This is a genomic window from Methylomonas sp. 2F7 (genome assembly GCF_057126975.1).
This window is the reverse complement of record NZ_CP195203.1, coordinates 2,593,042-2,823,727: the sequence shown is the minus strand read 5'-3', so window position 1 is coordinate 2,823,727 and position 230,686 is coordinate 2,593,042. Positions and strand designations below refer to the sequence as shown.

Sequence of the window (230,686 nt, the reverse complement as noted above, 5' to 3'; positions counted from 1 at the left end):
GCTGGATTTGGTTGGCTTGCATATGAAAGCCGGGCACCAGGATCAAGCAAAACAGCAGCTTGAAGCACTGATGAAAGCCAATCCGAAAAGTCTGAAAGGCTTGGAGGCGATGTTTAAAATGGAGTTGTCGCAAAAGCATTGGGATAAGGCACAGGACATTGCTAAGCAGGTGCAACAGCTATCGGATAAGGATGCCACCGGCTTTTACATGTCCGGCTTGGGCTATCAGGCGGAAGGTAAGTTGGAAGCCAGCACAGAAGCGTTTCAACAGGCCCTGGCGCGTAAGCCGGATGCGATTGAGCCTTTGACCGAGATGGTAAAAAGCTATTTGGTATTGAAGCAGTCGGATAAAGCTATCGGCAAATTGCAGCAAGTCATCAAACAGCAGCCGGATCATTTTATTGCCTATAACCTGATGGGCGGCGCTTATCTGAACGAGCAAAAATTCGCGGACGCAAAAACAGCTTACACAAAGGCTTTAAGCATTAAACCGGATTGGTATAGCCCTTATCGGAATTTGGCCTTGATCGAACTGGCGCAAAAAAATAAAGCCGAAGCCATCGATATTTATAAAAAAGGTATTGAGAAGACTAAGGGCGCATTAGAGTTGGTCGATGATTTGGCACGTTTGTATCATCGCGATGGTCAACATGAGCAGGTTCTGGCGCTATACGAAGAGTCTTACAAACTGCATCCGGATTCGGTGGTTGCGGTTAATAATCTGGCCAGTTACTTGTCGGATTTTTCGTCCAGTCCGGATAGTTTGGAACGTGCCGCCAAATTGGCCGAACCTTTGTTGCAGACCAATAACCCTAACATGATGGATACGGCGGCTTGGGTTGCCTATAGACAAGGCAATTACGACAAGGCCAAAGAGATCATGTTGAAAGTGATCGAACGCGATCCGCAATCACCGATCAGCAATTATCATTTGGGTATGGTCTACTTCAAGCAAAACGATCCAGTCAAAGCCCGCGAGTATTTGCAAAAAGCGGTCGATAAAAAAGTGGAATTCGACGGCTTGAATGAAGCGAAGGATGTTTTGAGTAAACTCTGATAGGAAATGCAGTGACGTGGCTACCGCAAGTAGCCACGTCAAACCGGTCTAAACCCCGGTATAGCCGATTTTATTATCGGTGGCTTTATTGAATACTGTCCCCAGTACGTTGGTGTCTTTTAACAAAGAGGCTGCGTGCTTCAACTGCTCGGTCTTGGTATGACCTTCGTCGATCACCAATAACACGCAATCCACATATGGCGAGAAACCCAGCGTATCGTCGTGCGATAAAATCGGCGGCATATCGAAAATAATGATACGCGAGGGGTAACGGCTTTTCAGCTCGTTAACCAGTCGTACCATCTTCGGCGAGCGCAACATTTCCGTCGAGTTAAACAAGGGTTTGCCGGCCGGCAGGACTACCAGACGTTCTATGCCCGGATTAATCAGCATGGAGCTTAATTCAGTGTCATGCAGCAAATAGTCGCTAAGACCTGCGCCCGGCTGAATGCCGAATAATTGGTTGATGCTGGGATTCTGGAAGTTGGCATCGACCAGCAAGGCAGTGCGGTCAAGTTCCATCGCCATGCTGATGGCTAAATTCGCAGCCGTTAAGCTGTTGCCGGTACCGTCGCTGGGGCTGGTGATAGCCATCGTCTTCCATTCCATTGCGTCCATTTGTTGCAGGCAGCGGGTGCGCAACATTCGGTAGGATTCCAGCCATTTGCCGGGCTGCGCCGCGGAAATAATCCGGTTTTGCTTCAGTAAGTTTTGATCCGGACTGTGTACCCGGGTTTGGGTATAAGCGATACTGACTTTGTCGCCCGGTTGATTGGCTAATGAAGCGGCCGCTGGATTGTTTTTTTCCACGAGGTTTTCAATGGGGTTCATAAATTTTCCCTTAACTGATTAATTGCCCACGACACGTAGTAATTTGTACCAAAATACATCTAGCGGCATGACGATAAAATGAAAAGCAACGACAGCCAGAATGCCGGCTATTGCCATGCCTATCAACAACAGCCGTCTTTCGTTTTTATAAGCTTGATGTTCTTTTTGGCTTTCAAAATAAGGTATCGAAGCCAAAGGTTCCACGCCCAGAATCGCGGCGACTGCTTTTGGGCTATTGATGGTCGAATCCAGCATTTCGGTCAACGCGACTGCGCCAAAACCGCTGGCCAAAGCCAACACCATACCCAATACCATAATTGCAATTCGATTAGGGCTAACCGGTTGCAACGGCTCTTGCGGAGGGTCGATTAAGGTGAAGCGCTCGCCTTTTCTTTCCATCTCCAATTGTTGCGAGATTTGCGCCTCCATTTCACGGGCGCTTACTTCCCGGTAGCGCAGATTGGTATTGTCCAGATCCTGAATCAAATCCATGTATTCTTTTTCAACCAATGGCGATTGGCGTAGGCTTGAGCGCAACTCTTCCATTTTGCTCTGCACACGGCCACGAGTGAAATTCAAAGACTCTATCTCCGTATTCACCGAAGCCAGCTGAGATTTCAAGGTGATATAGGCGGGATTATCCGGTTGAATGTTGGCGTTACTGTAGTCGCTTTGTTTCGCTGTGCTCAGGCTTTGTTGCAAGGCGCTGATTTGTTTTTGCAGTTTCACGACGTCCGGATGTTTGTCCGAATACTGTTTCAACAACAAGGCCAATTCGGCTTTTCTGTCGGTTAGTTCGCCATTCATCGCGTTTAGATCGGTATTGGAGCCGATTTCTTTCTGTAATGAGTCGATTTCCCGTTTGATTTTAATCACATCAGGATGGCTGGCGGAGTGGTTAGATAATACGGATGGATATTGCGATTGCAGTTCCTTCAAACGGTCTTTCATGTCGAACACCCGATTGCCCACGGCGTTGGTGGCCATGGTGTTGGGATCGATTTGCGCCAGTTCGCCTTCAAGGTAATAACGCCTATCTTGCAGTGTTCGCTCTTGGCTATCCAATTGCAATAACTGGTTACTCAAGGAGGTCAGTTCTTGCTGGTTCATGGCGCTGATTTGCGGCAGTTGATTCAGGTTTTTTTCCTTGAACGTAGCCAGGTTTTGTTGAATTTCCTGAATTTTGGCTTTAAGGCGTTTGGATTCCTCGCTCAAAAACAATGCCGCATTTTCGGCGGATTCGGTGCGCGATTTGATGTTTTCCTTAAGGAATAAGGAAGTTAATTCGTTGGCTACTTTTTGCGCAAGCGGTGGCGATTTGTCGTCGAATGTCAGTGTGAAGGCGATGGTGGCTTGTTGGGCCGGGCCGCTTTTATTATTGGCAACGTCGGCACTGATGGTTTCCACTTTTATACTTTTACGCATTTTTTCCAGAATCACTTCTTCCGGTTTTTTTTGCCGTTCCTCGGCGTAGAGATCGTATTTCTTGATGATTTCGGTCAAATTCGGTCGGGTCATGATCCTTTGGCTGATCATCTGAATCCGTTGGTCCGCGAAGGTGGTGACGGTGGAATGCACCAGTTCGGCAGGGATTTCTTGCGCTTCGATCAAAATGGTGGAAGTAGAGCGGTACACAGCCGGTAACAGCACTGCCAAAACGATGCTGATTAGCGCGATGATTAGAAACGGAATAATCAAAAACTTTCTGCGTCGTTTGATGATTTTTAGGTAGTCCTTGATGTCGATGGCTTGATTTTCCACGCTATTTCACCTGACGATTGATTTGAGGTTGATAAGAGAATTGCAGTTGTACGCTATCGCCGGTTATGGTCTGATTGTTCGACTCGATTACTTGCTGGCGATAGCTATAAGACAGATCCAAATTGATTTCCGGCGTCCAGCGCCATTGAACATTCGGTGATAGGGTAATGAAAGTGCGGTTATTCGTTCTGGTGGTATCGTTACTAAAAGTGGATATCGATTCAGATAACAAGTAATTGGCGTTGATACCGGTAGACAAGCGTTCGGTGAGATTGTAACGACCTCGAGCTGAAAATGTGGTTGAGGTTTGCTGCTGTCCGGTGCTGGCCGGGTTGAGCTGTTGTCCGGCACTTAAGCTAAAGTCACCCCAGTCGCTTTTACGAGCCAAGCTTGCCGAAAACACATTGCCCAAGGTGTTTTTGGATAAGGAAGACCGACTATTAAGCTCCGGCGCAGGGTTTGACGAACTGGTGAATTGCGAGCTGTCAGTTGTTGTGTCGCGAATCCCTGCTGAAAATGCTAATTGGGTCTGCTCGTCAAATAGATATTGCACACCCGCTTGGTAAGTGAACGTAGTCGATTTTTGGCTGAAGCCTGTTGTTATTGGCGCGGTTTGATAAAATCGCAATGGTACAGGAAAAGGAAAAGGATTGAAAAGACCGGTTCCTGGGCTCTCGTTTGCCGATTCATACACCGAATACGCACCTGTCAGGTTAAATGACAAGCGTTCGGTATAGGCATGGCTGGCCGTTGCCGAGTATTGTTGGAAACTATAATCCGAGTAATTAAGGTTATTTATCAGGTTTTGCGCTCTGTCATATGCCACATCCTGGTAGCTATAACCCAATTGTAAGGAGTTTTTTTCGCTCAGATTGTAAGTGACAGTCGGAGAGACTGATTTGGTGTTTCGTGGCACGAGAAGTTGTACGCCACGTGCTTCGTTGATCTGTGTTGGGTCGATTACTGTAGGGTCGAGTTGGTTATTGATCGAGGATTCTTCCGCGTAGCTAGCAGCCAGATCGGTTTTGAAGCGTTCGCCTTGATATTTGTGGCTGAGGTTGACGAGTTTTTCGGAAAAATCCAGTGCCGAATCGCTGCTGTAAATCAACTCATTCCATCTGAAGCGAGTATTCAATTCGTTGTCGTCGGCAAGATACCCGAACATTACGCCAGGGGATATGGTGCTGATCAGATTGCTATGTGTTGGATTGATCTGCATGCGTACATTATTGTCATACCGCTCCCTAAAATTAAATTCAGGTTTGAACAACAAATCCAGCGCATAGCCGTCTGTGCTGAACAGAACCAACGCGGGTAGCAAAAAATCCGTTTTTATCTTCATAGATAGTGCTTCTATCTAGTTCCGTTTAGGGTACGGTGACCGTGTCTCCCGGTTCCAGCAGGATGTTTTGTTCCAGATCTTCGCCATCAATCACATCGCTATAGTCGAAAGGAAACACTTTAACTTGATCGCCGGTGCGGCGAATAATGCTGATCGAACCTTCCTTGGCAAACACGGTCAGGCCGCCTGCCAGACTTAGTGCTTGCAGAACGTCCAGGCGTCTGCCGGAAAATACTTGTCCCGGTTTATTGACTTTACCTATCACGAAGATGGAGTTGCCCTGGTTGTTGAGTAATTTAACCGAAATCGATGGGTCGGATATGTAGTCGGCCAGCCTGCTGGTCAAATTATCTTTCAGTTCGGTAATGGTTTTGCCGGCGGCGCCGACGGTACCGATCAAGGGGAAAATAATCGTGCCGTCCGGGGAAATCAGGATTTGCAATTGTTGCAAGCCTTCTTCTTTCCAGACCGTGATTTCCAATGCGTCGCCTGGAGACAGCTGATAAGCCGCATAGTTGGTCTGTTCGATAGTCACCGTCGGTGCCGGGCTGGTGGTAGCGTTTAGAGGATCTATGGGCGGCGCGGGTGGGATCTGGGTTTCCGGTTCCGCTAAGGCAGTGGTGGAGCAAAGCAGACAAAACGAGAAAAGAGTAATTATCTGTTTCAAAATGTATTCCTTTATGATGTTATTGAGGTTGCAATCCGTACGTTCCGAACCAAACGCCAAAGTAGGGCCGGATTTTAATAACGGAATATAACAATAATAAGACGATCCCAAACGCAGTCGTCGGTGAGAAACACCTAGACATTTCATGCGATTATAACCGGGAATGGCTGTGTTTTGTTCGAATTAGACTGTAATTTAACCAAATATTAATAAAGCTTTCGGAGTAAGGCGATGATGGTGAACGAATTTCTACAACGTGTTAAGTCTGGGCAAGCGGTCCAATTTCAGGAAACCATAGCGGTTATCGCCGAGCATTATCAATACCAACCTACTGAATTCAGTAACGGTTTGCAACAACCTTTGGTCAACGACCCGGGCTGTAACGAGGGCTCTTGCAAGATTTTTGCATTCGCCAAATTGCAACAACTGACTGTCGAACAAACTCTGGCGCTATTCGGCGATTATTATCGCCAAGACGTGTTGGGGAATCCGGCCGGCAACGATCATCAAAATATCAGGCACTTCATGCGCGATGGTTGGGGCGGCATTGTGTTTAAAGGCGAGGCCTTGCAAGCCAAATAATGGCTGTGCAAATCGATGTGTTGCTGGTCGGTCAGGGTTTGGCAGGTAGTTTACTGGCCTGGGAATTATTGCAACGGCAATCGCGCATAGTGGTGGTGGATGACGGAGCCGAAAGCGCCTCGCAAGTCGCAGCCGGTTTAATCAACCCGGTTACCGGCCAGCGCTTGGTCAAGCAGGTGGATGTCGAAACATTGCTACCGGCCGCGCTGCATGCTTATCGGCAACTCGGTACGCAGTTTGGCCAATCCTTTTATCTGCAAATGCCGATGCTGAAAATTCTGCGCAGCGCTAAAGAGCTTGAAATCGCCGAGCGCCGGTTACGTCAGCCGGATTATCGCGACTATTTGACGGGATTGGCACACGCTCCCGAACGAATCGACGCGCCGAACGGGGTGTTGCAACAGCGGCAAACCGGCTATTTACGGACTGAAGCATTGTTGAGTCAGCTGCGCGATTTTTTTTCGAACAAAAACTGTTATCGGCGCAATAGCCTGCATTACAGCGATATTCACCTTGAACCGACTTTGCGGTGGCAGGGTATCTATCCGCGGCACATCGTGTTCTGCGAAGGCTATCAGTCGGTTAGCAATCCATGGTTCAAGTATTTGCCTTTCCAATTGGCAAAAGGCGAAATACTCGGTTGTGAGAGCAGGCAAGATATTCAGCAACAGATTTTGAATTACGGGCATTGGCTGATTCCATTGGGGGCCGGGCGCTTTAAGACCGGCGCCACTTTCGATACCAATCAGCTAGATAATTTGCCGACCCAAGCAGCGAAAACCGCATTATTGGCGAGCTTGCGTGCGGTTTGTCCTCAACAGCGATCCCTTGATGTTTATCAGCATCGGGCCGGAATCCGGCCGGCCACGCAGGATAAACAACCATTTATCGGCACTCATCCTCGACATTCGCAACTGCATATTTTCAATGGTTTTGGCGCCAAGGGCAGTTTGGCTATCCCCTGGTATGCCGCACGGTTTGCCGATTACCTGCAACAGAACGCCGGCTTGCCGCCAGCCTGTAATATACGCCGCTATGATAAATCGCATTTCCCTGCTTGAAATTGCTCACGATATCGTCGGCTCATACCTTGAGCCGGACGACATTGCGCTGGATGCGACGCTGGGCAACGGTCACGATACGGCGTTTTTGGCGCGGAGCGTTGGAATCGGCGGGCATGTGTTTGGCTTCGATATTCAGCCGCAAGCGCTGATCAACAGTTTTCAGCGTTTACTTCAGCATGATTTGCAGCGCCGGGTGACACTGCGTCTCGCCAGCCATGCCGATATGCTGTCCCATGTTCCCGAGCAATGGCATGGCCGGGTCAGGGCGGTGATGTTCAATCTGGGTTATTTGCCCGGTGCCGACAAAACCGTGATTACTCAATTAGAGTCCACGCTGGCCGCCTTGGATGCCGCGTGCGATTTGTTGGCGCCGCGTGCCGTGATCACGGTATTAGCCTATCCCGGTCACGCCGGCGGCGATCTGGAAGCCAAGCAGTTGGCGGCATGGTGCCGGCAGTTGGATGGGGCGTGTTTCAGTTCGGAAGTTGTGCTTAGCAGTCACGACAAGCCCAGCGCGCCCCGGCTTTTTGTTATTCGCAAACAAGCCGATCTGCTATGATTGCGCTCCTTTTTTACTAGTAACAGATGTGCATCATGTCAGAATTCAATAACGTCACCATCGTCAAACAGGCCAATGTCTATTTCGACGGCAAAGTAAACAGCCGCACGATACGTTTTGCCGACGGTTCTTCAAAAACCTTGGGATTCATGCAGCCCGGCGAATATACCTTCAACACGGCTGAGCCCGAGTTGATGGAAATTCTGGCCGGGGAGTTGCAAGTGTTGCTGCCTGGTAACGATGCCTGGCAAACCGTGAAAGGCGGCGAGTCTTTCAATGTACCTGGCAACGCGGCATTCACGATGAAGGTGAGTATTTCCAGCGATTACTGTTGTTCTTTTTTGAAGTAAGCGCTGGATGGAAAAAGTAGCGATTTTTGTCGACGTCCAGAATATTTACTACACCACCCGGCAACGCTACCAGAAACATTTCAATTACAGCGCGTTTTGGCAGCAGGCAACCGCGGGTAAACAGGTTGTCGCTGCCATTGCTTATGCCACTGATCGCGGCGACAGCAAGCAGCAGGGTTTTCAGCAAATCCTGAAAAACATCGGTTTTACCGTCAAACTAAAGCCCTATATCCAGCGCCGCGACGGCACCAGCAAGGGTGATTGGGATGTGGGGATCACGTTGGATGTAATGGATTATGCTGCGCGGGCGGATCGCATTATTCTATTGTCCGGCGACGGCGATTTCGAGTTGCTGTTGCAAAAGGTGCGCAACGATTTTGGCACTGCCAGCGATGTTTACGGGATTCATAGTTTAACCGCACCGGCCTTGATTCAGGCAGCCGACAATTTTATCGCGATAGCCGGCGCACTATTGCTGTAAAGCGTTTCCAACGGATCACCTATTTTTTGTCGGGGTCTTCTTCCACCAATTCTTTGCCTTTCTCTGCGGAACTGGCGGCTTCTTTGGGCTCGGTAGCGTTTTGATTGTTTCTACGAGCAAAGGTATCGGGTTCGTCGCTGCCGAACAAGCCGCTGATTTTTTCCCACATCGAGCGTTCCAGATCGCGTTTTGGTACATCGACACTGGTTTCCGTGGATTCTTTGACGACCGGCATCGAACTGGGCCTGAAATCGCCTTGCACACCCATCAAATTGTCGCCATTGAAAAATAAGGACACCCGTTTTTGTACCCGGTCTTCGCCGCCCGGTTGTTCGGAATATAAATAGTCCCAGCGTTTTTCGTGGAAGGCATCGGATAGCATTGGCGAACCCATAATGTAGAGCACCTGGCGTTTAGTCATATTCGGCCGGAGCTGATTGATCATGCTTTGATCGATGATATTGCCTTGCTCAATATCCAGCGTGTACACGCCGGGTAAGTTGGTGAGGATGGTACTGCAAGCGCTAATCGATAAACTGGTGACGGCCGCTAGCAAAAAAGTCGATTTTTTCATGAGGAGTGAATGGAGTCTGACGACAAACGATGGGCCATTATCCCATAATTCTGTCAGCGGCTCGGCGCAAAAAACGATACAATGTTGCGGATTATCGGTTTAAAGGAGGCGGGCTTGTGGAAACTCAGGATTTGCGTAATGCGGGCTTAAAGGTGACCTTGCCCAGAATCAAAATTCTGGAGATTCTGGAAAAACAGCAGGATGACAGACATTTGTCGGCCGAAAAGGTGTACAAAATCTTGCTAGCTGAAGGCGAAGAAATCGGCTTGGCGACCGTCTATCGTGTGCTGACTCAGTTTGAAGCTGCTGGCTTGGTAAATCGTCACCATTTTGAGGGCGGCAACTCGATATTCGAACTGAATAGCGGCGGTCACCACGATCATGTAGTCTGCATGAAGTGTGGAAAAGTCGACGAATTTACCGATGACGTCATAGAAAAGCGCCAATCGGAAATTGCCCTGAGACTGGGTTACACGCTTACCGATCACAGTCTATATCTTTACGGCTACTGCGCCGCTTGTAAACCCCCAAAAGCCTGAGCATGTTTAAACCTCTCATCCTGTATATCGGGTTACGCTATACCCGCGCCAAAAAACGCACTCAATTTATCTCGTTCATCACCTTAACCTCCGTGCTTGGTATCGCCCTGGGTGTAACCGCCTTGATTACCGTGCTGTCGGTGATGAACGGTTTCGAAGCGGAATTGCGCGAACGCATTCTCGGTATGACCGCCCACAGCACCATTACGGGCCGCTACGGTCAGCTCGACGATTGGCAAGCCTTGGAGCAGCGTACGCGCAGCATGCCGCATGTAGAGGGCGCGGCACCGTTTATTCACGGTCAAGTCATGGTCAATGCCGACCGCCAAGTCAGCGGCACGTTGCTGCAAGGCGTGCTGCCCGAATACGAAGCCAAAGTATCGGAAGTCGCCAACAAAATGATGTTCGGTAGTTTGAACGATTTGGTCCCGGGCGAATTCGGCATTGTCTTGGGTGCCGAGTTGGCCAGTTACTTGGGCGTCATGATGGGCGATAAAGTCACCATCATCACCCCGCAAATTAACTCCACGCCTGCTGGTATCATGCCGCGCATGAAACGCTTCACCGTGGTGGGCGTGTTCAAAGTTGGCATGTACGAATACGACCGCAACATGGCGCTGATGCATCTCGATGATGCCGGCAAATTGTTCCGCTTGGAGCAAGCCGTATCCGGTTTGCGTTTGAAGCTTGATGATTTATTCAACGCCCCGCGCATCACGCAAGGCTTGGCTGACACGCTGGGTGATGAGTTTCGGGTTAGCGACTGGACCAAGGCTCACAGTAATTTTTTCCGCGCCGTGCAAACCGAAAAGCGGGCGATGTTCATCATCTTGTTGCTGATCGTCGCGGTGGCGGCGTTTAACATCGTTTCCACGCTGGTAATGGTGGTCACCGACAAGCGCGGTGACATCGCCATTCTGAAAACTCAGGGTTTATCCAACGGTTCGGTCATGGGCATTTTTATTGTTCTGGGCTGCATCATCGGCAGCATAGGCACCTTACTTGGTACGGTTGGCGGCGTGTTGCTGGCTTTGAATGTGGAAACCATCGTGCCGGCCATCGAAAAAGCCTTTGGCGTGCAGTTTATGGCAGCCGATGTGTATTACATCAGCGAAGTGCCGTCAAAACTGATTTGGACCGATGTGTACTGGATAGCCTGTGTGGCGTTTTTACTGTCCTTGCTGGCGACACTGTATCCAGCTTGGCAGGCGGCGCGTATCAATCCGGCCGAGGTGTTGCGTTATGAATAATGCCATCGTCTTGCAATGCCAGCAGTTAACCAAGCGTTACGCGCAGGGTGACCTTAACGTCGAAGTGTTGCGGGGCGTCGATCTGGCGATTCAAGCCGGTCAACGCGTCGCCATTATGGGCGCGTCCGGTTCCGGGAAAAGCACCTTGCTGCATCTGTTAGGCGGTCTGGAAAAACCCAGCTCCGGCTCGGTGATGCTGGATGGCGCCGATTTGCATAAGATTAGCGCCGGCAAACTCAGCCAACTACGCAATCGCTCACTGGGTTTTATCTACCAATTTCATCATCTGCTGGGCGAATTTACCATTCTGGAAAACGTCGCCATGCCGCTGTTGATCGGCAATCAATCGATCAAGCAAGCCCAGCAACAAGCCGCCGAATTGCTCAAACGCGTCGGCCTGGGACACCGCATGCTGCATAAGCCCGGCGAATTGTCCGGCGGTGAACGGCAGCGTGCAGCCGTGGCTCGGGCTTTGATCAATCAGCCCAAGTGTGTTTTGGCCGACGAGCCGACCGGTAATTTGGACAGCAAAACTGCCGAGCAGATTTATCAGCTGATGCTGGAGTTAAACCAGGAATTGCAGGTGAGCTTTTTGGTGGTGACGCATGATCCGGATTTGGCGGCAAGGATGGATCGGGTGTTGTATATGGAGGATGGGGTGATTGTGCCGGAGCGGGTGCATCATTCTTGATAATGCAGGTCGTCGGGGTTATGTGTCGCTAACGCGAAGGTTTTTTGAATGTCGGGTCTCGGCCCGACAGCCGAGTAACTTTTCTTTGTTTGGCCAAAGAAAAGTCACCAAAAGAAACGCCACCCGGATGCCGCTTTGATCCTGCGCTCCGGAGCTTTTATCGAGGGTCGGCAGAAGGGGCTTCCCAGCCCCTCTGCCGACGCACCGCATCCATGCGGTGCCCCTTCGGGCTGATCTCGATAAAAGCTCCGGTGCTCGGCGCGGCATACGGGAGCTCCCCCCCCCCCCCCCGCCAAATCCGCGGCTTATTATTTACGAAGCTTGGTAGGGCGTATAAGCGATAGCGTAATGCGCCGAATGATTAAAGGCCAACATACGGCGCAATACGGCTACGCCTATTTGACGCCCTACCAATTTCAACTTACGGCGTTGCTGATTGAGCCATAGGCTTCGCTTCTTACCTGACGGGTCACTGAGAACTATCTGTTCAAATTTGTATCTTTGTTCATCTGCTCTTCGGCTGCCGCATAAAGTTTTTGAAAAACTTTGTTTAACGCCTCTAACCGAGCTTCGTTCTGCCCGGTGTTCCGGTTCGCGTACATATATGGGCGAATTGCTTTGTACTCGCCACTATCTTGCGCAAATCCGTATAAATAGCCATTGTTGATGTCCAAAAGGGACGCCTCGTATATGGAATACGAGTCTCGGTGATGTCCCGGAGCCAGCCACATTCCGACGATGGATATATTCAATACGCTTAATGGGTTTACGTATGAATCAGTATCCGTATTATCGTTAATAAACAAGACGGCATCGGCTCCCATTCTTGCGCCGGCTAGGCGAGATTCGTTGGAGAAGCATCCGCCTTCGCTTTGATAGCCGCAATTTGATATTAAGGAATGAGGGACGATTTCAAAGCTTTTAACAAAGCCTAAAGTCTTAAATTTTTCGCCCCACGACTTTATAGCCTCTTGCTCCTCTTTTGAAATTTCCGATCTACGGCGGTTTGCTGGTACTACGGCGATTTTTAATGGGACAGTTGCCTGTGGGCGCAAACTCCTAATCTCTTCCACAGTTTTTGCGGTGGAAAACTGAGTTTTCGGAACATCTACAATCGATTGTTCCAGGCGAGGGCGCATATCGGTTGCGGAACAAGCTGTAACAAGTGCAGTTAATGTAAAAACCAAGGCCTTTTTCATAATTCCTCCATAAACAACGTTGCAGCTTGAGAGCTTGTAGATACCGATTAGCACAGCGTAATCGGGCGTATGTTCAAACTAAATCTCTCGTTCCTCCGAATACGCTTCACTATTCGGAGCTACATCAAAATTCTGAACAATCCCCCAAAATCTTTCACAGTCGGGACGGTGTTGATTCCCCTATGCGGCGCCGAGCACCGGAGCTTTTGGACGGACAAATCGGCAGGATAGCCGATTTGCATGCGCAGCACCCGAAGGGCGAGGTACATGGATGTACCGAGTGAGCAGCCCGCTAGGGGCGATGCAGGGATGCATCGCGTTGCCGAAGGGGCAGGGAGCCCCTTTCGGCGACCCCGTTCAAAAGCTTCGGAGCGCAGGAAACAAGCGGCATTCGGGTGTCTTTTCTTTTGGATACTTTTCTTTGGACAAGCACAAATTCGTACGGAACGAATTTGAACAGCCGGCAGGCTGGCCCGCAGGGCGAAAACCAAGGATGGTTTTCGTAGCGAAAGTATCTCTGCTGTCGGGCCGAGACCCGACTTAAAAACACCTGTCGCGATAGCGACACATAATCTTACCCAGCCGAATAAACCGGAAACCTAGCACACAACAAATGCACTTTCTCCCTAACCGCATCAATCACACTCTCATCCTCCAGATTATCCATCACATCGCACATCCATTCCGCCACTTGGCGAACTTCGTCTTCCTTGAAGCCGCGCGAGGTGGGGGCAGGGGTGCCAACGCGGATGCCACTGGTGACGAAAGGCGATTGCGGGTCGTTGGGAACGGCGTTTTTGTTGACGGTGATGTGCGCTCGGCCCAAGGCGGCGTCGGCGGCCTTGCCGGTGATGCCTTTGGGGATTAATGACACCAGCATCAAATGGTTGTCGGTGCCGCCGGAGACCACGTCAAAGCCGCGTTTGACAAACACTTCGGCCATGGCTCGGGCGTTTTTCACCACTTGTTGTTGGTAGGTTTTAAATTCCGGAGTCAGGGCTTCTTTAAACGCTACGGCCTTGGCGGCGATGACGTGCATCAGCGGTCCACCTTGAATGCCGGGAAAAATGTTGGAGTTGATCTTTTTTTCCAGGTCTGGATTGCTTTTGCACAAAATCAAGCCGCCGCGAGGGCCGCGCAGGGATTTGTGGGTGGTGCTGGTGACCACGTCGGCAATTGGCAGGGGGTTGGGGTACAAACCAGCGGCAACCAAGCCGGCGACATGGGCCATGTCCACCACCAGATAAGCGCCTACCTTATCGGCGATGTCGCGGAAGCGTTGCCAGTCCCAAATGCGCGAATACGCCGAGAACCCTGCGATGATGAGTTTGGGTTTGTGCTCCAAAGCCAGTGCTTCGACTTGCTCGTAATCGATTTCGCCGGTGTCTTTGTTCAAGCCGTACTGGATGGCGTTGTAGATTTTGCCGGAAAAGTTGGGTTTCGCACCGTGGGTTAAATGGCCTCCGTCGGCGAGGCTCAAGCCCAGGATGGTGTCGCCGGGTTGGATTAGCGACATGAACACCGCCATATTGGCTTGTGAACCGGAATGCGGCTGCACATTGGCAAAATCGGCACCGAACAGTTCTTTGGCGCGATCGATCGCTAATTGCTCGACGATGTCAACATATTCGCAACCGCCGTAATAGCGTTTTTCCGGATAACCTTCCGCGTATTTATTGGTCAGTACGGTGCCCTGCGCTTCCAGAACCCGGGGGCTGGCATAGTTTTCCGAGGCGATCAGTTCGATATGGTCTTCCTGGCGTTGGCGTTCTTGTTCCATCGCTTGAAATAGTTCGTCATCAAAGCCTTTGATGGTCATCGATTCGCTAAACATGGGGTCTCCTAAAGTAAGTTCGGGTTATGCGTTGGGATGCAGCAGCAGAATTTGCAAATCGGCGACATTGGTGCCGGTCGCGCCGCTCAGCAGTAAATCGTTAGCGGCTTTGAGTGCCGGATAGGCGTTATTATCGTTCAGCATGGCGTCTGGGTCGAGAGCCGCGTCACGTATGCGCTGCAAACTGTCGTTATCCACGATGCCGCCGGCGGCATCGGTGGGGCCGTCGCGCCCGTCAGTGCCGCCGCTTAAAAACGTCCACGCGTTATTCAGACCATATTTTTCCGCGGCTAGCGCAAAGGCGAGAGCCATTTCCTGATTGCGACCACCTTTGCCGGTTCCTTTCAAGGTAACGGTGGTTTCGCCGCCGGCGACAAGGGCGGTAGGTTGAGCTATGTCCGCCGAAATGGAAAGTGCGTGCTGCACCAGTTGCTCGGCAACCAAACGCGCTTCGCCGCATAGCTGCTTGCTGTAAATTTGGGTTTGGTAACCTAAGTCGGCTGCGGCATTCGCTGCGGCATCTACGCTGGTGGAATTGCTGCCCACCAAGGTGTGGCTGCTATGTTGGAAGAGCGGGTCACCGCTTTTCGGGGTTTCGATTTGTAAGCCTTGCACGCCTTCGTCTAAATGCTTTTGGACGCTAAGCGGTATTTGCTGCCAAATGCCGAAGGATTTGAGTACCGCGACGGCATCTCCGAAAGTCGTATCATCTGGCACGCTGGGGCCACTGGCAATGGCGCTTAAATCGTTATCCAATACGTCGGATAGAATCAGTGCATGCAAATCGGCGGGTGCGGCAAGTCGGGCAAGGCCGCCGCCTTTGAGCTGGGATAAATGTTTACGGACGCAATTGATTTGGTTGATGGTTGCGCCACAGGCCAGCAATAAACGGGTGGTGGCGATTTTATCCGCCAGATTGATGCCGGCGACCGGGTAGGGCAGCAATGCCGAGCCGCCGCCGGAAATCAGCACTAACACCAGTTCCCCGGATTGCGCACTGCTTAAACGATTAGCGATGGTCTTTGCGGCGTGCAAACCGGCAGCGTCCGGCAGCGGATGGCCGGCACCGAATACCTGGCAATTTTCTACGACATCAATGTTGTCGTAATTAGTCACGACAATGCCTTTAGCGGCAAGCCAAGACTCGGGAATAATCGCTTGCGCCGCATCCGCCATTGCGCAAGCGGCTTTGCCGAATGATATTAGATGAATGCATCGCCAGTCGCCGCTGCGGTAGCCGGTTTGTGGCGAGCCGATATGTAATAGTTCGCTATCGGCGTTCAGAAAGTGTTTGACGGCAATATAGGGGTTGGCCGCCGCCACACCCGCTTGAAAAATGGCGGTTGCGTGTTCGCGTAAACTTGGCTCTCTGGTGGGCATATCGATCCGGCAGGACCTTAAGCCATGGCTTTAGCGAGTGCGAAGATAATTTCCGCGTCGAACACCTGCTTGTTGCTTTCAAATAGTTTGGTGATACAGGCGCGGTGCAAGGCCAGTTTTAACGCGCCGAAGCCGATGGCGCCCCAGACGATTTTGCCGTGCCGCTGTTCGCCGCGATCCAGTACATCCGTACCGCCGATTCCGACCGGCGGCGTGGCGTTGGCGTCTGCCATCAATTGCAGATGCGGATTGTTTTGCCAATGTTCCGGCTTTAATAATTGGACGCCGGCAGCACCGGTAGCTAACACGATGTTGGCGTCTTGGATAGCGGCGGCGCGACTGTCGTAATCGGCTGCTTCTACCGGTGTTAGATCTACGCCGAAACGCTCCTTCATCGCGAAGCAGGCTTTTTCCGCGTTAAATATGTGTCGGGACGTGATACTGACTTGCGCGCCTTCCAGTGCCATCATCGCGGCCGCGCGTTGCCCGACCGGGCCGGTGCCGGCCAGAACCACGGCTTTTTTGCCGGCCAGGCTAGCGCTGCTGCCCAGTTTGGCAACGGCGGCGGCGGCTGTGGTATTGCTGCCGTTACTGTCCAGCATCACTGAGACTTGGAAGCCGGGAAAAAAATGCTTCTGCACCGCTATCAGTAAGCGCTGGCCAGCCTCGATATTGCTGCCGCCGATAAAAATCGCAGTATTTTTTTTGTCCTTGGGTGCGCGAGTAAAGATCGTGCCGTCAACCAGGCCACCGACGTTATCGGGGGTAATGTTGCCGTAACCAATGACATGGTCCGCGCCGCCGTCGTAAGCGACTACGGTATCGAAAGCCGAGGGATGGGTATCGGTGTCGAACTGGAATAACAATTTTTTCATTAAGCTACCTGATATAAAAATGGTGGCCTGGTGGGAGAAGGTTAGCCGACGGCATTATACAGAATAATATTTACCTCGCCGCAGAATCCAAACCGGTTTTGGCAAGCTGGAATTAGTGATTGTTTGCTCAAAAACTTTATGTCATATTGGAAAAGCCTGCCGTTGGGTCGGGTGTGGAAGAATCCAATCATTAAAGAGGAACGCAGATGAAAACGCCCGTTGATATTGCTGTAACAGGTGCAGCTGGTCAGATTAGTTATTCCTTGTTATTTCATTTGGCGTCCGGGGAACTGCTGGGACTTGATCAGCCTATCGTGCTGCGTCTGTTGGAAATTCCACCGGCTATGAAGCAGTTACAAGGCGTGGTGATGGAATTGAATGACTGTGCGTTTCCGTTGATCAACAAAATCATCATTACCGACGATCCGAAAGTGGCGTTCGATAACGTCGATTATGCATTTTTGGTGGGTGCAAAACCGCGCGGACCAGGGATGTTGCGTAGCGATTTGTTATTGGATAACGCGCAGATTTTTATCACCCAAGGCCGGGCGCTGAATGAGGTAGCCAGCCGGAATGTCAAGGTGTTAGTGACCGGCAATCCGGCTAATACCAATGCGCTGATTGCCATCAACAATGCACCGGATTTAGCGCCGGAGTGTTTTACGGCGATGACCATGCTCGATCATAAACGCGCGATAAGCCAGGTGGCCGAGAAATGCGGGGTGCTGAGCAGGGACGTAAAAAATGTGGCGGTTTGGGGTAACCATTCCTGCACTCAATATCCTGATTTACATCATGCCAAAGTCAAGGGCATGGATGTGTTGTCTTTGGTTGAGCAATCCTGGTTTGTTGATGAATTTATCCCCACTGTTCAGTACCGAGGTACTGAAATTATCAAGGTACGCGGCCAGTCCAGCGCGGCGTCTGCGGCGCATGCGGCGATTGAGCATATGCGGGTCTGGGCCTTCGGTACCGATCCGGGAGACTGGGTGAGTATGGCGGTGGCATCCGACGGTAGCTATGGCGTTGAGGAAGGATTGGTTTATTCCTTCCCGGTAACGGTGGTGGATGGACAAATCGGCATCGTAAAGGGTTTGGATCTTAACGAGTTCAGCTTGGCAAGATTACGTCAAAACGAAGTAGAGTTAAAAGAAGAACGACAAGCCATCAAACATTTACTCTAATTATCCAAGTGCTGGAGCTCAGCAGCGATTCAGCGCGGCTGGGCTTATCGGGTTCTCCATCTCGCGGTATAGCTAACAACTACCGCGCTATTTTTATTTCTGATTTTTTCTTGTAATTGCGTCGCCAGGTCTCCCGGTTTGCCGATTCATAAGGCGCCGCCATCCGTGGCAGCTTGTTAACGACTGGTAAAAGCACTCTATCCCTCATCCAAAGAAAGGGCATTTTTAGCGCGTTCTTAAAATCTTGAATGGGTTGGGGGCTGTAGTTGATACCCCGCAAATTGCTTGGATGGGGCAGGCAACAAAATAGTGCTTTATTTTTTAGATAAAGCAATAGATGTGCCAATAATCAATCCACATTCGGCGGGGCCTGTCGAGGGTATGAGTAATGCCTAAGTACCGGTTTTGCGGCTTATGCCGCAATGGCAGGGGATATGCCGTATTTTTTGGCGCATTCAGTTTGCGCCACATCGGTAACGGGAAAAAATTCGGCGTGTTGCTGTCTAGATGCGATTGGCTAACGAGCCTCCGGAATTGCCGTGTACGTCTATCCACAAGTACGGCAATTCCAACTGTTCCAGCCAGCTTGGGCCTTGTTCTTCCTTGAGCATGGCGATGGTTGACGCGCTGCCGGCCACTACGCAGAATTCGCCGACGACGCTGACAGATGCCAAATGCCGAACCGGCCAGCCTGTTTTGGGATTAAGAATGTGTCCGTAGCGCTGGCCGTTGACGATAATGCAACGCTCATAGTCCCCACTGCTGGCGACTGCGCCGTTATGTAGTGCCAAAGTACTTGCTAATGCCTGCCTTTGGCGGGGGTGATGGATGCCCACTTGCCAGGCCGCGCCATCCGGTCTTGGGCCTATCAGTTTGATGTCGCCGCCCAGGTTGATAAGGCCGTGGCGAGCGCCGGCATTCTGCGCAATTACCGCAGCCCTGTCTACGGCATATTCTTTGACGATACCGCCAAAATCCAGCTCCATGCCGGCCAGCGGAAACTCCAATAGCGGTGCCTGCCAGCGTAGCTTGTGCCATCCGACTTTTTTCAATAGTGTTTTAATCAGTTGTTCATCCGGCAACTGGCCGGACTCGAAACGCCAAGCCTGCCGTAAAATTCCGGAAGTGATGTCGAACAGGCCGTCGCTTTGTTGATAACAGGTTGCGGCATAATTCAGTAATCCAGCAGTTTCGGCATCGACTGTAATGTGACCGCCTTTGGCTGCCGCCTTATTAATCCTTGATAGCAGACTGTCGGGTTTATAGCGGGAATACAAGCCCTCTAAGCGTTGCACGTCGGCTATTACGATATCGGCAATACGCTTGGCCTGTTTATGCTCAGCGGAAATCAATTGGATCTCGCATTGGGTACCCATAGCCTGGAATGGGAAGCGAAATAAGGATGTTGGGCTCAAGATTAATCTTTGTCGGCTTGAAAGTTATCAACGCTGGCTAATGGGATCTTAACTCCGTATTTTTTTTATTAGAGCCCGGTAAAGCGTTAGAGGCAGTAAGCTGGGTAGAATATATTTTAAGTCGTTCGTACCAAAATACCCCATCCCCAAGGCTTTTCTAAATAAATGATGCGCGCTAGGTAAATCGTTTTTCCAATAAAACTCATAAGCTCTTTGCAATAACTGGCCTTTTGTCAAAAGATCGGTTTTAGCTTTACCCAGGGTTTGCGATATTTCTGGAAAGTCGTGCAGTAAGCCTTTTTGTACGCCCCAATGATTTAGTATTGCCCTAAGTCTGTTGCTGGAAATTTGTTCGCCTTGTTGATGATGATAATAAGCCAGTACTTCAGGAACGCGGACAATATTGGCGAACATTGCAATCCTAATCCACATATCGAAATCTTCCGCGGTTAGCCAGTGTTCGTTAAAACCTCCAACTTGATCGATGGCAAATTTGCGCGTCAACGCGGCGTGAATTGGCCAAGGGCAACTGTGCAACAAAACGGCAAACTTATCATTTTCTTCATAATCAGGCGGAATATAAGGTTGGCATTGTTCGGCATTGAGCCCAATATTTTGCCAGCCGCAGTATGCCAGCACGCAATTCGGATTCTCTTTAAGTTTATGATGAAGCTTTGCCAGAAACTCAGGGTGCCAACTGTCGTCGGAGTCCAGAAAGGCGATGAATTCTCCTGATGCGGCTCCTAATCCTCTATTGCGGGCAGGACCGGGGCCTTTATTCTGTTGGGAAATAATTTTTATATTTTTATATAGCTCTGTTATTTTCTGCAAAACCTCTAGCGAGTTATCCAAGGAGCCGTCGTCAACCACTACCAATTCAAAATTGTCGAAAGTTTGTTGATACAGATTGGCGATGGTTTTTTCAATGATATGTGCCGAGTTATAGCAAGGCATAATCACGGAAATGAGTGGTTTAGCTTGAGATATATCAGTAGTTTGTCGCATGCTGGATTCGCCTGAATCAGGCAGTTGATTGTGCGAAATTCATTTTAAATGAAATTGTGGCAATTCGAGCTTTTATTGGAATATTGCCTTTAGCTGTTGGCGCCATTCCCAGAGAATGCCTTTTATGCGTTGATTTAAGGTTTGCTGTTCAAAGCCTAGCAAACGCAGATGGGCATTATTGATTTGTCCCAATAATCCCGATAGCAGATCAAGTTCTTGATCAGAAATCGCCGCTGGGCCGTATGCCAACGCAGCGTTGGCGATGCTCAGAAATTGCTTGGCGTATTCGTGGCTGGAAAATTTGTCAGCCACAGAGATGCAGGCGTTGGCGGTGAGTTTTCGAGAGAATTTCGGGTCGTCCAGCAGGTGCAAAATGGCTGTGGCGGCGGAACTTTCATCCCCCGGTTCTACCAAAATGCCGTCGTGTCCGTTAACGATGCATTCGCGCAGTCCGGAACACGCCATCGCTACGGGTGGCGTACCCAAAGCCATTGCCTCCAGCGCGGCAATGCCCTGGCCTTCAAAAATTGCCGTGGAGAGAAATATAGAGCTTTGTGCCAGCAGGGCGGCAATGTCATCTCGCGGTCCGAGTATAAATAACTTGTTGTTTAATTGGCCACGTTCTAATTCGTCTTCCAACAAGCGGACAGCCTCCGTCTCCTGTTTTGGGCCGGCGATAACGAAATAGCACTCGGATTTAAGCGGAACGATCTTGGCGGCTACTCTGGCAAAGGCCGCAAAATCCTTTTGCGCGGAGATGCGACCCACGCCGATTACCAATTTTGCATCTGCGGAAAGTCCCAATTCCGCGCGAATATCGGTTGAAGATGCCTTGGCAGAACTACGCAATTCTTCAATGTCGATGCCGTTGTAGAGGGTATTTATTCTGTCTGGCGGCAAATGTTCCGATAGCGATTTACCAACGTCCGCGGATACGCCGATGATGCGGCTGCTCAATTGTTTTAATAGGTGAATATAGCCGCCGACGCCAACGCTGGATTCATAACGGGACAAGTCTTCCGCAAATGGAGCATGAATATGCCAAATGGCAGGAATTCTTTGACGCGCGGCGGCAATACCGGCATGTAGTAAATGACCAGTGTTAATATGAATAATGTCGGGATTTTCCTGGCGTATCAACGTAATTAAACTTTCCAACTGGGAGAAAGAATCTCCGTAAAACTTAAATTGCGCACGCTCTGTTCGGCTTACGCAGCAGGAATATGGGACCAGCCAGTAACGAATCGCTTGAGACTGCAAATATTCAGTGACATTACCAACTTTGGGCACCACCGCGATAGGTTCGACGCCCAGTTTTTTCAATGCAACCATCAATGTACAGGTGGTTTTATCAACCCCGTTTTTTAAATCACTATTATGGAAAATATGTAGAGTTTTCATTTTTTGTGCGGAGAAAAAAAACGAATGACTATGGCCTGATACACACAATAAAATAAAGCCAGCGCTGCATTTAGATAAGCCTTGTTCCGCCAAAAGGTGAGTAAATAAGTTTTCTTGTTGTGTGCGAGTAAGTATCTAAATAATGGTATTCTGATCGCTAAATTGACGCGGTTGAGGTAGAAGCTTTCCAGCGTTGATGCATTGCCTGGGTATACATGTAAATTTTTGTTGAGCCAAGCTGTTGAAAGGGTTTGAGCATAATGCTCAATTTTAGACTTTGACAAATTGTCATGGAATACAAGGTCAGGAAAGTTTGTCATGCCATAATCCAGGTACCAATCGCCAATAGTTTGTTGAAATAAAGGTAATGGGTTGCTATTTAAAGCTATTGCGGGGATGAAATAATTAACAGCTCCATCGATAATATTAAATTCGTTTTTAATGGCTAAATATCTACCCAGTAGTCTGCCGGCCGCTAATCCAATTTCATTTAAATTGCCATTGAAATTATTTAGCAAGCCGCGGTGATGAATGAAATTACTTAGGCGTACGCGATCTTTTCCCAGCAGAGTGCTACGCGTCCACACCGGGCGAAATCGATTGTCCAGGGCCGGCTGGTCATTTTCATCCAATGCGTCGGTAAAATACCGGGTATCCGCCATAAATGAAATACGGGTTTTATGCTGGATTTGGCTATCCAGAGTTTCCAGTAGTACATCCAAATTGAATCTAAAGTTATCTTCCAGATACGCGAAATACGCACCACTAGCCGTGTGTATTGCCGTATGCCAAGCAAGTCCGCCGTCATCGAAAATGCATTCATGCATCGAAAGTAACTGAGCAAAAGGTTTTAGGCTGCAATCGGGGGTGATTGAAACAACAATAATTTCAATCGGAAACTTGGCTTTAGCTTTCAATGTGAGCGCTTGGTGCAGACGCTGATTAAAATCTTCGTTTGCGCTGCTATAAGTGACAAATAGACTTACTGCAATCTGATCGTCGGGGCGGATGGCAAGTTTATCGCAATACAGGGCAGGATCTACCCTCTTGTAACCCCGATATGCGTCCACCAATGTCGCCAGCCAAGGCTTATTGTTGGCGATCAATTGTTCGCGCAAGGATTCACAACATTGATCCGGCTTTTTCAACCACAAGACCAACGCCTTGTTTAAACGATCTTCTTGGGTGTCGTCGGGGAGATTTAGCCAGGTGCGATACAACAAAGACGGTTCGCGCTCGGGCAGTAGTTGTCTGATTCTCTCGTCTTGCCATGTGCCGGTTGGAAAAGACTGAACAATCGATTTTGCTATGGTCTCAGCCCGCTGAGGATCGTTCAATAGCAGTTGTTTAAACCCTGTATCTCGAACATCGGCAACCGAGGCGGCTTGGGCGCATGCTTTGTGGTGCGTGGTGCTGGCCGGATTTAAGCGCCAGATGAACAAAATTTCCGGCAGATTGGCGAACCGGCATCCCGCCAATTGCATGCGCATAAATAAGTCGTAGTCAGGCACCAGGCAACTGCGGTCTACGGAGTATCCGCCCACTTTTTCCAATGCGTGTCGTCTAATCATCGTGGTTGGATGATGCAGCGAAAAAAAAGCGTACATCAACACCGAAATTCTCTCCGAGTCAGTCGGGTGCGTATCGATGCCGATATCTCGACCGTCGGCGTGCAACATTCGCCATTGGCTACCGACCGCGTCGATGTCCGGATGCTGATCGAGGAACTGTTTCTGTAGCTTTAGTCGATCAGGGAGGGAAATATCGTCCGAGTCCATAATGGCGATATATTCGCCCTGGCTTTCGACAATTCCTCTTTGTGTTGCAGCGCCTATGCCGGCATTGACTTGAGTGATGAGTTTGATGCGAGAATCTTGTTGGGCGAGATTTCTCAAAATCTCCGGGCTGCCGTCGGTGCTGCCATCATCGACAATTACCAATTCAAAATCCGTAAAAGATTGCGACAGAATGCTTTGAATAGCCTCGGTTAAATACCGTTCGGTATTGTAAACAGCCATAATCGCGCTGATAACAGGTGAGGGAGCTAAAGATTGTGCCATATTAGCGTTATCACCAACTACCTTTGCCATTATGATCGAGTATTTCCACCAAGAATTTTATAAATATATTTTATAGCTCGGTAGATGGTCGTAACTTGCAATCTATTAAAGAATCCTTCAAGTTCTGAAATCCTATTATTATGGTTATCAAGTTTTAGTGCTAATGAGGCATTTCTGGCAATAAGATGGAAACATAATTCCAAAGCTGGGTTGGTTTTAACTATGTCATGATGTCTTTCTTGTAATTCAGAGTACAGTTCGATAAATTGGTCGATAAATCTATCCCAAGAAAAGTCTTCTTCAACTCGCTTTCTACCAGCAGCTTTTAGATTGTTAGATAGCTCTTCATTTTCTAAAATAGCAATTGCTTTCTGTGCAATTCCTCGATAATCACCAATATCTACTAGAAACCCATTGAAGCCATCAGTAATGACATCTTCCGAGCCACCACATCGTGTGGAAACTGTGGGGCAACGTGCAGCCAATGCTTCAAGACAAATACCCGCCAATCCTTCAAAAATAGACGTGATGAGTATTACGTCCAATTGTGGCAGTAACGCAGGAATATCTTCCCGTTCACCAAGTATATGAAAATGATTGGCACAGGGGGCACTTGAAATCGTCTCCTTTAATTTGGTTGTTAATGCATGATCGTCAGGAGGTCCGATCATTACAAAATGGACGTGCGGGAATTTTTCAGAAATTATTCTGGCTGCGTATAAAAATGTTAAAGGATCTTTTTGCTCGCATATTCTGCCAACAAAACCAACCAAGCGGGAATTTTCCGAAATATTTAATATATCGCGCAAATCGGAGTCTGGGTTTTCTGCAGCTTTACAATCAAAGTCATGGACATTAAGAGCGTTCAAAATGACTCTAGCAGGGAGGTCCTTGCTTTTTTCAAAAAATTTTAAGGTACGACTGCTCACTCCGACCAATGTATCGCATAGATTGGCATAAAGAGATATTACATTCTCGTTCGATAGAGGGAAAGCTTTTAATAGCGTTGGGGTTGTGTCTATATCAAAATTACTATGTACGTGCCATATATGAGGAATATTGGCTTTATGGGCTGCAAGCGCGCCGTCAAACGGATAGACTGTATGGGTGTGAACTATGTCAATATCTTCGTCCTTGATAATCTGCAAAATTTGTTGCGATCTTTCAATGATCCCTGAAAGGTATTGATTAATGCCAAGTTCGTATTCACCCGGAAATAGAACGGCCGGCACAATTCTAGTTTCTATGCCTATGGCATTTAACCGGGTAACTAATTCTCCTTGCTCCGGCAATACAACGATTGATTGTATGCCTTTTGTTCGATAGGAGTCCGTTATCTGCAATAACAAGCGCTCGACGCCCCCCATCACGGTAGCACCATGCTGAATAAACAAAACCTTTTGCACTTGATGCTTGATAATCATTTTGGTGGCGGATTGATTTTGGAAATATACCAACGTAAAGACGATAAAACCTGATTTGGTATGAGGCTCATTAAAAGAGTAAAAATATTCTCAAATTTGAAGGGGGCTTTAACAAAAGCTTTAAACGAATAGGTGCGGGCTTCCTTGTTGTTGTTTTTTCTGATAAATTCAATAGCTATTTCTCGATAAAGCGCCGAAAGTTGATTGTTGACTCTAGTTTTTCCAATTTCTAGATAAATGTCTGGAAAATCCTGCAAAATACCTTCCAAAACCTTTGCCCGTTTTATATCTTGCAAGTGCCACTTATGGCTTTCATTTTCACCATGAAAACGATAAAGAGCGAAAGTTTTATCAAGATAATCTATAGGAAAAAAGCGCGAAAACCTAAGCCAGTAGTCGTAATCGTCAACACCTGGCACTTCCTCTCGTAAAAAACCAACCGTTTCCATGCATTTTCGTTTAAAACAAACAGTCTGAATAGCAATAGCATTCCAAACGAACAAGCGTTCAAAACAATGACCAGATGCATTGGTTTCCCAGGGATAGAGACTTTTATCAAGCGGGGTAAGCTGGTCGTCAATATATTCAATATTGCCGTGGAGGAAAACAGCTTCAGGGTTTTGCTTAAAATAAGTGATTTGGGATTCAAGCTTATCGGTTAGCCATATATCATCTTGGTCAATAAATCCGATGTATTCGCCTTTTGCCTCCCGCAAGGCTAGGTTGCGCGCTCCAGCGACTCCGCTGTTTTTTTGCTGAAAAAAACGAATTCTGTTGTCTTTTTCTGAAAGCTCTTTAATTATACTAGTACTTTCATCGGTAGAACCGTCATCTACGATTAGTAATTCTAAATTAATATGACTCTGCGTTAATATGGAGTGAACTGCGTCACGTATGAATTTTTTTCCGTTGTATACGGGTAAAATAACACTCGCTAATGGACTTTGAGTTTTCATACGAGATTATAATGTCTTGAGGTATTTTTGAAAAAATATTTATATTTTAAAGAGCTTATCTAAGTCGCCACAACACGTTCTTTTCCAACCATTTATATGTCTTCCGACGCCAGAAAAACAAAGTTTTATATAAGTTTGGATGTTGATAAATGAAAAACTCAAGCTCTTTTAATAGGGGGTATGATAAGTCCATTTTAGAGTTAGAGAATTCTTTGGCAAACCATTCCGCTTCGATCATAAGATTGTAAAATTCTTTCCTTAAATTAATTTGAGGTTTGGACTTTTTGGCTTGGTGCCTAAGTCCAGAAAAGTGTTGATTAAATAAAATTTCGTAACGTACGGCTAATCTATCTAGGTACTCCATGATAAATAATTTGTTATCATTGTTCTTTGACGTTGTGCTGTCATTATGTACGCGGAAACTAGCCAATATCTGGGGAACAATAAACAAACCCTCGTTACTAGCAACACGTATCCAGTACTCGTAATCACATAATTGTGCAAGCAATGGATTAAATTTTCCATATTTTGAAAATAAATCTCGATGGAGTAGCGTTGCCGTTGGTTCACCAAAGTAGTTTTTATCCGGATATTCCAATGATGTCTTCCTGATTGTCTCTGGATTTATATATCCGCCGTTTGGGAATATGGATTTAAGATAAGGCAGTTCATTTATAGTCTGTGCAAGGTTAGAGCTATTTTTATCGTAATCATTATATATTACGTCTCTTTGACAAACTATGAATTGATTTGACTTGTTGGCATGCGCCATCATTTTTCCGATACAATCTGGATGAAGTAAATCATCTTGGAATACAAATTTTATCCATTCTCCTTTGGCAATATCGACACATCTATTCCAGTTTCCTACCAGTCCCTGGTTTTTTTCGTTAACATACAAAAATACGCGGGAGTCGATAGCTACAAATTTGTTTACAATGTTGCAAGTACTATCATTAGAGTGATCATCGACAACGATCACTTCAAAGTCCTTATAAGTTTGGGCTAGTACGCTAGATAAAGTTTCTTTTAAATAACGTTCCCCATTGAATGTAGGGATACAAACACTTATTTTTGGCATGCTTTTTAGCGCTTCTTAAAGAAAAAACACATTCTACCTGCTGTGTTATTGGCGTTTATGTTTCTAGCCATATCCTTGAAATCTAATAGCTCCTTTGAAGTGAAAATCGTACTATTACGGTTTGACCAATATGATTTTTTATCTGTCAGAGGTATATCTCGACAGTATTGCTCGCTACCATAAAGTTCAAAGTCAAGACTATCGGATATGGTTTCATATAGCTGTAATCCTGCTTGTGCGCCTAACAATTCAACACTTTTTTTTGAATGAAGGTATAAATGACGAGGAGGATCCATCTCGACCCAGTTGGTCTTATAGTGTTGCCAAGCAAAAGATGATACTGTAGGTATTCTAATTAGAATTACGCCATTCGGAGTAAGTAAATTCGCGGCATGTTCTAACGTCTCTCGCTGATTGGGTATGTGTTCAAGCGAATGATGCATCGTAATCAAATCAAAATAACCTTGAATATCTTTAAGTTCGGTATTTAATATGGTTATTCCATTGAGGTTTATACATTTTTTTATAAAAGGATCTACACCGTAAAGATTTTTAAAGCCCGCAGTGTATAGCATTTCGAGCCATATAGACCAACTGCCACAGCCTACATCTAAGAATCTAGCGTTAAAGTTTGAAATGCCTGAAGTACGTAATATTACAGAAATTGGTAATACTTCGTCTATGCGTAAGTCTGGCATGCTCACAAATTTCGATAATATTTTATTGACTTTATAACCCTTGTCAAATATTGCATTTCTAAATCTTTGTTTTATGAGGAGTCTAATTAATCTGGATTTCTGATTTTTGGGTGAAGTAAAAAAAGAATAATATTCTTCAGGGTAGAATAGACCTAAATTGTCGGGAATGGTAGTTATTTGCAAGCATTTGCAATCTGCGCATTGGAAATATTCAAATTCTTCTCGAGTCCCGAACATCATTTCTCGTCCGATAAAAACCTCATGATTTTCAGTTGAGTTGCATATGCGACAAGAAAGCTTTTTTTTCATTATAAAGGTCTTATGTGATAGTGGATTTTTAAAGTTCCCATGCTGCATCAAGTGCAATAAATCCATCTTTAATGGTTATGGGTACTATGCCTTCTATTTGAAAATGCTTAAGGTTCTCGCCATAAAACACGGTTCTAACACCTTCTCCTGACGTTATACCGAAGCGGATCGAGTACACTCCTGGAAGTAGAGGCACATTTTTAATTTTACATCGGATAATGTGCTGACCCATTTTTAGGTAAGGAATATTTAACTGTTCTTCGCTGTTGTGGGTGGTTAAATAAATAAAGTCTGTTGTATGGAAACCAAAGCCAAAAGTGACATCATAAAGATCATGTAATACGTTAATTGTGAACAGTACGGTATGTGCCTCATTATATATTAATGAATCAGTTATTGAATTGTTGGCATCCACGAAACAAATTTCAGATAATAAAACCTCCCCGCTGCTCTCTATTTGTTTTTTATTTGTATCAATGTTTTCTTTTATTTTTTCATCATTTTTTTGATAAAAGTAGTCGCAAACTTCTTGAGGGTTTCCTTCTTTATCAATTCTGCCGTGGTCCAGCATCAATACTCTATTACACAGTCGTTGGATTTGACGGATGTTGTGTGAGACTAATAAAACTGTTTTTTTCTGACGTTTTATTAAGTCTTCCATTCGATCAAAACACTTCCGTTGAAAGGCTAAGTCACCAACCGCTAGCACCTCATCTACGATTAATATATCTGCATCCATCGTAGTGGCTATCGAAAACCCCAGCTTTACCGTCATCCCGGAGCTATAACGCTTTACCGGTGTATCTATAAACTGTTCCAATTCCGAGAAATCAATGATTTCATCCAATTTCTTTTGGATGATTTTTTTTGGAATGCCTAGGATCGCGCCGTTAAGATAAATATTTTCCCGTCCCGTCAGTTCCGGATTCACGCCTGCACCCACTTCGATCAGAGGAGCCACGCTGCCGCGCACAATGACTTCGCCTTTGGTTGGGTTACTGATATTGGCCAAGTGTTTGAGTAGGGTGCTTTTACCTGCGCCGTTATGGCCGATAATGCCAACGACTTCTCCTTCGTCGATATGAAAATTGATGTCGTCAAGTGCTTTAAAAAGCTCACGTTCTTTAACCGGTTGGAAGGTGATTCTTCTTAAGGCGTTTAAAGCTGTTTCCTTCAAACTGATGAGATGACCGAGTTGATATTCTTTGGTAAGGTGGTTGACTTCTATGATGGCCATATATGTTAATTAATAATGTAATTTTGAAGTTTTTGCCGAATATTATATGACATCGGCGAACCAACTTTCCGCGCGCTTAAAGAACCAATAGCTGAACGGCAGTATTACCAAAATCAAAATTAATCCGGGATAAATTACATTTAAATCGGGCTCGGTTGCCCTAATTAAAACACTTTGAAATCCATCTATAATGCCCACTAAAGGATTAAGTGTGTATAAAAAATACAGATCATTGGACCACGCGCCCGCTGCTTGTTCTATAACTAATTTCTTTTGCACCAAGCTCAACGGATATATGACTGGGGAACCATACATCAATAAAGATAATGCTATTGGTATTGCTTGAGCTATATCGCGGTAGTATACATTCATCGCTGCGCCAAAGAAGCTGATTGTTAAGGCGACTATCATGGTGTACAGCACGAAAACAGGTATCCAGGCCGCATGCAAAGTGGGCATCACATGATAATAAATCATCATGACAGCCAAAATCGCAAAACTGATAACTAATTCCACCAGTTTGGTAACCATCGCGGTTAACGGAAAAACTTCGCGCGGGAAATATATTTTCTTGATCAAATTGGCATTAGAAGTGACGCTATTGACTCCTTCAGAAACCGATTCCTGAAAAAATACCCAAGGTATTAGTGCCGCAAACGTAATAAGCGGATAAGGTAACCCACCGGTTTCTATGCCCACAAAACCTTTAACCAACGTAAAGACCAGCATTAGCATAATAGGCTTTAATACAGCCCATAAAATTCCGAGGTATGCTTGTTTATAGCGGATAACGATGTTTTTCCAGGTGAGTGCGGCTATCAGCTCTCTGTAGGTGTATAAATTTTTCGCGATTCGTAACATGGGTATTTATTTTAACTGAATAATCCAATCGGTAGCGGTTAAGCTTTTAATTAGAGATGGGGATTATTTGAAATTCTTCATGCGTTTAAGCAAGATTTTTGAGTTGGGGTTGTGTTCCAAACCTTTTTCTAAAATGCTTTTAGCTTCTGCTTTCATATTTTTTCTTTGATACAAACTACTCAAGGCGGCGTAAGGAAAAGAGTTGTTTTTATCAAGCGAAATACTCTTTAAGTTGGCCGCAATTGCTTCATCGATTTCTCCCATGAATTGGTAGGCTTGACCGACATCGTAAAATATTTTTGGCATTAACTTAAAAGTAGGCGAGGCGTGATCCGGTACGTATAGAAGATCTCCTACTGCCATGCGGTATTTAGACTGTTTTTCAGCTTCGTCATGGGTTCTGAACGCTAAATTCATGGTGTGTAAGCCTGCGCAATAGTGGTGGATATGAATAAAGTCGTCTCCGAGCTTTCGGTTCCAGCTTTGGTAGTCAGGCGATTTTTGATCGGATGCGCGCGCCTTGCAGTACGGTGGCAGGAATGCATAATCGGCGTCGGTTTTCGGGTAGTCGGCTGCCGCATTCCGGATACAGGCAATAAATAGCAATGTAAGTAATCTGATTTTTTTCTCGCGCATGAATTTGCTTGAATGCTGTTTTATAAATACTTTTGATAGATGGTTTGTATCGCTTCTGTGTGCTGCCGGACGTCGAAAGTTGCTAATGCTTTGGTCCGGGCATTACTGGCTAACAGATTCATCAACTCGCTGGATCGGTAAAACTTAAGGATAGAGGCTGCCAAACTCTCCGCGTCACCGCTGTTAAACAGCAGTCCGGTTTGATTGTCTTCAACCATTTCAGCGCCACCGCCATGGTTTGGTACGATTAAAGGCCGGCCTAACGCCATCGCTTCGATGACGACCGTGCCCAACGGTTCGGGGCTAGTGGATGCTGAGACCACAATATCCAGAGCTTTATAGGCTTCTATCATGTCACTGACGTGGCCGATAAAGTTGACGGTATCCGACAATGATTCCCGTCTCACACGTTCTCTAAGCTCTTGTTCGTAAGGGATGCAATCGTCTGGCGTTCCACCTACAATCAGCATTTTTAAACGGGGTATTTTGTCTTGCAGTATTTTAGCCGCATCAATAAATAGTTGCTGCCCTTTCCAAGGAATAAGTAAACCTACTAAACCTACGATAAACACATTTTCCGGTAAATCGAATCGTTGCCTAAATAACGAGCCGCTTGCTTGGTTGTTCAGCTTATCCAAAGCGATGCCATCATAGACCACGCTAATTTTCTCGTCAGGCACGGCTAATTTTTCACGCATGCTGTCGGCAACCCAATGGGAGACGGACACAAAATGATCGGGTAGGGAATAAGCCCAACGCGCCGAATGCGGTCCGTCAGGGTTACCACGGACGTGGCAAATACTGGGGATGCGCAAAATCTTGGATACCAATAGTGCTGCTCTGTTACAAAGTGGCTCGTTGTTGGCATGTATTAGGTCGGCTTTGAACCGCCATGCAGTCCAAAGCAAGTGGAGAAAAAACGGTAAAAAATTAAATAAGTCGTCGCTTCTGGCTATTAGCTGATTAACGCAAAACCTAAGTAGTGGGACTTTGTTTAACCATTGTGCCGATTCGGCTTTTGTACGCCACGCCACGATGTCTATATGACGGTCCGGGATGTGTTTCCATAAGGCTTCATCGGCAATCTCCTGATATTGCGGACCGTTGCGTCCTGTAATTACAAGAGGTAGAAAGCGGCCCCGATCAAGATTTCTGACTAAATGCCTCAAACAGATAATGGCGCCACCATAACCAATTCCGTTCTCGACATAGATAATTCTTTTTGGGAGGTTATTGGTCGGCATGGAATCAGAATTTGGCAACATCAGCGTAGAAAGCGTTAGGGAATATTCTCATATACTCAGGATTTTGCGAATTTTTGTTTAGTGACACGTAACGCATTAATTAAGCTGGCTGGCAAGATGCTGACGATCAGATAGAGTAGATTGTTAAGTGTCAAATTTTGGGAAAGGCCTCTTTTAAATGCCTCTCTGGCTTTGGCATTATTGCCGCCGCTAAAATACCAGTAGCCAAGCGTCCATTGCGCTTCCGCCACTAAACTATTTGGCGAAACGCCTTGGGCAATTAGCTGGGGTGAGGCAAAGTTCCGAATAGACTCCGTGACCTTGGTCAAGTCAACTAACATACGTTCGCTGGCTTGGGTGGCATTGTCGCCGTGCTGACGGCGCAACATCAAAATGTCGGGAAGGCAGGTTACTGGGTGAAACGTGGCAATTTTTGCCCACAATTCCAAGTCCTCGCCATAGCGAATCTCGGTATTGAACATGCCTGCTTCAAGCAAGGTTTGGCGCTTCACCAAAACGGTACCCGTCGGTATAAAGTTTTTCTTCATTAGAGCGGCAAGGGCGTTGGGAACTGGCTTTCCGGCCAGATGTTGGAAATTTTCCAGCATTTGATGTTTGGCTAACACCGATTGGGTTAGCAGTTGGTCGTCGTTGTCGATTTCCGTCATATCGCCGGCAATCAGGTGGAGTTCCGGATTACGTTGCAGTGCTTGGATTTGCTTGGTGGTTTTGTCCACTGTCCATTGATCATCGGCATCCAGGAATGCAATCCAGTCACCGCTAGCCAATTCTATGCCTTTATTGCGCGCGGCGGACGGGCCTTGATTGGCTTGTTTGTGATAAATGACGGCATTGGCAAACTCCTCAACGACTTGTTCGGTGTTGTCCGTTGAGCCATCATCCACCACGATGATTTCGTCAACTTTGCTGGTTTGCGCCTGAATGCTGTTGATGGCGGCACGAATGAATTTCGCGCTGTTATACGCTGGAATGACGGCGCTGATTTTCATTTTGGGCTAATCAAAAATTTTCGATACTTTAGAATTATTATGAACTGGTTTTGCAAATCAACCACGCCGGTACAATTAATCCGGTGCAATAACCGATCAGCGCTAATTTTCTATGTCTATAGTATAGACGGTATAGAAATGCACCGGTTTTACGGTAAGTAGCCGCTAACCTAATTGTTGGCCATTGACGCTGATTGAAACGATTAACGATATTGTCGGTTTTATTTTGCAAGAATTCGCCAAGTTCTGGGGACGCCAAGAAGCGAACGTTAGGCAAATTCGCCCTGATTTGCCCTAAAAGATGGTCTAATCCACCTATAGCCTGTTGGCATTCGTCCTCTGATCGCGTGTAATTGTAGCGATGCGTGGAAATACTCACAGGCAGGGCTTGGCGATAAGCAATTTCAGCTTCGGCAAATGCGCTAGCCGGTGTGTTTTTGCCGTCAACTGGTTCGTACATTACGTTACGAACCAGGTACAGTTGTGCCAAACGATTGGTATTGCCGACCCGAATCAGCGGAGGATCCTGAAAATAATGTCCGGTTTCATCGCGCCCGGTACAGCGGTAGCCGGCAGTTTGAATGGCGATGATATTTTGCTGTTGCCAACTTTGTTCAATCTCATCGTTCCATAAATAGCACGGGGCGACCGTGCTGAGGCTGGGATAGCCGAACATGCTGGTAAAACATTGCATGGCATTGGCGACCAGTGAATTGGCATCCTTAGCGTTAATGGCTTTGGTCGGTAAATTGCTTCCATCTACATAATGGCCTTGTAGCGGCGAATCCAGTTTTTCCCAGTCCCACCAATCCTTGCTTGCACGGGCGGTTGCGAGGCGGGGGTCTTGCTGCCGGCATAATTCGGCGAAAGCCTTGCCGTTTAGATGTTCCATTCCATGTAGTTGCGGCACTAAAGTGTCTTGCTGTATGCCTTGTTGTAGGGCTTCAAAAATGGCCGGGAAGTCTTTGTCCAGCATGCGTCTGTGGTACTGGCCCGTGGATTCGATCTTTGCTAAATCCGGAACCGCCAAGACCATATCGGCGGTAAGTATCGCAGAGCGGTTCACAGAGTCTTTGTGTTGAGCCAGCATGGAGAGAAGCTGTGTTAAACGTGCTGCGTGGAAGTCGCCACCTGGACCCCAGTCGTCGCTTTCGATTAAAACCGGCGTATCGGCAAAATAGGGCTCACGCCAGGTAGCGATAAATAGGGTTTTTTTCCACAGCCATAAGGCCGTAAGGCAGGCCAGCCAGAAACCTAAAAAAAACAGAACTGCCATAGATTTTGTTTAATAATTAAAAAGCCTGAATATTCGGTCTACTACCGCACCGAACTTTCATCGTAGCAGAGATTCGCGAACTAGCTGAAAACTACAGTACAAACTTTAAATGTGGTCGATATATCAGCTGGCTTATGATAGCAGCGATAAATAGCAATTCGCTAAACTTTGGAATGAGTCTAGGCTCTGTAGCATACAGACGACGCGGGCGTTCGTAGTTGAGTAACCATAACAAAACTCTAAATAGCAGAGGAAATAGAATGTTAAAAGCTTTAGGACTGCCTGATCACTGGCGTAAACCGCTGCTGGGCATCGTGTTGGTTACACTGGTTTCAGTAGCGGCTTTTTTTGAGACTTGGGCAGCAATTGTCGCTATTTGGTCTCGATCCGACACATTCACGCACGGTTTTTTAGTGGCTCCGGTTAGTCTTTGGTTGATTTGGTCGCGCCGGGAGCACTATCGAGATTTACGGCCGGCTTTCAGTAGATTAGGTTTGTTGTTTATCGTCGTCAGCGGATTTGGCTGGTTAATTGCCGATTTGGTGCATGTTGCGGTGATTCAGCAATGGGCAGTGGTTGGTGTTTTGGTCGGTGGTTTTTGGGCCACGCTTGGTAGTCATGTCATCTCGCAAATGTTATTTCCGATAGTATTTTTATTTTTGATGGTGCCATTCGGGGAAGCGTTTATTCCGCCTTTAATGGAATACACTGCCACCTTTGTTGTTACGCTGATAAGGCTAACGGGAATGAGTGTCTACAGGGAAGGCTTGTTTTTTACGCTAACCTCGGGTAATTGGTCGGTGGTAGAGGGATGCAGTGGTTTACGTTATTTGATTTCATCGCTAACACTTGGTTCGGTATATGCGTATCTAAATTACAGCAGTTACAAGAAGCGGACCATCTTCATTACGCTCTCCTTCTTGGTCCCGATTTTAGCTAACGGTCTGCGCGCCTATTTGATTGTGATGATTGGCCATTTCAGTGACATGAAACTGGCTGCGGGAGTGGATCACATCGTTTACGGCTGGGTGTTTTTTGGGATTGTCATGTTTGGATTGTTTTATTTTGGCTCTTTTTGGCACGATAAGGATGCAGGGGCGGCCGCCGCATCAACCCCAGATTTGGCGTTTGACTCCAATCTTGCTGATTCTGCAACGGTTTACAAACATTATTGGCCGGCCTTAACGATAACCGCTTTATGCGTTTTCATTTGGCCCTTTATGTCACAAGGCTTATCCGCACTACAGGCCGCTCACATTGATGTACCCGAGTGCTTTAGCCGGCCGACTTTGCCTGATTGGCAGCCGGTTGCAGCGCCAGATTGGGGATGGGAGCCTAGTTTTAAGGGCGTGGTGGCGGATGCCAAGGTTTATTTGAGCGATGGTCAAACGATAGTCGGTATGTATTTTGCCAATTTTGGCGATGAAACCCAAGGCGGTGAACTGGTCAATTCGCAAAATTATCTGGTCCCGCAAAAACATCCGGTATGGCGGATGCTGCATGACGACGTCATTGCGATGCAGTGGGCAGCCGATAAAAACGGCGATATTGAAGAAGCGGTGCTAAACAGTACGCATCGGAGTTTGTTGGTTGAGCGTTGGTACCGGGTTGGCGACAAAAGTACTGCCAATGCCTATCTGGCTAAATGGTGGCAATTGCTGAAACGATTGTCAGGTGACGCATCCGCTGAGTTGCTTGTCGTGTTGTATACCGAAACCCCGGATGGCGATTACGATTTGGCCCGGCAAAAATTGAAACAGCTCGCGGTAGCCTGTTGTCGTTAAAAGGCTGCGCCGAGTTTATTGTGACAATTCAATGAAAACGAAGGGGCAAATTTTCGGCTTAAATGGCCTAATCCAAGGCTTGACCCCAACAGTCATCTAAATGTTAGACTAGCCCAACCCATTTTCATTCAGCCCGTAAGGAAAACGACATTATGATCCCGGTAGTATTATCAGGTGGTTCAGGAACTCGGCTATGGCCTTTGTCTCGTGGTCAGTATCCTAAGCAATTTTTACCCTTGGTGTCCGGCAACACCATGCTTCAGGAAACCATTTTAAGGCTTGATGGCGTTGCCGGCTTACAAGCGCCAATTGCGGTTTGTAATGAAGATCATCGGTTTATGCTCGCAGAGCAAATGCGGGAAATCGGAATCAAACCTGCTGCTATTATTTTGGAGCCTGTCGGGAAAAATACCGCACCGGCCGTAGCGATGGCTGCATTGAGTGCACGCTCCGAAGACGATGTATTGTTGATTTTGCCGGCTGACCATGTGGTCGGTAATCGCGCCGCTTTTCATCGCGCGGTGGTTCAAGCCGAACTGTTGGCGAAACAGGATCTTTTGGTGACGTTTGGAATCGTCGCGACCGAGCCGGAAACCGGCTATGGCTACATCAAGCGCGGCGATACCCGCTATGGTGAAGCTTATAAAGTTGCCGCATTTGTTGAAAAGCCCGATTTGCAAACCGCGCAGCGCTATCTGGAAACTGGCGAATATTTCTGGAACAGCGGTATGTTTGCTTTTAAAGCCGGTTGTTTTTTGCGTGAGTTAGAAAAATACAATCCGGAAATGCTGGAGGTTTGCAGGGAAGCCTTGCGGGCGGCAAAACCCGATTTGGATTTTGTGCGTTTGGATAAGCAGATTTTTTCGACGTGCCCATCCGATTCCATCGACTACGCCGTGATGGAAAAAACCGATAAGGCGGTGGTGATCCCGTTGGATGCGGAATGGAACGATGTCGGTTCCTGGTCCGCACTTTGGGATGTAACCGATAAAGACGCGGCCGGCAATGCCATCAAAGGCGATGTGTTGACGGTAGATACGTGCAATTCCTATATTCACTCGGCCAACAAATTGGTAGCGGTGATCGGTGTGGATAATTTGGTGGTGGTCGAAACTGACGATGCGGTCATGATTGCCGCGAAGGATAGAGTGCAAGACGTCAAGGAAGTAGTCGATCAACTGAAAAAATTGAAACGCAGTGAAGCCAGCGTGCATCGGAAGGTTTACAGACCATGGGGGCATTACGATTTAGTCGATGCCGGTGAGCGCCATCAAACCAAGCGTATAGTCGTGAAGCCTGGTGCGAAACTATCGGTACAAAAGCATCATCACCGCGCAGAGCATTGGGTGGTCGTCAAAGGTACTGCCTGGGTGGATAAAAACGGTGAGAAAATTTTAGTCACCGAGAACGAATCGATTTATATCCCTTTGGGCGTTATTCACAGCCTGGAGAACCCGGGAGTGATTCCGTTGGAAATGGTGGAAGTCCAATCCGGCAGCTATCTCGGCGAAGACGATATCGTCCGTTACGAAGATCAATACGGCCGTATTTAACTCGGAATTGTCTGCTTATCGCGGCGCCAAGATGCGCTTTTTGACGACTGCATCTCGTGTAAAGCATCTGCCAAACGGCATTACTCGGCCATTGTGAACAGATGATTTGCATGATTCTATCGTTCGATGTGTCACCAAAATTAAGTGTTTTTGTCTAAATTTACTGAAGTTCGCCGTTCAACGAAGAGCGGCGAAGGATTTTTTGTCAGCGTTTTGGTTTAAAGTTAGCCGTTTTATACCCGCCGAATAAAAAATTTGGTGCTTGCTTTATTCCGGAGTTGCTCTTGTCGCTACAAACAATCAACGATTTGTTGAAAAAACATAAGCTTGTCGAAGGCATGCTGAACAATCAGCCTATGCCGCGCCGTAAGCTGATCACTGCTTTGGTACAAAAGCAGCACATGGTGGAACTGCGTAGTCTGTTGGCCCGGCTGACTGCTATCGAAATAGGTCAAATTCTGCACGCTCTGGACCTAGAGGATGCGAACTTGGTCTGGCAGCAGGTCGAGGAAGCCAGACAGGACGATGTGCTTTGGGAATTGTCCGATACCTTGCGCGAGGAATTGGTCGGCGACCGAGAACCGCATTGTGGCGTGGGACAAATGAGCGCATTCGAGTTGGTCGAAGGTCGCCTCGCTAAGGTCGCTATCACCTGCCGCCACGATTTGTATGCCATCAAGCCGATCTGGATCGATTTGTTGGCGCCAAGCAAGGCGCAGCGGCTGCTTATCGGGCAACATTATGGCCTGGAGTTGCCGGACCCCCTGGATTTGACCGATTTGGAAGCCAGCGCCCGGTTCTACGTCGAGGATCAGCACGAAATTCATATACATTCGGATTTTTTACTGGATCGTGAAGGCAAGTCGCGCAGTGTACCGGTCGCCTTCATATTGCGCGGAGATATGCTGTTTTCGGTACGTAGTGAAGAATTGCCCGTATTTCGTTTACAGCGTTTACGCGCACGCACGCAGCCGGGCTTTGTCTCGGATTGCAAGGATATGTTGCTGGATTTATACGGTGCCGAAGCCGAGTATTCCGCGGATGCGCTGGAGAATATTTACGAACAGTTGGAAATTGTCAGCAAAAAAGTATTAAGCCAGGATATTAGCGACGAAGAAGCCGCGGATATTTTGACCGATATTGCCGAAGAGGAGGATTTAAATGGTCGAATCCGCCGGAATATGCTGGATACTCAGCGCGCCGTGTCGTTTTTGATTCGCCGCAAACTGCTGAATACCACGCAGTTGGAAGATGCGCAGCAAATTTTGCGCGATATAGAATCACTTAATAGCCATACAGCGTTTTTGTTCGACAAGATCAACTTCCTGATGGATGCAACGGTCGGTTTTATCAATATTAATCAAAATAAAGTGATTAAAATTTTCTCGGTGGCTTCGGTGGCAATGTTGCCGCCCACCTTGATTGCCAGTATTTACGGTATGAACTTTGAGAATATGCCGGAATTGCAGTGGATACTTGGCTATCCTTTTGCACTCGGATTGATGACTGTCTCGGTATTGTTGCCGTTTATTTTCTTTAAAAGGAAGGGTTGGTTGAGATGAGCGATTGGCATACTTCTGGCCCATTTAAAGCTCAAATGCAGCCTGCGACAATATGCCACATTTGAATTTGAAATTTTCGCCACTATCATTAACCTAGCTTTTTCGTTCGGTTTGATAGTTAAAAGTTGCGTTATATTTCTTCCTATTGCTTCTAAGGCGGTTATTAAAAATAACTGCCTTTTTTTTGCCTAAAATAAATTTTGGTCAGCGTTTGGGATTGAATTTAATCAACTTGATAGCGTTTTCATCACGCTTAATTATTTCAATGATATGTCCATGCAACTTCACACTGGTACCCGGTTCCGGAATAGTTTCCATATATTCGATTACCAAGCCATTCAAGGTTTTTGGGCCTTCGGTCGGCAAATCCCAGTGGGTGATCCGATTCAGTTCGCGGATGGTTACGCCGGCATCCACCAGATAGCTGCCGTCTTTTTGCATTTTTATATCGGGTTCTTCCGAAACCAATTCACCGACGATCTCTTGCAATAAGTCGTCGAGCGTCACTAATCCCTGCACGTCTCCGTATTCATCTACCACCAGGCCAATACGTAATTTCTCGGCCTTAAAGATTTGCATCTGTTTATGAATCGAAGTGCTCGCCGGAATGAAGAAAGGCTTGGACAGGCTATTAGTGATATTGTGTTTATCAAAATCAGGGTCACTAATTTGCGCCAAAATCGTACGTAAATGTAGAAAACCTATCACTCGGTCTATATTTTTTTTGTATACCGGTAGGCGAGTATGCGGGCTATTTTGTAGCTGCTTGATAATCTCTTCTACCGATTCTTCCAGATCGATACCGACAATTTCATTGCGATGGGTCATGATGTCGGTAACGCTGGCGGATTCCAGATCTAAAATACTCAGCAGCATATTTTGATAGCGCGTCGGCAAATGATTGGCGTCCGACACGATGCTTTTTAACTCGTCTTTATTAAGCGATTCGATAGACGCATTACTCGTGCTTTTAATACCGAACGGCCACAATAACAGGCTGGATATAGAGTTAATCATCCATACTAATGGATAAAAAATCTTTAATAATGGAATGTAAATCCAGGAGGACAGTAACGCCAGTAACTCAGGTTTGAGTGCTCCCAAGGTTTTTGGGGTTACTTCTGAAAATACCAGCATGCCGAAAGTCAGCAGGCCGATAGCCGGGGCTATAGCGTTGTCTCCGCTAACACGGATGGCTATTAAGGTTGTTAATGACGATGCCAGGATATTGACAAAGTTGTTGCCCAGCAGAATAAGGCCTAGCAAACGTTCCGGCCTTTTCAGGAGTTGATGGGCTTTAATAGCGCCCTTATGATTTTTCTTCACCAAATGCTGCAACCGATAACGATTCAGAGTCATCAAGGCGGTTTCAGATCCGGAAAAAAAAGCTGAAATGATAAGTAGGGCTGCCAGTATACCGAGCAGTACACTCAAGGATATGTCGTTCAAGGCAACAGGGCTCTTGGCTGTTAAACATTAAGCTAGTTTCTATGTTGTGGAAAATTTGTCAAGCTGCAAAATTGCAGGGCTGATTAGTCAATCGATGTAAACAACATGAACTAAACTATGCAATAGCTTGAAATGGGGTCATTTTGACAATAATCGGATTCGATGCTTAACTTAAAATCAGCAACACCCTTCCGCCTTAAAACAACGTAGTTTGCAGAGAATATACGCATGGCTTTGCCAGAAATTTTGCTCATTGATGACAACACCCACCGCAGTCAGCAAGTGGAAGGGATACTCCAGTTTTTGGAATATCGGGTGGAGACGGTTGCCAGTAGCGATTTCGAAGCGGTGCTCAGAGAGCACGGTGATTTCGATGCGGTATTTGTCGGCTGCGGCGGAGACAAGCAAGCCAACTTGATCAAAACGGTCACCGAAAGTGTCGGCGATATGCCGGTGGTTTTGCTGGTGGACGCGGGTGGGCCGCAAGTGGTTAGTGCCATTCAACAAATGGTCAGCAAAATCTTGGAGTGGCCGACTGTTTACCCGCAGTTGATTCAATTGTTGGATAGCTTGCCGCAGCCCGTTCAATCCACTAAGAAGTCTCTACCGGATAAAGGCTTGGCAGGTAAAAGTAAGGCCATTCAAAAAACCCGCGCTCAAATCGATCAAGTCGCCAAATCCGACGCCACGGTGCTTATTCTCGGCGAATCCGGCACAGGTAAGGAAGTCGTGGCGCAAGCGCTACATCGTGCCTCTGCGCGGCGAGACAGGCCATTCGTGCCGGTCAATTGCGGCGCTATTCCCGGTGAACTCCTGGAAAGCGAATTGTTCGGTCACGAGAAGGGCGCATTTACCGGCGCGTTGACTTCGCGGCAAGGTCGTTTCGAAATGGCGGAAGGCGGTACGCTGTTTTTGGATGAAATCGGTGATATGCCGATGCCGATGCAGGTTAAGTTGTTAAGAGTATTGCAGGAACGCACCTTCGAGCGCGTCGGTAGTAATAAAACCATCCATTGCGATGTGCGGATTATTGCCGCGACGCATCGCCACCTGGAACAAGAAATCGCCGAAAAGCGCTTTCGCGAGGATTTATTTTACCGTCTGAATGTGTTTCCGATCGAAGTGCCTGCCTTGCGGGAAAGAGCGGAAGATATACCTTATTTAATCAACGATTTGGTTGCCCGCATGGAAGCCGCCAATAGGGGAACCGTCAGTTTATTGCCCCGCGCAATTGCCACCTTGATGCAGCATAGTTGGCCCGGTAACGTCCGAGAGCTGTCAAATTTGATCGAGCGTTTGGCTATCATTAGCCCGGATGCTAGTGTCGATGTCGGCGATTTACCGGAAAAATTTCAGGCTTATGAAGTGCCGGAAGGCGTGCAGATATCAATGCCCGAGCAAGACATTCACATCGTGCGGCCGGCCGAGCGGGAAGCGCTGGCGATGCCGACCCCTGGCGCTGTCACGGCAGTACATTTACCGGAGCAAGGTATCGATCTTAAGGAGTACCTGACCGATCTTGAGAACGAATTGATCCGTCAAGCGTTGGAGGAATGTAATGGCGTTGTCGCCCATGCCGCCAAACTGCTGAACATGCGCAGAACTACGCTCGTGGAAAAGCTGCGCAAAACCGATGCGGCTTAGACCGGTTTTTACTTCCCAATGAATACACTCCATGCTGAATCGTTGCCAGCTGTTCTGATACCGGAAATTGCAGCCAATATTGCCGGTATCCGCGAATTGCGCCGCGATATACACGCCCACCCGGAGTTGTGCTTCGAGGAAGTGCGTACCGCCGAGCTGGTCGCGGCAAAGTTGATTGAATGGGGGATTCCTATTCATCGCGGCTTGGGTAAAACCGGTGTAGTCGGGATCATCAAAGCAGGGAGTTCCGACAAGGCTATCGGCTTGCGTGCCGATATGGACGCCTTGCCGATGCATGAACAAAACAGCTTTGCGCATGCCTCGCGGCACCCAGGCAAAATGCACGGCTGCGGGCATGACGGCCATACCGCTATGCTGTTGGCTGCGGCGCAATATTTGGCAACCCAGCGTGATTTTGACGGGACTGTCTATCTGATATTCCAACCTGCGGAAGAGGGCGGTGGCGGCGCCGATGAGATGATCAAGGACGGCCTGTTCGAATTGTTTCCGATGCAGGCGGTTTACGGCATGCATAATTGGCCTGAATTGCCGGCCGGACAATTTGCCGTCAGTCCCGGACCGGTGATGGCATCCTTGAATACCTTTCGCATCGTCATCCGCGGCAAGGGCTGTCATGCGGCATTGCCGCACTTGGGATTGGACCCGGTGCCGGTGGCGGCGCAAATGATTATGGCGTTTCAAACCATCCTGACCCGCAGCGCCAATCCCTTGGATAGCGGTTTGATTTCAGTAACTATGGTGCACGCCGGCGAGGCGACCAACATCATCGCCGATACCTGCGTACTGGCCGGTACGGTACGGACATTTTCCAATCAACTACTGGATTTGATTGAAACTCGCATGCGGGAAATTGCCCGGCATATTTGTTTGGCACATGGGATGGAATGTGATTTTGAATTTAAACGTAGTTATCCGCCGACTGTTAATCATCGTGAGGCAGTCGAAACGTCCCGTAGCGTAATGACCTCTATTGTTGGCGACCGGCATGTTTTGGAGCAAAAAGCCACGATGGGCGCAGAAGATTTTGCGTTTATGCTGCAAAAGTTACCCGGCAGCTACTGCTTCATCGGCAACGGCTCGGGCGATCATCGTAGTATTGGCCATAGCGCCGGTCCTTGTACCCTGCATAACACCAGTTACGATTTTAACGATGATATTTTGCCGCTGGGAGCAACCTATTGGGTGAGATTGGTGGAAGCCTGTCTGCCAGCCGAATAATGGCTGCCAAACGAGCTGAAAATGCCATTTCTGTGACAACTCTGGCAGTTTTTGCGACAAAATTGCCATGTCAGTACGCAGTTTTCCATATATAGCTCATGGAAAAAGAAAGTATTAACCCAGGGAAAGAGTCAGTCTAGATTGCTTTTGAATTACAGACAGCAGGCCTTTTGGGGTACTTGGACGGTTTCCCGTTTGCGTTCAGATTATTGAAGAGTAATCGGAGATGATTTGGCTTGGATTATGCTGCTTGGTTGTTGGGTTTAACCAGCAAATTAGGTGGATGTCATGAAAACCTCAAGCAACGAAATCACACAACTCAGCAACACACGCACTTTGTTCGTTGAAACGCTGAGTCAGCAATTTATCGCGCTAACGGGCTGCGGCGTTTATGTGTATCTCAACCCAGTCGATATCAACGGTTTATTCAACCAATACTTAAGCGATACGCTATCGATTAATACTTTCGCCAGACAGTGTGTGAAAAACGTATTGGAATAACCCGGCAATTCAACTAAGAAATTCGGCGAGGAGGCAGGGTATCTTATCGATTCCCTGTTTCCTGAAGCTCAGTTTCGGGCAAAGGCGACTTGATAACCGCTGAGAAAATCGCAGCGTTCCAGGCTTTCAGCAATCGCAGGAATCGATATTTTATGATTACCGGTTGCAATAAAAACCAAATGCCACTCTTCTTGTTTATTGTTACTGATAACGGTAATCGAGCCTTCGGCCAATCTATACCCCAAGACATTTGCCAAATCATTGATCTCGGTCTGATTGGGGCGATAACCGGTTTGAAAACGCAAAATGACAGACACTGCATGCCTGGAAGGCAAGGCTGCCTCGATTCGCCCGCCCCATATCATCGTCGCCGACGCAATTAAAGCCAACAAAATTGCCGCAAAATAAAACCCGGCGCCGCATAAAATACCGATGGCCGAAGACGCCCAAATTGATGCAGCGGTCGTCAGGCCGCTGATGTTCAGACCTTCCTTCATGATCACGCCGGCACCCAAGAAACCGATACCCGTCACGATGCCCTGAATAACCCGAGTGGGGTCTGCGGTAGTGGTGAGCGGCAATAAGCCGCCAAACCAGAACTGCGGGTAACCAACGATAACCGTTACCGCCGCGGAAGCCATGCACACCAGTCCATAGGTGCGCATGCCGGCGGCCCGGCCGTGATAGGAGCGTTCGTAGCCCACCACCATGCCCAAAAACAGGGCGCCGACGATATTCATCAGTATCACCACGCTGGCTTCCAATTGGGCAATCGACCAAAACGAAATCAGCCGGTCCGGCGAGATTGGATTCATGTTTACCGTCCGGTTTTTGGGCGGATAAGGGCTACAGGTTTGAGCCTATTGCACCGTTTCCACGTCAACATTGATTTCAATAGGCTTTTGATAATAGATGCCTGATAGTTTTCGTTTGAATTCGTCGGTAATATCCCGAGCATCTTGGCGGCTTTTCATCACGCGTGGGGTGAGCAGTACTACTAATTCGGTTTTGTCCTTGTTACGCGTCGTACCGCCGAAAAGCGGCCCGATTAATGGTATCTCGTGCAGCAGCGGCACGCCGTCACGCAAATAATCGTTGTTTTCCTTAATCAAACCGCCCAGGACGATGGTTTCGCCGCTTTGCACCGCAACACTGCTTTCGATTTCTCGTTTTTGAATGGTGGGCGAGTCGATGGTTTCGCTGGTCGTGGTTTTAATAGCCTGATTCACGCTTTGCAATATGTCCATCAGAACCAGTCCACCGGCATTAACCCTGGGTCTAACCGATAAATTCACACCGGTATCCACCATTTGAATGGAACTAGTTTGGATAGGGTTATTGTTAACGCCGCTAGATGTAACGGGGGTGGAAACCGAGGAGCGAATTGGCACTGAATCACCGACTTTGATCGTGGCTTCCTGGTTGTTCAATACCATCAAGGACGGTGAAGAGATGACATTTACGTTATTGTTTTTGGCACTGGCGTTCAACACGGCTTGAATATCCTTGGAACCGCTGGAAAACGCATAGGAAAAACCGCCAGTTGAAAGCGCTTTTGCCGCATCTTTTGTCAAATCAACCAAGTTTAAACCTTGTACGGAGCCGCCGTTTATCTGGTTGGTGCCGCCATTATTGTGGCTGAAATACCATTGCAGACCGTATTTCAAGTCATCGTTTAACGTCACTTCCACAATCGTCGCATCGATCATTACTTGTAGTGGCAGTACATCCAATTGTTTTAGCACGCGGTCGATCACCGCGTATTCTTGAGCTGTCGCGACAATAATCAGGGCGTTATTGCCTTCATCGGCGATGATTTTTACATTGGGCATGTCGTTGTTATTGCTGCCGCCCGAACTGCTGCTTAAGCTGCCGCCGAGTGCGCCGCTACCGCTGCTGTTTTTGTCTTTGGTTCGGTCGCCAAGCGTTCTATCGCTCATCGAATCCTGCTGCCGATTAGCGCCGCCCGTACTACTACTCGATGAGCTGTCGGACTTTTTATTGGTGGCCGATAATGATTTACGGCCGGAAGCGATGGAAGCCTTGCTGGATTTACCGGAACCGCCGCTACCGAAAATATTGCTTAAGGTCTCGGCCAAATCCGTAGCGCTGACATGTTGCGCCCGGTAGACATTCACGCCGCCGGCTGCCGCCGTGTTGATCCGATCCAGCCGAAATACCCAGTTTTCAATGTCCTTCAGATAACCGGCTTGATGGGTGACGGCTAATACCGCGTTAAGCCTTTCTATCTCTATAAACCGGAAAAAGCTGGCTTCGTCGTCTTTGGACTTTTTAGTGTTGAAGATTTGTTCCAGCTCTTCAATGATTTTGCCGGCGCTGACGTTAGCCGGGGTAAACAAAGCAAAGGAGCGGCCTTTTAAAATATCGACATCAAAGGTATTGACCACATCCAGTGCCCTAGAAATTTCCGCGCCGGAGCCTGCGACCAAAATCAGATTTCGGTTCGGATCGACATGCAGCAAGGATTTTTCCGGCAATAACGGTTTCAATATGTCCGCCAGTTCCGAGGCTGCGACATTTTTTACCGGAATTACCCGTACCTGATAACCATTGGGCATCTTGGCGCCGGACAGAGAGCTGATTGAGCTGCTGTACAAGGCTTCGTTGGACGGTTTAATTAAATACATGCCGCCTTGTTCGGTCAGGGCGGCATTATTCAAGCTCAGCAGCATATCCAGGGTTGGGATCAGCTCGTCCTTGCTTAACGGTTTGGAGGTTTGCAAGGTAACTTTACCGACCACTTGCGGACTGATGGTGTAATTCCGGCCCAGAATGTCGCTGAGTATTACTTTAGCCACTTCGCCCAGATCGGCGTCATCGAAATTCAAACTGTATTCGCCCTTACCGCTGGTTTTGCCGCCGCCGTGGTGGCTGGCTTGGGGGACGATGCTCGCTTCGCCGCTAGGGTACATTTCGACTTTGGTGATTCTATTTTCGGCGTTTTTATTGGCGTCGTTAGCCAGTTCCGGAATCAACAAGGTGTCTTCTTGAGCCGGTTTGCTATCGGCAATAGCCAGTTTTTCATGCAATTGCGGGCCGATAAATTCACAGCCGGTCATGGAAAGCGCCAACGCCAACATTGGAGAAATGTTGATTTTTTTAGTTGTCATTGATGTTCTCGGGATTTTCATTGGGTACTGGTTCTATAGGTTTGGCAACGGCGTTGGGGTGCGGCGGTCTGGGCGGTAAGGCTGGCTTACCCGGTACGGGAGGCTTGACTTGCGCACGCGGTTTTCTCAATACGACCGATTTTTCCTGGCCACCTTGCTGAAGCAGCACATGGTCGGCTTGTATTTGCTTCAGCAGCCAACCGGATATGCTTTGTTCTTCGGTTATTTTTAAAAACTTTTTGGCTTCGTTGCGCTTTCTAAACAAGGCGGTCGGCTTGTTATTTTTATCGTAAACGCCGATTAACTCCCAGTCGTCGATTTGCCCTGAATCTTGAGTTTGCAAATTATCGGTCGGATTGGTTTCGGCGACAGGCTTTCGGCCTTCGACAAACAAAGGTCTATCGACTATATCGCTGTAAGTTTCCGCAGAGCCGCTATTATCGGCGATATTGGGCAGTTGCTCGGCCGGGGATTCGGTTTGCGGGCGCGGCTCCAGCAGTGTTTGCAATTGCTTTAACGTAAATCGACTATAAGTCCATTCCGCTGCCAACAGCAGGCTCAGCGCGCCGCAACCCAGTAATTGCAATCTGATCAGCTTTTGGTTCATGAGGTCTTGGCTCGCATAAAGCTGATGACTTCAAAACTGACATTCAACTGAGAACTGGGGTCCATTTTGTTGGTAGTGCGGTTACGCGCGCCGCGTACCGGGGAAATGTCCAATTGATCGACCAGTAACAAGGGCATATTGGTATCCAGACTATGCAACACCGCGCGCAATGCTTCGATGCTGCCGCTCATCCGCACTTTCACGGCGACGCGGACAAAATCCTCTTCGGCCTTGCCCGGCAAACCTTGCGTGCTGGTCAGTTGGCCGCCGGCTTCCGTTACCGCGGTTTTGACGATGTTTTGCAACTCGGCCGAGGCCAGCGCTTCGGTGTCGCTGTCGCTCAGATAGCCTTGCTGCTGGTATTGCTGATTCAATGATTCCAGGTTTTGGGCAACGCTGTCGCGGCGGGCAACAATAGCTTGCTGACGTTGCAAACGAAACAGCAGGTCGTTTTTTTGCTCGCGATAATCCAGCCAACTGCTGAATAAAGGCAGCAAAACCAGAAATATTACGCTAAATAACACCAATCCCAATAGTGATAGCGCCAGCCAGCGTTGATAACGCGCGTCATTCATTGCTTGGACTCTCCGTTTGCCTCAGATTCAGCAGGGTCGGGATCGCTGGTGGTTGTCGCCTCGGCATCCTGAGCAGGCGCGACGGGTGGCGGGCTAACATCCATACTGATTTGAAAGCGCTCTCGCCCGGTGGCTTTGTCCTGGGTCAACGGCGATACGAAACTGACATTGCTGAAATATGCGGAACTTTCCAACAAACCGATCAAGGAAGACGCGGCCGGCGATTGACCCTGGATTTGCAGGCGTTTGTCTGCAAATTGAAAATGCGTCAACCAGCTGTCATCTTTTAATAAGGTGCTGAGTTCATTCAATACCGCAACCAGAGCGGGAGACTGGGTTTTAATGTCTATCAAACGTTGGGTTTGCTGGCGTAGGGCATCGATTTCATGCTGTTGTTCTTCTATCACGCGAGTTTCTTTTTCCAGCGTTTTAATATGATTTTTCAATACATCGACGGCTTGGCCTTCCTGCCACACCGGCCAGATCAATACAGCCAGAAACAATAATAACAGTAAGCTGTTCAGCAGCCAGTGAGTGGCTTGAGCCAAGGCGTTGCCGCGCGGCCGGTAGCGTTCCGGGAGTAAATTGTAGTCAGGCGCATCGGCAGGGCTGACGGTGCTGGCGTGGCAAAAATCCACCCGCACCGGCTGTATCCCCAAAGCTTGTAGTTTGCCCAGTTGCTCGTCCAGTACGGTTTTAGGCGTAAATACCAGTAATACTTCAATTTGACCATGCTCGGTTTTGCCGAGCGGGATGGCGGCAAAATAGACTTGCTCGGCCTTGAACGGTGTATAGCGGTCTAATTCAAAGCCGACGACTTGTTGCAGATTTTCTTGCGCGGCAGCGGGTAAATAGACGACCTTTTTTAGTGCCTGTGTATGGTCCAGGCGTAAGATCGATTCGGCTTTTTCAAAGTCCGGATGTTGGGCCTTCAAGGTTTGATAACTGTCCGCAATGTTGATGTCCAGCAGCCACGCCATTGGGGTTTGCTGTTGGGCCTCGAGGTAAAAATTGATTTGAAAATCAGCGTCGGCGGTGCTGAATACAAGTGCGCCACTGCGGTCTGTCAGCAAGGATCTGAGACGATTCGGTACCAAAAACGCCAACTCTCGCCCCCACCACTGGAAGAAACGTTTCAGATCGAAATCAATGCTGGTTTGTAAATTCATCTTGAACGGTAATTAGCTGGGATTCCTTGGCCGAGTCGAATAAGGCCAATATTTGCTGACCTTGTTTCCAATCCAGGATTTGGTAGGGCGCTTGGCTGGGGTCTTGGTTCTGGATTCTTACCACTGCTTCGATAGCGGCCGTCGCCTGATCTTCCAGCAGGGTTTGCACCATAATAGTATACGTTTGCTCTTCATCCGCCAATGCCGGATCGGTTTGCTCGGCCGTGTTATCGTCCGCCGCAGCCGATTCAGCCAAACGCTTGTCCAAGTATACATCATGGATATTCTGTTCCTTGAGGCTATCACCAACCATTTGCAGTAACTCCGGAGGTGCCAGCCGCAAGTTTAATTCCGCTTGTCCGGAGTAGATAGTGATCCACGGTTGAAGTTTCTCGAAAATATCAGCGTTAAAGCCCAGCACCAATTGCAACTCCTCCGGGGATTGAAAAGGTTGATTGCTGGGCTGATAAGCCAGTCCGGCCTGCCGATACTGTTTTATTTCGGCGCCGTGCGGACGCGGTTCATCGTCGGCATCCCGCCAATCCAGCAGGGCGTCCAATAAATTCTGCTGGAGTTTTTCGTCGTCGCTTACCGAACTAATCAAGGCCTTTAATAAGGGTTCCTCGGCGGCGTTGATATCGACTTTGCCGGATTCGGCGAGAATTCTGATACGAATTTCGCTATCGTTGCCCGGTATCCGATAGATGCTGCCATCCGCGTGCCAACGCTGGTCGGGATCGGCCTGTTGCAGCATGAATTGGGCAATACTTAAACCGGTTTCTGCACGTGCTTGTGCTTGGGCATTGTTTTTCAATGCGCCCGCGACGCTGCTTTCCCTGCGCATACTCAATGCAAAACTGCCGGCCATCAGGCTCAGCAGCGTCAAAATCCAAATGACGATCACTAGCGCCAGGCCGCTTTGCCGATGGGCTGCCTGTGCACGAAGCATGCTATTCATTCGCAATGCCGGGCTGTTGGTTTTGTTCGCCGAGCAACGCTTCCGCATTCGGCTGGCCGTTGATTTTTAACGCAAATATCATGTCCGGCCAAAAACTGTCGTCATTTAGCGAGATGCTGATTTTTACCAGTTTGGGTAACTGGCCGGTGGCTTGTCCTTGCCATTCGTCTAGCCAAGCGCCATTACCGTCAATGCTGTCAGCCGATGCGCCAAAGTAGCTGATTTTGAAATGCCGTAAATTTTCCAACAATACGACCGGTTCGGCATCGGTAGGTATCGATTCGGTTTGCCGGTAAGGGGTTAAAGCTACCTTAAGGGTCGACGGCTGCTGTGGGTCCAGGCCGACATGAAACACTTGCAAGCCCTTGCGTGCCGAGGCGGCCGGCAACGCAGAGACAAAGCTGATGCTTTGCGGCAAGCCTTCGAAAGCCAGTTTTGGCAGTTCTTGCGATCCCAGTTGTTGATCGTTTTGTTGTTGGTTTTCCTGGATGACTGGGAAGGGTTTGGTATTACTCAAATGTCGTTTGAAGAATTGGTAAACCACGGCTTTTTTATTCACTTCGCTGATTTTGGCTTCGCCGCTGTTCCAGCTTTCCGCCGCTATCCGCAAACTGGCGAACAGCAAGACCACCATGATGCCCAGCAGGCTAATGGCTATCAGCATTTCGATCAGCGTAAATCCTTTTACGGATGAGCGGTTCAGCACTAGCCCGGACCTGGTTGTTGTAGCTTTAAGGTATGCAATTCCACGGAACGTGGTTGTTCTGCCTCGCCCCAGGCAACCACTACCCGCACCGACATCAGCTCCGGCGCCGGCTTTTGCTGATCGGTATCCATATCTCTCAGACTGGCACGGGATTGCGCTGGCGTCGCTGGACTGACAGTAATTTGCCAGTCGTATTTGTCGCCTTCCGTACCCTGACTTTCGCCGGCTGTCAGCTCGGTTTCCACGCCAGTGCGGGCCATCAGCGATTCGGCGATTTGCACCGCGATAGTGTATTCCTCGGAAATAACCGCATTGTTTACGCCGGTGCCGAAGATGCGCAGCAGCACGGTCAGCGCAATCGCCATAATGGAAAAGGCGACCAGAATTTCCAGCAGGGAAAAGCCTTTATGCCGCCGCATCGGAAATACTGACTTCGCCGGTAATCCAGTTCACGTCGATGCGGCGCAATTGATTACCCCATTCCAGCGTGATTCTGCCGCCGGTGGACGAGCCGTCGCCAAAGAACCGAATATGGCCTTGTTCGCCGTCGCTAAACTCTTCCTCCGCAACTACCAGAGACACGTCGATGTCTTCGGCAAACGGGTAAGTTTTATCGCGGTTGCTGATGCTGTAGCTATTGTCTTGCAAATCGATTGCGACGCTGACCGGCTTTTGCGTCATCAGGGCTTGGCCGTGGGCGTAACGCAGGGCCGAGGCCATATCCCTGGCGACGGCTTGCAACTTGGTACTGCGGTTGCCGGAGCCGATATTGCTGCCGACCACCGCGAAAGCCAGCACGCTAATCAGCAGTACGATGATCAATTCGATCAGCGTAAAGCCTTGCATGTGTTGGCGGGCGGGCAGGGCGGTCATTTATTCCCAGCTGTTGATGTCCTGATCTTCGCCTTCGCCGCCTTCTTTTTCATCGGCACCATAGCTGAACAAATCGAACTTACCGTGCTGGCCGGGGAAGACGTAGTGATAATCCTGATTCCAAGGGTCTTGCGGGATTTTGTCCTTGCGCAAGTAAGGGCCGTTCCAACGCTTGGCGTCGGCGGGTCTTTCCACTAACGCCGCCAAACCTTGCTGCGCTGTGGGATAACGGCCTTCGTCGAGTTTGTACATGTCCAGCGACGCCGCCAGATCCTCGATTTGTACTCTGGCGGCTTTGGTTTTGGAGGCGCCCATATGTTTCATCACCTGCGGTCCGACAATCCCGGCCAGCATGGCGATAATGCCCAACACCACCAACAGTTCCAGCAAGGTAAAACCGCCGTGGCGGCGTAACGTGTATTTCATTTGCAAAACTCCTTCTATTAAATGGATGGTACGGGCGAGCTTATTCGTCCGTAGGCCTAAACAGCCAAATCGTTAACGCTCAAAATAGCCAATAAAATGGAAACGATGATGCCGCCTATCATCAAGCCTAACGAAATAATCAAAGCCGGTTCCAGCAGCGCCAGCATCCGCTGGATGGTGGTCTTTAGCTGCTTGTCGTAAATGGTGGCTACCCGCATCAGCATTTCCTCCAACTTGCCCGTTTCCTCGCCCATTTTAATCATTTGCACCGCCAGTTTGGGAAACAGGTTTTGCTGGGCCAACGCGTCCGACATCGTCCGGCCTTGTTTGAGCTGTGCTTCGGCATTTTCTAATAGATCCGCCAACACCATGTTACCGACGGTTTCCCGGACTATGCCCAGTGATTTTAAAATCGACACGCCATTGCCTAATAAAGTGCCGAAGGTGCGGCTGAAATTTGCTATTTCCATGGTCAGGATGATCTCGCCGAACAGCGGAAATTTCAAAAGCCGGCCGTCCCAGGCTTTTTTGCCGGCCGGATCGGCCAACTGCGATTTTATAGTTTGCACGCTGCCAAGAATAACAATCAGCAGCACCCACCAATAACTTTGCAGAAACTCGGCCAGGCCGATGACGATCTGAGTTGGCACCGGCAAGGCCTGGCCAGCGCTGTCGAACATTTCCTTAAATTGCGGTACCACGAAGGTCAGCATCACGAACAAGGATGCCAGGGACATCACCAACAAAATCGCCGGATAAATCAGCGCGGTGCTGACCGTATCTTTCAGTTCTTGCGAGCGCTCCATATACTCGGATAAACGCATTAACACACCGCCAAGATTGCCGCCCATTTCGCCGGCGCGGATCATGTTCAGATAAAACTTGGAAAACACCCCGCTCTGGCTCTCCAGCGCGTCGGCCAGCGCCTTGCCGGCCTTGACCTTTTCCAGAACCTCGCCGACCAGTTTATTCAATTTCGGGTTTTCTTCGGTCAACTGCATCAGAATCGTCAACGAGCGGTCCAGCGGCAAACCCGATTCCAGCAAAGTCGCCAGCTCTCCAGTTAGCATGCCGATTTCTTTCTGGGAAAGCTTGACCCCGGCAGACTTTAATTTGAACCCCAGAAAGGTCTTATCCTTCGCCAACTCAATGCGGATGGGAATTAAGCCCTGGTTTTGCAATTCCAGCAGCAAGGCCTGCTCGTCTGCGGCATTACGCACACCGTCTTCGGCGACACCCTGACTGTTGACGGCTTTGTAGGAGAATAAAGGCATGTATTTGCTTAGTTTGCTTTTTGGCTGGGTTTGCGGTTCGGTAGTTGGCAATGTTTTTGTAATGCCAAGACATAGACACTCGGTTACTGTCGCGTAGCGTGTATACGTCTATCACATTTCATGTTATCAACCCGGCCCTATTTATCACTGGTATTCCGTTCGGGCTGAGCTGGTCGAAGCCCAGGCGGGTGTGCCCTTCGACAAGCTTAGTACCCTCAAGGGCATAGAGGTGAACGGCTTTTAAGGGCCGAGTTAATAATCACGCAGATTCGGCTTGGCTTAATTCCGCCGGCAAAACATGGTCGCCACTATAAAGTAGTTGCGGGCGTATCTCAAAACTCCATGCGTATCCCGACATTAAAGGCGTGGCGGGATACGTATTCCTGGCCGAAGGTGGTGTCGTATTGAATGAACGCCGAGCCGCCAAACGGCAGTTGGGCCGATAAACCGGCGCGCAGATTAATGTAATCCTTATCGACACTAAAACTGTTGGTGGTAAAGGCATTGTTAGGCGAATCGACGAAGCGGGTGGTAATGAGGGAGTTTTTATTGAACCACTGATGCTCCCATTCGACATTCACTTGCGAAACCAGAACCCCCATCGGCGTGCTCAGCGCATGCGTGACCATGGCGCCGATACTGCTGCTCAACGACTCGTTGTCCAAGTCGCCGACGATCATATTCATGCCTAAACCGGCACCTTGTTCCTTGCGGCCGTTGACAAAATTGTAACCGTATTCCGTGCGGCCTCTAAGGCCAAACGTCCATTCTTTTACGGCTATGTCGTAACCGCTGCTGAGGCTGGTGCGATTTTGCCAGCCATCGGTTTGGCTGGATGCCGTTTCATTGACCGCTGTGCCGTTGGCATCGTTATACAGCGTGACGCGTTTGGAATCGTATTGGTTATAAGTCAGGTTGTTGACCAGATCAACATACCAGTTATCGGTCAGGTTTAGCGAGCCGAAGGCTGATACGGTGTATCCATCTATGCTTTGGCTGCCGCCTTGTTGGGAAATCAGTGCGGTGCTGCTGCCGTAGCCGGCAGACAAACCCATGAGTAGCCGTTTGCTCAAGCGATAGTCGGCGCCGGCAGTGACGGCGGACATCGTGGACGCATAACCGCGTTGAACTACCGTCGCGGTTCTATCCGCCCATTCGAACTGGCCGTTAATGAATAAGCCCAAATTGCTGAAGCCGGAGATAAGATCGGTGCCGTCGGCGTCGTTACCCGTGTTCAAGGAAATACTGACCGAGGAGGGTGCATTGGATGAGGATTGACCATCTTTTTCCGGCGTTGAAGCCTGAATGCTGATGCCGTTAGAACTGGGCGTACTGGGCGTGTTTATGTTGCTTGATGCATTCGGCGCGCTGACACTGTTTGTTGAGCTGGGCCCGCTGATATTGCCTGGAGCGCTGCCGATAGCCATTGAACTGCTTACTGGTGTGTTGAGCTTGGCGGACGCATTGAAACTGGAAGGAGATCCGGCGCCGACGCTTCCGGCTCTTAGAGAGACCAGCCGCTGAGTGACGTTGCCGGATTGCAGTTTGGCTATTTGGTTGGACACGGTTTGTTCCGCCGCGATTTGGCCAGGGCTGATTTGCCGCAACGCGCTGATGAATTGATCTACTTTGCTGGCATCGGCGGTACCGTTTGCTAAAAAGGGTTTCAAGCCGTTCAATAGATTCTGCAGATTAGTCGGGGTCGAGGCGCTGCAGTCTATTTGTTGTAAGGCTCTTGCCAGGGATTGCACGTCGGCGGGAACCAGATTGGGCAATCTGGGCACCATGGTCAGCAAAAACTGCTTTTCCTGTTTGGAAAATATAAACATATCGCTGGAGCCTTCCGGGCAAGTAATGCTCTGGTTAAAATTTCCGGTGATACTGCCGCTGGTGGTTTGCAACAGCACAGACTGCGAAAACGCCTGTTGCGGCGAGAAATTAGGCTGGCTGAGCAAGCGTTGTAAATTAAGCTTTGCGCCCTGAATATCGATGCTGCGCGCGGTAATCGAATCGGTCACCAATTGCCCGTTTACCCCGCCCAATTCCAAATTCAAGCTGCTGGACTCGCGAAATATCAAATCGGCCGATGTGGCATCGATGGCCGCTATACCCTGACCATTGGCACCTGGTCCCGGCGAGAAGCTATTGTTTATGTCCACAATGCCGGCGTAAGAACCGCTGCCGGATACCGGGCCGTTCAAAGTCAGATGCGAACCGGCGATGCCGACCGTGCCATCGTTGATGAGGGGACCGCTGATGCTGCCGTTGCCGCCGAAGCTTCCCGCTTGAATCTCGGTCAAAGCCTGGCTCCAAACGCCGTCCACCCGGGTAGTGCCGGCGGTTTGCCGGTAAGTGCCTGAGCCGGTAAAAGTTGCGTTGCTGGTCACCCGCACATTGCCAGAATTGATGACGGTCGATTGATTGTTGAGGATGAAATTGCCGTTCAGCAATAAATCGCTGGCAGAGCCTCCCGAGCCGCTGATAATCAAACTGCCGGGGCCAAGCATCCCACCACCGGAAAGCACGGCCGATTGCACTCTTAATTCGCCCGGGCCCGACAATATGCCGCCAGTCTGCACGTAACGGCTGACCTCCGTGCTGGTGTGCTGCAAATTGACGGTGCCGTTGTTTATAGTAAAGGTGCCGCCCAGGTTAAGTAGCTTGGTTGCCGCGGACGAAAAATTGACGGTGCCTCCGGATACCGTGGTGGAATTGCTTACCGAATAATCGCCGGCGATAGTAGTTGTCCCGCCGCTGAACACCGCATCGGTGGCGGTAAGTGCAACGCCGGCGTTGACTAGATTGGTTCCGCCGCTAAAGGTGATATTAGCCGTGCCGAGATTGGTGCCCGCATTGAATTGGTGGTTGCCCGCGCCGAATTGCAAGGTACCGTTACCGGTGAAATTGCCGGAGTGGGTATCGCTGCCGGTAAAATTCAATACGCCGGCATCTACAAATGTGTTGCCGGTGTAACTGTTAGTACCGTTTAAGATCACCGTACCCGACGTGGTTTTATTCAAGCCGACGTTGCCGGCCAGATTGGCGTTGACCGTGCCGGCTTGAAGATCAAAAGCGCTGTTCGACGTTAAAGTGCCGGCGCCCATAATCGAGCCGGACAGTAATTGCACACCTGCCACAGTATCGTTATTGTTACCCAAATCGAAACTACCGCCGTTGACGATCAAGCTGGAGGCGTTGGCGATCACATTGCTGGCGCCGAGGGTCAGGGTGCCGGCGCTGACCTGAGTGCTGCCGGTGTAGGTATTGGCGCCGCTCAGCGTTACGGTGCCGGCGGTGGTTTTGTTCAATCCGACACTGCCGCCTAACACAGCGCTGACCGTGCCGGCTTGCATATCAAACGTGCTGTTCGAGGTTAACGTGCCAGTGCCGGTGATCGACCCCGACAACAATTGCACGCCGGCGACGGTGTCGCTGTTGGCACCCAAATCGAAACTACCGCCGTTGACGATCAAGCTGGAGGTATTGGCGAGCACATCGCTGGCGCCCAAAGCCAACGTGCCGGCGCCGACTTGCGTGTTGCCGGTGTACGTGTTGGTGCCGCTGAGCGTCACGGTGCCGGCAGTGGTTTTGTTCAAGCCCACACTGCCGCCTAACACAGCGTTGACCGTGCCGGCTTGCATATCAAACGTGCTGTTCGACGTTAACGTGCCCGTGCCGGTGATCGACCCCGACAACAATTGCACGCCGGCGACGGTGTCGCTGTTTGCGCCCAAGTCGAAGGTACCCCCGTTGACCACCAGACTGGAGGCGTCGGCAATCACGTTGCTGTTGCCCAAAGCCAACGTGCCGGCGCTGACTTGCGTGTTGCCGGTGTACGTGTTGGTGCCGCTTAGCGTCACGGTGCCGGCAGTGGTTTTGTTCAAGCCCACGCTGCCGCCTAACACAGCGCTGACCGTGCCGGCTTGCATATCAAACGTGCTGTTCGACGTTAACGTGCCTGTGCCGGTAATCGAACCGGATAGTAATTGCACCCCGGCCACCGCGTCGTTATGGCTGCCCAGATCGAAGCTGCCGCCGTTGACGATCAGGCTGGAGGTATTGGCGAGCACATCGCCGGCGCCCAAAGCCAACGTGCCGGCGCTGACTTGCGTGTTGCCGGTGTACGTGTTGGTGCCGCTTAGCGTCACGGTGCCGGCAGTGGTTTTGTTCAATCCGACGCTGCCGCCTAACACAGCGCTGACCGTGCCGGCTTGCATATCAAACGTGCTGTTCGACGTTAACGTGCCAGTGCCGGTGATCGACCCCGACAACAATTGCACGCCGGCCACGGTGTCGCTGTTTGCGCCCAAGTCGAAGGTACCCCCGTTGACCACCAGACTGGAGGCGTCGGCAATCACGTTACTGTTGCCCAAAGCCAACGTGCCGGCGCTGACTTGCGTGTTGCCGGTGTACGTGTTGGTGCCGCTTAGCGTCACGGTGCCGGCAGTGGTTTTGTTCAATCCGACGCTGCCGCCTAACACAGCGCTGACCGTGCCGGCTTGCATATCAAACGTGCTGTTCGACGTTAACGTGCCAGTGCCGGTGATCGACCCCGACAACAATTGCACGCCGGCCACGGTGTCGCTGTTTGCGCCCAAGTCGAAGGTACCCCCGTTGACCACCAGACTGGAGGCGTCGGCAATCACGTTACTGTTGCCCAAAGCCAACGTGCCGGCGCTGACTTGCGTGTTGCCGGTGTACGTGTTGGTGCCGCTTAGCGTCACGGTGCCGGCAGTGGTTTTGTTCAAGCCCACGCTGCCGCCTAACACAGCGCTGACCGTGCCGGCTTGCATATCAAACGTGCTGTTCGACGTTAACGTGCCTGTGCCGGTAATCGAACCCGATAGTAATTGCACCCCGGCCACCGCGTCGTTATGGCTGCCCAGATCGAAGCTGCCGCCGTTGACGATCAGGCTGGAGGTATTGGCGAGCACATCGCCGGCGCCCAAAGCCAACGTGCCGGCGCTGACTTGCGTGTTGCCGGTGTACGTGTTGGTGCCGCTTAGCGTCACGGTGCCGGCAGTGGTTTTGTTCAATCCGACACTGCCGCCTAACACAGCGCTGACCGTGCCGGCTTGCATATCAAACGTGCTGTTCGACGTTAACGTGCCTGTGCCGGTAATCGAACCCGATAGTAATTGCACCCCGGCCACCGCGTCGTTATGGCTGCCCAGATCGAAGCTGCCGCCGTTGACGATCAGGCTGGAGGTATTGGCGAGCACATCGCCGGCGCCCAAAGCCAACGTGCCGGCGCTGACTTGCGTGTTGCCGGTGTACGTGTTGGTGCCGCTTAGCGTCACGGTGCCGGCAGTGGTTTTGTTCAATCCGACACTGCCGCCTAACACAGCGTTGACCGTGCCGGCTTGCATATCAAAGTCGTTGGTTGAGGTTAATGTGCCGGCGCCGCTCAAAGTCGCGCCTGCATGCGCTAAACTGAAATTTGCCACGCTGGGCGAAATATCAAGAGCCACATTTTGGCTGACATTGATAACCGCGTCATCGGCGGCTCCGGGGCTTGCGGCACATGACCAGTTAGCGGGCGTAGACCAGATGTCATCCCCACCTTGCCAGTTACAAACGGCAGCGTCGGCGGTTGAAAAAAATCCGATCAGCAGCGCGGAGAAAGGGCAAGAGGCATACGCGCCGACGCGGCGTGAACGCCGTCCGGCTATCGGTGGATTATTTGCAGACTCGGCTAGTGATTGACACATCTTGAATCCATGATGTTGATTAAAAAGTGGGTTTTGGTCATATTCCACTTGCAGCTAGCTGTTATGCGGCATGTTAGCTTCGTCATTCAAAGCCTTTCTAGATTCAGATCAACGAAAGTCTGTTGTCGAGAAGCTGACTAAGTGGCTCAAGTCTCGGTCGTCACCCTTAACACCTCTTCCAAGGTGGTGATGCCCTGCAAGGCCTTAACCACACCATCCTCGTACATAGTTTGCATGCCTTCCTGAATGGCGGTTTGCTGGATCACAAACGCTTCTTCGTGCTTCATGATTTGTTTGCGTATCGTGTCGGTCATCGTCAAAAATTCGATGATCGCCAGTCGGCCCTTATAGCCGATGCCGTTACAGATGGGACAGCCGATCGGTTTGTGTAAGAGGATTTCGCCGGTCGGTTGCCACTGTCTAAGTTTCATTTCTTCGATCAGCGTTTCCGAAGCAGGATGGGCTTGTTTGCAATGCGGGCACAGGCGCCGCACCAAGCGCTGGGCCAGAATGCCGTTGATCGTCGAGCTAAGTAGGTATTCCTCCAGGCCCATGTCCTGTAAGCGGGTGACACCGGCGGCGGCATCGTTCGTGTGCAGCGTGGACAGCACTAAGTGACCAGTCAGCGCGGATTGCACGGCAATTTTGGCGGTTTCCAGGTCACGCATCTCGCCGATCATGATCACGTCCGGGTCCTGGCGGACGATGGAACGCAGCGCCGAGGCGAAAGTCAGACCGATCTGCGGTTTGGCTTGAATCTGGTTGATGCCTTCCAGCTGATATTCCACCGGGTCTTCGACGGTGATAATCTTGCGTTCCGAGGTATTCAGAGTTTTTAAAGCCGCATACAACGAGGTGGATTTACCGCTACCGGTCGGACCGGTAATCAGCAAAATGCCATGCGGTTGCGCCAATACTTCCATGAAACGCTCGGCTTGTCTGCCAACGAAGCCCAGGGTTGCGAAGTCCAGTACCGCGTTCTCCTTGTCCAGCAAGCGGATGACCACGCTTTCACCGTGCAGGGTCGGTATCGTCGAGACCCGTAAATCCAGCTCCTTGCCTATCATTTGCAACTTGATGCGGCCATCCTGCGGCAAGCGCCGTTCGGCTATGTTCAGTTTAGCCATGATCTTGATCCGCGACAGCACCGCGGCGGTGGAGGCAACCGGCGGCGAGTCGATGTCTTGCAATACGCCGTCGATGCGTAGGCGTACTTTCAGGCTTTGTTCGAACGGTTCAATGTGTACGTCGGAGGCCCGACTTTCCACAGCTTTTTGCAGGATGAAATTCACCATCTTGATGATCGGCGCTTCGCTGGCCAGGTCCTTCAGGTGTTCAAGATCTTCGCTACCTTCGTCCTCGACGTTAAGGTTATCCAGCAGCTTGTCCATTTGCGACTTGCCTTCACCGTATTGCAATTCCAGCGCGGCGTCGATTTCCGAAAGTTGGCCGATTTGCAATTTAATGGGTTTGCCGGTGGCGAGTTGCAGAGCTTGGGTGACGTAGTCGTCTTCTGGGTCCATCACCGCGATTTGGATGTGTTCGTCGTCCGCCGCCAGACCCACCGCATGGTATTGCTTTAAGAAACGCTGGGAAACGCTATCCGGCAGCGGCGTTTGCGGCGGGTAGCGTTCGGGGGGGACGCGAGCAATGCCGCTGGCTTCGGCGAAGCTGACGGCGATGTCGCTGTCCGAACACAAACCCAGTTTGATCAGTAGTTGCGGCACGGAGTCGTCCAATGCCGATTTTTGCATGCGGCGGACTTTACCCAAATCGCTGTCGGAGAGTTTACCCTTGCTTTTTAACAAGCTGAGAAAAGCGGCGTATTTTTCGGATTTTTCGACGGTTTCCATGTTCACTGTATCAGCCTAAACTTGCAGAACTCGGGCGCATTGTAGCGATTTTCCACACAGTCCGGCAGTAATTGTTTGTAGCGCGGTGACTCTTTTACCGCGTTAGAGTGGGAATGTTGAACTGCTCGAACAAATCCTTATTTTTGGGATAGCGAGTGTCGGGGGTCTTTGACTCGCTGTTTGCGGGCCGAGTCAATAGACAGATACCACCGTTTTGGCGGCAAGGACTACACTAGGACTCTTTCAGGTAGAGGATGTAAACGGCGGAAATATGCGAAGAATCAGAGCAATAACATGTGTGCCCTTGGTGTTGGGCTTGTGCAGCGCTTGCGGTGCGGATTGGCCGCAGCGCCTTGGCTATCATGCCGTGCAGAACGCGGGGCAATTGCAGTGCCAAAAAGCCATGGCTAACGATTGCGAACGGCGGCAGAGTTACGACGCGTATCAGCGCGAGCGGGAGCAGATGCAATAGAAGTTAAATACTGTTCAACAATGACAATTCCGCCGGATGCGGCAGCATGTAGAAAGAGTTGTCAATAAACTCATCGGGCTCTCTGCGGAAATGATGGCGGAGCAAGGTGAGCGGTACGATCAGTGGCAATAAACCAATTCGATAGTTTTCGATGGTTTCCACCAGTTCCTGTTTGTCATCGCTGTCCAGCTTGTGTTTCAGGTAACCCTGAATGTGTTGCAACACATTCACATGATTGCCACGGGTGGCGACGATTTTTAGGCAGGTCATCAGCGCAGCGATGTAGGCGGCGGCGGTATTTTCAATGTCCGCGTTGGTGACGCCGGCAATAATCCGCCCCAGCTCGCGGGCCTGATTTTGCTCGTGACTCATCGCGATTAATTTATGCCGGCTGTGAAAGGTGATCAAACTATGCGCCGACAAACCTTGTTCGCATAAATCCTGCCAGCGGCGCATCACAAACACCCGTTGGATAAAGTTTTCCCGCAGTCCGGGGTCGCCAAGCCGGCCTTCTTCTTCCACCGGCAGGCTAGGGAAGGTGCGCTGCAAATAGTCTGCGAATATGCCGGTGCCTTGCCGCGCGGGAATGTCGTTTTTATAGACTTTCACTCGGGTCATGCCGCAACTGGGCGAGTCCTTTTTAAGGATGTAGCCGCACAAGCCGCCCAGCCAGTCGTGTTGCCGTGCCGAAGCTTGTTCCAAGCGTTCCGTTACGTCCAGACTATGATCCTTGACGCCGACGCAACGGATGCCGTCGGCGGTTTCCCGCAATTGCACGCAGGGACGCGGGATCCCCAAGCCGGCTTCGACTTCCGGGCAGAAGGCTCTAAATTCGAAATATTGTCCCAGCGTGCGCTCTATATAGCTGTGATACTTATGCGCGCCGTCGTAACGCACTTCCTGGCCTAATAGGCAGGCACTGATGCCAACCGAAATTTTCTGCATGCTTAATCCTGCTTACTGCTTGGGGTGTTGGTCAAAAATCAGTTTCTCGGTGGCAAAGCCAAGGGCTTTTGCCTGCTGAATCAGCTCTTGGAGGATGCTCGGTGGCAATTCCGGGCTGCGGGCCAGTATCCATAAATAATCGCGATCCGGGCCGGCGATCATCACATACCGGTAGCCGGTTTTATCTAGCTCAATGATGTTATAGGCGCCGTAAAACGGCCCAAAGAAAGATACTTTCAGGCGGCCTATGTCCGGTTTGTCGATAAAGTAAGCTTTGCCTTCGGCGATTTTTCGTTGGCCTTGCTCGGCGTCGTAACCGCTGTTTAACACCTTCACGCCGCCGTCATCGCGCAGGCTATATTCGGCGCTAATGTCGGTCAGGCCGCGCTCGAAGCTGTGATCCAGGCGGGCGATTTCGTACCAGGTGCCCAGATAGCGTTCCAGCTCGAAGCCGTCTATGACTTTTACGCCGTCCGGAATGCCGGTGCAGGCGCATAGCAGGCTTAATAACATGATCGATAGATAACGCATGGTTTACTCCGCGGTAGCCGTGGTATTGCCCAGGGCTTTGAATTGGGCTTTGATCAGCTGGCTTTGTACGGCGTGGTCAACCCTTGGCCGAGGGTAGTCGCCGGCTTGCGGATGCTTATCCCATTTGTGAATGACTTCTGCCGGGAAGCGTTGTAACTCCGGAATCCAAGTCTTGATATACAGGCATTGCGGATCAAATTTTTTCTGCTGTAGCCAGGGATTGAAGATCCGGAAATACGGTTGCGCGTCACAGCCGGTCGAGGCGGCCCATTGCCAGTTGCCGTTATTGACGCAAGGGTCGTAATCTAACAGACGTTGGGCAAAATAACGTTCGCCCCAGCGCCAGGAGACGTGTAAATCCTTGACCAAAAACGAGGCAACGATCATCCGCAAGCGGTTATGCATCCAGCCGGTTTGGTTCAATTCGCGCATGGCCGCGTCCACAATCGGAAAGCCGGTTTGGCCGTTGGCCCAGGCCCAAAAGTCTTCTTGGCCGTTGCGCCAAAGCAAGCCGTCGTAACGTCTATCAAAGGCGTGACCGAATACATGCGGAAAATGAAAGCCGATATGGGTGAAAAAATCCCGCCAATAGAGCTGCCGGAGTAAGGGATGGTCGGGATCGAGTTCGGCTTGGATGCTGGAAAAAGCCTCGCGCACCGAGCAGCAGCCGAACTTTAAATAAGCCGACAGTTGGCTGGTAGCGGCCATGGCCGGAAAATCGCGGACGGCGAGGTAGTTTTTGCAGTTGCCGATGATGGCTAATCGATCCAGTGCCGCGTGTCGGCCACCGGGTAGCGCGTTTTGGTGCGGCTGTTGCAGTTGCTGTAGCAGCTCCGGTTTGTGGCCGGCATAGGCTTTTGCCGATAGTTTACCCGGTGCCAAGCGCTGCGGAGGCGATACCGGCTGGAGTCTGGCTTGCCGATGAAACGCGGTGAATACTTGATAAGGCTTGCCGTTGCTTCTTAAACTTTGCTCCGGTTCTGTCAGCAGCAAATCGGCTTGGCTGTGAAAAGCCAGATGCAGTGTTTTGCATTGTTCGCGCAGTTCGTTGTCACGTTGCCGGCTGAACGGACTGTAGTCGCGATTGACAAATACCGCTTCTATGCCTAAATCCTGCTTCAACGGCTCGAGGAGGTGCGCCGGCTGATCGTTGAAAATATACAGCAGGGCGCCTTGCTGTTGCAGTTGTTGCTGCAAATCGCTCAGCGACTCCAGCATGAATTGCAAGCCGGGCGTGCTTTGGTAAGGATGAGTTTCGATTTGCCGAGGATCGAAGATAAAGCAGGCGATGACTTGCCCGGAATCGTTTAGGGCGGCGTTTAGAGCCGTGTTATCTTCCAGCCGTAAATCGCGGCGGAAAATAAACAGCGAGGTTTTGTAGCGTTTTTTTGCCATCGGCTCAGCAGTCGCCCCAATGAATAATCATTTGTTGGCAATTAAACAGGATATTGGGGTAATACTGATAAATCACCCAACGCAGTAGCAAATCGAAATACGCCGCTACCGTCATCATGCGCGCGACTGCGGCCCAAATTCGGCTGGCGCCCTTGTCTGAACAGCGCCAAACGGCGCCGGTCCAATAAATCAGCGGCATCGCCATGATGATATGGATAGTCACCCAGCTGGCGACGGTGAAGTTGCCTTCGTTAATGCGATAGTCGATGAAAAACAGTACGGCGTTATACAGGATAAAAAACGGATAGAACGCGTCTTTTAACCGCAGGTAACCTAGCCAGCTCCATTGCAGGTAAAAATATAGCGTGGCCGGCGTGCGTTCTTCCCATTCCTGGGCGGGGGACGGCGTCAGATAAAAAACCAGCATGCCCAATGCCAGCGCCACCAACAGCGCTTCGTACCAGGTGACGAACGAGGTAAAGGCAAATAGCAGGGAAAGACTGTCAATCAACATAAAGATGCCCGTTTTTAAATCTAGGGTTTATGCAAAATATCGCGCAATGCGGTATCCAGCTGTGAATATTTAAATGCAAAGCCTTGCGCCAGTAACCGCTCCGGCAGCACTCGCTGGCTACCCAAGACTAGCGCGGCCATTTCGCCCAGCAATAATTTAAGGGGCGCTTCCGGTATCGGCATTAGCAGCGGCCGCTTAAGCACGCTGGCCAGGCTGGCACTGAATTGTTGGTTGTTGACCGGTTCGGGGGCTGTGGCGTTGTATGGGCCGCGCATTGCCGGTTGTTCTATCATCGCTTCGACAATAGCCAGCCAGTCGTGCAGATGAATCCAGGACATCCATTGCTTGCCATTCCCCAGGCGGCCGCCTAACCCCAAACGAAACGGCAACAACATGCGTTTCAGTATGCCACCATTATCACCCAGCACCAAGCCGGTGCGTATCAGGCAGACCCGGCTGCCGAATTTTTCCGCTTCTAAGGCTGCGGATTCCCAATCGGCGCACAACTGTTGGGAGAAATCGGCAATGCTCGCGCTGTTTTCAGTGAGGAATTTGTCGCCTTGATCGCCGTAAACGCCGATAGCCGAGCCGCTTACCACTGCTGGTGCGGGTTGGGTGGCTGATGCTATCCAGGCCACCAATTGTTTGGTTAATTTAATGCGGCTATCGCGCAATAGCTGTTTGCGTGGCTCGGTCCAGCGTTGATCGAAAATGCCCGCACCGGCCAGGTTGACCACCGCTTTAAAGCTGCCGGCATCCGGTAAGTCGGTGATCGAGCTAACAGCTTGAACGCTGTTGCCGAATGTGGCGAACACTTTTTCGGCGCTACGGCTTAGGATCGTCACCGCATAGTTTTTTTGGATTAGTTGTTTAGTAAGCGCACTGCCCAGAAAGCCGGTGCCGCCGCTAATTAAAATCGAGTTCGTGTTCATGACATTCTGCTCCAGAAACTAATAAGACTAAACCCTACCGTCTATTCAGGGCTTGGTGGGTTAATCGGATTCTGTATCGGGGGATGCGCGGCCTTTCGGAATCATCATTTGACTTAACTGCTTATTTTTAAACCAAATTACAGCGCGAAAACCCAACAGCATAAATATAAGAAGTAAATAGAATAATGGCTCGGCGAGATTACCTTTAAGCTGCCAGAAATAATGAATCATTGCCGCGCCGGCTGCTAGGTAAATAAATCGATGCAGTTTTTTCCAGCTCTTGCCCAAGAGTTTTTTGGACGCTTTAGAGGAGGTAATGCCCAATGAAAAAACGATAATATAGGCAATCAGGCCAAACCAGATATAAGAGCTTTCGAGAATATCGATACCGATGATTCGCCAGGCAAAAACTTGATCAACCGCTAAATAAACCAGGACATGCAAGCTGGCGTAAAAAAAAGCATATAAACCGAATAATTGCCGATACTCGGTCATGCCGCGCCATTTCGTGACGGTTTGTACGGGAGTAATAGCCAAGGTTATCCATAAAAACCGCAAGGCCCAGTCACCTAAACGAATATGTAGGGCTTGCATTTCATTTGAGCCCAGATTATCGAAGGCAATATCGAAAACGACCCAAAGCAGCGGGATAAAACACACCGCGATGGTTAAAGACCGCAAATTATTAATTTGCATAATCATTAGAAAAAATGCCTCAAATCCATATCACGATACAGGTGAGCGACCTGTTCGCCATACCCGTTAAATAGTTCGGTTTGTCGGCGGGGGGTAAAAAAGCCGCTGCCCAATAGCCGCTCGCTATTTTGGCTCCAGCGCGGATGCGGCACGTCCGGATTGACGTTGGCGTAAAAGCCGTATTCGTTGGGCGCAAACTTGTTCCAACTGCTAATCGGCGGCCTTTTCAGTAGTTCTATTTTGACGACGGCCTTGATGCTTTTAAAGCCGTATTTCCAGGGCACTACCAAACGCAGCGGCGCGCCGTTTTGCTTGGGCAAAATGTCGCCATACATACCGGTTGCCAGTATGGTCAATGGGTGCATGGCTTCGTCTATACGCAGACCCTCGACATAAGGCCATTCCAGCATCGCGTTATTGCGTTGCTTGGGCATGCTGTCAGGCTGATGAACCGAAGTGAGTTTTACGAACTTGGCGCTTGATAGAGGTTTTGCGGTTTTCAGTAAATCGCCCAGCGAAAAGCCTACCCAGGGCACTACCATGGACCAGGCTTCGACGCACCGGAAACGATAGATATATTCCTGTAGCGTATGTCTGCTCAGAATATCTTCCAACTGATATGTGCCGGGTTTTTCCACTTCGCCGCCGATCTCGACAGACCAGGGATCTACGCGCAGGATTTGGGCCAGGCTGCTGGGGTCTTCTTTGTTGAAGGCAAATTCATAATAGTTATTGTAATTTTTTGTGGCGTCCGCCGGCGTAACTGCTAACTCATGCGCCGAGAATGGGCTTTTGGGCACGGAGCTCCCTATCGGTTTTGAGGTGTCGGCCAAGCCGGTGCGGATGCTGGTGCCGGTCAGCATCATCGCCGCCATCGCTTTGATCAGAGTGCGGCGTTGCTGAAAAACCAAGGGATCGGTAATTTCACTGCCGGGAATAGTTTTTATTGTTTTTATAATCATGGCTTGATTACCGGTAACTTATCAAAGAAGTTCCATTAATTACTTTTTCCCTTTCGGAATCCAGCCCATTAATTGCCGGATTTTACGTTCGGTAATAAATGCCAGAGAAAACAGTTGAATAAAATTCTCCGCTTCAATCAAATCCAATCCTATATTGGCCGGTACCAGCTCTTTTCGGGTACCAAACATCCGATCCCAAATAGCCAACACTATGCCGTAGTTGCTGTCATGTTCGGAGCGCAAGGTGGAATGGTGAGTGCGGTGCAGGGAAGGGGTGATAATAACTTGGGAGATAGCTGCTTCGTTGGGGACCCGGATATTGGCGTGATGGAAAAATATGAAAAACAACTCGATGATTTCGATGGAAAGTACTAAATACGCATCCACGCCAATCACCACAACAAATACGCATTTATAAATTATTTCTAGGAATAAATCGAAAACATGGAAGCGAAAACCGGTGGAAACGTTAAAGCATTTATCGCTGTGGTGAACTTTGTGGAATCGCCACAAATACTCATACTTATGGCTGGCGTAATGCCAGATAAAAATAGCCAAGTCGAAAAAAGCGAAAGCCAGTAGCCATTTAACCGGGCCGTTACTCAGGCCGCTTAACAAGCCGTAACTGGCGAATTGCTGAGCAACCAGAAATAATGACGACGCTCTGAGCGCAGTTAATATTAAGTTATTGACCAAGAACGCCGTGGTATTGGTGACAAAGGACTCTTTATAAGTTTTGGTGGAAAACTGGCGATAAGGTTTGGTTTTTTCTATGATTAGCAACAGCACGAAAGCCAATATCGCCAGGCCAAATAAGGCTTCGTTAAAAAACAGGCCATCGTCGCCGTTGGCGTTTGCAGTTGTATTCATGGAGACCCTCTACAAAATATATTTATCGCACGGTAATTTAACTTCCTTGAATCGCATCCAATAGACTGGTTAATTCCTTTATTTCATTGTTAGCACTTACTTGCTCGGTAATATCATATTGCACGCCTAGATAATATATTACCCGATTCTTTTTATCCAATAACGGGGTTATCTTTAAACGATTGTGAAATAAAGTACCGTCTTTTTTGTAGTTTCTTAATGTCACTTCAACCGATTCGTGATTCTTCATGGCAGCAGCAATTTTGAAGCGCGCCTCTTGCTCTCTATCTTCACCTTGCAAAAAACGGCAGTTATGACCGATTATTTCGTCATGCGCATATCCGGTTAAACGTTCGAATGCTTTATTGGCGTATATTATAGGCGCGTCTTCAAGGTCCGGGTCCGCCAGCGTGACGCCGTTTACGCATTCGTCCAAAATAGCGGAAAGTACTTGCGGAATAAGCCCGCTATCTTTTTCAACAATAAAAGCCATGGTTAAACTCCGGGTTTTATAATAATTATGAGTTTGTATATGCTAGTTGCATTCTACTAATATTAAATTCTTAATGTTTTCGACGGTGCTTTCCGCACCGTCTTCAATGGCGCAACGAATTAACTTCTCAAAAGGTCGCATGAACACCTCAAGCTCCAAAAATTCAAATCGAAACGTCAAACGGGTGGGTTGCCGGTCTTCTTGAACGACTTCAAGAAAATAACTGTGCTTGTAAGGTTGGGTCAATCCTTGAAAGATAAGCTTGTTTTTGGGTTGATAATCGGTGATTTCAAAAACAGATTCGATTTCGCCGTTGTTATCGTTACGGATTTGTTTGGCCTTGGCGCCGACGAATACTTCTTTGCCGTCGAGAGGTTCAAAATCGACTACTTCAACAGCCCATTTTGGATAATTCTCAAAAAATTTTTCACCGACATAATGAAAAACATCGTCAACTGGTTTGTCGATGTCGATGCATGCCTCCCCGGCAACGGGCTTGTGTGAGTCAAACGGAAATTTGATGTGCATTTGATCGTTCCCCCTCGCGGAGCTTTCTGCTCGGCGTTGTTATAATTTTTCTGGACACGTGAAGCCTATAAAACTGTATTTTGATCTATGGAATTAAATCACTTTCAGGCGGTTAGGCTTTTTGTGTATTTACGCAGTATACCTCGATGGTGTTGATTTAGAGATGGCTTTACAGCTAAACAGTCGATTAGACCGAACTTTAAAAATAAAATATAAATTTGATTTATGGTCTGTGCTAAGCAAAGCCTATCATAATAAAGAGAAATACTTCAGCATCTAATTCTAGTCTATATTGTGTCAGAAAAATTAAAATCCCTAATTTTCCTGGTGCCGCATGGCCGCGCAGCCGCCATAAAGCAGGTGCGATAAGCCCGAGTAAATAAATAATTGCCGGTAGTTTTCGTCGATTTCAATTTGATTAATCGAGCAGTAAAATTCGAGCGAGCCGATCAGTAACAGCAGAAAAACGCCTAACGCGGCCAATGCTTCCGGGCTGTTACTTAATTTATAAAAACTGTAAGCTGCGATTTGGATTAAGCACAAATAAAACATCATTAACCGCATATTGTTTGCCAATGGACCGTACAGATCGCTACTATCTTCAAAAAAAAGCGTATTACCGAATATCGTCGCTGCACCGCTGATCAATAATAGAATCACCGCTACATTAAAATTAATCTGCAACAACAATTGCAGTAGATTCATGGTTTTTGTGGTTATCGATTGAGTATGCATATTGCTACCTCTGAAAAAAAGATACCCTCCAAGAGTACAGCGTTTGGAGGGTACATAGAGGAGGACTTTTAGGACGCCAGTACTTGTCCTTGATCCAGGTGACCGCCGGTTTCGTCGTTTATCGAGTCTTCAATCTCTTCAAAGGATTTTGGCTCTTCTACTTCGGGTTCCGGTGGTGCAAGTTTTTTGCCTTGCAGTAATTCATCGATCTGAAATTTATCGATGGTTTCCCAATCCATTAAGGCTTGCGCCATGTTGTGCAGCACTTCGATGTTTTCTTTCAGGATGGTTTCGGCGCGGTTGTAATTCGCATCGATTACTGCCCGTACTTCTTCATCGATAGTTTGTGCCATCTTTTCGGACATTGGCTTGGATTGCGGACCCATATAGCCGCCTTCGCTGTCGCCGTAATCCATGGGACCTAAACGATCCGACAAACCCCATTTTGTGACCATGTTTCTAGCCAATTGCGTAGCCCGCATGATGTCGTTGGACGCGCCAGTGGTGACCTTGTTTTTGCCGTAGATCAAAGCTTCCGCTACCCGGCCACCGAACAAACTGGCAATCTGGCTTTCCAGCTTGTCTTTGGAGGCGCTGTATTGATCGCGCTCCGGCAAGAACATGGTGATACCCAAAGCCCCGCCGCGCGGCATGATGCTGACTTTATACACAGGATCATGCTCCGGCACATTGCGGCCGACGATGGCGTGTCCGGCTTCGTGATAAGCGGTCATCAACAAATCTTCTTTGGTCATCACCATGGTGCGTTTTTCCACGCCCATAATCATTTTGTCGCGAGCTTTATCCAAGTCGTTCATGGTCACGACGCGCTTTTTGTTGCGGGCAGCGAACAAAGCGCCTTCGTTGATCAAATTGGCTAACTCTGCACCGGAAAAACCGGGTGTGCCACGGGCCAAGTCGTTGATATTGACGTCTTCCGCCAGTGGTACTTTCGCGCCATGCACTTTCAAAATTTGTTCGCGGCCTTTGATGTCCGGCAAGCCGACTTGCACTTGCCGGTCGAAACGGCCAGGTCTTAACAAGGCTTTGTCTAATACGTCAGCCCGGTTGGTAGCGGCGATAACGATAATACCTTCGTTGCCGCTGAAACCGTCCATCTCCACCAGCAGCTGGTTCAGGGTTTGTTCGCGTTCGTCGTTGCCGCCACCGATCCCGCTGCCGCCACGTTGCCGGCCGACTGCGTCGATCTCGTCGATAAATATGATGCAGGGTGCGCGTTTTTTGGCTTGTTCGAACATATCGCGAACCCTGGAGGCGCCGACACCGACGAACATTTCCACGAAATCCGATCCGGAGATTGAGAAGAAGGGTACGCCTGCTTCGCCGGCAATGGCTCTGGCTAACAAGGTTTTACCGGTACCGGGAGGGCCCACCATCAGTACGCCGCGCGGAATTTTGCCGCCAAGAGCTTCGTATTTGCCTGGTTCTCGCAGAAAATCGACCATTTCCACGACATCTTCCTTGGCTTCCTCTACGCCGGCTACGTCGGTAAAACGCACTTTGATTTGGTCTTCAGCCATCAATTTAGCTCGGCTTTTGCCAAAACCCATCTGGCCGTCGCGTCCGCCCATTGCGGCCTGCTTGCGCATGAAATACACCAGCACCATGATCAGCAACAAGGTCGGAGCCCAGGAGATGAGAATATTCATCAGGGTAGATGGTTGTTGTGGCTTCTCAACTTTGATTTTCACGCCATATTCCAGGAGCTCGTCGATCATGCGCGAGTCGTTGGGATTGTAGGTCGCGAAACGCGTGCCGTTTTGCCGATGCCCTTCGACGTTATTGCCGTCGATCACCACTTCCGTGACCACTTTATTACGTACATCTTCGATAAAGTCCGAATACGAAATTTCAAAATGCGGGTCGTATTCCGGCATGTTGCGATTCATCACCGCCGACACCACCAACCCTGCTGCGAGCAGGATGGTGATAAAAATGAACATTTTTTTCATGATAGCTGTCTCCTAACTTACTTTTCGCTGGAGAAGTATTTGAAAAAGTCGGAATTCGGTTTTAACACCAAAGTATCCTGAGTTTTTTCAAACGACGTTTGGTATGCCTGCAAGCTGCGGTAGAACGCATAAAACTCGGGGTTTTTACCGTAGCTTTTCGCGTAAATCTCTGCTGATTGCGCATCGCCGCGACCACGAATGCTTTCTGCATCGCGCTGGGCATTGGCCACTATCACATGTTTTTGCTTGTCGGCTTCCGCGCTGATTTGCTCGGCACTTTCCGCGCCTTGCGAACGGAACTCTCTGGCTACCCGCTCACGTTCGGCGCGCATCCGTTGATAAACCGAGCTGCTGACTTCCGGCGGCAAATCAATGCGTTTAACGCGAATGTCGATTAACTCGATACCAAACTTTTCGGCAGTCGGCGACAACTTTGCCAGCAAGGTTTGCCTTAGTTCATTACGGTCTTCGGAGATCAATTGCTTGATGGTCCGTACGCCGAATTCGCTACGCATCGCGTCTTTCATAATTTGATCAAGGCGGAGATTTGCTTGAAACTCGTCGCCGCCGACCGTGGTGTAAAAGAGACCCACATCACCGATTCGCCATTTGACGAATGAGTCAACAATAACGTTCTTCTTCTCGGAGGTAAGAAAACGCTCGGATTTGGCATCCAAGGTCAGCACACGCGCATCAAATGTGCTGACGTTATTGATGATAGGGGTCTTAAAATGTAGCCCGGGCGTGTAGTCGGATGTGACCATCTCACCGAGACGAAACAGAATGGCTTTTTCGTTTTCTTTGACGTAAAAAACCGACATATAGGCCAGTACGCACAGAGTCAAACCGGCCGGAATTAAAACTTGGGTGGTTTTGCTGCTCATTGTTTGCTCCTGCTAGGACGTAATTCGTTGCCGGTTGATTTGCGAACGCCGTTTTTGTCGCCGTTATGCGGTTCTGAGCTTAGTTCCGGTTCCGTATGGCTGGCGGCTGGCTGTGCATGTTGGGTCATGGTTTGCGGCAAAGGCATGTACATCATCGGGCTGGATTGGTCATCGTTCAGCATGATTTTGTTGGTACTGCTGTACAGTTTTTCCTTGGCTTCCAAGTACAAACGTTTACGGGTGATGGCAGGGCTTTTTTCGTATTCCACCAGCAACTGATCGAACCGTTCGGTTTCACCTTTGGCTTTGGCTACTTTCTCGGCTTCGTAGGCTTCCGCTTCTTGAATAATCCGCGATGCCGCGCCGCGCGCTTTGGGGATCACTTCGTTGCTGTAGGCTTCGGCTTCGTTGATCAAGCGTTGCTTGTCTTCTCTGGCCCGAATCGCATCCTCGAACGCACCTTGCACTTCCTCGGGCGGCTGCGCGTCTTGTAGGTTGACGCTAGCGATGCTGATACCGGCTTTGTAGCCGTCCATCGCTTCCTGAATTTGTTCTTTAATCTCTGCGACGATTTGACTGCGCCCTTCGGTTAAGACGAAGTCCATATTGTTGCGACCGATCACCGCGCGCTCCACGCTTTCAGTCAATTGCTTCAACGTGTTTTCGTTGTTTTTCACGTTAAACAAATAGTCGCGGGCGTTATTAATCTGATACTGCACGGCCAGGCGCACGGTAATAATGTTTTCGTCACTGGTCAGCATCAATGATTCTTGCGGAATAACAGCTGATTTGTTAACCCGGCTGGAATCGGTATAGCCAACTTCGATAAAGCGTTGTTGTTCTACGTTAACGTTGGCGACGCTTTCGATAGGCGCCGGAATGTGCCAATGCGGACCCGGCAAAGTGGTCTCGGAATATGCGCCGAAGCGACTTACCACCCCGCGATTACCCTGGTCCACTATATAAACCCCGCTGGCCAGCCAGACGACGGTCAAGGTGCCGCCCACGGCAGCGGCGATATTGGTTAACGTAAACATACTCTTGTGATCGTTAAAGAAGTCGCCTGCTTTAGTAGAGACTTGCTTCCACTGCTTATCCAATTCCAACTTCCAGTCGGACTGCGGCGTTTGCTTACTGGTGTTTTGTTTTTCTGATGACATAATCACTCCTCTTGTAGTGTTAGCCTGACCTGGGTCAATGATTGTTATTGTTAGCCATCCTTGGGTTCGAGAAATAGCATAAGGTCAAAGCCAAATTGTTGTTTCAGTTTTTTTAATGCTTCATTTTGAATTTGCCTGACTCTCTCCCGAGTAACATGCAGCTGATCCGCTACTGCCTGCAAGGTCATTTCCGTATGATCGCGCAGACCGAAACGCATGGTTAAAATCGCCGCCTGTTTTTCCGGTAGCGAAGCAACTGCTTTGTCGACATATTGAGCCAGATCCTGATCAATTAGTTCATCGAGTGGCAGACTGAATTGATGCTGCTGCATTTTTGCCATCAATTCCAGGTTATCGTCATCATCACCTATCGAGGCGTCCAGAGAGTGGGTGGCCTGATAGTAACTGCTGATGGTTTTAATTTCTTGCTCGGATAAATCGCAAGCAAGTTTTAATTCGGCGATGCTCGGCCAGCGCTCATATTTAAGGTAGCAACTGCGCATGGCCTCGAAGACAGTGGCAGCTTTTTCAGCCAGCGCTACCGGCAAACGGACAATTTTTTCTTGTTTGACTATCAGGCGGGATATGGCCTGTCTGATCCAATAGATGGCATAAGTCGAAAAACAGATGCCGCGATCAGGGTCGAATCTATCCACCGCTTTAATCAAGCCCACCAAACCTTCCTGCATCAAATCTTCAAAGCTCAAATTGCTGGTTTTGTACTTGTGAGCAACGAAGGCCACCAGGCCGGTGTTGGCGGAGATCATTTGTTGGCGCAAGCTTCTCAATTCCCGTTTGGCTTTGCCCAGGCGTTTTTTGAAGTCTGCGCTGTCTTCGCTGTCTGCGCTCAACACACCGTCTGCTTGGGCAGCACTGTCCATCAAAAATACCGGTAACAAGTGCAGGCTGTACAACAACCGATTGACCGAACGAGCCACCAAGGATTGTTGCGCGAATTCCGAACCCATAAGTTGTACAACATTCTCGGCTTGTACAACTTTGTCCTGTCCGTTATTCTCGACATAAAGGACTGGATTGTTTTTATTTGCCGCCTGGCTGTTGACCAATAATTGCAGCAGTCTTTTATAGTCTTCAGAGTTCTTGGCGACGATCAGATCCGAGCAGTCCACGCCTGAATTGAGGTCGTGCAAAAATCTGTTGATTATCAAAGCGTTGGTCTGCTTGTTTTCCAGCAATAACGCTAACAGAGTCTGCCTGGCCTGTTCAACTTGAACGGCAAGTGAGTTGGGTTGGGATTCTGTTACCGAATCCATCTCGCTATCGATTGGCAATGTGGCTAAGTTGGACATAATCAATTCACTTGGTTATTTAAGTTGTTGGCAAATAACTTACTAGAATGTAGAATGTTTGTCAAAGTATTTTCTATACAAAAGTTGAACAATGTACTCAATTAAAGCGATTACCTCCTTAACCGGATTAACAGCGGAAACACTAAGAGCCTGGGAACGTCGCTACGCCTGCATCATGCCGGCGCGGAACAGCACCGGGCGGCGTTTCTATTCTCAACAGGATTTGGAAAAATTGACGCTGTTGGTCAATCTGACCCGAAAGGGCCATCCCATCGGCAAGCTGGCTACCCTGGACAACCAGCAGCTACAAGATTTTCAGAAACAAGTCAGTGTTCAACCGTCAGAAGAGCAATCGCCGCTGTTGGCGCAGATCATCGAGTCGTTGAAACACTATCGCATCGAACGTTGCGAGCAGTTGTTGAAGAAAGCTCTGATCGCTGCCGAGCCATTGGACTACGCCAGAGACATTTTGTTGCCGGCCTTGCAAACCGTGGGCGAACTTTGGCATGACGGAAAATTGAACATCGCCCAGGAGCACATGTTTTCCAGTTGCATCAAACGGATTGTGTTGAGCATGGTGAACAATTTGCATCATCACTCTAAAAATAATCCGGGCATGCTGTTTGCGACGCCTAGCGGCGATCCGCATGAATTCGGGATTTTGGTGAGCTGCTTGATCGCTGCCAATCAGGGCTACAACTGCTATTATTTGGGTGCGGACTTGCCGGCCAAGGATATTATCGAGGCCTGCCAGCACTTGAAGCCGGACGTGATCGTCATGGGATTGGTAAAGACTCCGCCGGAGCAAGTAACCCTTGATGAATTACAGCTGATAATAGATTCGGTCAACAGCGAGGCTACCAAGGTATGGCTGGGCGGCAGTGGGGCTTATTTTTACTATGCGCAATTGCAAAACGATTTGAGCAACTGCGAATTGATCACCGATATCGATCATTTCAACGCCAAGGCTCAGCAACAGCAGTTGTCCAACTGAATTACAGGCTAAATCCAGACAACTTGCTGGAGATGATCCGGTGCCAGCCGCTTGCCGAACTTCGGTCAGGCAGAAACGTTGAAAGGGTTAGGGATATTCCAATAACTTTTTTAGTTCGCTCAAGAGCTTTTCTCAAAAGCTACTACAGACCGACACGCGGCAACCCATTTGCCCCCAACCCTTTAATCAACCCGCTAGTAGGTGAACGGCATGAACGAAGATACATTCAACATGGAAATCAGAAAATTTCTTAAAACAGTCGGTATCAGTTCGCAGCGCGAGATTGAACACGCAGTGGCGAAAGCGCTGGAAACCGGAAAATTAAACGGTTCGGAAAGCATCAGCGTGAAAATGACTCTGGAAGCGCCTGCGGCAGGCATCAGCCATTGTATTGAGGGGACTATCGCGCTGGAATGACGGGCTCTTTTTCGAGGGAGCGGCAGACCAGTGTGGATTTACGCTGGTCGCTTAGGTTAAAGGCGGGGATTAAGACACGGATTCTTTTTTGGCTTTTTTCGCGGCTTTTTTTTCTTTCGGGCTCAAGGCCGGTTGTTTTTTAGTTTCCTTATTGCTTTTTTGCGCTTTGCTCATGGTGTTTACTCCGAATTATTGATGGTTTTGTCCGGCGAATAATCAAAATGATGCCTGTATGCCAGTGAACACCAACGACTTGAAATAACCCGTAAGCGAAGTTATACACCTATTAGGCGTAGAGAACTGGCCTGGTTTGCCGTTGCCCAGTTTTTGGGCTGGTAGCATGTTCAAACAGAGTAGCCCAGGGGGTATTTGCAAATATTCCTAATCTCCGCACTGTTCAATGCGCAAGACCCGTAAAATCAACAAGCTAGCGTCTGAAATACGCGGGAATGACAAATTTTTACATGTCCTCCATAATCAACCAATGGTCAGTTTGTTCAAATACCCTTAGGTACTTTCGCCAATTCAAGTCATGAATGAAATTACGTACGACATCGATAGTTTATTGATTGCCTGTGTGTTGCTGGGATCCATGGCAGTGACCATCGAGCTGGGTTATCGCTTGGGTTTACGGATTAAGCCTAAGGTGGACGATAATTTCAAAGCCCATGTCAATTCCATTTCCGGGTCATTACTCGGCATTCTGGCATTGTTGCTGGGTTTTACCTTCTCGTTGTCCTTACAACGCTACGATAGTCGGAGTGAGGCGGTGGTCGACGAAGCCAATGCCATTGGTACCGCTTATTTGCGTGCGCAATTATTGCCGAAGTCAGTCAGTGCAGAAGTCAGCGGCGTAATACGCAATTATCTGGATTTGCGGGTCAGAACCGGCTATGTCGATCTAACCCAGCGTGGGCAGAGGGAGGCGCTGATTGCGGAGGCCGGACGTATGCAAGCGAAACTTTGGGATTACGCCCGGCAAGCGAATGAACAGGCACCCAATCCGGTGACCACCGGATTGTTTATCCCCGCCTTGAACGATTTGATCGACAATTTTGGGAAACGCGATGCCGAAGTAAATCGGCATGTACCCGAGTTGGTGCTGGGCTTGTTGTACATCACTTTTGTAATGAGTGGCGCTCTGGTGGGCTATACCAACGGTCTGGCCGGGCATCGCACATCGTTTGTCACTTACATCATGGTCTGGCTGATTGTAGTCATGGTGTTCATTATTCTGGATTTGGACCGGCCGTATCGGGGCGTAATCCGGGTGAGTCAGCAGAGTATGATCGACTTGCAGAGCGCTATTCGCGATGATGGCCGCACCGATAGCCGGCATTAGCATTTTTTAACAACCGGAGAGTTTCGCCATGTTGGACATTATCCTGATCCTCATTGCAATTGTTGTTCTGATTGTTTTGGCGTTGGCCAGCAGACAGCCGGATACGTTCCAGGTTTCCCGATCCATCAGTATGGTCGCGTCGCCGGCAACGGTTTTTAAACAAATCAACGATTTGCAGAACTGGCAGGCTTGGTCGCCCTGGGCCAAACTGGATCCAAATGCCAAAAACAGCTTTTCAGGGCCGCAAGCCGGTGTTGGTGCCAGTATGAGTTGGGCCGGCAACAACAAAGTAGGCGAGGGCAGTATGACCATCGTAGAGAGTCGCCCGCACGACTTGATTCGTTTTAAACTGGATTTTCTTAAACCGTTTAAAGCCAGCAATACTGCCGAGTTTACCTTCAAATCGGCAGGGGAAAATACCGTTGTGGTCTGGAGTATGTCCGGTAAAAATAACTTCATCGGCAAACTCATGAGCTTGATTCTGAATTGCGACAAAATAGTGGGCGGTCAGTTTGAGCAGGGTTTGTCGGCTATCAAAGCGATACTGGAAGAGGCTGGCTAGATTGGCTTGAATATGCTGGGCTGAGGGTGGACGAATATTTCCAAATGGGGGCGTCGATATTCAGCTGAATAAAATCACGCCAGCCAATTTTCCAATAACAAGCCCGGTATACGCTCGAATTCGCGCAAATTGTTACTCACCAGGATTAGCCCTTGACTGCGGGCGTGGGCCGCAAGATGCAGGTCATTAATGCCGATGGTTTGGCCGATTTGTTCCAGCGCGGCGCGGATGCTGCCATAGTGGTAGGCGGCGGTATCTCCGTAAGACAATATCTGTAAACGACTGCAAAAATCTTCAACTACAGCGAGGTTTTTAGCGGGGAATTGGCTTTTCTCGGCACCATGTACCAATTCCGCTAGCGTGATAGTGGAAATCGCCATGCGTCCATGTTCGTTATTGAATGTAGTCAATACTTCTAGCGGCCGCCGCTTGATGACGTAGATGACAATGTTGGTATCGAGCAGGTATTTCAGCATGGGTTTTGCCTAAAAACAGTCACGCTCAGTTTGCTGTTGACTGGCGCGCTCGGTCATGAAATCGTCGCTCACAGTCGGGCCATTCAAAAAAAAGCTATCCCATGTCGATTCTGCTGGCGCTATGATGCGTTCTAGACCGATGACCCGAACTTCAACTTTCTTAACGGAATCGGGAAAACGCATATCGGCGGGGAGGCGAACTGCTTGACTGCGGTTATTAGTGAAAATCGTGCTCGTAGACATGGTTGCCACCTGGTGTTTGTATATGGCAGGACTATATCCTTAGATTTGTTTAAAAATCAATATCTTCCTTTTCACCAAGAGAGGCGAATAAGGCCGCATCGGCAATAGCAAGCTAATCCTGGATTTCTGCCCACGCACTCTGCAAATAAAGCGCCTCAACCTTTTGTCTTGCCCAGGGCGTCTTGCGCAAAAACTTCAGACTGGAGGTAATGCTGGGGTCTTTGGCAAAGCAGTTGATGTCGATACGGCTAGCCAATTCCGGCCAGCCGTATTTTTCCACCAAACGGGTCAGCAGTGTTTCCAGCGTGATGCCATGCAGCGGATCTTGCTTGCCGGGTTTAGTCATCGGCGGCTTCGCCAGGGTTGGTTTCGGCCTTTTTCACACGAATGCGATTGCCGTCCATTTCCAGGCCATTCAGGGTTTTGATGGCGGCCTTGGCTTCGCCGGCTTTGGGCATCTCTACAAAGCCGAAGCCTTTGGAGCTATTGGTGTCTTTGTCCATCACCAGCGAACAGGATTGCACGCTGCCGTGTTCCGCGAACATGGCCCGTAATTCGGTTTCGGTTGTGGTGCGGGGAAGGTTGCGTATCAGTAATTTCATGGGTTTGCTTGTTTATGCTAAAGGCCCCCAACTATACAACTTATCCGATTGGGCTTTTTTGCTAAATACGCGCTGTGCGGCAATCGATTTAGGTTTTGTCGGTTATGCGACAATCAATCGGTTAGTCAACGCGCAGCAATACGCTCTATTTGCCCGTAAAACCGACAATTCGCCGAGTTTGGCGGGCTCGCTGACGGCCGATTACCGTGGTGCGATTATTGCTGCAATGTGGTTTTCCATTACCGGATCGGTACTATGCGCTACGAACCTTACCAAGAAGAATATGATGCGGCTCAGTCCATGAGCGATGAAGATCTGTTGGAATATTTTATGTACCGCATCGTCGAAATGGACGAAGTCTGGGGCTTGAAAGAAAGCCGGCAATGGATTTTGCGGGTGGTGGACGGCCATGAAACCTTGCCGGTCTGGCCTTACCGGCGCTACGCCGACGAGGCGGCGGTCGGCGAATGGGAAAACATGATAGGCGTGGCGGAAACGCTGGATTTTTTTATGTATCAAATCTTGAACAAGCTGACTGCGCAGGGCGTACTGGTGGAAATCATGCCCCGAAAAGCAGCGGCCGGCTGTCTGATCAGTCCGCAACGCTTGTTTAATTTTCTGGAAGGCATGCGCGATTCGCGCGACTTTGTGTTGGACGATTAACGCCGTAATCCAGAGCCTGACCGAGCTTACGGCAAGCAGGAGCACCGATACTGCGGCCGCGCTAATTACTCACCAGCAAAAGCCGCGTTGGCGTTCAGTAAAGTTTTAAAAATGTTAGAGTAAACACCTGCTAATCGGTCTTTATGAGGTGTTATGCACTATTGGGATTTCTCCGACGCTAGGTATTCTGCGGCTTGGCTATTGCTGGCTAGCTTGGTGTCCAGTGGGACCCAGGCCGATGTTTATCGTTTGTCGATCTCGGAAAAATCGATCAATCTGATTGGCGAAACCCAGCAGGCCGTGCTAGTGGACCAGGCTTTGCCGGCGCCTACCTTGCATTGGCGGGAAGGCGAGGACGTGACCTTGCAAGTCACTAATCTACTCAAAGAATCTACTTCGATACACTGGCACGGCATTATTCTGCCTTATCAAATGGACGGCGTGCCGGGCATCAGTTTCGACGGTATAGCACCCGGCCAGACCTTTACCTATCAATTTAAAGTCAAGCAAAGCGGTACCTATTGGTATCACGGCCATTCAGGGATGCAGGAGCAACAGGGCCTGTTTGGCGCGCTGATCATTGCCCCGCAACAGGAACAGCAAACGGTAGATCGCGATTATGTGGTCATGCTGTCCGATTGGCCGCGTGCTGACCCGGAGCGGACCATGGCGCGCTTAAAAAAACAAAGTGACTATTACAATTTTCAGCAGCGCACAGTAGGCGATTTCTTCGCCGATATTCAACGCTTGGGTTTTTGGGAGACCGTTAGTGATCGGCTGGCCTGGGGCGAGATGCGTATGGAGCCTACCGATCTGGCTGATGTTACCGGTGCCAATTACCGGTTTTTGATCAACGGCCAAACCGCCGAAGCGAAACCGCTATATCTATTCAAACCAGGCGAAAAACTGCGTTTGCGCTTTATCAACGCTTCGGCGATGACGCATTTTGACGTACGCCTGCCGGGTCTGAAAATGACGGTGATTGCCGCCGACGGGCAACCCGTCGAGCCGGTTGATGTGGAGGAGTTTCGGATAGCGGTCGCGGAAACCTACGATGTGTTGGTGGAGCCGCAAACCGAACAGGCTTACAGTATTTTTGCCGAGGCGATGGATCGTAGCGGTTATGCCAGCGCGACGCTGACACCTCGCGCAGACTTGCAAGCCACGTTGCCGACAATACGCCCCATGACCTTGTTGACCTTAGCGGATATGGGCGGCGAGCATGCCGGCCACGCAGTTCATCAAGCATCGGTTCAGCCGACTGCCGACAAGGAACCTGGTCACGCGCATACGGAACACTCGGCGACACCCGTCCCCACCATGACGGAACACGCCGGCCATCAGCATGTAACTGTCGAGACACCGCCAAACCCGCATGCCGGGCATGTGATGCCTGTTGCGGATACCAGCGACACAGCAAAGCCATTGAGTTATAGCCAGTTAATCGCCACGCAACCCAATCACGTGCTGATGGGGCCGCCGGATCGGGAAATCACGTTGCGGTTAACCGGTAATATGCAACGCTACATTTGGTCATTCGACGACACCAAATACGCCGATGCCGAACCGATTCGGGTCAAGTTCGGCGAGCGGATTCGCTTTACCTATGTCAACGAAACCATGATGAATCACCCTATCCATATCCACGGCCTCTGGCAGTATTTGGACAACGGTAACGGTATGTACAACCCGAAAAAACATGTGATCAACGTCAAACCCGGTCAGACTGTCAGCGTCGATGTACCAGCCGATGCGGAAGGGGAGTGGGCCTTTCATTGCCATTTGCTCTATCACATGGATACCGGCATGTTTCGTAAATTAATCGTAGAAAAGGCGAAACATGAGCATCAGTAATGCCTGGTTCTCCAAGATGACCCGCAAGTACTCCATGACCGTCATTCCCGTGAAAGCGGGAATCCAGTGTGACAACTGGGCTTCCTTCTGCACGGGAACGATGGCTTCCAAGGTCTCGTTTAATAGACATATAAATGTTTGGTTCTGTTTGCTGCTGGTGTTGTATTGTTCTGCCGCAACTGCGCACGACAGCTCAATGGTCTTTAATCATTTCAAGGCCGATAGGCTCGAATACGAAGGCAATCAAGGGCTACATCTGTTCAAATGGGATGTGCAGAACTGGACCGGCACTGACGAAAACAAGCTTTGGTTGAAATCGGAAGGCGATTATTCCGCCGATCAAAATATCTTCGGCCGCGCCGATTTACAGATCCTGTACAGTCGCAATATCGACACGTTTTGGGATTTTCAAATCGGCGCCCGGCGGGCGATAGAACCAGAACGTACTTTCGATGCGGTCATCGGCTTTCAAGGGCTGGCGCCGTATTTCATCGAAGTGGACAGCGCGATGTTCATCAACGAGAAAGGCAATGTGTTGGGACGCTTGACGCTGGGTTACGAAATGCTGTTGACTCAACGGCTTATTCTGCAGCCGCGCGTGGAAGTAAATGTGGCTGCCGAGGACATACAAAATCGCGGAGTGAAAGCTGGCGTCACCGAATTTGAAGCCGGCTTTCGCTTGCGTTATGAGATCGAACGCGAATTTGCGCCCTATGTGGGCATGGATTATGTCGAGGAAGCATCGCTCCGGGAGCACCAGCACAGTTTGCGCGGTGTCGTGGGTGTGCGGCTTTGGTATTAAGTCGTTGCGGACCTGTATATTTTTGAAAAAATGAAGTCCAATTTTCCAAGCCAATGGGGATTGGCCGAATATTGGAATTGCCAGGAGAAAGTTTTTGAAACAATCATTTTACGACTTAAGTTATTCTGATTTAGAAACGGTTATAAATCAGAATAATTTAAACCAATCGGTAGCGGGAATTCTATTTAATTGGCATTATAAGAAAAAAGAAAGCATCCAATGTCGTGATAATATTTCTAAATCATCATTAGATTTTTTCGAACAACAATTCGACTTTTCTCTGCCGGAAATCGATTTGGTGCATGAGTCGGCAAAAGATCGAACAGTAAAGTTTCTGTTTAAGCTCAAAGACAATCATAAAGTCGAAACTGTCCTTATTCCGTTTAACAATAAATATTCTATTTGCCTGTCATCGCAGGTTGGCTGCGCAATGAATTGCTCTTTTTGTTTTACCGGAGAACAAGGACTTAAACGGAATTTGACTACCAGCGAAATCGTGGGCCAGTTTCTCCAGGCTTGGCGTTGGTTGGCGAGCAATAGGCCTGGAGAAGAGCGGATTTTGAATATTGTTTTTATGGGGCAGGGTGAGCCTTTACATAATTTTGATGCTGTTAAAAAAGCCTGTGAAATTTTTTTAGCGCAACACGGCACATCAATAGGTGTGCAAAAAATTACAATTTCAACGGCGGGTTATATTCCTGGGCTTAAAAGATGGATCCAGGAAGTTCCCGGGGTGAACTTGGCATTGTCGCTGCATTCACCGTTCACTGAAAAGAGGAATGAGCTTATTCCCATTAATAGAAAATATCCGTTGGCTGAGGTATTAAGCTATATTGACGCGATACCTTTGCAAAAAAAGCAATTTATTACCTATGAATATATTCTGATAAAAGGTTTCAATGACTCTGCGGATGATGCTAAAAAATTGGGGGCGTTACTGGCAGGTAAACGTGCTTATATAAACTTAATTCCTTTTAACGCATTCCCTGGCTCACGTTACCAGAGTCCTGATTTGCATGAGGTCGAAAACTTTAAAGCAGTATTAGATGAATTTAGAATCCCGACTTTAATAAGAGGCACTAAAGGTGATGATGTATTAGCGGCATGCGGACAACTTAATTCTAAAAATTAAAAAATTCCTCCCTTCAATATTTCGGCAGGATGGCAATATGACAGCTGTGCGGACCAGCCACACACATCCGCTTCAGATCGCAGAAGTACGTGCGAGTCCTGCGCATGGACGGATCGGCATTACTTTCTGCCCCGGCAAGCACGACCACTTTGCTTACACTGGTGTCTGGGAGCGCGACCTCGGTATCGATTTGGATGCCATCGCTGCTTGGGGGGCACAACTGGTGTTGACGCTCGTCGAACCCGCAGAGCTTAAAGCTCTCAAGGTGCCGCAACTCGGACATGAAATTCGCAGACGCGGCATAGCCTGGTTACATCTGCCGATTGCCGACTTTTCCGTGCCTACTCAAGCTTTTGAACAGCAGTGGGTCACGCAAGGCCTTGAGATCCGTGAGATGTTGCGGAACGGCGATGACGTGCTCGTGCATTGCAAAGGCGGTTTGGGTCGGGCGGGTATGATCGCGGCGCGGCTGTTAGTGGAATTGGGCATGGATACCGAAGAGGCGATCCAGAACGTTCGGCACGTGCGTAAGGGTGCCATCGAAACGCCTGCGCAATTGGCGCTGGTGCGTCGTACTAAACCCATCCCTCAAGCCGGAACATAGCGATGCGCGCAGACATTCCACCGATTGATACCACCGCCATGCAACGGATTGGCGGGCAATTGGGTACCAATCCCGCAGGCGTTTTTCAGGACGGTAAAGGTCGACGCTACTACGTGAAAACCCTGGAATCTGCGGCGCATGCGCGCAATGAACTGATCGCAGCCAAGCTCTATCAACTGGCTGGAGCGCCCACTTTGACCTATGTGAGAACAATAGCGGCGGACCAGGTGGCGACAGAGTGGGTGGAACTCGACAAGAAATGCATCGCTCATCTCAACGAAAGCGAACGCAAACAGGCTCAGCACTGGTTCGGTGTGCATGCCTGGACCGCCAACTGGGACGCCGCCGGCTTTAATGGCGATAACCAAGGTGTTGTCAACGGCAAAGTGCTGACACTGGATGTGGGCGGAGCGCTGGCATTTCGCGCTCAGGGCGATCCGAAAGGCAATGCATTCGGTACCCGCGTCGACGAACTCGATGTGCTGCGCCGCGATGCCGGCAACCCGCACGCCGTCAAACTCTTCGCAGACATGAGTCCGGAAGACATCAAAACGGCCATTATGGTGGTGTTAAGGATTCCCGACGAAAGCATTCGGCAGGTCATCAGTGATAGTGGCGGCAGTCATGCGCTGGCCGAAAAGATGATTGCACGCAAAGCTGATATGGCTGGGCGCTAGTCTATTTTACTGGAGAATCGATTGATAGGCTGCCTTCCGGCCATTACCCGACCTTCTGGGTAACTTCCAATTTAGTTCGTCAAGGCAATCTGCTACCCACGTGACAGTCCGGTATTCGGCGGGCATATTGAAATTGTCGCTGCGTCACAATGGCCAAAAATTGCCGTTCAACTCCAACTCTTTAGTGTCTGCTTACGCATACGTAGCGTAAGTAGGACAACGGGCAGTTAGAGAGTTTGCGAACCGAACCGATTGCAAGCATGCGGTGTACTTTGTTTATCGTGTCCTATTGGGTGACTGGGGACGAGATTTTATGCCAGACAGTTCTCCATTAGACTTGGACTATTCAATCGCTGGGTTTGCCAGGACCCGAGTTAATAGTCGTCATGCGCCGAGTTGCTCCCGTGCCGATTCTTCCGTTAAGGATATCTCCCCCACAAGGACTACTCGCACTACATTCAAGCATCATGGAATTGAAATCGTAAATACTCGAATGGCCGCAATTGCCCTTGGGGTATGGAATCCCTTTGGCGACATAGAAATTTGCCGAATTCCCGCCATACAGGCCGGCGGGACAGACAAACTCTTTCAAGACCATAAACGCGTTATCCAAATATGGAGGAATATCAGGTGGCTTTTTATTCATTTGCGCATATTCTTGTTTAAGCAATCTGGTCCATTCCGCGACATCGTCGAGTGTCGCTTTTCTTAATATATTTTCCTTCAAGGCCTGTTCCAAACCTGCATTCCCCGCTAACGGCGTATTTGGTATTCGAAACGATTCAAGTGGGGTTGCGTTCGAAGTCACCAAGCTCACACCATAAGCCATAGGGTCGCCAATCGACACTTTGCCTCTCTTGACCCGACTGAAACTCCCTATCGGTTTATTAAAAAGTTGCTGCGCTTGTTTGTCTGCATTAGACCCCGTTTTATTGTTTGTCAAGTCCGTTAATTCGCAAGGGCCTTGTTCATCATAGCTGCTAGCCAATACCGGCGTTCCGGCAGGCAATCCCGAAACTCGTTGTTTGTGATAACCGAAAACGGAAACCGCTAGGATTTGGGTTCCCGCCGTCCAGCCTATATTCCAAATCGTGGCGTTATAAGTGCCCAACATCAATACAACTGGTTTATCGATTGAATTGACGACAACATCAATTTTCCTGGCGGCATTTCCACTTTTTTGTTCCATGACAAAATCAAGTTCTTTACCCTCTCCGCCGCCTGCGGCCGAGACAATAACATTGTCACTTAACTCCAGTGTTCCGAAACTGCAACCGATGGGCTGCTCCATATTAAATGGAATGAGTGTGTTATCGAGTGAATTGTCTAAAGGCTTTTCTGTTGCACATGCTTGTATCAGCAATAATGCAGTAGAACTCAGCAATTTACGCATGGTGATCTCCAGTTGCCTAAAAAATTTATCTCGCCAATCAGCAGGATTTATTATTTGCCGGACAAAAGCTTTATAGCTTTGTCACAGGCGAGCAACCCGTGTCCTGTTGACGTGTCATAGCCCAACTCGCCCAAATCCAAACTGCTACGCCGTAATACATCGTAAAGTTGGAAAGGGGGTAAATTCAGACTTTTTTTCGACGCAGCCTGCAGCACCAAAGCAGCCACCGCAGCGGCATGGGGCGCAGCAGCAGAAGTGCCGGTGAAGTTGGGTTTGCCGTCTTTTTCAAAGTCTGGACGAGTCTTGGAAAAGAAGCTGGTGTTGACGTTGGTGGGCGCCACGGCATCGACGTGTTTTCGGACGATGGGCTCGGCTAAACGCTGGCCTTGGTTGTCAAACAAAACCGGCAAACCACCGGGCGAGGAATAGTAGCTCGGCGCCGACGGCTTTTTGTCCTGGTCGGCTTCTATGGCGCCGACGCTGAACACGCTTGCCGAGTTGGCGTGACCGAACGCCGAAGCAATGGTTTTGGGGGCGTTGCGGTACTCGTCAATACTAGGATGTTCACTTGGTAGAGAGCTGCCGCTCAGAATGTATTTCAGCAAATTAGGCGCGAGACCAGCCACTTTCAAAATTTTCAAGCCGACGGTTTTTCGAGAGCGGTTGCCTTTGTTGTCGAATCCGACTACCTCGACCGGGTCTCCGCCCAAATTATCCGTCGAACCACCGATGACCCAAGCTTGACTGACATGCTTGCAGGCCGGGTCGTCGTAAACCACAACGTCCAAATCGCTGGTTGAACCCTTGCCGCCGCTAATGGACTTGGCCGGCTCGTCCCACTGCAAACTCAATATAGTAAACGCATCGGCACCGACCGTAATCGTTTGGCAGGTGTCGGTTTTGTTAGGATCAGGATTGAAGTCGTGAGCAACGCCATGCTTTTCACCCAAAGGGTAGCGACCGCTATCGGCAAAAACGGACTGATAGCTGTTAAGGCCGGCATTGCCGGCCGACGAGAAAACAGCTACGCCGCGCTCGGCTACCAGCCGGTCTATCATTTGTGATGCCGGACCATCCTGAAACATCGGCTCGCTAAAATACACTGCGTCATCGACGATAATCTGCGCGCCGTGGTCGGCCACTCGATTCAAGGCTTGCGTCAAGTCGCCAGGGCTATCGCCCAGAGCGTGAAACAACAAATTGGCACCAGGTGCCAGATCGTGTATTACTTCCAGCATGGCCCGGCCTTCGTCGAGCGTCTTTTCGTCTTTGCAATCAGCTTCTTTCACTACCGTCACAGTTGGTGGCAATTCACCGTTGGCTTGCCCAATTTCCGCGCCGCCCAGACAATTGAAGCTGTCGCTTATGACAGCGACGGTGATACCAGCTCCGCTCAAGAGGTCGCTGTTTCTTGCTTGATTGGCGCCCAAGATTGCGTCGCCTTGACTGATAACGAGTTCAGTGTCGACGTCTGCTCTTACATCGTTTGTTAACCAACAGGTTAAACTGAGGCTCAGGAAAACCGAAACCATTTTATAAACCGAATGGTAAAAACTCATGAAATACGGAAAAAGTTGTTCTATTTTGATAATTGGTCGATTAATATTTTTGCTTCTTGATAGCAAGCCAAATTTCCGTCAGAGGGACGGCGCAAATTGGCTTCATCTGTTAAATTTGGGGGCACGCCTTTTTGCAGAAAAAACCGTACAATATCGGGTTTACATAACCATCCAGCATAAAGTACCAAATTATTGCCGTTGTTTTCATAATCCAACGGTACGCCTTTCTGAAAAAGAAATTTAACTAACTCCAGTGGCTTAGAATCTGGATCTTGGTACTTCAAATTGTAATCTATGGCTCTAGCCATCAAATAGGGATCATCTAAATTGGCCCCTCTATTTACCAATAATTTGATTATATCCATATTTATCGGCGCATCAATGCTAAACATCATCGCGGTAGTAGAACGCTCTGAAACTGATTCATTAACGTCAACTCCCGCATTGAGAACAAGTTTCACCAATTCCGGGTTTCTTTTGCGAATAGCAAGATAGAGTGAAGTGTTACCGTAAGAATCTTTGGCATGAGCATTAGCTCCATGATCTAGCAAAAATTGAGCTAACTTTACTAGGTTTAAATCTATTGCTAACAGTAAAGGCGTCATGCCTTCAGATACTTCTTCAATATCAGCACCTTTTATTAATGCTTTAGCAGCCTGTTTTAAATCGTTATCGAGCATCGCCTTGTGTAAATAAGGTTGCATCAAATAACGGCGAAACGATTCATGAGTGTCTATCAAACCCTTATCGGACGGCTTCCAAGTTTTGCCTCCGTCCAGAGACCGGAAAAGTCCACCTCCGAGCCATCCTGCGAACAATACGCTAGGGTCGCGCGGGTCGACGGCCAAATTGGTGGCAAACCAACTCTTTGGTAAACCATCGCCCAATATTTCCCAAGTTTCGCCATAGTCGACGCTTTTCTTGAAATTACTATGCCCGCCTGAATTGGAGCCTTTATAACAAATTGCATAAATAATGTTAGGCGATGAAGGTGCCTCTACCCCATCAACACAAAGCTCGCCTATATTATTAGGCCTATCCGTATTTCTGGTTTTTAGGTCAAAAGATAGATTATTCCTTCGATTCTGATAAACCCACGACAAGCCTTTGTCGATGCTTTTGAATACATCTGAATTTCCGGAAATCGCGTAAATAACATTTTCATTTTCTACTGAAAATTGTATTTCATTTATTTCAGGGCCGACATGGCCTGGCTTGTTTGCTTCTGCGACACAAGTAAACAATAAAAATAGAAGAGAAATATTACATTTTATAAAGTTTTTTATTTTCATGCGTTTGCTATGCATCTTTTGCGCCGCCAAATCCGAGATTGATTGAATTAAGAAAGTACAGGTGGTGGTATAACAAGCAACTATGTGATGTCGCTATACTTGCTAGACACTATTCAAAGATGAGGGGCGACTTCTTGGAAATATTCAAAACTCCTCGACGCGTTTATAATGCCTTCGAGTTACAGCGACGGGTAATGATAAAATTGCAGTCATTCAACCAAATAATGCCAAGCTCAGTTTTGCGTCGGCTCGGACTTGGTCGGAGCTGGGTTAGCGCTTCGTTTTGCCGTGAATTCAATAGGCACATGCGCCGAATAACCCCCCTCGGTTTGCATCACGAATTTAATTTCATCGCCGGCCATTTTGCCTTGATAACGATGTATGGCCTCTTGTATGGGGCCTGATCCCAGCGATTCCGGGGTTTTGGTGATAAAGCGCAAGGTATCACCCGTGATTTCGCCTTCCAAAATGCCGTTTTGGCTGCCGGTAAATGTAGCGCTGCCATATAGCTGCGTATCGCTGCCGGCGAATTTAAAATTCTCTTGATAATTGGCGTTGGGCCAGTCATAGCTGACCTGGGCTTGCCATACCCCGTTTATAGCTGGCCGCTGCTCCGTACCGCTTAACAAATCCAGCAGGTTGCGGGTGGCATTGGTAAACGTCGAAAGGCCAATCACCAGCGTGCTGATTGCAATCAACAATGACAGCACCGGGTTGTTTCTAATCCGGGTATTGATTCTGTCCAGGCGGGTTCTTGAGTCGTTCATGGTTTTAGTATCCGCAGCATTTGGCGTTTCGCTAGAAGGGGCAATACTCGGCGAGGTTGAGCTTGTGCTACAGAATAAGCGTTTTGGCTGAAGTTTTCTAACCGTTAATGATTAAGCCGATCATGCTGCGAGAGTACTCATCCCAAACGGTTGGGCTCCCGCTTGTTCGGAAGCGTCGGTAGTCATGGGTTGGCTTAAGGAGTAGACAGCTTTCGCTTCACGCGCTGCCAGCCGATCACGATGCCGCTTACGCTAATCAACAGGCCGCCGACACTAAACACTATCAATAAAATATCCCAGATTGGCCGATGATTCAGTAACGGCAGCCAGTCCCAGCTGTGCAAGAAGGCAAATAGCCAGCGGCTGGCACGTCTACCGGCATCGAGTTTGCTGAAGTTGCCGGTGTACGGATCGAGATGCAGCCAGGTACTGTCGGGGTCAGTGAATTCCAGACGCAGGATCGGCAAGCGTTTGTCGATGTGCCCGGTCATGGTATGCGCGGCGCGGCTGTAGTAGTAAAAGTCGTATTCGTTTAACACGCTTTGCTGGGTGATTTTGCTCTGATCCATTAGCCGTTCCGCCGCATTTTGCAGTTCCGGCCAGCCGAATTTTTCGAAAACCGGGCCATTAGCCTGTGCCGTCTGGATACGGCTGCGGCCCAGGCCGTCAAAGGCGATGTAATAGCCCTGGCCGTTCAGTAAGCGCCATTCGATTTCTCGTACTTGAAATCCTGTGTCTTGGAAGTGCGCCAAAGCCTCCGGCACGGATAATGGGAAGTAGTGCTGGGCAATTTTTCCGCCCATGTAGGCCTGGAGATTGGGTTTGGCCGAGGTGGAGTCGAATATCTTCCACGGATTCATCGAAAATAGGCCGCTTAATATCCAGGTGAAGGCGATCACGCCAAACCCCAATCCTAACAAATGATGCCAGCGCATCCAGCCGTTGCGGTATGGGGTTTTCGTGCCGTGCTTGTACCGGCCTTTGAATCGCCAGCGCAGTAGGCCGACGATTAGGCCAAGCAAACTTAATATTGAACCGGCCAGCGCGGTGTAAATGACAATGTCTGCCGCGTAGTGATCCAAAGCGCCGCCGCGAAACGGGTACAGCCAATGGATCCAGGCGCCCAGCCAGTTCCAGATGCGTTCGCTGCGATTGGCGTCGCGCACCACTTCGCCGGTAGTGTTGGAAATATAAAGCAGTGTGGCTGGCTCGTCGTCCATTTGCACGCGGTGCAGCGGGCGATGTTCGTCCAGTGCTTTGGAATGCGTCCAGGCGTCTTCATTGATGCTGTCCAGATAATGGCCGCTGGCTGTTGCTAGAAAACTCCCGGCTGATGCCAACGCCTGAGCCGGCGTAACGTGATCGATACGGTTCCCGGTTTCGGCATCGACGGCAATTTGCTTTTTGCCGTAAGCAAACACATAGCGCGGCACGCCGGCCACGCTGGTCAAGCGCACGCTATCGGGGCTTTTAGCTTGATCACTAGCGGCCAGTGCTTGCGCCAGGCTGATGCGGCAGCGCTCCGCGGCCAAGCCCTGCAAGCCGCTCAGCCTTTCTTGCGGCGTTAGTTTGGGGTAGCCGATATACATCATCACTACCCCGGACACGAACCACATCGCCATAAATAGGCATAGCACGATACCGAGCCAGCGATGGCTCAGGTATAGATAGCGCTTGAACCTGGTGAGCATTAAAAGTCTACTTTCAATTCCATCATGAAGGTACGCGGTGCAGCGACAAAGAATAACGGGGCATTACCGCCGCTACCCCATTCGACGTATTGCTCGTCGGACAGGTTTTTAACCCGCGCGGTGACGGTGGCTTTTGGGTTAAATTTCCACGACAGTTGGGTATCGAATACCGCATAGGCCGGGGTTTTGATCAGGTTGGCGGTATCGACGAAGCGGTCGCCGACGTAGCGCGATCCAAAATTCCATTGCCAATCGGCATCGAAATCCCAGGTTAGCCACGCGTTGGCCACCCATTTGGCGACATTGGCCGGCCGATTGCCTTTTCTTGACACCGTGCTGGTACCGACGGTTTCCAGGAACTTGTCGTACTGGGCATCGACATAGGCCATGTTGCCTTGTACGCTCCATTGATCGTTGAGTTGTACGCCGACATTGGCCTCCACACCGCCAGAGGACTGTGCACCTATTGGTAACTGCCGATTTCGGTCCGTCGGATCGGTTATTGATAGGTTTTTGCGTTCGATGTAGTAGCCCGCCAGCGTCGCCGAGCCTTTGCCGTCCCAAAAGTCGAATTTAGTACCCACCTCCGCTTGCCGGCCCGTTGTGAGGTCGAAGTCTTGCAGCGCGGCGAAGGTGCCGGTGGTCAATATGCCGGATGGCGGATCGGCCGCAGTACTGTATTGCGCGTAGACGTTAAAGGTGGAGGTGATGTCGTACATCAGTGCTGCGCGCCAGGTCACAGCGGTCCAGCGGCGGCCGAAAGCTGCGGGGTTGGTGGCAGTTGGTGCAACAAAGGACGTGCGCAGATTCTTTGAATCCAAGCGTATGTCGTCCACCCGCACGCCGGTGATCAAATTCAGATCGGGCACTAGGGTCAGGCGGTTTTCGGCATAGCCGGCGACGGTATACAACTCGTTGCGGGCGTTGGTGATTGGCCCGGTGGCTAAAGGGTTGTCATAGTAGGTGCCGGTGCTGAAATTATATGGATTGACGATGCTGACGGTGCCTGCCGAGCTTTCCATGCTGGGTGCGCGAGTTTGCTTGTTGTAGGCAATGTCGACCCCGGCCGAGACTTTCGAAGGCAGGCTGAACCAATTGCTGCTATGCACGATTTCGAATCGGTTGCCGACCAGAGCCTGATCGTGATTTACCGCAAACGATTTATTACGGGTAATCAGGGTATTCGTGCTGTTCCAGTCGTAACCTTCTACGTTTAAGTACTGGCGATCTGCTTTGTAGTAATAAAAGGTGTTTTTCAATTGGGTGTTATCGGACAGTTGATAATCAACTATGTCGCGTAACCAAAACACTTGCTGATCGAATACCGAACCCGTGGCGTTATAGTTTTTAAAGCGGGTGCCGGGGTCTATTTGCCCTTCGTTAGGGCCCAATCCCTCAGTGCCCCAGGGTACGATTCGGCCGTTGACCACCGGATTCAGTACCGGTGTACCCCAGTAAGAGTCACGATCTTCCATCTGGTGCTCAAAGGCGATGGTGTGCGACAGTTTGGACGTAATGTCGCTTAACAAGGAAAACGACATCACCCCGGAATCGGCTTCCGTGTTGTCAATATAGCCCTCGGACCCCAAATAGCTGATGTCGGCTTGCAGCCAGTTATCCGTGTTGCCTAGCTGGCCGTTAAAACCATAGGAAGCTCTGCGGTTTAAATATTCGCCCAGCGAGACCAAGCCGTGGTGTTCATCCGGGCCGCGATGGGCGATTTTACTGACATAGTTGACCGAACCGCCTACCGCGCCTTGACCGTATAAGAATGTAGACGGTCCGCCCAACACCTCCACACGGTCAGTGATCCAGCTGTCGATGGGACGGGCGGCCACGACATCATATTGCACGGTGATACCGTTGAATAACTGGGTGATTTGCGCGCCGGTAAAGCCGCGCATCGATACAGAACCGGCCGAGCCGGGTTGCGACGATACGAGTATGCCGGGGGCTTTTTCCAAGGCTTCCTGCGTAGTCTGCGCGCCGCGTTTTTCGAATGTCGCCCGATCGATGATGGTGATTGAAGCCGGCGTCTCGCGAGGTGTCAGGCCCAAGCGGCTGCCGGTGGCGGCTTCGGTATCCAGTTGCGGTTTTTGGTTGGGCGGATTAAATGGGGCCGTTCCAGCGACGGTGACCGTATCCAGCGTAGTGGCGGTGTCGCTGGTTTGGCTTTGGTTGGCGGTTCTGGCGATTTTGGTTTTGCTGGTTGTCTCGCTGTTTTTTAGATCCTCGGTCGGCGATGGCTCGGCGGCGTTAGCGATGCCGTGCAGCGAAAAAAGCAAGGCAGCGACGCCTGCTAGTTGGCCGGTTTGGGCAACTGGAAAATCCTGTAACTTGGTTTTTTTCATTGTTTTTTAGTCAGGTATTTAGAAGTTATAAGGCTTTTCGGAGACAGCAAGTAGTGTGCCGAGATCTGAAGGCCCAGAGTGGCGGGGAATACGGTAGATCAAGTGTTAATTTTTTAATTAATCTGTGTTAATTAAATGGGTCGGTGCGCGGTATATGGCTTATTTTGCCGGCTTGGCGCTGATTGGGTCAGCAGGGATAGGTATCCGCCTCAGTGGATATTGGACTTAAAGCCTGCCGGCCGGCAATGCTAAAATGTCGCATAGGTCGGCGCTGCGGGAAAACGCCAATATCGAAAATTTAGCTAAACAATGGGTTCAAGTATGTCGGGATTTTTTTCCAAACAACATAGCGTCGCGCAGCCCGGCTATAGCCGTTGGTTGGTACCTCCGGCGGCTTTGTCGGTGCATTTGTGCATCGGCCAAGCCTACGCATTCAGCGTGTTTAACGATCCGTTGACGCGAGTGATAGGTGTCGCTAGTTCCGCGCCGGAGGATTGGAAGCTGACTACGCTGGGCTGGATCTTCAGTCTGGCGATTGTTTTTTTAGGTTTGTCGGCGGCATTCGGCGGCAAATGGCTGGAAAAAGTCGGGCCACGCTTGACCATGTTCGTCGCGGCCTGTTGTTTTGGCGGCGGTTTTTTGATCTCTGCGCTGGGCGTGCACCTGCACGAAATCTGGCTGATTTATCTCGGTTACGGGGTCATTGGCGGCATCGGTTTGGGTCTGGGCTATGTGTCGCCGGTATCGACTTTGATCAAATGGTTTCCGGATCGGCGCGGTATGGCAACCGGCATGGCCATCATGGGTTTCGGCGGCGGCGCGATGATAGGCGCGCCTTTGTCAGTATTGCTGATGGATCATTTCAAATCAGTGGAATCTGTGGGGGTAGTGCAAACTTTTCTGGTGATGGGCGGCCTGTATTTTTGTTCGATGCTGATAGGCGCATTGACCATCCGCATCCCGCCGCCCAACTGGCAACCGGAAGGCTGGACACCGCCGTTGGTGCAAAACAAAATGATCACCGACAAGCATGTGCATATCGACCAAGCCCTGAAAACCCCGCAGTTTTATTTGTTGTGGCTGGTGTTGTGTCTGAACGTGACAGCCGGCATCGGTGTGTTGGGTCAAGCCTCGGTGATGATACAAGAGATGTTTAAAGGCTCGGTAACGCCGGCTTCGGCGGCCGGTTTCGTCGGTTTGCTGAGCTTGTTTAATATGGGTGGGCGGTTTTTCTGGTCGTCGGCTTCGGATTTTCTCGGCCGTAAAAATACTTACTTTATTTTCTTCGCAGTGGGCGCAGGTCTATACGCTACGATACCGAGTATGGGCATGGCGGGGAATATGGCCTTATTCGTGTTGTTGTACGCTTTGATCATGAGCATGTATGGCGGCGGTTTTTCCACAATTCCGGCTTATCTGGCGGATATTTTCGGTACCCGCTTCGTTGGCGGCATACACGGCCGCTTGTTGACGGCCTGGTCTACCGCCGGGGTGCTGGGACCGGTGTTGGTCAATTACATCCGCGAATATCAAATAAGCCAGGGCGTGGCGAAGGCCGATGCTTATAACGTGACCATGTACATCATGGCCGGACTATTGGTGGTGGGTTTTATCGCCAATCTGTCGATCCGCCCGGTACATGAGAAACACCATATGAAACACGGTGATTTCGACGAGCTGGACGGTATTTATCCGGCCGACGAAGCCGATCATTAAGCAAGGCAGGGGCAATCCATGAATAACTCAGAAACCAGTAAATCTTCCAGCCCCTGGCTGTTGGCGGTATTTTGGCTTTATGTGCTGATCCCGCTTAGTTGGGGGGTGTGGTCTACGTTGAAAAAGGCCTTGGCTTTGTTCGGCTGAGGTTTAATCCGGCTGTTTGGCGATAAATTCGTAGGCACCCACATCAAGCGGTCCTTGTTGGCGGCGTTTTTCGCTGCCGCGCGGATGGCGATAGACAAATTGCGGATTAAGCAGCATCCCGTTGGCGGCGAATCCGGGAGAGATGCCTTGATCGATTGCCGGGGCATCTGACTTCAGGCAGTAATCGTAACTTGCCGGATCGCTTAACACGGTGGCCGTAGCCTTGAGGTCGTGGTTTTCTAGGTTGGGACCAACCAGTTCGGTGGCTTCGCCTATCAACAGATTGTTGATTAACATCGCTGTGGCGATACTGTGATTATTCAGAAACGAGCCGCCGGGGTGGTCGTTGACGAAGGTGTTGTTGACCAGATAAAGCTGTTGATTCGGCTGGGTTTGGTTGTGTTCGGCGGCAAACGCCAGCATTGCGGCATTTTCGGTGTTTGCACCCTGATGAAACAGATTCCCAATCAGATAGCCGGCGCCGCCATCGGGTAAGTCCACCAGATAACTGGAGCCGTCACGTTCGTCGGTGATGCGATTGTAAAGAATATAGTTTTCCCTGGCCCGCGATTTGACGTTATGGCCGGTGCTGGCATCGTGGACATAAGAATTTTGCAGGGTAAAACGGCGGATATTGCCGATGTAGATGTTATGGCCCAGTTTGCCGTAGCGCGGATAATCGACGGTATTGTCGTTAAACTCCGAGTTTTCGATCACGATGTCGCTGTCAGGGTTAACGCCGGTCAAGATGCCCATCTGGTTGTGATGGAAATGGCAGTTCCTTAGAGTCAGATTAGTACCTTCGAAGCGGATGCCGGCGCCGTTCAGAGCCGGCGCGGTTGCACCCGAAAGTTCGATATTCTCAACGACGACGTCGTTGCCTTTTAGCACCCAGATCGCTTTGCCTTCCGCTGTATTACCGAGAGCATCCAGATGGGCGCCGCCTGCCAGTCCGCGTATGGTCAGCCGCTGCTGCGGCCAGCTGGCGATATCGCCCCGATAAAGCCCGGCATCGATACTGACTACATCGCCGTCTTTGGCCAGTCTCGCGGCCGCGCTAGGCAGTTTAAGCGCGCGCTGCGGGCCCACTTGCCATTCGGTGCCGTGCGCCGGGAAAGCCAGCAGCAAACAAACAACACTTACCAAACACCCCGAAAATATCAAGCGATGCATCCCGGCTCCTGGTGTGGACACCTGTAAAATTCGTTAATCCTGAGCGGTATATTCTGTCCGGTCGAGCAGCGCCTTACAAATGCGTCGGACTGAACCTGCAATATTTAAAGTAATACTTGACCCAGATGAGAGTATTATCCAGTCATCAGGCATATTTGCCAGACCTACGACTTGATTATAAGAATAGCTAGACGCTACTGGAGGACACATGGCTTCACTTGATATGCAAGGTGCTTACGATTTGAGCAATGCCAAAATCAACGAACTAATCACCGAAAGCGCCGAGGGCAATTATGCCTTGGGCATTATCAATCAAAAAACCAATAAGTTTGTCGTCAAATACGTCGGCCGTTCGGAAACCGACCTAAACGCCCGCTTGAAACAACACGTGGGCAGGTATCCCAAATTTAAGTTTAGCTATGCCGCCTCGCCCAAGGCCGCGTTCGAAAAAGTCTGCCAAAATTATCATGATTTCGGCGGCTCGAAAAAACTGCTGAATCATGTGCACCCGACGCGGCCAGCGGACGTCGATTGGAAATGCCCTTGCTGCAACGCGTTCGATTGAGTTTTTGAGCCGAGTATTTTCAAACCGCGGCTAATAGGTTGCGGAGTGATTGAAAAAGGCAAAACAGGCTTTTAAACTCTGTGCGGACTCCGGTGACATGAATTCGTTGAATTTGACGCCGTAGTGGTGTTCGCCATCCACGGGTTTGTGCCAGACTAGGGTGCAGGTAAGCTCCAGTGGCAGTTGGGATTCGTATTGCTGAATATTGTCGTACGGAATGCGCAGCTGAATAGTAATGGAGCTGTTTAGCGGGCAGGGCAGTGCCACGGGCAGACGCAAACAGGCGCCGGACATGCTGAAATCGGCGGTGACCCCGTCGAGAACCAAGTCGGCGATTTCCACATGTGCCAGCAAATAGTGGCTGCTGCGTGGAAATTTGCGGTGCTCGTTGGCGGCTGGTGTTGCCGTCCACTGCGCATCGAAGCTGAAGTGCTCTAACATGTTGCGCATTTTTTCGGTCACCACGTAAAGATCATCACTGATGGTTCGAGTGATATGCACTTTCGATTCGTTCTGGCCCAGTGCTTCGAACAAGGCTTGTACTCTGGCTTGTAACTGGTTGACATTATCCAGTTGGTGTCGAGTGACCGTGGAAATTTGTTGCGCAGTGCCGGCGTTTTCCGCTATCTGGCCGACAATTTCGTTAATCACTACGCTGGTGGTTTCGGCTTTTTCCATACCTTGTTTGGTGGTCTGGATGATGGAGCCCATCGCGTGCGTGTTTTCTTCGATGATTTTGGTTAATTCGCCAATAATGCTGGCGATTTCGGCGGTAGCGCTGGAGGCGTTTTGTGCCAGTTTCCGCACTTCATCGGCCACTACGGCAAAGCCTCTGCCGTATTCGCCGGCTCTGGCGGCTTCGATGGCGGCGTTCAAGGCCAATAAATTGGTTTGCTCGGTGATGTTACGGATCGTGGTGGTAATATCCTGAATTTGCCGATTGGCCTGGCGCAGTGCCAGGGTTTTAGCTTCCGCGCTTTCCACTTCTTTCACAACCCGGCGCATTTCATCAAGATTTTCGTTAACGGCGACGATGCCTTTTTGCGCGGTGTTTTGCGTTTCCTGGGTACGGTGGCGGATTTCTACGGAAAAGCGTTCGACTTCTTCGGTCGTAGTACGTAGTTGTTCGGTAGCGGTTTTTACCTCGGAAGATCGAGCCTGTTCCGAGCGGTTGGCATTGGAAATGCCGCCGGAGATATTGGATATTTGGTAGGAAGACTGACCGATTTGCTTACTAACCGCGTTGATCTCGCGCATATGGCTGGTCAGTTCCTGGCCCATCAGCTTCATAATAGCCAATAGACTGCTGGTATCGTTTTTCTTAGTGGCGACGTTGATGTCCAACTGACCCTTGGCGATACTGCCGGCAATTTTTGATGCGTAGCTGGGTTCGCCGCCCAACACGGTAAATAATTTTCGTGTCAGCCAGACATTGGCGGACACGATCAATAATAAAGCCAGGCCGGCAACCGTGGCGCTGACCGTAAACATTTGGTTTTGCATCTGATTTTGTTGCTGCGATGCGGCGTTGGCTTGTTGTTCCAAGGTGCCGGCAAGCTGATTGAGTTTGTTGGCCAGAATTTCCGAGGCCGCGTCGAAGCCATTCTCCGGGGCTTTCATGATCAAGTTGCCGGCTTCACGGCCTTGCTGAAAATAGGCGTTTGCCATGCGTTCACCGGTGGCATAAAGCTCGCTCACGGCGTTATCGGCGTCTTTAATCGCCGGTTTCTTGTCCGGCATCATCGCCAGTAAACTCGTCAGTTCCGCATGAGCGGCGTTTTTTTCCGCTAAGGCTTCGCTGTAATCGTCTTCACCGACCGCTGACGCATCGGTCAGAAATTGCTGGATTTGCACCACGTGATAGCGAACATTTTTAAACGCCAGAGTAGCGTTTACCAAGCGCTGCTTTTCGGTTTCCGCTGTTTGTAGTTTGCCGTGACTAATCCAGACAAATATATTGCCGACTACCAGCAGTACAGCCACTGTGGCAGTCAATACCGTCAACAGTTTGCGTAATGAAAAATCCTGGGGTCCGGAGTGATTACTAAGGGAATCAAGCATAAGCGGTATCCATATTTAGCAGAAACGTCAATGTGCGGTTTGACAAGTTTAGACTGATACGCGAGTTGTATAGTCATTTTGTAGCTTATTAATCCGACGTATGCATGTTGTCGTTCCCGGTAGAGAGCGGCGGCTTTTTGGAAAGGGCGGTTACAGCGAATTAGTGGGTGAGGTAAATACGGAATTAACCCGTTAACCCGGACATGGTTTTCAACACCGAGATCACAACGCATTTCGGTAGCCGTTGCTGCCATGTTGCCGGGAATAATAAAGCTAGCTAGTGCGGGGAATTTTTATAATAATCGCATAGGGCAGAAGTTAGCTGATCGCTGAACCGGTCGCTTGCGTGGCTGTCCAAGCTTAGAATAAAAAATAATAACAGGAGGTACACCATGCTAGCCAAAATAGCTGTAGTCGATTATATGTCGACCAAAATCGTTACCGTTACCCCCGATACCGAAATTTCTCAGGCGGTTAAAATCTTACTGGACCACAAAGTGACTAGCGTTCCGGTTGTGGACCAGCAAGGTAAGTTGGTGGGGATATTTTCCGAAAAAGACGGCATGAAGGTGTTTGTCGAATCCGCTTACAACCAAAGTATGGCCGGAAAGGTGGGAGAGTTCATGAGCAAAGACCCGCAATTTGTTGATGCCGATGCCAGTCTCGTGGATGTGGCCAGTAAATTTCAGGAATCGCCGACCAGGAGTTTTCCGGTTTTTCAAAACGATCAGTTTGTCGGCATGATTAGCCGGGTCGATGTGCTAAGAGCGTTGTTAGCCATTCGCTAGATGTTTTAGTTCAAGGGCAGACAGCCTCCCTACGGATCGTTGTCTGCGCCTTATCCAGCTTTATTGCCGCACGCCGGCGGACACATAGGTACCCATGATGGTATCAGTGCACGTCGCGGTAATCTTAGCGCCGTTTGGCGTTACCGTGCCGGTACAATTGCCCTTCGATACCCAGCCGTTTTGGTACTGTGCGATGTAATCGTAAGTCAGGGTTTGGGCGATCAGATTGCCGCTGCCCTTTGACGTGTAGCCTACGCCTTGCGCTAGCATTCCCCAGCCCTGGAATTGAAAACTGTCGCTCTGTTGGTCGATGTGAGTGCCGCCCGCGGTCGGCGCGGCGGGGTTATACCAGTCGCCGCTGATGTCGATGACCGGCGAAGGCTCGACTACTGCCGGTTTTGTCTTGTCAATCGGTGGATAAGTTGCCGTTACTATTTGCTGCGTCGGGGGCGATTCGGCCGTCTTTTGCTGTCCAGTCAATTTATCCCAGTTAGTGATGATAGCGACACTGATCGAGCCGATTACACCAATGATCGCGGCGGCGATAGCGGGGTTTTGATTGGATTCGGCCATAAGCTCCTCTATTGCTGAATAAAAATGTCCGGCCGACTGACGTGGCACAGGTTGAGAATTTAGCGCAGATTTAAGCGATTCGGCAATCTAAAAGATGCGCCTGTTGGCTGTTGAATAAAGTGGTGGGAGTTAAGAGGCTGGATCCAGCCGCGTGAAGGAAGGCGGTATTGGACTATTTGACAGGTCTGGACTGGTTTGATCGGGCCTAACTGCGGATGGTGTCGTCGCCGCAGTTAAACCCGAATCGGATCTGAGATTACAGATTACTTATCGCATTTATGCGCGGAGCCGCAGCAATCGGCCATATCGCCGCCGTGCTGTTTGCAATGATCCGCACTGCAATCATGGGCTGCGCCGCCTTGATGATGGGCGCAATGCTGGCTGCTGCAATTGGCGGCAGCGGCGGCTTCGTGATGGGCGCAATGCTCGGTGCCGCATTGGTGGGCGCTGGCATTGGCATCTTGCGCGCAATGTTGGGCGCAGACTTTGTCTTTAGCGCCTGGGTGATCGGCGCAATGTTTTGCGCAATCGTGTTCGGCCGCGGCTTTATCGGCGCAATGTTTCAGGCAGGCTTTGCCTTTTTTACCTTTGTGTTTGGCGCAATGCTCCACGCAATTGTGCGCTGCGGCATCGGCTTTATGTTTAGCGCAATGTTCCGGGGACATGGCGGGTGCCGCTGGCGCGGGGGCGGCGGTTTCAGCCGGTGCCGCGGTTACTGGCGCCACTACCGCAGGCTCAGCAGTTGCTTCGACCGGTTTTGCGGATTCGCAGCCCGTCAGGGTCAGCAAAGCCGGCAAGGTTAAGGCGATTAGCAAATGTTGAATTTTCATATGTATTTCTCGGTTGGTGATAAAGGAGGCGCAATTGTAGGGGTAAGGTGCACGTTAGGCAAATAAAATTGTGTTATTTAACACAGTTTATTTTTGGTTCCTGAAAGCTCGGTATGGGGTGTTTGCTGGCGATGGGTCAATGAGAAGGTAGGAAAATCGATGCCAAAAATTGGTTGCTGAGCTATATTCCCTGGCAACGTAATGTAAAAGTTACCGGGCCGTCGTTGATCAATGCTACTTTCATATCTGCGCCGAATTTGCCGAACTGGCTAGCCGGGTAGATCTCCTGTGCACGCTGTTGCAAATACGCGAATAATTCCAGGCCCAATTCCGGCGGGGCCGCGGAAGCAAAGCTGGGCCGGTTGCCGGTATCAGTATTGGCTGCCAGGGTAAATTGCGGTACCAGCAGCAGGCCGCCCTGAATATCGCGCAAACTCAGATTCATTTTGTCATCTGCATCCGCAAATATCCGGTAATTCAAAATCCGCTCCAGCAATCTGTCGGCTTGCTTGGGCGTATCGGCTTTTTCGACAGCCACCAAGGCCATGACGCCGGTGCCGATCACGCCGATGTCGATACCGTTTACCGTGACTTTGGCTTGGGTCACGCGCTGGATAATGCTGATCATGTGTGTTCCTGCAAATAGTTTAGGTAGTCGCCGCTGTGGATGCGCATTAGTTCGTTCACGGGACGATTGTAAAGATAGGTCCAAGCCAAAACGGTTTGTCCATCCGGCAAACTTACCTGTAGTTCACGGCGGATATATTCGTGCGGCTGCGGAAAATTCGCGGCGCATTCTTCGTAAATATCCAGAGCCGACAGCGTGTGCTCGGAGTTTTGCATCAGATATAGTTCGCCTTTGACCAGCTTTATTCCGCCAGCAATAGCGCCCGGATAAGCATCAACTTCGTATAGTTCGCCGTGGATAAATGCATCGCCGATGTAATCGCAATCTGCTAGAAACGGGTGTTGGATTTGATTTTGACGGTTTCTGCGCAGTGTGCCGTAGACAAACAGGTATTGCGGTTTACTCATGAATATATGCGGTCGACCAAGTCCTTGAACCAGCGTGGGCGAAAGGCCACGATATAAAGCAGGGTCAAACCCATCAGCGGAACCGGACCAATTTCGACAATAGTCAATAACAGAATGAAGACAAACCACTTTAAACGGGCAAACGAGGCTTGTTTACTCATAGTCGTTCAGTAACGAATGCCGGTGATGTAATACCGCGTTTCTTGCTCGGCGTGTCGGACGGCTATTTCGTCGTCCAGCATCTTCTTCAATAAGGCTGTCGCCAAAGGCGAGTCTAGGCTGATCAAGCCGCCGGTGGTGTCAATTTCGTCAGCACCGACGATGCGATAAGTGATTTCTTCGCCATCCATGGTTTCCAACGTCACCCAAGCGCCGAAAAATACCTGATTACGATTGGCCGGCTTTTCGGACACCACGGTCAGCGACGGCAAGCGTTTTTGCAGATAATGAATGCGCCGGTCAATTTCCCGCAGTTCCTTTTTCCGGTAGATATACTCGGCGTTCTCCGAGCGATCACCTTCTGCGGCGGCGGCTGATAAGGCGATAGTCACGTCTTTACGTCGTTCCCAGAGCTGTTTCAGCTCGGTTTCCAGGGTGCGATAGCCTTCGGCGGTGATGTACGGCGAAGATTTAGGGCGGGGCGGTCGCCAGCGTGACATGTTTTTTCGGGGAAAAGGTTATATGATGTCGGCTTTTTTTCATCCAGCGAAGACGCTTATGCAAATCACAGACAAAACGGCTGTTTCCATCCATTATACCTTAACCAACCAAGACGGTGAGCAGCTGGATAGTTCCAGAGGCGAAGAGCCGTTGTTGTATTTGCATGGCGCGGGCAACATTATTGCGGGTTTGGAAGCTGCTTTACACGGCAAGCAAGCCGGCGATAAATTCAACGTCACTATAGCGGCCGATCAGGCTTACGGTGAAGTCTCTGAAGAGATGATCCAGGTGGTATCCAAAAAAATGTTCGACGGTATGGATATCGATATTGGCATGCAGTTTCATGCCGACGTTAGCCACGGCCCCGGCATCATCACCATCGTCGAAATCGACGGCGACGATGTTACCATCGACGGCAACCATCCTTTAGCAGGCGAAGACTTGACCTTTGACGTGGAAGTTATCGATGTCAGACCGGCGACAGCCGATGAAGTGGCCCACGGCCATATCCATGGCTCAGGCTGCCACCACTAGTAAGCGTTCTTTAGCCGCAAATTAGTAAGCGATAAACGCGCTGCATTTATCGCTTACATTTCCACTGCATGGACTGTCTCTTTCATTGAGAGGTAGTGTTCAGGCCCAAATCCACCCTGCTATGTCCGAGTAAAGTCCCGGTAGCAAACGCCAAATCTATCATCGACACTTGATAGTCGCCGATGGCCCGCACTTCCCGCAGCTGAGCCTCGCCAAGCCTAGTTAGGGTTTCCAGTACCTCGGTCATGGTGCGCAAGCCTTCCTTAAACTGTTTGAGTTCGGCATCGTAATTCAGTCCGGCCAGTACCACGTTTTGGCGGGTGGCTAAAATGCGTTGCCAGTTTTGGCTCATTTGATCCAACGCGTCGTAGATTTCCCGGCGCACGCTCAATTCGCGCAGTTGCTGAGTGGTCAGACGCTGCATGCGTTCCTGCACGGCCCGGTCCAGACGGGCCCGGCGCAGTTCGTTGCTGAGCGGAATTTCCACACGTAAGCCTACCGACCAATCCGAATAATTGCCGCTCAAAGTCTGATCGAAAGCGCCGCCGTAGGACGAAGTATCACGGCCCAGCGCGGCGTAGTTGTAATCCAGCATGAACATCGGCAAGGTTTGATTGCTGAGATAATCGATTTTGGTCAAATCGGCGGCCAGCTTTAATTCCAGTTCCAGCAATTCCAAACGGCCGTCCAAGGCGCGTTGTGCCAGCTGCTCGCGGTCCAGATTAAATTCCAGCAGGGTCGGCGAGGTATCGGGGATCAACAGAGTTTGCGAATCCAAATCCAGACCCGGCGCATTCAATAACAATTTCAGCTGGCGTTGGCGGGTCTTTAAGCTGGTTTCGGCGATAATCAGCGACTCCAGGCGTTCGGCCACGCCGATTTCCGCACGGTTGATTTCCACGCTGGCAGTTAAACCTTCCGCCACCCGTTTTCTCACCATGTTCAGGTTGTTCGAGGCGTTTTCGTACTGTTGGCGGCGCACGTCCAACTCGCCCCAAGCCACATACAGGCTCCAATATGCGCGTTCGACCATCGCCAAGACCCGAATCGCCTGCAAGCGGGTTTTGACGTCTACCGCTTGTTGTTCGTAGCGGGCGATGCGAATCCCGGCCACATTATTGGAAATACCGGCGTCACGCAGCAAGGGCTGGCTGATGGAGAAGCGCAGCGCATTTTGATATTGGTCGGACGCGACGCCGCGAAACTGGCGTTTACCATCGAACGGCGAACTGACGGTCACTTTTGCGCCGGTGCGTAAAGGAATCACGATGCCCGCTTCCATGTCCAATACTTCGGTCTCCTGCGGCACGGCGGTGAGTTTGTCGATTTCATTCTTCAGCGGCGAAGTGGGGTCGACCGGGGTGAAACTGACCACATCCAGATTTTGCGCGGGTGTGTTTTTCTTACCGTATTTGGCCTTGGCAAAGATCAAATCGTCGAATTTGGCTTCTTCTTCGCTAACCGCGGTGGCAGCGATTTTCGGGTCGGCCTGGGCGATCTTCAGGTCCAAATTGTTTTCTAAAGCCATGCTGCGCACGTCCGAGATGGATAGCTGCTTGCTAGTTTCCGGCGCTACTTTGGGTAACTCGGGTTTAGCCGCGCTGGGCGGGGGCAGGATGGTCGCCGATTTTGGCCGGCCTTCCTTAAACTTGGGCAAGGCCTGCTCCACGGTTTGCGGCGGCAACTGCGAAATGGCCGGCAGCGGCAAACCCTCATCGGGATTCAGACGTTCTTCCACCCGCTTCACGAGTTTACGGTCGGGGCTGGTATCGAGATACTGTCCGCAACTGACCAGTAAAGGTATCAGCAATATTGTGCCGATGCGCCGCCCGCAGGCTTGCAACTGCTTGGCCTTAGCCCCTGTTTGGTGGTGACGGGATGCAAAACGATTCATAAGCGCTTATTTCAATTTTTGCCTGACCAGATCGGTCGCCGGCGCTTCCGTAGTCATTTGCGGTGGAAAGGCATTCAGTTGACGCCACAGTTCGTAGGCCATCGTTACCCGGTTCAACAAGACCCAGCCTTTCACTCTCACGCCTTGGCGGGCGAAGCGTTCAGCCGGCCAGGGCCGGTCTTTGGGATCGGGCACGATCAGCACCCGGAATTTACCCTTGCCGTCGTCGGTAGAATCCACAAAGGCTACCAGCCCGCCGAAGGTGCCCACCGCCACTTCCGGCCAGCCGGCGAACTGTAAGGCTGGCCAGCCCTCGAATTGCAGACGCGCATGCCGGCCTGGGGTGATTAATACTGCGTCATTACCATCCACCCACAGTTCCACGGCTTTCACATCCATGTCCGGCACCAACACCAGCAGCGGATCGCCTTGTCTGACGATGTCGCTCTGTGGATTGGCCAGCAGTCTGAGGATGCTGCCGTCGCGCGGGGCCCTGATTTGTTGCGACTGCTGGCGGGAGACATCCACTTCGCTTTTCAATAAGCTGCTGCGGCTGTCTTCCAGTTCGCTTTGGGTTTTGTTGGCCGAGGCAGTCGCCGAATCAATCCGGGCCTGAGCATCGGCGCGAATCCGACCTATTTCCGCTTCGGCGGCGCGTTGTTCGGCCAAAGCGCCTTCCAGACTGGCTTGCGCACTGTTTAAGCTGCGTTGCGCTACGATGCCGTCGCGTTGCGCGACTTCGTAATCGCGCTGCGACACCAAGCCGTCGCCGATCAAGCGTTGCAGGCGCTGGGTTTGCACGCTGGCCGTTTCCAGGGTGGCACGCGCCGAGGCAATGGCTTCACTGGCCGAGCGGGCGCGTTGCCTAGCCACATCCAGCCGGTATTGCGCGGTAGCCACTTGTAAATCGCGGGTGGCAATCAAGTTGTCGATTTGCAGACGGTATGCCTTTAGCTCGGCTTCCTTGGCCGCCAATTTCGCGGCGGCAGCCGCGCGCTGTTGTTGCAGGCGTTCCAGCAATTCCGGATCGACATCGGTGATTTCCATCAGCAAATCGCCGGCCTTAACTTTGGTGCCTTCTTTAGCATGCCAACTGACGATACGCCCGGACACCGGTGCATCTAAATTCTGTTGGCGTTCGAGCGGCGCAAAGGCCGAGACCCGGCCGTTGCCGTTGATGTTTTGTTGCCACGGTGTCAGTAGCAGGGCTGGAGGAGTCAACAGAAATAGCCAGACGCAAGCGCGCGCTAAACTGCTGACTAGGCGCGGGGTGTGTGCCGCCGATAGCGCGGACAGCCTAATCTGTAAATCAGTCATGGGCGGCTCCGGGCAAATGAATAACGCGTTGGCAAAGCGCGGCTGTTTCGGTTGCTCCGGTCAGTAGCAATAGCGTCCAGGGTGCATCGGCGGCAAATAGCGCCGGTGCCAACTGCTGCTGCAATCCGGTGTCCAACCCATCGAGTATGCCATCCACGATCAACAAGGCGGGGCTGGCGATGATGGCTCTAGCCAACATGACTTGTATGGCCTGGCTATGAGCAAGCGGTGAGCCGCCGGGACTCATCACGGTATCTAAATTGATGTCGGTCAGGCCAACCTTGGCTAGGGCCCGCTCGACATCGGTGACGCTCAAGTTCGTATCGCCGAGCCGGACATTTTCCAGCATGCTGTCGTGAAAAATCTCCAGTCGGCTGACCACCGCGATGTTCTGACGCAAGCTGCTCAGGCGCAGATCGTCCAGAGCCTGGCGATTGATTTGTATCTGCCCGGCTTGTGCTTGCCGCATCCCGCTCAATAGCGAGGCCAGAGCGGTTTTGCCGCTGCCGGGGCCGCCTAAAATCGCGACTTTTTCGCCCGGCTGTACGTGCATGGAAAAATCGGCGAATAATGGCCGCTGAGAATTGAAGCCAAATTTCAAATTGCTGATCGTTAAAGACGCCGGACCATTGAATTCTACATCCAGCTCAGCGGAAGTTTCTAAAGGCAAATCCAATAAATGGCCGATCTTGTCCGTGCCGGCCATCAGGTCGTAAAAGCCTTCCAGATGCTTGCCGAATTTGATCAATGCCAGTAAGGCCGACGAGACGATCAGTTCCGCTGCGACTAATTGACCCAAGGTTAAGTGGCCGTCTATTACCAGATAGCCGCCGATAGCCAATAAGGCCGTACTGGCGATGGCATATAAGGCCACAGAGGCGATCACTTGTTCCAACAGCACCCGGTAATGCCGGCGTTTGGCTGTTAAATAATCCAGTGCCAGTTTGTCGGTACGGTTGGCGGCCATTGCTGCACCGTTACCGAATTTAAAGGTCTGGATGTTGCCGGCCACGTTTTCCAGCCAGGCTACCAAGGCATATTTGCTGATGGATTCCTGAATCGCCGTCGTGACCGCGCCGCGGCCCAACAAAAATACTATCGCTGTGATAGCCAACAGCAAAACCACATCGAAAGCCAAGAGGAAGGGGTGATAGAAGGCCAGCATGATCAGGCCGACGCAGGTTTGCACCACGGTGCTCAAACCGTCCAATAGCAGCGACGAACCGGCTTTTTGCAAGGTTAATACATCGAAAAAACGATTGACCAGTTCCGCGCCGTGTTGACTGTCATAGGTATCGCTACGCACCCTGGGCAAGCGATAGGCCAAGTCGGCGGCCAGGCGCACGAAAATCCGCCGCTGCACGATTTCCACCAGATAGGATTCCAGCACATAGACCGCGCCGGCGAAGCTTAGAAAGAAAAACAGGATGGTCGCCAACACGATTAAAGGCTGACCCATGCCGCCCATCGCCACGGTATTGACCAGCGCTTGCACCGCCACCGGCGAAGCCAGGGCCAGTAAGCCGGAGCCCAAAGCCAAGCCCAACAATAGCCAGAGATCGTGGCGGTCGGCGCGTAACAATTCCAGCAAGCGGCGGAATGGCGGCAGGTGCGCGTGATGGTCTTGGCTGACGGCATTCTCAAACGGCGCCTGAGCTTGCGCTAACAGCCATTCGCTAATGCCGGCATCGGATCGGCCCAGTAATTTACCGATGTCAGCGGGTTTGACTAGGCGCTCTTCGATGACCTCACCTTGGGCCAAAGCCACTCTGACTTTGCCGCCGCGAAATCCGTACAGGACTATCCAGCCGTAACCGTCGGACAGGCTGGTTAGTAGTGGGGTTTGCGGGGCGGAGGCATTTGCGGCGGCGGTTGGTGTGAGCAGCACACTCTCCATGTTCAAGCCCAAATGGTCGCCGATAGCGACCAGCGCTGCCTGAGTATCGTCGCCGGCTGATTCTATCAAACGCTCCGTAAGTCCTTGGGCTTGGCTGTGCATCTCCAGCAAGCCGAATAAAAACTCCAGTAGGGTCAGCGTCGATTGTTTTCGGTGCGGGTGTTCCTTAAATCCTGAGGCGGTGCTCATACGTAACGAAATCCTATCGGTTTAAACGAATAACAGCATGGTCTTGCCAAGTATGCTCAACAAAAGTGTCAGCTTAAGAGTCGCGAGTAATTTGGCCGGGCCGGCTTTTTCACACCAGTTCTGCCAAGCGGCTTCGCATGCTTGCACGGCCACGAGATAAGCTTTATACGACAAGTGCCAAACCACGGTACCGAGCAAAGTCAGACCGGTCCAAAACACAATGAACTCGGCTTGACGCGGCGTTACCCCAAACACATGTTCCAAAAAATGCTCGGCCAGCATTTCGACTACTTCGATCGCCAGATGCAGAATGTGCCATAGAAAGGGTAGCAAGGTGTCGCCAAAGTTATATAAGAATATCAGGGTCAAGATTGCCATGGCAGGCTTGTTTTCAAACAGCCAGCGCCCGGTATTAATGATGATTACTCTCAGCCAGTGTGCCAATGCGTAGGCTTTTTGCATGGTTCTCCTCCCTTTTAGAGTCTGCCGAAAAAGCCCCTTCTCACTATTCAGGGGAGAAGGGCGCATTCGTTATACGATGTCCTGATGACAAATATTGTACAAATAACCTAAATTCGCTCCACTCCGGACCGGTTTCCCTTTGTTATTAACCCGGCCCTGTTCACCGTTTGGGCTAAGCCTGATTTGGCGAGTCCTTCGACCAGCTTAGGACGAACGGTATTTCAGGGCCGGGCTAATCACATCAGCCGGTATTGCGCATACCTGCGGCAATCGCATTGATACTGCGCAACAAGGGTTTCATCCACGGACTGTCGGGGGCATTCTCGGTATTCATTTCCCGCAGTCGCCGGATCAAAAATACCTGGAGATAGTTTAGCGGGCCCAGATAGGCATCGCGGCGTTGCAATGATGCCGCCAAGGCCGGGTTTTCTGCGAGCAAGCGGTCGGCGTTGGCTATCTCCAATATCCACTCCACGCAGCGCTGATGTTCGCCGGCTATTAGGTTGTAAACACGTTTGCCGGTTTCCGGATCGTTGCACAATTGCGCGTATTCGCGGGCGATGTTCATGTCGGATTTACTTAATGCCATTTGCGCGTTGCTGAGCAGGTTGCGGAAAAACGGCCAGTCCCGATACATCCGGCGCAGCGTTTCCAAGCGCTCGGGTTTGCCGGCGCACCAGCTGGCCAAGCTGAAACCGATGCCGTACCAAGCCGGAAACGTCTGCCGCGATTGCGCCCAGGCGAATACCCAGGCTATCGCCCGCACCGAGTTTTTCGAGCGATCCAGTTTTTTGCGGTGCGAAGGCCGCGAACCGATGTTCAAGCCGCCGATTTCGCCGACTGGGGTGGCTTCGTAGAAATAATCCAAAAAGCCGGGTGTGCGTTCGGTCAGGTCGCGGTAGCTTTGCTCGCCGATCCGCGCCAACTCGTCCATCACTGCCAAATCCTCTGGGTGGTCCGCCGGCACGGTTTGCACCAGGCTGACGCTGGCCTTCAGCAAGCCGGTAACGCCCATGGTCAATTCGTAGACCGCCGTCTCCATATTGTTATACCGATAAAACAGCACTTCGCCTTGCTCGGTAAATTTGATCTGGCCGCGCACGGTATCGGGCGGCTGGGCCAGAATCGCTTCGTGAGTTGGGCCGCCACCGCGCCCGACGGTGCCACCGCGGCCATGAAATAAGCGGCATTTCAAACCGTAACGCTCGCTGATCGCAATAATTTGCCGCTGCGCGCGCGACAAGCCCCAAGCCGATGCCAGGATACCGCCGTCCTTGCAGGAGTCCGAATAGCCGAGCATGATTTCCTGGCGGTCATCGCTGACTCGCAACAGCTCACGGTAGCAGGCGGTATCGAACAATTGTGTCAACACGTCGGAAATGCGGTTTAAATCGTCTATGGTTTCGAACAAGGGGCTGACGCCGATATGGCAATGCCAATGCCCGCCAATTTTGCCGACCAAGCCGGCTTGTGCAGCCAGCAGCAAGACTTCCAAGACATGGCTGGCCGAATGAGTCATGGAAATCACATATTTACCAAAGCAATTCGGGCCTATTTCCCGGCGCATTTTCGCCATCACCGTAAACAACTCCAGCGTTTCGCGGTTGGCCGGTGTCAGCGCAGCGGCGTCGAACATCAAGCCACCCGGTGCGGCGATAGCCTCGGCTAACAATGCGATGCGTTGTGCTTCGTCCAGCGCCAGATAGTCAATATTCAATGCTGCCGCCAGGATTTCCGCGACCGCTTCACTGTGGCGAGTCGATTCTTGTCGGACATCGAGTTGCATCAAGTGAAAGTCAAACACGTCTGCCAAGCGAATCAGATCGGCTAATTCAAGATCGGCGATATTGGCGTCGCCGTGGCTGCGCAAGGATGCATCGATCAAGCGCAGATCTTGTAAAAACTCGGCGACGCTGGCATAGGCATGGCGATTGGCTTGTTCCGGTTGGCCCTGTAACTGTTGTTGCACGCGTTGCAAGGTGGATTGCATCCGATATTTCATCAATATCAGTTTGTGCCGGTAAGGTTCCTGCAAATACGGTTTTTCCAAGTCCGCGACCGCCGCGCCCAACATGGCGCGGTCGGCGTGCAGGCTGTCGATAAATTCCGGCGCCAAGTCACAAAGGCCGTAAGAATGCGACAACTGGCCGCGCAGTTGATCCAGGCGGGCAAGATATTCCTGCATGATGGTTTGCGCCTGCATGCGTAAGGCCAGCTCGGTGGTTTCCGGTTTGACATTCGGATTGCCGTCGCGGTCGCCGCCTATCCAGGAACCAAACCGTAGGAAGCTGGGGATGCGGATTTGGCCGGCAACGTCGGCACCAAACACATCGCTAAGCGCACGTTGCAAGTTCCGGTAAACCAAGGTGGTGGCCTGAAATAGCGATAGCGAAAAATAAAACAAACCGGCGTCGATTTCGTCGGCCACGCCCAGTTTACGGGCGCGCACTTCGTCGGTTTTTAACAGCAATTGAATCTGTGCTTGCAGCTTGTCCAGGGCCTCGCTGCGCTGTTGGCTGCGTAAGCGTGGATCGTCCAAGGCCTCCTGGCTGAGAAAGACATTGCGCAAAGCGCTTTTGACCGTGCGGCGTTTGGCTTCGGTGGGATGAGCGGTCATCACCGGCAAATACAGCATCTCGTCCAGTAAAACCTGTAATTTATCGGCACTGACGCCGCTATCGCGCAATTTGATCAGTGTGTCGTGAAACGAGCCGGGCCAGTAGCGACCGGTCTGGTTTTGTCTGCGCAAATTCAGATTGTGCGATTCTTCGGCGATGTTGATCAGGCTGAAATAGCCGTTAAACACCCGCACCACTTCGCCTATTTCTTCCGCATCCAAGTCTTCCAGAATCTCCATGAACTGGCGGCGGCGGTTGGCGCTGCCTTCTCGGAGCAAGCTGGCAAACTTGCGTTGCAACTGCGCGACGGCGGTAGCGACTTCCGGCTTGGCTTGTGCGGTGAGCACTTTAGTCAATATCGAACCGAGCAGGCGTATCGAACTGCGTAATTCTTTGTCGTCGCAGTGGGCATCGGCCAGGCGATCACTGAGGATTTGGCTGGCGCTGAGGTTATCCAGTTCGAACGCTGACTTGTCGTACTCCGCTGCCGCGGATCCGGTGCTTGGAGCAGTGTCTTCGCCGTGCAGGGCTTTTAGCTTTTGCATGTTCAGTTCTCAGGTTAGGTTACGGTTGCGTCATAGCCTAGCGCAGCATTTTGATATTGTTAAATAGAATGTTTAGAATAAATTCATCGTAAATATCTATACATTGAGTGCTGTGGAACGTATCAACTACCAACATTTGTTTTATTTCTGGAATGTCGCACGGGAAGAAAGCATTACTCGCGCTTGCGAGAAACTGCATTTGGCGCAACCGACCATCAGCGGCCAATTAGCTGTGCTGGAACAGCAAATCGGCGAAAAATTATTTTATAAACAAGGCCGTAAACTAGTACTCACCGACACTGGCCGAGTGGTATTTAATTATGCGGAAGAAATTTTTTCGCTGGGTAGAGAACTCAGCAATACCTTGAAGGGCCGACCAACCGGAAGGGCTCTGCGTCTGGTGGTGGGGGTGGCGGACGCACTACCGAAGATGGTGGTTTACCGCTTACTGGCGCCGGCTTTTCGCTTACCGGAACCGGTGCAGGTTCTTTGTTACGAGGACAAAACCGAGCGGCTTTTGAGCGAGATGGCCATGCAAGGGATGGATATAGTTTTGTCCGATGCGCCACTGACACCGACCAGTGGCGCCAAAGCGTTTAACCACCTGCTCGGCGAATGCGGGGTGACCGTTTTTGGCGCGCCGGCTTTGGCCGCGACCTATAGTCAAAATTTCCCGCGCTGCTTGAGCGGCGCGCCGTTCTTGCTGCCGACCGCCAATACGTCGTTGCGGCGTTCGCTGGATCAATGGTTCGACGCCGAAAGCATTAGCCCGGCTATCCAGGCCGAAATTGAAGACAGCGCGTTAATTAAAACCTTCGGTAGCGGCGGAGTGGGATTGTTTGTCGCCCCGAGTAATGTCGAAGCGGAAATCCAAAGCCAGTACGGTGTGCAGGCCATCGGCCGCATCGACTCGGTACATGAGCGCTTCTATGCCATCACCATGCGCCGTAAACTTAAGCATCCGGCCGTGACAGCGATTCTGGAAAATGCGCGGGATAAATTGTTTCCCGCATAATATGCCGAGCGATTTTGGTTTGAGAGGAGAGCGGTATAGCTGCTATCGGTCAGCGTCACGCTATCAAAGCTTTGAATCCATCCCCTCCAATTCGTAATCACTGAGTTAGCTACTGCCGTGTTAGCGCTAACAATGTGTTACCCTGCATAAACAGTCTCCCGTTTCCGGGTAACTCCGCGAGTGCCTTTTCGGCCTGCATGCCTCTTTTCAGGAAGCGTTGTGCCCTTCGATCAGAACCTTTTCCTGATGCACAACCTTGTCGCTGTAACCCTCAATGTCAGATTATCGTGTCAAATTCGAGACCGTCACCGTTGCCGGTTTCGATTACGTGATTCGTTCTTTAGCCGATTTGCAGCAATATGCCGATCCGTTCGGCGAGGCTGAGCTGGCCGGGATTTCGTCCGCCAGTTGGTCGCTGTTCGGCAAGGTTTGGCCGTCCGCGCGGGTGCTGGCTTTGGCTATGCATAGTGTCGATTTGGTGGGGAAGCGCGTCCTGGAAATCGGCGCGGGTTTGGGGTTGGCCAGTCTGGTGATTCACCGGCGGGCTGGCGATATTACGGTCAGCGACTGGCATCCTTTGAGCGAGACGTTTCTTAACGAAAATCTGCTGCTAAATAAACTGGGGCCGTTGCAATATAAAACTGGCAATTGGGAAATCGGCAATCCGGGCTTGGGTCAGTTTGATCTGATTATCGGCAGCGATGTGCTTTACGAACGCCAGCAGCCCGAGCAGTTGGCTAAATTCATCGACCGGCACGCCGCGCCGAATGCACAAATCATTATTGTCGATCCTGATCGCGGCAATCGTGTGGGATTTTGTCGGGAAATGACGGCTTTGGGCTATGGCTGCACCAGCCGGATTGCCGAACGTCTGACTGAAAACGGCGAGCATTACAAAGGCCGATTTCTGACCTTCAGCCAAGTGGTCGTTGGGGAAGCGGCATGACCGGGCGCGATAACGCCTTGTGGTTGCAGTTTTGGCGCGACCGGCGTACCGATTTTCATCAGATTGCTGTCAATAGTTTGCTGGCGCAATTCTGGCCGAGCCTGAACGCGGCCCCAGGCAGCCGGGTATTCGTACCTTTGTGCGGCAAGAGTCTGGATATGCTTTGGCTGGTCGAGCAAGGGCATCAGGTCATCGGTGTCGAATTGAGCGAAGTAGCGGTAAAGGCCTTTTTTAAAGAAAACCGCCTGCGGCCGGTGCGGCGGCGTTTGGGTAAATTTACGCTGTGGCGTAGCGGCAGATTAAGTATTTTGTGCGGTGATTATTTTGCGTTGAGCGCCGCCGAATTAGGGAAAATCGATACCGTTTACGACCGGGCGGCCTTAACCGCATTGCCCGAAGATATTCGCGGGCAATATGTGTCGCAGCTGCGACGCATCGTGCCGGAGACCGCGACTATCTTGCTGTTGACTGCGGAGGACCTTGAGCTGGAATGTGTTAGCGATGAGACTGACGATGTTTCCGACGAAATCATCGCGTTATACGGCAAGGACTTTGTGATCGAACTCAGTCATGTGCAACGCATAGACGAGGCGGATTCGCAAGCGTTTGCGGCGGGTGAAGCCGGGCTGTACAAGGTTTATCACTTGTCCTGTAAAACACCGAACCAGACCTAATTTCGGTATATTGTCTGCGGCGCGATTGCTCATAAAACAGGGGACATCGCCGCTAGGTCTGGATACAATCCCGGCTGCTTCGTTAACGTGTGTCCATAGCGTTGCGAAATTCATAACCACAGTTTTTTTTACCCATAATTGCGAGCGCCTTGCTATCTTTGACCAGACTTTTGCCATGCGTAAGTCGGGTATAAAAATCGGTTGAGCAGGCATCATTCAAACCAAGCAAATCTCTTGAAAACAAAATTAGCTTTTTTAATTCTTTCCCTATTCGTGGCCTTGGAGTCCGGCGTGAGTGCAGAAGAAACAAACGATAATGTTGAAGCGCAGGTCCAGGCCTTATTGGCGCAAATGAGCCTGGAAGAAAAAGTCGGGCAGATGACCCAGATCGACTTCAGCGTGGTTTCGGTGGTCAACGGCGAGATTGCCGATAATCCCATCGATCAGGCCAAACTGGAAGATGCCATCTTGAACCGGCATATCGGTTCGATCCTGAATACGCCCACCACGCCGAATAACCAAACCCAGCCCATCGAAAAATGGCGGCGGATGACCCAGGCGATACGCGAAGTGGCGGCAAAAAGCCGGCTGAAAATTCCGGTGCTGTATGGTATCGACGCAATTCATGGCGCTACCTATACCGAAAACGCGGTGTTGTTTCCGCAAGCCATCAGCATGGCGGCCACGTTTAATCCCGATTTGGCTCTCAAAGAAGGCGAAGTGACCGCGCGCGAGGTTAAGGCGTCGGGTTTAGATTGGAATTTCATGCCGGTGATGGACATCGGCCGGCAACCGCTGTGGCCGCGCTTGTGGGAAACCTATGGCGAGGACGTACATCTGGCCGTGACGATGGGCAGTGCGTATATCCAAGGTCATCAAGGCGACAATTTTGCGGACGCCGACAAAGCGCCGACTTGCTTGAAGCATTATGTCGGCTATAGCTATCCCTTAAATGGCAAAGACCGCACCCCGGCCTGGATAGGCGAACGCGCCTTGCGCGAATATTTTCTGCCGGGTTTTGAAGCGGGCGTGAAAGCCGGATCACCGACAGTGATGATCAATTCTGCGGAAGTGGACGGTATTCCCGGTCACATCAATCATCATTACCTGAATACTATTTTGCGCGGCGAAATGGGTTTTAAAGGTTTTACCGTATCTGATTGGGCCGACATCAGCCGTTTGTATACCCGCGACAAACTGGCTGCCTCGCCGCGCGAAGCCGTGAAGATGGCGGTGATGGCCGGTGTGGATATGAGCATGGTGCCGTTTGATTATTCGTTTTACGACTTGTTGCTGGATTTAGCCAAAACCGGCGAAGTGCCGATGACTCGCATCGACGAAGCGGTGTCGCGCATATTGCGAGTTAAATATCAAAGCGGTTTGTTTGACAGACGCGAGCCGGCGCTGGCTGTAAAAGGCAATTTTGTCACTGATGACGCGGTAGCTGCGAATCGCCAAGCGGCGCGGGAAGCGATCATCCTGGCGAAAAACGATCAGCATATTCTGCCCTTGAGCAAGCAAGCCAGTATTCTGGTGACCGGACCGACTGCGAACTTGTTGAGCGTCATGAACGGCGGCTGGACCATCACCTGGCAGGGCGCTGCCGAACATTTGTATCCCAAAGATAAGCCCACCTTGTTACAAGCCCTGCAGAAAAAAACCAGCGGTAAAGTGACGTACGTGGGCGGCAAAAATTTCAGCGACGAAATTAATATCGAGCAGGCGGTGACTCAGGCGCGGCAGCACGATGTGGTGATTTTGGCGCTGGGCGAAAAAACCTATACCGAAACCGAGGGCAATATCGAATCCTTGCATCTCGATCCGGTGCAGTTGCAACTGGCCAGAGCCATATTTGAAATTGGCAAACCGGTGATATTAGTCACGTTCGGTGGCCGGCCGCGCATCATCACCGAAATAGCTAACAAGGCGCAGGCGGTGGTGTTGGGCTTTTTGCCGGGCATGGAAGGCGGGGCGGCGATGGCCGATATTTTGTTCGGCGATACCAATCCCAGCGGCAAATTGCCGATTTCCTATCCGCGCGATACCAACGATATCGTGATGTACGATCACAAGCCTATAGAGGCATTCGAGAGCAATCAGTATCGACCGCTGTATCCGTTCGGCCACGGTTTGAGTTACACCACGTTCCAGACCAGCGGTCTGCGTCTGAGCAAAGATAGCATTGCGATGGGCGAGAATATCGATCTGACGGTTAAGGTGAAAAATACCGGCGCGCTGACCGGCAAGGAAACCGTTATGGTGTATTTGCACGATGTCGCGGCGTCGGTGTCGCGGCCGGTGAAACAACTGAAGGCGTTTAAAAAGGTCGAGTTAAAACCCGGCGCGGAGCAGACCTTGCAATTTAGCTTAACGCCTCAGGATATGTCGTTTATCGGTGTGGATATGCGGCGCATCGTCGAGCCGGGCGAGTTTGAGGTGATGGTCGGAAACGAAGTCGCACGTTTCCAGGTTTCCAAACCCTAAATCAATTTGCGGGATTAACTCATGCCGGATCAACAAAACCAGGGTAAACCATCTTACGCGGGTTCGTTAAGCATTCTGACCTCGCTGTTTTTTATTTGGGGCTTTATCACTTGTCTTAACGACATCCTGATTCCGCAGTTAAAGGCGGTGTTTACGCTGAGCTATACCCAGGCGATGTTGATCCAGTTTTGTTTCTTCACCGCTTATTTTTTGATGTCGGTGCCCAGCGGTTTTCTGGTGGAAAAAATCGATTACAAGGGCGGTATCATCGTCGGTTTGGCGATTGCCGGTTGCGGTTGTTTACTGTTTTATCCGGCGGCGGGTCTGCATTCGTACCCTTTGTTTTTGGGGGCATTTTTTGTGCTGGCTTCCGGGATTACTTTGTTACAGGTTTCCGCTAATCCTTACGTGACCGTGCTGGGCGATCCCCATACCGCGTCCAGCCGCTTGACCTTGACCCAGGCCTTCAATTCCTTGGGCACCACGCTGGCGCCGTATTTTGGGGCGTTGTTTATCTTGTCGAATGCGGTTAAAAGTGCCGAGGAGATAAAACTGCTGGACGCTGAGCAATTGTCGGCTTATCAAGCGGCGGAAGCGGCGGCGGTGCAGAATCCGTATTTATTTCTGGCGGCAGTCTTGTTCTTAATGGCGGCAGTGTTTGCGATGCTGAAGTTGCCGAAGATTAATCAGCAAGCCGAGGCTGGTGGCGCGCACGAAGAGGGCGGCAGTGCCTGGCAGTATTCGCATTTGGTATTGGGCGCCGTGGCGATTTTTGTTTATGTTGGCGGTGAAGTGTCGATTGGCAGTTTTCTGGTTAACTTTCTCGGCGAGCCGGATATCGCCGGTTTGGCTGAGCAGGATGCCGGCAAATACGTGTCGTTTTACTGGGGTGGGGCGATGGTCGGCCGGTTTATCGGTTCGGCGGTGATGCAGAAAATCCATCCCGGCAAGGTGCTGGCGTTTAACGCCTTGGCCGCGGCAGCTTTGGTATTGGCGACGATGTTGGGCAGCGGCACACTGGCGATGATTACGATACTAGCGGTGGGTTTGTGCAACTCCATCATGTTTCCCACCATCTTTTCGCTGGCTTTAACCGGCTTGGGCGGGCACACCGGCCAAGGCTCCGGCATTCTCTGCGCCGCCATTGTTGGGGGGGCTATTTTACCCCTGCTGCAAGGCGCATTTGCCGATCATATTGGCATTCAGCACGCTTTTTTTATCCCTTTAACCTGCTACTTGTACATCGCCTTTTACGGTTATCGTTGCCGCCAGTTGTAATTAAACCTGCTCTTTAACCTTTCAAGAATTTTGCCCGGTTCGGCGACTGTATAATCAAGTTGGGGATAGCTGATAACGGAAGCTCACCATCCGTGCCACCCAGCTTCACTGCTTCCTTGGGCATGCCGTAGACCACGCAACTAGCCTCATCTTGGGCTATGCACAGCGCCCCTGTATCGTGCAATTCCTTCATGCCGTGTGCGCCATCGTCACCCATGCCGGTCATAATTACGCCCAGCACATTTTTGCCTGCCGCTTGCGCAGCGGAACGGAATAGCACGTCCACCGAGGGACGGTGGCGGCTCACTAGCGGGCCATCCTTGATTTCTACCCGGTATTGCGCACCGCTACGGCGCAACAACATGTGTTTGCCTCCTGGCGCGATCAAGGCCAGTCCGGGAATCACCCGGTCGTTTTGCTCGGCTTCCTTGACAGTGATCTGGCATAGGCTGTCCAGCCGTTTGGCGAATGCGGCGGTAAACGCCTCGGGCATGTGCTGGACGATGACGATACCCGGCGTGGTGCGGGGTAGCCGCGTCAACACGTATTCCAAAGCCTGGGTGCCGCCGGTTGAAGTGCCGATGGCGACGACGCGGTCGGTGGTTTCCGTCATCGAGATCAAGCTTGTTGGGGAAATCACTGCGTCGGCAGTTAATTTCGGGCTGCCATCCAGGGGCTTGCCGGTTGGGGCCGCCGATTTTTTTAGTCTGGCATGCGACGCACCTTTAATCGCATCGGCCAGCAGCGTTTTCGAGTCTTGCAGAAAGCCTTTCAGGTTAACGGTGGGTTTGGTGATGATGTCAACGGCGCCGGCACTCATGGCCTGCATCGTGACTTCCGCGCCTTTTGCAGTGAGCGTCGAGCATATCACCACCGGTGTCGGATGTTCATGCATCAGCTTCTTCAGGAACGTGATACCGTCCATGCGCGGCATTTCGATGTCCAGGATAATGACATCCGGCCAGTCTTTTTCCATGCGGGTCAAGGCAAAGATCGGATCCGGCGCGGCTCCAATTACTTTGATGCCCGGCAGGCTGTCGAGCAAGCCGGTCAAAACCTGCCGTACCACTGCAGAGTCGTCGACAATAAATACTTTTGTGTCTGTCATAGTGTCCTTTGGTTTGCCCGTTAATTGTCTTGGATTGTTTACCAAAATTCGGCACTGCTTCTGGATTTTTCATGTTCGTCGATATTTTTCTTCCAGTAGCGACGTTCTTCTTGTTCCAGTAACACTTCTTGGTTGTGGTCGATTTTTTTGATAAACACCGAATAGTCGCTACCGACGAAATGCACGTTTCTGCCGATATTGCCGCCTAGACAGGCACTAAGCATAGGAATGTTTTCTTTTTTTAAAAACTCTTTTATGAATAAAACATTCACATCGCCCACGGTTTGTTTGCGTTTTTTGTCTTCACGTAGCTTTAAAACATTGCCACCGCCGAAACATTTGGCTTGCAGATTGAGCCGGTTGGCGCCGAGCTTCATCATGTCGTTGATCAGTAATTCCATTGCATAAATGCCGTAACGGCCCTCTTCTGATTCGATGATAGGCATGTTGTTGGAGTGAGAACGATAAGCCAGCAAAAAATGATTCATACCGAATACCCGGTTGATTGGATCGTACAGGCAGGCTGCCACGCAAGAGCCCAACAGCGTCGAAATGACTTCCGGTTTGCGGGAGGCATAGAATTCCCCCGGGTCGATGACGATACGTTGGGTATCTCTGAAGGGCAGGACTTTCATGGTTTCCTGTATATCGAGGGTTTGATCATTTGTAACTGTTCGGTGACCCGATGCAGACTTTCCGAATGACTGATGATGAAATGCCCGCCAGGCTTTAGGGCGGTAATCAGCCGTTCGACTACCTGTTTTTTGGTGTCTTGGTCGAAATATATTAGAACGTTACGCAGAAAAATCACTTCGAACCTACCCAATGCTGGCGGCAGTGAACTCATCAGATTGACCTGATCAAATTTGACTCGGCTGCGCAGTTTGTTATCCACGCGAAAAAAACCTTCTTGGCTACGCACGCCCTTCAGACAATATTTTTCTAGCAGACGTTTGTCCATATGATCCAGTCTGTCCAGCGGGTATACGCCTTGACGGGCAATTTCCAGCACTCGGGTACTCAAATCGGAGCCGAAAATCTCCCAATTGCGTATGCCTAGGTTCTCCGCCAGTACCATCGCTAAAGTATAGGCTTCTTCTCCTGTCGAGCTGGCCGCACTCCAAACCCGAAATTGCTCGCCGCGCCAAGGTTTAAGAATCTGCTGCTGAAAGTATTCGAAATGTTTGGGTTCTCGAAAAAAATAGGTTTCATTGGTGGTCAGAATGTTGACCAGCGTTTGAAATTCATCAGGATAATCGGGGCTGATAGCCAGCTGATAGTATTCGCCGTAACTATGCAGCTGGTAATAGTCGAGCCTCTTGGCTAGCCGGCTGGCTACCATGACTTTCTTTTCCGGTGTCAAAGCGATGCCGGCATGGTCGTAAATCAGACGTCTGAAGCGTTCGAATTCTTCGGTCGTGATAGGGGCTATGCTAATAAAATCTTCTCCGTTAGTAAGGATTTACGAAGCAATTATGTCAGTAATTAATTACATGAATTGCTGAGAACTTAACATTAACGAAAAACCTAAGATGGTACTGGGTTGAATGCAAGTCTAAAACTCTCTACTATCCTTAACATACCCAAAACCCAAACGGAATTCCCATGCTTCGAAAACCTTATCCTATAGCCAAAAGCCCCGGTCCACTTGGTTTTTATCTGTTGACGGTCGGGCTGGGAGTGATAGGCGGATTGTTAGCGTGCGTGCAAACCGGTTTCAGTTTGATCAGCATGGGAGCCACCGCTGCGCTTGGCTTTGCCGGCGTTCTGGTCGGGTCTACTTTGTACAACAAGCAGCAAGCCGTGCTGAATGAAGCTAATAAGGCTTGGCGTGGCGACGAAGACTTAAAGCTGCAAGATCTTGAAGCATACGCGATCGAGTTGGAGCGTTTGTTTCTGCAAGTAGTGCCCATTCTGCTCAGACAAGTACAAACATCCAGAACGCATACCGAACAGGAAATCACCGTGCTGACCAGCCGCTTTGCCGCCATGGTCAATCAATTGGAGAGACTGATTTCCGGTGGGGCGCAGAGCCGTCAAGGCCGCAGTGTCGACGTGTTATTCAGCGAAACCAGGGATGCCTTGACTGCGGTTCTAAAAGTTTTAAGTCAAATTCAAGACGTTGAGCACGCGGTAGTCGACGAGGTTCGTAAACTGTCCGCGCATACCGGTCAACTGGACACCATGGCGCAGGAAGTGCGCAAGGTCGCCGAACAAATCAATTTATTAGCGCTTAATGCCGCTATCGAAGCGGCACGGGCAGGCGAAAATGGCCGCGGCTTTGCGGTTGTCGCCGATGAAGTCCGTAAACTGGCCGGTTTTTCGTCGTCTACCGGGGAAAAGATCAGCCACGCTATTGCCGATATCAACAAAGCCATGGCCTCCACCTTGAAAATGTCCGAGGCATCCGGGTCTTCGGACGACAAATCGATCCGCGATGCCGAACACGCCATCCGCACCGCACTGGATGATTTAAGGGTGGCCTTGGATATGTTCAGAAACGATGCGGACCAATTACGTGGCAACAGCGCGCAAATTCGTGATGAAATTTTCTCGGTGTTGACGGCGTTCCAGTTTCAGGATCGGGTCAGCCAAATGCTGTCGCATGTCGAACACAATCTAAACAGCCTGCAAAGCGCGGTGGACGCTACGCGTAATAGCGGCGAACGCCAAGCGAATAGTCTGGATGTCGGGGCAACTTTGGCTCGAATGGAGCTCAGTTACACGATGCCGGAAGAATTATTGAATCACTCTTCCGGGACGGCAGTGAGTCACCAAAGTACTTCCGCCAACGACGAGATTACATTTTTCTAAATTTAATGAAGGATTGAGTAATGGCTAAAACCATCATGATTGTTGATGATTCGGCATCCATCCGGCAGGTTGTCGGTATTGCCCTTAAAGGCGCGGGTTACGATGTGATCGAGGCCTGCGATGGCCGGGATGCGCTGAGTAAATTAACCGGGCAAAAAATCAATCTGATCATCACCGATGTGAATATGCCGAATATGGACGGCATAACCTTTGTTACGGAAGCCAAAAAATTAGCGGCTTACAAATTCACTCCGATGATGATGCTGACTACTGAAGCCGCCGACGATAAAAAGCAGGCTGGCAAGGCGGCAGGGGCGAAAGCCTGGCTGACCAAACCGTTTCAGGCCCCCACTTTACTCGACGCGGTGTCCAAATTGGTGTTGCCTTAAAAACAACTCCGCCGCACAAGGGGAGAAAACCTTGGCTATCCAACTAAAACAACAAAAAAACGGCGTCACCCATCTAGCTATACAGGGTGAATTAACTATTTATTCGGTGCTGGAACACAAACAAGCACTATCCCAGTATCTGAGTTCGGCTAAGGACATGCAAATCGATCTTGCCGATGTCACTGAAATAGATAGTGCCGGTTTGCAACTGCTGATGTTTCTGAAGCAGGAAGCCGTCAGCCGCGATATCAGCTTTAGCCTCAGTCAACATAGCGAGGCGGTCGTTGAAGTGTTGGAACTGCTTAACCTGAGTAAGCATTTCGGGGACCCTATCGTAATCTCCGCAGATTGGAAATCATCATGAGCGAATTTGATGCTGCCTTAACGGTTTTCGCCCAAGAGGCTGAAGAGTTGTTGACGGATATGGAAGACGCTTTGTTGTCTCTGGAGAGCAAACCGGACGATAGCGAAACCATCAATAGTTTGTTCAGGGCCATGCACACCATCAAAGGCTCTTCCGGATTGTTTGGCTTCAATGTCATTGTGGGCTTTACCCACGAAGCCGAGTCCGTTCTGGATAAAGTGCGTAACGGTGAACGCAATATCGACGCGGAATTGATTTCTGTCTTACTGGACAGTAAGGATCACACGGCTAAATTGATCGAACATTGTTTGACGCAGAAAGACGCTGCATTACCGGCGAGTTTGGCGGCGGACGGAGAACGTTTGATTCGGCAGTTGACCGGACGGCAAACGACCGACATGCAGCAGAGCGACGATATTGTCCAGCTGGAAATTGAAGGCGGCGGCGAAATATCGGTGGACGACAACTGGCTCATTTCTTTAGAGTTTCAGAAAGATGCTTTCAGAAACGGCATGGATCCCTTGTCGTTTATTCGCTATCTGCGCACCTTGGGAGAGATTAAACAAATTCTTACCGTAGCCTCGGAGATGCCGGTCGGTGACGACATGGATCCGGAAAGCTGCTATTTGCATTTCAAAATTGCTTTTCAGAGCGATGCGAATAAACAGACGATAGAGGCGGTGTTTGATTTTGCCGCGGACGATTGCGATATCAAAATTTTGCCGCCTAATTCCAAACTAGAGGAATATCTAAATCTGTTGAATGCTCAGGATGACAATCATGTTAAGCGCTTGGGCGATATGCTGGTGCAGGTCGGCGCCCTGACTCAAAACGATGTCAATCATGCCTTGCAACGCCAGCAGGCGAGTGTTGATGCGGAACAGGTAGCCCCGAGCAAACCGTTGGGCGAAATACTGGTCGAGCAACACGTCGTACAGCAGCCATTGGTCGATCAAGCGCTGAAAAAACAGGAGCAGACCAAACAAAAACTGGCAAGCGAAGCCAATTACATTAGGGTCGATGCCACCAAACTAGGCCATTTGATCAATTTGGTCGGTGAGCTGGTGATTTCCAGTGCGGCGATGAATTTGATCGTTGAGCGGCATGGCCTCAGCGATGCCGGCGATGTGGCCGCCAGCATGAATGCCTTAGTCGGCAGTATTCGCGATACCGCATTGGAATTGCGCATGGTGCAAATCGGCGAAACCTTTTCCCGGTTTAAACGGGTGGTGCGCGACGTTAGTAAAGAATTGAATAAAGACATCGAACTTTTTATCAGTGGCGGCGAAACCGAGTTGGATAAAACGGTCGTCGAAAAAATCAACGATCCATTAACGCATTTGATCCGCAACGCCCTCGATCACGGCATTGAAAGTCCCGAGCAGCGGCTCGCCGTTGGTAAGCCGGCACAAGGTACCGTGCAACTCAATGCCTACCACGAATCCGGGCATATCGTGATTCAAATCGCCGATGACGGCGCTGGCTTAAATAGCGACAGAATACTCGCCAAAGCACTAGCCAACGGTTTGATTAAACCCGATCACGATTTGTCCCAACAAGACATTCACAATCTGATATTCGCCGCCGGACTTAGCACCAAGGATCAAGCCACCAATTTATCCGGGCGCGGTGTCGGCATGGATGTGGTGAAAAAAAATATCGAAGCCTTACGCGGCTCCGTCGAGATAGACAGCGTAGAAGGCGAGGGCACCACCATTTCCATACGCTTACCGCTGACCCTGGCAATTATCGATGGTTTTATGGTCGGTACCGGTCAGGACCGCTACATCATCCCTCTAAGTATGGTGGACGAATGCATCGAGATGAATGCCAACGAATGCGAGATTGATGAATTACAGCATTACATTAATTTACGCGGCCAGGTTTTACCGTATTTGCGTTTAGCGGATTACTTTCGGAACGGTTCCCAAGATACCACTAGGAAGCGCGAGAGCGTGGTGGTGGTCAAATTCGGGCAAAGCAAAGCCGGGTTTGTTGTCGATGAATTGCATGGCGAGCATCAAACTGTCATCAAGCCTTTGGGCAGGGTTTTCGAAAAACTTAAAGGTATTACCGGCGCTACTGTGTTGGGCGACGGTAATGTAGCTTTAATTTTAGATGTGCAGGGTCTGATTGACTCGGCAACCAGTTTTAAGCACCGAAAAGTGCCGATGTATGAACAGTGAACTGTCTCCGTTAAGACCGTAGATTCTATTTTTGCCAGTGAAAGGCTGCACTTTTATCGGGAGAATTCCCCGTTACTTGAAGGCACTCTGTTCCGGCTTTAATTTATAAGGAATAAAAAAATGAAAATGACCGTGGTAAGAAAAATGATTTTACTGGTCGTGGTGGCCATTATTGGTTTGGCGGCTGTCGCCTGGATAGGCCAACGCAGTATGACCAGTGTCTACGAAAAAACAAATTTTGCTAATTTGAAGACCGTACCGGCGCTCTCGGCCCTCGGTGATGCCGGCCAGCGCCTCGGACGTTTACGGGTTAGGGTCTATCGGCATGTATTGACCGAGGATATGGCTGAAAAGGCAAAAGTCGAAGCGACCATTAAAGAAGCGCAGGACGGTATTGAGAAGGCGTTTGCACTGGTGGATAAAACGGTCGACGAGGGCAAAGACCGCAAGTTGTTCGAGGAAATGACAAAAACCTATAAGGAGTATGGGTTGTCTATCGATAAAATTATCGAGGTCTCTCGAAAAAATAATGATGCCGATAGTCGAGCGGTGCTGACAGCGGGTGCGCCAATCGCTGAGGAGTTCAACAGCAAAATCGATAGTTTCCAAGAATATGTCATTGAAGAGGGCAAAAAGTCTGCTGACGAAGCGGCGGCTGAAAAGGAAAGCGCAACCTTTATAGTGAATGTGATCAGTGCATCGATCTTGATATTCACGGGGATTCTGGGCTGGGTAATTACTCGCGGCATTATTCTGCCCTTGAATGAACTGCAACGGGTGGTGGACGCCCTTGCGCAAGGAGAATTTAGTACCGCCATTAATATCAATCGTGAAGACGAAATCGGCGTGGTTGCCAACGCCTTGAAAGACATGCGCGGACATTTGGTCAGAGTGGTGCAGGAAGTGCGTTCCAATTCAGAGGCCTTGTTAAGTGCATCGCAGCAAGTTAGTGCCACAGCGCAATCGATGAGTCAAATGGCGACCGAGCAAGCGGCAAGCGTTGAAGAGACCACCTCGTCCATTGAACAACTTAATTCGTCGGTACAACAAAATACCGAAAATGCCCACATCACCGAACAAATGGCGACCAAATCTGCCAGCGAAGCCCGGGATGGCGGTAATGCCGTAAACGAAACGGTAACGGCCATGAAACACATCGCCAAAAAAATTGGTTTAATCGAAGACATTGCTTACAAAACAAACCTGCTATCTTTAAACGCCGCCATCGAGGCCGCGTCCGCCGGTGAGCACGGAAAAGGTTTTGCGGTGGTAGCGGCAGAAGTGCGTAAGTTGGCGGAAAGTAGTCGGGTCACCGCCGAAGAGATCAATGAATTGGCCACTAATAGCGTGGCGATAGCTGAGAAAGCCGGTGGTTTGATCAGCGCAGTGGTGCCTAATATCGCTAAAACCGCCGATTTGGTCCAAGAAATTAATGCCGCGTCGATCGAACAATCCAGTGGCATCAACCAGATCAACGAAGCCATGCGCCAATTGGATAAGGCTACCCAGCAAAACGCCGCCAGTTCAGAAGAATTAGCAGCGACCTCAGAAGAATTAAATGGCCAAGCGACCCAACTGCAGCACGCCGTGGCCTTCTTTAAATTGGAGGAGGACAACAGAGCGCAAAATTACAGATCGACTCCGCCTGCACCTCGCCCAAATAGAGGTCCGGTAAGTCCCAGCTATGCTGCTAAGCCTGCAGCTCCGGCTTTAGCGGATGGGTCGATTAATTTTAACGACAAAGACTTTGAGCGCTTTTAATCTCTGGAGAACAGACCATGAGTAATCTGATTCGGAGAGAAACCGGCCAGGCAGTGGCGGTTCAGGAGCAGGTAGGCCAATACCTGACTTTTTTAGTGGGGACAGAAAGTTTTGCAGTCAGTATTCTGGATGTGAAGGAAATTATTGAGATTGCCAACGTGACGCGGGTACCGTTGACGCCGGACTATATTCACGGAGTGATCAATTTGCGCGGCAGTGTGGTACCGGTTATCGATTTATCGGCACGTTTAAGCCGGCGTTGCACTGAAGTCAGTAAGCGCAGTTGCATCGTCTTGGTGGCGGTTGAAACGAATGACTGTTCGCAATTGATAGGCATGTTGGTGGACGAAGTCAGGGAGATTTTAGAGATCCCGCCCGCCAACATTCAGCCGGCTCCTGATTTTGGTACTGATATTCGTACCGACTTTATTCAGGCTATGGCACGTGTCGACGACGTGTTTGTTATTCTGTTGGCGATGAATCGCGTTCTATCGCTTGACGAATTGTCGCTACTTGGAGATTTGGCTCACTCCCAGGAGCGGCTGGCCACTGTGGCTGACTAAGTAAAGTAAGTCGATTAACCGAACAAAAGGTATTAGTATCATCATTCGGTTGTAAGGCACGTGTCCGAACGATACTCGGGGAGAGTATGCATATATTCTCCCATTAGCCTATCCTCTTCTCGTATGTGTACCAACACCCACCGGGTGACGAATGCTTTGATAGCAGCAGGTTGCCAATGTCTATCGAAAATTGTTTCGGAAATTTCGTTCAGCTTTTCCAGCATCTGATTATGAGCGGATATATGTTGAACATAACCCGGGTATCGGCATTGTTTCATTAGCTGTTCTTCCGCTTCGAAATGCTCACGAACATGCTGATAAAACAGCATGAACAAATGCGTCAATGCCTCGCTGCTACCGGCTTCAACAATTTTGTTGGCCAGTTCGAACAGGTGCTGGTGTTGGGCGTCCACGGTTGCGTGGCCGATCTTGTAGTCATCTAGCCAGATAAACTCGCTCATAATTGGCTCCCTTCGTTATTTAAATGAACTCTTTGGTTCAATATAGTGAGTTGCCGGATTTCTGCTCCTGTTGGCTGGCGAAGTAGGCATTAATCGCTGCGTCTTCCGCCACTATATGAGCAATCCAGTCGTGCATGAAGCCTGGCACATCAAGTGCCTCCAGTTGTTGTTGCTGGTTGATGTCATTACTAAACTCCACCAATTTTTCCAGCATCAGATTATGCGTTTGCACATGATGTTGATATTCCGGATAACCGTTTTGCTTCATGAAGACTTCTTCAGCTTGAAAATGTTCCCTGACATGGTGGTACAGCAACATGATGTTCTCGGTTAGCGCGTGAATATCCTTCGAAGCTAGCAGTCGGTTTGCCAGACGGAATAATTCTTTGTGTTGTTGATCAACCTTTTCGTTTCCGAGCAGATAATGATTTTCCCAAACGAATTGGTTCATGTGGTTCCCGTAGTATCTTTTCGTGTTATTGCATCTTAAAAAAGCCGACTTCTCGCATTAGCGTTTGGCTTTGATCGTTTAACTCTTCAGCGGTGGCGGCCAATTGCTCTGAAGCTGCCGCGTTATGCTGAATCGCCGTGTCCAACTGTCCTACCGCTTGACTGATTTGCCGGACGCCGGCAGCCTGTTCGTCGGATGCGGTAGCTATTTCCTGTACAAGCGTAGCGGTTTTTTGAATGCTGGGCAGCATTTGGCTGAAGATACGGCCGGCGTTTAGGGCGATGTCCAGGCCTGCATTGGCTAGTTCGCCGATTTCGTTGGCGGTATCCTGGCTGCGGGTTGCCAACTTTCGCACCTCAGTCGCCACCACCGAGAAGCCGGCACCGTGTTCGCCCGCTTTGGCGGCGACAATCGAAGCGTTTAATGACAGCAAGTTGGTTTGGTAGGCAATCGCTTCGATTAGACCGATTTTTTCGGCGATTTTGTTCATCGCCTCCACGGTGTCTCTGATCGCGTGTTCACCGCTTTGCGCTGATTCGGCGGCGGTAAGTGCAATTTTTTCCGTAGTCTGGGCATTCTCGTGGTTGTGTTCTACCGACCCGGTCAATTGTTCCAGTGCGGCGCTGGTTTGTTCAATGCTGGCTGCTTGTTCGCAGCTGCTTTGACTGAGTGTCTGCGCGGCATTATTGACTTCAGTAGAGGCTTGAGCGATTTGCGCCGAACAGCTGCCGATGGTGCCGATTACATCGGCCAGACGTTTTTGCATGGTCAGCATTGCGGCAAAAATGCCGACATGTTGCGCCGCTTGTGGCATGCCCCGTCGCTCCAGTTTGCCGGCAGCGATATTGACCGCCAGATTATTGACCTGCCACGGTTCCCCGCCCAACTGAGCGGCTATGTCCTTGCGCAGTATCCAAAATAGCGAAAAAGACAAACCTGCTACCACAACAATAAACACGCCGTTGAACAACAAACGGCGAATGGCGCTGCTTTCAATCGCCTTAGACGAGTCTATGGTGTCCTTGGCGATATAGTTTTCCACTTCTTTCAATAGATTGATCTTGCCGGTTTGCATCGCAAACCAGTGGGCCGGGTCCACCCCAAAACCGCCCTTGTCGGCATGGCTGAGCGCCTTGCTGCGCATGGCCGCAGTTTCGTCAATGAACTGTCCGCGCAGCGTTTGTTGTAAAAAATCCAGGTACGGTTGGGGGGCTACCGAGGCAAAAATATCCAGATAAGTATTCTGAAAAGCGATCAGCGTCACCAGTTTTTCATACATGCCAGGCCCAAAAGCATCCTTGGCAAAAGTGTTGGCCAATACTGCCCGCTCCACGCCTGCTTGTTCCTTGCCTTTCAGGAAATTGGCGTAGGCATCCAGTTTGTGATTGATGTGCACATTGGTGCTCAACTGCGGTAATTGGGCGATGATGGCCAGGTAAGCGGCATTTAGATTGGAATAGTAATTGATGGTGGCTTCGCCGCTGGCGCGTAAAGCAGTGACTGACTGGCGAATCTCGTCGAGTTGGTCGATTTGCCTGTCTGCCGCCGCCAAACCCGCCTTCAGATTGGTTGCGGCGGCTTTGGTGTCGAATGTTTTGAGAAACGCATTCAGTTGTTTCAGCTTTTCGTCGGTGGCTAAGCGTTGTTGCTCGAGTTCTGCTTTGAATTTCTGGCCGCCGCTACCCAAATGCCCCACCGACAAACCGCGTTCTTTTTGTAATTCATGTACCAGATCGCTGGCGTACACGGAAAAGTCGGCCAAAGAGATAATCTTTCCCGCTGACTGCATCTCCACAATATGGGTGTAGACCACGAAGGAGGACATTAGCAGTAAGCCCGCCAACGGTATCAGCGATAGGGCCGCTATTTTGTGGCTGAATTTAACGGTTTTCAGGTCAAGCATGTCCACTCCCGGCGACTATTTATATGCTCAAGCATAGTCCAGGGTGCTTATACCTGCTACGTGCAAGGTCGAGGGAAACGGGCCGATTGCGTTCAAAAAAAACTCGCCGAATCGACTCCGTTCGCCTTTCTATATTTAGATTTAGAACAAACCGCTGATGACGCCGTCGTCGCTAATATCGATACGCTCTGCCGCCGGTACTTTCGGTAAGCCCGGCATGGTCATCATGTCGCCGGCAATGGCCACAATGAAGCCTGCGCCGTTGGCCAGGCGTACTTCATTGATTTCCACGGTATGGTCGGACGGCGCGCCCTTGGCGTTGGGGTTGGTGGAAAACGACATTTGGGTTTTGGCCATGCAGACCGGGAAATGGCCGTAGTTGGCTTGCAGCGCCTTCAGCTCGGCAACGATTTTCGGGCTGGCGCTGATTTTTGCCGCGCCGTAAAGTTTGGTGGCGATGGCTTCGATTTTATTCCACAGCGGCAGTTCGCTGTCGTAAACGAAATTAAAGCCAGGCTCGCGGTGATCGACGATGTTCAGTATCTCTTGAGCCAGTTGTTCCGCACCAGCCCCACCGTGCGCCCAGTGCTTGGCAACCACGCATTTCACGCCCAAGGCTTCGCATTTTTGCTGCAACAAGGCGATTTCGGCGTCGGTGTCGAAAGTGAAATGATTGATACTAACCACGCAGGGCAGGCCGTAATGCTGGGTGATGTTACTTAAATGCCGTTCCAGATTGGCAAAGCCTGTTTCCAATGCTGCCAGGTTTTCCTGGTTCAAGTCGTCTTTGGCGACGCCACCGTGGAATTTCAATGCCCGCACCGTCGCGACCAATACTACAGCCGAGGGCTTTAAGCCGGACATGCGGCATTTGATGTCCAGAAATTTTTCCGCGCCCAAATCGGCGCCAAAACCGGCTTCGGTCACCGCATAGTCGGCCAGCTTCAACGCCGTTTTGGTAGCGGTGACGGTATTACAGCCGTGAGCGATGTTGGCAAACGGGCCACCATGAATAATCGCCAGATTGTTTTCCAGCGTTTGCACCAGGTTAGGTTTGATCGCATCTTTTAATATGGCCGCCATCGCGCCATGAGCTTTCAGATCGCTGGCGTAAACCGGCGTGACTTTATCGGATTTGTAGCCTATGACGATGCGACCCAAACGTTCTTTTAAGTCGGCACGGCTGGTGGCCAAGCACAGAATCGCCATTACTTCCGAGGCGACCACAATGTCGAAGCCGTCTTCGCGCAAATAGCCATTAGCGGGTCCGCCCTGGCCGATGGTGATTTTGCGCAACGCCCGGTCGTTCATGTCGATCACGCGCTTCCATTGAATGCGGCGCGGGTCGATGTCCAGTTTGTTGCCGTGATTGATATGGTTGTCGATCAATGCCGACAATAAATTGTGCGCCACGCCGATGGCGTGAAAGTCGCCGGTGAAATGCAGATTGATGTCTTCCATCGGCACCACTTGCGCGTAGCCGCCGCCGGCCGCGCCGCCTTTTACACCGAAGCAGGGGCCAAGCGACGGTTCGCGCAGGCAGATAATGGTTTTCTTGCCGATGCGGTTCAGCGCGTCACCTAAACCTACCGTGGTGGTGGTTTTGCCCTCGCCGGCCGGGGTAGGGCTAATCGCGGTGACTAAAATCAGTTTGCCGTCGGTTTTATCGGTCAGGCTGTTGACATATTCCAGCGAGATTTTGGCTTTGTAATGACCGTAAGGGTCCAGATGTTCGGCGGGAATGCCGAATTTTTCGCCGGCCAAATCGATAATCGGGCGCATGCTTGCCTGTTGGGCAATTTCAATGTCAGACATGGTAGTTCCTAAATACTCTGAGAAATGTTGCAAAAGCAGAGCAGCCGGCGGCTGCGATGGGCGGATATTGTAGAGTTCAACGGCTTGGGCAGCCAGAAATTTAATGGAGAAAAGCCGGCAAGGCTAGGCGGGCAGGGCGCTGCCGGCTTTTCGGCGATTAAGGTCGTCGCACTGGACAACCTGTCGCAATAAGCGGTTTAGTAAGTAATCACTTCGCTACCTTTACCCACCAACACCACATCCGCGGCACGGATCGCGAACAGACCGTTGGTGATTACGCCGGGGATATTGTTGATGGTTTTTTCTAACTCGACAGGATCCAGGATGCTCAAATTATGCACATCCAGAATCTCGCAGGCGTTGTCCGTGATATAGCTGACGCCGGTGTCTTTGTTCATGCGCAATTCGGGTTGGCCGCCCAGTTTTGCCAATTGGCGCGCCACAAAGCTGCGCGACAAGGGCAATACTTCAACCGGTAACGGGAACTTGCCCATCACGTCCACGCATTTGCTTTCGTCGACGATGCAGACAAATTTTTTGCTGGCGCCGGCGATGATTTTCTCGCGGGTCAGCGCGCCGCCGCCGCCTTTAAGCATTTTTTTATGCGGGGTGACTTCGTCGGCGCCGTCTACGTAAATATCCAAATCGCCGGATTGATTGAGGTCGATGACGCGAATGCCGATGGATTGTAAGTGTTCGGTGGTTTTAGCCGAGCTGGATACCGCGCCTTCGATGTCTCTTTTGAAATCGCAGTCGGCCAACAGATTGATTAAATGGGTGACGGTGGAGCCGGTTCCCATGCCGATGATGGGCACGTTTTTCAAATATTGCAGGGCAGCCTGAGCGACTTGTTTTTTTAATTCGTCTTGAGTCATGGTGATGGTCCTGATGGATTGCTCTTATAAATCTGACACGGCGTTTAACCCGTCATTGTATGGGATAATAACCGATTGACGCTGATCTCTCAGCAGTTTTTACGCCGACACAGCCACAGAGGACCAACGCATGGACGGCAAAGGCGCCAGCAGTTGCCGAGGACAAAAATGCAGACATATATAGAAAAAATATTACGGGCAAAAGTCTATGACGTTGCCGAGGAAACCCCGTTGGATTTTGCCGCTACGCTGTCGGAGAAAATCAACAATAAGGTCTATTTAAAGCGTGAAGATTTGCAGCCGGTGTTTTCTTTCAAATTACGCGGTGCCTACAACAAAATAGCCTCTTTATCGCCCGAGCAAACTGCGCACGGCGTTATCGCCGCGTCGGCCGGCAATCACGCCCAAGGTGTGGCCTTGGCAGCCAAGAAATTGGGGATCAAAGCCCTGATTGTGATGCCGAAAACTACCCCGGAAATCAAGATCAAGTCGGTCAAGGCGCGCGGTGCGAAAATCGTGCTGCACGGCGATTCCTATGACGACGCTTACGGGCATGCCATGGAACTGGTTGCGGAAAAAGGCATGACCTTCATCCATCCTTACGACGACCCGGAAGTGATAGCCGGGCAGGGCACCGTTGGCATGGAAATCCTGCGCCAGCACAACGGCGATATTCACGCGATATTCGTCCCGGTCGGTGGTGGTGGCTTGGTCGCGGGTATCGCCGCTTATGTCAAATTCGTGCGCCCGGATATTAAAGTCATCGCTGTCGAACCGGACGACGCCGATTGTTTGAATCAAGCCTTAAAGGCCGGTCAGCGCGTAATATTGGAACAAGTCGGTTTGTTTGCCGACGGCGTGGCGGTGAAGCAGATTGGCGAGGAACCTTTTCGCATCGCCCGGCAGTATGTCGATGAGGTAATCACAGTGAGTACCGACGAGATTTGCGCGGCCATCAAGGACATCTTTGACGACACCCGCTCGGTCGCCGAGCCGGCTGGCGCGTTGGCGGTGGCGGGTTTGAAAAAATATGCCGAACAACAGCATCTACAACAACACACCCTGATTGCCATCGACAGCGGCGCCAATATTAACTTCGACCGCTTGCGTTATGTTGCCGAGCGCACCTTGGTAGGCGAGCATAGAGAAATTCTGCTGGCGGTAGAAATACCGGAAGTGCCGGGCAGCTTTTTAAGATTTTGCAAAGTCATCGGCAAGCGCAGCATCACCGAATTCAATTACCGCTATTTCGATGCGCGCATGGCTCAAGTGTTTGTCGGTATTAGCAGCAGCGGCGCGGAAAACGACCGGCAGCATCTGATCCAGCAACTGGTTGAAGACGGTTTTCCGGTTACCGATATGACCGGCAACGAACTGGCCAAGGATCACATCCGCTATATGGTCGGCGGTCATGCGCCGTTCGAATTAAAAGAAAGCGTCTACAGCATCCAGTTTCCTGAGCGTCCCGGCGCATTGCTGAAGTTTTTGCTATCGCTGGGCAGTCAGTGGAATATCAGTCTGTTTCATTACCGCAATCATGGCGCAGCCTTTGGCAAGGTCTTGATAGGTTTACAGATCGACGGCGAGCAACGCCAGCGTTTTGAACAATGCTTGTCGGTTTTAGGACTTGCCTATCGGGATGAGACCGGTAATCCAGCCTACCGCCTGTTCGTTGGCGGCAGCGAATCTGCCGACATCGGTTGCTAAGCTTTTCCGCTCCGGTTTAGCCTCCCAATCTTAGGATCTTTTTAAAAAATCTCCCCCAGCCCCTCTTGTTCAAAGAGGGGAGAGTAACTTCGCAATTCGGTGCAATCAGAATCGCCGGACGTTATTTCCCACTAAATCCTTAAACCAACAAACCAGGTGCTTAATGTCCTAAGCGCTTCGGTAAATTATTCCGTCAAAATCCTTAACGCCCGGAATTATTGGCAAACAATTCGGGATTTACTCCTAACGACAACTGGGAAATCTCCAACATACAATGCGCGCCATTTTGTGCTATGGCGATTTGAATATAAAGATGCTTCTGTCAGACCCGAAAAACCGTCGTTTCCGCCAGGATACCCACAGGGCACAAGAGCGGGTAGCCCAAAGCCATGGAGGGCACGCTTCGACTTATCCATGCGATTTGGGCTCGGCTAAGGACCGCTTGATCGACGGTTTTTACAACTTGGCGGAAGCATCTTTATATTCAAATTTTAAACAGCCTGCTGATACGAAAACGGCCAGCATCTTGGGACTAAAGCGTCCGGGCGCAGCAAGATTTTCGATAAGTGCAAAACATGAATTATCAAGTTACTGAGGGTGTAATTGAAAATCGTCAAACCAGGGCACATCAAGGTGTTATGCATGCTCATGCTGCTGTCGGCAGGCTTTACCGTGCTTGCTGCCGCTAAGTCTTTCGAAATTCAGGAACTGGAGTTCAAAAACTCCCAGGTCTCCGACATCATCCGGGTTCTGTCAGAGGATGCCAATGTCAATATCGTCGCTACCCCGGAAGCAGGCAAAAAGAATGTGACGATTTTTCTAAAAAAGGTCTCCCTGGAAGACGCGATCCGCACCATTTGCCGCATCAGCGATCTTTGGTATCGGCGTGATGACGGCGATGCCGGCACCTTCAGACTGATGACCAAGGAAGAGTACGGTAAAGACCTGGTGATGGGCCAAGACGACAATGTGCGGGTGTTTCAGTTGCGCAACCCCAATGTCATTGCGGTGGCCATGGCTATTGAAAGTCTTTACGGCAATCGGGTGCGGGTATCCTACGGCAACGCCATGATGTTGAGCGGCATGGGCGGCATGAACGGACGTGGCGGTAACAGCCGTGGCGGCGGTTTCGGCAATAACCGGGGCATGGGTAATACCGGCTTCGGTGGCGGTATGGGCGGTGGCTTTGGTGGCGGATATGGCGGCGGTTTTCAAGGCGGTTTCGGTGGTAGCAGCGCCGGCAATATGTATGGCGGACGTAACAACCGCTTTTCCGGCGGCGTGGGAAGCCAAGGCGCTGCCGGTGGTCGCTATGGCAACTTGCAACAAGGCTTCCGCGAAGAAGTACCCAAGGATTTAAGCGTCGAACAACTCGCAGAACTTGGTGCCGATGGCAAACGCGTCGATCCTGGCGAACTGTCCGAGGTGTCCGGCATCAATAAAATTATATTCGTCACTATCAACGCCGAACATAACCAGTTGATCGTCAAGACCAGCGACAATGCAATTCTCAAATCCATTTCCAGTCTGGTCGAACAACTCGACAAGCCGCAAAACCAGGTGATGCTGGAAATGAAGATCATCGATGTCAAGGTTGGCGAAGATTTTAGTTCCCTGTTCAACTTCGAGATCAAAAATACCAAGATTCAAGGTGACAGCCTCAACCCCTTGATCATGGGCGGCGCGGCCGCTATGACCGGCGGCGGCAGCTTTGTTTACGAATTTCTCAGCGACAAAATCAAGGCCAATATCGAATTTCTGGAAAAGAACAATCGCGTCAACGTGGTTTCCAACCCCATGCTGGTGGCCTCCAACCATCGCCCGGCCAACCTGTTCGTCGGCGAGGAACGCATCATGGTGCGCGGCTATTCCATCGATAACATCGATAACCTTAACACCACCCGCACCATCACCACTCCGGAGACCGAGCTGGAAGAAATTGGCACTACCCTGGAAGTCACCCCGCACATCAACGCCGATGGCACTATTCACATTCAGCTTAGACAAGAAAACTCTACCCTTAACGAAGGCGCGGCTTCCATCCCTGTAACCAATAACACCAGTGGTGAAGTGGTGGATTTGCCGGTGGACACCATTACCACCGCTCGCATGGAAGGCGAAATTTTTGCCCGACATGGCTACACGGTCGCGGTGGGCGGTTTGATTCGCGACAGCTTTTCTCGTAACCGTCGCAAAGTACCTTATCTAGCCGACATCCCGGTGCTTGGCAACGTGTTCAGACAGACCGTCGATGCCGACAGCAAATCGGAAATGGTGTTGTTGATTACCCCCTACGTATTAAACCAGGGCAACGATCACCACGAAGAATATGATCCCACCGACAAATACCACCGATACGCACCGGATACCGCCATGCAGGCCAAGCCGGTGCCCAAACCGGAAAATCCCGACGAACCGGTGTGCGGCGAGTTTTGCGCGCCGCCGCGCCTGAGGGAGTCGGACCAATGAGCCGCAATATTTTTAACGCAATCCGCGCATTCCCCCGCAAGGGCTCGGTAAGCAGAGCGGCCAGTCTGGCGCTGGCCGCAATACTCTGTTCCGCTTGCCAGCCCAATCACATGGGCCTGGATACGCCAGCCGACATAGCTACCGAAAACTGCTACGCCTACCGCTACGGCGACAAATTGCGCAAGATCAATTTTGCCCAAGCCTTCGATTGGTGCCATCGCGCCGCCGGTTCGGGCGATGCCAACAGTCAGGCCCTGTTGGGCGAACTGTATTACCTGGGATTGGGCGGCCCGCAAGACATGACGCTGGCGGCCCGCTGGTTCGAATCCGCCGCCCGCCAGGGCCATGCGCATGCGCAATACATGCTGTACCGGGTTCACGCCACCAGCCCCAATCTGGAACAACAGGAAAAAGCCGACTACTGGCTGAATCAGGCCCGCCACAGCGGCTACAAACTGGCCTTGCCGGCGCAATGAACACCTCGCTTGAATTGAACAAGGAGACAAATAAATGACGAACAACCTTCACGACACGCAAGCCGAACCCGTCAAAAACAAGCTGATGGAATTGCTCGATGAAGTATTAGAGCACGACGGCTTTGGCGAAATTCGGGTCGAGGTAAAAATCCTCAAACGTCGGCAAAAAGAAGTGATTTTGCATTGCGGTAAACAATACCGCTTTGTGGTGGACAGCGGTTTATCGAGCCATGCCTGATGCTTGAGGTTGGCACGGCCCGTGTGGAAGTGCGGGAGAGTGGGAATAAGGCCGCTTTAGCCTTATTAATTCCCCTCTTTGGCAAAGAGGGGCGCCAGGGGAGATTTTCTAAATAATCCCCCATCTTTTTCTGCCCAGTGAGGACGAGGAAGACAAAGAATTCAGGACTAATCCGCGCACGGACGCGCATAACTAAACGAGTGTGATGGGGTCACATCAAAAAACCAAAAAAATAAGATGACCAACAGGCTGCGTGAGGCAGTTGCGGCATTTACATTTGAGAAAAACAGTATGAAAGCTAAACAACTGAAAAAACTACAACACAGACAAGCGGGTTTCACCTTGCTGGAACTGTTGGTCGTTATCACCCTGATCGCTACCTTAGCGACTGCGGCATTGGTGGCGTATGACGGTATTGGCGACAGCGCCCAAGCGACTGCCGCGTCGAATAGCACTTCTACCGCTGACGGTGCGATTCGTAACTACCGCGCGGTGACTCAACGCTTCCCTGATCAATGGGATAACTTGGTTACAACCGCAGGTGCCAGCCCTGCGTTCTTGTCCACACAGACAAGTGCTCGCTTTGCGAATTGGGCGGTACCAGCCTCAGCATCTGCGTTTGGTACCGCATTGAATACCGCGATGGCCGCAGTCGGTATTACTGAAATACAGGAACGCACCATTGCGACAACTACCGCTGGCGTAGAACCTAACTTGCAGCACAATGAAGGTGCCACCAATAACAACGGTGACGCCCAAGAAAACGACTGGGCTGCCGTCGCCAACGTCGCCATCCTGCCAACCTTTGGTACTGCGGCTTGCCAAGTCAACACAGTTGCACTGGGCGCTAAATTGGACGGTAACGCAATGGTGGCTGCCGACGGTAATCGTCAAAACGTCATCAACGACTCGCTGGAAAGTGACCAATGTAATCTGGTGATCGCTTTGGGCTTTGGTCACGATGCGGCGCATAGCACCAGCAACTCGTCAGTCGCAATTTCCACAGCGCCGACTTTCGTCAGCCAAAACATTAACCCGGCGACTACTTACGCCCGTTACATTGCCTTGTTCCATGTCGGCCAAGATGGCGCAAACGCCGGTACTGTTGACAATAACATCGTAGCAGGTGAATTGTTCACCAAACCGCGTTTACTTGCCGTGGTTGATACCGAAGGCCGTATGATCGACGAGAACATCGCTGATCAAAACCCTAACTAATTTTAGCTAGGTAAACCCTGATTCCCACGGTTTGCCGTGGGAATCCCTATTAGCTCTGGGCTTTGCGACAGAGTTTAGAGCTAGTAGGTATGGGGGTCTCGGAATCCCGAACGGTCGCGCTTGGGATAGCTGGCATCCTGTGCAGGTAGAAGCCTGAATGCGTTCCCACGCGGGAGCGTGGGAACGAGGTACTTACATAAGCGCCACGCGCATAACAACCAAAGATTGACTACATACGATGAAATCGCTCCACTTCTCCAAATTTCCACCGCTCAGCCTATTGCTATTGGGCTTGTTGCCGCTTTTGCCTTGGCTGGCGCCCTGGCATTTGCAACCGGTCATTACCTTTCATCTGGAATGGCTGGCGGTCGCCGGCGGATTGCTGGCTAGTGCGGTGGCATTGCCCGGCTTGTGGCGTAGCGCGCAATTGCAGCTTCCACGCACGCTGTGGTTACCGTTAACCCTGGCCGCCTACCTTGGCTTGCAAGCCAAGCTATTGCCGCAAGTCGTCGCCCCCCATGCCTATATGGGGATGGCTTATTTGGCCTGGGCCGCGCTGATGATGGTATTGATGGCATTTTTGCGGCAACAGTTTGGCGCCGAACGGGTCGGCGGCTGGCTGGCCGGCGGGTTGGTAACGGCTGCCGCGCTGGTGGCCTGGCGGGAGTTGTTCGGGCGTTTATCCGGGGAAATCGGCGACTGGGGTGGCGTGGGCCAAGCCAATAATTACGGCGATTTGTTGGCCTTGGGCAGTGTGTCTTTATTGTACTGGCATGCGCTTGGCCGATTGCCCAAGGTGGCCTTTGCGCTATTCGGTTTTAGCCTGATGCTAGGCTTGAGCCTGACGCCTTCTCGCAGCGTTTTATTGTATGGGCTAGCCATATCTGTCATTGCTTGGCGCTACCGTTCAACCTGGTTGAAACCAATCGGCGTCGGCCTGTTAGCTTATCTGGCTTTGCAGGGCTTGTGGTCGCTAGGTGTTTTGCCCGATGCGCAACTGAGCTCTGCGGAACGGATGCTGCAACAAACCAGCGGGGTATCGCCGCGCTGGCATATCTGGCAAGTAGCCTGGCAATTGTTTATGCAACAGCCCTTGCTGGGCCACGGTTTTGGGCAGTTCGACACTGCGTACTTTCAAGCCGGTCAATATATTCCGGCACTCCCCACTTATATCGAACACGCACACAACCTGATTTTGCACTTGTTGACCGAACTGGGTCTGTTACCGGTATTGCTGCTGTTGTTGGCTATCAGCCGTTGGATTCGTCCGGTTTCCGCCGCTGGCGAGGGGTCACCGAATCAAGCGTTTAAAACTTGGCTAATGCTGTTGGCGGCAATTTTGGGCATTCACAGTATGTTGGAATATCCACTCTGGTATGCGCCGTTTTTAGGTGTTGCCGCGATGGTATTGGGCTTGGGTGATGAGTTGAGCCGGCCAATAGCCTGGAACAAAACCGGCACTGTCATTTCCGGCGCCTGCATTGCTGCTGCACTCTCCGTGGCGGTTGTGCATGAAATGCACTATCTGCGAATGGAACTGGCCTTATTAGCGACGGTGGCGCAACCCTCTCAGCAACGCTCCGATCATCTGGTGGATGTCTGTCAGAACGCGGTGACGCAAGCGCCGTTGCTAGAGCCTTATGTGCCGATGATTTTTACATTTACCGGTCAACCCGATGATCTGGCGATGCGGCCGCAACTGACCGTGTTGGCGGATGTTGCCGTGCGTTTTGTGCCCGCCAACAATTTGGTGTATCGCCTGGCGCTGATGCAAGCCTTGAGCGGCGATCAGCAAGCATCCAAAAGCACGCTGAGCCGCGCGTTGGCAGCATATCCAAATGATGCGTCGAAGTTTATTGTCGACATTTTCCACCTTAAAGGCTCGGACAGCGGCAAGGTCAACTTCATGTTGCCGATGCTGGCTTCTGCGCTGGGCGCAAAAGTGGTTACTAGCAGCGGCGCGCCTGCCAAACAACTTTGAGTGAGGCGTTTGATTTGGTTCCCTGCCGGGGTGACGCGGGAGCATACCCAATAAGGCGTCAATGGGAACGAGGTATGGCTAGGTTTTTAATTTTCACAAGCAAGTAAATGAGGTGTTTATTGTTTGTTCTTTCCAGGATGTTGCGGTCTGTCGCGGCAAGCGTCGTTGCCGCGCGTTCCAAGTCCATGAAAATACGGCCGCAAGCCGGCTTTACGCTGCTGGAATTATTGGTAGTCATTGCGCTGATGGCGGTGCTGGCCGGCACGGCGTTGATGGCTTATGAAGGCGTGCAGGATCAAGGCCGCCAGGATGCCACGCGCTTTGAAATGGCGGAAATCCGCAGCGCTTTGTTGCGGTTTCGGCGCGATAGCGGCAGCAACGATTTTCCAGGGCAGGGTGTTTACGTCTGCGAGGACCCGGCAAACCCCGGCAAAATCAACCCGGATTTAGTCAATCTACCTGCCGAAGCGGGCACTACCGACACTGAAAAACTTGCTTGGTGCGAATCGCCGGCCAATTTCTGGATGCTGTTTGCCGATCCTCTGGGCAACGGCTGGAATCCGGACACCCGTCGCGGTTGGAACGGCCCGTATTTGCAACGCAAAAGCGGTCTGATGAGTTATGCGGGTGTCGATAATTTGTGGGTGATTACCGATGCTTATCAAGCCACTTATCTGCTGCTGGATTTGGATGATCCGGTGAAATCCCGTCTGCTCAGCATCGGCCCGGATAAAACCGACAACAACCCAACCCCCAGTTCCTGCCAGATCGCCGGCAGTGGCGACGATACCTTACTGTGTTTGTTGCGATGAACGTATTGATCGAAATCGCCAAAAACGCCAAAGCGCCGGCTATCACGCTCCGTTTATCCACCCTACATTCTGCGGGTTCGACACGTCGAAGATCCGAGCGCGGCTTTACCCTGCTGGAAATGTTACTGGTGATTTTTTTGATGGCGCTGGTGGCCTCCACCGGGCTGATGCTGACCGAAGGGGTGGAAGATCAAGCCAAATACGACGAAACCAAGCGCCGCATGGAATTGATCCGCAAAGCCATCGTCGGCGACCCGACCCGCACAGTGAACGGCGCGCCGGAGCTTAGCGGTTTTGTGGCAGATATGGGGCGCTTGCCATTATGTTTGGCGGAGTTGTTAAGAGTGGGTGATGAGGTGCTTCCTGCCACCGATCCGCGAACATTTGAATCGCCGTGCGACGACACCGTTATTGTTAGCGAGTGGAATCTGGATCAGAATACCGGTGTCGGCATCGGCTGGCGTGGGCCGTATTTACAAGTTCTTCCGGAATCCGGAGGCGGGCTGCGTTTCAGAGATGGCTACGGTAACGAAGGCGCGAATGCCGCCACTGATGCGCTGAATTCAGGATGGGATTACAGCGTAACGGGAACGACCACCAGTTTAAGCAGTGAGGGCATGGATTTGACGGTTGCGACCGATGACGTGACCGCGCCGCAATTGATTGTCAGCGCCGATTGGCAGGTGCAATTGCCGGCGGCAGTGAGTGTGACGTTTGAGAATCAAAGCGGCAATCCTATACCTGCGGTGGGTGCTAGCAACCTAAATCTTCAACTCCTGGTCTACTTGTCTGATCTGACAAGTGCCATTAAAGGTGACGACGGTACTGCTGAACTACTTGCTTTAACACCTACAGAGCCAGTTTTAGCTAACAGTAGGAAATCAGTCAATTTCATTCTCGATACTACTCCAACTATTGCCATCGGCATCCGCGCATATTCGATTGTTTGTTACGAAGCTCCGCCTGCAGACCCAGACGATTTTGTGATTTTCGACGGCGATTGCGATAAAGGCGCACCCAATCCTAACCCGAAGCCAGATATCACCAACATTCGCAGTTTCAGCGTCTTACCTCGCCAGACATTGAATTTGGCGCTGAATTGGATCATTCCATGAGTCCACTTTGTCCGAATCGTTCTCACGATGCTTTCCCACTGTGGCTCTTCGCTGCCATTAAGCCAAGGAAAAAGCTCCTTCTCCCTCCGGGAGAAGGTTGGGATGAGGGAGTCAAAATACCGCTTTTTCCCTTATTTATTCCCCTCACCCTAACCCTCTCCCAGGGGGAGAGGGAATCAACCGCTCTTAACTTAATGTTAGTGACGGATGACCGTGTGAACGAGAAGCGGCGGAGCCGAAAAATCACATTCCGGAAACCGCTTAAAAATCCCTTTAACCCAAGTATCCATGAAATTTAATCGTTTTCTCCCCTTCGCTACCCCGTCGCAGTTATTGGTCTGCGAGACCGATGGCTTTTCCTTGCGCGCCGCCGTGCTGCGCCGCTCCGATCAGGACATGGAACTGCTGTATCAGGCTAAAACCGAACAGGTGGATATGGCCGAAGGCCTGGGCGATGTGCTGACGGCGCTGAAAAACCAGGGTTGGCAGGGCGGCGGTTCCGCGATTCTGTTGTCGCCGGCGGTGTTTTCCACACTGGTGGAGTTACCGGTCAATCCTCGCAAACCCCGGCCTTTATTGCAGATGTTGGAACTGGCGCGCTGGGAAGCCGAGCCGCTGTTGCTGCAGCACGTTACCCGCTGGTCGGTAGGTCATTTATTGGTAGGCCAAGGTTATATGACCGAGGAACAGGCCCGGGCAGTGATGGATTTGCAGCAAGGCAAATCCAGGGCCGGCGGCGGCTTGGCGTTGGCTGAGCAGTTTTCTTTGCGGCGTTTCGGCGATTTGGCGGTGGAGTTGGGCTACATCAAGCGCAGTCAGCTCAATGCTTGCTTGACCGGGCAGGAATGGCTGAAAGCTGCTGACGAGGCGATCGAAGTGGGCTGGGCAGCGCAGAGCGCGGTGGAAGATATACCCGGCACTTTCAATTGGCTGATTAGTTGCGTGCATCAAAGTTTGTTGCAGCGCTGGTCGGACGCTTTCGCGCGGCAGGGGCTGAAGTTGCGGACCATGTATCCTTTAACCGGTTGCAGCGCGGCCTTGCTCCCCGGCACGGAAAGCCAGGCGGTGCTGCTGGAAACCCAACCCGGTCTGGGTTTTAGCACGCGGATAGCCGGTAGCGGTTTTACCGCGCTGCGGCATTATTTGAATCTGCACAAAGCGCCTCTGGATATTTGTCTGGAAAGCTACCATGCCCTGCATGCGCCGCCGCGCGAGCCGGTTTGGTTGGCAAGCTGGCCGCCGGCACCGCAGCTGGCGGAAAATCTGGAACACATGCTGGAACTGGAGTTGCACCCGCTAACCCATGCTGTGGTGGGGGATAAGGTTTCGCCGGGCATGGCCGGGGCGGCTTATCACGCACTGGGCTTGGCCGAAGACGAGCGTTGCGTCGGTGTGCGATTGGGCGGCCCGTTGCCGGCGCTGCGCGATCGCTTGGAGGTGCGAGCAGCGGCGCTGGTACTGGTGTTATTGGTGTTGGTCGGTGTGGCCGAATTGTCCTTGTGGGCGCGCAGAAGCAGCGTCGACAGTTACAAGCAACAGGTAGACGCCAGCTGGCAGAGTATCGACGAGGCGATTAAACGCATCACCGCCCGAACCGCAGAAATCGGCCAGATCAAGGACAAGATCAAGAGCTTGCGTACCGAGCAGTCGCGTCTGGAAAACCTGGCCCGCTTTTACGACGAAGATATTCCGGAGCGCATGGACTTGGTGAAAGGCGTGTTGGGTATGCTGCAAACGCTGGTTGACAATGAGGTGGTCATCGAGCGCTTGGATGAGCCGGACAAGTCGGCATTAAAGCCGGCGGCGAGTCCGGGAGCGAATTCGACCCTGCCGCCCAACCCTATAAATGATAAGCGCATCGAAGCGGAAAACCTGGTGCTGGAGGCCTGGGCGCTCAGCGACAGTGCTGCGCAGACCTTTATCAAGCGGGTGGGTGATGCCGCCGCCCGCTGGGATCTGCATGTTCGTGAGCCCAAAGTGACGTTCGGCAAAGGCCCGCTGAGCAGTAACGGTTTCAGTATTTCCTTGCGGCTGGTCAAATTGGCCGAGCCGGACGGCAAAATTATTCGTTTATCCAATCCAAACCCACATGAAACTACCCCCTTTGAGTAATCGCGAACAATGGTTGTCGGCCCTGGCTATCGGCGTGATCGTCATCGGTGGATACGCCTGGCTACGCTGGGTGCCTGCCAACAGGGAAATCGGCCAGTTGCAGCAAACGGCGGAAGCCACCGATAAACGCGTGCATACTGCGGAGATTCCGGAGGAACCGGATGAGGATGTCGAGCGTTTGAAGAGCCAATTAGCCGAACAAGAGCGTGTGCTGGCAGCCATCAAGGATCAGTCGGATAGTGTGGAAAAACACCTGGCTCCGGACGACTCGCAGTTCCTGGTCGTGAATATTTCCAAAGTGGCGCGCGATGCGCAGATTCATGTGCGCGCCAATGAGGTTTTCAAGGCTGCGGTAAACAGCAATGCCGCAGCGGTTCCTGCGGCCCCGGCAGTCGGTAAGAAAAACCGGAAAAACAAACCGGCGACCGTGACGCCGGCGGCTCCTGCCGTGTCCGCGACTGCCGTGATTCCGCCGTTGAGTGCCGGTTGGGTTGCGCGCATGTCGCCGGGTTCGTTGTTGGAAAGGCCGCTGCGGCGCCTGGAGGTGGAGGGCTCCTACCTGGCCTTGAACCGCTTCATTCACGATTTGGACCGGCTGCCGTTTCAAGTGGCGGTGCTGCGTATCAGTGTCGAGCGCATGCCGGTGTTGGCGATGCCGGGTTATCCGCAATCCCTGCTGGCCGAAGTGATCTTGGCGCTGTAAGCGTATGGCTATCAATGACGAACATCTATTGGAAGCCGGTGTACGCTGCGGCTTGGTTGAGGCCGCGCAACTGGAACGCCTGCGCCTGGAAGCCCGTCGGCAACGCTTAAGTCTGCTGACCATGGTTCAGGCCCATTATCGCTTTCCCTTATCGGCATTGCACCGGGCGGTGGCCGAGCAATACGGCATGCCGTATGTCGATCTGGATACTTTACAGGTGGAAAACACCTTGTTAAAAAAAATTCCGCCCAGTCTGGTGCAGCGTAAGTTGCTGTTGCCGGTTAGTGATGACGAGCAGGTCTTACTGATCTGCGGCGATCCGGGCGATCGGGCCGGCATCGATTCAGTGCAGCGCTTGTTGGGTCAGGTATTGCCGCTGGCAATGGCCGATCTGGCTTTATTGCAATTAAAGGTTAAGCAGGCATTGGCCGGAAAGTCGGCGCCGGAACAAAGCGGCGCGGTGACGGCGGAGACCGATACCGATTTGGTGGCCATGCTGGATGGCATTATCCGCGAAGCCTATTTTTACCGGGCCTCGGATATTCACTTGCTGCCGGATGCGCTGGGTCTGCGGGTCCGCTTGCGGGTGGATGGCAAATTGCGCGATTTTCCCTTGGTTGCCAACGCCGGTGCGGCTGCTGCTTTGGTGTCGCGGGTCAAAGTGCTGGCTGGCTTGGATATCGCCGAACAGCGTATGCCGCAGGACGGCGGTTTTTCCTATCAATTGCCCCGGCCCATCGACAAGGGTTTTAACATTCGGGTGGCGACTGCACCGACCCGGCTGGGCGAACGGATTACCCTACGGCTGCTCGGCCAAGAGGCTTTTGGCTTGACGCTGGCCGATCTGGGCATGATGGATGAAGACTTGCAGCACTTTCGTAAGGTGATTCACCGTCCCTACGGCATGGTGCTGTTGACCGGCCCAACCGGGAGCGGCAAATCGACCACCTTATTCGCCGCGCTGCAGGAAATTAATCGCCCCGACATCAATATCATGACCGTGGAAAACCCGATCGAGTATGTGATGAACGGCGTTTCCCAATTGCAGACCGGGCCGAAAGTCAGCTTTGCCGACGCCTTGCGTTCATTTTTGCGGCACGATCCGGATGTGCTGATGGTGGGCGAGATCCGCGACCCGGAGACTGCCGATGTGGCGGTAAAAGCGGCGATGACTGGACATTTGGTGTTTTCGACGCTACATACCAACAACGCAGTGAGCGCCGTCACCCGTTTGATCGACATCGGTTGCGAACCCTTCCTGATCGGTTCCACGGTGGCGGCGGTCATTGCGCAGCGCTTGGTGCGCCGTTTATGCGGGCATTGCCGCAAACCGCGCTTGGCTACGCCGGCGGAGCAGGCGGAACTGGGTAGAGATGACGATGCTGTGCAAATTTACGAACCGGTTGGTTGTGTGATCTGTCAGGGCAGCGGCTTTCGCGGCCGGCTGGGTTTGTTCGAAACGCTGTGGCTGGATGAAACCCTGGCGCGTTTGGTGGCGCGTGGCAGCGACGAGGAAACCTTGGAAGCCAGTGCCGGCGAGCGTTTGAGTTTTATGTGGGAGGACGGTTGCCGGAAAGTGCTGCAGGGTATGACCACGCTGGACGAGTTACGCGATGTGGCGGTCCACAAAACCCGCGGCATGCGCGGAGTAAACTGAGATGGGGGAATTTGTTTACACCGCCCTGGACGAGCGCGGCAACGAGATTGGCGGCAGGCTGCAAGCCGAAGATATGGGTAATGCTGCATCGCAATTGCGCCAACGCGGCTTGCGAGTGTTGGCGTTGCGGCAGGGGCGCGGCAGCAGCGGTTTTTTCGGCCAGGCCAATTTTTCAGACTGGTTGGCCTCGCAACGTTCGGTAACGAACACGGCGTTGATTTTCTTTTTCAGGCAAATGAGTTTTATGCTGCGTGCGGGCCTACCGGTTGCGCAGGCACTGGAACTGGCCCAAGCGCAATTGACCAATCTGCGCTTGAATTTGACTTTACGACTGATGCTGAAAGACATTCGGGTCGGCCAATCGCTGTCCTCGGCAATGAGTAAGCACAAGGCGGTGTTTCCGGAAATGGCGATCAATTTGGTGGTTGCCGGAGAAACTACAGGCGATTTGGACCAAATCATGGAAAGGTTAGCGATACACCTGGATAAAAAAGCCGCGCTGCGGGCGCAGACCATCAACGCGATGATCTATCCGGCGATTGTGCTGCTGGCGGCAATCGGCGTCGGCATTTTCATGGTGGTAAAAATCATCCCCAAATTTAGTAAATTCTTGATGGGCAAAGGGAAGGCCTTGCCACCATCCACCCAGTTGCTGGTGGATGTGTCCGACTCCGTGCGTCAGCATGGCCTGTGGCTGGCCGGTGGCGCGGCGGCTTTGCTGCTGCTGGTGATAGTGATTTATCAAACCCGTAACGGCCGCTTGTGGCTAGACCGGCTGTTGCTGCGGTTGCCGGTGATCGGCTCGCTGCTGGTGACCGGTTCGATGGCGCAGATGAACTGGGCTTTGTCGATTCTGCTGCGCAGCGGTGTCACCGTGTTCGAAGCATTGAAAATCACCGCTAATCTGCTAGGCAACCGGGTTTATGTCGATCAGTTGCTGGCCGCGTCCAACCAAATTTTAGAGGGCCGAGACATTGCGCGCAGTATCGATCATCCGCGCATCCCACCGCTGGTGGTGCAGATGGTCGCCGTGGGCGAAGGTACCGGGGCGCTGGATGAGGTGTTACAGGAACTGGGAATTTATTACGAAAAGCTGTTGGAAATTGCGATCAAGCGCCTGTCGGCCTTGATCGAGCCGGTGATGATTTTGGTCATAGGCTCGATGGTCGGCTTTGTCTATTATGCATTTTTTCAAGCCTTATTCTCTTTGGTATCGGGGCAGTAAATGAGTTTGTCGAATTTAATCAAGCCGACTGTCGGCCTTGTTTTGTCAATGACGGCATTGGCCGCACATGCCCTGGAAACACCGGCCACGCCGCTGCCGTCGACTCCCTCGGCGCCGAAGCAGTTGCGCGATCCTTTCACGCCCAGCGAGCTGATGTACGAAACGGCTGGTGCGCAGGGCGGCGCAACGGCTGGCGCTTATGGGTTTTTGCCGAATCAAGAAACCATGAAGGTGCCTAACCTCAAACTACGCGGCCTGTTGAATCCGTCCGGCAAGGCGTTTATTGCCCTGTTGGAAGTCAGCGGCGTGGGTACTTTCATGGTTCGCGAGGGTGATGAATTCAATTTCGACCCCTCGCAACCCAAGAACGCAATCCGCGTCAGTAAAATTACCCGCCTCAGCGTGACAGTTGAAACCGGTACGCTAGGTTCGATCAGGGTGTTGCGCTGATCTGCTTTAGATGCGGTTTAGTTATTGAGTATGTTTAGGTTGACGGCGATATGCGCCAATTCGGTGGTGGTCTGCACGTGCAGTTTTTTCTTGATTTGCGTCGCGTAGTTGGCGATGGTTTTATTGCCCAAACATAGGTGATCGGAAATCTTGGCGACGGTCAGGCCTTGGGCTAGTAACCTGAATATATCGAATTCGCGCGGGGAGAAGCCGTCGACTATCGCTTGATGCTCTACATTGCCGCAGGGTGCCTCCGCGGATGTGAGCAGTCCGGGTTCCGCATAGCTTTTGCCATGCATTATGCTTTCTATCGCTGTCATCAACAAATTTGGAGCCATGTTTTTGGTGATGTACCCTTGCGCACCGGCCTCCAACGCGCGCCGCACGTAAACCTGTTCGTGATAAATGCTGTACACCAAAATCCGCGCATTGGCATCACGCGCGACTATCCGCCGAATCGCTTCCAGACCACCGATCCCCGGCATGGATAAATCCATCACCACCAGATCCGGCTGAGATTCGTGGTAACGCTGAATGGCCTGTTCGCCGCGTTCGGCCTCGGCGACGACTTCGACATTGCCGCTAATCGACAATAGCATGCGAAAACCTGCGCGTACCACCGCATGGTCGTCGACTAATAATATTTTTATGGTGTTGCTCATGGAAGCGCTGCAATGAATTGGCGTCATAAATTTCGAAACGGGGCTGTAGAACTGCCTTGATGTTTCGGCCTTAAAGTTGACGGCTATTATCCGGGAGTAAATTCCTGGAGTGACGCGGGAAAAATTCTTTTTATGAGCCGGGAAAATAGCGGAGGGGAGTTGCAACTTACTTTGTCAAAACTATCGCTTCATTTAGGTGATTCGGCGCTAGACATGATTAATTCAATTCTGCCAATAGCTGGCCGATCATGCTGTTGGCCTGGTTTAAGTAGCCGCTGCCAAACAGGTTTAGATGGTTGAGAATGTGGTAAAGGTTGTAAAGGGTTTTGCGGGTTTTGTAGCCACTGTCCAGCGGACATTCGGCTTGATACGCCGCATAAAAATCGCGGCTGAAACCGCCGAATAATTCCGTCATGGCCAGATCCGCTTCGCGGTCGCCGTAATAACAGGCCGGGTCGAAGATTGTCGGTTGCCCTTGCTTATCTGCGGCAGCGTTGCCGCCCCATAAATCGCCGTGTAGTAAGGATGGGTGCGGGCGGTAGTCGCTGAAAAAATCGCCAATTCTTTCCAGCAGTTTTTCCCCTTGAGTTTGCAGTGAGCCGCGATAACCATTGGCGGCGGCAAACTGCAATTGCTTGCCCAGGCGTTGCTGCTGCCAAAAACTTACCCAATCTTCGTGTCTGGTGTTGTGTTGTGGCGTGGAGCCGATGGTGTTATCGATGGGCCAGCCGAAATAGGCTTGCGGGCTTTTGTGCAGTAAGGCGAGTTGTTGGCCGAATAGGCTGGCGCTGCGGTTCTGTAATGAGCCCAATTCGATAAATTCCAATACCAGATAAGCGTGTTGTTGAAACTCACCAAAGCAAATCACTTTTGGTACGCGCACCGCGCCTATGCCTGCCAACTCGCGTAAACCCGCCGCTTCGGCAACAAACATAGCCGCCAATTCCGCGCGGTTTAATTTGATAAACCAGTCGATGTTGGCGGCTTGCAGCCGGTAGGCGCTATTAATGTCGCCACCACCGACGCTGCTCAGGCGGTGGTTATGTAAAGATTGGCCGGTTTGGGTTTCAAGATGGCTAACTAATGGTTGCAGCGCGGCCATGGTCGATTTAGCGGCTACTTTGCCCAACTATCGCGCAAGGTCACGGTGCGGTTAAACACCAGTTTCTCCGGCGTGCTGTCGGCGTAGTCCAGGCAAAAATAGCCGGTGCGCTCAAACTGATAGCGAGTATCTGGCGTGGCACTGACTAAGCTGGCTTCCACCCGGCAATCGCTCAATACTTCTAGCGAATTGGGATTGATGCCGTCTAGGAAGTTATCCAAGGTGTCCGGGTTGGGGTGGCTGAACAAGCGGTCGTATAACCGCAGTTCGGCGGGGATGGCGTGTTGCTCGGATACCCAATGAATCACGCCTTTCACTTTGCGTCCTTCAGGGTTTTTGCCCAAGGTGGCCGGGTCGTAGCTGCAATGCAGTTCTATGACACTGCCCGCAGAGTCTTTAATGACTTCGTCGCATTTAATGACATAGGAGCCGCGCAAGCGCACCTCGCCGCCCGGCACCAAACGTTTGAAGTCTTTTGGCGGAATTTCCATGAAATCGTCTTGCTCGATCAGGATGGTTTTGGAGAAGCTGACTTCTCGGCTGCCCATTTCCGGTTTTTGCGGGTGGTTGGCTATTTGATAAGTTTCGGTTTTACCGTCTTCCCAGTTGGTGATCACCACTTTTAACGGTCTTAATACTGCCATCGCTCTGGGCGCGCGTTCGTTCAAGTCTTCGCGGATGCAGTTTTCCAACACACCCATTTCGATCCAGGAATCGTTTTTGGTGACGCCGATCCGTTCGCAGAAATCCCGAATTGCTTCCGGGGTAAAACCGGCCCTACGCAGGCCGGAAATGGTCGGCATGCGCGGATCGTCCCAACCGTTGACGTGTTTTTCCGTGACCAATTGCAACAGTTTGCGCTTGCTGACGATGGTGTATTCCAATTGCAGGCGCGCGAATTCAATTTGTTGCGGATGGCAAGGGGTTTGCAATTTGTCGAGCACCCAGTCGTACAACGGGCGATGATCTTCAAACTCCAAGGTGCAGATCGAGTGAGTGATGCCTTCCAGCGCGTCGGAAATGCAATGGGTGTAGTCGTACATCGGATACAAACACCAGGCATCGCCGGTACGTTGATGATGGACGCGGCGGATACGGTAGATGGTCGGGTCGCGCATATTAATGTTAGGCGAGGCCATATCGATCTTGGCGCGCAACACATACTGGCCGTCGGCGAATTCGCCTGCACGCATGCGGGTAAACAAATCCAGGTTTTCGTCGATGGAACGGCTGCGGTCCGGGCTTTCCTTGCCGGGTTCGGTCAAGGTGCCGCGGTCGGCGCGCATTTGCTCCGGCGTGGAGCTGTCGACATAAGCGTCGCCTTGTTTAATCAACTGCACCGCATATTCGTAAAGCTGTTCGAAGTAATCCGAGGCGTGATACTTGCCGGCCCACTTAAACCCTAACCATTGCACATCGCGTTCGATGGCTTCCATGTATTCGACGCTTTCTTTTTCCGGGTTAGTGTCGTCGAAGCGCAAATTGCAAGTGCCGTTGTTTTCGGCTGCCAGCGTGAAATTCAGGCAAATCGATTTGGCGTGGCCGATGTGCAGGTAACCATTGGGCTCGGGAGGAAAGCGGGTGGCGACTTTGCCGTTGTTTTTGTTGGCGGCCAGATCGGCGGCAATGATGTGTCTGATAAAGTTGGATGAAACTGGGCTATCGGAAGCTGACATGTTCGAGTAAATGGCTGTGGTTATTTATGAGGTGGGCGGCGAATATCGGGTCAGTCGCCATTTTAACGAGTTTGGCCGGAATTCGTAAAGGCGGCATCATCAGCCGATTTTGCATCAAAATTGACGCAGAATTCATCGTAAACAATTGTATTAAAAGATTTTTACTAAATTATTAGCACTCTTGTTGATCGAGTGCTAGAATTTGGTCATCGTTAATTTATTCCACCGGAAACGAGGGTGATATGAACAATAGCTTGGCTTTACCGATCAATTTATCGGTTGGGACGTTTGATTCTTATTTAAGCCTGATATCTCAAATGCCCAAACTCAGCGTTGAGCAGGAGCAAGACCTGGCGTTGCGTTACCGGGATGAAGGCGATCTGAACGCCGCGCGCGAGCTGGTGATGTCTAATCTGCGTTTTGTGGCGCATGTGGCCAGAGGATATGCTGGTTATGGCTTGCCATTGGCGGACATTGTGCAGGAAGGCAACATCGGCTTGATGAAAGCGGTAAAACGTTTCGACCCCGATATGGGCGTGCGCCTGGTGTCGTTCGCCGTGCATTGGATTAAAGCGGAAATCCACGAATATGTGATCAAAAACTGGCGCATCGTTAAAGTTGCGACGACCAAAGCACAGCGCAAACTGTTTTTTAATCTACGTAAATTCAAAAAGGACTTGAGCTATCTCTCGCAAGACGACGCGGAAGCGATTGCGGAAAATCTGGATGTAGACGTCAAAACTGTTTACGAAATGGAGCGGCGATTGGACGGGCGCGATATTGGGCTTGAGCCGAGTGGCGACGACAGCGAAGACCACGCGCAAGCACCTATCGCCTATCTGGAACAGCATGGTGCCGATCCGGCTTTATTGCTGGAAAATAGTGACTGGGAAGACCGCAAAGAAGAATTGCTGATGGATGCGATGGATAGTTTGGACGACAGAAGTCGCGACATTCTGGCTAGCCGCTGGCTGGTGGAAGACAAAGCCACTTTGCACGAATTGGCGGATCGTTATCAAGTCTCGGCCGAGCGCATCAGGCAATTGGAACAAAATGCCATGAAAAAGCTGAAAGCAGCGGTGAGCTTGGCGGCGTAAAAAATGTTTGGCATTTCTGAAAAACTGAGTATAATGCTGCTTTCTTTGCCGGGGTGGTGAAACTGGTAGACGCGCCGGATTCAAAATCCGGTTCCGAAAGGAGTGTCGGTTCGATTCCGACCCTCGGTACCATCTACCTTTTATGGTAGTCAAAGAAATTTTAAAAACCCGCTAAGCCGCAAGGCTTAGCGGGTTTTTTATTTTTGGCGTCTTATATTTCGTCAAAACCCCCTCCATCCAAGAGGTACTGGCATGCCAGCTCCCAAGTCTAAACACATCGATCCCACCCGCAAAATATCGACCTTGAAGGCGCTTTGGCCGTTTATTCGTCCCTATCGAGGCCGTATGTTTCTGGCTTTTTGCCTTTTGTGCCTCGGCTCGGCAACAATTTTGTTAGTGCCTTTGGCATTCCGCGACCTGATCGATTTTGGTTTTGGGCAGCGACAGACTGAGCAAGGCGGTTTGCTGGGTTCGCTGAGCATGGATGGCCACTTTCTTGCTCTATTTGGCTTAGCCTGTCTGTGGGCGGTGACGATTGCGGCGCGTTATTACACAGTGAGTTGGGTTGGCGAACGGGTGACAGCGGATTTGCGCAGTGCCGTGTATCAGCGGGTCTTGGCGCAGTCGCCGCAGTTCTTCGAGACCTTGCAAACCGGGGAAGTACTATCACGACTGACCGGCGATACCACGCTGATCCAGACCGTGGTAGGCAGTTCGATATCCATGGGTCTGCGCAGTTTATTCCAGTTTGTCGGCGGCATGATCATGCTGGCGGTGACCAGCTTGCATCTGTTTTCGCTGATATTGGGGTTGATGATCTTGCTGACCTTACCGATTTTGGCTATGGGCCGGAAAGTAAAAAAGCTGTCGCGGGAATCGCAGGATAAGATTGCCGATGCCTCGGCGTTGGCCGGCGAGATCCTCAATGCTGTACCTACCGTCCAAGCTTATACTCAGGAACGTCGCGAAGCGAACCGCTTCAAAGAGCGCGCCGAAATCAGTTTCCTCACCGCCGTTCGCCGTAGCAGGTTTCGTTCCGCATTGACGGTTATTGTCATCACGGCCGTAATGGGTTCCATTATTTTCGTGTTGTGGATCGGCGCCAACCAGGTCAACGCCGGCACTATGACCGGTGGGCAACTGGCTTCTTTTGTACTTTACGCCACGCTGGTGTCCAGTGGGGTCAGTACTATAGCCGAAGTTTGGGGCGATGTGATGCGAGCGACTGGCGCAACCGGGCGCTTGCTGGAACTGCTGCATGCCGAACCGGCGATAGTCGATACTGCCACACCCCAGCCTTTGGCAAATGGCGACAAAGCGGCGATTGAATTTCAGCAAGTCAGCTTCAGTTACCCGTCGCGCTTGCAAAACGCCGCACTGGATAGTATCGATCTAACTATAGCGGCGGGAGAGGGCGTTGCGTTTATCGGTCCGTCCGGGGCCGGTAAGACCACGCTGTTCCAATTGTTGTTGCGATTTTACGATGTTACGCAAGGTACTATCCGATTAAACGGTCAGGATATTCGCCACCTGTCCTTGCAGGAACTACGTAGCAAAATTGCCATAGTGCCGCAAGACGCGGTGATATTCTCAACTTCCGCATTGGAGAATATCCGCTACGGCCGACCCGATGCCAGCGATGCGGAAGTCATTGCGGCGGGGCAATTGGCGCAGGTGGCGGAATTCATCGACCGCTTGCCTGATGGTTACCAAACCTTCCTCGGCGAGCGCGGTACGCGCCTGTCCGGTGGCCAACGCCAGCGTATCGCCATCGCCCGGGCTATTCTGAAAAACGCCCCCCTGTTGTTACTGGACGAGGCTACCAGCGCCCTGGATGCGGAGTCAGAAGTATTGGTGCAACAGGGTTTGAATGCGGCGATGCGAGGACGCACCACCTTGATTATCGCGCACCGCTTAGCAACCGTGAATAAAGTCAGCCGCATCGTGGTGTTGGATCAGGGGCGCATCGTCGAAACCGGTTCGCCAGACGATTTACGAAAACAAAGCGGACTGTATGCCAGATTGGCAAACCTACAGTTTGACGTGCAATAAGTTCGGATAGCTCCGCCGTCTATCGCGAACCGAGTCGCTGGTTTATCGGCAGCGCGGCGTATTGCCACAAACTTGGTTTTTTCAATTTATACTGTCGGCGGAGAACGGATTCTATGTTCGAAGTTACCGCCACCAGCCAAGTCCAGCCATGCACGACAAAATATTCAAATTTATTCAAGACGATATCTGGCTGCTGCACGAGCAAGATCTGCCTTATCTCCAAGAAAAACTGATCAAGTATTTAAAAATCGTGATTTTGTCCTTGCAAAGTTTCGGTCTCGATCTTTGCCAACTACGTGCCTCCGCGTTAACTTTGTACAGCATCTTGTCGATAGTGCCGGTTATCGCCATGTTGTTCGGGATTGCCAAGGGCTTTGGCTTTGAAACTATGCTGGAGCAAGAACTGTTGCAGCGTATGCCGGAGCGAGATGCTTTGGTGGTGCAACTAATCGGCTTTGCCAAAAATCTTCTGGAAAGTGCTAAGGGCGAAGTGGTGGCAGGGATAGGGATTGTCGTGCTGTTTTGGACCATCATCAGCTTGATAGGCAATATCGAAGAGTCGTTTAACCACATCTGGAAAATTGGCAAGGGTCGGTCGTTGGGCCGCAAATTTAGCGATTATTTATCGTTGATGCTATTGGCGCCGGTATTGCTGATCGCCGCCAGCAGTATCACTGTGTTTGTTAGCACGCAGATCACCTGGTTTATAACCGCCATTCAGTTGCCGGCTTTTGCCAGTTGGTTGGTGGTTAAGGCGCTGAGTTTGTCGCCGGTCTTGCTAATGATCGCCTTGTTTTCCTTCACGTTTATCTTTATGCCTAACCATAAAATAAGCTTTCACGCCGGCATTCTCGCCGGCGTGGTGACTGGCGTTAGCTATCATTTGTTGCAGTGGGCGTATTTGAGTTTACAGATTGGCGTGTCGAGTTATAACGCCATTTACGGCAGTTTTGCGGCGTTACCCTTGTTTGTGGTTTGGCTGCAAAGCTGTTGGATGATTGTGTTATTCGGTTGCGAGATGACGTTCTTTACCCAAAACTATCAAACCTATCGCAATAACAACCGCTTTGCGCATTTGAGTTTTGCCATGAAAAAGCTGGTGGCCCTGCAAGTTATGCATCTGATAGTCAAAAATTTTAGTCAATTGCATGCGCCTTTAAGTGCTGCCGAGATTGCCGGTAAGCTGGCTATACCCATTGCGATTGTTCAGGATGTGCTGGCGAAATTATTGCTGAGCCGCCTAATTGCCGTGCTGAAAGAACCTGAAGACAGCGACGAGGTCTATCTGCCAGCCGTAGATATTCATATCCTGACCATCAGCTTTGTGATCAACGCGCTGGAGCAATGCGGGCAAAACCAGTTGCCGGAGGCCAATCAGCAGCCGCTGCTGATCGACGCTGTCGAAAGCTTCAAAAGCATGATAGAAGCATCCGAGCGTAATCAGCTGCTAAAAGACATTTGAAACAGTCGGTGACATCAGTTCTAAAGCGCTAACATCGTAGATTGCTCCTGATTTCAGTTCGTTGAAAGCCAGTGCAACATTTGCAGCAAGTTGCAAAGCAAGTGAATCGCTTCTTGGTGCTCAGCGAGCTCGAATTCTGACATAACCCCGAAAGTTAGTTTTTGTGTTTGTAACAGTGCAAAAAAGCTTTTGCATCATTTTTTGATGCTGCATTTTTTGTGGTTCTCGCACCGCCGATATATACCAATAAATAATATTAAGTGGTATAAATATCCGATCAGATCAACAAAGGTTTGCCATGCAAAAAAACACAAGCGTTACACTTGGCACGCACTTCGAGCAGTTCATTGCTCAACAAATTAGCAGCGGTCGCTATGGTTCTGCTAGTGAAGCAATCCGGGCAGGCTTACGCCTGCTGGAAGAGAGAGAAGCAAAGCTATCAGCCTTACGTCTTGCGCTTAAGCAAGGTGAAGAAAGCGGAGCGGCTGATTATTCATTGAAAGGTTTACTCGAAGAACTCGACAGTGAAAGTCACCACTGATGCCGGGATTTCTACTTACCAACGCCGCCAAAGCTGATTTAAAGAACATTGGTCGTTATACTCAGTAAACATGGGGCATTGAACAGCGAAACCGTTATTTAACTTTGCTCGATCAAAGCTTTCACGATTTGGTGACAAATCCGCTCATTGGGCGAGACTGTAGCGAGATTCTCCCCGGCTATCGCAAGCTTCCTGTCGGCAAACACCTTGTGTTTATCGTCAAAAAGAACCCAATCAGATTGAAATTGTCCGTGTTCTTCATTCGCACATGGATAGCGAAACCCATCTAATCGATTGATATAAAAGAAGCGAACTTTGATGCTCGGTTGGGATGACTAAACGGAAATAAAAGACGTTTTTCCGTCTGAACAGGTAAGGAATTTTGCCCATAAAAAAAGCCCCTTTTGTGACAGTGTTTTTTGACACACACCGCTATTTGGGGCTTTAAAATTAAAGAAAGAGTCATTCGAACAAATGCCTGTAGGCCATTAAATACAAGGAATTGAAAGTTTATTTCCTAACTGTTACCGTCAAAGTTACCGTCACCTGCTCTACGCTGCCCTATTTTTGCCCATAAATTAAGTCAGTGCGATTCTAATAAGAAAACCGGAGTTACCCAACCAGATTGTTACACTATCACACCGCCTATTTACTTGATTTATCAGGTGGATAGGTAGCTGACTGTTTAGGTTGAAATAAACGATCCCTTTCTATTTGCCGCTATTTTATTCCGGTATTTCTAACCCTATCAAAATAGAAAACGGCAATGGTACTTAGCCACCGGCTTTCTTTATTTTGGCTATCCCCTTGAATAAAAAAGTGTTTAGGTAGCTGCCTAATTCAGATTGCCCCGGCTGCATTGATGGCACTTAACTGCACTTTATTCCGGTAATACATCTCCTAGCCATTCCACCAGCGCTGCGCCTGGGTGTGTAGCAGCGCCATAGCCGGCTAGTTCTCGCTGTAGTCTCGCCATTAGCTTTGGTTCGATTTCAACATCCAAACGCCGCACCCCTCGCTGTTGGTTGCGTTCTCGCCGCTCCCGTTGATATTCGGCAGATGTTTTAAAGCTTGATGCGCCCATCGTGGTGACTCCTGCGTGTCGTTGAAACTAGTGTTTTATCCACCGGTAAGACTTCGCTTTTTCTTGGGGCAGAATCCGTTCATCGCTGAACGCTGCTTGCCTGCCTCAGTCCTTGGGCCAGCGCTGCACCCGCCGTGCCACTTACAACGACCATTGCTATAAATCGCTATCTGTTTGCAAGGCGTTCCGGCTCGGGTCATTGCGCCGCATTGAAGACTGCGTAAATCCCAGGGCATGGGTTCACTGCGTGGCGGTGGGTATCGATAACCGCGTTCGCGCCATTCAGCAAACAAGGCATTGGTGCGTTGGTAGTATTCTCTAAGCCGCTTTCGTTGTTCTGGTGTGCTCATATCTCGCCGTAGCCTCACTTTTTATGTCATTCCGGTTGTTGTCGTTCATCTTGGAAGGGAATTGACATATTTTCTTCAAAAGCAATATCACCTTAATTGTATGATGTTGGTTATCACAACTACAAAATCTGAAACCAAGAAAAAAATATGACTAAAACAATTTTCGATGTTTTGTTTATTCACGTTGGTATAGGAATTGGACTATCAATTGTCTTTTTTTATTGCTTAGATTTCCTTTTAGGAACAAACTTTTTTAATTATTTTTTCTACACTACAGAAGGTATTTGGTTCACAAATGTATTTGGTAGCTGTGCTGTAGCCTTAGCTATTAAAGATGGGCAATTTATTGACCATGTAAAAAAATCGCATTGGTCAAATAACCGAGACTAGTTTCAACTTTGATTGTTTGGCGATTGCTTCTACTATGCCAATCCAAAATGCTTACCGGTGTTTTAACCGGATTCATCCCTAGGCATATGGTAAATAATAGGTACATCCCGCATAGTGAACACCCAAGGCTATTTTGAGACAAGCTAAGTCATTGATTGTTGGTGTTTTGCGTTCATATTATGAACACCTGTTCACTATACGACATGACTTGTTCAGCATACGGCATGAAGCGTTCATATAATGAACAAGCAAATCAATTTTGTGGCTGCCAGTTCCGCCATTCATCGCTAGGCTTGTGGTCGTTAAACTCTCGGAAAGTCAGCCGCCATTTTCGCGCTAATTGCTTGCTGAAATGGCCTTCCAACATCAGCTTGATAAAGCCGTGGCTCTCCAGTTCTCTAAAGGCTTCGTGCGCCTTGCCTCGGCAACAGCCTATACGCTTTTGGGCCTCGGAAATGCTGTAGGCTATGGGTTCGTACATGCGGTAGTGGGTTTGCATCAGGATCAGCAATTTAACCGCATTGCCGCTTAAATCCTGATAAGCGGCAGAACGGATCATGTCGAAATCCTGCATGATGAATTGTTTTCTTCTGGGTTTTGCCATCTAAATACTCTAATTGCTGGCGTACGCAGGTGAAATCGCTAAATTGGGTTGTGCGTCATAATGCCGTTTTATCTGAGTAACAGATATGACATGCACTTTCGCCTGTTTGTAGATTTCATGATATTCAGTATCCAACTCGATACCCCGGTTAATCGTGGCAATAATGGCGGCGGTGGCATTGTTAACATTCACGCGGGAACTAACACTAATACATTGACGATCACCGGCTTCAATGCCGCAATACTTATTAATAAGCTTGTTGTAAGTCATGTGAAAGACACGTTCTTCACTAGAGCTGCCATTTTGTCTTGCGTATGCTGCTAGTGCTTTGATAGCGTCATGCAACTCATGATAGAAGGGTAAGTAATCCGTGGCGTTTTGCTGTTCACGTCTAAATCGGCCAAAGGCTTGAATTAAACTCAATTTCAATGCCACGACGCGTTTTGTATTCCGTGAGAAGGTGAGCAATAAAAAACTCTGATCTTCACTCAGTAATACATGACGAATTGGCGTACCGCCGCCATGTTTACGTTTAGCCACAGCGATTTCAAATCGGAGTGGTTGCAACTCATGAAAGACATCAATGTAAGTGTCGATAGTTTTTAAAACAGCTTCGTGGGTAATGCCAAGCTGTTCCGCCATCAGGCGACTATCGACAAGCGCTTCGTTTTTCTTCTCGATAAGGGCAATGGGATTACTCATGTGCACCGTCCACGCTGTCCAGCAAGGCCAGAATATCGGCTTTCTTCCAGGCGGTGGTTCTCTCGCCTAGTTTGACGGGTTTCGGATATTTGCCGGATTTAACGCCGGCCAGGAAAGTTGAGCGGCCAACCGGCAACAGCGGTTCAATGCCCCGCTTGCGGTCGCCGACGATTTGCCAGATTCGCAGATAGCCAAGAACAATGGCGGTTTGTTGGTTAGATGTTATCGTCATGCTTTGCACCTCATTAGTGCTTGTTGTACATGACGCCCTATTATTCACATATATGAGCAAAAGTTAGGGAAACAAAACCGCCATTTTGTTTCCCAAAAATCAATCCTACGGAACTAGAGTTTAGTGATGATTTTCTTTAACTCTCTTGAACTCTTATCTGACAATGCACGAGCTAAGCTTTTTGCCTGCTCAAACGCTTCGAGTACTTCGCCAAAAACTTTGTCAGCTTTTACATTGGCGTACTCTTTTAGCATCACCGCCTCATCATATGATTCAGTTTTGTCTTTAGCGATAGCCTGAGCATATGCTTCATTTTTTGATATACGTTTACCTGTTTGTAGCTCGGCTCTTTTTCTGGCTTCCCACATTTTATAGACCAATCGGCCTTTTTTAAGCTTCTCTCTTCGATGTTTTAACGGATGCCCAACAGATTGCTTTGAGCTTAATTTAAAAGCCCTATCTAAAGATATAGCTTCTTTCCCTCTATCGATTGCGTTATTTCCAACCAAAAGATATTGTCCAAAACCTTCGGCAATTGAAGTCAATATGTGTGCTGGAGGTGTTATGCCTCTGTTTACCAATGAAACAAAGTTACTGATTACATCGATGGTTTCGTGAGACGCTGTAGCTCTTGCGATTTCTAAGGGTAGGAATGACTCAAGGGCTATACCATGGTGAGTTCGACAAGCATCTAGCCAATTTTCCTCCGTAACTAATCGTTCATTCGAATCTATTGACTTCTCAAGCTTATAAAGGCCCTGGGACATTCATCACCCCGTCAAAGTGTAAGCCGTCCGAAAGGATCAACCGGAAACGGGGGACGAATCCCGCTTGTTGCCCCGTCGGGCTATCCGGTTAAATTGGATTATAACGGTTTAACTGACCTGCTTAAACGGTAACACTTGCGCGCCAGCCTTCAAGCCGTCCAGGTAATCCGCCCAGCTTTGCATCATCTTCCGGCGCTCAGGTAAGTGCTGCGCTCGATTGTAGGCCGCTTTAACCCGGTTGCGCTCGGCATGGGCAAGCTGGCGCTCGATCATGTCGGAATGGTAGCCTTGTTCATGTAACAGGGTGCTGGCAGTGGTGCGGAAGCCGTGGGCGGTGTGTTGGCCTTGATAACCCATGCGCCGGATTGCAGCGCCTATGGATTCGCGGCTGATATGGGGTTCGTTGCCTTTTTTGCCTTGGTTGCTGGCGAATACGTAGCGGCTTGAACCAGTCAGCGGAAAAATATCGCGCAATAAGGCAATGGCTTGTGTGCTGAGTGGTACGATGTGCGCGTCTTTCATTTTCATTTTATCGGCAGCAATCCGCCATTCTGCGGCGTCCAGGTCGAATTCCGACCATTCAGCGGCGGCAAGGTTGGCAGGTCTGGCAAAGATTAGAGGTTGGAGCTGTAGCGCGGTTCTAACGACAAAATTCCCGCCATAAGCATCAATGTCGCGTAGTAATTCTGCCAATGATTTCGGCTCTGTAATGGCGGGAAAGTGGCCGCGATTAGGCGACGGTAGCGCGCCGCGTAAATCGGCGGTTATATCGCGTTCAGCTCGGCCTGTGGCGATGCCGTAACGGATAGCTTGACCTATAAACTGCTTCGTTCTGGCTGCGGTTTCCAGCGCGCCGCGATCCACAATGCGGCGTAAGGTCGCTAATACTTCAACAGCGGATAGGTCTTTAAGCGGTCTATTGCCAAGCCAGGGAAAAACATCACGCTCAAAACATTGCTCTAAGTGAGCAAAGTGGCTGGCGCTCCATTTCTTCCGGTTGGCTTCCATAAATTCTTTAGCAACGGCGGCCAGGGTGTTTTCCGTACTGCCGGCTTTTTCAATCTTGCGGGTTATGCCGGGGTCTACACTGGCGGCGATTTGCTTTTTTGCGGAGTCCCGTTTGTCTCTGGCCTGCTTTAAGCTGGTATCTGGGTAAGTCCCCATAGATAGGGTTTTTCTCTTACCGGCAAACCGGTAATCAAAGCGCCACCACTTACCGCCATTGACGGTAACTAGAAGATATAAGCCTTTTTCATCCGGCAGTTTGTAGGGCTTGTCAGCTCTAGGTTTTGCGTTCTTTATGGCGGTATCTGAAAGCGGCATGACGGTAACACCCCTGGGTGCTAAGTGAGTTACCGTCAAAGTTACCGCCATCAGTGACGGTATGTCAATACATCTTGTTACACATCCCTGGACAATAAAAAACCCGCTAAGCCAGATAACTTGCGGGTTTTTAGTCTTCTTTGCATCTTGGTGGATGCTTAATTGGCGGAGAAAGAGGGATTCGAACCCTCGATACGTTGCCGTATACACACTTTCCAGGCGTGCGCCTTCGACCGCTCGGCCATCTCTCCTAATAGATTTTTTGGGCCAATCCGCGGATGTAGTGCTTCAGAAATTGATCGCTTCAGAGCTTAATCTGCTTTTGTCGCCGTGATAGCGACTGCCCAATTCCGACTAGGATAATAGATACGCGGTCATTTTGCAATTCAGGCGAGTATTTTCTCGGTTATTAACTTGGCCCCTGAGTTCTCCGCAGTTGTTACTTCCCTAAAAGGCAATCCAATTTTTAGCGTCTGAGCCGCGGCTACTTGGGCTCGGTTGATGATGTTCTGTCGGCGATGAATAAATGGTTGAATTTTGCTCTTCAGTGGATCATGAACTAAGTTTGCGCACGGGTTTCCTTTGGATTTTATTGGAGGGTGAACTTATTTTTTGTCTATAGCCTATCGGGGTGAGCGGGGGAGCCACATGAATGATATTTGTATTTCAAACGAAAAACCAAAAATTCTGATCGTCGATGATGTTCACGAAAACCTGCATACCTTGCTGAATATTTTGCGGCTAGATTATGCGGTGATGGCGGCTACTTCCGGTGAAAAAGCCCTGGAGATAGCCCGGCGCGCGCCAGCGCCGAATTTGATTTTGCTGGATATAAAAATGCCGGAAATGGACGGATACCAGGTGTTGCAAACTCTGCGTGGTGATTCGGCAACGGCTGAAATCCCGGTCATTTTTGTCACTGCCGCGGCCGAAGCCGGTGATGATATTAAGGGTATGGCATTGGGCGCCGACGACTATTTACTCAAGCCAGTGGTGCCCGAGTTGCTTATAGCTCGGGTTAGACTGCATTTGGAGCTGGCCACCTATCGGAAACGCTATGGCAGACTATAATCGTTGGGGTCAATTGGCAACGCTAGTCTAACTATTTCCCTGGACGATGAACAAAGACAAATCCCTATCGCTCAATCCCAGGCCGACTATTTTGGTGGTAGATGATCTTCCCGAAAATATCCACGGTTTACTCGAAGCACTTAAGGATGATTACGGCATTATGGTGGCAACAGAAGGCATGCGCGCGGTGGAGTTGGCGCAAGGCCTGACGCCGCCTGATTTGGTATTGCTGGACGTCAGAATGCCGGGTATGGATGGCTATGAGGTTTGTAGGCGGCTTAAGAGCGATCCTAGAACCGCGGGGATACCCATCCTCTTTGTGACGATAGTCGAAGCGTCCATCGAAAAAATTCGCGGTTTTTCGATGGGCGCCGCCGATTTTATTACCAAGCCGTTCGACATCGATGAAGTAAGGGCCAGGGTCAAAACGCATCTGGAACTGAGCCGCTTACGCCGCGCTCTGGAAGGTCGGGTCAAACGTCTGAACGAATACCGGCATGCCACGGATGTGTCCAATATCGTATTCCGGACCGATCCGCATGGCGTGATCACCTTTGTAAACGATGCCTTTGTGCAAACCTACGGTTACACCCGCGAGGAAGTGATTGGCAAAACCAGTCGGATTCTCAAAGATCCCGACGCGGCTCCCGGTCTGCATAGAGAATTATGGAACACGATTCTAGGCGGAGCAATCTGGCGCGGCACCTACAGCAACTTAACTAAAAGCGGCGAGGTGATTTACATCAATAACACCATCGTGCCCATCCTCGACGCCGACGGCGCGATTCGCGAGTTTATCTCCACCAGCGTGAATGTCACTCATTTAATCAAACAGGAAGAGTTGATTCGGGAACAGACCACGGACGCGTTAACCGGTTTGCCCAATCGAGTGAAATTGATGCAGGATTTGGCAAATGCCGAGCAATCGATGCTGGGTATGATCAATATCGATCAATTCAAAGCCATCAATGATTTTTACGGTTTGCGCAACGGCGATAAAGTCTTGTTGGAAATTGGCGAGCGTTTGCAAAAAATGAGCGGCGCCGATGCGCAGGCTTATCGCATCGGCGGCGATTTGTTTGCGTTGCTCTCAAAAAACGGTGGCGATCCGGGTGGTTTCGAGCAATTGATAGACAGAATTATCAAGCATTTGGAATCGGAAGCGATCGACTGCGGTGAAGACAAGATTAATATCCGCGTGACGGCCGGCATCTGTTCAGGTGCCGACAATCCTTATACGCATGCGGCCCTGGCCTTGGAGCGCGCCAGAATCGAACGTCGGGATTATTTGATATATACCGATCAGATGCAGATCAAATCGCACTACAAGGACAACATCCATTGGAGCCAGAAGATTCGCAGTGCTTTGGCTGACGGCCGTATCGTGCCTTTTTATCAACCCATCGTCGACAATCGCAGCGGCAAAGTCGTCAAATACGAAGCGCTGATGCGGATGATAGACGAAGACGGCAACGTGATTCCGCCCAGCTTTCTCGGGGTCGCAAAACGTACCCGGCAATATACCGCCTTGACTCGCACCATGATCGAACAAGTCGTGCAAGCCTTGCCCGACTCGGAGGAGGAGATGAGTATCAACCTAACGGTAGAGGATATTATCGATGCCAATACTGTGAGCTTTATTGCCGAGAAACTCTCTCAGCCTGGCGTCGGTTCGCGCATTGTGTTGGAGATCACCGAATCTGAAGGTATCGAAAGTTACGAGGACGTGCGCGAGTTTGTTAATCGTATGAAAGGCTATGGTTGTCAATTTGCCATAGATGATTTCGGCAGTGGCTATTCCAACTTCGTGCATTTATTGCGGTTAAAGATCGATTATTTAAAGATCGACGGCTCCATCATTATGAATATTATCGACAATCCCGATTCTGAAGTGATTGCTCGTGTCATCGTCGATGCTGCGCGACGCTTGGGCATGCGCACCGTTGCCGAGTTTGTGGGGAGTGCGGAGATCCAAGCCAAGGTAGTTGAGTTGGGCATCGATTTTTCGCAAGGTTTTTATCTAGGTAAGCCGATACCGCAACCGCTGGGGACGCCCCGCCATGATTGAATCTAACCGGCATCCGAGTGGCGACATGAATATGTCTGATCCAGGCAAGTCTGATGCTAAAGCCTGTATGGAGTTTTAGGGTGCGGCCGGTTTTTAATGAAAATCCTCTGCGCAAGACGATAGCTTGGCGGAGGCTCGTCAGTTTTATGGTCTGCCGGCTATCAAGCGCCGCCAGCGTACTGCTGACGATAATCTGCTGGAGTAATCCGGTGCAGGCCGACATCAGTGCGGCGACAATTCGTGGTCAAGTCACGCTGCGGGGGGCTGACACTCAGGCAGGCGCGCAAATCATCGTCACCAGCCTGGAGCGGGGTTTTTCCACGCGGACCTTTTCCCGAGCCGACGGTTCTTATGTGCTGATGGCATTGAAACCCGGCCGTTATCAGCTCAAGGTGTTAGGGTTGGACGGCCAGCAAAACATTCAAGAGCTGACGCTGCAAGTGGGGCAGGTGGCCTTGGTAGACGTTGCGTTAGGCGATGATAATAGCGTTGCCGAACACACGAGTGAGGGCAATTCCGCGGAGTTGGCTACCTATCTAACGCCCGAGCAAATGCAGCGCTTGCCCCAGGTAAACCGCAATTTTCTAAATTATGCCGATCTGGCGCCCGGCGTGAATGTGGTAAACGATGAGAATGGCAGTACCCGCTTGCAAAGCGGCGGGCAACGTCCGGATAGCGTCAATTTGTTTATCGATGGCGTTAGCCAGAAAAACTATGTGGTCAGGGGCGGCGTAGCCGGGCAGGATTCCAGTCGCGGCAATGTGTTTCCGGAATCGGCCGTTGCCGAATACAAGGTTATCAGCCAGAACTATAAAGCCGAGTACGATCAAGTCGGCGGCGCGGCAATTTCGGTGCAGACCAAATCCGGCGGCAATACCTTTCACGGCGAAACATTTTACGATCATACCAATCAGGATCTGCGCAGCGTTACCCCCAGCGAACAACTGGCGGGCGGCAAGCGCGATACCGAGCAAGCGCAATTCGGTGTGACCTTGAGCGGTCCCATCGCCAAGGATGTCGCGCATTTTTTCATGGCATACGAACGTAAACTCAACGACGATTACGCCAATGTCAGCGCTGGCGACGGCTCCCGCTTAACCGAACCGTATCAGGCGCAACTGGGCAGCGTGAACCGGCCGTTCAGGGCGGATTTGTTTTTCGGCAAGTTGGATTGGGCGCTTAACGACAGCAACCTGATCGAAGTGTCTTTTAAGTTGCGCGACGAAACCGAAACCCTGGGCATTGGCGGTCAAAACGCCGAGTCTTATGGGTTAACAAAGGGTAACAGTGAAAAACGCCTGGACTTTAAATATCAATATAGCGCCGAACATTGGGTCAACGAAGCCCGGTTTACTTATGAAGATGCTAATTGGCAGCAATTGCCGGCCACGCAAAGCGCGGGTTTGCTGCTGCGTCGCCTGGACGGCAGCTTGAGTGGGGGTAATCTGAGTAGCCGGAGTGTGCTGAATAGCGGCGGCGCAACCAATTATCAGGACAAGGGGCAGAGCGGGCCGGGTTTTCAAGACGATCTAACCTTCAGCGGTTTGGATTGGCATGGCACTCATGTCGTAAAGCTGGGCGCTAAAGTCAAACAGATAGAACTTGGCGCGGTGGAGCGCGACCCTTACCACCCGCAGTTCGGCTTAAATTTAAACAATCCTGCCGGCAACCCGTATCAAGTGCGCTGGGCAACGCCATTGGGCGGAGGCGGCGACGGTTCCGCCCACTCTGACGTGACGCAATTTGGCGCGTATCTGCAAGACGATTGGAACCCTAATCGACATCTGAGCGTGAACCTGGGCGTACGCTGGGACTACGAATACAACCCCGGTTATCTGAATCATGTCACACCCGGCGATGTCAGCAGCGCGCTCCGCAACTGGCGCAACATTCATAACGCCAATACCGGTTACGACATCGAAAATTACCTGAGCAACGGCGGCAATCGAACCGCTGACAGCAATAATATTGCACCCAGATTAGGGTTGGCATACGACTTATTCGAAGACCAACGGCATGTGTTGTTCGGCGGCTACGCCAAGGCCTACGACCGCCATATTTACGACGTGCTGCAACTGGAACGAACCAAGGGCAGTTATCCCGGTTTTAGCGTCAATTTTCAGGGCGACCCCAATTACGATTGTGTTGGGGGCGTTGATTGCATTGCCTGGAATCCCGAGTATTTAAACTATACGCCGGCGCAATTGTCCGCGCTGACCGGTGCAGGTACGGGCAGCAGCCGGGAAATCAATTTGATGCATAACAATCTGCGCACGCCCTATGCCGACCAGTTCAATATTGGCATGCGCAATCGTTTCGGCGACTGGCATACCGAGGTCAGCGTGTCGCACGTACACAGTTACAACGGTTTGGTCGGTTTGCTGGGCGGTCGCAATGCCGACGGCAGCTTTTACGCAGCCGGGTCCGGGTTCGGCGGTACCTTTCAGGCTGTACCGGGTTTTGGGCAATTGATCTTGTTCGATAACGGCGTACAGACCAAAACCAATTCGGTATTTGTCAAAGCGGAAAAACCGTACAGCAAAGACAGCGGCTGGGGAATGACTGTTGCCTACACCTTTACCGATTCCGAGGAAAACAAACCGCAGTCTTTCTTCGATAACAGCAGCTATTTGTTCGAACACCCCAATACCCACACCAACGGCTGGCTGGATACCGCCGGGGTCCGTAAACATAAGCTGGTGACTACCGCCAGCGTCGATTTGCCGTGGGATTTGATTTTTTCCACCAAACTGACGCTGGCGACGCCCGATACCCGCTCCGGCGTCAACTGTACCAGTGGTGCTTGCCGCTTCGATACCTTTACGCCGCCCGGTAGCGATTTTATTTTTCCGGGGCAGTGGTGGGGGTACAAACAAGTCGACATTGCGCTGATAAAAAGTTTCGATACGCCGCACGACACCCGGATGAAGCTGCGTTTGGATGTGCTGAATTTATTCGATTTTAAAAATTATGCGGCATTTAACAGCGACTTTGCCTCGTCGAATTTAGGTACGCCGTCTACTGTGCTGGCCGGACCGAGTTTGACGGTGAAATTGACCGCCCGCCTGGAGTTTTGATGGCGGGGAAGTTAGTGAGCGCGGGTTTATTTTTGTGGGTGATGCTCAGCAGTCTCGGGGCCGCCGCTGCCGACGACGACGCGCTCAACGCCAAAACCAAGGCCAATTATGTGTTCAATTTCACCAAGTTCGTGGAATGGCCGGCGCTGATGAACGATACGCTGCATGTCTGCATCGTAGGCGCCGAACCTATCGTTAACTTGCTGAGCGACTTGGCCAGCCGCGATACCAAGGGGCATTTATTGCAAATCTGGTCGGGCATAGACGACCCGCAGGTTTGCCAGATTTTGTATATCGACCATGATGCACCGGAGTTGCAAGCCTTGATGCAGCAGGTGCGCGGCAATCAGATACTGACTGTCAGCGATGCCGAGGGGTTTGCCGGCCGGGGCGGCTGTATCGGGTTCTATAGCGAAAACGGCCAAATCAAGCTGGAAATCAATCCCGACGCCGTGCGCCGCGCGCAATTAAAAGTCAACGCCTTGTTGATGGAAATCGCCCGTATCGTCCGTTAATTCACTCCAGAAACCCATGACAAACCAGGCTGAATTTAAACGCGATCTGACCATTAAAACCAAGTTGGTGCTGATCATGTTGGCAACCAGCATCTTGTCCCTGCTGTTGGCGGGGGCCGGTTTTATCGCCCAGGAACACATGCGGGTCAAACAGGATATGGGGCGGGATTTGAGTTCTCTGGCCCGTATCATCGCCAGTCGCAGTACCGTGGCCTTGTCCTTCAATGACAGCGGTGTCGCCAACGCGACGTTGGCAGCTTTAAGCGTCAAGCAGAGCGTGGTTTCGGCCTGTATTTATGATAGCGCCAATCAGCTATTTGCACTTTACGAACCCGGCTTGGCCTGTCCGCCTCAACATCCGGAGTCTTCGGCTATCGAGCGGCCGCGATTCGACGATGCATATTGCACCGTTAGCGAAACGATAGCGTTGGACGGTCGCACCTTGGGAAGGGTTTGGATAGCCTCCAGTTTGGCGGAGCTGGATTCCTTGTGGCGGGATTTTTTGGCTGCGGCGATGGGTATTGTGATGTTATCCGGTCTGTTCGCCTTGCTATTGGCTTCCAGTTTGCAGCAAGTGGTGTCCGGTCCGCTGGTCAGGTTGAAGAAAACCGTCGAGACTATCAACAGTGAAAAAAACTACACCTTGCGCGCCACACAAGAGAGTAACGATGAATTAGGGGCGTTGATTCAAGCCTTTAATACGATGATAGCCACCATCGAAGCCCGCGATAGCGAACTGTTGGCCTTGAACTGGCAGCTTGCCGAGAATGAAAAACTATTGGCCAGCATTAACGAAGGTCTGGAAGAACGCGTGGCTGCCCGCACGACGGAGTTGGCGGATATCAACGCCAAATTGGCGCATAACAGCGTGATGCTGGCAACAGTGCTGGATAGCATGTCGCAGGGCCTGATAGCCTTTGACAGCAATTTAAAGTTATTGGTTTGGAATAAAAAGCTCAGCGAGGTACGCGGTTATCCGGAAAGTATGCTGGCAGTGGGCAGGGACCATGCCGATTTCATGCAGTTCGATTTGACCGATCCGCAGTTGCGCTTCCGCAATCCCGATGCCGAACTCAAGCAGTTACTGGAAGAAATAAGACGTTTTCAGCCGCACAATTTTACTCGGCAAAGGTTGGATAATCGGGTCATCGAGATCAGCGGCGGGCCGATAGCCGATGGCGGTTTCGTCAGTACTTACGAGGACGTGACCTTGCGCAAACAGGCCGAGCTGGCGTTGAAAGAAGCCAGGGATGCCGCTCAGTCGGCCACCCAGACTAAAAGCCAGTTCCTGGCGAATATGTCGCACGAGATTCGCACGCCGATGAACGGCGTGCTGGGCATGTTGCATTTGGCCTTGCAGACCGAATTGACCGCGTCGCAACGCAATTATTTGGCAAAAGCGCACAGTTCCGCGCGTACCTTGTTGGGGATTCTTAACGATATTCTTGATTTTTCGAAAATCGAGGCCGGTAAATTAGCGCTGGAAGAAACCGAATTTCGCTTCGATAGCGTGGTGGAGCAATTGGCCGATATGATCGGTTACCAAGCCGGCTTGAAAGGTATTGAGTTTCTGATCCGTCACGACCCGCAAATTCCGCCGGTATTGTTGGGCGATCCCTTGCGTTTCGGTCAGGTGTTGACCAATCTTTGCGGCAACGCGCTTAAATTCACCGAAGCCGGCGAATTGGAACTGGCTTTCTATTGCCTGGCCAAAACCGACAGCACTATCGATTTGCGGATTTCGGTCAGAGATACCGGTATCGGTATGTCGGAAGACGATCAGAAAAAACTGTTTCAAGAGTTTACCCAAGCCGATCAGGGCACCAGCCGGCGCTTTGGCGGCACAGGTTTAGGCTTGGCCATCTGTAAAACCCTCGTGGAAATGATGCACGGACGGATCTGGATCGAGCAGTCGCAACTGGGGCAGGGCACAACTTTTTGTTTTACCGTGCGCTTGGGCGTTGCTACGGACACCTTGCTGCATCAAGACGCGCTGGAGCGAAGCATAGGCGTATTGCTAGCCGAGGTGCGGGTATTGGTAGTGGATGACAACGAGGCTTCCCGGGAAATCATCAGCGATATGTTGCGGCCGTTTCAGTTGCGGGTGAGCTGTTCCGCCAGTGCCGCCGCCGCGCTGATTGCTTTGCGGGATATGCCGGCCGATCAGCCTTTCGATGTGGTGTTGATGGACTGGAAAATGCCGGGTATGAACGGTGACGAGGCGATCAGGCAGATTCGTGCCGACACCAGCCTGGTGCAGCAGCCCAAGATCATCATGGTGACGGCCTACGGTAGCGAAGATGTGATGCGTTTGGCGGGCCGGGCCGGTATTGATGGCTTTTTGATCAAGCCGGTATCGCCGTCCTCGTTACTGGATGCGATTCTATCCGCACTGGGCCGCGGCCGGGTGCTAGGGGTGGTGGATAAATTTAAGCAATTAGGCGGGGCGGACATTGCCGGTATCAAACAACTGCAAGGCATTCGGCTGTTACTGGTGGAAGATAACGAAATCAACCGCGAATTTGCCTGCGAATTGCTGCGCAGTCACGAGATCCAGGTTGACGAAGCGATGAACGGCGAGGAAGCGGTCGCCATGGTTAGGCAACATCATTACGACGCGGTGTTGATGGACATCCAGATGCCGGTGCTGGACGGCTTGCAAGCCACCGTCAAGATTCGGGCCTTGGCGCAATCCGAGGGCGATCAACGCTATGCGACTATGCCCATTATCGCGATGACCGCCCATGCCATGGCCCGCGATGTCGAGAAAAGCCTGGAGGCGGGTATGAACGATCATGTCACCAAACCGATCGATCCCGACCGGTTGTTCAAAGCCTTGGCGACCTGGATTCCGCTCACGGCCGACGGCGGACAGAGCCAGGAAGCGGCGCGGATTTATCAAATTGCCGATTATCCAGAAGATTTACAAACCTTGACCAGCCTGGATATTGTGCAAGGCATACGCCGGATTGGCGGCAATCCGGATGCCTATCGCAAACAGCTATACCGTTTTAAAGAACACTACCCGGATGCGGTTGCCGAGATTCGCGGCTTGATCAATGCCGGCGAACTGAGGCAGGCTGAAGAGCGTTGCCATGCCTTGAAAGGTGTCAGCGGCAATCTGGGGGCGACGGATTTATTCGAAGCCGCCGCCGGCGTCGATATTGTACTTAAGCAGAATCAAATTCCGCCCGCCGAACACTTGCAGCACATGGAAGGATTTTTGCGTAAAGTAATCGGCGAAATTCAAGCCTTGCAAACAGCGGCGGACAGTCAAACGTCCGGCCTGGATCAGCCTACAGCACCGGTTGCCGACGCCGAGATAGCGGCGGATTTGCAGAAATTGTCGCAGTTATTGGAAAGCGATCTAGGCGCGGCCGAAACGATGTTGGAGCAATTACAGCGTAGTATGGCCGGTCATCAGTATTTGCCCTTGTTGGAGGAGATCGCCAAAAAAATCGACCGATTTGCCATCGACGAGGCGCTGACGCAACTGAGTGAGTTGCTGCAAAAGTTTTAACGCCAGTCTAGTCCGCGGCTTTTCAGTTTACATTCGGTGACGATGCAATTTAATTTACCTGCCCAGCGTCAATATCTTACAATTCGGTAGCCCAAGGCTAACTATAATTACTTAGGAGGATCTCATGTTTAAATTTCGTATGCTGGTTTCTGCGATAGCGCTGGCTAGTTCGATGTCTGTTATGGCGGCAGATGCGCTGCCCACCACGGCGCCAGCGCCTGCCAACAACCCAACAACCCCCGAAAAGGTTGAACTGGGCAAAATGCTTTATCACGATCCGCGTCTGTCTTCCACGGGCACCGTTTCTTGCGCGTCTTGTCACAACACCATGCTGGGTGGCGAAGATAATCGGCCAAATTCCATGGGCGTGAATGGCCAAACCGGCGGCCGCAGTGCACCAACGGTCTGGAATGCTGCATTCAACAAAGTGCAATTCTGGGACGGCCGCGCCGACAGCCTGGAAGCGCAAGCGGCAGGTCCAGTCACCAACCCTATCGAAATGGGCATGAAAAGCTGGGATGACGTGGTCGCTCGCTTGAAAACCATTAAAGGCTATCGCCATGCTTTCGAAGTGGCCTTCGGTAGCGATGCCGAAGCCATTACCAAAGACAACGCCACCAAAGCGATTGCCGCCTACGAAAGAACTTTGATCACACCGAATAGCGCTTACGACAAATATGTCAAAGGCGATAAAAGCGCCTTGACCGAACAGCAAGAACGCGGTCTGAAAAAAGCCGTGGAATTGGGCTGCACCGGTTGCCACAGTGGTCCGGCCTTTAACGGCCCAGGGGTATTCCAAAAATTCCCTGTTAACCCTAGCGGCTACTTCGAAGCGCAATACCACTTCCAAAAAGACAAAGGCTTGGCGGAAGTCACCAAAAAAGAAAGCGATGAGCACATGTTTAAAGTTCCGACTCTGCGTAACGTGGCTTTGACTGCACCTTACATGCACAACGGTTCGGTAAAAACCTTGGATAAAGCTGTTTGGTTAATGGGTAAATTGCAATTAAATCAAGAGTTGTCGGATGCCGACGTGGCTGACGTCGTCGCGTTTTTGAATGCGCTGACCGGCGAATTCCCAGAGCAAACCATGCCGCAATTGCCAGGAACACCGGGTTCCAGCTTTAACTGAGCTTTAGCAGGCAGCTAAAGAAAAGGGGCCGAAAGGCCCCTTTTTTTCGGCATGACAACGGCCTTGTGGCGGGCTTAAGCGGCTCAAGGCTAAGTGCACATAATTCCCGGCCTTTAAATGCCGTTTACCCTGAACGTGTCCAAAAGGGCACACCAGCCTTGGCTTCGACGCGCTCAGCCCGAAGGGAATGCCGGTTATCAATAGGGCCGGGTAAACAATGCGTTGAGCTTCGGTGTCAATCCCAAGTTGCTGGGCAAAATCGTGCGTAAAGATTAGATTCGGCGCAGATTTTTGCGCTGTTGGGCGAAGAGGTGGTTTGCGTCATATCTATGCCAGATATTCAGCTTGACAGACTGGCGCAATCTTTGGCGATTAGGGCGCTCCCGCAGTTGCGGGAGCGCATTGGTCAGTGTAGGTTAACTTTGAGGTCTATAACGTCACTTTCTAGGGGAATGCTCCTGTCTATTTGGCAATAGAACACGGGCCCCAAAGGCTGGCAGCAAATGTTAGCTGGCTTGGCCGGCAGCAGTCGCTTCCGGTACTTCGATCAAACGGCCGGTTTTTACATCGTAAACATAACCATAAACCGGAATATCGCTGGGCACCAGCGAATGGGCTTTGATACGTTTGACGTCTTCCAACACGCTTTCGGCTTGGTTTTTAATGGTCAGCCAGTTGATGTATTTGCCGTCTGTTGAGCCGGGGCCTTCGCCGCTGTCATGCCAGCCGGTGGCATCGACGCTGGCGGTTTTCAAACTGCTGGCCAACAAGTCGCTCATGATGTCGTTGGTAAAGGTTTCCATACCGCAGTCGGTGTGATGAATCACAAACCATTCCTTGGTGCCGAGTAATTTGTAGGAAATAACCAGAGAGCGGATCGCGTCGTCGCTGGCGCGGCCGCCGGCGTTGCGGATCACGTGGGCGTCGCCTTCGGATAAACCGGCATATTTCGCCGGGTCCAGCCGGGCATCCATACAGGTCAGTATGGCAAACTGACGAGCCGGCGGCATAGCCAAATCGCCTTTGTTGAAACTGGATACATAATCGCGGTTGGCTAATAGTACTTCGTTGTGAATTTTGCTCATAAAAACCTCGGTGGATGAAAAAACGTCTGGCCTAAACTGCAAACCAGACGGGGTAACGACTATCTCCGGGCGGCATTGTAGCCAAGCGACATTCTGGTTTAAAGAGGCTAATTGGTTTATAAAATATAAACTTTAAGTTTATATTGGATGCTGCGATGGATAAGTTTAACAACATGCGCGTTTTTTGCCGGATTGTCGAGCTCGGGACGTTTTCCGCTGTTGCCAAAGAGTCGAAGCTTTCGACAATGATGATCAGCAAGTACATCGCCCAACTGGAAGCTTCACTGGGCGTGGTGCTATTACATCGCACCACCCGTAGCCTAAGCCTGACCAGTGCCGGCGAAGCCTACTACAACCGCAGCAAGCAATTGCTGGAAGACTTGGCCGACTTGGAAGCCTCCACCGCGCAATTGGGCGAGCGGGTGAAAGGCACCATTAAAATCAGCGCGCCTATCGATTTCGGCGGCATGTACATGGTGCCGGCCATCGAACGTTATCTAAAGCAATATCCGGAAGTGAAGATTTTAATGTCGCTGGACAACAAACCGCCGAATTTGCGGGTAGGGAGCATCGACATTTCCTTGCTAGTGACCGATACCTTAGATCCGGGCGTGGTGGCGCGCAAGATTGCCGAGACCGAATTGTGTACCTATGCCTCGCCAGCCTACTTAGCAGAAAAAGGCTGTCCGCAAACCATAGACGAACTGAGTAATCACCAATGCCTGCACTATGTCGATACCCCGCACGGCGAATTTTGGCTGTTTAATGTCGACGGCGAACTTAAAAAAATCAAATCCGATTGGGTGTTAGCGTCTAATAACGGTCGCGCGCTATGTCAGGCAGCGGCCCTGGGTATGGGCATAGTGCAAGCGCCGAGATTGTCGGTGGCGCCGTATTTACAAAGCGGCGAATTGGTGGAGATCCTCAGTCAATACCGCCGACCGGCGATCGCTATCTACGCCACCTACCTGCAACGGCGGTTTTATCCGGCCAAATTGACGACGTTTATCGATTTTTTGTTGGCGTATTTCGAGCGCTAGCCGGCTTTTGTAGCCTTGATGCAGCGTCAGCGGAATCGAGGGCGTCGGCTGCCGGCAACTAAACCCACATCGGAAATTGAAAGGCGTTGGCCTTCGAAACCTCGCCTCCATCAAGGCAACTTGCTTTCATCAAGCCATTTCAAAGACACCAAATTGTTCATGTGCCGCCTTAAAATTGTCCGCAATCACCGCATGCATAAACAATAATGTCACGCCCCGAGCGGCTTAGCCAACATGGCGGATGATGCTCCGCTCAAAGCATTTAAGCTCGTGCACGCGGTCTTTTGCGAGGGTGTAAGAATTTTTGTGTAAACGGCCCTGAGGTAGGAAACTACCGATCCTGACAAGGAGGAAACCATGACCGTATCATCAAAAGCCATACCGGATGACCTACTCGACGCCTTGATGTCGCACTATCAAAAACCCGAGGACCTGATCGGTGCCAATGGTCTGCTGAAGCAGTTGACCAAAGCGATAGTCGAACGGGCCCTGGAAGCGGAAATGACCGCGCACTTGGGCCACGGTAAGCATGAGGCGGTGACCAACGCCAGCAGCAATGCCCGAAACGGCAAAAGCCGGAAAACGCTGAAAGGTGACTTCGGCGACTTGCCTATCGAGATTCCCCGCGACCGTCATGGCGAATTCGAACCGCAGATCATTCCTAAGCATCAACGGCGCTGGACCGGTTTCGACGATAAGATCATTTCGTTATATGCCCGAGGACTGACGGTACGGGAAATCCAAGCCCATTTATTCGAGCTTTACGGCACCGAGGTATCCCCCACCTTGATTTCCTCGGTGACCGACGCGGTACTCGAAGAGGTGGGCGTCTGGCAAAGCCGCCCGCTGGATCCGATTTACCCGATTGTGTACCTCGACTGTCTGCATACCAAAGTGCGCGATAGTGGCAGCGTGCGGGTCAAGGCCGTCTATCTGGCCATCGGTGTCAATCTGGACGGCCACAAAGAAGTGCTGGGGCTGTGGATTGCCCAAAGCGAAGGCGCCAAATTTTGGTTGCAAGTGGTCACCGAGCTCAAGAACCGTGGCGTCAACGACATCTTTATCGCCTGTGTCGATGGTCTGAAGGGATTTCCGGAGGCTATCGAAACCGTGTTTCCCAAAGCGGCCGTTCAACTGTGTATTGTCCACTTGGTCCGTCATAGCCTCAACTATGTCAGCTACAAAAGGCGCCAGTCGGTTGCCGACGACCTCAAGCAGATTTATCGAGCCGCAACGGCGAGGGAAGCCGAGCAAAAGCTGACCGAATTCGAGGCCAACTGGCTGGAGACCTATCCCACGATCGCCCCCATCTGGCGACGAAACTGGGGGCACATCATCCCTTTTTTTGACTATCCGCCCGAGATTCGCAAGGTGATCTACACCACCAATACCATCGAATCGGTGAATCGAAGTCTGAGAAAAATCATGAAAAACCGCGCGGTCTTCCCCAGTGATGACGCCTTGTCCAAACTGCTCTATTTGGCGTTGCGCAATATCAGCCAAAATTGGACCATGCCCGTCTACGATTGGAAAGCCGCTTTGAATCGGTTTAGTATTCAGTTCGAAGATCGCTTCCCTAGCCATTAAACCAAACTACCGTTTACACAAAATTTGGGACACTCCCAATTGCCCTGGACTTGAATGCAATGGATCTATGTATTGTTGGCGGGCTTGCGCGGCTATCGGTCAAGAACTGCCTCATGCTGAAGCAATTTCAATGACCTCTAACTGTTCGTTTGCCACTATATAATCGTCCGCAGTCGTAGGATGCATAAGCGATAGCGTCATGCATCGAGGGGATCCTAAGGCGGCGGATGACGCTCCGCTTATCCGCCCTACGGCCCTACCGTTGATAGGCAGGAGCCAGCCAAAAATCGCCGGACGAAACAACTTGCCAATGGCAACCGCCCAACCGATAGCAGACGCAGGGCGTGGTGAGTTTAAGAACCGCACCAATCGCGAATGTTGCAGTGTACGCTGATTACCATCCTACGGCGATAGTCGGCAACCTGGGATTATCGTAGGGCGGAAGCCGACAGGCGTTCCGCCAAAAAGCTGCGAAACCCGGTGTCAACAGATTCCAAAAAGGCGGAACGCCTGTCGGTTTCCGCCTTACGGGTTATGGCTGAAAAATGAAGGAGTTGTCATACCAATTGTTTGTCATCGAGGATTATTGCGCCTAATCGGGTTGATTTCGTTCCGCCGACCTTGGATAGCACTGGGGGAGTTGCCGGCAATGGCTTCTTGATCAGCTGTTTGTGAGCGAAATCAGGATCCCAGAATTTCACGTCCATTCCCGTCATGAATGTACGGTCAAGACTCTGACATGTTTTAAATTTTCCCGCGGACCCGTCACTGTTTACGATGAGGCGACACTCAGAGAAGTCTGTCATTTTTGGGTGAACCAGATAGATACTACTCCAAACCATACCGTCACCCAACTTATCGGTGGTATGGATCAAGAAGATGGCCTTTGAGACTTTATGCTCCATCTTTTTTGCGATATCAAACCCGATAGTTGGCAACATGTCGTTCCAGATCTTACGCATTCGTGAAAATTCGGCGTCTAGACACCTTTCCGAGTAGTCTGGATCTCTGCAAGCTTTCACCGCTTCAGTAAGTTCCTGATAGGCACCCTGGCCGGAGAACCATTGCCAGTAATAAAAGTTATGAGACGAGATACCTGTTCCTGTTAGTTTCATTGTGGTTTACTCAAATTTATTTATAAAATAAATCCTGCGATCAAATCAGCAGTTATCAATACCATTTCAAATGGGATGCCAAGCGAGTGCAGACCTCTGGAGAGATAAGTAAAATCTTGTTTTTACAATGAGTTATCCGACAATCTATGACGAGGCGCAGCGCGTGATTGGGTCTGAATCAGTGATAATTGTTACTATATTTCGTGTGTGTGACGATATATCGTGTCTAAGGCAATGAGTACTCGGGGTCTCTGCTTTGTCCAACACATTCCCTGGGGTACACTGAAAAACTTTACGTTAAGTGCCCCATTTCAATAAAAACTTGGACAAATTCGATTGGCTTATAAACAAGGAATTAAATGGCTTCTGTCCATGATAAAAATCGCGGTGATACTCGGACAGTCTGGGTGTGTTTTTAATGGTTGAAAGATAATTTGGACAAAATGATTCCTTTTGTCCCAAGTGAGAAAACCGACCCCAGGGCCGTAGGGCGGATAAGCGAAGCGTCATCCGCCGATAATGCGTCAATTATCCGAATTACCCACTTCCAACAATGGCAAGTCCAACCCCGCCCAATTTAGCGGATAAATGTCCATCTTGACCAACCGATGAAAACTTGAATATGGCCAATCCTTAACTGTGACTGCCCAACCATGCTTGACCGGGTTGTAATGGATGTAATCCATATGTGCCGCATAGTCGGCATCATTGATAATGGTGTGTTCCCAATATCGACGTTGCCATAACCCTCGCTCGTGGCGTTTTATTCTGATTGCAGAGCGATATTCGGTTTTAGGTATCGCTTTCGAGAAGGCTTTTTTTATCGCTCGCCATCGGTTGGAATATTGATCGTCGCCGGCCGGTAATGTCCAAATCGCATGCATATGGTCAGGCAAAACCACCCAAGCATCGATATGAAATGGCTGCTTTTCCCGGACCACTCGCACCGCTTCTCGTAACTCTCCAATATGCTCGATCAGTAGCGACGATTTCCGTTCAAGCAAGTTAACGGTGAAAAAATAGGTGCCGCCGGGAATGCGATTGCGTCGATAGTTTGGCATTAGAAAAGTTTTACCGATTTGGCGGATGACGCTACGCTTATCCGCCCTCCAGCCAGTTTGAACCACTACTGGGATTAATTGGCTGCTGTAAAGGCTAGACCAGTCGTTCACTAGAAAACCGGGTTCGCCTTCTTTGGGTCGACTAAGTCAATTCGCCCTTTCCAATTTACCTCATTCTACACTTGCACAATCCTATGGGTATTGATGGCCAACAATTCACCTGAATGAACAGCAGTTTTGAATTTGGATACAACTCAATCAGAGTGCAATTTGCTAGAGCGCGGTTGAAAACAGGCCTCCCATTCAGGCGCTAAGCATCAATTCCACTCGCTTACTCATTAATTTGCATCACTTGATCGTTGGGTAGGCAAGAGGACTAGAGGGAAAGCCTCGTGTCTTTTCTATTTTGATTCACCGTTCATTGACCAGCTAGCCAGCAACTTTTGATGTTCACTCAAGCTAGGTAAACCCGGTCTCGCCCCTATCCTTGAGCAGCAAAACGCCCCGGCCACACTGGCGTAACGCAATACTTCCATCCAGCTCAAGCCGTTGGTAAGGCCGGAGGCAAAGGCACCGTGGAAGGCGTCGCCGGCGCCGGTGGTGTCTATCGCGACGATAGGCGGCGCGCCTAGGCTGCCGTGCTCCTGGCCGCGTTGCCAGATCAAGCCGCGCTCGCCCAGGGTAATAACTACCACCGGGGCAACTTGCGCCAACTTGGATAAGGCAAGATTTTCATCGCCGGCATATTGCACGGCAAACTTTTCCGAACAGACCAGATATTCGACTTTATCCATCAGAGCCAACGTGCCGTCGTGCAGCGAGCCGGCGTCTAACACCGTCGGTACTGGGTGAGTTAACTGATTCAGTAAGCGCAGGGAAATATGCGGTTCGTGCCCATCGAACAACAGCACTTTTGCTGCTAAGGCGTCAAAGTCTATAGCGGTGGCAGGCAAGGCGCTGGTTTGCCCTTTGTAATTGATTAAGGCGCGCTGCCCGTTCGGTTTGACCAGCACCGTGGATAACGGCGTTGGCGATGCGCCGCGTACAACAAGTTGGGTATCGACGCCATGGTCTTGCAACTCCCGTAAATGACTGTCGCCGTACACATCAGTACCCAAATAACCGCAAAAACCGGCCTTGCCGCCTAGTTTGGCGACCGTGACGGCGGCGTTGGCAGCTGGTCCACCGCCGCAGCCCAGCAAGTCGTCGGCGACGATTTTTTCATCGGCGCCGGGGTGATGCGGCACGGAAAACACCAAATCGTAACTGGCATGGCCGATACAAAGCACGTCGAGTGGTGTTGATGTCATTGCGCAACGCCCTTGCTGCGGTTGTCCATCCGCCGTAGGAATTCGCCCATGATGGCTTTGTACAATTCATCGCCCAGATACTTGTCTTCTACGCCACTATCGATGCTGGGGTTGTCATTGACTTCAATCACATAGCCTTTGCCGTTGATCTCTTTGACATCGACGCCGTATAGGCCGTTACCTATCGGTTGCGTGGCTCTTAACGCGGCGTCGAGTACGCCTTTGGGTACTTCAAAAGTAGGCAAGGTATCGAAATTGCCGCTGTCGGTACGCTTGGCGCCATGCCGGTAAATCTGCCAATGGTTTTTCACCATGAAGTAGCGACAGGCATACAAGGCTTTTTGGTTGAAAATGCCGATGCGCCAATCAAAATCGGTGTACAAAAATTCCTGGGCCAGCAACAGCGCCGACTGTTCGAATAACTCGGCGACTTTGCTTTCCAGTTCCTGGCGGTTATGCACTTTGACGATGCCGCGCGAAAACGAGCCGTCCGGAATTTTAATCACCACCGGATAACCGGCGATGGCTTCCAGATTGTCCAGGTGTTGGGTATTGCCTTTGTGCAAGATCCAGGTTTTTGGCGAGGGTACTTTATGGGTGCGAAACAGGTCGGCCAGATAGACTTTGTTGGCGCAGCGCAAGATAGACGTCGGGTCGTCGATTACCACCAAGCCTTCTGCTTCGGCTTTTTTTGCGAAACGGTAGGTATGATGGTCGATGGCGGTGGTCTCGCGGATAAACAAACCGTCAAACTCCGGCAGGCGGCCGTAATGATTCAGCGTAATTAACTCCACATCGATACCCAGTTGCCGGCCGGCATCGATAAATTTTTTCAGCGCTCCGCGATTGCTGGGCGGCAGTTGCTCGGAGGGATTGATCAGAATCGCCAAATCGTAACGCGCGGTCTTTCTGGCTCGGCTTTTCCGCCAGACCTTTTTACTAAAGCGATCCAGCGCATCGGCAAATAAGGTCTGCATCGCATCGTCCAGTTGCCTGGGCGAAACGGCTTTAAGATCGGTGATTTGCCATTGCTGGTCAAAGCGCAAAGCAATTTCCAGTATCGGGCAGGCGAAACGCTCGAACAGTAGCCGCGCCAATTCCTGAAAAGCGGGTTCCGGTGTCGTGCCGAAATAGCTGTGCAGGGTAAATTCGCCGTTTTTGTTTTGATGTTTGAAGGCGCGCGCCAGCGGCTGGTTCAAGTCTTCCAGTTGCAGCCGATACAAGGCATTTTTGCCCAAGTCGTTGATGACTTTGACCGAGGGAATCACATGGTGATTGCGGGCCTCGGCCAGCAGCGAACAATAATAGCCGTCGGATAGATAGGTGTAGCTGCTGCACAGGTTTATCACCCGTACCCGTTGATCGGGGTCAGTTTGTTCGCTGGCCAGATAATCTTCAAAGCTGACGACTTGGTCGCTAGGATAATAAGGATTCCAATCCGAAAGGTCGTCAACGACCAGCAGCGTGCTTGCCATGGTAAAAAGTGCCCGGTAGGTTTATGTTAGGCGGGGATTTTGAAACCAGTCGAGTTTTAAGACAAGTCGAATTCTGCAATCCCTGTTAACACTGCCTATTGCTTGCGGCTTGGGGGTTTGCCACACTGTACAATTACTGTCTCCGAACATTTGAGTATGCAGATGAGTTTGTCCCCATTCGGCACCGAAATCGATACCAGCGTATTCCAGGCTAGTTATGCTAGTGCCCGCCAGGCTTGTTTGTCGCTAATCACAGAGATGGAACAGCCGGTGCGGCATGAGATTTATCAATGCGCCGGACTCGGGCCGGACGGCGAATCTTTGCTGACCGATATTGCCTGGATAGGCGATGAAAATGCCGACAACCTAGTCGTGGTCATCGCCGCGACGCACGGCGTGGAAGGCTTTGCGGGCAGCGCGATACAGCTTGATTTGCTGCAAGGGGTAAGCAAGCGCCAGCTGGACATTCCGAGCGACACGGCGATATTGCTGATTCACGCCCTGACGCCTTGGGGTTATGCCTGGTCGCGGCGGTGTGATGCCGACGGTGTGGATTTAAATCGCAATGCGGTGGATTTTTCGCAGTCTTTGCCGGATAACCCTGATTACGACAAACTGCGGGATTGGCTATTCGTGGCGGATGCGGGGCAAAGACAGCAGGCATTTGCCGATTTTACCCAGGAATACGGCAGAGTCGCGTTGGAAAAAGCCATCAGCGGCGGACAATACCGCGACCCGTCCGGGCCGTTTTTTGGTGGCATAGCGCCGGCCCATGGGCGCCTAGTCTGCGAGGATTTGATTCAACGTCACAATCTGGGCCAACGCTGCTTGGCTGTAGTGGATTTGCATACCGGTCTGGGGCCTTATGGCTACGGGGAAATTATTTGTGACCATCAACCCGACAGCGCCGGCGCGGCGGTTGCGCAAAGCTGGTACGGCGATTCGGTGACCTTGCCTTTAGCGGGTACTTCCAGCTCGGTGCCGAAACTGGGCTTGTTGGATTATCTGTGGCACGCGAACATGAATCCGCAAAGTTGTTACGTGACGCTGGAGTTCGGCACTTACAGCACCGACCACTTGTTTGAAATCCTGCTGCGCGATCACCAGCTTTGGGCTTTGGAGGATAATCACGATCAACGTTTCGCTCATAGCATGGTGATGCGCCAGCATTTCTGTCCCAACGATAATGCCTGGCAGGAAATGGTGTTATTTCGCGCTCGGCAAGTGCTGGGTCAGGCGCTGCGCGGAGTATCGTCGTGACCGCTTTACCGGCCTTAGCGAACCAGTTGGCGGTGCGCCCGGCGCAAAGTACCGATCTGGAGGGCTTGGTGGCCTTGGAAAATGCCAGCTTCGCTACCGATAAATTAAGCCGACGCAGTTTTCGGCATTGGTTGAGTTCCGATCATCGCGCGCTGTTGTTAGCCGAATGGGCGGGGCTGGTGGCCGGCTATATTTTGATCATTTATCATCCCGGCACCCGCTTGGCGCGGATTTATTCGCTGGCGGTGGCGCCACAACTACGCGGCAACGGCATAGCCAAGACTTTAATGTTGGCCGGTGAGCAAGCGGCCCGCGACGACGGTCGCCTATATCTGCGCCTGGAAGTTAGCGTGGATAACACCCCGGCCATCCGTTTATACGAGGCACTGGGTTTTCAAAAGTTTGGCTTGTATCGGGATTATTATCAGGATCATAAAGATGCGTTGCGTTACCAAAAACGCATTCGCCGTTACCGCGATACGCCTCAGCATCGCTCGGTGCATTGGCTGCGGCAAACCACGCCGTTTACCTGCGGCCCGGCGGCCTTAATGATGGCGATGCACGCCTTAAATAAAAGTTATTTGCCGTCGCGCGAACAGGAAATCGAGTTATGGCGCGAAGCGACGACGATTTTTATGACCTCCGGGCACGGCGGTTGCCATCCGATAGGTTTGGCGCTGGCGGCCAAGCGTCGAAGGTTCTCAGTGGAAGTCTGGATCAATCAAACCGGCTCCTTGTTTATCGATAGCGTGCGTAGCGAGGATAAAAAGCAAATTGTCGAGTTGGTCGATACCTGCTTCAAGCGCGAAGCGGCGGAGCAGGGCGTGGCGATACATTACGCCAACATTACGCAAAACGATTTGATAGCCGCCTTCGAAGCCGGGGCTATACCTTTAATCTTGATCAGTACCTTTTCGATGGATCGCAAAAAAGCCCCGCATTGGGTAGTGATGAGTGGCTTTGATAAGGATTGTTTGTATATGCATGATTCCGACCCGGACGATGGCCGGCAGAGTGAGCTGGATTGCCAGTTTATTCCGATTGCCCGCGAGGATTTTGATCGCATGTCCTGTTTTGGTAAATCGCGGTTGCGGACGGCGGTCATTGTTTGGCCGAGCGCTTAGTTCGAGCTTTTCATTCTAAGTTGATTGCGCAAGCGTTACAATTGCGGTAACAGCCTATATATTCACGAGACTTTAATTCATGAACAACCAGCGTCACGACGACAGCAAGAAAGTTAAAAATATTGCCGCAGTTTTGTATCTATTGGTGCTGACTTTTCTAGTCGGCGGTTCTTATCTGCATCAGCAGAGTGCGGATACTGCTCAAATCCCGTCAACTACTGCTGTGCAACCCTAAATTCCGCTCGATCAGCATTTTCGGACGCGCTCCGCTGCACCGAAATTGACATTGCCCTGCAACAACAGTACCTTAGCCGGCTTTCTTTTAGAAGCCGTCTTTAAAATTCAGAATCTCAAGAGTCATTAATGGAAGAATTTCATCGCATTAGCCGCCTGCCGCCGTATGTTTTTAATATCGTCAACGAGCTGAAAGCCAAAGCCCGAGCGGAGGGCGAAGATGTCATCGACTTTGGGATGGGGAATCCGGACCAACCCACGCCCAAGCATATTCTCGACAAAATGGTGGAAGTGGCACAGCGTGATGACACGCATCGTTACTCTGTTTCTAAAGGTATTCCGCGTTTGCGCAAAGCCATTTGCGGGTGGTACAAACGCCGTTTTGATGTTGACTTAGACTTTAATACCGAAGCCATCGTCACCATAGGTTCGAAGGAAGGCTTGTCGCATCTGGCTTTAGCCACGCTGGGCCCTGGCGATGTGGTGTTGGTGCCCAATCCGGCTTACCCGATTCATCCGTATGGCGTGGTGATCGCCGGTGCGGATATTCGCCATGTACCTTTGACGCCTGGCGTGGATTTCTTTGAAGAGTTACAAAAAGGCATTGCCGAATGCTGGCCTAAGCCGAAAATGTTGATTTTAAACTTTCCGGGCAATCCGACTTGCCAATGCGTGGAGCTGGATTTCTTCGAGAAAGTGGTGGCGATTTGTAAGGAACATAATATCTGGATCGTCCACGACATTGCTTATGCGGACATCGTGTTCGACGGTTATGTGGCCCCCTCGATTTTGCAGGTGGAAGGCGCGAAAGACATCGCCGTCGAGTTTTTCTCCTTATCCAAAAGTTACAACATGCCCGGTTGGCGGGTGGGATTTATGTGCGGTAACCCAACCTTGGTCGCTGCATTAACGCGGATCAAATCCTACATGGATTACGGTACATTTACGCCTATTCAAGTCGCGGCGATTACTGCTCTTGAAGGTCCGCAGGATTGTGTGAAGGAAATCTGCGATATGTACGAAGCGCGCCGCGATGTGTTGTGCGACGGCTTGAATGCGATGGGTTGGCATGTCGACAAACCGAGGGCGACCATGTTTGTCTGGGCGAAGATTCCGGAAGCCTATCGGGAAATGGGTTCCATCGAATTTGCCAAGAAACTGATCATCGACGCCAAAGTGGCGGTGTCGCCGGGTATCGGCTTCGGACAACACGGCGACGATCACATCCGCTTCAGCTTGATCGAAAACGAGCACCGGACCCGTCAAGCCTTGCGCAGCATCCGCAATATGCTGAAAAAAGACAACGTAGTATAATCGCCGCCATTTTTGGGTATCACGTTAGGAGTCAGGTTTGAAGCCGGTAACAGTTGGGGTTTTGGGATTGGGCACCGTCGGTGGCGGTACCGTCAACGTGTTGAAAAGGAATGCCGGAGAAATCGCGCGCCGAGCCGGCCGGGAAATCGTGGTCACCCGTGCTTCTGCGAGAGATCTAAACCGGACGCGGATTTGTGCAACCGATGGCATTACCTTGACGGCCGATCCGTTCGAGATCGTCAACGATCCTGATATCGATGTGGTGGTCGAGTTGATCGGCGGCTACGATCTGGCGAAACAATTGGTGTTAACCGCGATTGCTAACGGCAAACACGTGGTTACCGCCAATAAAGCCCTGATCGCGCTGCACGGTAATGAAATTTTCGCCGAAGCCAGCAAAAAAGGCGTGATGGTCTTGTTCGAAGCGGCAGTGGCCGGCGGCATACCGATCATCAAAGCCATCCGCGAAGGTCTGGCCGGTAACCGCATCAAATGGCTGGCCGGCATTATTAACGGTACCGGTAATTTCATCCTCACCGAAATGCGCGACAAGGGCCGCGATTTTGCCGATGTCTTGGCCGAAGCGCAGGCTTTGGGTTACGCTGAAGCCGATCCCACCTTTGACGTGGAAGGTATCGATGCAGGTCACAAGCTGACCATACTGGCGTCGATTGCCTTTGGCATCCCGCTGCAATTCGAAAAAGTCTTCACCGAAGGCATCACCAAAATTACCCGTCTGGATGTCGAATACGCCGAAGCGCTGGGTTATCGAATCAAGAACCTGGGTATCGCTCGTAAAACCGAGGATGGCATCGAACTGCGCGTGCATCCGACCCTAATTCCCAAGCGTCGTCTGATAGCCAATGTCGACGGTGTGATGAACGCGGTGCTGGTCTGCGGCGACGCCGTGGGTCCAACCTTATATTACGGCGCCGGCGCCGGCGCCGAGCCGACTGCTTCAGCGGTAGTGGCCGATCTGGTCGATGTGGTCAGAGCTATGACCAGCGACCCGGAAAACCGGGTGCCGCATCTTGCCTTCCAAGCCGATGCGATTGCCGACATTCCGGTGTTGCCTGCCGAGCAAATTAAAACCGCTTACTATCTGCGTCTGACCGCCGAAGACAAACCCGGCGTGTTGGCGGATGTCACCCGAATTCTAGCTGCGCACAATATCAGCATCGAAGCCCTGATTCAAAAGGAGCCGCCGCAGGGCGAGACTTCCGTGCCGATCATCATGTTGACGCAACTAACCTTAGAAAAAGAAATGAACGCCGCGATTGCGGCCATCGAAGCGTTGGCAACAGTCAGCGGTAAAGTGGCGCGGATTCGCTTGGAAACTTTAGGATAAATAATGGCCACCCCAACTCGCTACACAGGTATTATCGAACGCTACCGCGACCGCTTGCCGGTCTCCGCCGATACTCGGATCATCAGTCTTTGCGAGGGCAACACCCCGCTGATTCAACTGCAAAACATTCCGCGCTTAATTGGCAAGGATGTTGATATTTACGTGAAGTTCGAAGGTTTGAACCCGACCGGTTCGTTCAAAGATCGCGGTATGACCATGGCAGTGACCAAAGCGGTGGAAGAGGGCAGCCAGGCCATTATCTGCGCCTCGACCGGAAACACCTCGGCCGCAGCTGCTGCGTATGCGGTGCGGGCCGGCATTCGTGCCTTCGTATTGATTCCCGAGGGCAAAATTGCTTTGGGTAAGTTGGCGCAAACCATGATGTACGGAGCCAAGATCATTCAGATCAAAGGCAATTTCGATGCCGGCATGTCTATTGTTAAGGAAATCGCCGATCACGCGCCGGTAACCATCGTTAATTCCATCAATCCATTTCGTATCGACGGCCAAAAAACCGCCGCGTTCGAGATTGTCGATGCCTTGGGCGATGCGCCGGATTTCCATTGCTTGCCCGTCGGTAACGCCGGCAATATCACCGCCTATTGGAAAGGCTATAAGGAATATTCAACTGATAGCGCCACGCATAAAGCCGTGACCAAAAAGCGCCCGGTAATGTGCGGCTATCAAGCGGCAGGCGCCGCGCCGTTTTTAGCCGGCCATCCGGTGGAAAATCCGGAAACGATTGCCACGGCAATCCGTATCGGCAATCCACAATCTTGGGATGGTGCTTGGACCGCGCAGAAACAATCCGGCGGTTGGTTCGCATCGTTTACGGACCCGCAAATTCTGGCCGCGCAAAAAATGTTGTCGGCCTATGAGGGTATTTTCTGTGAGCCGGCCTCGGCCACTTCATTGGCCGGTGCCTTGCAGGATATCGCTAACGGCAACATCCCCGAAGGTAGCAAGATCGTCTGTACTTTGACTGGCAACGGCATCAAAGATCCCGATACAGCCATTGCGCAATGCAAGGATGATCAGCCAATAACGATAGATGCCTCGCTGGAAGCGGTGAAGAAAGCCATTTTGGATTCGATGTGAGTCTGACGATGAGCATCGTAAAGCCGGCAAATGCCGGCTTTTTTATTGTCTGATATGTATCTGCAAAGCGTTAAGAAAGTCATAGTGCCCAGACCGGTGCAGACTAAAAATCCGCACTTTGGCGAGATGGATCCGGTGCTGCAACGCATTTTTTCCAGCCGGGGCGTACAGGGCGCGGAAGAACTTGATCGTAGTCTGGCTAGTTTACCTTCGCCGTGGTTACTGACCGGCATGAAGGAGATGGTCGAGCATTTGGTTCTGGCTATCAAACAACGGCAAAAGATTACTGTGGTCGCCGATTTCGATGCCGATGGCGCCACCAGTTGTGCCTTGGCCTTGAAGGGTTTGAGCTTGTTGGGGGCCGGTGCGGTGGATTTTGTGGTGCCCAATCGTTTTGAATACGGATACGGTCTGACTCCGGAAATCGTTGAGCTGGTGAAACGGCAAGCTCCCGACGTTATCGTCACAGTGGATAATGGTGTTTCCAGTATTGATGGCGTCAAAACTGCCAAGGCTGCTGGCATCAAAGTGTTGATCACCGATCATCATTTACCGGGTCTGGAATTGCCGGCTGCCGATGCGATGGTTAATCCCAATTTGCCCGACGATAAATTTCCCAGTCGGAATATCGCCGGTGTGGGCGTGATGTTTTATATCCTGATGGCCTTGCGGATTCGTTTACGCGAACTGCATTGGTTTGAAAAATCCGGCATTCCCGAGCCGAATCTGGCGCGTCTGCTGGATTATGTGGCCTTGGGCACCGTGGCGGACGTGGTGGCATTGGATCAGGTCAACCGGATCTTGGTGCATCGAGGTTTGTTGCGAATTCGCTCCGGGCAATGTCAGCCGGGTATCAAGGCCTTGGCCGAAGTCGCCGGCAAGCAGTTGTCAGGGATACATGCCAGCGATCTGGGGTTTTCCATTGCGCCGCGCTTGAACGCGGCCGGGCGGATGGACGATATGTCTTTGGGTATCCAGTGTTTGCTGACCGACGATGCGGGGCTGGCGCATGATATAGCCGAACAATTGCATGCCTTGAACCAAGATAGAAAAGAAGTCGAAGGCCAGATGAAAGTCGAGGCCATGGCTTTACTGTCCGAAATGAAAGCCCTCGACGAAAAACATGTGCCGGCAGGGGTTTGTCTGTACGACGGCAATTGGCATCAAGGCGTGATTGGTATCCTGGCATCGCGGATCAAAGACCGCTTACACCGGCCGGTGATCGCGTTTGCTCCAGCCGACAATGGCGACATTAAGGGGTCTGCCCGTTCCATCAATGGTGTGCATATTCGCGATGTGCTCAGTGAGATTGCCGCCAAGCATCCGCAGATTTTAAGCAAGTTCGGCGGCCACGCGATGGCGGCGGGTTTGACGATTAAATTGCATGACTATCCGCATTTTGCGCTGGCATTCGCCGAAACAGTGGCGGCGAAATTGGAGTTGGTGGATCTGGAACAGAAGGTCTATTCCGACGGCGAACTGGACGAGCAGCACATGACCTTGGCTTTTGCGGAAGCGCTCCAGCAAGCCGCAGTATGGGGGCAAACCTTTCCCGAGCCGGTATTCAATGGCGTATTCGATGTGATCCAATGCCGGATCGTCGGTCAGCAGCATTTAAAATTTGTGTTGCGCTTGCCGTTTAGTGGCCAGTTGTTGGATGCGATTGCGTTTTTTGCCGATCATCCGGAGAAATGGCTGGGTTGCCGGAAAATAAACGCGGCGTATAAGCTGGACATTAACGAATTTCGCGGGCAACGCAGCCTGCAACTGTTGTTGCATTATCTGGAGAAATGGGAATAACAGCCTATGTCTGAGAGATTGTTACGCTGGATAGACGAACATACGCTGGCTTTGCTGCTGGCGATTATGCTGTTGCGCGGCGGATTCTTGCTGATCAACGGCTTTGATTTGATCGGCGATGAGAGCTATTACTGGGACTGGTCGCGGCAACCGGACTGGTGCTATTACAGTAAACCGCCGATGATTGCCTGGCTGATCGGTGCGTTTACCTGGCTATTGGGTGATTACACGTTTACCGTACGCTTGCCGGCGCTGCTGTTGGGTACGGTTTTTCTGTGGTTTTTTCACGCCACGGCAAAAGCGTTTTACGGTGCGCGCGGCGGAGCTTTGGCGCTGTTGCTGGTGTTGGCAACGCCGATCAATGTGCTGGCCAACTTCCTGATGACTATCGATGCACCACTGTATTGTTTCTGGATGATGACCGTGTATTTCTTAAGGCGGGCGTTGTTCGACCAGCAAGCGCGCGCCTGGTGTTGGGCGGGATTGGCCAGTGCCGCCGCCTTGCTCAGCAAGCAATCTGCATTGATCTTGCCGTTAATGTTGCTGATCTTTTTAGCCGTGGATGAGCAACGCCGTGGTTTGTTGAAAAAAGAGTTTCTGGTTTATTTAAGCCCTATCGTCATCGCGGCAGTGCCGATTTTATGGTGGAACCAACAGCACGATTGGGTGATGTTCGGGCATAGCAAAGGCCATTTCGGTAACCATGAACCGGTAAGCGTGCTTAAGCATTTACAATGGGCCAGAGATTTTCTGTTGTATCAGCTGTTGTTGGTCTCGCCGGTGCTGTTTGTGTTGGTGGTGATGAGCAGCACGCAAGCGGCGTTTAACTTCAAACGTTTGTCGGCCGAACAAAGGTTTTTGTTACTAATGGGTCCAGCCTTGTTACTGGGCGTTTTGCTACTCAGTGTGCTGCAAAAAGCCCAAGGCAATTGGCCGATGCCGTTTTATTTTACCGGCCTGATTTTGTTGGCCGGCAATGGGCTGGCGGGTGCCTGGAAAAGGACCTTGAAATACGGCATCGGGCTGGGTTTGGCGATGGTGCTGTTGACTTATACGCTGCCTATCGTGTTACAAGTCTTAAAACTGCAAAACACCGCGTTCGATCCCACCAAGCGCTTCAACAGCTGGCAGGAATTGGCGATTAATGTGCATTTCGAGCGCTTGATCAGTTTACCCAACCTGGATAATACCTTTGTGGTAGCCTTGGGCCATCGTTATCTGGCGAGCGAGTTGGCGTTTTATTTACCCGATCACCCGAAGGTTTATCGCTACGAACCCAGTGGCTTGGTGACATCGCAATACGAAGTCTGGCCCGGTCCGCATGCGTTTGTTGGCAAAAACGGCTTTGTGATGGGTGAAACCCCGGAGGAAAACGTACCCGCAGAATTGAAAGCGGCGTTTCAAAATTTTCGGTTCTTGGCGCAAATTCCCAATCCTGCCAAGCCAAATTCCCCGTATTACCTGTATTTAGGTGAAAACCTGAAGTTTTGGCCGGAAACCGTCCGGCTAACATCGGATAAGGAAAGCTATGCCCCATCTGAAAATTAGACGCGCGCGCACAGAACTAATGCTCGTGTTGCTATTGGCGGCACTGACGACACTATTGTTTGGGCTGACAGATCTGGATTTGCGCTTGGCGGCTATGTTTTATCATCCGGAAAATCCCGGTGATGTCTGGCCGACCCAGCATTGGTGGCCCTGGAAGCTATTGTATGACTATGCTTTTCCGTTCACCTTGTGGGCCGGTCTGATAGCGTTGGCGGTTTATGTCCTGAGTCATTTTCATGCTTACACGCAACGTTTTCGCAGGAAGGCCTTATATATTCTGCTGGTCATTGCTTTAGGTCCGGGCCTGGTAGTTAATCTTATTGTTAAGGATCATTGGGGAAGACCCCGGCCGGTGCATGTCAGCCAGTTCGGTGGCGAGCATCAGTATGTACCACCAGCAAAATTCGGTCACACCCCGGACAAATCATTCGTCTGCGGCCATTGCTCGGTAGGCTATACATTTTTTGTATTGTATTTTCTGTCGCAAAACCACAAAGTCATTTATTTTCTGCTGACAATAGTGCTGGCTTGGACCTTGGGCTTTACCCGGATGACCTCGGGCGGGCATTTTGCGTCGGATATTTTGTGGTCCGGATATCTGGTGTTTTTGGTGGCCTATGCCTTGTATTACGGTTGGTATATTCGCATAAAACCGGATACGAAGATCACGCAATGACGGTGGCAATCAAGATTTGGGTGGATGCGGACGCCTGTCCCAATTTGATAAAAACGGTATTGTTTCGCGTCGCCCAAAAAAGACAGCTGGAATTGCTGCTGATCGCCAATCAAAGCATAGCCGCGCCGCCGTCCCGCTATATCAAATCCATTCGCGTCAGCGGCGGTTTCGATGTGGCTGATGATTATATCGTCGAGCATCTGCGGGCTGGTGATGTGGCGATTACCGGCGATATTCCGCTCGCCGCAAAAATCATAGCCAAACAGGGTTTTGTCATTAACCCGCGCGGCGAAGCTTACACGGCGGAGAATATCGGCGAGAAACTGGCCATGCGCGATTTCATGGAGGGCTTGCGTGATAACGGTTTGGCAGCCGGTGGTGCCGCGGCTATGACGGCCAAAGATGTCCAAAATTTCGCCAACGCGCTAGATAGACTTCTGGTCGCCCGGCAAATATAACAAGCTGAGTTTTCAGGGTTAGCTTGATATAATGGCAAAGTTTTATTTACCTAAACACGAGAGATTTGCATGATTCAAGGTAGTATCGTTGCGCTGGTAACCCCGATGATGGAAGACGGTGCAGTGGATGAAGTCAGTCTGAAAAAGCTGGTCGAATTCCATATAGAGCAAGGGACGGATGCACTGGTCGCGGTTGGCACCACTGGCGAATCTGCCACTCTTGACGAAGACGAACATTGTGCGGTCATCAAGTTTATCGTCGATTGCGTGGCGGGAAGGATACCGGTAATTGCCGGGACCGGCGCTAATTGCACTCGCGAGGCGATTCGTCTGACCCAAAAAGCTAAGGAAGTTGGGGCAGATGCCTGTTTATTGGTTACCCCTTACTACAACAAACCGACTCAGGAAGGCTTGTACCTGCATTACAAAGCCATCGCCGAAGCAGTCGATATTCCGCAAATCCTGTACAACGTGCCGGGCCGTACTGCCTGCGACTTGTTGCCGGAAACCGTGGGTAGACTCGCGAAAATCGATAACATCGTTGGCGTGAAAGAAGCGACCGGCAAGTTGGAAAGGGTTAAACAGATCCGGGATTTTACCGGCGACGATTTTGCGCTGTATACCGGCGACGACGCCACCAGCTGTGAATTTTGTTTGTTGGGTGGCAACGGTAGCATCACCGTAACCGGCAACGTGGCACCGAAACTGGTCCATGAAATGTTGGCAGCGGCGATGGCAGGTGATCGCGCGACTGCCGAGGCGATAGATGCCAAATTGACCGGTTTACATAGCAGTCTATTCATTCAATCCAATCCCATCCCCGTGAAATGGGCAGTAGCTGAAATGGGTTTGATGGGCCAAGGCATCCGTTTGCCTTTGACTTGGCTGACCGAGGACTGTTTCGCTACCGTAAGTGCGGCGATGCATCAAGCCGGCGTTTTATAATCATGAAAACTCGCCTATACGGTCGTGTGGTGCTGGTCTCTGCGTTGCTGTTAAATGCCTCGTGCAGCACCATCAAGAGCTGGTTTCCGGATAAGGAAAGAGATTATCAATTTACAACTGAAATCCCCGAATTAGTCGTCCCGGACGATCTGAAAACCAAGACCCTGGCGACGCGTCCGGTAAGCAATGCGCCGGAACCAACGCCAGCACCGGTGCAGCAGGAGCCCGTCCAATCTGCGGCAGTCGCGGATGCCGTCGAACCCGTACCCAGCAAGCCGGAGAAGACCGAAACAAAAGAGACTGTATCGGCAGCAGCTGGCTCCGGGCGTAGCGTGCAAGCAGCCGGCAGCAGTGGTGTCAGCAGTTTACAAATCGATCAATCGTCCACTCAAGCGTGGTGGATAGTCGGTAAAGCCTTGAGCCGGCAAAAATTGGAAGTGGTCGAACGGAACATGGATAAAGGCTATTTCTTCGTAAAATACGACCCTGACGCTATTAAGCCGGAAGACGGTTCCATTCTGGACGAAGTCACTTTTTTATTCGGCGACGATCCTAGCCAGGAACAAGAATACCGGGTAAGTCTGCATCAACTCGATGAACTGCTGACCGAAGTGACCGTGCAAGATAGTGACGGTAAGACCCTGTCAAATGCCGCTGCCACCTCCTTGCTCAGATTAATCACCGAAGGCATCAACCAGGATATACCCAGCAGCACCCCCGACAAGTCGGATGGCGCGGCCGATAGTGCAGCCGCCCCATAAAATCGCCGCATTGCTTGCGGTTTGGGGCTTACCGCGTTGTACGTTCGGAATGTCCCGTATTTATCTCTTTCAGCTATAAAAATCGACTCAAACACAGCCCATGTTGACCCTATCCGGAACCTCCGCTCTTTCCCGTTTTCGCATTGAAAAGCTGCTGACCGAACTACAGACAGTCGCCGGCAGCATTACTGCCGTTACTGCCCGGTTTCAGCATTTCATACAAATCGATGGGCAGCTATCCGCAGAGCAATCGGCGATGCTGGAACGCTTGCTCGATTACGGCCAAAGCGATGAAAACAGCGAAAATGCGGCGGTGGAAGGGAACGGCGAATCGCCTGAATCCCCGTTTTTCTCCTTGTGGGTGGTGCCGCGTTTGGGCACTATTTCGCCTTGGTCCAGTAAGGCTTCGGAAATAGCCGAGCGTTGCGGCCTGTCGGCGGTAAAACGCATTGAGCGCGGTATCGAATATCGCTTTACCACTACCGATACTTTGAGCGATGCCGTTAAACACCAACTGGCGGCTTTACTGCACGATAGAATGATCCAACAAGTGGTTTACGATCAGGCTGAACTTGATTTGTTTGCCGAGTACGATCCCCAGCCCTTACAAACCGTGGCTATCATCGAGCAGGGCAGGGATGCGTTGGTTAAGGCCAACGCTGAATTAGGCATGGCCTTGTCTACCGATGAGATCGATTATTTGACCGAGAGCTTCATCAATTTAGGCCGTAACCCGACCGATGTGGAACTGATGATGTTCGCTCAGGCCAACTCTGAGCATTGCCGGCATAAAATTTTCAACGCCAGTTGGACGATAGACGGCGAAGAGCAAGCCAAGTCTTTGTTCGCGATGATCCGCAATACTCACACTCTAAACCCGCAAGGTGTGCTGTCCGCCTACAGCGACAACTCGTCGGTGTTGGAAGGCCCTACAGCCAAGGTGTTCATCCGCGATGCAGCTAATAACTACGCCTACGGTTATGTAGAAGAACAGGCGCACATGTTGATGAAGGTGGAAACCCACAACCATCCGACTGCGATTTCCCCGCATCCCGGCGCAGCAACCGGTTCCGGCGGCGAGATTCGCGACGAAGGCGCCACCGGCCGAGGTTCGGCGACCAAGGCCGGCTTGACCGGTTTCAGCGTCTCGCATCTGAAAATCCCCGGCTTTTCTCAACCCTGGGAAGCGGATTACGGCAAGCCGGAGCGTATCGTCTCGGCGTTGGACATCATGCTGGAAGGGCCAATCGGCGGCGCCGCGTTCAATAACGAATTCGGTCGGCCCAATATCGCCGGTTATTTCCGCAGTTTCGAACAACCGGCTGAAACTGGCGAAGCGAACCAATATCGCGGCTACCATAAACCCATCATGATTGCCGGCGGCATGGGCAACATCCGGCCGATGCTGGTCGATAAGCAGGCGATTCCGGCAGGTTCCTTAATCATCATCCTGGGCGGTCCGGCGATGTTGATTGGTTTGGGCGGCGGCGCGGCGTCCTCGCAAACCTCCGGAGAAAGTGCGGCGGAACTGGATTTTGCCTCGGTGCAACGCGAAAACCCGGAAATGGAACGCCGTTGTCAGGAAGTCATCAATCACTGTAATTCCTTGGGCGAAGATACGCCTATCGTCTCTATCCACGACATCGGCGCCGGCGGCTTGTCCAACGCGGTGCCGGAAATCATTCACGATTGCGATCGCGGCGGCCGTTTTGAATTGCGCAAGGTGCAGAACGCCGACAAGGGTATGTCGCCGATGCAAATCTGGTGCAACGAAGCCCAGGAACGCTATGTGGTGGCTATCAAGCCTGAGTCGCTGGAACTGTTCGAATCTTTTTGCAAACGCGAACATTGTCTGTATGCGGTAATCGGCGAAGCGACTGATGCCGAGCATCTGACGCTGAGCGACGAATGGCTTGGGGGTAAACCGGTTGATCTGCCGATGTCGGTATTGTTCGGCAAGCCGCCCAAAATGCATAGAAACGTGCAGCGTTTGACCAAGAATTTGCCTGACTTGCAACTGGACAAAGTCGAATTGGCCGAAGCGGTGAGACGGATCTTGGCGTTTCCGGCCGTCGCGGACAAGAGCTTCTTGATTCACATCGGCGACCGCTCAGTGACCGGGCTCGTCGCTCGCGACCAGATGGTCGGTCCTTGGCAAGTGCCTGTAGCTGACGTCGCGGTCACGGCTTCCGGCTTTTATGCCCACACTGGCGAAGCGATGGCGATGGGCGAACGCACTCCATTGGCCTTAATTGACGGCCCGGCTTCCGGCCGTATGGCGATAGGTGAGGCTTTGACCAACTTGGCCGCGGCTCGCATCGGCAAGCTTAATGATGTCAAATTGTCCGCTAACTGGATGGCTGCTTGCGGCAGCCCCGGCGAAGACGCGGCGCTGTTCGATACCGTTAAGGCAGTAGGCATGGAATTGTGCCCGGAATTGGGCATTGCGATTCCGGTCGGCAAGGATTCGCTGTCTATGAAAAGCGTCTGGCATGACAAGACCATGACCGCGCCGCTATCATTGATTATCACCGCCTTCGCGCCGGTGCATGACGTTCGTCTTACACTGACTCCCGAGTTGAAAAATGCCGATAGCGTGTTGCTGTTGATCGATCTCGGTCGGGGCAAGAATCGCCTCGGTGGTTCGGTGCTGGCCCAAGTTTACAATCAGCTCGGCAACCAGGCACCGGATCTGGACGACGCCGGTTTGTTCAAGCGTTTCTTCGACACCATTCAAGCCTTGAACGAACAGGGGCTGATCCTGGCTTATCATGATCGGTCCGATGGCGGCTTGCTGGCAACGGTAGCCGAAATGTTGTTCGCCAGTCGTAAGGGTGTCGATCTGGATATTTCCGATTTGGGTAGTGATGTATTGGCGGCCTTGTTCAACGAAGAGTTGGGCGCCGTGCTGCAAGTGAAAACGGCGGAATTGGATCATGTCGCAAGAATACTGGATCAGGCCGGACTCGACGAATTCACCCATATTGTCGGTAAATTAAGCTCTGATCAAAGGTTGCGTATCGTTCGGAACGGCGACGAAATCTACAGTGCTGAGCGCGCGGAATTGCAACAAACCTGGTCGGAAGTCAGCTTCAGGATGCAGGCCTTGCGCGACAATCCAGATTGTGCTCAGCAACAATTCGAGCGTATCGCCGACGACAACGATCCAGGCTTGTCGGCTCAGTTGACTTACGACATCAACGACAATGTCGCTGCGAAATTCGCGGGTGCGGTCAGACCCAAAGTCGCGATTTTGCGAGAGCAAGGTGTCAACGGCCATGTGGAAATGGCGGCAGCCTTCGATAGAGCCGGTTTCGCGGCAATTGACGTACATATGACCGACATCATCGGCGGTCGTGTGTCGCTGGCGGATTTTACCGGTCTGGTGGCTTGTGGCGGTTTTTCGTATGGTGACGTGCTCGGTGCGGGTGGCGGCTGGGCCAAATCGATTTTATTCAACCCGAAAGCGCGTGATGAATTTGCCGCGTTTTTTGCGCGTCCCGATACGTTTGGTTTGGGTGTTTGCAACGGTTGTCAGATGATGTCCGGCCTGAAGGAGATTATTCCTGGCGCTGAACGCTGGCCGCAGTTCAAACGCAATCTGTCCGAACAATTCGAGGCGCGGGTCGCGATGGTCAAGGTGCAAGCGTCGCCGTCGATTTTCTTCAAAGGCATGGCGGGTTCGATACTGCCGGTTGTGGTGGCTCACGGCGAAGGCCGCGCCGAGTTCGATTCTCATAACCCTGCCGGAGCCGAAGTTGCGATCAGTTATGTCGATAACTACGGCAATGAAACCGAAGCCTTTCCGGCCAACCCGAACGGCTCGCCGCTAGGCATTACCGGTTTAACCACCGCCGATGGTCGTTTTACCATCATGATGCCGCATCCGGAGCGTTGCTTCAGAGCGATACAAAACTCCTGGCATCCGGCTGAGTGGCTGGAAGAGGGGGCGTGGTTGCGGATGTTCAGAAATGCCCGGGTTTGGGTAGGCTGAGTCAAGGCCGAGGCTTTCGTTTGCTTAAATATGAATCCTTTAGCGTCGAGTTGGTGTACGACATATCCTGAGCCCTCTATGTTTAAAGGGCTGCACTTTGCAGTTCTTACGGCCAGGAAATAAATAAGAATTTTTCCTATAGCTGTGTGGGAAGCTAGGCTGGATAATAGAGGGTTTTCAACGCACTCCGCATTATGAGCCTTCGCTACCAGATTATCTGTCGCATCCTGCTGTCTTCGGTTTGTATTTTGGTATTGGGCGGGGCGATTGCGGTCTGGCAAGCGCGCCAGGCGGTCGAGAAGGAGGTCGATGCCTCGATTCATCTGGCCTTGCAACTGATTACCTTGGGCATTGCCGATACCCCAGTATTTCAACAAAGCGACGATTTATCCCGCTTCAGCGCGTTGCGGCAAACGCGGCATTTGAGTATCCAATTGCAAAAGCCGGATGGACAACTGATCCATTTCGCTGGCGAAAATCAACCGACCAATCCCGAAGAAATGCCTCCTAGCTGGTTTATCCGCTTGGTAAAGGGCGATTATCCCAAGGTAGAGCACCAGTTGAATATGCAGGACGGCAAGTTGTTGACTCTGATCATTCAGGCTCAGCCGCTCGATGAAATCACCGAAGTCTGGCAGGAAAGCGTGGCGTTTTTTGCGTCGATTTCCTTGTTAACGATGTTGACTTTTCTAGCGGTCAATCTGGTCTTTAATAAGTCTTTGAAATCGATTGCGGTCATCGTCGATGCCTTGCGCCTGATCGAAACCGGTCAATATCGCCAACAATTGCCGCCATTTTCCACACAGGAATTCGATGATATTGCCAACGCAATCAATCATATGACGGTGGAGCTTGAGAAAACCCGCCAGGAAAACCGGGCCTTGACGCAGCATTCGTTGGCGATTCAGGAAGAAGAACGCCAACGCCTGTCTCAGGAATTGCATGACGAGTTCGGCCAATCCCTGACGGCTATTAAAGTGATGGCGGTAACCGCGGCACATCGCAAAGCCGACGCCGCTAAAATAACCACAACAATCTCGGAAATTTGCGATCATTTAATGACCGTGGTGCGTTCGATGATGCAGCAATTGCATCCTTTGGTTTTGACCGAGTTGGGATTGAAGGCCACCTTGGAAGAGATGGTTAATCATTGGTCGGAACGTAATGCCGACCTGCGGCTGACGATTCGCTGTAGCGACGCCGTGGACGGTTTGGATAAAAATCTAACCATTCAGGTATTTCGGGTGATTCAGGAGTGTTTGACCAATGTCGTGCGCCATGCACAAGCGCATAGCGTGACTATCGACTTGGAAAAGCTCGATCTACCGCAGGCCTGTTTACAGCTTAAAGTGCAGGATGACGGGCGAGGTTGTGATTTGCAGACTACCAGTCAAGGCTTTGGTTTACTGGGTATTAAAGAACGCATCAAGTCGCTGGATGGCGAGTTGCAGGTGCTGTCTCGTCCTGGCTCAGGTATGTTGGTTAATGCACGAATCCCGCTCGTATGAATAACAAGATAAAAATCGTGTTGGTGGACGACCACTTGGTGGTGCGGGCTGGCTTTAAAATGCTGTTGGCGGCGGGGGATAGTGTCGAAGTAATAGGCGAAGCCGAGCGTGGTGAGCAGGCTATTCAACTTTATCAAGAATTGCAGCCCGATATGTTGGTGATGGATTTGTCCATGCCGGGGATTGGTGGCTTGGAAACTATTCGGCGGATCATTCAGCGCGACCGCGAGGCGAGAATTTTAGTTTTTAGCGTGCATCACGAACAAGTGTATGTCAGCCGGGCCTTGGCAGCGGGCGCGCAGGGTTATATCACCAAAAATAGCGCTCCCGGTATTCTTGCCGAAGCGATAGCGGCAATTATGTCCGGTCAGCAGTATGTCGAGCGCGGTTTGGTCAAGGGCGGCGGTGAAGAACGCCAGCACACCGGTTATCACGCGATAATCGCCGGTTTCTCTGCGCGCGAGTTCGATGTATTTAGTTTGCTTGCCCAAGGGTTGACGGTGCATAAGATCGCCGATCAACTGTGTTTGGGTCATAAAACCGTGGCGAACTACGCCACGCAAATCAAGAAAAAGCTCCAGGTGGACACTACCACCGAGCTTGCTCACATTGCGGTCAATTTGGGGATGACGGCGCGCTGATACTCGGTTTTAGGGTGCGGTGGACTCTATGAGGCGGGGGGTTAAATAGCGAGACTGGTATGGCAATCGTTCAGGCAAATAAATTCGTCTGAACGATTATTGAAAATTATGTTTTTTAATCCAGAAGGCCGTCGAGTTCAGATTTAGCCGCTAGAACATCCGGCAGTTTTTCCTTAAGGAGTTGCTCCGATAGGCCTAAAAGTGCGGTTAATTGATTGGGTAACGAGGCTAAAATCTGATTTTCATCCAAACCCTGATCTTGGTAATCGCTGATTGCATGGGCGAGGAAAACTGTGCAAGCTAACTTGTTAGGCGTCTCCGCGGCCAAAGGTTCCGCCGATTGCTCGATGGTTTCGACTAATTCGTCGGCAAATTTCCAGCGACGGCAAAGTTCCGCGCAGACCGCCGGGCTGGTGTAGCCCAAGCGCCTCTTCTCAATTTCCAGTCTAACGTTGCCGTTTTTCACATGCTGATCAATTTCGTTGGCTTCGCGGGGGCTGCCAATGTGAATCAGTAGGTTGCCCAGATTGCTGATTAGCCCGGCTGTATAGGCGATGTCGGCCGCCAGACCCGCTTGGGCCGCGAACCATTTTGCATAACCTGCTGTGCGAAAACTATTCCGCCAGCTTTGTTTGACATCGAAATTATCCAATTGCGGTACCACACCGACAATCCCGGATGCGATCACCAATGTTTTCAGCTGGTTCATGCCCAGTAAGGTGATGGCTTCATCTATAGAGCCAATTTTACGGGATAAACCAAAATGCGCGGAGTTGACCAAACGCAGGATTTTTAAAACAATCACCTGCTCTTTTTCCACGTTTTTGGCTATGTCGAGCATATCCGCGTTGGGATTGTTTAGCTGATTGATGAGGGATCTTACGACTTCGGGTACTTGCGGAATTTTGTGGATCTGGTCGAACAGTTGGTTCATTTTTGTGGGCATGTCTTCATCCTTAAGCTACGAAACTGTAATTATTCTTAGTGAATTATAGCCAGCCTCGGCGAACAAACCTTATAAATTTAAACCGGTTCAGGGCCCGGCGCCGCCTGAATGCAGGTTACGCCGGGCCAAACGGATAGCGGTTTAGCTAGGTCTTAAAGTTCCCAACCATGGAGCGCAACTGATTCGCCAGGTCAAGTAACTCGTGGCAGGCATCCGCAGTGTTTTTCGCGCCGATCGAAGTCTCTTCGGATACCCGGCTGATATTGCTGATGTTACGATTGATTTCCTCGGCAACTGCGGTTTGTTCCTCGGCAGCGCTGGCTATCTGGTTATTCATATCGTTAATGGTATCGATACGTTCACTAATAGTGGTTATCGAACCACCGGCGGATGCGGCTTGCTCTACGCTGGAGTTTGCGCGGCTTCTACCGTTTTCCATTACTGCCACGGCCTGTTTCGCACGGTCCTGCAAGCGTTCTATAGTCTTTTGGATTTCCAAAGTGGAGTTTTGGGTACGGCTGGCCAGGGTTCTGACTTCATCCGCTACTACCGCAAAGCCTCGACCTTGCTCGCCAGCTCTGGCTGCTTCTATGGCGGCGTTCAATGCCAGCAAATTGGTTTGTTCGGCAATGCCTTGAATGACTCCCAATACCTCACCGATGCTGTTACTGTCGTTTTCCAGCTCGTGTATCACATTGGCGGCATTTTCCACTTCAGATGCCAAGCTGTTAATACCATGCACGGCATCTTTCACGATGTTTTTGCCCGAAGACGCTTCGCGGTCGGCGATTTCCGCTGCTTCCGATGCTCTAACGGCATTTTTGGCGACTTCTTGCACCGTCGACGTCATTTGCTTCATCGCATTGGCCACCAATGTGGTTTCGTGCAATTGCCGCTCGACACCGGCTTGAGTCGATTGGGTGATATTGGCAAGCTTGTGAGAAGAGCTGGCCAGTTTTTCGCTGGTGGAACTGATCTGGTCGATGGTTTTGGCTATTTTGCGCACGAAGGTATTAAAACTCGATGCGATCCAGGCAAACTCCGATTTGCCGCTCGCATCCAGACGAGCCCGCAGGTCGCCCTCGCCACTGCCTATGTCTTGCAGCTTCAAAGCCAATGCCGTCAGCGGACCGATGATGATTTTGCTCATCGTGAAGTAGCCGGTAAAGCCAATGATGATCAGTGTTATGCACAAGAAGCCGATAGCGTAAAAGGTATTAGTCTTCAGCTCGGCAAGGGCTACGCTGAATGGGGTGACGATTTCGAATGCGCCATGTAAGTCGCCGGCGTGGCGATTTTCCATCGGATATCCCAGTAAATCTTGGCCCTTCTCGTTATTCCAGAGAGTTTGCGAGGTCTTGGGGTCGCCATGACATATTTCGCATTGCTTGACTAATTTGACGGGGCGTAAGTAGCGGACTTCCTGTTTTTCTTCGTCTACGAAGCTATAGTCTTGGGCGGAAGGGTTGCTTCTGAAAAACTCCAGCGCTTGACGTTCGATGTCATCGGCGGCGTTTCGGGGATTTCTGGGGTTAAGAGACGGCGCTTTGAAACGAAAGCCATGCTCTTTGGCTTCCGCTTCGATGACGTCCCAAGCATTGGCTGTCGGCACGGTGGCGACCACCAGTTCTCTGGCTTTTGAGCTACCTTTTTGTTCGACCAATTGCATGAGTTGCTCAGGCGTGTAGATGCCTGCTTCCCATTTTTTTACGACATTGTCGCGGATTGATTCGGACAAAGTGAGTAGTTGCCGCGAGGCTTTGATTTCCCGGTCAATCAGCTTTTGTTTCTCAAAGCTTGAGTAAACAACCAAAATCGCTATGCCTAAAAGTGTTAGCACCGACATGGTTATAGAAACCACCTTTACCCCTACAGAATGCCAGTTCATCATCAACATTCGAAACTCCCCTAAAATACGCTTTAAATTTCTTGTATTAACTGTCTTTCCAGTACCGTCCTGAAGACATGCCAACCGAGTATAGCTTACAATTTAGCGTCATCTATTCTAAAAACTTAACAACTATGCGGAAAATCAAGGTTTTGTTTGTGTGTATGGGTAACATCTGTAGATCGCCCACCGCGGAAGGCGTTTTCTCTCATTTGGTGACTACAAGAAACCTGGGGGAACGCTTTCAAATAGATTCCGCGGGTACCCACGCCTACCACATTGGCGACGCGCCCGATCTGCGCGCGCAAAAAGCCGCTCGAGACAGAGGGGTTGAATTGAAACATCTGCGGGCGCGCAAAGTTGTATCCGCAGATTTTGAAGCGTTCGATCACATACTGGTCATGGACGACGAGAATCACGCCATATTAAAAGAAGCCTGTCCGATTGATTTGAGCCATAAGATTCGGCATTTTCTCGATTATGCGCCGCACTTGAATCAACGCGAAGTGCCAGACCCTTACTACGGTGGTAGTTATGGTTTCGAGCGGGTACTGGATATGGTGGAAGAGGCATCGGCGGGATTTTTGCAAGCATTGCAACAAACTGGCGAGCTGTGATTAACAGGATAGGAAAAAGCTTATGGCAATAATGTCGAACACCGTCAGTTACCTGGATCGCGACACGGTGCTGGAAGGTTTTTTTGCTTATGACGATGCAATTATTGGGCAGAGACCGGTGGTGCTGATCCATCATGCTTGGGGCGGACGAGACCAGTTTGTGGCCGATAAGGCTCTCAAATTGGCGGAACTGGGTTATTTGGCGTTCGCTACGGATATGTACGGCAAAGGCATCCTTGGAAAGACGCCGGAACAAAACGCCGCATTGATGCAGCCCTTCATACAAGATCGGGGGAAATTGCAACAGCGCTTACGGGCGGCGCTATCCACTGTCAAACTAATGCCATGGGCCGACAACGCTAGGATTGCGGCGATAGGTTTTTGTTTCGGCGGTTTGTGTGCGCTGGATTTGGCGCGGATCGGTGTGGATATTCGCGGGGTTGTGTCGTTTCATGGCTTGCTCGGTGCGCCTGAAAATATCCCGAACCCCCAAATCAAGGCCAAGGTACTGGTGTTGCATGGCTATGATGACCCCATGGCCTCCGCTGAGCAAGTACTTGCCTTGCAAGACGAATTAACTAAGGCAGGTGCGGACTGGCAGTTGCATAGTTACGGCCACACGATGCACGCGTTTACCAACCCTGTGGCCAATAATCCCGATTTTGGTACAGTTTATCAGCCGCTTGCTGATCGCCGGTCTTGGCAAGCGATGCAAAACTTTTTGACCGAGATTTTTGCCTGACGGCAGAGGGTGGCGTTTGCTATAATCGACGGCTTTATAAACCTGTTAGCCATGCGTAAATGGAATTGATGCTTCAGGCTAACCCGTCGATCGATAAGCTTTCGACTGCACTGGAACCACGGACCCATGTCAGACTTCGCTAAAGAAATTATCCCCGTCAATCTCGAAGACGAGATGAAACAATCCTACCTCGATTATGCCATGAGCGTGATCGTCGGCAGGGCACTTCCCGATGTCAGAGACGGCCTCAAGCCGGTGCACCGTCGCGTGCTTTATGCGATGAACGAACTAGGGAACGATTGGAACAAACCCTATAAAAAATCCGCGCGTATCGTCGGTGACGTGATCGGTAAATACCACCCGCATGGCGATACAGCCGTTTACGACACCATGGTCCGCATGGCTCAGCCGTTTTCTTTGCGGTACATGTTAATTGACGGTCAAGGTAACTTCGGTTCGGTGGACGGCGATTCGCCGGCGGCGATGCGGTATACCGAAGTGCGGATGGCGAAAATCGCCCATGAATTACTTGCTGACCTGGACAAGGAAACCGTGGATTTCGTCGCCAACTACGACGAATCGGAATCCGAACCCACCGTGATGCCAACCCGAGTGCCAACCTTGTTGGTCAATGGCTCGTCGGGTATCGCGGTTGGCATGGCGACCAATATTCCGCCGCATAATCTCAGCGAGATTATCAGCGCTTGTTTGGCCTTGATCGAAAATCCCGATCTGACTATTCCGGAATTGATGCAAATCGTCCCGGGACCGGATTTTCCAACCGCCGGTATTATCAATGGCGCCTCAGGTATTTTTGAAGCGTATGCCACGGGCCGTGGCCGTATTTACCTGCGCGGCCGCAGCCATTTTGAAGACATAGGCGATAGCGGCCGCCAAGCCATTATCACCACTGAGCTACCTTACCAGGTCAACAAAGCCCGCTTGTTGGAAAAAATCGCCGAATTGGTCAAAGAGGGCAAGCTGGACGGTATCTCCGGCCTGCGCGACGAGTCAGACAAGGATGGCATGCGCATGGTCATCGAATTGCGCCGCGGCGAGGTGCCGGACGTGGTGCTGAATAATCTGTACAAACAAACCCAGATGCAGACCGTGTTTGGTATCAACATGGTGGCGCTATACGACGGTCGCCCGCACCTGATGGGTTTGAAAGAGATTCTCGCCGCATTCGTCGATCACCGTCGCGAGATAGTCACCCGTAGAACGATTTACAACTTGCGGAAGGCGCGGGAGCGGGCGCATATCCTCGAAGGTTTGGCGGTAGCCTTAGCTAACATCGACGAAATGATCGAGTTGATCAAATCTTCGCCGAATCCGCAAGAAGCTAAAGTGGGTTTGCTGGCGCAGACCTGGAAAGCCGGCTTGGTGGCTGCATTGCTGGATAGAGCCGACGCCGACCGTTCGAGGCCCGATGATTTATCCGTTGAGTTTGGTTTGGCGGATGGTGCGTATCGTTTGTCGGAAGCCCAGGCCCAAGCAATCCTGGATTTGCGTTTGCATCGTTTGACCGGTTTGGAACAAGAAAAAATCGTCAACGAATACAAGCAATTGCTAGAGCTGATCGACGAATATCTGCATATTCTCGGCAACGATGTGCGCTTGATGGAAGTGATCCGCGAAGAGCTGGAAGAAATCAAAACCCAATACGGCGATGCCCGCCGCACCGAAATCGTCCAGGATTACTCCAATCTATCCGCTGAAGATCTCATCACCGAAGAAGATATGGTGGTGACGATGTCGCACGAAGGTTACGTGAAAACCCAGCCGCTCAGCGATTACAAAGCCCAGCGTCGCGGTGGTCGCGGTAAGTCGGCGACGGCGACGAAGGAAAATGATTTCGTTGAAAAACTGATCATCGCCAATACCCACGATACGATTTTATGTTTCTCGTCAGCGGGTAAAGTCTATTGGTTACGGGTGTTTAATTTGCCGGTCGCCAGTCGGGCATCGCGCGGTAAGCCTTTCGTGAATTTGTTGCCGTTGGAAGAAGGCGAGAAAATCAATGCAATGTTGCCGGTCCGTGAATACAGTGCCGACAAATACATTTTTATGGCAACGTCTTCAGGTACCGTGAAAAAAACCCCGTTGCCTGAATTCGAACGTCAACGCAGCAACGGTAAAATCGCGATAGATTTAAACGAGAATGATACGTTGGTGGGCGTAGCGATTACCGACGGTCAGCAAAACGTATTGTTGTTCAGCAGCGACGGCAAAGCGGTCTGTTTCAACGAAACCGATGTGCGCTCGATGGGCAGAACCGCTACCGGGGTGCGTGGCATTCGCTTGCAAGAAGGTCAAAAAGTCATTTCGCTGATTATCGCCAGCGAAGGCACGGTGTTGAATATCACCGAAAACGGTTACGGCAAACGGACCAAGCTCGAAGAATTTACCCAGCATAGACGTGGCGGTCAGGGTTTGATAGCGATTCAAACCTCTGAGCGTAACGGCGCAGTGGTCGGTGCGGTATTGGTCAACGATACCGACGAAATTATGCTGATTACCGATGGCGGCATTTTAGTACGCACGCGGGTGAAGGAAATTTCCGTGGTCGGCAGAAACACCCAAGGCGTCACGGTGATTCGTCTGGATAAGGGCGAAAGAGTCGTCGGCGTGGATCGCATTGATGGTCTGGGCGATGAAGACGATGACGCCGAAGGCGATATTGACGAAACCGATGTTCCAGCAGATAGCGCCGAACAAGGCGGAGAAGAGGAATAAGCATGGCAAGGATTTACAACTTTAGCGCCGGCCCGTCGATGTTGCCGGAATCGGTGTTGTTGCAAGCTCAACAAGAGATGTTGGATTGGCAAGATAGCGGCATGTCGGTGATGGAAATGAGTCATCGTGGTAAGCATTTCATGGCCATAGCCGAAGCGATGAAAAACGATCTGATCGAACTGCTCGGCATTCCTGCTAATTACAAGGTACTGTTCCTGCAAGGTGGCGCCAGCGCGCAATTCGCGATGATTCCGCAGAATATTCTCAACGGTAAAACCAAGGCCGGTTATGCGAATACCGGCGCATGGTCGACTAGTGCAATCAAGGAAGCAGGTAAATATTGCGAAGTACAGCTTGCGGCTACCTCGGAAGCGGAAAAATTCACCACTATTCCAGCGTTCGATACCTGGAATATCGATAAAGACGCTGCTTATCTGCACTACACCTCTAACGAAACCATCCACGGCGTAGAATTTTCCGAAGTGCCTGATGCCGGCGATTTACCGTTGGTGTGCGATATGTCCTCGAATATCTTGTCGCGTCCGGTCGATGTTAGCCGCTACGGTATTATTTATGCCGGTACGCAGAAAAACATGGGGCCGTCCGGTGTGACCGTGGTTATCGTTCGGGACGATTTGGTTGGCTTGGCACCGAAAACCGTGCCGGCAGTGTTCGACTACCAGCAACAGGCAAAAGCCGACTCCATGTTGAATACGCCTGCCACCTATAACTGGTATCTGTTGGGATTGGTGCTGCAATGGCTGAAACAGCAAGGCGGTATCGCAGCCATCGAGCAGCAAAATATTCGTAAAGCCGGCAAGCTATACCAGGCTATCGATGAATCCAGCCTTTATAGCAATCCGGTGGTGAAAGACTACCGCTCCAGAATGAACGTGCCTTTCGTGTTGGCGGATGCGGCGCTGGACAAAGAATTTTTGGCGTTGGCCGAGAAAAACGGCCTTAGTACGCTTGCTGGTCACCGCTCGGTCGGGGGCATGCGTGCGAGTATTTACAACGCCATGCCGGAAGCGGGGGTCGATGCCTTGATCGATTTCATGGCCGAGTTCGAACGTACTCACTAAACAATCCAAAAATGACGGCGATTATTCCTTTATCGGAGCTGCGCGAACGTATCGACGCGATTGATCAGCAAATATTGCAGTTGATCAATCGACGAGCGGAGTGTGCTATTGAAGTAGCCAGAACCAAAATGGCAGAAGGTGAAACCGGTAGTTTTTATCGTGCTGATCGCGAAGCTCAAGTGTTGCGTAAAATCAAAGAGCTGAATCCAGGCCCGTTGAGTGATGATGCGTCTGTGCATCTATTCCGGGAATTGATGTCGGCTTGTTTGGCCTTGGAAAAGCCCTTGGAAGTGGCGTTTTTAGGGCCGGTCGGTACGTTTACTCAGCAAGCAACTTTCAAACACTTTGGCCACGCCGTCAAAGGCATCCCGGCCGCTACGATTCCGGAGATTTTTCTGGCTGTGGAAACCGGTCATTGCCAATTCGGCGTGGTGCCGGTGGAAAATTCCACCGAAGGCGTGATTGCGCATACGCTGGATCGCTTCATGACCACCTCACTGCAAATTTGCGGTGAAGTCGAAATTCGGGTGCATCAAAATCTGCTCGGCAAAATGGATACGTTGGCGGCGATTAACGAAGTTTATTCGCATCAGCAATCTCTGGCGCAATGTCGGCAATGGTTAAATAGCTATTTGCCTGGTGTGCCTTGCACGGCGGTCAGCAGTAATGCCGAAGCCGCCAGACTAGCGTCTTTGGACCACAATAAAGCCGCGATAGCCGGCTTGATGGCGGCCGAATTGTATGAGTTGAACATCATCGAACAGCATATCGAGGATGAATCCAACAATACCACGCGCTTTATCGTCATCGGTAAGCAGCAGCCGGCATCCACCGGGCTCGATAAAACCTCCATTTTGGTATCTACCGGCAATCAGGCTGGCGCGCTACATAAAATTCTGGGGCCGTTTGCCGAATACGGCATCAGCATGGCGCACATAGAGTCCCGGCCATCGCGGCAGGGCTTGTGGGAATACGTGTTTTTTATTGATATTGATGGTCATCGAGATGATCCTGATGTTGCCAAAGCCCTGGAAACCCTGCAAAACAACGTCAAAATGTTGAAAATCCTCGGCTCTTATCCAAAAGCCGTCATTTAAATCTTAGGTCGATGAACAAATTTTTAGAACTTGCTACTGCCGGCGTTCAACAGCTGGTGCCTTACGTGCCTGGCAAACCGGTTGAAGAATTGCAACGCGAGCTGGGTATAGCAGAAGTCATTAAGTTGGCGTCCAATGAAAATCCCCTGGGCACCGGTGCGAAAGTTGCCGCCGCTATCCAAGCGACATTGCCCGAACTAACCCGTTATCCCGATGGCAGCGGTTTTGCGTTGAAAGCCGCACTATCTGCTAAATTAAGCGTGGCTCCCGAACAAATTACCTTGGGTAACGGTTCCAGCGAGATCCTGGAATTGGTGATGCGCACCTTCGTTACGCCGGAATTGGAAGTAGTGTTTTCCCAGCATGCGTTTGCGCTGTATCCGATACTGACGCAGGCCGTGGGGGCTAAGGCTAAAGTCGTGCCCGCCAAAAATTACGGCCACGATTTAACAGCGATGAGCCAACAAGTTGGTTCGCAAACACGTCTGGTGTTTATCGCCAATCCCAATAATCCGACCGGCACCTTGCTGGATAAAGATGAACTGGAAAGCTTCATCGCCAATTTGCCTGCTCATGTGCTGTGCGTTTTGGATGAGGCCTACTACGAGTTTGTTGATCCTGCCGTGCGAACCGAATCGTTGGATTGGCCGAATCGCTATCCAAATCTGATCATAGCCCGCACGTTCTCCAAGGCATATGGGTTGGCTGGTTTGCGTATCGGTTACGGGATTTCCTCCCCTGACATCGCCGATCTGTTGAACAGAGTGCGCCAGCCTTTCAATTGCAGCATGCTGGCCTTGGCTGCTGCCGAAGCCGCGCTCGGGGACATACACTACCTGAATGAGACCGTGGCTCTCAACAATGCGGGCATGGCGCAGTTGACTGACGCGTTCAAGGATTTGGATTTGCCCTGGATTCCTTCATCCGGCAATTTCGTTTCCGTGGATGTAAAACAGGCGGCTATGCCGATTTACGAGGCCTTGCTGCGCAAGGGTGTCATCGTGCGACCGGTAGCCAATTATGAAATGCCCCACCACCTGCGGGTCAGCATCGGCACCGAACGCGAAAACGCAATATTCATAAAATCATTGCGCGAGGTGTTGAGCGGTGTTTAACCGCCTGTGCATCATTGGCATAGGTTTGATCGGCGGTTCGATAGCCAGAGCCGCGCGCGCACAGGGTTTATGCAGTGAGGTTGTCGCCTATGGCCGCGAGAAAAATCTGCCGAATATGCAATTGGCCAAACAACTCGGCGTCATTGATGAGTTTTACACCGACATAGCTTCAGCGCTGGAAAATACCGATTGCGTAATCGTTGCCACGCCGGTCGGTAGCATGAAGGCTATTTTCGAACAAATTAAACCGCACTGGAACTCGAATGCTATTTATAGCGATGCCGGCAGCACTAAGGGCAGCGTGGTATCTGCGCTCGAAATGGTATTCGGCAGCGTACCGACGAATTTTGTGCCGGCGCATCCGATTGCCGGCGCGGAACGCAGCGGTGTTGATGCCTCGACCGTCGATTTGTTTGTCAATCGCCGCCTGATCCTGACGCCGCTAGAAAGCACCGATAAGCTGGCGCTGGCGAAAATCCATGCGTTTTGGGAAAAGATCGGCTCCAGCGTTTCGGTGATGTCGGTGGAACATCACGACACTGTGCTGGCCGCCACCAGCCATTTGCCGCATATTCTGGCTTTCGCCTTGGTCGGTTTGCTGGGGCGTAAGGACGAACAGCGCGAGATATTTAAATATGCCGCCGGCGGTTTCAGGGATTTCAGCCGCATCGCCTCCAGCGATCCGACCATGTGGCAAGACATCTGTCTGGCAAACAAGCAGGAAATCGTGCCCTTGATACGGCAGTTTCAAGCGGAATTAAGCAAAATTGAACAATTGCTGGTTGACGACCAATCCGCGCAATTGTTCGAAACCTTTACGTATGCCAGAAATGCCCGGCAGCGTTTTCTCGATCAACAAGAAGACTAAGAAGATTAACATGTCACAAACCATTACTTTTCAAGTGCAGCCGGGCGGTAGTTTGCGCGGCGAAATCCGTGTGCCTGGCGATAAATCCATGTCGCACCGTTCCATCATGCTGGGCTCGTTGGCGGAAGGCGTCACGCATGTCACCGGTTTTTTAAACGCGGAAGATGCAATTTCTACCTTGGAAGCGTTCCGGGCCATGGGCGTAAAAATCGAAGGGCCGGTTAATGGGGAAGTGACAATTCATGGCGTTGGCAAGCACGGCTTAAAAGCGCCGCAAGCGCCTTTGTATTTGGGTAATTCGGGTACCTCCATGCGATTGCTGAGTGGTTTGTTGGCTGGTCAGCCTTTCGATACGGTGTTGACTGGCGACAAGTCGTTGGAATCGCGGCCGATGAAACGGGTGACCGCGCCGTTGGCATTGATGGGGGCCGAGATTATTACCCAGGAAAACGGCACCGCGCCGCTGCATATCAAAGGTAAAGCCGGCAAATTACAAGGCATTCATTACGATATGCCGATTGCCAGCGCCCAGGTCAAATCCTGTTTGTTGCTTGCCGGCATGTATGCCGAAGGCGAAACCAGCGTCACCGAACCTGCACCAACCCGCGATCATACCGAGCGCATGTTGAACGGTTTCGGCTACCCGGTCACGCGCGAAGGCAGTACCGCGCGCATCACTAACCAAGGCAAGTTAACTGCGGCGCGTATTGATGTGCCCAGCGATATTTCCTCGGCGGCGTTTTTTCTGGTCGGCGCCAGTATAGCGCCTGATTCCGATGTGACCTTGCGTCACGTCGGTATTAATCCAACCCGTACCGGCATCATTGATATTTTGAGGTTGATGGGCGCCAACATTGAAGTGTTGAACGAAAGAGAAGTGGGTGGCGAACCGGTTGCCGATCTCAGGGTGCGTTCCAGCCAATTGAAAGGTATCAATATTCCAGAGCATTTGGTGCCGCTGGCGATCGATGAGTTTCCGGTATTGTTTGTGGCCGCTGCTTGCGCCGAAGGCCAAACTGTATTGACTGGTGCGGAGGAGTTGCGGGTTAAGGAATCAGACCGCATTCAAGTCATGGCGGATGGTTTACAGATTCTCGGTGTCGATGCGCAACCAACCAAAGACGGTATGGTAATCAATGGCGGCGGCCACATAGGCACTGGCGAAGTCGAATCTCATGGTGACCACCGAATTGCGATGTCGTTTTCGATTGCCGGCTTGCGTGCTTCCGGACCGATCACAATCAAGGATTGTGCGAATGTGAATACTTCGTTTCCGGAGTTCCGCGACTTGGCGACCAAACTAGGTTTGGCTCTGACGAGCTTTTAGCATGCAAGTACCGGTATTGACTATAGACGGCCCCAGCGGTGCCGGCAAAGGTACGGTTAGCCGTGCCGTTGCAAAACTTTTGGGGTGGAATTATCTGGATAGTGGCTCGATTTACCGCTCGTTGGCTGTAGCAGTCTTAAAATCCAGTGTCGAGTTATCGGACGTAACCGCTATTTGCCGAGTCGCTGAAGCTATGTCGTTAGAATTCGATTGTGGCGAACAGTTGATCGTTAAGCTTGATGGCGCCGATATTACTAGCCAACTTGGCTCCGAAACCACCGGTAATACTGCGTCCATCATTGCCGCGTACCCTGAGGTGAGGGCGGTGTTATTGCAAAAACAAAAGGATTTTCAAAGGCTTCCGGGCTTGGTTGCAGACGGCCGAGATATGGGCAGCGTTGTCTTTAAGGATGCCAAAATCAAGGTTTATTTAACCGCGAGCGCCGAGGAAAGGGCGCTTAGACGATATAAACAGTTGATTGAAAAGGGGATTGATGCTAACCTTCCCCAAATCACTCGGGAAATAGAAGAACGCGATTGTCGCGATCAGCAGCGAGCTACTGCTCCGCTCACCGTGCCGGAAGGCGCGCATTATATCGATTCATCCAGTTTGACTATTCAGCAAGTGATTGAGCAGGTAGTAAATTTAGTCAATTGAGGCTATTGGTGGTTATCGAATTCTTATCGGTGACTTTATTTTAATTCAGAGAAGAGAAAGCTTGCTTGAGTCTTAGCAAGTTTGGGAAAGAAGAGATGGGCGAAAGCTTTGCAGAGTTGTTTGAAGAGAGTTATGCCAAGACCGAAATGCGTCCTGGCGCAATGCTAATTGGTACCGTTGTTGATATCGAAAACGAATTTGTTATCGTCAGCACACAAGCCAAATCAGAAGGGGTCATTCCTAAATGGCAATTTCTGAATGCCGATGGCGACCTAGAGGTCAACGTAGGCGACGAAATTGAGGTTGCTCTCGATTTATTCGAAGATGGCCTGGGCGCCACTCTTCTTTCCCGTGATAAAGCCAAGAAAAGCAAAGCTTGGGCGGAACTGGAAAAAGCCTTTGAAACCCAAGAAACCATCGTCGGCCGTATCAACGGCAAAGTGCGTGGCGGTTTCACCGTTGCAGTCGGTGCATTACGCGCCTTCTTGCCAGGCTCTCTGGTTGACGTGCGTCCTATCCGCGATACCGCTTTCCTGGAAAATCGCGACCTGGAATTTAAAGTCATCAAAATCGATCAAAAACGCAACAACGTCGTGTTGTCACGTCGTGCGGTGGTCGAAAGCGAATACAGCGCAGAGCGCGAAGAATTGGTTAAAACGCTGCAAGACGGCGCGATTGTTACCGGTATCGTTAAAAACCTCACTGATTACGGTGCGTTTATCGACCTGGGCGGCGTTGACGGTCTGCTGCACATTACCGACATGGCATGGCGCCGCGTACGTCACCCATCCGAGTGCGTAGAAATCGGTCAGGAAGTTAAAGTTAAGGTCCTGAAATTCGATAAAGACAAAACTCGCGTATCGTTGGGCATGAAACAAATGGATGAAGATCCATGGCAAAACATTGCTCGTCGTTACCCAGCCGGCACTCGCGTGTTCGGTAAAGTTAACAACCTGACAGACTACGGTTGCTTCGTGGAAATCGAAGAAGGTGTTGAAGGCTTGGTGCACGTATCCGAAATGGACTGGACCAACAAAAACGTCAACCCATCCAAAGTTGTGCAATTGGGTGATGAAGTTGAAGTTATGGTTCTGGAAATCGACGAAGAACGTCGTCGTATTTCGCTGGGCATGAAACAATGCCGTTCGAATCCATGGGACGAATTTGCCGCTACACATAACAAAGGCGACAAAATCTCCGGCAAAATCAAATCGATTACTGATTTCGGTATCTTCATCGGCCTGGACGGCGGTATTGACGGTTTGGTTCATATGTCCGACATTTCCTGGAACGAGAACGACGAAGAAGCCATTCGCAATTACAAAAAAGGCGATGAAGTCGAGACTGTGATTTTGGCTGTGGATTCCGAGCGCGAGCGTATTTCGCTGGGTATCAAACAACTGGAACAAGATCCTTTCCAAAACTACATCGCTGTGCATGAAAAAGGCAGCTTAGTTAAAGGCGTCATCAAAGAAATCGATGCTAAAGGTGCGATTGTAACTTTGGCAGATAACGTCGAAGGCTACTTGCGCGCTTCTGAAATTCAACGTGACCGCGTCGAAGATGCGCGTACCCTGTTGAAAGAGGGCGAAGAAATCGAAGCCAAATTTGTCGGTGTTGACAAAAAGACTAAATCTATTTCTTTGTCTATCAAAGCGAAAGATGTCGAAGAAGAGTCTAATGCCATTAAAGATTACTCGTCTCAAAATGCTGGCACAGCCACATTAGGCGATATCTTTAAACAAATGGACAAGTAGTAAAACCATCTCCAAGGGTGACATGACTGGGTCATGTCACCCTTTTTTGATTATTCAGGGCTGGATGTGACAAAATCAGAATTGATAGAGATGCTGGCACGAAAGCAGCCTCATCTCGCGCTTAAAGATGTTGAATTGGCAGTCAGATGCGTTGTTGACCACTTGAGCGATACTCTAGCAAGTGGCGATAGGATAGAAATTAGAGGTTTTGGCAGTTTTTCATTACACCATCGTTCAGCACGATTAGGACGTAATCCCAAAACCGGCGATTCAGTGTCCTTAACAGAAAAGCATGTGCCGCATTTTAAACCCGGAAAGGAATTGCGGGATATGGTTGATGCTTCCAGAGAAAAATTCAAAATCGTCGATTGACGGCGAATGCTGAATTCAAAATCCAACACAACCCACACAATATGTGAATGGTGTTTAACTTTAGATGATTTTCGAGTGGCGGCATTCGTCGCCACTTTATTGTCGTTGTTCCATTGCGAATTAGGCTTGCATACGGACCTAAGCAAAATTTCACCAGACAGATTTGCCAGTGAGCTTATTCGATCATTATTACAGCTATGATCCTGGCTATGGCTACGGTCTCGACGAGTTGTTAAGCGTTCCGGCGCCGCAAGAGCCTGCCGATTTCAGTCGATTTTGGCGGGATAAATATCAAAAAGCCTTAACGGTCTCTCCGCAATTTTCTCTTAATTACCAATGCCAACGCGGGGGCTACCGGGTCTATGACATAAGCTATCGGTCTACCGATGGTTTTCATATTGCCGGCTGGCTGCTTGAGCCGGATGCGCAACCCATTACTCGGAGCATAGTGGTCGGCCATGGTTATGGCGGCAGAGAGCAACCCGATTTTCATCTCAACATACCGGGGGCAGCCTTACTTTTTCCTTGCTTTCGCGGCATATCTCGCAGCCGCTGCGAGCGCTTGCCGGAACAGCCGAATCAACATGTCGTGCAAGACATCGATGATCCTAATCATTACGTGATCGGCGGATGTGTAGAAGATCTCTGGCTGGCTGTAACCGTTCTGGCCGAGCGTTATCCGGCAATCGCGGATAAGATCGGCTATATGGGCATTAGCTTTGGTGGCGGAATCGGAGCATTGGCCGCGCCATGGGACGCCAGAATCAAGAGAGTGCACTTGAATGTGCCCACCTTTGGCAATCAACCCTTGCGTTTAAGTTTGCCTACCAGCGGCAGTGCTGCGGCTTTGAAAGCCTATAGTCAATCTCACCATAATGTGTTTGACACATTAGCCTATTATGATGCCGCTGTTTCGGCGCGTTATGCATTGCAGCCCTTGCATGCCGCAGTCGCATTATTCGACCCGGTCGTAGCGCCACCCGGACAATTTGCAATCTACAATGCGTGGGCCGCGGACAAACATTTGTTTATATTGGATGCGGGGCATTTTGATTATCCGCGCCAACATGATCAGGAGCGGCAGCTGATTACGGAGCTGCAAAGTTTTTTCGGGGAATCGTCGCTTTAGATTATGAATCGCGAATATCACCACTGGTACAGCCCGCGCCTGGGTCGCGACATGGAGTTCCTGGTTTTCGGTCACGCCGGGGCCAAAGTACTGATTTTTCCGACTCGCGACGGCCGTTTTTACGAATACGAGAACCTCGGCATCGTCGAACGGTTACGCAATAAAATTGAAGCGGGACACATACAACTGTACTGTGTTGACAGTATTGATCATGAAACTTTTTACTGTTTTTGGCGGCGGCCGAAAGACCGTATTCAGCGGCACATGTTTTTCGAAGACTATATATTGAACGAAATCATGCCGTTCATGGCCTTAAAGAATCCGCACCCCTGCGTCATTGCTCACGGCTGTAGTTTGGGTGGTTATCACGCGGCTAATATTGCTTTCCGCCATCCACATTTGTTTAAAAAATTAGTAGCCTTCTCCGGTCGTTTCGATTTGACGCTGGAAGTAGAGTGTTTCAAAAACTTGTTCGACGGCTACTACGACGATCATGTCTATTTCCACACGCCAACGCACTTTCTACCAAACCTGAACTGCGAAGCGCAATTAAAGTATTTGCAGCAAATGGAAATTACTTTGGTGATCGGTAAGGAAGATCCGTTTTTGCAGAACAATCATGAGTTAAGTCACATATTAGCAGCCAAGGGTATTCCCCACGCCTTGTATGAATGGGAAGGTCGCGCGCATCAGGGGCACTACTGGCGCAGAATGGCCCCGCTGTATATCTGACAGAAACCAGTTCTGCTCGGTGAAAAAAGCGTACTACTGCGCTGGTAAGTTCCCAGCGTCCAGTGATTGTTTTACATCAGGCGCTGGCGGAGCGATAGTTCGCCCTTGCATCAATTCATCTATCTGATGTTTGTCCAATGTTTCCCAGTCTAGTAAGGCTTGCGCCATATTGTGCAGAATATCGATATTTTCCTTCAGCAGGGTTTCGGCTCTAAGATAATTATTGTCGACAATTAACCTGATCTCCCGATCAATCAAGCGCGCCATGTGTTCCGACATGGGTTTGGCTTGCGGTCCCAAGTAGCTGCCTTCGTTATCGCCGTAGTCCAACGGCCCCAGGTTATCGGATAACCCCCATTTGGTAACCATGTTGCGGGCTAATTGAGTGGCGCGCTGAATGTCGTTGCTCGCCCCGGTGGTGACTTTATTCTTACCGTAAACCAGCGCTTCCGCAGCCCGGCCGCCGAACAAGCTGGAGATTTGGCCTTCCAATTTGTCCTTGCTGGCACTGTATTCATCGCGCTCCGGCAAAAACATCGTGATGCCCAGCGCACCGCCGCGCGGCATGATGCTGACTTTGTAAACCGGATCGTGCTCCGGTACCAAACGTCCGACAATGGCATGTCCGGCTTCGTGGTAGGCGGTCATCAACAGGTCTTCGCGGCTCATGATCATCGTCCGCTTTTCCGCGCCCATTATGGTTTTGTCGCGGGCTTTATCCAGGTCGTTCATCGTGATTTCCCGCTGATTATTGCGGGCGGCGAATAAGGCGCCTTCGTTGATCAGATTGGCCAGTTCGGCACCGGAAAATCCCGGCGTGCCGCGCGCCAGATCATTCAAATTGACGTCATCGGCTAAGGGTACCCGGCTGGAATGTACCCTGAGAATTTGCTCGCGGCCTTTAATGTCCGGCAGGCTGACTTGCACTTGCCGGTCGAACCGTCCGGGGCGCAGCAAGGCTTTATCCAATACATCAATGCGGTTGGTGGCGGCGATGACGATGATGCCTTCGTTGCCGCTAAAGCCGTCCATTTCCACCAATAATTGATTCAGGGTTTGCTCGCGCTCTTCCGTGCCGCCCATATTGCCGGGGCTGCGTTGCCGGCCGACCGCATCGATTTCGTCGATAAAAATGATGCATGGCGCGTGTTTTTTGGCTTGCACGAATAAATCGCGCACTCTGGATGCGCCAACCCCGACAAACATTTCCACGAAGTCAGAACCCGAGATAGAGAAAAAAGGTACACCGGCTTCCCCGGCAATCGCCCGCGCCAGCAATGTTTTACCGGTGCCGGGAGGGCCGACCATCAGCACGCCTCTGGGGATTTTACCGCCCAAGGCTTCGTATTTGCCCGGCGCTTTCAGAAAATCGACCAGTTCCGCGACGTCCTGCTTGGCTTCTTCGACGCCGGCAACGTCTTTGAAACGGACCTTTACCTGATTCTCCGTCATCAACTTGGCTCGGCTTTTACCGAAATTACTTTGAGCGCCAGCACCAAGCAATTGTTTGCGCATGAAATAAATCAACACGCCAATCAGCAAAAAGGTGGGTGCCCAGGAGTAAAACACCTGCATGAATGTGGATTGGGTTAACGGTCTTTGCACGACGATCTTCACGCCATTCTGCAATAGATCCTCTATCACCGTCACATCGCCCGGGCTATATGCGGTAAACCGTGTGCCGTTGTGCCTCAGGCCATCGATGGCTCGGCCGTCGATCACTACTTCGGCCACCATTTTGCCGCGTATATCCTGGATGAAGTCGGAATACGGAATATCGCCTTGCGAGCTATAGGCGGCAGGGGCAGGATTAAAAGTTACAAACGCCGCAACGGAGATGCCGGCCAATATGAACAACAAGAACAAAATTTTTTTCATGGTTGCGGCCTCTATGTTCTGCGGAACGGTTTTGGCTTGCATGCCAAAACCGCCCGGATTCAAGCTAAGAGATCATGATTCGTCGACAGCCAACGCCAGATCAGCCAAACGCTGCAACGCTTCCCGGTAGGCGGTTTCAGAATCAGTTCTGATCGTGGCATGCGCCACTTTTCGGCCCTTGCGCGGAGCTTTGTCATACAGATGCAAATGCGCGTTTGGAATGTTTAGCAGTTGCGCGTCGTCGGCCAGACCGCCGATGAAGTTCACCATGCCGGCGTAACCGCGCGGCTTTGTCGAGCCTAACGGTAAATTCAGAATCGCCCGCAAGTGATTTTCGAATTGGCTGGTTTCCGAACCTTCTATCGTCCAATGCCCGGAATTATGGACCCTCGGCGCAAACTCATTGGCTAGCAGTTCGCCGTTCAAGTCGAACAACTCCAAGGCAACGACTCCTACATAATCCAGTTTTTCTAGCAATAACTTGACGTAACGCTCCGCGATGGCTTGCTCGGGATCATCGCTGCGGCATTCTGCCACTCTTAAAATACCGCCGCGATGTTGATTTTCGGATAAAGGGTAGTAGGCAATTTCGCCGGAAGGACTGCGGGCGGCGATGATCGACACTTCACGTTGAAACGGTACAAAGCCTTCGACAATAGACGCGGCGCCTTGCATGCTTTCCCAGGCTAACTCCAGTTCTTCTGTGGATTTTAGAACGACTTGGCCTTTCCCGTCATAGCCCATGCGCCGGCTTTTTAAAATAGCCGGGTAACCGATTTCTGGCATGGCTTGCTGTAAGTCTGCCAAGCTATCGACAGGCGCAAAGGGGGCGGTACGTATGCCTAAGTCTTTGAAGAAATTCTTCTCAAGTAATCGGTCTTGGGCGACGGCCAGCGCACCCGCAGGCGGGTAAACTTGGGTATGGCTAGACAGAAATTCTGCAACATGGGCCGGCACGTTTTCGAATTCGTAGGTTACAACATCGGCTTTCTCGGCGAGTTGAGCCAATAAGTCTGGATCGTCGTAAGCGCCCAATAAATGTTCACTCAAACCACCAGCGCCAGCCAGCGGATCGGGATCGAGGACGATAAACTGTAAGCCCAGTGGATAACCGGCCAAGGCGATCATTCTGGCGAGCTGGCCGCCACCCAAAACTCCTATCTTCATCCGGCCACCTGTCTAGGATCAGGCGTAGCGATGACACTGTCGGTTTGTTGTTGACGGTAGGCATCCAAAGCGGGGCGGTATTGTGGATGTTTGTTGCTGATAATCGCAGCAGCTAACAACGCCGCGTTGATGGCACCGGCCTTGCCGATGGCCAGCGTGCCAACCGGAATGCCTGCCGGCATTTGCACGATCGATAGTAAAGAATCCATACCGTTCAAGGCTTTGGACTGTACCGGTACGCCCAAAACTGGCAATGCGGTCTTGGCGGCTGTCATGCCCGGCAAATGCGCGGCACCGCCGGCACCAGCGATGATCACTTCCAAACCTTTGCCTTCCGCGCTCTCCGCATACCGAAACAACTTGTCGGGGGTGCGATGGGCCGAAACCACTTCGACTTCATGCGGAATATCAAGGTGTTCTAGGGTTTGCGCTGCATGTTGCATGGTTTCCCAATCCGAGGTGGAACCCATGATGATGCCTATCAATGCGGTCATGCAAAATCTCCGGTATCTGCGATAAATCAAAACGGGCCCGATTATCGCATAAATGGGGAGATTTTCTCTGTAGGCAAATTGCGAACTATGCCGGGCTTAATGATAAGATAGCGCCCCTCGTAACGTGTCGGCCTAAGGACGGATGAATGGAAAACTCGCAACACGCTTCGCTGCAAGCCAGTGAGTTATCGTGTTTTCGCGATGAGCGCTTGTTGTTTTCCGATTTGAGTTTTGAATTGCATCCTGGCGAAGTGTTGTTACTGGAAGGTGCTAACGGCAGTGGTAAGACCTCGCTGTTGCGGATTCTGTGCGGATTTAGAGAAGCCGATGTAGGCGATATATATTGGTGTGGCAGCAAAATCTCCGACAGCAGTTATTACAACGACATGGCTTATGTCGGTCATGCCGACGGCACTAAAAAGGAATTGACCGTGTTGGAAAACCTTAAGTTTGCGTTGGCGTTAGGTAGCGTCGGCAAATACAGTATTGATCAGGCCTTGGACAAAGTACAACTCGCGGGATTCGACGATAACCCCGTGCATACCTTGTCGGCTGGCCAAAAGCGTCGTTTATCGCTGGCGCGCTTGTTGATCACACATAATTTGCTGTGGATACTTGACGAACCGTTCACCTCGCTGGATAGGCAAGGTATTAAATTGATAGAGTCGCTGATGGCCGAGCATATTGCCCAAGGCGGCATGGCGGTGTTGACCTCTCATCACGATCTGAGTATGGCCGATCTCAATCTGAAACGCATTCATCTGCAAGCATGCCAATAATTGCGGCATTTTGGGCGATCATTCGCCGGGATTTATTATTGGCGTTTCGGCGTCGGGCCGAAATGGCTAATCCGCTATTTTTTTTCGTGTTGGTGGTGACCTTGTTTCCGCTGGCGGTGGGTGCCCAGCCCAATTTGCTGCGCACTATGGCGCCGGGTGTGATTTGGGTTTCCGCCTTATTGGCGGCTTTGTTATCCTTAGACGGATTGTTCCGCAGCGATTTTGACGATGGCTCTCTGGAGCAAATGCTGCTTAGCCCGCATGCCTTATCTATATTGGTACTGGGCAAAATTATCGCCCATTGGCTGGTCACCGGCCTGCCTTTGTTGTTGGTGGCGCCGTTGCTGGCGGTGTTTTTGGGCTTACCCGAGCAAGCCATGGGAACTTTATGGCTGACGCTGATCTTAGCTACGCCGCTCCTGAGCCTAATCGGCGCCATCGGCGTGGCGTTGACAGTGGGTTTGCGCCGGGGCGGCATGTTGCTTTCCTTGTTGGTGTTACCGCTGTATGTGCCGGTGTTGATCTTCGCCAGCGGTGCTGTCGATAGGGCTGCGAGTGGATTGCCTGTCGATGCCCAACTGAATATTTTATTGGCTATGTTGCTGTCGGCACTGGTGTTGGTGCCGTTGCCAACCGCCGCTGCGTTAAAAATGAGTGTTAATTGATGTCTTGGATCCCTGCGCCGGTTAGCCGGTTTTTTCATCGTACTTCGTCGCCACCGTATTTTTATGCTTTGGCGGATCGTTTCATCCCTTGGCTGACGGTTATTTTTATAGTGCTGCTCGGTGCTGGTCTTTATGGTGGCCTATATCTTGCCCCTACCGATTATCAGCAGGGAGATAGTTACAGGATTATTTATATCCATGTGCCGGCGGCCTGGATGTCCTTGTTTATTTATGTGCTGATGGCGGTAATGGGCGGGATTGCTCTGATCTGGCGCATGAAACTGGCCGAGGTGATGCTGATCAGTAGTGCGCCGATTGGCGCCGGCTTTACCTTTGTGGCCTTGGTGACCGGTTCCTTGTGGGGCAAACCGATGTGGGGTACTTGGTGGGTGTGGGATGCGCGCTTAACTTCGGAATTGATCCTGTTGTTTCTGTATCTGGGTGTGATCAGTTTGTACGGCGCCATTGAAGAAAAGCGGGCGGCGGCGCGAGCGGTGTCGATTCTGGCACTGGTGGGTGTGGTGAACATCCCGATTATTCATTACTCGGTGCAATGGTGGAATACGCTGCATCAAGGCCCGACGGTCAGCAAAATGGATAAACCTTCCATACACGTCAGTATGCTGGTACCTCTGTTGCTGATGGCGGTGGCTTTTAAGTTTTATTATCTGATTGCGGTATTACAGGCCGCCAAATTGGAATTACTGAAGCGCGAAACTAGCTCGCAATGGGTGAAGGCGCTGCTGGAGAAACAAGCATGAGCTGGGAAAGCTTTTTATACATGGGCGGTTACGCCGTCTACGTTTGGCCTGCCTACGGCGTGACAGCACTGGTATTGATCGTCAATATCCTGTTGCCGGTTCTGCAACGCAAGCAATTGCTGCGTGAGCTCACAATCAAACAAAAACGGTCACAGGCGCGATGAAACCCATACGAAAGCAGCGCTTGTTTCTGATTATTCTGATGTTGGCAGGCTTAGGGTTGGCGGCCACCTTTGCGTTAAAAGCCTTCAACGAAAATCTGATGTATTTTTTCTCCACCAGTGACGTGGCTGCCGGCAAAGCACCGAGTAATGCGGTGTTTCGCTTAGGGGGTATGGTGGTGAAAGGCAGCGTGGAACGGCCCAATGCGGATTTATTGGTGCGCTTTAAACTCAGCGATTTCGAAAAGGAAGTGACGGTGGAATATTCAGGCATCTTGCCGGATTTGTTCAGGGAAGGGCAGGGCATCGTCGCCAAGGGTGCTTTGGACGGCCGCGGCGTGTTTGTTGCCGAGGAAGTGCTGGCCAAACACGATGAAAATTACATGCCGCCGGAAGTCGCCGGCAGCCTGAAAAAACCGGCGGCGCAGCCATGATCCCTGAAATCGGCCACTTCGCATTAATTCTGGCCTTATGCATGGCGAGTGTACAAGGCGTGTTACCAATTTTCGGAGCAGCAAAGTCGGTTACCGGCTGGGTGCATATCGCCAGACCGGCGGCATTCGGGCAATTGCTGTTCATTGGTATCGCCTACGCGTGCTTGACGGCCAGTTTCATCAGTCATGATTTTTCCGTGGCTTATGTTGCACAAAACTCCAATACCGCACTGCCGCTGATTTATCTTATTTCCGGGGTATGGGGCGCGCATGAAGGTTCTTTATTACTTTGGGCTTTGACTTTATCGATTTGGACTGCGCTGGTCGCTGCCTTTAGCCAACACATACCCGACGCCACCCGGGCGCGGGTGCTGGGGGTGATGGGATTGGTCAGTATCGGCTTTATCCTGTTTTTATTGCTGACTTCAAATCCCTTCGAACGCTTATTTCCTTTCCCCGCTGAGGGGCGCGATTTAAATCCATTGCTTCAAGACCCCGGCTTGGCAATTCATCCGCCGATGCTATACATGGGCTATGTCGGCTTTTCTGTGGCCTTCGCGTTTTCGATAGCCGCCTTACTGGAAGGGCGATTAGACGCAGCCTGGGCCCGCTGGTCCCGGCCCTGGACCAATATCGCCTGGATGTTTTTAACGGTGGGTATCACCCTGGGCAGTTGGTGGGCTTATTACGAACTCGGTTGGGGCGGTTGGTGGTTTTGGGACCCTGTAGAAAACGCGTCCTTCATGCCCTGGCTGGTTGGAACGGCTTTAATTCACTCGCTGGCAGCTACCGAAAAACGCGGGGTGTTTAAAACTTGGACCGTGTTGTTGGCGATTTTCGCTTTTTCTTTGAGCTTGCTCGGCACCTTCCTGGTCCGTTCCGGGGTGTTGACCTCGGTACACGCCTTTGCCAGCGATCCAGCACGTGGCTTGTTTATCTTGATCTTCCTGGCCTTGGTGGTCGGTGGTTCACTGCTGTTGTACGCGATTCGTGCACCGCAAGTAAAAAGCCACGCCCGCTTTGAATTAGTCTCCAAGGAATCGGTATTGCTGGTCAACAATGTACTGCTGGTCGTCACCGCCGCCAGCATCTTGCTGGGGACCTTGTATCCGCTGGTGGTCGATGCCTTGGGCTTGGGCAAATTGTCGGTTGGCCCGCCGTATTTCAACGCCGTATTTATTCCGCTGATGGCGCCATTGGCCTTGGTGGTTGGTCTTGGCGTGTTGATGCGCTGGAAAAGCGACGACCTGAAAGCACTGGGCTTACGGGTACGTTGGCTGATAGCCGCTTGCGTGGCCCTGGCCTTATTGACGCCATTACTGATGCCGTTTTATTCCTGGGGAGCCGCCTTGGGTACTGGCTTGGCGTTATGGACGCTGGCGATTACCGGCCTGGCTTTCAAACAACGCCTGCAAAGCTGGTCCTGGCAACGCTTGCAACAAATTCCTGCCGGTTTTTACGGTATGACCGTGGCGCATTTGGGTATCGCCGTATTTGTGATCGGGATTACCTACACCTCGGTCTATAGCATCGAACGCGATGTGCGCTTGGCACCGGAAGAAACCCTGGATCTATTCGGTTATGTGTTTCAATTTCATGGCGTAAAAAGCACTGAAGGTCCTAACTATCGGGCCGAGCAAGCCTATCTGACTGTCAGCCATAACGGCGAAACCGTCGCCGAATTATCACCGCAAAAGCGGGTGTATCGGGTGCAAACCATGCCAATGACCGAAGCGGCCATCGATGCCGGCGTATTCCGCGATTTATTCGTAGCCTTGGGTGAGCCTTTGGATAAACAAGGCGCCTGGAGCTTGCGGGTTTACTACAAAGCCTTCATCCGCTGGATCTGGATGGGCGGGGTATTCATGGCCTTGGGTGGTCTGATTGCCGCCTGCGACCGCCGCTATCGTTTGCTTAACAAACCTCTTACGCAAAGTTAATGAAGTATCTGTTACCGCTATTCTTGTTCATCGCCTTGGCGGTTTTTTTGGCGATCGGCTTAAACCTTAACCCGCGCGAAATCCCTTCGCCGCTGATCGACAAACCGGCGCCCGCCTTCAATTTGCCGATTCTGGCGACGCCTGAGCAACGCCTTAGCCAAGCTGATCTTAAAGGCAAAGTCTGGCTGTTGAATGTCTGGGCGTCCTGGTGCGTATCGTGCCGCGAAGAACATCCCTTATTGATCGAGCTGGCCAAACAAAATAAGGTGCTGCTGGTGGGTTTGAATTACAAGGACGAAATACAGGCCGCGAATGGCTGGCTGAGTAAACACGGCAACCCTTATAACGTCAGCGTGATGGACGCTGACGGTCGTACCGGCATCGACTACGGTGTTTACGGCGTACCGGAAACCTTTGTCATCGATAAACGCGGTGTTGTCCGGTACAAGCATACCGGGCCGGTGCAACCGGGCGATCTGGAAAAAATCTTTCTGCCCTGGATTGAACAATTGGAGGCGGAGAACGTATGAAATTTTTCTATGCCCTGATGTTATCGCTGCTGGTGTATCAAGCCCGCGCTGACATTGAATACCGCGATTTCAAACAACC

At 51.0% G+C, this 230,686-nt stretch carries 210 protein-coding genes and 2 tRNA genes (2 of these 212 running past the window's edge); 108 read left to right on the top strand and 104 right to left on the bottom strand.

Annotated elements, in window-relative coordinates:
- Positions 1 to 1,057 carry the 3' end of a tetratricopeptide repeat protein gene (locus ACR64Q_RS12570; protein WP_313732292.1) on the top strand. The gene continues 1,331 nt to the left of window position 1, outside the view, so the window shows 1,057 of its 2,388 coding nt (coding positions 1,332-2,388); its start codon lies beyond the left edge, outside the window; the stop codon is at positions 1,055 to 1,057.
- A 48-nt stretch (positions 1,058 to 1,105) separates the two neighbouring features.
- Here the strand turns inward: ACR64Q_RS12570 and ACR64Q_RS12565 are convergent, their stop codons facing one another.
- From ACR64Q_RS12565 to ACR64Q_RS12550, 4 genes are read right to left on the bottom strand one after another with little or no spacing between them, the layout of a single operon-like run.
- The gene (locus tag ACR64Q_RS12565; protein ID WP_313732293.1) at positions 1,106 to 1,888 is read right to left on the bottom strand and encodes a CpsD/CapB family tyrosine-protein kinase; all 783 of its coding nucleotides are present in this window, start codon (positions 1,886 to 1,888) and stop codon (positions 1,106 to 1,108) included.
- An 18-nt stretch (positions 1,889 to 1,906) separates the two neighbouring features.
- Positions 1,907 to 3,649, bottom strand: coding sequence for an LPS biosynthesis protein (locus ACR64Q_RS12560; protein WP_026601177.1), 1,743 nt, complete (start codon positions 3,647 to 3,649; stop codon positions 1,907 to 1,909).
- Position 3,650: 1 nt separating this feature from the next.
- On the bottom strand, positions 3,651 to 4,991 hold the full coding sequence (locus tag ACR64Q_RS12555) for a porin family protein (protein WP_026601176.1): 1,341 nt from the start codon (positions 4,989 to 4,991) through the stop codon (positions 3,651 to 3,653).
- 25 nt (positions 4,992 to 5,016) lie between these two features.
- Positions 5,017 to 5,658, bottom strand: coding sequence for a polysaccharide biosynthesis/export family protein (locus ACR64Q_RS12550; protein WP_231499587.1), 642 nt, complete (start codon positions 5,656 to 5,658; stop codon positions 5,017 to 5,019).
- Between the two features lie 231 nt (positions 5,659 to 5,889).
- Here ACR64Q_RS12550 and ACR64Q_RS12545 point away from each other — a divergent pair, with 231 nt between their 5' ends.
- From ACR64Q_RS12545 to ACR64Q_RS12525, 5 genes are read left to right on the top strand one after another with little or no spacing between them, the layout of a single operon-like run.
- A complete protein-coding gene (locus tag ACR64Q_RS12545; protein WP_026601174.1) occupies positions 5,890 to 6,240 on the top strand; it encodes a HopJ type III effector protein in 351 nt (116 codons plus the stop codon).
- Entirely contained in the window at positions 6,240 to 7,301 is a 1,062-nt protein-coding gene (locus ACR64Q_RS12540; protein ID WP_026601173.1) for an NAD(P)/FAD-dependent oxidoreductase, read from the top strand. Before ACR64Q_RS12545 ends, ACR64Q_RS12540 begins: the two co-directional genes overlap by 1 nt.
- Complete coding sequence (gene mnmM, locus ACR64Q_RS12535) at positions 7,276 to 7,863, top strand: tRNA 5-(aminomethyl)-2-thiouridylate-methyltransferase MnmM (protein WP_026601172.1); 588 nt, start codon at positions 7,276 to 7,278, stop codon at positions 7,861 to 7,863. The genes ACR64Q_RS12540 and mnmM overlap by 26 nt, the downstream gene beginning before the upstream one ends.
- Positions 7,864 to 7,898: 35 nt before the next feature.
- Complete coding sequence (gene ppnP / locus ACR64Q_RS12530; protein WP_313732294.1) at positions 7,899 to 8,213, top strand: pyrimidine/purine nucleoside phosphorylase; 315 nt, start codon at positions 7,899 to 7,901, stop codon at positions 8,211 to 8,213.
- Positions 8,214 to 8,220: 7 nt separating this feature from the next.
- A complete protein-coding gene (locus ACR64Q_RS12525) occupies positions 8,221 to 8,694 on the top strand; it encodes a LabA-like NYN domain-containing protein (RefSeq protein WP_026601170.1) in 474 nt (157 codons plus the stop codon).
- Positions 8,695 to 8,713: 19 nt separating this feature from the next.
- Here the strand turns inward: ACR64Q_RS12525 and ACR64Q_RS12520 are convergent, their stop codons facing one another.
- Positions 8,714 to 9,268, bottom strand: coding sequence for an outer membrane protein assembly factor BamE (locus ACR64Q_RS12520; protein ID WP_026601169.1), 555 nt, complete (start codon positions 9,266 to 9,268; stop codon positions 8,714 to 8,716).
- A gap of 116 nt (positions 9,269 to 9,384) precedes the next feature.
- On the opposite strand from ACR64Q_RS12520, the gene fur reads away from it, so the two are divergent.
- Genes fur through lolD form a run of 3 tightly spaced genes read left to right on the top strand, consistent with a single transcriptional unit; the run spans position 9,385 to position 11,748 of the window.
- Positions 9,385 to 9,807 carry a ferric iron uptake transcriptional regulator gene (fur, locus tag ACR64Q_RS12515; RefSeq protein ID WP_036276943.1) on the top strand — a complete coding sequence of 141 codons (423 nt, stop codon included), beginning with the start codon at positions 9,385 to 9,387 and terminating at the stop codon, positions 9,805 to 9,807.
- Positions 9,808 to 9,809: 2 nt separating this feature from the next.
- Entirely contained in the window at positions 9,810 to 11,057 is a 1,248-nt protein-coding gene (locus ACR64Q_RS12510) for a lipoprotein-releasing ABC transporter permease subunit (protein ID WP_026601167.1), read from the top strand.
- Positions 11,050 to 11,748: a lipoprotein-releasing ABC transporter ATP-binding protein LolD gene (lolD, locus tag ACR64Q_RS12505; protein WP_026601166.1), complete on the top strand. Its 699-nt coding sequence runs from the start codon at positions 11,050 to 11,052 to the stop codon at positions 11,746 to 11,748. The genes ACR64Q_RS12510 and lolD overlap by 8 nt, the downstream gene beginning before the upstream one ends.
- A gap of 479 nt (positions 11,749 to 12,227) precedes the next feature.
- Here the strand turns inward: lolD and ACR64Q_RS12500 are convergent, their stop codons facing one another.
- From ACR64Q_RS12500 to ACR64Q_RS12485, 4 genes are all read right to left on the bottom strand, one after another.
- Positions 12,228 to 12,947 (bottom strand): hypothetical protein, encoded by a 720-nt coding sequence (locus tag ACR64Q_RS12500; RefSeq protein WP_026601165.1) that lies wholly within the window; start codon positions 12,945 to 12,947, stop codon positions 12,228 to 12,230.
- 574 nt (positions 12,948 to 13,521) lie between these two features.
- The gene (glyA, locus tag ACR64Q_RS12495; protein ID WP_026601163.1) at positions 13,522 to 14,781 is read right to left on the bottom strand and encodes a serine hydroxymethyltransferase; all 1,260 of its coding nucleotides are present in this window, start codon (positions 14,779 to 14,781) and stop codon (positions 13,522 to 13,524) included.
- A gap of 24 nt (positions 14,782 to 14,805) precedes the next feature.
- A complete protein-coding gene (locus ACR64Q_RS12490; RefSeq protein WP_026601162.1) occupies positions 14,806 to 16,161 on the bottom strand; it encodes a glycerate kinase type-2 family protein in 1,356 nt (451 codons plus the stop codon).
- A gap of 17 nt (positions 16,162 to 16,178) precedes the next feature.
- A complete protein-coding gene (locus tag ACR64Q_RS12485; protein ID WP_026601161.1) occupies positions 16,179 to 17,036 on the bottom strand; it encodes an NADP-dependent methylenetetrahydromethanopterin/methylenetetrahydrofolate dehydrogenase in 858 nt (285 codons plus the stop codon).
- A gap of 206 nt (positions 17,037 to 17,242) precedes the next feature.
- Here ACR64Q_RS12485 and ACR64Q_RS12480 point away from each other — a divergent pair, with 206 nt between their 5' ends.
- A complete protein-coding gene (locus ACR64Q_RS12480; RefSeq protein WP_020482279.1) occupies positions 17,243 to 18,220 on the top strand; it encodes a malate dehydrogenase in 978 nt (325 codons plus the stop codon).
- 503 nt (positions 18,221 to 18,723) lie between these two features.
- Here the strand turns inward: ACR64Q_RS12480 and ACR64Q_RS12475 are convergent.
- The 14 genes from ACR64Q_RS12475 to ACR64Q_RS12410 form a co-directional block, all read right to left on the bottom strand.
- The gene (locus ACR64Q_RS12475) at positions 18,724 to 19,596 is read right to left on the bottom strand and encodes an FAD:protein FMN transferase (protein ID WP_026601160.1); all 873 of its coding nucleotides are present in this window, start codon (positions 19,594 to 19,596) and stop codon (positions 18,724 to 18,726) included.
- Between the two features lie 87 nt (positions 19,597 to 19,683).
- The gene (locus ACR64Q_RS12470; RefSeq protein ID WP_026601159.1) at positions 19,684 to 20,640 is read right to left on the bottom strand and encodes a glycosyltransferase family 2 protein; all 957 of its coding nucleotides are present in this window, start codon (positions 20,638 to 20,640) and stop codon (positions 19,684 to 19,686) included.
- A 72-nt stretch (positions 20,641 to 20,712) separates the two neighbouring features.
- On the bottom strand, positions 20,713 to 22,041 hold the full coding sequence (locus ACR64Q_RS12465; RefSeq protein ID WP_026601158.1) for a glycosyltransferase family 4 protein: 1,329 nt from the start codon (positions 22,039 to 22,041) through the stop codon (positions 20,713 to 20,715).
- Positions 22,038 to 24,059: a glycosyltransferase family 2 protein gene (locus ACR64Q_RS12460; protein WP_026601157.1), complete on the bottom strand. Its 2,022-nt coding sequence runs from the start codon at positions 24,057 to 24,059 to the stop codon at positions 22,038 to 22,040. Before ACR64Q_RS12460 ends, ACR64Q_RS12465 begins: the two co-directional genes overlap by 4 nt.
- Positions 24,060 to 24,130: 71 nt before the next feature.
- Positions 24,131 to 25,525: a glycosyltransferase family 4 protein gene (locus ACR64Q_RS12455; RefSeq protein ID WP_026601156.1), complete on the bottom strand. Its 1,395-nt coding sequence runs from the start codon at positions 25,523 to 25,525 to the stop codon at positions 24,131 to 24,133.
- On the bottom strand, positions 25,522 to 26,481 hold the full coding sequence (locus ACR64Q_RS12450) for a glycosyltransferase (protein WP_026601155.1): 960 nt from the start codon (positions 26,479 to 26,481) through the stop codon (positions 25,522 to 25,524). Before ACR64Q_RS12450 ends, ACR64Q_RS12455 begins: the two co-directional genes overlap by 4 nt.
- A gap of 55 nt (positions 26,482 to 26,536) precedes the next feature.
- Positions 26,537 to 27,562 carry a glycosyltransferase family 2 protein gene (locus ACR64Q_RS12445; protein WP_026601154.1) on the bottom strand — a complete coding sequence of 342 codons (1,026 nt, stop codon included), beginning with the start codon at positions 27,560 to 27,562 and terminating at the stop codon, positions 26,537 to 26,539.
- Positions 27,563 to 27,567: 5 nt separating this feature from the next.
- Entirely contained in the window at positions 27,568 to 28,569 is a 1,002-nt protein-coding gene (locus tag ACR64Q_RS12440) for a class I SAM-dependent methyltransferase (protein ID WP_036275630.1), read from the bottom strand.
- A 28-nt stretch (positions 28,570 to 28,597) separates the two neighbouring features.
- Complete coding sequence (locus tag ACR64Q_RS12435) at positions 28,598 to 29,806, bottom strand: ABC transporter ATP-binding protein (protein ID WP_026601152.1); 1,209 nt, start codon at positions 29,804 to 29,806, stop codon at positions 28,598 to 28,600.
- A gap of 42 nt (positions 29,807 to 29,848) precedes the next feature.
- Positions 29,849 to 30,667, bottom strand: a complete 819-nt coding sequence (locus tag ACR64Q_RS12430) for an ABC transporter permease (RefSeq protein WP_026601151.1) — start codon at positions 30,665 to 30,667, stop codon at positions 29,849 to 29,851.
- Between the two features lie 63 nt (positions 30,668 to 30,730).
- Positions 30,731 to 31,303: a tetratricopeptide repeat protein gene (locus ACR64Q_RS12425; RefSeq protein ID WP_026601150.1), complete on the bottom strand. Its 573-nt coding sequence runs from the start codon at positions 31,301 to 31,303 to the stop codon at positions 30,731 to 30,733.
- Between the two features lie 20 nt (positions 31,304 to 31,323).
- Complete coding sequence (locus ACR64Q_RS12420) at positions 31,324 to 32,547, bottom strand: glycosyltransferase family 4 protein (protein WP_036275621.1); 1,224 nt, start codon at positions 32,545 to 32,547, stop codon at positions 31,324 to 31,326.
- Between the two features lie 56 nt (positions 32,548 to 32,603).
- Positions 32,604 to 33,557: a glycosyltransferase family 2 protein gene (locus ACR64Q_RS12415; RefSeq protein ID WP_026601148.1), complete on the bottom strand. Its 954-nt coding sequence runs from the start codon at positions 33,555 to 33,557 to the stop codon at positions 32,604 to 32,606.
- A 37-nt stretch (positions 33,558 to 33,594) separates the two neighbouring features.
- A complete protein-coding gene (locus tag ACR64Q_RS12410) occupies positions 33,595 to 34,833 on the bottom strand; it encodes a hypothetical protein (RefSeq protein WP_026601147.1) in 1,239 nt (412 codons plus the stop codon).
- Between the two features lie 260 nt (positions 34,834 to 35,093).
- Between ACR64Q_RS12410 and xrtA the strand changes: the two genes are divergently transcribed.
- From xrtA to corA, 3 genes are all read left to right on the top strand, one after another.
- On the top strand, positions 35,094 to 36,617 hold the full coding sequence (gene xrtA, locus ACR64Q_RS12405; RefSeq protein WP_313735015.1) for an exosortase A: 1,524 nt from the start codon (positions 35,094 to 35,096) through the stop codon (positions 36,615 to 36,617).
- A 152-nt stretch (positions 36,618 to 36,769) separates the two neighbouring features.
- On the top strand, positions 36,770 to 38,170 hold the full coding sequence (locus ACR64Q_RS12400) for a mannose-1-phosphate guanylyltransferase/mannose-6-phosphate isomerase (RefSeq protein ID WP_197026931.1): 1,401 nt from the start codon (positions 36,770 to 36,772) through the stop codon (positions 38,168 to 38,170).
- Positions 38,171 to 38,454: 284 nt separating this feature from the next.
- On the top strand, positions 38,455 to 39,732 hold the full coding sequence (gene corA, locus ACR64Q_RS12395) for a magnesium/cobalt transporter CorA (RefSeq protein ID WP_026601144.1): 1,278 nt from the start codon (positions 38,455 to 38,457) through the stop codon (positions 39,730 to 39,732).
- A gap of 204 nt (positions 39,733 to 39,936) precedes the next feature.
- On the opposite strand, the gene ACR64Q_RS12390 is transcribed toward corA, so the two are convergent.
- The gene (locus ACR64Q_RS12390) at positions 39,937 to 41,181 is read right to left on the bottom strand and encodes an HlyC/CorC family transporter (RefSeq protein WP_026601143.1); all 1,245 of its coding nucleotides are present in this window, start codon (positions 41,179 to 41,181) and stop codon (positions 39,937 to 39,939) included.
- Between the two features lie 228 nt (positions 41,182 to 41,409).
- On the opposite strand from ACR64Q_RS12390, the gene ACR64Q_RS12385 reads away from it, so the two are divergent.
- The 3 genes from ACR64Q_RS12385 (at position 41,410) to ACR64Q_RS12375 (ending at position 44,565) form a co-directional block, all read left to right on the top strand.
- On the top strand, positions 41,410 to 42,825 hold the full coding sequence (locus ACR64Q_RS12385) for a sigma-54 dependent transcriptional regulator (RefSeq protein WP_026601142.1): 1,416 nt from the start codon (positions 41,410 to 41,412) through the stop codon (positions 42,823 to 42,825).
- Between the two features lie 18 nt (positions 42,826 to 42,843).
- Complete coding sequence (locus tag ACR64Q_RS12380) at positions 42,844 to 44,064, top strand: M20 aminoacylase family protein (RefSeq protein WP_313735013.1); 1,221 nt, start codon at positions 42,844 to 42,846, stop codon at positions 44,062 to 44,064.
- Positions 44,065 to 44,352: 288 nt separating this feature from the next.
- The gene (locus ACR64Q_RS12375; RefSeq protein ID WP_026601140.1) at positions 44,353 to 44,565 is read left to right on the top strand and encodes a hypothetical protein; all 213 of its coding nucleotides are present in this window, start codon (positions 44,353 to 44,355) and stop codon (positions 44,563 to 44,565) included.
- Positions 44,566 to 44,633: 68 nt separating this feature from the next.
- Here ACR64Q_RS12375 and ACR64Q_RS12370 read toward each other — a convergent pair whose 3' ends face one another.
- From ACR64Q_RS12370 to gspE, 13 genes are all read right to left on the bottom strand, one after another.
- Complete coding sequence (locus ACR64Q_RS12370; RefSeq protein ID WP_313735012.1) at positions 44,634 to 45,380, bottom strand: MgtC/SapB family protein; 747 nt, start codon at positions 45,378 to 45,380, stop codon at positions 44,634 to 44,636.
- Between the two features lie 45 nt (positions 45,381 to 45,425).
- Positions 45,426 to 47,696 (bottom strand): type II secretion system secretin GspD, encoded by a 2,271-nt coding sequence (gene gspD, locus ACR64Q_RS12365; protein ID WP_313735011.1) that lies wholly within the window; start codon positions 47,694 to 47,696, stop codon positions 45,426 to 45,428.
- The gene (locus ACR64Q_RS12360; RefSeq protein ID WP_313735010.1) at positions 47,686 to 48,303 is read right to left on the bottom strand and encodes a hypothetical protein; all 618 of its coding nucleotides are present in this window, start codon (positions 48,301 to 48,303) and stop codon (positions 47,686 to 47,688) included. The genes gspD and ACR64Q_RS12360 overlap by 11 nt, the downstream gene beginning before the upstream one ends.
- Positions 48,300 to 48,878, bottom strand: coding sequence for a type II secretion system protein GspM (gspM, locus tag ACR64Q_RS12355; protein WP_020482252.1), 579 nt, complete (start codon positions 48,876 to 48,878; stop codon positions 48,300 to 48,302). Before gspM ends, ACR64Q_RS12360 begins: the two co-directional genes overlap by 4 nt.
- Complete coding sequence (locus tag ACR64Q_RS12350; protein WP_026601137.1) at positions 48,875 to 50,047, bottom strand: PilN domain-containing protein; 1,173 nt, start codon at positions 50,045 to 50,047, stop codon at positions 48,875 to 48,877. Before ACR64Q_RS12350 ends, gspM begins: the two co-directional genes overlap by 4 nt.
- Complete coding sequence (locus tag ACR64Q_RS12345) at positions 50,025 to 51,005, bottom strand: type II secretion system minor pseudopilin (RefSeq protein ID WP_313735009.1); 981 nt, start codon at positions 51,003 to 51,005, stop codon at positions 50,025 to 50,027. Before ACR64Q_RS12345 ends, ACR64Q_RS12350 begins: the two co-directional genes overlap by 23 nt.
- Positions 50,998 to 51,711: a prepilin-type N-terminal cleavage/methylation domain-containing protein gene (locus ACR64Q_RS12340; RefSeq protein ID WP_026601135.1), complete on the bottom strand. Its 714-nt coding sequence runs from the start codon at positions 51,709 to 51,711 to the stop codon at positions 50,998 to 51,000. Before ACR64Q_RS12340 ends, ACR64Q_RS12345 begins: the two co-directional genes overlap by 8 nt.
- Complete coding sequence (locus ACR64Q_RS12335; protein ID WP_026601134.1) at positions 51,711 to 52,130, bottom strand: type IV pilus modification PilV family protein; 420 nt, start codon at positions 52,128 to 52,130, stop codon at positions 51,711 to 51,713. Before ACR64Q_RS12335 ends, ACR64Q_RS12340 begins: the two co-directional genes overlap by 1 nt.
- Positions 52,117 to 52,584, bottom strand: a complete 468-nt coding sequence (locus ACR64Q_RS12330; RefSeq protein WP_026601133.1) for a GspH/FimT family pseudopilin — start codon at positions 52,582 to 52,584, stop codon at positions 52,117 to 52,119. Before ACR64Q_RS12330 ends, ACR64Q_RS12335 begins: the two co-directional genes overlap by 14 nt.
- Positions 52,585 to 53,010, bottom strand: coding sequence for a type II secretion system major pseudopilin GspG (gene gspG, locus ACR64Q_RS12325; protein ID WP_026601132.1), 426 nt, complete (start codon positions 53,008 to 53,010; stop codon positions 52,585 to 52,587).
- Positions 53,011 to 53,066: 56 nt separating this feature from the next.
- Positions 53,067 to 54,284, bottom strand: coding sequence for a type II secretion system F family protein (locus ACR64Q_RS12320; protein WP_026146875.1), 1,218 nt, complete (start codon positions 54,282 to 54,284; stop codon positions 53,067 to 53,069).
- Positions 54,285 to 54,616: 332 nt separating this feature from the next.
- Positions 54,617 to 59,995 carry an autotransporter domain-containing protein gene (locus ACR64Q_RS12315; protein ID WP_313735007.1) on the bottom strand — a complete coding sequence of 1,793 codons (5,379 nt, stop codon included), beginning with the start codon at positions 59,993 to 59,995 and terminating at the stop codon, positions 54,617 to 54,619.
- 146 nt (positions 59,996 to 60,141) lie between these two features.
- Positions 60,142 to 61,848 carry a type II secretion system ATPase GspE gene (gene gspE, locus ACR64Q_RS12310; RefSeq protein WP_026601130.1) on the bottom strand — a complete coding sequence of 569 codons (1,707 nt, stop codon included), beginning with the start codon at positions 61,846 to 61,848 and terminating at the stop codon, positions 60,142 to 60,144.
- Positions 61,849 to 62,119: 271 nt separating this feature from the next.
- Between gspE and ACR64Q_RS12305 the strand changes: the two genes are divergently transcribed.
- The gene (locus ACR64Q_RS12305; RefSeq protein ID WP_313735006.1) at positions 62,120 to 62,320 is read left to right on the top strand and encodes a hypothetical protein; all 201 of its coding nucleotides are present in this window, start codon (positions 62,120 to 62,122) and stop codon (positions 62,318 to 62,320) included.
- Between the two features lie 3 nt (positions 62,321 to 62,323).
- On the opposite strand, the gene ACR64Q_RS12300 is transcribed toward ACR64Q_RS12305, so the two are convergent.
- The 15 genes from ACR64Q_RS12300 to ACR64Q_RS12230 all read right to left on the bottom strand — a co-directional run bounded on the left by ACR64Q_RS12300 (position 62,324) and on the right by ACR64Q_RS12230 (position 76,248).
- Positions 62,324 to 63,265 (bottom strand): YbgA family protein, encoded by a 942-nt coding sequence (locus tag ACR64Q_RS12300; RefSeq protein WP_313735005.1) that lies wholly within the window; start codon positions 63,263 to 63,265, stop codon positions 62,324 to 62,326.
- 12 nt (positions 63,266 to 63,277) lie between these two features.
- Positions 63,278 to 63,796 (bottom strand): lipocalin family protein, encoded by a 519-nt coding sequence (locus ACR64Q_RS12295; RefSeq protein ID WP_313735004.1) that lies wholly within the window; start codon positions 63,794 to 63,796, stop codon positions 63,278 to 63,280.
- A gap of 3 nt (positions 63,797 to 63,799) precedes the next feature.
- Positions 63,800 to 65,191: a cryptochrome/photolyase family protein gene (locus ACR64Q_RS12290; RefSeq protein WP_313735003.1), complete on the bottom strand. Its 1,392-nt coding sequence runs from the start codon at positions 65,189 to 65,191 to the stop codon at positions 63,800 to 63,802.
- A gap of 4 nt (positions 65,192 to 65,195) precedes the next feature.
- Positions 65,196 to 65,705 carry a hypothetical protein gene (locus tag ACR64Q_RS12285; RefSeq protein ID WP_313735002.1) on the bottom strand — a complete coding sequence of 170 codons (510 nt, stop codon included), beginning with the start codon at positions 65,703 to 65,705 and terminating at the stop codon, positions 65,196 to 65,198.
- 20 nt (positions 65,706 to 65,725) lie between these two features.
- Positions 65,726 to 66,637, bottom strand: coding sequence for a TIGR01777 family oxidoreductase (locus ACR64Q_RS12280; protein WP_313735001.1), 912 nt, complete (start codon positions 66,635 to 66,637; stop codon positions 65,726 to 65,728).
- A 60-nt stretch (positions 66,638 to 66,697) separates the two neighbouring features.
- Positions 66,698 to 67,339, bottom strand: coding sequence for a protein-methionine-sulfoxide reductase heme-binding subunit MsrQ (locus tag ACR64Q_RS12275; protein WP_026601124.1), 642 nt, complete (start codon positions 67,337 to 67,339; stop codon positions 66,698 to 66,700).
- Positions 67,339 to 68,295, bottom strand: coding sequence for a protein-methionine-sulfoxide reductase catalytic subunit MsrP (msrP, locus tag ACR64Q_RS12270; RefSeq protein ID WP_026601123.1), 957 nt, complete (start codon positions 68,293 to 68,295; stop codon positions 67,339 to 67,341). Before msrP ends, ACR64Q_RS12275 begins: the two co-directional genes overlap by 1 nt.
- Before the next feature lie 39 nt (positions 68,296 to 68,334).
- A complete protein-coding gene (locus ACR64Q_RS12265) occupies positions 68,335 to 69,165 on the bottom strand; it encodes a sterol desaturase family protein (protein ID WP_313734999.1) in 831 nt (276 codons plus the stop codon).
- A 37-nt stretch (positions 69,166 to 69,202) separates the two neighbouring features.
- Positions 69,203 to 69,658 (bottom strand): PAS domain-containing protein, encoded by a 456-nt coding sequence (locus ACR64Q_RS12260; RefSeq protein ID WP_026601121.1) that lies wholly within the window; start codon positions 69,656 to 69,658, stop codon positions 69,203 to 69,205.
- A gap of 42 nt (positions 69,659 to 69,700) precedes the next feature.
- The gene (locus ACR64Q_RS12255; RefSeq protein WP_020482232.1) at positions 69,701 to 70,186 is read right to left on the bottom strand and encodes an SRPBCC family protein; all 486 of its coding nucleotides are present in this window, start codon (positions 70,184 to 70,186) and stop codon (positions 69,701 to 69,703) included.
- A gap of 315 nt (positions 70,187 to 70,501) precedes the next feature.
- Positions 70,502 to 70,891 (bottom strand): hypothetical protein, encoded by a 390-nt coding sequence (locus tag ACR64Q_RS12250; protein WP_081733901.1) that lies wholly within the window; start codon positions 70,889 to 70,891, stop codon positions 70,502 to 70,504.
- A 98-nt stretch (positions 70,892 to 70,989) separates the two neighbouring features.
- Positions 70,990 to 72,894, bottom strand: a complete 1,905-nt coding sequence (gene ftsH / locus ACR64Q_RS12245) for an ATP-dependent zinc metalloprotease FtsH (RefSeq protein ID WP_026601119.1) — start codon at positions 72,892 to 72,894, stop codon at positions 70,990 to 70,992.
- A gap of 17 nt (positions 72,895 to 72,911) precedes the next feature.
- Positions 72,912 to 73,778 carry a protease modulator HflC gene (gene hflC, locus ACR64Q_RS12240; protein WP_020482229.1) on the bottom strand — a complete coding sequence of 289 codons (867 nt, stop codon included), beginning with the start codon at positions 73,776 to 73,778 and terminating at the stop codon, positions 72,912 to 72,914.
- On the bottom strand, positions 73,775 to 74,938 hold the full coding sequence (gene hflK / locus ACR64Q_RS12235; RefSeq protein ID WP_313734997.1) for an FtsH protease activity modulator HflK: 1,164 nt from the start codon (positions 74,936 to 74,938) through the stop codon (positions 73,775 to 73,777). Before hflK ends, hflC begins: the two co-directional genes overlap by 4 nt.
- A 50-nt stretch (positions 74,939 to 74,988) precedes the next feature.
- Complete coding sequence (locus ACR64Q_RS12230) at positions 74,989 to 76,248, bottom strand: sigma-70 family RNA polymerase sigma factor (protein WP_313734996.1); 1,260 nt, start codon at positions 76,246 to 76,248, stop codon at positions 74,989 to 74,991.
- Positions 76,249 to 76,339: 91 nt separating this feature from the next.
- On the opposite strand from ACR64Q_RS12230, the gene ACR64Q_RS12225 reads away from it, so the two are divergent.
- The 4 genes from ACR64Q_RS12225 (at position 76,340) to ACR64Q_RS12210 (ending at position 79,563) form a co-directional block, all read left to right on the top strand.
- On the top strand, positions 76,340 to 77,242 hold the full coding sequence (locus ACR64Q_RS12225; RefSeq protein WP_026146873.1) for a MerR family transcriptional regulator: 903 nt from the start codon (positions 76,340 to 76,342) through the stop codon (positions 77,240 to 77,242).
- Between the two features lie 210 nt (positions 77,243 to 77,452).
- Complete coding sequence (locus tag ACR64Q_RS12220) at positions 77,453 to 77,659, top strand: DUF6494 family protein (protein WP_020482225.1); 207 nt, start codon at positions 77,453 to 77,455, stop codon at positions 77,657 to 77,659.
- Between the two features lie 532 nt (positions 77,660 to 78,191).
- Complete coding sequence (locus ACR64Q_RS12215) at positions 78,192 to 79,001, top strand: bestrophin-like domain (protein WP_313734995.1); 810 nt, start codon at positions 78,192 to 78,194, stop codon at positions 78,999 to 79,001.
- A gap of 28 nt (positions 79,002 to 79,029) precedes the next feature.
- A complete protein-coding gene (locus ACR64Q_RS12210) occupies positions 79,030 to 79,563 on the top strand; it encodes an SRPBCC family protein (RefSeq protein ID WP_313734993.1) in 534 nt (177 codons plus the stop codon).
- 74 nt (positions 79,564 to 79,637) lie between these two features.
- Here the strand turns inward: ACR64Q_RS12210 and vapC are convergent, their stop codons facing one another.
- From vapC to ACR64Q_RS12190, 4 genes are all read right to left on the bottom strand, one after another.
- Positions 79,638 to 80,039 carry a type II toxin-antitoxin system tRNA(fMet)-specific endonuclease VapC gene (vapC, locus tag ACR64Q_RS12205; protein WP_313734992.1) on the bottom strand — a complete coding sequence of 134 codons (402 nt, stop codon included), beginning with the start codon at positions 80,037 to 80,039 and terminating at the stop codon, positions 79,638 to 79,640.
- A gap of 9 nt (positions 80,040 to 80,048) precedes the next feature.
- Positions 80,049 to 80,282 (bottom strand): type II toxin-antitoxin system VapB family antitoxin, encoded by a 234-nt coding sequence (vapB, locus tag ACR64Q_RS12200; protein ID WP_313734991.1) that lies wholly within the window; start codon positions 80,280 to 80,282, stop codon positions 80,049 to 80,051.
- A 112-nt stretch (positions 80,283 to 80,394) separates the two neighbouring features.
- Positions 80,395 to 80,628: a VF530 family protein gene (locus ACR64Q_RS12195; protein ID WP_313734990.1), complete on the bottom strand. Its 234-nt coding sequence runs from the start codon at positions 80,626 to 80,628 to the stop codon at positions 80,395 to 80,397.
- Positions 80,621 to 80,884 (bottom strand): RNA recognition motif domain-containing protein, encoded by a 264-nt coding sequence (locus ACR64Q_RS12190; RefSeq protein WP_020482220.1) that lies wholly within the window; start codon positions 80,882 to 80,884, stop codon positions 80,621 to 80,623. The genes ACR64Q_RS12195 and ACR64Q_RS12190 overlap by 8 nt, the downstream gene beginning before the upstream one ends.
- On the opposite strand from ACR64Q_RS12190, the gene ACR64Q_RS12185 reads away from it, so the two are divergent.
- The 7 genes from ACR64Q_RS12185 (at position 80,883) to ACR64Q_RS12155 (ending at position 86,616) form a co-directional block, all read left to right on the top strand.
- On the top strand, positions 80,883 to 81,188 hold the full coding sequence (locus ACR64Q_RS12185) for a hypothetical protein (protein WP_313734989.1): 306 nt from the start codon (positions 80,883 to 80,885) through the stop codon (positions 81,186 to 81,188). The genes ACR64Q_RS12190 and ACR64Q_RS12185 overlap by 2 nt on opposite strands.
- Entirely contained in the window at positions 81,185 to 81,547 is a 363-nt protein-coding gene (locus ACR64Q_RS12180) for a DUF2750 domain-containing protein (protein WP_101051974.1), read from the top strand. The genes ACR64Q_RS12185 and ACR64Q_RS12180 overlap by 4 nt, the downstream gene beginning before the upstream one ends.
- A gap of 153 nt (positions 81,548 to 81,700) precedes the next feature.
- Positions 81,701 to 83,401 carry a copper resistance system multicopper oxidase gene (locus ACR64Q_RS12175; protein WP_313734987.1) on the top strand — a complete coding sequence of 567 codons (1,701 nt, stop codon included), beginning with the start codon at positions 81,701 to 81,703 and terminating at the stop codon, positions 83,399 to 83,401.
- Positions 83,388 to 84,203 (top strand): copper resistance protein B, encoded by an 816-nt coding sequence (locus ACR64Q_RS12170; RefSeq protein WP_313734986.1) that lies wholly within the window; start codon positions 83,388 to 83,390, stop codon positions 84,201 to 84,203. The genes ACR64Q_RS12175 and ACR64Q_RS12170 overlap by 14 nt, the downstream gene beginning before the upstream one ends.
- A 94-nt stretch (positions 84,204 to 84,297) precedes the next feature.
- Positions 84,298 to 85,335, top strand: coding sequence for a dual-specificity RNA methyltransferase RlmN (rlmN, locus tag ACR64Q_RS12165; RefSeq protein ID WP_313734985.1), 1,038 nt, complete (start codon positions 84,298 to 84,300; stop codon positions 85,333 to 85,335).
- A gap of 37 nt (positions 85,336 to 85,372) precedes the next feature.
- A complete protein-coding gene (locus ACR64Q_RS12160; protein ID WP_313734984.1) occupies positions 85,373 to 85,939 on the top strand; it encodes a cyclin-dependent kinase inhibitor 3 family protein in 567 nt (188 codons plus the stop codon).
- A gap of 2 nt (positions 85,940 to 85,941) precedes the next feature.
- Complete coding sequence (locus tag ACR64Q_RS12155; protein ID WP_313734983.1) at positions 85,942 to 86,616, top strand: hypothetical protein; 675 nt, start codon at positions 85,942 to 85,944, stop codon at positions 86,614 to 86,616.
- A 346-nt stretch (positions 86,617 to 86,962) separates the two neighbouring features.
- Here the strand turns inward: ACR64Q_RS12155 and ACR64Q_RS12150 are convergent, their stop codons facing one another.
- From ACR64Q_RS12150 to ACR64Q_RS12125, 6 genes are all read right to left on the bottom strand, one after another.
- Positions 86,963 to 88,009 carry a hypothetical protein gene (locus ACR64Q_RS12150; RefSeq protein ID WP_313734982.1) on the bottom strand — a complete coding sequence of 349 codons (1,047 nt, stop codon included), beginning with the start codon at positions 88,007 to 88,009 and terminating at the stop codon, positions 86,963 to 86,965.
- A gap of 50 nt (positions 88,010 to 88,059) precedes the next feature.
- Entirely contained in the window at positions 88,060 to 89,439 is a 1,380-nt protein-coding gene (locus ACR64Q_RS12145) for a S8 family peptidase (RefSeq protein WP_483823330.1), read from the bottom strand.
- A 149-nt stretch (positions 89,440 to 89,588) separates the two neighbouring features.
- Complete coding sequence (locus ACR64Q_RS12140) at positions 89,589 to 90,860, bottom strand: ankyrin repeat domain-containing protein (protein WP_313734978.1); 1,272 nt, start codon at positions 90,858 to 90,860, stop codon at positions 89,589 to 89,591.
- A gap of 233 nt (positions 90,861 to 91,093) precedes the next feature.
- Positions 91,094 to 91,627, bottom strand: coding sequence for a hypothetical protein (locus ACR64Q_RS12135; RefSeq protein WP_313734977.1), 534 nt, complete (start codon positions 91,625 to 91,627; stop codon positions 91,094 to 91,096).
- A gap of 194 nt (positions 91,628 to 91,821) precedes the next feature.
- Positions 91,822 to 93,318 (bottom strand): PepSY domain-containing protein, encoded by a 1,497-nt coding sequence (locus tag ACR64Q_RS12130; RefSeq protein ID WP_313734976.1) that lies wholly within the window; start codon positions 93,316 to 93,318, stop codon positions 91,822 to 91,824.
- Positions 93,318 to 95,669 carry a TonB-dependent receptor gene (locus ACR64Q_RS12125; protein WP_313734975.1) on the bottom strand — a complete coding sequence of 784 codons (2,352 nt, stop codon included), beginning with the start codon at positions 95,667 to 95,669 and terminating at the stop codon, positions 93,318 to 93,320. The genes ACR64Q_RS12130 and ACR64Q_RS12125 overlap by 1 nt, the downstream gene beginning before the upstream one ends.
- 321 nt (positions 95,670 to 95,990) lie before the next feature.
- On the opposite strand from ACR64Q_RS12125, the gene ACR64Q_RS12120 reads away from it, so the two are divergent.
- Entirely contained in the window at positions 95,991 to 97,385 is a 1,395-nt protein-coding gene (locus ACR64Q_RS12120) for an L-lactate MFS transporter (RefSeq protein ID WP_313734974.1), read from the top strand.
- A gap of 18 nt (positions 97,386 to 97,403) precedes the next feature.
- On the top strand, positions 97,404 to 97,532 hold the full coding sequence (locus tag ACR64Q_RS12115; RefSeq protein WP_268743562.1) for an MFS transporter small subunit: 129 nt from the start codon (positions 97,404 to 97,406) through the stop codon (positions 97,530 to 97,532).
- A 3-nt stretch (positions 97,533 to 97,535) separates the two neighbouring features.
- On the opposite strand, the gene ACR64Q_RS12110 is transcribed toward ACR64Q_RS12115, so the two are convergent.
- Entirely contained in the window at positions 97,536 to 98,705 is a 1,170-nt protein-coding gene (locus tag ACR64Q_RS12110) for a right-handed parallel beta-helix repeat-containing protein (RefSeq protein WP_313734971.1), read from the bottom strand.
- Between the two features lie 208 nt (positions 98,706 to 98,913).
- On the opposite strand from ACR64Q_RS12110, the gene ACR64Q_RS12105 reads away from it, so the two are divergent.
- On the top strand, positions 98,914 to 99,270 hold the full coding sequence (locus ACR64Q_RS12105; RefSeq protein ID WP_020481539.1) for a hypothetical protein: 357 nt from the start codon (positions 98,914 to 98,916) through the stop codon (positions 99,268 to 99,270).
- Positions 99,271 to 99,300: 30 nt separating this feature from the next.
- On the opposite strand, the gene ACR64Q_RS12100 is transcribed toward ACR64Q_RS12105, so the two are convergent.
- On the bottom strand, positions 99,301 to 101,331 hold the full coding sequence (locus ACR64Q_RS12100; protein ID WP_313734970.1) for a methyl-accepting chemotaxis protein: 2,031 nt from the start codon (positions 101,329 to 101,331) through the stop codon (positions 99,301 to 99,303).
- 392 nt (positions 101,332 to 101,723) lie between these two features.
- Here ACR64Q_RS12100 and ACR64Q_RS12095 point away from each other — a divergent pair, with 392 nt between their 5' ends.
- A complete protein-coding gene (locus ACR64Q_RS12095; protein ID WP_020481537.1) occupies positions 101,724 to 102,119 on the top strand; it encodes a CBS domain-containing protein in 396 nt (131 codons plus the stop codon).
- 60 nt (positions 102,120 to 102,179) lie between these two features.
- Here ACR64Q_RS12095 and ACR64Q_RS12090 read toward each other — a convergent pair whose 3' ends face one another.
- The 6 genes from ACR64Q_RS12090 to greB form a co-directional block, all read right to left on the bottom strand.
- Positions 102,180 to 102,692 (bottom strand): hypothetical protein, encoded by a 513-nt coding sequence (locus ACR64Q_RS12090; RefSeq protein WP_313734968.1) that lies wholly within the window; start codon positions 102,690 to 102,692, stop codon positions 102,180 to 102,182.
- 263 nt (positions 102,693 to 102,955) lie between these two features.
- Positions 102,956 to 103,522 (bottom strand): hypothetical protein, encoded by a 567-nt coding sequence (locus ACR64Q_RS12085; RefSeq protein WP_313734967.1) that lies wholly within the window; start codon positions 103,520 to 103,522, stop codon positions 102,956 to 102,958.
- A gap of 181 nt (positions 103,523 to 103,703) precedes the next feature.
- On the bottom strand, positions 103,704 to 104,150 hold the full coding sequence (gene dtd, locus ACR64Q_RS12080; RefSeq protein ID WP_313734966.1) for a D-aminoacyl-tRNA deacylase: 447 nt from the start codon (positions 104,148 to 104,150) through the stop codon (positions 103,704 to 103,706).
- Complete coding sequence (locus ACR64Q_RS12075) at positions 104,147 to 104,557, bottom strand: gamma-glutamylcyclotransferase family protein (RefSeq protein WP_313734965.1); 411 nt, start codon at positions 104,555 to 104,557, stop codon at positions 104,147 to 104,149. The genes dtd and ACR64Q_RS12075 overlap by 4 nt, the downstream gene beginning before the upstream one ends.
- Positions 104,554 to 104,718 (bottom strand): hypothetical protein, encoded by a 165-nt coding sequence (locus ACR64Q_RS12070; protein WP_020481532.1) that lies wholly within the window; start codon positions 104,716 to 104,718, stop codon positions 104,554 to 104,556. Before ACR64Q_RS12070 ends, ACR64Q_RS12075 begins: the two co-directional genes overlap by 4 nt.
- Before the next feature lie 6 nt (positions 104,719 to 104,724).
- Positions 104,725 to 105,216, bottom strand: coding sequence for a transcription elongation factor GreB (greB, locus tag ACR64Q_RS12065; protein ID WP_313734963.1), 492 nt, complete (start codon positions 105,214 to 105,216; stop codon positions 104,725 to 104,727).
- A 58-nt stretch (positions 105,217 to 105,274) separates the two neighbouring features.
- Between greB and ACR64Q_RS12060 the strand changes: the two genes are divergently transcribed.
- On the top strand, positions 105,275 to 105,751 hold the full coding sequence (locus ACR64Q_RS12060) for an FKBP-type peptidyl-prolyl cis-trans isomerase (protein ID WP_036274250.1): 477 nt from the start codon (positions 105,275 to 105,277) through the stop codon (positions 105,749 to 105,751).
- An 82-nt stretch (positions 105,752 to 105,833) separates the two neighbouring features.
- On the opposite strand, the gene ACR64Q_RS12055 is transcribed toward ACR64Q_RS12060, so the two are convergent.
- The 5 genes from ACR64Q_RS12055 to ppc all read right to left on the bottom strand — a co-directional run bounded on the left by ACR64Q_RS12055 (position 105,834) and on the right by ppc (position 114,673).
- Positions 105,834 to 107,645 carry a TolC family protein gene (locus ACR64Q_RS12055; RefSeq protein ID WP_313734961.1) on the bottom strand — a complete coding sequence of 604 codons (1,812 nt, stop codon included), beginning with the start codon at positions 107,643 to 107,645 and terminating at the stop codon, positions 105,834 to 105,836.
- Between the two features lie 6 nt (positions 107,646 to 107,651).
- Positions 107,652 to 108,962, bottom strand: coding sequence for an HlyD family secretion protein (locus tag ACR64Q_RS12050; protein WP_313734960.1), 1,311 nt, complete (start codon positions 108,960 to 108,962; stop codon positions 107,652 to 107,654).
- Positions 108,955 to 111,048, bottom strand: a complete 2,094-nt coding sequence (locus ACR64Q_RS12045; protein WP_313734959.1) for a peptidase domain-containing ABC transporter — start codon at positions 111,046 to 111,048, stop codon at positions 108,955 to 108,957. The genes ACR64Q_RS12050 and ACR64Q_RS12045 overlap by 8 nt, the downstream gene beginning before the upstream one ends.
- 21 nt (positions 111,049 to 111,069) lie before the next feature.
- Positions 111,070 to 111,510: a hypothetical protein gene (locus tag ACR64Q_RS12040; protein ID WP_313734958.1), complete on the bottom strand. Its 441-nt coding sequence runs from the start codon at positions 111,508 to 111,510 to the stop codon at positions 111,070 to 111,072.
- A gap of 241 nt (positions 111,511 to 111,751) precedes the next feature.
- Positions 111,752 to 114,673 carry a phosphoenolpyruvate carboxylase gene (gene ppc / locus ACR64Q_RS12035; protein WP_313734957.1) on the bottom strand — a complete coding sequence of 974 codons (2,922 nt, stop codon included), beginning with the start codon at positions 114,671 to 114,673 and terminating at the stop codon, positions 111,752 to 111,754.
- Between the two features lie 112 nt (positions 114,674 to 114,785).
- Between ppc and nhaR the strand changes: the two genes are divergently transcribed.
- From nhaR to fucP, 5 genes are all read left to right on the top strand, one after another.
- Positions 114,786 to 115,688 carry a transcriptional activator NhaR gene (gene nhaR / locus ACR64Q_RS12030; RefSeq protein WP_313735079.1) on the top strand — a complete coding sequence of 301 codons (903 nt, stop codon included), beginning with the start codon at positions 114,786 to 114,788 and terminating at the stop codon, positions 115,686 to 115,688.
- 274 nt (positions 115,689 to 115,962) lie between these two features.
- On the top strand, positions 115,963 to 116,634 hold the full coding sequence (locus ACR64Q_RS12025) for a class I SAM-dependent methyltransferase (RefSeq protein WP_313734956.1): 672 nt from the start codon (positions 115,963 to 115,965) through the stop codon (positions 116,632 to 116,634).
- Positions 116,631 to 117,308 (top strand): thiopurine S-methyltransferase, encoded by a 678-nt coding sequence (locus ACR64Q_RS12020; RefSeq protein WP_313734954.1) that lies wholly within the window; start codon positions 116,631 to 116,633, stop codon positions 117,306 to 117,308. Before ACR64Q_RS12025 ends, ACR64Q_RS12020 begins: the two co-directional genes overlap by 4 nt.
- A gap of 291 nt (positions 117,309 to 117,599) precedes the next feature.
- Positions 117,600 to 119,792, top strand: coding sequence for a glycoside hydrolase family 3 N-terminal domain-containing protein (locus ACR64Q_RS12015; protein ID WP_313734952.1), 2,193 nt, complete (start codon positions 117,600 to 117,602; stop codon positions 119,790 to 119,792).
- 21 nt (positions 119,793 to 119,813) lie between these two features.
- Positions 119,814 to 121,070 (top strand): L-fucose:H+ symporter permease, encoded by a 1,257-nt coding sequence (gene fucP / locus ACR64Q_RS12010; protein ID WP_313734950.1) that lies wholly within the window; start codon positions 119,814 to 119,816, stop codon positions 121,068 to 121,070.
- Positions 121,071 to 121,083: 13 nt separating this feature from the next.
- On the opposite strand, the gene ACR64Q_RS12005 is transcribed toward fucP, so the two are convergent.
- Genes ACR64Q_RS12005 through ACR64Q_RS11995 form a run of 3 tightly spaced genes read right to left on the bottom strand, consistent with a single transcriptional unit; the run spans position 121,084 to position 123,601 of the window.
- Positions 121,084 to 122,178, bottom strand: a complete 1,095-nt coding sequence (locus ACR64Q_RS12005) for a protein-glutamate methylesterase/protein-glutamine glutaminase (protein ID WP_020481519.1) — start codon at positions 122,176 to 122,178, stop codon at positions 121,084 to 121,086.
- A gap of 38 nt (positions 122,179 to 122,216) precedes the next feature.
- Positions 122,217 to 122,813, bottom strand: a complete 597-nt coding sequence (locus ACR64Q_RS12000) for a chemotaxis protein CheD (protein ID WP_313734949.1) — start codon at positions 122,811 to 122,813, stop codon at positions 122,217 to 122,219.
- The gene (locus ACR64Q_RS11995; RefSeq protein ID WP_313735078.1) at positions 122,810 to 123,601 is read right to left on the bottom strand and encodes a CheR family methyltransferase; all 792 of its coding nucleotides are present in this window, start codon (positions 123,599 to 123,601) and stop codon (positions 122,810 to 122,812) included. Before ACR64Q_RS11995 ends, ACR64Q_RS12000 begins: the two co-directional genes overlap by 4 nt.
- A 182-nt stretch (positions 123,602 to 123,783) precedes the next feature.
- On the opposite strand from ACR64Q_RS11995, the gene ACR64Q_RS11990 reads away from it, so the two are divergent.
- The 6 genes from ACR64Q_RS11990 (at position 123,784) to ACR64Q_RS11965 (ending at position 130,255) form a co-directional block, all read left to right on the top strand.
- The gene (locus ACR64Q_RS11990; protein WP_026601071.1) at positions 123,784 to 124,992 is read left to right on the top strand and encodes a methyl-accepting chemotaxis protein; all 1,209 of its coding nucleotides are present in this window, start codon (positions 123,784 to 123,786) and stop codon (positions 124,990 to 124,992) included.
- Positions 124,993 to 125,012: 20 nt separating this feature from the next.
- The gene (locus tag ACR64Q_RS11985; protein ID WP_026601070.1) at positions 125,013 to 125,381 is read left to right on the top strand and encodes a response regulator; all 369 of its coding nucleotides are present in this window, start codon (positions 125,013 to 125,015) and stop codon (positions 125,379 to 125,381) included.
- Between the two features lie 31 nt (positions 125,382 to 125,412).
- Complete coding sequence (locus ACR64Q_RS11980; protein ID WP_313734948.1) at positions 125,413 to 125,745, top strand: STAS domain-containing protein; 333 nt, start codon at positions 125,413 to 125,415, stop codon at positions 125,743 to 125,745.
- On the top strand, positions 125,742 to 127,931 hold the full coding sequence (locus tag ACR64Q_RS11975; RefSeq protein WP_313734947.1) for a chemotaxis protein CheA: 2,190 nt from the start codon (positions 125,742 to 125,744) through the stop codon (positions 127,929 to 127,931). The genes ACR64Q_RS11980 and ACR64Q_RS11975 overlap by 4 nt, the downstream gene beginning before the upstream one ends.
- Positions 127,932 to 128,051: 120 nt before the next feature.
- Positions 128,052 to 129,692 (top strand): methyl-accepting chemotaxis protein, encoded by a 1,641-nt coding sequence (locus ACR64Q_RS11970; RefSeq protein WP_313734945.1) that lies wholly within the window; start codon positions 128,052 to 128,054, stop codon positions 129,690 to 129,692.
- Positions 129,693 to 129,709: 17 nt separating this feature from the next.
- A complete protein-coding gene (locus ACR64Q_RS11965; RefSeq protein WP_313734944.1) occupies positions 129,710 to 130,255 on the top strand; it encodes a chemotaxis protein CheW in 546 nt (181 codons plus the stop codon).
- 41 nt (positions 130,256 to 130,296) lie between these two features.
- Here the strand turns inward: ACR64Q_RS11965 and ACR64Q_RS11960 are convergent, their stop codons facing one another.
- From ACR64Q_RS11960 to rpiA, 5 genes are all read right to left on the bottom strand, one after another.
- Positions 130,297 to 130,716 (bottom strand): bacteriohemerythrin, encoded by a 420-nt coding sequence (locus tag ACR64Q_RS11960; RefSeq protein WP_026601065.1) that lies wholly within the window; start codon positions 130,714 to 130,716, stop codon positions 130,297 to 130,299.
- A 37-nt stretch (positions 130,717 to 130,753) separates the two neighbouring features.
- Positions 130,754 to 131,167 carry a bacteriohemerythrin gene (locus ACR64Q_RS11955; protein ID WP_313734943.1) on the bottom strand — a complete coding sequence of 138 codons (414 nt, stop codon included), beginning with the start codon at positions 131,165 to 131,167 and terminating at the stop codon, positions 130,754 to 130,756.
- 25 nt (positions 131,168 to 131,192) lie between these two features.
- Positions 131,193 to 133,070 (bottom strand): methyl-accepting chemotaxis protein, encoded by a 1,878-nt coding sequence (locus ACR64Q_RS11950; RefSeq protein ID WP_313734942.1) that lies wholly within the window; start codon positions 133,068 to 133,070, stop codon positions 131,193 to 131,195.
- A 141-nt stretch (positions 133,071 to 133,211) separates the two neighbouring features.
- Positions 133,212 to 134,885 (bottom strand): formate--tetrahydrofolate ligase, encoded by a 1,674-nt coding sequence (locus ACR64Q_RS11945; protein ID WP_313734940.1) that lies wholly within the window; start codon positions 134,883 to 134,885, stop codon positions 133,212 to 133,214.
- A 197-nt stretch (positions 134,886 to 135,082) separates the two neighbouring features.
- Positions 135,083 to 135,760: a ribose-5-phosphate isomerase RpiA gene (rpiA, locus tag ACR64Q_RS11940; protein WP_020481506.1), complete on the bottom strand. Its 678-nt coding sequence runs from the start codon at positions 135,758 to 135,760 to the stop codon at positions 135,083 to 135,085.
- A 153-nt stretch (positions 135,761 to 135,913) separates the two neighbouring features.
- Here rpiA and ilvA point away from each other — a divergent pair, with 153 nt between their 5' ends.
- The 13 genes from ilvA (at position 135,914) to ACR64Q_RS11875 (ending at position 151,923) form a co-directional block, all read left to right on the top strand.
- On the top strand, positions 135,914 to 137,467 hold the full coding sequence (ilvA, locus tag ACR64Q_RS11935) for a threonine ammonia-lyase, biosynthetic (RefSeq protein WP_313734937.1): 1,554 nt from the start codon (positions 135,914 to 135,916) through the stop codon (positions 137,465 to 137,467).
- A gap of 603 nt (positions 137,468 to 138,070) precedes the next feature.
- Entirely contained in the window at positions 138,071 to 139,936 is a 1,866-nt protein-coding gene (locus ACR64Q_RS11930) for a hypothetical protein (protein WP_313734935.1), read from the top strand.
- Positions 139,933 to 140,412 carry a tetratricopeptide repeat protein gene (locus tag ACR64Q_RS11925; RefSeq protein WP_313734934.1) on the top strand — a complete coding sequence of 160 codons (480 nt, stop codon included), beginning with the start codon at positions 139,933 to 139,935 and terminating at the stop codon, positions 140,410 to 140,412. Before ACR64Q_RS11930 ends, ACR64Q_RS11925 begins: the two co-directional genes overlap by 4 nt.
- A 34-nt stretch (positions 140,413 to 140,446) precedes the next feature.
- A complete protein-coding gene (locus ACR64Q_RS11920) occupies positions 140,447 to 140,650 on the top strand; it encodes a hypothetical protein (RefSeq protein ID WP_313734932.1) in 204 nt (67 codons plus the stop codon).
- 291 nt (positions 140,651 to 140,941) lie between these two features.
- A complete protein-coding gene (locus tag ACR64Q_RS11915; protein ID WP_313734930.1) occupies positions 140,942 to 141,868 on the top strand; it encodes a type II secretion system protein in 927 nt (308 codons plus the stop codon).
- 238 nt (positions 141,869 to 142,106) lie between these two features.
- On the top strand, positions 142,107 to 143,849 hold the full coding sequence (locus tag ACR64Q_RS11910; RefSeq protein ID WP_313734929.1) for a PglL family O-oligosaccharyltransferase: 1,743 nt from the start codon (positions 142,107 to 142,109) through the stop codon (positions 143,847 to 143,849).
- Positions 143,850 to 144,034: 185 nt separating this feature from the next.
- Entirely contained in the window at positions 144,035 to 144,661 is a 627-nt protein-coding gene (locus tag ACR64Q_RS11905) for a type II secretion system protein (protein ID WP_313734927.1), read from the top strand.
- Positions 144,658 to 145,776, top strand: a complete 1,119-nt coding sequence (locus tag ACR64Q_RS11900; RefSeq protein ID WP_313734926.1) for a type II secretion system protein — start codon at positions 144,658 to 144,660, stop codon at positions 145,774 to 145,776. The genes ACR64Q_RS11905 and ACR64Q_RS11900 overlap by 4 nt, the downstream gene beginning before the upstream one ends.
- A gap of 288 nt (positions 145,777 to 146,064) precedes the next feature.
- A complete protein-coding gene (locus ACR64Q_RS11895) occupies positions 146,065 to 147,888 on the top strand; it encodes a hypothetical protein (RefSeq protein ID WP_313734924.1) in 1,824 nt (607 codons plus the stop codon).
- The gene (locus ACR64Q_RS11890) at positions 147,866 to 148,591 is read left to right on the top strand and encodes a hypothetical protein (RefSeq protein WP_313734922.1); all 726 of its coding nucleotides are present in this window, start codon (positions 147,866 to 147,868) and stop codon (positions 148,589 to 148,591) included. Before ACR64Q_RS11895 ends, ACR64Q_RS11890 begins: the two co-directional genes overlap by 23 nt.
- 4 nt (positions 148,592 to 148,595) lie before the next feature.
- Positions 148,596 to 150,248 carry a GspE/PulE family protein gene (locus ACR64Q_RS11885; RefSeq protein ID WP_483823329.1) on the top strand — a complete coding sequence of 551 codons (1,653 nt, stop codon included), beginning with the start codon at positions 148,596 to 148,598 and terminating at the stop codon, positions 150,246 to 150,248.
- Position 150,249: 1 nt separating this feature from the next.
- Positions 150,250 to 151,473: a type II secretion system F family protein gene (locus ACR64Q_RS11880; protein ID WP_313734920.1), complete on the top strand. Its 1,224-nt coding sequence runs from the start codon at positions 150,250 to 150,252 to the stop codon at positions 151,471 to 151,473.
- Positions 151,474 to 151,923 (top strand): hypothetical protein, encoded by a 450-nt coding sequence (locus ACR64Q_RS11875; RefSeq protein ID WP_313734919.1) that lies wholly within the window; start codon positions 151,474 to 151,476, stop codon positions 151,921 to 151,923.
- 17 nt (positions 151,924 to 151,940) lie between these two features.
- On the opposite strand, the gene ACR64Q_RS11870 is transcribed toward ACR64Q_RS11875, so the two are convergent.
- From ACR64Q_RS11870 to ACR64Q_RS11860, 3 genes are all read right to left on the bottom strand, one after another.
- A complete protein-coding gene (locus ACR64Q_RS11870; RefSeq protein ID WP_313734918.1) occupies positions 151,941 to 152,585 on the bottom strand; it encodes a response regulator transcription factor in 645 nt (214 codons plus the stop codon).
- Between the two features lie 217 nt (positions 152,586 to 152,802).
- The gene (locus ACR64Q_RS11865) at positions 152,803 to 153,687 is read right to left on the bottom strand and encodes a fructosamine kinase family protein (protein ID WP_313734916.1); all 885 of its coding nucleotides are present in this window, start codon (positions 153,685 to 153,687) and stop codon (positions 152,803 to 152,805) included.
- A 14-nt stretch (positions 153,688 to 153,701) separates the two neighbouring features.
- Positions 153,702 to 155,363: a glutamine--tRNA ligase/YqeY domain fusion protein gene (locus ACR64Q_RS11860; protein WP_313734914.1), complete on the bottom strand. Its 1,662-nt coding sequence runs from the start codon at positions 155,361 to 155,363 to the stop codon at positions 153,702 to 153,704.
- A gap of 242 nt (positions 155,364 to 155,605) precedes the next feature.
- Here ACR64Q_RS11860 and rpoH point away from each other — a divergent pair, with 242 nt between their 5' ends.
- The 6 genes from rpoH to ACR64Q_RS11830 all read left to right on the top strand — a co-directional run bounded on the left by rpoH (position 155,606) and on the right by ACR64Q_RS11830 (position 160,805).
- The gene (gene rpoH, locus ACR64Q_RS11855; protein ID WP_313734912.1) at positions 155,606 to 156,460 is read left to right on the top strand and encodes an RNA polymerase sigma factor RpoH; all 855 of its coding nucleotides are present in this window, start codon (positions 155,606 to 155,608) and stop codon (positions 156,458 to 156,460) included.
- Positions 156,461 to 156,507: 47 nt separating this feature from the next.
- Positions 156,508 to 156,592 (top strand) — tRNA-Leu (locus tag ACR64Q_RS11850).
- Between the two features lie 120 nt (positions 156,593 to 156,712).
- Positions 156,713 to 158,512, top strand: coding sequence for an ABC transporter transmembrane domain-containing protein (locus ACR64Q_RS11845; RefSeq protein ID WP_313734911.1), 1,800 nt, complete (start codon positions 156,713 to 156,715; stop codon positions 158,510 to 158,512).
- Positions 158,513 to 158,660: 148 nt separating this feature from the next.
- Positions 158,661 to 159,974, top strand: a complete 1,314-nt coding sequence (locus ACR64Q_RS11840; protein ID WP_313734909.1) for a YihY/virulence factor BrkB family protein — start codon at positions 158,661 to 158,663, stop codon at positions 159,972 to 159,974.
- Positions 159,975 to 160,272: 298 nt separating this feature from the next.
- A complete protein-coding gene (locus ACR64Q_RS11835; protein ID WP_313734907.1) occupies positions 160,273 to 160,515 on the top strand; it encodes a type II toxin-antitoxin system ParD family antitoxin in 243 nt (80 codons plus the stop codon).
- A 131-nt stretch (positions 160,516 to 160,646) separates the two neighbouring features.
- Positions 160,647 to 160,805: a hypothetical protein gene (locus ACR64Q_RS11830; RefSeq protein WP_313735077.1), complete on the top strand. Its 159-nt coding sequence runs from the start codon at positions 160,647 to 160,649 to the stop codon at positions 160,803 to 160,805.
- Between the two features lie 590 nt (positions 160,806 to 161,395).
- Here ACR64Q_RS11830 and ACR64Q_RS11825 read toward each other — a convergent pair.
- On the bottom strand, positions 161,396 to 161,599 hold the full coding sequence (locus tag ACR64Q_RS11825) for a hypothetical protein (protein ID WP_313734905.1): 204 nt from the start codon (positions 161,597 to 161,599) through the stop codon (positions 161,396 to 161,398).
- Between the two features lie 35 nt (positions 161,600 to 161,634).
- Positions 161,635 to 161,799 (bottom strand): HGGxSTG domain-containing protein, encoded by a 165-nt coding sequence (locus ACR64Q_RS11820; RefSeq protein ID WP_409521216.1) that lies wholly within the window; start codon positions 161,797 to 161,799, stop codon positions 161,635 to 161,637.
- A gap of 297 nt (positions 161,800 to 162,096) precedes the next feature.
- Between ACR64Q_RS11820 and ACR64Q_RS11815 the strand changes: the two genes are divergently transcribed.
- Positions 162,097 to 162,339, top strand: coding sequence for a hypothetical protein (locus ACR64Q_RS11815; protein WP_313734903.1), 243 nt, complete (start codon positions 162,097 to 162,099; stop codon positions 162,337 to 162,339).
- Between the two features lie 253 nt (positions 162,340 to 162,592).
- Here ACR64Q_RS11815 and ACR64Q_RS11810 read toward each other — a convergent pair whose 3' ends face one another.
- From ACR64Q_RS11810 to ACR64Q_RS11785, 6 genes are all read right to left on the bottom strand, one after another.
- Entirely contained in the window at positions 162,593 to 162,943 is a 351-nt protein-coding gene (locus ACR64Q_RS11810; RefSeq protein WP_313734901.1) for a hypothetical protein, read from the bottom strand.
- A 9-nt stretch (positions 162,944 to 162,952) separates the two neighbouring features.
- Positions 162,953 to 163,645, bottom strand: coding sequence for a Rha family transcriptional regulator (locus tag ACR64Q_RS11805; protein ID WP_313734899.1), 693 nt, complete (start codon positions 163,643 to 163,645; stop codon positions 162,953 to 162,955).
- Positions 163,638 to 163,877: a helix-turn-helix transcriptional regulator gene (locus tag ACR64Q_RS11800; protein ID WP_313734898.1), complete on the bottom strand. Its 240-nt coding sequence runs from the start codon at positions 163,875 to 163,877 to the stop codon at positions 163,638 to 163,640. The genes ACR64Q_RS11805 and ACR64Q_RS11800 overlap by 8 nt, the downstream gene beginning before the upstream one ends.
- A 113-nt stretch (positions 163,878 to 163,990) precedes the next feature.
- Positions 163,991 to 164,644 carry a hypothetical protein gene (locus ACR64Q_RS11795; protein ID WP_313734897.1) on the bottom strand — a complete coding sequence of 218 codons (654 nt, stop codon included), beginning with the start codon at positions 164,642 to 164,644 and terminating at the stop codon, positions 163,991 to 163,993.
- Positions 164,645 to 164,752: 108 nt separating this feature from the next.
- Positions 164,753 to 165,967, bottom strand: coding sequence for a tyrosine-type recombinase/integrase (locus tag ACR64Q_RS11790; protein WP_313734895.1), 1,215 nt, complete (start codon positions 165,965 to 165,967; stop codon positions 164,753 to 164,755).
- A 163-nt stretch (positions 165,968 to 166,130) separates the two neighbouring features.
- Positions 166,131 to 166,218, bottom strand: a tRNA-Ser gene (locus ACR64Q_RS11785).
- Positions 166,219 to 166,615: 397 nt separating this feature from the next.
- Here ACR64Q_RS11785 and ACR64Q_RS11780 point away from each other — a divergent pair.
- The 6 genes from ACR64Q_RS11780 (at position 166,616) to ACR64Q_RS11755 (ending at position 177,350) form a co-directional block, all read left to right on the top strand.
- Entirely contained in the window at positions 166,616 to 167,038 is a 423-nt protein-coding gene (locus tag ACR64Q_RS11780) for a response regulator (protein WP_020481497.1), read from the top strand.
- Positions 167,039 to 167,084: 46 nt separating this feature from the next.
- On the top strand, positions 167,085 to 169,106 hold the full coding sequence (locus ACR64Q_RS11775; RefSeq protein WP_313734894.1) for a GGDEF/EAL domain-containing response regulator: 2,022 nt from the start codon (positions 167,085 to 167,087) through the stop codon (positions 169,104 to 169,106).
- A 53-nt stretch (positions 169,107 to 169,159) separates the two neighbouring features.
- Positions 169,160 to 172,183, top strand: coding sequence for a TonB-dependent receptor (locus ACR64Q_RS11770; protein ID WP_313734893.1), 3,024 nt, complete (start codon positions 169,160 to 169,162; stop codon positions 172,181 to 172,183).
- Entirely contained in the window at positions 172,183 to 172,698 is a 516-nt protein-coding gene (locus ACR64Q_RS11765) for a YfiR family protein (RefSeq protein ID WP_313734892.1), read from the top strand. The genes ACR64Q_RS11770 and ACR64Q_RS11765 overlap by 1 nt, the downstream gene beginning before the upstream one ends.
- Positions 172,699 to 172,714: 16 nt before the next feature.
- Positions 172,715 to 176,218, top strand: a complete 3,504-nt coding sequence (locus ACR64Q_RS11760; RefSeq protein WP_313734890.1) for a response regulator — start codon at positions 172,715 to 172,717, stop codon at positions 176,216 to 176,218.
- A 124-nt stretch (positions 176,219 to 176,342) separates the two neighbouring features.
- On the top strand, positions 176,343 to 177,350 hold the full coding sequence (locus tag ACR64Q_RS11755) for a cytochrome-c peroxidase (protein WP_026601029.1): 1,008 nt from the start codon (positions 176,343 to 176,345) through the stop codon (positions 177,348 to 177,350).
- 506 nt (positions 177,351 to 177,856) lie between these two features.
- On the opposite strand, the gene ACR64Q_RS11750 is transcribed toward ACR64Q_RS11755, so the two are convergent.
- Positions 177,857 to 178,435, bottom strand: a complete 579-nt coding sequence (locus ACR64Q_RS11750; RefSeq protein WP_026601028.1) for a beta-class carbonic anhydrase — start codon at positions 178,433 to 178,435, stop codon at positions 177,857 to 177,859.
- Positions 178,436 to 178,590: 155 nt separating this feature from the next.
- Between ACR64Q_RS11750 and ACR64Q_RS11745 the strand changes: the two genes are divergently transcribed.
- Both ACR64Q_RS11745 and ACR64Q_RS11740 read left to right on the top strand, forming a co-directional pair.
- A complete protein-coding gene (locus ACR64Q_RS11745) occupies positions 178,591 to 179,475 on the top strand; it encodes a LysR family transcriptional regulator (protein ID WP_313734886.1) in 885 nt (294 codons plus the stop codon).
- Positions 179,476 to 179,832: 357 nt separating this feature from the next.
- Positions 179,833 to 181,062, top strand: a complete 1,230-nt coding sequence (locus ACR64Q_RS11740) for an IS256 family transposase (RefSeq protein ID WP_026600850.1) — start codon at positions 179,833 to 179,835, stop codon at positions 181,060 to 181,062.
- A gap of 557 nt (positions 181,063 to 181,619) precedes the next feature.
- Here the strand turns inward: ACR64Q_RS11740 and ACR64Q_RS11735 are convergent.
- From ACR64Q_RS11735 to ACR64Q_RS11720, 4 genes are all read right to left on the bottom strand, one after another.
- Entirely contained in the window at positions 181,620 to 182,177 is a 558-nt protein-coding gene (locus tag ACR64Q_RS11735; RefSeq protein WP_026601026.1) for a hypothetical protein, read from the bottom strand.
- A 524-nt stretch (positions 182,178 to 182,701) separates the two neighbouring features.
- On the bottom strand, positions 182,702 to 183,238 hold the full coding sequence (locus tag ACR64Q_RS11730) for an REP-associated tyrosine transposase (RefSeq protein WP_036276871.1): 537 nt from the start codon (positions 183,236 to 183,238) through the stop codon (positions 182,702 to 182,704).
- A gap of 401 nt (positions 183,239 to 183,639) precedes the next feature.
- The gene (locus ACR64Q_RS11725) at positions 183,640 to 184,548 is read right to left on the bottom strand and encodes a carbohydrate kinase family protein (RefSeq protein WP_026601024.1); all 909 of its coding nucleotides are present in this window, start codon (positions 184,546 to 184,548) and stop codon (positions 183,640 to 183,642) included.
- Positions 184,545 to 186,023: a RimK family protein gene (locus ACR64Q_RS11720; RefSeq protein ID WP_026601023.1), complete on the bottom strand. Its 1,479-nt coding sequence runs from the start codon at positions 186,021 to 186,023 to the stop codon at positions 184,545 to 184,547. Before ACR64Q_RS11720 ends, ACR64Q_RS11725 begins: the two co-directional genes overlap by 4 nt.
- A gap of 162 nt (positions 186,024 to 186,185) precedes the next feature.
- On the opposite strand from ACR64Q_RS11720, the gene ACR64Q_RS11715 reads away from it, so the two are divergent.
- The 15 genes from ACR64Q_RS11715 to ACR64Q_RS11645 all read left to right on the top strand — a co-directional run bounded on the left by ACR64Q_RS11715 (position 186,186) and on the right by ACR64Q_RS11645 (position 204,732).
- Complete coding sequence (locus tag ACR64Q_RS11715; RefSeq protein ID WP_313734883.1) at positions 186,186 to 187,283, top strand: DUF2817 domain-containing protein; 1,098 nt, start codon at positions 186,186 to 186,188, stop codon at positions 187,281 to 187,283.
- Positions 187,280 to 188,407, top strand: coding sequence for a GNAT family N-acetyltransferase/peptidase C39 family protein (locus ACR64Q_RS11710; RefSeq protein ID WP_026601021.1), 1,128 nt, complete (start codon positions 187,280 to 187,282; stop codon positions 188,405 to 188,407). Before ACR64Q_RS11715 ends, ACR64Q_RS11710 begins: the two co-directional genes overlap by 4 nt.
- Before the next feature lie 79 nt (positions 188,408 to 188,486).
- The gene (locus ACR64Q_RS11705) at positions 188,487 to 188,642 is read left to right on the top strand and encodes a hypothetical protein (protein WP_197026928.1); all 156 of its coding nucleotides are present in this window, start codon (positions 188,487 to 188,489) and stop codon (positions 188,640 to 188,642) included.
- 128 nt (positions 188,643 to 188,770) lie between these two features.
- Entirely contained in the window at positions 188,771 to 189,955 is a 1,185-nt protein-coding gene (alaC, locus tag ACR64Q_RS11700) for an alanine transaminase (RefSeq protein ID WP_020481479.1), read from the top strand.
- A 37-nt stretch (positions 189,956 to 189,992) separates the two neighbouring features.
- The gene (locus ACR64Q_RS11695; protein WP_036275601.1) at positions 189,993 to 191,303 is read left to right on the top strand and encodes a homoserine dehydrogenase; all 1,311 of its coding nucleotides are present in this window, start codon (positions 189,993 to 189,995) and stop codon (positions 191,301 to 191,303) included.
- 3 nt (positions 191,304 to 191,306) lie between these two features.
- On the top strand, positions 191,307 to 192,401 hold the full coding sequence (gene thrC, locus ACR64Q_RS11690; RefSeq protein ID WP_313734880.1) for a threonine synthase: 1,095 nt from the start codon (positions 191,307 to 191,309) through the stop codon (positions 192,399 to 192,401).
- 30 nt (positions 192,402 to 192,431) lie between these two features.
- Positions 192,432 to 194,201, top strand: a complete 1,770-nt coding sequence (recJ, locus tag ACR64Q_RS11685; RefSeq protein ID WP_313734878.1) for a single-stranded-DNA-specific exonuclease RecJ — start codon at positions 192,432 to 192,434, stop codon at positions 194,199 to 194,201.
- A gap of 6 nt (positions 194,202 to 194,207) precedes the next feature.
- A complete protein-coding gene (locus tag ACR64Q_RS11680; RefSeq protein WP_313734876.1) occupies positions 194,208 to 195,749 on the top strand; it encodes an ArnT family glycosyltransferase in 1,542 nt (513 codons plus the stop codon).
- Between the two features lie 19 nt (positions 195,750 to 195,768).
- Entirely contained in the window at positions 195,769 to 196,425 is a 657-nt protein-coding gene (locus ACR64Q_RS11675) for a phosphatase PAP2 family protein (RefSeq protein ID WP_483823328.1), read from the top strand.
- Positions 196,422 to 196,883, top strand: a complete 462-nt coding sequence (locus ACR64Q_RS11670; protein WP_313734874.1) for a YaiI/YqxD family protein — start codon at positions 196,422 to 196,424, stop codon at positions 196,881 to 196,883. Before ACR64Q_RS11675 ends, ACR64Q_RS11670 begins: the two co-directional genes overlap by 4 nt.
- 69 nt (positions 196,884 to 196,952) lie before the next feature.
- A complete protein-coding gene (gene dapA / locus ACR64Q_RS11665; protein ID WP_313734873.1) occupies positions 196,953 to 197,828 on the top strand; it encodes a 4-hydroxy-tetrahydrodipicolinate synthase in 876 nt (291 codons plus the stop codon).
- Between the two features lie 2 nt (positions 197,829 to 197,830).
- On the top strand, positions 197,831 to 198,589 hold the full coding sequence (bamC, locus tag ACR64Q_RS11660; RefSeq protein WP_313734872.1) for an outer membrane protein assembly factor BamC: 759 nt from the start codon (positions 197,831 to 197,833) through the stop codon (positions 198,587 to 198,589).
- A 100-nt stretch (positions 198,590 to 198,689) separates the two neighbouring features.
- Positions 198,690 to 202,583 (top strand): phosphoribosylformylglycinamidine synthase, encoded by a 3,894-nt coding sequence (gene purL, locus ACR64Q_RS11655; protein ID WP_313734870.1) that lies wholly within the window; start codon positions 198,690 to 198,692, stop codon positions 202,581 to 202,583.
- Between the two features lie 194 nt (positions 202,584 to 202,777).
- Positions 202,778 to 204,091 (top strand): sensor histidine kinase, encoded by a 1,314-nt coding sequence (locus ACR64Q_RS11650; protein WP_020481469.1) that lies wholly within the window; start codon positions 202,778 to 202,780, stop codon positions 204,089 to 204,091.
- Entirely contained in the window at positions 204,088 to 204,732 is a 645-nt protein-coding gene (locus ACR64Q_RS11645) for a response regulator transcription factor (protein WP_026601011.1), read from the top strand. Before ACR64Q_RS11650 ends, ACR64Q_RS11645 begins: the two co-directional genes overlap by 4 nt.
- A gap of 115 nt (positions 204,733 to 204,847) precedes the next feature.
- Here the strand turns inward: ACR64Q_RS11645 and ACR64Q_RS11640 are convergent, their stop codons facing one another.
- Complete coding sequence (locus ACR64Q_RS11640) at positions 204,848 to 205,678, bottom strand: HDOD domain-containing protein (protein ID WP_026601010.1); 831 nt, start codon at positions 205,676 to 205,678, stop codon at positions 204,848 to 204,850.
- A 145-nt stretch (positions 205,679 to 205,823) separates the two neighbouring features.
- Positions 205,824 to 207,575: a methyl-accepting chemotaxis protein gene (locus ACR64Q_RS11635; RefSeq protein WP_026601009.1), complete on the bottom strand. Its 1,752-nt coding sequence runs from the start codon at positions 207,573 to 207,575 to the stop codon at positions 205,824 to 205,826.
- A gap of 125 nt (positions 207,576 to 207,700) precedes the next feature.
- Here ACR64Q_RS11635 and ACR64Q_RS11630 point away from each other — a divergent pair, with 125 nt between their 5' ends.
- The 13 genes from ACR64Q_RS11630 (at position 207,701) to ACR64Q_RS11570 (ending at position 221,798) form a co-directional block, all read left to right on the top strand.
- Entirely contained in the window at positions 207,701 to 208,183 is a 483-nt protein-coding gene (locus ACR64Q_RS11630) for a low molecular weight protein-tyrosine-phosphatase (protein WP_026146779.1), read from the top strand.
- 22 nt (positions 208,184 to 208,205) lie between these two features.
- A complete protein-coding gene (locus ACR64Q_RS11625; protein ID WP_313734867.1) occupies positions 208,206 to 208,925 on the top strand; it encodes a dienelactone hydrolase family protein in 720 nt (239 codons plus the stop codon).
- Between the two features lie 126 nt (positions 208,926 to 209,051).
- Entirely contained in the window at positions 209,052 to 211,661 is a 2,610-nt protein-coding gene (gene gyrA / locus ACR64Q_RS11620; protein WP_313734866.1) for a DNA gyrase subunit A, read from the top strand.
- A 2-nt stretch (positions 211,662 to 211,663) separates the two neighbouring features.
- Complete coding sequence (gene serC / locus ACR64Q_RS11615; protein WP_026601006.1) at positions 211,664 to 212,743, top strand: 3-phosphoserine/phosphohydroxythreonine transaminase; 1,080 nt, start codon at positions 211,664 to 211,666, stop codon at positions 212,741 to 212,743.
- 11 nt (positions 212,744 to 212,754) lie between these two features.
- Positions 212,755 to 213,840, top strand: a complete 1,086-nt coding sequence (gene pheA / locus ACR64Q_RS11610; protein ID WP_020481461.1) for a prephenate dehydratase — start codon at positions 212,755 to 212,757, stop codon at positions 213,838 to 213,840.
- 11 nt (positions 213,841 to 213,851) lie between these two features.
- Positions 213,852 to 214,955 (top strand): histidinol-phosphate transaminase, encoded by a 1,104-nt coding sequence (gene hisC / locus ACR64Q_RS11605; RefSeq protein ID WP_026601005.1) that lies wholly within the window; start codon positions 213,852 to 213,854, stop codon positions 214,953 to 214,955.
- Positions 214,948 to 215,823 (top strand): prephenate dehydrogenase, encoded by an 876-nt coding sequence (locus ACR64Q_RS11600; protein ID WP_026601004.1) that lies wholly within the window; start codon positions 214,948 to 214,950, stop codon positions 215,821 to 215,823. The genes hisC and ACR64Q_RS11600 overlap by 8 nt, the downstream gene beginning before the upstream one ends.
- 10 nt (positions 215,824 to 215,833) lie before the next feature.
- On the top strand, positions 215,834 to 217,150 hold the full coding sequence (aroA, locus tag ACR64Q_RS11595; protein WP_026601003.1) for a 3-phosphoshikimate 1-carboxyvinyltransferase: 1,317 nt from the start codon (positions 215,834 to 215,836) through the stop codon (positions 217,148 to 217,150).
- A 1-nt stretch (position 217,151) separates the two neighbouring features.
- Positions 217,152 to 217,808, top strand: a complete 657-nt coding sequence (gene cmk, locus ACR64Q_RS11590) for a (d)CMP kinase (protein WP_026601002.1) — start codon at positions 217,152 to 217,154, stop codon at positions 217,806 to 217,808.
- A 95-nt stretch (positions 217,809 to 217,903) separates the two neighbouring features.
- Complete coding sequence (rpsA, locus tag ACR64Q_RS11585) at positions 217,904 to 219,565, top strand: 30S ribosomal protein S1 (protein ID WP_020481456.1); 1,662 nt, start codon at positions 217,904 to 217,906, stop codon at positions 219,563 to 219,565.
- A gap of 66 nt (positions 219,566 to 219,631) precedes the next feature.
- Entirely contained in the window at positions 219,632 to 219,937 is a 306-nt protein-coding gene (locus ACR64Q_RS11580; RefSeq protein WP_033193988.1) for an integration host factor subunit beta, read from the top strand.
- Between the two features lie 169 nt (positions 219,938 to 220,106).
- Entirely contained in the window at positions 220,107 to 221,066 is a 960-nt protein-coding gene (locus tag ACR64Q_RS11575; protein WP_313734860.1) for an acetylxylan esterase, read from the top strand.
- A 3-nt stretch (positions 221,067 to 221,069) separates the two neighbouring features.
- On the top strand, positions 221,070 to 221,798 hold the full coding sequence (locus ACR64Q_RS11570) for an esterase family protein (protein ID WP_020481453.1): 729 nt from the start codon (positions 221,070 to 221,072) through the stop codon (positions 221,796 to 221,798).
- Positions 221,799 to 221,831: 33 nt separating this feature from the next.
- Here the strand turns inward: ACR64Q_RS11570 and ftsH (ACR64Q_RS11565) are convergent, their stop codons facing one another.
- The 3 genes from ftsH (ACR64Q_RS11565) to purE all read right to left on the bottom strand — a co-directional run bounded on the left by ftsH (ACR64Q_RS11565) (position 221,832) and on the right by purE (position 225,337).
- On the bottom strand, positions 221,832 to 223,676 hold the full coding sequence (gene ftsH, locus ACR64Q_RS11565; protein ID WP_313734859.1) for an ATP-dependent zinc metalloprotease FtsH: 1,845 nt from the start codon (positions 223,674 to 223,676) through the stop codon (positions 221,832 to 221,834).
- A gap of 72 nt (positions 223,677 to 223,748) precedes the next feature.
- Entirely contained in the window at positions 223,749 to 224,843 is a 1,095-nt protein-coding gene (locus tag ACR64Q_RS11560; RefSeq protein WP_313734858.1) for a 5-(carboxyamino)imidazole ribonucleotide synthase, read from the bottom strand.
- Entirely contained in the window at positions 224,840 to 225,337 is a 498-nt protein-coding gene (purE, locus tag ACR64Q_RS11555; protein WP_313734857.1) for a 5-(carboxyamino)imidazole ribonucleotide mutase, read from the bottom strand. The genes ACR64Q_RS11560 and purE overlap by 4 nt, the downstream gene beginning before the upstream one ends.
- Before the next feature lie 146 nt (positions 225,338 to 225,483).
- Between purE and ccmA the strand changes: the two genes are divergently transcribed.
- The 8 genes in view from ccmA to ACR64Q_RS11515 are tightly spaced (each overlapping or abutting the next) and all read left to right on the top strand, a layout consistent with a single transcriptional unit that may run on beyond the window.
- The gene (gene ccmA / locus ACR64Q_RS11550) at positions 225,484 to 226,116 is read left to right on the top strand and encodes a cytochrome c biogenesis heme-transporting ATPase CcmA (protein ID WP_313734855.1); all 633 of its coding nucleotides are present in this window, start codon (positions 225,484 to 225,486) and stop codon (positions 226,114 to 226,116) included.
- A complete protein-coding gene (ccmB, locus tag ACR64Q_RS11545) occupies positions 226,107 to 226,781 on the top strand; it encodes a heme exporter protein CcmB (RefSeq protein ID WP_313734853.1) in 675 nt (224 codons plus the stop codon). Before ccmA ends, ccmB begins: the two co-directional genes overlap by 10 nt.
- A complete protein-coding gene (locus ACR64Q_RS11540) occupies positions 226,781 to 227,542 on the top strand; it encodes a heme ABC transporter permease (protein WP_026600996.1) in 762 nt (253 codons plus the stop codon). The genes ccmB and ACR64Q_RS11540 overlap by 1 nt, the downstream gene beginning before the upstream one ends.
- The gene (gene ccmD / locus ACR64Q_RS11535) at positions 227,539 to 227,706 is read left to right on the top strand and encodes a heme exporter protein CcmD (protein ID WP_313734852.1); all 168 of its coding nucleotides are present in this window, start codon (positions 227,539 to 227,541) and stop codon (positions 227,704 to 227,706) included. Before ACR64Q_RS11540 ends, ccmD begins: the two co-directional genes overlap by 4 nt.
- Positions 227,703 to 228,137: a cytochrome c maturation protein CcmE gene (ccmE, locus tag ACR64Q_RS11530; RefSeq protein ID WP_026600994.1), complete on the top strand. Its 435-nt coding sequence runs from the start codon at positions 227,703 to 227,705 to the stop codon at positions 228,135 to 228,137. Before ccmD ends, ccmE begins: the two co-directional genes overlap by 4 nt.
- Positions 228,134 to 230,077 (top strand): heme lyase CcmF/NrfE family subunit, encoded by a 1,944-nt coding sequence (locus tag ACR64Q_RS11525; protein WP_313734851.1) that lies wholly within the window; start codon positions 228,134 to 228,136, stop codon positions 230,075 to 230,077. Before ccmE ends, ACR64Q_RS11525 begins: the two co-directional genes overlap by 4 nt.
- Positions 230,077 to 230,607, top strand: coding sequence for a DsbE family thiol:disulfide interchange protein (locus ACR64Q_RS11520; RefSeq protein WP_313734850.1), 531 nt, complete (start codon positions 230,077 to 230,079; stop codon positions 230,605 to 230,607). Before ACR64Q_RS11525 ends, ACR64Q_RS11520 begins: the two co-directional genes overlap by 1 nt.
- Positions 230,604 to 230,686, top strand: the 5' portion of a protein-coding gene (locus ACR64Q_RS11515) for a cytochrome c-type biogenesis protein (RefSeq protein WP_313734849.1). 373 nt of this gene lie beyond the right edge of the window; the window shows 83 of its 456 coding nt (coding positions 1-83); its start codon is at positions 230,604 to 230,606; its stop codon lies beyond the right edge, outside the window. The genes ACR64Q_RS11520 and ACR64Q_RS11515 overlap by 4 nt, the downstream gene beginning before the upstream one ends.

What these genes read in the sequence shown, in the direction of transcription:
- gyrA (WP_313734866.1), top strand. Translation starts at nt 209,052, where the DNA reads ATGTCAGACTTCGCTAAAGAAATTATCCCCGTCAATCTCGAAGACGAG.
- ACR64Q_RS12160 (WP_313734984.1), top strand. Translation starts at nt 85,373, where the DNA reads ATGACAGCTGTGCGGACCAGCCACACACATCCGCTTCAGATCGCAGAA.
- ACR64Q_RS11840 (WP_313734909.1), top strand. Translation starts at nt 158,661, where the DNA reads ATGCACGACAAAATATTCAAATTTATTCAAGACGATATCTGGCTGCTG.
- ACR64Q_RS11885 (WP_483823329.1), top strand. Translation starts at nt 148,596, where the DNA reads ATGGCTATCAATGACGAACATCTATTGGAAGCCGGTGTACGCTGCGGC.
- ACR64Q_RS11755 (WP_026601029.1), top strand. Translation starts at nt 176,343, where the DNA reads ATGTTTAAATTTCGTATGCTGGTTTCTGCGATAGCGCTGGCTAGTTCG.
- ACR64Q_RS12490 (WP_026601162.1), bottom strand. Translation starts at nt 16,161, where the DNA reads ATGCCCACCAGAGAGCCAAGTTTACGCGAACACGCAACCGCCATTTTT.
- hflC (WP_020482229.1), bottom strand. Translation starts at nt 73,778, where the DNA reads ATGAGCAGCAAAACCACCCAAGTTTTAATTCCGGCCGGTTTGACTCTG.
- ACR64Q_RS12445 (WP_026601154.1), bottom strand. Translation starts at nt 27,562, where the DNA reads ATGCCAAAAATAAGTGTTTGTATCCCTACATTCAATGGGGAACGTTAT.
- ACR64Q_RS12510 (WP_026601167.1), top strand. Translation starts at nt 9,810, where the DNA reads ATGTTTAAACCTCTCATCCTGTATATCGGGTTACGCTATACCCGCGCC.
- ACR64Q_RS11540 (WP_026600996.1), top strand. Translation starts at nt 226,781, where the DNA reads ATGTCTTGGATCCCTGCGCCGGTTAGCCGGTTTTTTCATCGTACTTCG.
- hisC (WP_026601005.1), top strand. Translation starts at nt 213,852, where the DNA reads ATGAACAAATTTTTAGAACTTGCTACTGCCGGCGTTCAACAGCTGGTG.
- ccmE (WP_026600994.1), top strand. Translation starts at nt 227,703, where the DNA reads ATGAAACCCATACGAAAGCAGCGCTTGTTTCTGATTATTCTGATGTTG.
- ACR64Q_RS12345 (WP_313735009.1), bottom strand. Translation starts at nt 51,005, where the DNA reads ATGAATAGCATGCTTCGTGCACAGGCAGCCCATCGGCAAAGCGGCCTG.
- purL (WP_313734870.1), top strand. Translation starts at nt 198,690, where the DNA reads ATGTTGACCCTATCCGGAACCTCCGCTCTTTCCCGTTTTCGCATTGAA.
- ACR64Q_RS12095 (WP_020481537.1), top strand. Translation starts at nt 101,724, where the DNA reads ATGCTAGCCAAAATAGCTGTAGTCGATTATATGTCGACCAAAATCGTT.
- ftsH (WP_313734859.1), bottom strand. Translation starts at nt 223,676, where the DNA reads ATGAAAAAAATTTTGTTCTTGTTGTTCATATTGGCCGGCATCTCCGTT.
- ACR64Q_RS11845 (WP_313734911.1), top strand. Translation starts at nt 156,713, where the DNA reads ATGCCAGCTCCCAAGTCTAAACACATCGATCCCACCCGCAAAATATCG.
- ACR64Q_RS11880 (WP_313734920.1), top strand. Translation starts at nt 150,250, where the DNA reads ATGGGGGAATTTGTTTACACCGCCCTGGACGAGCGCGGCAACGAGATT.
- ACR64Q_RS11790 (WP_313734895.1), bottom strand. Translation starts at nt 165,967, where the DNA reads ATGCCGCTTTCAGATACCGCCATAAAGAACGCAAAACCTAGAGCTGAC.
- ACR64Q_RS11825 (WP_313734905.1), bottom strand. Translation starts at nt 161,599, where the DNA reads ATGGGCGCATCAAGCTTTAAAACATCTGCCGAATATCAACGGGAGCGG.
- ccmB (WP_313734853.1), top strand. Translation starts at nt 226,107, where the DNA reads ATGCCAATAATTGCGGCATTTTGGGCGATCATTCGCCGGGATTTATTA.
- ACR64Q_RS12070 (WP_020481532.1), bottom strand. Translation starts at nt 104,718, where the DNA reads ATGAGTAAACAAGCCTCGTTTGCCCGTTTAAAGTGGTTTGTCTTCATT.
- ACR64Q_RS12020 (WP_313734954.1), top strand. Translation starts at nt 116,631, where the DNA reads ATGACCGGGCGCGATAACGCCTTGTGGTTGCAGTTTTGGCGCGACCGG.
- ACR64Q_RS12555 (WP_026601176.1), bottom strand. Translation starts at nt 4,991, where the DNA reads ATGAAGATAAAAACGGATTTTTTGCTACCCGCGTTGGTTCTGTTCAGC.
- ACR64Q_RS12315 (WP_313735007.1), bottom strand. Translation starts at nt 59,995, where the DNA reads ATGTGTCAATCACTAGCCGAGTCTGCAAATAATCCACCGATAGCCGGA.
- ACR64Q_RS12185 (WP_313734989.1), top strand. Translation starts at nt 80,883, where the DNA reads ATGGGTTTGCTTGTTTATGCTAAAGGCCCCCAACTATACAACTTATCC.
- ACR64Q_RS11990 (WP_026601071.1), top strand. Translation starts at nt 123,784, where the DNA reads ATGCTTCGAAAACCTTATCCTATAGCCAAAAGCCCCGGTCCACTTGGT.
- ACR64Q_RS11795 (WP_313734897.1), bottom strand. Translation starts at nt 164,644, where the DNA reads ATGTCCCAGGGCCTTTATAAGCTTGAGAAGTCAATAGATTCGAATGAA.
- ACR64Q_RS12380 (WP_313735013.1), top strand. Translation starts at nt 42,844, where the DNA reads ATGAATACACTCCATGCTGAATCGTTGCCAGCTGTTCTGATACCGGAA.
- ACR64Q_RS11965 (WP_313734944.1), top strand. Translation starts at nt 129,710, where the DNA reads ATGAGTAATCTGATTCGGAGAGAAACCGGCCAGGCAGTGGCGGTTCAG.
- ACR64Q_RS12105 (WP_020481539.1), top strand. Translation starts at nt 98,914, where the DNA reads ATGGCTTCACTTGATATGCAAGGTGCTTACGATTTGAGCAATGCCAAA.
- ACR64Q_RS12410 (WP_026601147.1), bottom strand. Translation starts at nt 34,833, where the DNA reads ATGGCAGTTCTGTTTTTTTTAGGTTTCTGGCTGGCCTGCCTTACGGCC.
- ACR64Q_RS12540 (WP_026601173.1), top strand. Translation starts at nt 6,240, where the DNA reads ATGGCTGTGCAAATCGATGTGTTGCTGGTCGGTCAGGGTTTGGCAGGT.
- ACR64Q_RS12300 (WP_313735005.1), bottom strand. Translation starts at nt 63,265, where the DNA reads ATGCAGAAAATTTCGGTTGGCATCAGTGCCTGCCTATTAGGCCAGGAA.
- ACR64Q_RS12120 (WP_313734974.1), top strand. Translation starts at nt 95,991, where the DNA reads ATGTCGGGATTTTTTTCCAAACAACATAGCGTCGCGCAGCCCGGCTAT.
- ACR64Q_RS11805 (WP_313734899.1), bottom strand. Translation starts at nt 163,645, where the DNA reads ATGAGTAATCCCATTGCCCTTATCGAGAAGAAAAACGAAGCGCTTGTC.
- ACR64Q_RS12465 (WP_026601158.1), bottom strand. Translation starts at nt 22,041, where the DNA reads ATGAAAACTCTACATATTTTCCATAATAGTGATTTAAAAAACGGGGTT.
- alaC (WP_020481479.1), top strand. Translation starts at nt 188,771, where the DNA reads ATGGAAGAATTTCATCGCATTAGCCGCCTGCCGCCGTATGTTTTTAAT.
- ACR64Q_RS12375 (WP_026601140.1), top strand. Translation starts at nt 44,353, where the DNA reads ATGAAAACCTCAAGCAACGAAATCACACAACTCAGCAACACACGCACT.
- ACR64Q_RS12230 (WP_313734996.1), bottom strand. Translation starts at nt 76,248, where the DNA reads ATGTCCAACTTAGCCACATTGCCAATCGATAGCGAGATGGATTCGGTA.
- ACR64Q_RS12385 (WP_026601142.1), top strand. Translation starts at nt 41,410, where the DNA reads ATGGCTTTGCCAGAAATTTTGCTCATTGATGACAACACCCACCGCAGT.
- ACR64Q_RS12430 (WP_026601151.1), bottom strand. Translation starts at nt 30,667, where the DNA reads ATGTTACGAATCGCGAAAAATTTATACACCTACAGAGAGCTGATAGCC.
- ACR64Q_RS12220 (WP_020482225.1), top strand. Translation starts at nt 77,453, where the DNA reads ATGAACGAAGATACATTCAACATGGAAATCAGAAAATTTCTTAAAACA.
- ACR64Q_RS11670 (WP_313734874.1), top strand. Translation starts at nt 196,422, where the DNA reads ATGACGGTGGCAATCAAGATTTGGGTGGATGCGGACGCCTGTCCCAAT.
- ACR64Q_RS11630 (WP_026146779.1), top strand. Translation starts at nt 207,701, where the DNA reads ATGCGGAAAATCAAGGTTTTGTTTGTGTGTATGGGTAACATCTGTAGA.
- gspG (WP_026601132.1), bottom strand. Translation starts at nt 53,010, where the DNA reads ATGAAATACACGTTACGCCGCCACGGCGGTTTTACCTTGCTGGAACTG.
- ACR64Q_RS11740 (WP_026600850.1), top strand. Translation starts at nt 179,833, where the DNA reads ATGACCGTATCATCAAAAGCCATACCGGATGACCTACTCGACGCCTTG.
- ACR64Q_RS12150 (WP_313734982.1), bottom strand. Translation starts at nt 88,009, where the DNA reads ATGCGTAAATTGCTGAGTTCTACTGCATTATTGCTGATACAAGCATGT.
- ACR64Q_RS12265 (WP_313734999.1), bottom strand. Translation starts at nt 69,165, where the DNA reads ATGAATACAACTGCAAACGCCAACGGCGACGATGGCCTGTTTTTTAAC.
- ACR64Q_RS11675 (WP_483823328.1), top strand. Translation starts at nt 195,769, where the DNA reads ATGCTCGTGTTGCTATTGGCGGCACTGACGACACTATTGTTTGGGCTG.
- ACR64Q_RS11745 (WP_313734886.1), top strand. Translation starts at nt 178,591, where the DNA reads ATGGATAAGTTTAACAACATGCGCGTTTTTTGCCGGATTGTCGAGCTC.
- ACR64Q_RS11725 (WP_026601024.1), bottom strand. Translation starts at nt 184,548, where the DNA reads ATGACATCAACACCACTCGACGTGCTTTGTATCGGCCATGCCAGTTAC.
- ACR64Q_RS12050 (WP_313734960.1), bottom strand. Translation starts at nt 108,962, where the DNA reads ATGACTGATTTACAGATTAGGCTGTCCGCGCTATCGGCGGCACACACC.
- ACR64Q_RS12480 (WP_020482279.1), top strand. Translation starts at nt 17,243, where the DNA reads ATGAAAACGCCCGTTGATATTGCTGTAACAGGTGCAGCTGGTCAGATT.
- ACR64Q_RS12190 (WP_020482220.1), bottom strand. Translation starts at nt 80,884, where the DNA reads ATGAAATTACTGATACGCAACCTTCCCCGCACCACAACCGAAACCGAA.
- ACR64Q_RS12425 (WP_026601150.1), bottom strand. Translation starts at nt 31,303, where the DNA reads ATGCGCGAGAAAAAAATCAGATTACTTACATTGCTATTTATTGCCTGT.
- ACR64Q_RS12360 (WP_313735010.1), bottom strand. Translation starts at nt 48,303, where the DNA reads ATGAACCAAAAGCTGATCAGATTGCAATTACTGGGTTGCGGCGCGCTG.
- ACR64Q_RS12470 (WP_026601159.1), bottom strand. Translation starts at nt 20,640, where the DNA reads ATGCGACAAACTACTGATATATCTCAAGCTAAACCACTCATTTCCGTG.
- lolD (WP_026601166.1), top strand. Translation starts at nt 11,050, where the DNA reads ATGAATAATGCCATCGTCTTGCAATGCCAGCAGTTAACCAAGCGTTAC.
- ACR64Q_RS11780 (WP_020481497.1), top strand. Translation starts at nt 166,616, where the DNA reads ATGAATGATATTTGTATTTCAAACGAAAAACCAAAAATTCTGATCGTC.
- ppc (WP_313734957.1), bottom strand. Translation starts at nt 114,673, where the DNA reads ATGCAAAAGCTAAAAGCCCTGCACGGCGAAGACACTGCTCCAAGCACC.
- ACR64Q_RS11950 (WP_313734942.1), bottom strand. Translation starts at nt 133,070, where the DNA reads ATGCTTGACCTGAAAACCGTTAAATTCAGCCACAAAATAGCGGCCCTA.
- aroA (WP_026601003.1), top strand. Translation starts at nt 215,834, where the DNA reads ATGTCACAAACCATTACTTTTCAAGTGCAGCCGGGCGGTAGTTTGCGC.
- ACR64Q_RS11960 (WP_026601065.1), bottom strand. Translation starts at nt 130,716, where the DNA reads ATGAGCGAGTTTATCTGGCTAGATGACTACAAGATCGGCCACGCAACC.
- ACR64Q_RS12175 (WP_313734987.1), top strand. Translation starts at nt 81,701, where the DNA reads ATGCACTATTGGGATTTCTCCGACGCTAGGTATTCTGCGGCTTGGCTA.
- ACR64Q_RS12040 (WP_313734958.1), bottom strand. Translation starts at nt 111,510, where the DNA reads ATGCAAAAAGCCTACGCATTGGCACACTGGCTGAGAGTAATCATCATT.
- ACR64Q_RS12400 (WP_197026931.1), top strand. Translation starts at nt 36,770, where the DNA reads ATGATCCCGGTAGTATTATCAGGTGGTTCAGGAACTCGGCTATGGCCT.
- ACR64Q_RS12260 (WP_026601121.1), bottom strand. Translation starts at nt 69,658, where the DNA reads ATGGCTTTTATTGTTGAAAAAGATAGCGGGCTTATTCCGCAAGTACTT.
- ACR64Q_RS12275 (WP_026601124.1), bottom strand. Translation starts at nt 67,339, where the DNA reads ATGATTATGCAAATTAATAATTTGCGGTCTTTAACCATCGCGGTGTGT.
- ACR64Q_RS12435 (WP_026601152.1), bottom strand. Translation starts at nt 29,806, where the DNA reads ATGGCCATCATAGAAGTCAACCACCTTACCAAAGAATATCAACTCGGT.
- dtd (WP_313734966.1), bottom strand. Translation starts at nt 104,150, where the DNA reads ATGATCAGCATTATCCAGCGCGTGACCCAAGCCAAAGTCACGGTAAAC.
- ACR64Q_RS12125 (WP_313734975.1), bottom strand. Translation starts at nt 95,669, where the DNA reads ATGAAAAAAACCAAGTTACAGGATTTTCCAGTTGCCCAAACCGGCCAA.
- ACR64Q_RS11760 (WP_313734890.1), top strand. Translation starts at nt 172,715, where the DNA reads ATGACAAACCAGGCTGAATTTAAACGCGATCTGACCATTAAAACCAAG.
- ACR64Q_RS11650 (WP_020481469.1), top strand. Translation starts at nt 202,778, where the DNA reads ATGAGCCTTCGCTACCAGATTATCTGTCGCATCCTGCTGTCTTCGGTT.
- ACR64Q_RS12330 (WP_026601133.1), bottom strand. Translation starts at nt 52,584, where the DNA reads ATGACCGCCCTGCCCGCCCGCCAACACATGCAAGGCTTTACGCTGATC.
- ACR64Q_RS12485 (WP_026601161.1), bottom strand. Translation starts at nt 17,036, where the DNA reads ATGAAAAAATTGTTATTCCAGTTCGACACCGATACCCATCCCTCGGCT.
- ACR64Q_RS11570 (WP_020481453.1), top strand. Translation starts at nt 221,070, where the DNA reads ATGAATCGCGAATATCACCACTGGTACAGCCCGCGCCTGGGTCGCGAC.
- ACR64Q_RS12170 (WP_313734986.1), top strand. Translation starts at nt 83,388, where the DNA reads ATGAGCATCAGTAATGCCTGGTTCTCCAAGATGACCCGCAAGTACTCC.
- ACR64Q_RS12005 (WP_020481519.1), bottom strand. Translation starts at nt 122,178, where the DNA reads ATGACAGACACAAAAGTATTTATTGTCGACGACTCTGCAGTGGTACGG.
- mnmM (WP_026601172.1), top strand. Translation starts at nt 7,276, where the DNA reads ATGATAAATCGCATTTCCCTGCTTGAAATTGCTCACGATATCGTCGGC.
- ACR64Q_RS11645 (WP_026601011.1), top strand. Translation starts at nt 204,088, where the DNA reads ATGAATAACAAGATAAAAATCGTGTTGGTGGACGACCACTTGGTGGTG.
- ACR64Q_RS12215 (WP_313734995.1), top strand. Translation starts at nt 78,192, where the DNA reads ATGAATGAAATTACGTACGACATCGATAGTTTATTGATTGCCTGTGTG.
- ACR64Q_RS11750 (WP_026601028.1), bottom strand. Translation starts at nt 178,435, where the DNA reads ATGAGCAAAATTCACAACGAAGTACTATTAGCCAACCGCGATTATGTA.
- ACR64Q_RS11720 (WP_026601023.1), bottom strand. Translation starts at nt 186,023, where the DNA reads ATGGCAAGCACGCTGCTGGTCGTTGACGACCTTTCGGATTGGAATCCT.
- ACR64Q_RS12045 (WP_313734959.1), bottom strand. Translation starts at nt 111,048, where the DNA reads ATGAGCACCGCCTCAGGATTTAAGGAACACCCGCACCGAAAACAATCG.
- rpiA (WP_020481506.1), bottom strand. Translation starts at nt 135,760, where the DNA reads ATGACTCAAGACGAATTAAAAAAACAAGTCGCTCAGGCTGCCCTGCAA.
- ccmA (WP_313734855.1), top strand. Translation starts at nt 225,484, where the DNA reads ATGGAAAACTCGCAACACGCTTCGCTGCAAGCCAGTGAGTTATCGTGT.
- ACR64Q_RS12090 (WP_313734968.1), bottom strand. Translation starts at nt 102,692, where the DNA reads ATGGCCGAATCCAATCAAAACCCCGCTATCGCCGCCGCGATCATTGGT.
- ACR64Q_RS12450 (WP_026601155.1), bottom strand. Translation starts at nt 26,481, where the DNA reads ATGAAAACTCAAAGTCCATTAGCGAGTGTTATTTTACCCGTATACAAC.
- ACR64Q_RS12415 (WP_026601148.1), bottom strand. Translation starts at nt 33,557, where the DNA reads ATGAAAATCAGCGCCGTCATTCCAGCGTATAACAGCGCGAAATTCATT.
- ACR64Q_RS12130 (WP_313734976.1), bottom strand. Translation starts at nt 93,318, where the DNA reads ATGCTCACCAGGTTCAAGCGCTATCTATACCTGAGCCATCGCTGGCTC.
- ACR64Q_RS11925 (WP_313734934.1), top strand. Translation starts at nt 139,933, where the DNA reads ATGAGCCGCAATATTTTTAACGCAATCCGCGCATTCCCCCGCAAGGGC.
- ACR64Q_RS12295 (WP_313735004.1), bottom strand. Translation starts at nt 63,796, where the DNA reads ATGCGTTATCTATCGATCATGTTATTAAGCCTGCTATGCGCCTGCACC.
- ACR64Q_RS11870 (WP_313734918.1), bottom strand. Translation starts at nt 152,585, where the DNA reads ATGAGCAACACCATAAAAATATTATTAGTCGACGACCATGCGGTGGTA.
- ACR64Q_RS11810 (WP_313734901.1), bottom strand. Translation starts at nt 162,943, where the DNA reads ATGGCAAAACCCAGAAGAAAACAATTCATCATGCAGGATTTCGACATG.
- ACR64Q_RS12250 (WP_081733901.1), bottom strand. Translation starts at nt 70,891, where the DNA reads ATGAATCTACTGCAATTGTTGTTGCAGATTAATTTTAATGTAGCGGTG.
- ACR64Q_RS12155 (WP_313734983.1), top strand. Translation starts at nt 85,942, where the DNA reads ATGCGCGCAGACATTCCACCGATTGATACCACCGCCATGCAACGGATT.
- rpsA (WP_020481456.1), top strand. Translation starts at nt 217,904, where the DNA reads ATGGGCGAAAGCTTTGCAGAGTTGTTTGAAGAGAGTTATGCCAAGACC.
- ACR64Q_RS12025 (WP_313734956.1), top strand. Translation starts at nt 115,963, where the DNA reads ATGTCAGATTATCGTGTCAAATTCGAGACCGTCACCGTTGCCGGTTTC.
- ACR64Q_RS11680 (WP_313734876.1), top strand. Translation starts at nt 194,208, where the DNA reads ATGTCTGAGAGATTGTTACGCTGGATAGACGAACATACGCTGGCTTTG.
- ACR64Q_RS11705 (WP_197026928.1), top strand. Translation starts at nt 188,487, where the DNA reads ATGAACAACCAGCGTCACGACGACAGCAAGAAAGTTAAAAATATTGCC.
- ACR64Q_RS12280 (WP_313735001.1), bottom strand. Translation starts at nt 66,637, where the DNA reads ATGAACACGAACTCGATTTTAATTAGCGGCGGCACCGGCTTTCTGGGC.
- ACR64Q_RS11895 (WP_313734924.1), top strand. Translation starts at nt 146,065, where the DNA reads ATGAAATTTAATCGTTTTCTCCCCTTCGCTACCCCGTCGCAGTTATTG.
- dapA (WP_313734873.1), top strand. Translation starts at nt 196,953, where the DNA reads ATGATTCAAGGTAGTATCGTTGCGCTGGTAACCCCGATGATGGAAGAC.
- ACR64Q_RS11865 (WP_313734916.1), bottom strand. Translation starts at nt 153,687, where the DNA reads ATGGCCGCGCTGCAACCATTAGTTAGCCATCTTGAAACCCAAACCGGC.
- greB (WP_313734963.1), bottom strand. Translation starts at nt 105,216, where the DNA reads ATGTCACGCTGGCGACCGCCCCGCCCTAAATCTTCGCCGTACATCACC.
- ACR64Q_RS12420 (WP_036275621.1), bottom strand. Translation starts at nt 32,547, where the DNA reads ATGCCGACCAATAACCTCCCAAAAAGAATTATCTATGTCGAGAACGGA.
- ACR64Q_RS12370 (WP_313735012.1), bottom strand. Translation starts at nt 45,380, where the DNA reads ATGAATCCAATCTCGCCGGACCGGCTGATTTCGTTTTGGTCGATTGCC.
- ACR64Q_RS11875 (WP_313734919.1), top strand. Translation starts at nt 151,474, where the DNA reads ATGAGTTTGTCGAATTTAATCAAGCCGACTGTCGGCCTTGTTTTGTCA.
- ACR64Q_RS12110 (WP_313734971.1), bottom strand. Translation starts at nt 98,705, where the DNA reads ATGCATCGCTTGATATTTTCGGGGTGTTTGGTAAGTGTTGTTTGTTTG.
- ACR64Q_RS12180 (WP_101051974.1), top strand. Translation starts at nt 81,185, where the DNA reads ATGAGCGATGAAGATCTGTTGGAATATTTTATGTACCGCATCGTCGAA.
- gspD (WP_313735011.1), bottom strand. Translation starts at nt 47,696, where the DNA reads ATGACAACTAAAAAAATCAACATTTCTCCAATGTTGGCGTTGGCGCTT.
- ACR64Q_RS11775 (WP_313734894.1), top strand. Translation starts at nt 167,085, where the DNA reads ATGAACAAAGACAAATCCCTATCGCTCAATCCCAGGCCGACTATTTTG.
- ACR64Q_RS11820 (WP_409521216.1), bottom strand. Translation starts at nt 161,799, where the DNA reads ATGACCCGAGCCGGAACGCCTTGCAAACAGATAGCGATTTATAGCAAT.
- vapC (WP_313734992.1), bottom strand. Translation starts at nt 80,039, where the DNA reads ATGCTGAAATACCTGCTCGATACCAACATTGTCATCTACGTCATCAAG.
- thrC (WP_313734880.1), top strand. Translation starts at nt 191,307, where the DNA reads ATGGCCACCCCAACTCGCTACACAGGTATTATCGAACGCTACCGCGAC.
- ACR64Q_RS12225 (WP_026146873.1), top strand. Translation starts at nt 76,340, where the DNA reads ATGTACTCAATTAAAGCGATTACCTCCTTAACCGGATTAACAGCGGAA.
- ACR64Q_RS12210 (WP_313734993.1), top strand. Translation starts at nt 79,030, where the DNA reads ATGTTGGACATTATCCTGATCCTCATTGCAATTGTTGTTCTGATTGTT.
- ACR64Q_RS11730 (WP_036276871.1), bottom strand. Translation starts at nt 183,238, where the DNA reads ATGCCAAACTATCGACGCAATCGCATTCCCGGCGGCACCTATTTTTTC.
- ACR64Q_RS12455 (WP_026601156.1), bottom strand. Translation starts at nt 25,525, where the DNA reads ATGATTATCAAGCATCAAGTGCAAAAGGTTTTGTTTATTCAGCATGGT.
- ACR64Q_RS12565 (WP_313732293.1), bottom strand. Translation starts at nt 1,888, where the DNA reads ATGAACCCCATTGAAAACCTCGTGGAAAAAAACAATCCAGCGGCCGCT.
- ACR64Q_RS12285 (WP_313735002.1), bottom strand. Translation starts at nt 65,705, where the DNA reads ATGTTGATTGACAGTCTTTCCCTGCTATTTGCCTTTACCTCGTTCGTC.
- ppnP (WP_313732294.1), top strand. Translation starts at nt 7,899, where the DNA reads ATGTCAGAATTCAATAACGTCACCATCGTCAAACAGGCCAATGTCTAT.
- ACR64Q_RS12520 (WP_026601169.1), bottom strand. Translation starts at nt 9,268, where the DNA reads ATGAAAAAATCGACTTTTTTGCTAGCGGCCGTCACCAGTTTATCGATT.
- ACR64Q_RS11920 (WP_313734932.1), top strand. Translation starts at nt 140,447, where the DNA reads ATGACGAACAACCTTCACGACACGCAAGCCGAACCCGTCAAAAACAAG.
- ACR64Q_RS12060 (WP_036274250.1), top strand. Translation starts at nt 105,275, where the DNA reads ATGCAAATCACAGACAAAACGGCTGTTTCCATCCATTATACCTTAACC.
- gspM (WP_020482252.1), bottom strand. Translation starts at nt 48,878, where the DNA reads ATGAATGACGCGCGTTATCAACGCTGGCTGGCGCTATCACTATTGGGA.
- msrP (WP_026601123.1), bottom strand. Translation starts at nt 68,295, where the DNA reads ATGATTATAAAAACAATAAAAACTATTCCCGGCAGTGAAATTACCGAT.
- fucP (WP_313734950.1), top strand. Translation starts at nt 119,814, where the DNA reads ATGCCGGATCAACAAAACCAGGGTAAACCATCTTACGCGGGTTCGTTA.
- bamC (WP_313734872.1), top strand. Translation starts at nt 197,831, where the DNA reads ATGAAAACTCGCCTATACGGTCGTGTGGTGCTGGTCTCTGCGTTGCTG.
- ACR64Q_RS11910 (WP_313734929.1), top strand. Translation starts at nt 142,107, where the DNA reads ATGAAATCGCTCCACTTCTCCAAATTTCCACCGCTCAGCCTATTGCTA.
- vapB (WP_313734991.1), bottom strand. Translation starts at nt 80,282, where the DNA reads ATGTCTACGAGCACGATTTTCACTAATAACCGCAGTCAAGCAGTTCGC.
- ACR64Q_RS11815 (WP_313734903.1), top strand. Translation starts at nt 162,097, where the DNA reads ATGACTAAAACAATTTTCGATGTTTTGTTTATTCACGTTGGTATAGGA.
- ACR64Q_RS12055 (WP_313734961.1), bottom strand. Translation starts at nt 107,645, where the DNA reads ATGAATCGTTTTGCATCCCGTCACCACCAAACAGGGGCTAAGGCCAAG.
- ACR64Q_RS11905 (WP_313734927.1), top strand. Translation starts at nt 144,035, where the DNA reads ATGAAAATACGGCCGCAAGCCGGCTTTACGCTGCTGGAATTATTGGTA.
- ACR64Q_RS12545 (WP_026601174.1), top strand. Translation starts at nt 5,890, where the DNA reads ATGATGGTGAACGAATTTCTACAACGTGTTAAGTCTGGGCAAGCGGTC.
- ACR64Q_RS11765 (WP_313734892.1), top strand. Translation starts at nt 172,183, where the DNA reads ATGGCGGGGAAGTTAGTGAGCGCGGGTTTATTTTTGTGGGTGATGCTC.
- ACR64Q_RS12255 (WP_020482232.1), bottom strand. Translation starts at nt 70,186, where the DNA reads ATGCACATCAAATTTCCGTTTGACTCACACAAGCCCGTTGCCGGGGAG.
- ACR64Q_RS11800 (WP_313734898.1), bottom strand. Translation starts at nt 163,877, where the DNA reads ATGACGATAACATCTAACCAACAAACCGCCATTGTTCTTGGCTATCTG.
- ACR64Q_RS11860 (WP_313734914.1), bottom strand. Translation starts at nt 155,363, where the DNA reads ATGTCAGCTTCCGATAGCCCAGTTTCATCCAACTTTATCAGACACATC.
- ACR64Q_RS12100 (WP_313734970.1), bottom strand. Translation starts at nt 101,331, where the DNA reads ATGCTTGATTCCCTTAGTAATCACTCCGGACCCCAGGATTTTTCATTA.
- ACR64Q_RS12460 (WP_026601157.1), bottom strand. Translation starts at nt 24,059, where the DNA reads ATGGCTGTTTACAATACCGAACGGTATTTAACCGAGGCTATTCAAAGC.
- cmk (WP_026601002.1), top strand. Translation starts at nt 217,152, where the DNA reads ATGCAAGTACCGGTATTGACTATAGACGGCCCCAGCGGTGCCGGCAAA.
- ACR64Q_RS12350 (WP_026601137.1), bottom strand. Translation starts at nt 50,047, where the DNA reads ATGAATTTACAAACCAGCATTGATTTCGATCTGAAACGTTTCTTCCAG.
- ACR64Q_RS11640 (WP_026601010.1), bottom strand. Translation starts at nt 205,678, where the DNA reads ATGCCCACAAAAATGAACCAACTGTTCGACCAGATCCACAAAATTCCG.
- ACR64Q_RS11975 (WP_313734947.1), top strand. Translation starts at nt 125,742, where the DNA reads ATGAGCGAATTTGATGCTGCCTTAACGGTTTTCGCCCAAGAGGCTGAA.
- ACR64Q_RS11520 (WP_313734850.1), top strand. Translation starts at nt 230,077, where the DNA reads ATGAAGTATCTGTTACCGCTATTCTTGTTCATCGCCTTGGCGGTTTTT.
- ACR64Q_RS12195 (WP_313734990.1), bottom strand. Translation starts at nt 80,628, where the DNA reads ATGACTAAACCCGGCAAGCAAGATCCGCTGCATGGCATCACGCTGGAA.
- ACR64Q_RS11560 (WP_313734858.1), bottom strand. Translation starts at nt 224,843, where the DNA reads ATGAAGATAGGAGTTTTGGGTGGCGGCCAGCTCGCCAGAATGATCGCC.
- ACR64Q_RS12135 (WP_313734977.1), bottom strand. Translation starts at nt 91,627, where the DNA reads ATGAACGACTCAAGAACCCGCCTGGACAGAATCAATACCCGGATTAGA.
- ACR64Q_RS12115 (WP_268743562.1), top strand. Translation starts at nt 97,404, where the DNA reads ATGAATAACTCAGAAACCAGTAAATCTTCCAGCCCCTGGCTGTTGGCG.
- xrtA (WP_313735015.1), top strand. Translation starts at nt 35,094, where the DNA reads ATGTTAAAAGCTTTAGGACTGCCTGATCACTGGCGTAAACCGCTGCTG.
- ACR64Q_RS12140 (WP_313734978.1), bottom strand. Translation starts at nt 90,860, where the DNA reads ATGAAAATAAAAAACTTTATAAAATGTAATATTTCTCTTCTATTTTTA.
- ACR64Q_RS12290 (WP_313735003.1), bottom strand. Translation starts at nt 65,191, where the DNA reads ATGGCAAAAAAACGCTACAAAACCTCGCTGTTTATTTTCCGCCGCGAT.
- ACR64Q_RS11835 (WP_313734907.1), top strand. Translation starts at nt 160,273, where the DNA reads ATGCAAAAAAACACAAGCGTTACACTTGGCACGCACTTCGAGCAGTTC.
- ACR64Q_RS12500 (WP_026601165.1), bottom strand. Translation starts at nt 12,947, where the DNA reads ATGAAAAAGGCCTTGGTTTTTACATTAACTGCACTTGTTACAGCTTGT.
- ACR64Q_RS11915 (WP_313734930.1), top strand. Translation starts at nt 140,942, where the DNA reads ATGAAAGCTAAACAACTGAAAAAACTACAACACAGACAAGCGGGTTTC.
- purE (WP_313734857.1), bottom strand. Translation starts at nt 225,337, where the DNA reads ATGACCGCATTGATAGGCATCATCATGGGTTCCACCTCGGATTGGGAA.
- ccmD (WP_313734852.1), top strand. Translation starts at nt 227,539, where the DNA reads ATGAGCTGGGAAAGCTTTTTATACATGGGCGGTTACGCCGTCTACGTT.
- ACR64Q_RS12525 (WP_026601170.1), top strand. Translation starts at nt 8,221, where the DNA reads ATGGAAAAAGTAGCGATTTTTGTCGACGTCCAGAATATTTACTACACC.
- ACR64Q_RS12440 (WP_036275630.1), bottom strand. Translation starts at nt 28,569, where the DNA reads ATGAAAAAAAAGCTTTCTTGTCGCATATGCAACTCAACTGAAAATCAT.
- serC (WP_026601006.1), top strand. Translation starts at nt 211,664, where the DNA reads ATGGCAAGGATTTACAACTTTAGCGCCGGCCCGTCGATGTTGCCGGAA.
- hflK (WP_313734997.1), bottom strand. Translation starts at nt 74,938, where the DNA reads ATGTCATCAGAAAAACAAAACACCAGTAAGCAAACGCCGCAGTCCGAC.
- ACR64Q_RS12305 (WP_313735006.1), top strand. Translation starts at nt 62,120, where the DNA reads ATGCGAAGAATCAGAGCAATAACATGTGTGCCCTTGGTGTTGGGCTTG.
- recJ (WP_313734878.1), top strand. Translation starts at nt 192,432, where the DNA reads ATGCCGGCTTTTTTATTGTCTGATATGTATCTGCAAAGCGTTAAGAAA.
- pheA (WP_020481461.1), top strand. Translation starts at nt 212,755, where the DNA reads ATGACGGCGATTATTCCTTTATCGGAGCTGCGCGAACGTATCGACGCG.
- glyA (WP_026601163.1), bottom strand. Translation starts at nt 14,781, where the DNA reads ATGTTTAGCGAATCGATGACCATCAAAGGCTTTGATGACGAACTATTT.
- ACR64Q_RS11890 (WP_313734922.1), top strand. Translation starts at nt 147,866, where the DNA reads ATGAAACTACCCCCTTTGAGTAATCGCGAACAATGGTTGTCGGCCCTG.
- ACR64Q_RS11625 (WP_313734867.1), top strand. Translation starts at nt 208,206, where the DNA reads ATGGCAATAATGTCGAACACCGTCAGTTACCTGGATCGCGACACGGTG.
- ACR64Q_RS11735 (WP_026601026.1), bottom strand. Translation starts at nt 182,177, where the DNA reads ATGAAACTAACAGGAACAGGTATCTCGTCTCATAACTTTTATTACTGG.
- gspE (WP_026601130.1), bottom strand. Translation starts at nt 61,848, where the DNA reads ATGGAAACCGTCGAAAAATCCGAAAAATACGCCGCTTTTCTCAGCTTG.
- ACR64Q_RS12320 (WP_026146875.1), bottom strand. Translation starts at nt 54,284, where the DNA reads ATGCCTTTATTCTCCTACAAAGCCGTCAACAGTCAGGGTGTCGCCGAA.
- ACR64Q_RS12075 (WP_313734965.1), bottom strand. Translation starts at nt 104,557, where the DNA reads ATGAGTAAACCGCAATACCTGTTTGTCTACGGCACACTGCGCAGAAAC.
- ACR64Q_RS11945 (WP_313734940.1), bottom strand. Translation starts at nt 134,885, where the DNA reads ATGTCTGACATTGAAATTGCCCAACAGGCAAGCATGCGCCCGATTATC.
- ftsH (WP_026601119.1), bottom strand. Translation starts at nt 72,894, where the DNA reads ATGAAAAAAATGTTCATTTTTATCACCATCCTGCTCGCAGCAGGGTTG.
- ACR64Q_RS11715 (WP_313734883.1), top strand. Translation starts at nt 186,186, where the DNA reads ATGAGTTTGTCCCCATTCGGCACCGAAATCGATACCAGCGTATTCCAG.
- ACR64Q_RS12335 (WP_026601134.1), bottom strand. Translation starts at nt 52,130, where the DNA reads ATGCGGCGGCATAAAGGCTTTTCCCTGCTGGAAATTCTGGTCGCCTTT.
- ACR64Q_RS12000 (WP_313734949.1), bottom strand. Translation starts at nt 122,813, where the DNA reads ATGAAAGTCCTGCCCTTCAGAGATACCCAACGTATCGTCATCGACCCG.
- ACR64Q_RS11955 (WP_313734943.1), bottom strand. Translation starts at nt 131,167, where the DNA reads ATGAACCAATTCGTTTGGGAAAATCATTATCTGCTCGGAAACGAAAAG.
- rpoH (WP_313734912.1), top strand. Translation starts at nt 155,606, where the DNA reads ATGAACAATAGCTTGGCTTTACCGATCAATTTATCGGTTGGGACGTTT.
- ACR64Q_RS11770 (WP_313734893.1), top strand. Translation starts at nt 169,160, where the DNA reads ATGCTAAAGCCTGTATGGAGTTTTAGGGTGCGGCCGGTTTTTAATGAA.
- ACR64Q_RS11970 (WP_313734945.1), top strand. Translation starts at nt 128,052, where the DNA reads ATGAAAATGACCGTGGTAAGAAAAATGATTTTACTGGTCGTGGTGGCC.
- ACR64Q_RS11635 (WP_026601009.1), bottom strand. Translation starts at nt 207,575, where the DNA reads ATGTTGATGATGAACTGGCATTCTGTAGGGGTAAAGGTGGTTTCTATA.
- ACR64Q_RS11900 (WP_313734926.1), top strand. Translation starts at nt 144,658, where the DNA reads ATGAACGTATTGATCGAAATCGCCAAAAACGCCAAAGCGCCGGCTATC.
- ACR64Q_RS12475 (WP_026601160.1), bottom strand. Translation starts at nt 19,596, where the DNA reads ATGGGTACCCAATGCGAGATCCAATTGATTTCCGCTGAGCATAAACAG.
- ACR64Q_RS11985 (WP_026601070.1), top strand. Translation starts at nt 125,013, where the DNA reads ATGGCTAAAACCATCATGATTGTTGATGATTCGGCATCCATCCGGCAG.
- ACR64Q_RS11525 (WP_313734851.1), top strand. Translation starts at nt 228,134, where the DNA reads ATGATCCCTGAAATCGGCCACTTCGCATTAATTCTGGCCTTATGCATG.
- ACR64Q_RS12085 (WP_313734967.1), bottom strand. Translation starts at nt 103,522, where the DNA reads ATGAAAATTCAACATTTGCTAATCGCCTTAACCTTGCCGGCTTTGCTG.